The 226,709-nt window shown below is 69.9% G+C and carries 208 protein-coding genes, 4 tRNA genes and 1 pseudogene (2 of these 213 cut by a window edge); 100 read left to right on the forward strand and 113 right to left on the reverse strand.

The genetic code is table 11. The features are described from left to right. Together ACTWNK_RS38605 and ACTWNK_RS38610 are read left to right on the forward strand one after the other, a co-directional pair. Positions 1–291: the 3' portion of an RDD family protein gene (locus ACTWNK_RS38605; protein WP_474309873.1), read on the forward strand. The gene continues 255 nt to the left of window position 1, outside the view; the window shows 291 of its 546 coding nt (coding positions 256–546); the start codon falls outside the window, past its left edge; its stop codon occupies positions 289–291. A 111-nt stretch (positions 292–402) separates the two neighbouring features. Then, positions 403–1,860, forward strand: a complete 1,458-nt coding sequence (locus tag ACTWNK_RS38610) for a M1 family metallopeptidase (protein ID WP_474309874.1) — start codon at positions 403–405, stop codon at positions 1,858–1,860. Here the strand turns inward: ACTWNK_RS38610 and ACTWNK_RS38615 are convergent. Further along, complete coding sequence (locus tag ACTWNK_RS38615) at positions 1,847–2,611, reverse strand: ABC transporter permease (protein WP_474309875.1); 765 nt, start codon at positions 2,609–2,611, stop codon at positions 1,847–1,849. The two genes, ACTWNK_RS38610 and ACTWNK_RS38615, sit on opposite strands and share 14 nt — an antisense overlap. Continuing rightward, positions 2,608–3,573, reverse strand: a complete 966-nt coding sequence (locus tag ACTWNK_RS38620) for an ATP-binding cassette domain-containing protein (RefSeq protein ID WP_474309876.1) — start codon at positions 3,571–3,573, stop codon at positions 2,608–2,610. The genes ACTWNK_RS38615 and ACTWNK_RS38620 overlap by 4 nt, the downstream gene beginning before the upstream one ends. 84 nt (positions 3,574–3,657) lie before the next feature. Here ACTWNK_RS38620 and ACTWNK_RS38625 point away from each other — a divergent pair, with 84 nt between their 5' ends. The 7 genes from ACTWNK_RS38625 (at position 3,658) to ACTWNK_RS38655 (ending at position 10,329) form a co-directional block, all read left to right on the forward strand. Next, on the forward strand, positions 3,658–4,512 hold the full coding sequence (locus ACTWNK_RS38625; protein WP_474309877.1) for a hypothetical protein: 855 nt from the start codon (positions 3,658–3,660) through the stop codon (positions 4,510–4,512). Positions 4,513–4,563: 51 nt separating this feature from the next. Continuing rightward, positions 4,564–4,908 carry a PadR family transcriptional regulator gene (locus ACTWNK_RS38630; protein ID WP_474309878.1) on the forward strand — a complete coding sequence of 115 codons (345 nt, stop codon included), beginning with the start codon at positions 4,564–4,566 and terminating at the stop codon, positions 4,906–4,908. Beyond that, positions 4,905–5,810, forward strand: a complete 906-nt coding sequence (locus ACTWNK_RS38635; protein WP_474309879.1) for a hypothetical protein — start codon at positions 4,905–4,907, stop codon at positions 5,808–5,810. The genes ACTWNK_RS38630 and ACTWNK_RS38635 overlap by 4 nt, the downstream gene beginning before the upstream one ends. A gap of 99 nt (positions 5,811–5,909) precedes the next feature. After that, complete coding sequence (locus tag ACTWNK_RS38640) at positions 5,910–6,788, forward strand: hypothetical protein (protein ID WP_474309880.1); 879 nt, start codon at positions 5,910–5,912, stop codon at positions 6,786–6,788. Positions 6,789–6,819: 31 nt separating this feature from the next. Continuing rightward, positions 6,820–8,481 (forward strand): peptidoglycan-binding protein, encoded by a 1,662-nt coding sequence (locus ACTWNK_RS38645; RefSeq protein ID WP_474309881.1) that lies wholly within the window; start codon positions 6,820–6,822, stop codon positions 8,479–8,481. Next, positions 8,474–9,148: an ABC transporter ATP-binding protein gene (locus tag ACTWNK_RS38650; protein ID WP_474309882.1), complete on the forward strand. Its 675-nt coding sequence runs from the start codon at positions 8,474–8,476 to the stop codon at positions 9,146–9,148. The genes ACTWNK_RS38645 and ACTWNK_RS38650 overlap by 8 nt, the downstream gene beginning before the upstream one ends. Positions 9,149–9,153: 5 nt before the next feature. Further along, positions 9,154–10,329 (forward strand): ABC transporter permease, encoded by a 1,176-nt coding sequence (locus ACTWNK_RS38655; protein WP_474309883.1) that lies wholly within the window; start codon positions 9,154–9,156, stop codon positions 10,327–10,329. A 62-nt stretch (positions 10,330–10,391) separates the two neighbouring features. Here ACTWNK_RS38655 and ACTWNK_RS38660 read toward each other — a convergent pair whose 3' ends face one another. Beyond that, entirely contained in the window at positions 10,392–11,324 is a 933-nt protein-coding gene (locus ACTWNK_RS38660; RefSeq protein ID WP_474309884.1) for an ROK family protein, read from the reverse strand. Positions 11,325–11,390: 66 nt separating this feature from the next. Further along, positions 11,391–12,572, reverse strand: a complete 1,182-nt coding sequence (locus ACTWNK_RS38665) for an FIST signal transduction protein (RefSeq protein WP_474309885.1) — start codon at positions 12,570–12,572, stop codon at positions 11,391–11,393. A gap of 127 nt (positions 12,573–12,699) precedes the next feature. Between ACTWNK_RS38665 and ACTWNK_RS38670 the strand changes: the two genes are divergently transcribed. Genes ACTWNK_RS38670 through ACTWNK_RS38680 form a run of 3 tightly spaced genes read left to right on the forward strand, consistent with a single transcriptional unit; the run spans position 12,700 to position 16,867 of the window. After that, positions 12,700–14,091 carry a sigma 54-interacting transcriptional regulator gene (locus ACTWNK_RS38670; RefSeq protein WP_474309886.1) on the forward strand — a complete coding sequence of 464 codons (1,392 nt, stop codon included), beginning with the start codon at positions 12,700–12,702 and terminating at the stop codon, positions 14,089–14,091. 58 nt (positions 14,092–14,149) lie between these two features. Continuing rightward, positions 14,150–14,899, forward strand: a complete 750-nt coding sequence (locus ACTWNK_RS38675) for a hypothetical protein (RefSeq protein ID WP_474309887.1) — start codon at positions 14,150–14,152, stop codon at positions 14,897–14,899. Positions 14,900–14,917: 18 nt separating this feature from the next. Further along, positions 14,918–16,867: a vWA domain-containing protein gene (locus ACTWNK_RS38680; RefSeq protein ID WP_474309888.1), complete on the forward strand. Its 1,950-nt coding sequence runs from the start codon at positions 14,918–14,920 to the stop codon at positions 16,865–16,867. Positions 16,868–16,875: 8 nt separating this feature from the next. On the opposite strand, the gene ACTWNK_RS38685 is transcribed toward ACTWNK_RS38680, so the two are convergent. Next, entirely contained in the window at positions 16,876–17,289 is a 414-nt protein-coding gene (locus tag ACTWNK_RS38685; RefSeq protein ID WP_474309889.1) for a DUF6292 family protein, read from the reverse strand. 149 nt (positions 17,290–17,438) lie between these two features. Between ACTWNK_RS38685 and ACTWNK_RS38690 the strand changes: the two genes are divergently transcribed. Together ACTWNK_RS38690 and ACTWNK_RS38695 are read left to right on the forward strand one after the other, a co-directional pair. After that, a complete protein-coding gene (locus ACTWNK_RS38690) occupies positions 17,439–17,570 on the forward strand; it encodes a hypothetical protein (protein WP_474309890.1) in 132 nt (43 codons plus the stop codon). A 50-nt stretch (positions 17,571–17,620) separates the two neighbouring features. Further along, positions 17,621–18,052 carry a DUF2269 family protein gene (locus ACTWNK_RS38695; RefSeq protein ID WP_474309891.1) on the forward strand — a complete coding sequence of 144 codons (432 nt, stop codon included), beginning with the start codon at positions 17,621–17,623 and terminating at the stop codon, positions 18,050–18,052. A gap of 36 nt (positions 18,053–18,088) precedes the next feature. Here the strand turns inward: ACTWNK_RS38695 and ACTWNK_RS38700 are convergent, their stop codons facing one another. Beyond that, the gene (locus tag ACTWNK_RS38700; protein ID WP_474309892.1) at positions 18,089–19,228 is read right to left on the reverse strand and encodes a cystathionine gamma-synthase; all 1,140 of its coding nucleotides are present in this window, start codon (positions 19,226–19,228) and stop codon (positions 18,089–18,091) included. Positions 19,229–19,427: 199 nt separating this feature from the next. After that, the gene (locus tag ACTWNK_RS38705) at positions 19,428–19,634 is read right to left on the reverse strand and encodes a hypothetical protein (RefSeq protein ID WP_474309893.1); all 207 of its coding nucleotides are present in this window, start codon (positions 19,632–19,634) and stop codon (positions 19,428–19,430) included. 138 nt (positions 19,635–19,772) lie between these two features. Here ACTWNK_RS38705 and ACTWNK_RS38710 point away from each other — a divergent pair, with 138 nt between their 5' ends. Then, positions 19,773–20,918 carry a sensor histidine kinase gene (locus ACTWNK_RS38710; protein ID WP_474309894.1) on the forward strand — a complete coding sequence of 382 codons (1,146 nt, stop codon included), beginning with the start codon at positions 19,773–19,775 and terminating at the stop codon, positions 20,916–20,918. Positions 20,919–20,984: 66 nt separating this feature from the next. On the opposite strand, the gene ACTWNK_RS38715 is transcribed toward ACTWNK_RS38710, so the two are convergent. Then, complete coding sequence (locus tag ACTWNK_RS38715; RefSeq protein WP_474309895.1) at positions 20,985–22,355, reverse strand: cystathionine beta-synthase; 1,371 nt, start codon at positions 22,353–22,355, stop codon at positions 20,985–20,987. A 128-nt stretch (positions 22,356–22,483) separates the two neighbouring features. On the opposite strand from ACTWNK_RS38715, the gene ACTWNK_RS38720 reads away from it, so the two are divergent. The 3 genes from ACTWNK_RS38720 to ACTWNK_RS38730 all read left to right on the forward strand — a co-directional run bounded on the left by ACTWNK_RS38720 (position 22,484) and on the right by ACTWNK_RS38730 (position 26,241). Next, complete coding sequence (locus ACTWNK_RS38720; RefSeq protein WP_474309896.1) at positions 22,484–23,467, forward strand: SGNH/GDSL hydrolase family protein; 984 nt, start codon at positions 22,484–22,486, stop codon at positions 23,465–23,467. 61 nt (positions 23,468–23,528) lie between these two features. Next, positions 23,529–24,872 (forward strand): outer membrane protein assembly factor BamB family protein, encoded by a 1,344-nt coding sequence (locus ACTWNK_RS38725; protein ID WP_474309897.1) that lies wholly within the window; start codon positions 23,529–23,531, stop codon positions 24,870–24,872. 151 nt (positions 24,873–25,023) lie between these two features. Next, the gene (locus ACTWNK_RS38730; protein WP_474309898.1) at positions 25,024–26,241 is read left to right on the forward strand and encodes an acetyl-CoA C-acetyltransferase; all 1,218 of its coding nucleotides are present in this window, start codon (positions 25,024–25,026) and stop codon (positions 26,239–26,241) included. A gap of 56 nt (positions 26,242–26,297) precedes the next feature. Here the strand turns inward: ACTWNK_RS38730 and ACTWNK_RS38735 are convergent, their stop codons facing one another. The 17 genes from ACTWNK_RS38735 to mfd form a co-directional block, all read right to left on the reverse strand. Next, complete coding sequence (locus ACTWNK_RS38735; protein ID WP_474309899.1) at positions 26,298–26,708, reverse strand: PPOX class F420-dependent oxidoreductase; 411 nt, start codon at positions 26,706–26,708, stop codon at positions 26,298–26,300. 262 nt (positions 26,709–26,970) lie between these two features. Next, positions 26,971–27,204, reverse strand: coding sequence for a DUF4287 domain-containing protein (locus ACTWNK_RS38740; protein ID WP_474309900.1), 234 nt, complete (start codon positions 27,202–27,204; stop codon positions 26,971–26,973). A 154-nt stretch (positions 27,205–27,358) separates the two neighbouring features. Continuing rightward, positions 27,359–28,150 (reverse strand): Bax inhibitor-1/YccA family protein, encoded by a 792-nt coding sequence (locus tag ACTWNK_RS38745; protein ID WP_474309901.1) that lies wholly within the window; start codon positions 28,148–28,150, stop codon positions 27,359–27,361. A gap of 575 nt (positions 28,151–28,725) precedes the next feature. Beyond that, positions 28,726–28,798 (reverse strand) — tRNA-Leu (locus tag ACTWNK_RS38750). Positions 28,799–28,847: 49 nt separating this feature from the next. Further along, on the reverse strand, positions 28,848–29,342 hold the full coding sequence (locus ACTWNK_RS38755; RefSeq protein WP_474309902.1) for a peptide deformylase: 495 nt from the start codon (positions 29,340–29,342) through the stop codon (positions 28,848–28,850). Between the two features lie 428 nt (positions 29,343–29,770). Beyond that, a complete protein-coding gene (locus tag ACTWNK_RS38760) occupies positions 29,771–30,295 on the reverse strand; it encodes a glycine cleavage system transcriptional repressor (RefSeq protein WP_474309903.1) in 525 nt (174 codons plus the stop codon). Between the two features lie 79 nt (positions 30,296–30,374). Further along, positions 30,375–31,691: an NAD(P)/FAD-dependent oxidoreductase gene (locus ACTWNK_RS38765; protein ID WP_474309904.1), complete on the reverse strand. Its 1,317-nt coding sequence runs from the start codon at positions 31,689–31,691 to the stop codon at positions 30,375–30,377. Between the two features lie 174 nt (positions 31,692–31,865). Continuing rightward, complete coding sequence (locus ACTWNK_RS38770; RefSeq protein ID WP_474309905.1) at positions 31,866–32,666, reverse strand: uracil-DNA glycosylase; 801 nt, start codon at positions 32,664–32,666, stop codon at positions 31,866–31,868. Positions 32,667–32,957: 291 nt separating this feature from the next. Next, complete coding sequence (locus tag ACTWNK_RS38775) at positions 32,958–34,136, reverse strand: hypothetical protein (protein WP_474309906.1); 1,179 nt, start codon at positions 34,134–34,136, stop codon at positions 32,958–32,960. 174 nt (positions 34,137–34,310) lie between these two features. Further along, the gene (locus tag ACTWNK_RS38780; RefSeq protein ID WP_474309907.1) at positions 34,311–35,228 is read right to left on the reverse strand and encodes a Ppx/GppA phosphatase family protein; all 918 of its coding nucleotides are present in this window, start codon (positions 35,226–35,228) and stop codon (positions 34,311–34,313) included. Continuing rightward, positions 35,225–35,746 carry a DUF501 domain-containing protein gene (locus ACTWNK_RS38785; protein ID WP_474309908.1) on the reverse strand — a complete coding sequence of 174 codons (522 nt, stop codon included), beginning with the start codon at positions 35,744–35,746 and terminating at the stop codon, positions 35,225–35,227. The genes ACTWNK_RS38780 and ACTWNK_RS38785 overlap by 4 nt, the downstream gene beginning before the upstream one ends. Beyond that, on the reverse strand, positions 35,733–36,185 hold the full coding sequence (locus tag ACTWNK_RS38790; RefSeq protein ID WP_474309909.1) for a septum formation initiator family protein: 453 nt from the start codon (positions 36,183–36,185) through the stop codon (positions 35,733–35,735). The genes ACTWNK_RS38785 and ACTWNK_RS38790 overlap by 14 nt, the downstream gene beginning before the upstream one ends. A gap of 71 nt (positions 36,186–36,256) precedes the next feature. Then, entirely contained in the window at positions 36,257–37,534 is a 1,278-nt protein-coding gene (eno, locus tag ACTWNK_RS38795) for a phosphopyruvate hydratase (protein WP_474309910.1), read from the reverse strand. Between the two features lie 80 nt (positions 37,535–37,614). Beyond that, entirely contained in the window at positions 37,615–39,456 is a 1,842-nt protein-coding gene (locus ACTWNK_RS38800; protein ID WP_474309911.1) for a WD40 repeat domain-containing serine/threonine protein kinase, read from the reverse strand. 33 nt (positions 39,457–39,489) lie between these two features. Further along, positions 39,490–40,431 (reverse strand): nucleoside triphosphate pyrophosphohydrolase, encoded by a 942-nt coding sequence (locus ACTWNK_RS38805; protein WP_474309912.1) that lies wholly within the window; start codon positions 40,429–40,431, stop codon positions 39,490–39,492. 4 nt (positions 40,432–40,435) lie between these two features. After that, the gene (locus ACTWNK_RS38810; RefSeq protein ID WP_474309913.1) at positions 40,436–41,050 is read right to left on the reverse strand and encodes a hypothetical protein; all 615 of its coding nucleotides are present in this window, start codon (positions 41,048–41,050) and stop codon (positions 40,436–40,438) included. Between the two features lie 28 nt (positions 41,051–41,078). After that, complete coding sequence (gene mfd / locus ACTWNK_RS38815; RefSeq protein ID WP_474309914.1) at positions 41,079–44,567, reverse strand: transcription-repair coupling factor; 3,489 nt, start codon at positions 44,565–44,567, stop codon at positions 41,079–41,081. Between the two features lie 177 nt (positions 44,568–44,744). Here mfd and ACTWNK_RS38820 point away from each other — a divergent pair, with 177 nt between their 5' ends. The 3 genes from ACTWNK_RS38820 to ACTWNK_RS38830 are packed head-to-tail and all read left to right on the forward strand — an operon-like array spanning position 44,745 to position 47,633. Further along, positions 44,745–45,461: a class I SAM-dependent methyltransferase gene (locus tag ACTWNK_RS38820; protein WP_474309915.1), complete on the forward strand. Its 717-nt coding sequence runs from the start codon at positions 44,745–44,747 to the stop codon at positions 45,459–45,461. A gap of 46 nt (positions 45,462–45,507) precedes the next feature. Next, on the forward strand, positions 45,508–46,743 hold the full coding sequence (cysC, locus tag ACTWNK_RS38825; protein ID WP_474309916.1) for an adenylyl-sulfate kinase: 1,236 nt from the start codon (positions 45,508–45,510) through the stop codon (positions 46,741–46,743). Further along, on the forward strand, positions 46,740–47,633 hold the full coding sequence (locus ACTWNK_RS38830) for a sulfite exporter TauE/SafE family protein (protein WP_474309917.1): 894 nt from the start codon (positions 46,740–46,742) through the stop codon (positions 47,631–47,633). The genes cysC and ACTWNK_RS38830 overlap by 4 nt, the downstream gene beginning before the upstream one ends. A gap of 16 nt (positions 47,634–47,649) precedes the next feature. On the opposite strand, the gene ACTWNK_RS38835 is transcribed toward ACTWNK_RS38830, so the two are convergent. Further along, entirely contained in the window at positions 47,650–48,075 is a 426-nt protein-coding gene (locus ACTWNK_RS38835; protein WP_474309918.1) for a hypothetical protein, read from the reverse strand. Positions 48,076–48,210: 135 nt separating this feature from the next. Here ACTWNK_RS38835 and ACTWNK_RS38840 point away from each other — a divergent pair, with 135 nt between their 5' ends. Genes ACTWNK_RS38840 through ACTWNK_RS38850 form a run of 3 tightly spaced genes read left to right on the forward strand, consistent with a single transcriptional unit; the run spans position 48,211 to position 50,484 of the window. Beyond that, positions 48,211–48,822 carry a DUF998 domain-containing protein gene (locus tag ACTWNK_RS38840; RefSeq protein WP_474309919.1) on the forward strand — a complete coding sequence of 204 codons (612 nt, stop codon included), beginning with the start codon at positions 48,211–48,213 and terminating at the stop codon, positions 48,820–48,822. A gap of 43 nt (positions 48,823–48,865) precedes the next feature. After that, positions 48,866–49,237, forward strand: coding sequence for a YciI family protein (locus ACTWNK_RS38845; RefSeq protein ID WP_474309920.1), 372 nt, complete (start codon positions 48,866–48,868; stop codon positions 49,235–49,237). Continuing rightward, positions 49,234–50,484, forward strand: coding sequence for an RNA polymerase sigma factor (locus tag ACTWNK_RS38850; protein WP_474309921.1), 1,251 nt, complete (start codon positions 49,234–49,236; stop codon positions 50,482–50,484). The genes ACTWNK_RS38845 and ACTWNK_RS38850 overlap by 4 nt, the downstream gene beginning before the upstream one ends. Before the next feature lie 63 nt (positions 50,485–50,547). Here the strand turns inward: ACTWNK_RS38850 and ACTWNK_RS38855 are convergent, their stop codons facing one another. Continuing rightward, positions 50,548–51,651 carry a glycoside hydrolase family 26 protein gene (locus tag ACTWNK_RS38855; protein ID WP_474309922.1) on the reverse strand — a complete coding sequence of 368 codons (1,104 nt, stop codon included), beginning with the start codon at positions 51,649–51,651 and terminating at the stop codon, positions 50,548–50,550. A gap of 318 nt (positions 51,652–51,969) precedes the next feature. Between ACTWNK_RS38855 and ACTWNK_RS38860 the strand changes: the two genes are divergently transcribed. Genes ACTWNK_RS38860 through ACTWNK_RS38885 form a run of 6 tightly spaced genes read left to right on the forward strand, consistent with a single transcriptional unit; the run spans position 51,970 to position 58,552 of the window. Beyond that, the gene (locus ACTWNK_RS38860; protein ID WP_474309923.1) at positions 51,970–53,328 is read left to right on the forward strand and encodes a Wzz/FepE/Etk N-terminal domain-containing protein; all 1,359 of its coding nucleotides are present in this window, start codon (positions 51,970–51,972) and stop codon (positions 53,326–53,328) included. Next, positions 53,325–54,620: a hypothetical protein gene (locus tag ACTWNK_RS38865; protein WP_474309924.1), complete on the forward strand. Its 1,296-nt coding sequence runs from the start codon at positions 53,325–53,327 to the stop codon at positions 54,618–54,620. Before ACTWNK_RS38860 ends, ACTWNK_RS38865 begins: the two co-directional genes overlap by 4 nt. Further along, positions 54,617–55,525: an RIO2 family protein gene (locus ACTWNK_RS38870; protein ID WP_474309925.1), complete on the forward strand. Its 909-nt coding sequence runs from the start codon at positions 54,617–54,619 to the stop codon at positions 55,523–55,525. The genes ACTWNK_RS38865 and ACTWNK_RS38870 overlap by 4 nt, the downstream gene beginning before the upstream one ends. Then, entirely contained in the window at positions 55,522–56,379 is an 858-nt protein-coding gene (locus ACTWNK_RS38875; RefSeq protein WP_474309926.1) for a sulfotransferase family protein, read from the forward strand. Before ACTWNK_RS38870 ends, ACTWNK_RS38875 begins: the two co-directional genes overlap by 4 nt. Continuing rightward, positions 56,367–57,617: a lipopolysaccharide biosynthesis protein gene (locus tag ACTWNK_RS38880; RefSeq protein WP_474309927.1), complete on the forward strand. Its 1,251-nt coding sequence runs from the start codon at positions 56,367–56,369 to the stop codon at positions 57,615–57,617. The genes ACTWNK_RS38875 and ACTWNK_RS38880 overlap by 13 nt, the downstream gene beginning before the upstream one ends. Beyond that, positions 57,614–58,552 (forward strand): sulfotransferase domain-containing protein, encoded by a 939-nt coding sequence (locus ACTWNK_RS38885; protein ID WP_474309928.1) that lies wholly within the window; start codon positions 57,614–57,616, stop codon positions 58,550–58,552. The genes ACTWNK_RS38880 and ACTWNK_RS38885 overlap by 4 nt, the downstream gene beginning before the upstream one ends. Here ACTWNK_RS38885 and ACTWNK_RS38890 read toward each other — a convergent pair. The 12 genes from ACTWNK_RS38890 to ACTWNK_RS38945 form a co-directional block, all read right to left on the reverse strand. Then, positions 58,533–59,681 carry a WecB/TagA/CpsF family glycosyltransferase gene (locus tag ACTWNK_RS38890; protein WP_474309929.1) on the reverse strand — a complete coding sequence of 383 codons (1,149 nt, stop codon included), beginning with the start codon at positions 59,679–59,681 and terminating at the stop codon, positions 58,533–58,535. The two genes, ACTWNK_RS38885 and ACTWNK_RS38890, sit on opposite strands and share 20 nt — an antisense overlap. After that, positions 59,678–60,637, reverse strand: a complete 960-nt coding sequence (locus ACTWNK_RS38895; RefSeq protein ID WP_474309930.1) for a glycosyltransferase family 2 protein — start codon at positions 60,635–60,637, stop codon at positions 59,678–59,680. Before ACTWNK_RS38895 ends, ACTWNK_RS38890 begins: the two co-directional genes overlap by 4 nt. Next, the gene (locus tag ACTWNK_RS38900; RefSeq protein ID WP_474311120.1) at positions 60,634–61,551 is read right to left on the reverse strand and encodes a sulfotransferase; all 918 of its coding nucleotides are present in this window, start codon (positions 61,549–61,551) and stop codon (positions 60,634–60,636) included. Before ACTWNK_RS38900 ends, ACTWNK_RS38895 begins: the two co-directional genes overlap by 4 nt. A 184-nt stretch (positions 61,552–61,735) precedes the next feature. After that, entirely contained in the window at positions 61,736–63,001 is a 1,266-nt protein-coding gene (gene cysN, locus ACTWNK_RS38905; protein ID WP_474309931.1) for a sulfate adenylyltransferase subunit CysN, read from the reverse strand. A 2-nt stretch (positions 63,002–63,003) separates the two neighbouring features. Next, positions 63,004–63,918: a sulfate adenylyltransferase subunit CysD gene (gene cysD / locus ACTWNK_RS38910; protein WP_474309932.1), complete on the reverse strand. Its 915-nt coding sequence runs from the start codon at positions 63,916–63,918 to the stop codon at positions 63,004–63,006. A gap of 23 nt (positions 63,919–63,941) precedes the next feature. Beyond that, positions 63,942–64,706 carry a 3'(2'),5'-bisphosphate nucleotidase CysQ gene (locus tag ACTWNK_RS38915; protein WP_474309933.1) on the reverse strand — a complete coding sequence of 255 codons (765 nt, stop codon included), beginning with the start codon at positions 64,704–64,706 and terminating at the stop codon, positions 63,942–63,944. Further along, positions 64,706–66,145 carry a sugar transferase gene (locus ACTWNK_RS38920; RefSeq protein WP_474311122.1) on the reverse strand — a complete coding sequence of 480 codons (1,440 nt, stop codon included), beginning with the start codon at positions 66,143–66,145 and terminating at the stop codon, positions 64,706–64,708. The genes ACTWNK_RS38915 and ACTWNK_RS38920 overlap by 1 nt, the downstream gene beginning before the upstream one ends. Positions 66,146–66,253: 108 nt before the next feature. Next, positions 66,254–66,838: an aminoacyl-tRNA hydrolase gene (gene pth, locus ACTWNK_RS38925; protein WP_474309934.1), complete on the reverse strand. Its 585-nt coding sequence runs from the start codon at positions 66,836–66,838 to the stop codon at positions 66,254–66,256. A 70-nt stretch (positions 66,839–66,908) separates the two neighbouring features. Further along, a complete protein-coding gene (locus tag ACTWNK_RS38930) occupies positions 66,909–67,517 on the reverse strand; it encodes a 50S ribosomal protein L25/general stress protein Ctc (RefSeq protein WP_474309935.1) in 609 nt (202 codons plus the stop codon). Between the two features lie 96 nt (positions 67,518–67,613). Further along, the gene (locus ACTWNK_RS38935; RefSeq protein ID WP_474309936.1) at positions 67,614–68,591 is read right to left on the reverse strand and encodes a ribose-phosphate diphosphokinase; all 978 of its coding nucleotides are present in this window, start codon (positions 68,589–68,591) and stop codon (positions 67,614–67,616) included. After that, positions 68,588–70,036 carry a bifunctional UDP-N-acetylglucosamine diphosphorylase/glucosamine-1-phosphate N-acetyltransferase GlmU gene (glmU, locus tag ACTWNK_RS38940; RefSeq protein ID WP_474309937.1) on the reverse strand — a complete coding sequence of 483 codons (1,449 nt, stop codon included), beginning with the start codon at positions 70,034–70,036 and terminating at the stop codon, positions 68,588–68,590. Before glmU ends, ACTWNK_RS38935 begins: the two co-directional genes overlap by 4 nt. Before the next feature lie 127 nt (positions 70,037–70,163). Then, positions 70,164–70,235: transfer RNA gene (locus ACTWNK_RS38945), tRNA-Gln, on the reverse strand. A 251-nt stretch (positions 70,236–70,486) separates the two neighbouring features. Between ACTWNK_RS38945 and ACTWNK_RS38950 the strand changes: the two genes are divergently transcribed. Genes ACTWNK_RS38950 through ACTWNK_RS38965 form a run of 4 tightly spaced genes read left to right on the forward strand, consistent with a single transcriptional unit; the run spans position 70,487 to position 75,354 of the window. Then, positions 70,487–71,425, forward strand: coding sequence for an acyl-CoA desaturase (locus ACTWNK_RS38950; RefSeq protein ID WP_474309938.1), 939 nt, complete (start codon positions 70,487–70,489; stop codon positions 71,423–71,425). Positions 71,426–71,468: 43 nt separating this feature from the next. Continuing rightward, entirely contained in the window at positions 71,469–72,416 is a 948-nt protein-coding gene (locus ACTWNK_RS38955) for a TetR/AcrR family transcriptional regulator (protein ID WP_474311123.1), read from the forward strand. A gap of 39 nt (positions 72,417–72,455) precedes the next feature. Beyond that, complete coding sequence (locus tag ACTWNK_RS38960; RefSeq protein ID WP_474309939.1) at positions 72,456–74,516, forward strand: RNA degradosome polyphosphate kinase; 2,061 nt, start codon at positions 72,456–72,458, stop codon at positions 74,514–74,516. After that, positions 74,509–75,354: an NUDIX hydrolase gene (locus ACTWNK_RS38965; protein ID WP_474309940.1), complete on the forward strand. Its 846-nt coding sequence runs from the start codon at positions 74,509–74,511 to the stop codon at positions 75,352–75,354. Before ACTWNK_RS38960 ends, ACTWNK_RS38965 begins: the two co-directional genes overlap by 8 nt. A 78-nt stretch (positions 75,355–75,432) precedes the next feature. Here ACTWNK_RS38965 and ACTWNK_RS38970 read toward each other — a convergent pair whose 3' ends face one another. The 3 genes from ACTWNK_RS38970 to ACTWNK_RS38980 all read right to left on the reverse strand — a co-directional run bounded on the left by ACTWNK_RS38970 (position 75,433) and on the right by ACTWNK_RS38980 (position 78,209). Further along, a complete protein-coding gene (locus ACTWNK_RS38970; RefSeq protein ID WP_474309941.1) occupies positions 75,433–76,899 on the reverse strand; it encodes a CYTH and CHAD domain-containing protein in 1,467 nt (488 codons plus the stop codon). Positions 76,900–76,968: 69 nt separating this feature from the next. Then, a complete protein-coding gene (locus tag ACTWNK_RS38975; protein WP_474309942.1) occupies positions 76,969–77,451 on the reverse strand; it encodes a VOC family protein in 483 nt (160 codons plus the stop codon). Then, positions 77,448–78,209, reverse strand: coding sequence for a trans-aconitate 2-methyltransferase (locus ACTWNK_RS38980; RefSeq protein ID WP_474309943.1), 762 nt, complete (start codon positions 78,207–78,209; stop codon positions 77,448–77,450). Before ACTWNK_RS38980 ends, ACTWNK_RS38975 begins: the two co-directional genes overlap by 4 nt. Positions 78,210–78,804: 595 nt before the next feature. On the opposite strand from ACTWNK_RS38980, the gene ACTWNK_RS38985 reads away from it, so the two are divergent. Then, positions 78,805–79,296, forward strand: coding sequence for a MarR family winged helix-turn-helix transcriptional regulator (locus ACTWNK_RS38985; protein ID WP_474309944.1), 492 nt, complete (start codon positions 78,805–78,807; stop codon positions 79,294–79,296). Positions 79,297–79,837: 541 nt separating this feature from the next. On the opposite strand, the gene ACTWNK_RS38990 is transcribed toward ACTWNK_RS38985, so the two are convergent. From ACTWNK_RS38990 to ACTWNK_RS39000, 3 genes are all read right to left on the reverse strand, one after another. Next, positions 79,838–81,652 carry an ABC-F family ATP-binding cassette domain-containing protein gene (locus tag ACTWNK_RS38990; RefSeq protein WP_474309945.1) on the reverse strand — a complete coding sequence of 605 codons (1,815 nt, stop codon included), beginning with the start codon at positions 81,650–81,652 and terminating at the stop codon, positions 79,838–79,840. A 447-nt stretch (positions 81,653–82,099) separates the two neighbouring features. Then, positions 82,100–83,164 carry a hypothetical protein gene (locus ACTWNK_RS38995; RefSeq protein ID WP_474309946.1) on the reverse strand — a complete coding sequence of 355 codons (1,065 nt, stop codon included), beginning with the start codon at positions 83,162–83,164 and terminating at the stop codon, positions 82,100–82,102. A 254-nt stretch (positions 83,165–83,418) separates the two neighbouring features. After that, on the reverse strand, positions 83,419–84,333 hold the full coding sequence (locus tag ACTWNK_RS39000; RefSeq protein WP_474309947.1) for a 4-(cytidine 5'-diphospho)-2-C-methyl-D-erythritol kinase: 915 nt from the start codon (positions 84,331–84,333) through the stop codon (positions 83,419–83,421). A 165-nt stretch (positions 84,334–84,498) separates the two neighbouring features. Here ACTWNK_RS39000 and ACTWNK_RS39005 point away from each other — a divergent pair, with 165 nt between their 5' ends. After that, on the forward strand, positions 84,499–85,560 hold the full coding sequence (locus ACTWNK_RS39005) for an arginase family protein (protein ID WP_474309948.1): 1,062 nt from the start codon (positions 84,499–84,501) through the stop codon (positions 85,558–85,560). 140 nt (positions 85,561–85,700) lie between these two features. On the opposite strand, the gene ACTWNK_RS39010 is transcribed toward ACTWNK_RS39005, so the two are convergent. Beyond that, complete coding sequence (locus ACTWNK_RS39010) at positions 85,701–87,125, reverse strand: C40 family peptidase (protein ID WP_474309949.1); 1,425 nt, start codon at positions 87,123–87,125, stop codon at positions 85,701–85,703. Between the two features lie 1,069 nt (positions 87,126–88,194). Next, the gene (rsmA, locus tag ACTWNK_RS39015; protein ID WP_474309950.1) at positions 88,195–89,043 is read right to left on the reverse strand and encodes a 16S rRNA (adenine(1518)-N(6)/adenine(1519)-N(6))-dimethyltransferase RsmA; all 849 of its coding nucleotides are present in this window, start codon (positions 89,041–89,043) and stop codon (positions 88,195–88,197) included. 148 nt (positions 89,044–89,191) lie between these two features. Here rsmA and ACTWNK_RS39020 point away from each other — a divergent pair, with 148 nt between their 5' ends. Both ACTWNK_RS39020 and ACTWNK_RS39025 read left to right on the forward strand, forming a co-directional pair. After that, a complete protein-coding gene (locus ACTWNK_RS39020) occupies positions 89,192–90,859 on the forward strand; it encodes a serine/threonine-protein kinase (protein ID WP_474309951.1) in 1,668 nt (555 codons plus the stop codon). Then, on the forward strand, positions 90,856–92,064 hold the full coding sequence (locus ACTWNK_RS39025) for a hypothetical protein (protein ID WP_474309952.1): 1,209 nt from the start codon (positions 90,856–90,858) through the stop codon (positions 92,062–92,064). The genes ACTWNK_RS39020 and ACTWNK_RS39025 overlap by 4 nt, the downstream gene beginning before the upstream one ends. Positions 92,065–93,095: 1,031 nt before the next feature. On the opposite strand, the gene ACTWNK_RS39030 is transcribed toward ACTWNK_RS39025, so the two are convergent. From ACTWNK_RS39030 to ACTWNK_RS39045, 4 genes are all read right to left on the reverse strand, one after another. Beyond that, on the reverse strand, positions 93,096–93,845 hold the full coding sequence (locus tag ACTWNK_RS39030) for a transglycosylase family protein (protein WP_474309953.1): 750 nt from the start codon (positions 93,843–93,845) through the stop codon (positions 93,096–93,098). Between the two features lie 162 nt (positions 93,846–94,007). Beyond that, positions 94,008–94,862 carry a TatD family hydrolase gene (locus ACTWNK_RS39035; protein WP_474309954.1) on the reverse strand — a complete coding sequence of 285 codons (855 nt, stop codon included), beginning with the start codon at positions 94,860–94,862 and terminating at the stop codon, positions 94,008–94,010. A 5-nt stretch (positions 94,863–94,867) separates the two neighbouring features. Next, the gene (gene metG, locus ACTWNK_RS39040) at positions 94,868–96,652 is read right to left on the reverse strand and encodes a methionine--tRNA ligase (protein WP_474309955.1); all 1,785 of its coding nucleotides are present in this window, start codon (positions 96,650–96,652) and stop codon (positions 94,868–94,870) included. 46 nt (positions 96,653–96,698) lie between these two features. After that, positions 96,699–97,919: a glycosyltransferase gene (locus ACTWNK_RS39045; protein ID WP_474309956.1), complete on the reverse strand. Its 1,221-nt coding sequence runs from the start codon at positions 97,917–97,919 to the stop codon at positions 96,699–96,701. 99 nt (positions 97,920–98,018) lie between these two features. Here ACTWNK_RS39045 and ACTWNK_RS39050 point away from each other — a divergent pair, with 99 nt between their 5' ends. Beyond that, on the forward strand, positions 98,019–99,539 hold the full coding sequence (locus ACTWNK_RS39050; protein ID WP_474309957.1) for a hypothetical protein: 1,521 nt from the start codon (positions 98,019–98,021) through the stop codon (positions 99,537–99,539). Here the strand turns inward: ACTWNK_RS39050 and ACTWNK_RS39055 are convergent. Both ACTWNK_RS39055 and rsmI read right to left on the reverse strand, forming a co-directional pair. Then, the gene (locus tag ACTWNK_RS39055) at positions 99,490–101,043 is read right to left on the reverse strand and encodes a dolichyl-phosphate-mannose--protein mannosyltransferase (protein ID WP_474309958.1); all 1,554 of its coding nucleotides are present in this window, start codon (positions 101,041–101,043) and stop codon (positions 99,490–99,492) included. The genes ACTWNK_RS39050 and ACTWNK_RS39055 overlap by 50 nt on opposite strands. An 18-nt stretch (positions 101,044–101,061) precedes the next feature. After that, complete coding sequence (rsmI, locus tag ACTWNK_RS39060; RefSeq protein WP_474309959.1) at positions 101,062–101,898, reverse strand: 16S rRNA (cytidine(1402)-2'-O)-methyltransferase; 837 nt, start codon at positions 101,896–101,898, stop codon at positions 101,062–101,064. Positions 101,899–101,987: 89 nt separating this feature from the next. On the opposite strand from rsmI, the gene ACTWNK_RS39065 reads away from it, so the two are divergent. The 3 genes from ACTWNK_RS39065 to ACTWNK_RS39075 all read left to right on the forward strand — a co-directional run bounded on the left by ACTWNK_RS39065 (position 101,988) and on the right by ACTWNK_RS39075 (position 106,048). After that, on the forward strand, positions 101,988–103,604 hold the full coding sequence (locus ACTWNK_RS39065) for a dolichyl-phosphate-mannose--protein mannosyltransferase (protein ID WP_474309960.1): 1,617 nt from the start codon (positions 101,988–101,990) through the stop codon (positions 103,602–103,604). A 114-nt stretch (positions 103,605–103,718) separates the two neighbouring features. Further along, positions 103,719–104,930 (forward strand): hypothetical protein, encoded by a 1,212-nt coding sequence (locus ACTWNK_RS39070; RefSeq protein ID WP_474309961.1) that lies wholly within the window; start codon positions 103,719–103,721, stop codon positions 104,928–104,930. 92 nt (positions 104,931–105,022) lie between these two features. Beyond that, the gene (locus tag ACTWNK_RS39075) at positions 105,023–106,048 is read left to right on the forward strand and encodes an AI-2E family transporter (protein WP_474309962.1); all 1,026 of its coding nucleotides are present in this window, start codon (positions 105,023–105,025) and stop codon (positions 106,046–106,048) included. Here ACTWNK_RS39075 and ACTWNK_RS39080 read toward each other — a convergent pair. From ACTWNK_RS39080 to ACTWNK_RS39090, 3 genes are all read right to left on the reverse strand, one after another. Next, positions 106,011–106,655: a class F sortase gene (locus tag ACTWNK_RS39080; RefSeq protein ID WP_474309963.1), complete on the reverse strand. Its 645-nt coding sequence runs from the start codon at positions 106,653–106,655 to the stop codon at positions 106,011–106,013. The two genes, ACTWNK_RS39075 and ACTWNK_RS39080, sit on opposite strands and share 38 nt — an antisense overlap. Then, entirely contained in the window at positions 106,642–107,109 is a 468-nt protein-coding gene (locus ACTWNK_RS39085; protein WP_474309964.1) for a hypothetical protein, read from the reverse strand. Before ACTWNK_RS39085 ends, ACTWNK_RS39080 begins: the two co-directional genes overlap by 14 nt. Positions 107,110–107,221: 112 nt before the next feature. After that, positions 107,222–108,127 (reverse strand): DMT family transporter, encoded by a 906-nt coding sequence (locus ACTWNK_RS39090; RefSeq protein WP_474309965.1) that lies wholly within the window; start codon positions 108,125–108,127, stop codon positions 107,222–107,224. 188 nt (positions 108,128–108,315) lie between these two features. On the opposite strand from ACTWNK_RS39090, the gene ACTWNK_RS39095 reads away from it, so the two are divergent. Further along, positions 108,316–108,519 carry an MMPL family transporter gene (locus ACTWNK_RS39095; protein WP_474309966.1) on the forward strand — a complete coding sequence of 68 codons (204 nt, stop codon included), beginning with the start codon at positions 108,316–108,318 and terminating at the stop codon, positions 108,517–108,519. A 6-nt stretch (positions 108,520–108,525) separates the two neighbouring features. Here the strand turns inward: ACTWNK_RS39095 and ACTWNK_RS39100 are convergent, their stop codons facing one another. Further along, complete coding sequence (locus ACTWNK_RS39100) at positions 108,526–109,263, reverse strand: Clp protease N-terminal domain-containing protein (RefSeq protein ID WP_474309967.1); 738 nt, start codon at positions 109,261–109,263, stop codon at positions 108,526–108,528. 132 nt (positions 109,264–109,395) lie between these two features. Between ACTWNK_RS39100 and ACTWNK_RS39105 the strand changes: the two genes are divergently transcribed. The 5 genes from ACTWNK_RS39105 (at position 109,396) to ACTWNK_RS39125 (ending at position 113,803) form a co-directional block, all read left to right on the forward strand. Further along, positions 109,396–110,196, forward strand: a complete 801-nt coding sequence (locus ACTWNK_RS39105; protein ID WP_474309968.1) for a DUF1206 domain-containing protein — start codon at positions 109,396–109,398, stop codon at positions 110,194–110,196. Next, complete coding sequence (locus tag ACTWNK_RS39110) at positions 110,193–111,749, forward strand: phospholipase D family protein (RefSeq protein WP_474309969.1); 1,557 nt, start codon at positions 110,193–110,195, stop codon at positions 111,747–111,749. Before ACTWNK_RS39105 ends, ACTWNK_RS39110 begins: the two co-directional genes overlap by 4 nt. A gap of 61 nt (positions 111,750–111,810) precedes the next feature. Continuing rightward, positions 111,811–112,527 carry a phosphatase PAP2 family protein gene (locus ACTWNK_RS39115; RefSeq protein ID WP_474309970.1) on the forward strand — a complete coding sequence of 239 codons (717 nt, stop codon included), beginning with the start codon at positions 111,811–111,813 and terminating at the stop codon, positions 112,525–112,527. Next, the gene (locus ACTWNK_RS39120; protein ID WP_474309971.1) at positions 112,520–113,185 is read left to right on the forward strand and encodes a phosphatase PAP2 family protein; all 666 of its coding nucleotides are present in this window, start codon (positions 112,520–112,522) and stop codon (positions 113,183–113,185) included. Before ACTWNK_RS39115 ends, ACTWNK_RS39120 begins: the two co-directional genes overlap by 8 nt. 39 nt (positions 113,186–113,224) lie before the next feature. Further along, positions 113,225–113,803: a dihydrofolate reductase family protein gene (locus tag ACTWNK_RS39125; RefSeq protein WP_474309972.1), complete on the forward strand. Its 579-nt coding sequence runs from the start codon at positions 113,225–113,227 to the stop codon at positions 113,801–113,803. Positions 113,804–113,846: 43 nt separating this feature from the next. On the opposite strand, the gene ACTWNK_RS39130 is transcribed toward ACTWNK_RS39125, so the two are convergent. The 3 genes from ACTWNK_RS39130 to ACTWNK_RS39140 form a co-directional block, all read right to left on the reverse strand. After that, positions 113,847–114,419: a sigma-70 family RNA polymerase sigma factor gene (locus ACTWNK_RS39130; RefSeq protein WP_474309973.1), complete on the reverse strand. Its 573-nt coding sequence runs from the start codon at positions 114,417–114,419 to the stop codon at positions 113,847–113,849. Then, the gene (locus ACTWNK_RS39135) at positions 114,416–114,994 is read right to left on the reverse strand and encodes a copper resistance CopC family protein (RefSeq protein ID WP_474309974.1); all 579 of its coding nucleotides are present in this window, start codon (positions 114,992–114,994) and stop codon (positions 114,416–114,418) included. The genes ACTWNK_RS39130 and ACTWNK_RS39135 overlap by 4 nt, the downstream gene beginning before the upstream one ends. Before the next feature lie 122 nt (positions 114,995–115,116). Next, a complete protein-coding gene (locus ACTWNK_RS39140; protein WP_474309975.1) occupies positions 115,117–115,686 on the reverse strand; it encodes an MFS transporter in 570 nt (189 codons plus the stop codon). 119 nt (positions 115,687–115,805) lie between these two features. Between ACTWNK_RS39140 and ACTWNK_RS39145 the strand changes: the two genes are divergently transcribed. The 6 genes from ACTWNK_RS39145 to ACTWNK_RS39170 all read left to right on the forward strand — a co-directional run bounded on the left by ACTWNK_RS39145 (position 115,806) and on the right by ACTWNK_RS39170 (position 121,151). Continuing rightward, the gene (locus tag ACTWNK_RS39145; RefSeq protein WP_474309976.1) at positions 115,806–116,831 is read left to right on the forward strand and encodes an ABC transporter substrate-binding protein; all 1,026 of its coding nucleotides are present in this window, start codon (positions 115,806–115,808) and stop codon (positions 116,829–116,831) included. Beyond that, positions 116,815–117,876, forward strand: a complete 1,062-nt coding sequence (locus ACTWNK_RS39150) for a FecCD family ABC transporter permease (protein ID WP_474309977.1) — start codon at positions 116,815–116,817, stop codon at positions 117,874–117,876. Before ACTWNK_RS39145 ends, ACTWNK_RS39150 begins: the two co-directional genes overlap by 17 nt. Further along, on the forward strand, positions 117,873–118,655 hold the full coding sequence (locus ACTWNK_RS39155; RefSeq protein WP_474309978.1) for an ABC transporter ATP-binding protein: 783 nt from the start codon (positions 117,873–117,875) through the stop codon (positions 118,653–118,655). The genes ACTWNK_RS39150 and ACTWNK_RS39155 overlap by 4 nt, the downstream gene beginning before the upstream one ends. Before the next feature lie 19 nt (positions 118,656–118,674). Beyond that, complete coding sequence (locus ACTWNK_RS39160; RefSeq protein ID WP_474309979.1) at positions 118,675–119,436, forward strand: DJ-1/PfpI family protein; 762 nt, start codon at positions 118,675–118,677, stop codon at positions 119,434–119,436. 102 nt (positions 119,437–119,538) lie between these two features. Further along, on the forward strand, positions 119,539–120,294 hold the full coding sequence (locus ACTWNK_RS39165) for an SDR family oxidoreductase (protein ID WP_474309980.1): 756 nt from the start codon (positions 119,539–119,541) through the stop codon (positions 120,292–120,294). 95 nt (positions 120,295–120,389) lie between these two features. Further along, positions 120,390–121,151, forward strand: a complete 762-nt coding sequence (locus ACTWNK_RS39170; protein ID WP_474309981.1) for a sigma-70 family RNA polymerase sigma factor — start codon at positions 120,390–120,392, stop codon at positions 121,149–121,151. On the opposite strand, the gene ACTWNK_RS39175 is transcribed toward ACTWNK_RS39170, so the two are convergent. Further along, the gene (locus ACTWNK_RS39175) at positions 121,114–121,524 is read right to left on the reverse strand and encodes a winged helix-turn-helix transcriptional regulator (protein ID WP_474309982.1); all 411 of its coding nucleotides are present in this window, start codon (positions 121,522–121,524) and stop codon (positions 121,114–121,116) included. The two genes, ACTWNK_RS39170 and ACTWNK_RS39175, sit on opposite strands and share 38 nt — an antisense overlap. 86 nt (positions 121,525–121,610) lie before the next feature. Between ACTWNK_RS39175 and ACTWNK_RS39180 the strand changes: the two genes are divergently transcribed. Next, positions 121,611–122,450 carry an SDR family NAD(P)-dependent oxidoreductase gene (locus tag ACTWNK_RS39180; protein ID WP_474309983.1) on the forward strand — a complete coding sequence of 280 codons (840 nt, stop codon included), beginning with the start codon at positions 121,611–121,613 and terminating at the stop codon, positions 122,448–122,450. A gap of 78 nt (positions 122,451–122,528) precedes the next feature. Here the strand turns inward: ACTWNK_RS39180 and ACTWNK_RS39185 are convergent, their stop codons facing one another. After that, positions 122,529–122,960, reverse strand: coding sequence for a CBS domain-containing protein (locus tag ACTWNK_RS39185; RefSeq protein ID WP_474309984.1), 432 nt, complete (start codon positions 122,958–122,960; stop codon positions 122,529–122,531). A 70-nt stretch (positions 122,961–123,030) separates the two neighbouring features. Further along, positions 123,031–123,516, reverse strand: a complete 486-nt coding sequence (locus ACTWNK_RS39190; protein ID WP_474309985.1) for an AAA family ATPase — start codon at positions 123,514–123,516, stop codon at positions 123,031–123,033. A gap of 93 nt (positions 123,517–123,609) precedes the next feature. Between ACTWNK_RS39190 and ACTWNK_RS39195 the strand changes: the two genes are divergently transcribed. Continuing rightward, the gene (locus tag ACTWNK_RS39195; RefSeq protein WP_474309986.1) at positions 123,610–124,365 is read left to right on the forward strand and encodes a phosphatase PAP2 family protein; all 756 of its coding nucleotides are present in this window, start codon (positions 123,610–123,612) and stop codon (positions 124,363–124,365) included. A gap of 13 nt (positions 124,366–124,378) precedes the next feature. On the opposite strand, the gene ACTWNK_RS39200 is transcribed toward ACTWNK_RS39195, so the two are convergent. Continuing rightward, a complete protein-coding gene (locus tag ACTWNK_RS39200; protein ID WP_474309987.1) occupies positions 124,379–124,882 on the reverse strand; it encodes a hypothetical protein in 504 nt (167 codons plus the stop codon). A 48-nt stretch (positions 124,883–124,930) separates the two neighbouring features. Then, positions 124,931–125,674: a siderophore-interacting protein gene (locus ACTWNK_RS39205; protein ID WP_474309988.1), complete on the reverse strand. Its 744-nt coding sequence runs from the start codon at positions 125,672–125,674 to the stop codon at positions 124,931–124,933. 105 nt (positions 125,675–125,779) lie between these two features. Here ACTWNK_RS39205 and ACTWNK_RS39210 point away from each other — a divergent pair, with 105 nt between their 5' ends. After that, positions 125,780–126,478, forward strand: coding sequence for a TetR/AcrR family transcriptional regulator (locus ACTWNK_RS39210; RefSeq protein ID WP_474309989.1), 699 nt, complete (start codon positions 125,780–125,782; stop codon positions 126,476–126,478). Positions 126,479–126,482: 4 nt separating this feature from the next. Here the strand turns inward: ACTWNK_RS39210 and ACTWNK_RS39215 are convergent, their stop codons facing one another. Further along, the gene (locus ACTWNK_RS39215; protein WP_474309990.1) at positions 126,483–126,731 is read right to left on the reverse strand and encodes a hypothetical protein; all 249 of its coding nucleotides are present in this window, start codon (positions 126,729–126,731) and stop codon (positions 126,483–126,485) included. Positions 126,732–127,048: 317 nt separating this feature from the next. Between ACTWNK_RS39215 and ACTWNK_RS39220 the strand changes: the two genes are divergently transcribed. The 3 genes from ACTWNK_RS39220 to ACTWNK_RS39230 all read left to right on the forward strand — a co-directional run bounded on the left by ACTWNK_RS39220 (position 127,049) and on the right by ACTWNK_RS39230 (position 129,724). Next, the gene (locus tag ACTWNK_RS39220; protein ID WP_474309991.1) at positions 127,049–127,240 is read left to right on the forward strand and encodes a hypothetical protein; all 192 of its coding nucleotides are present in this window, start codon (positions 127,049–127,051) and stop codon (positions 127,238–127,240) included. 44 nt (positions 127,241–127,284) lie between these two features. Further along, positions 127,285–128,382: an epoxide hydrolase family protein gene (locus ACTWNK_RS39225; RefSeq protein ID WP_474309992.1), complete on the forward strand. Its 1,098-nt coding sequence runs from the start codon at positions 127,285–127,287 to the stop codon at positions 128,380–128,382. Between the two features lie 166 nt (positions 128,383–128,548). Then, a complete protein-coding gene (locus ACTWNK_RS39230) occupies positions 128,549–129,724 on the forward strand; it encodes a serine hydrolase domain-containing protein (RefSeq protein WP_474309993.1) in 1,176 nt (391 codons plus the stop codon). Here the strand turns inward: ACTWNK_RS39230 and ACTWNK_RS39235 are convergent. Beyond that, on the reverse strand, positions 129,705–129,956 hold the full coding sequence (locus tag ACTWNK_RS39235; RefSeq protein ID WP_474309994.1) for a hypothetical protein: 252 nt from the start codon (positions 129,954–129,956) through the stop codon (positions 129,705–129,707). The two genes, ACTWNK_RS39230 and ACTWNK_RS39235, sit on opposite strands and share 20 nt — an antisense overlap. A 434-nt stretch (positions 129,957–130,390) precedes the next feature. On the opposite strand from ACTWNK_RS39235, the gene ACTWNK_RS39240 reads away from it, so the two are divergent. After that, positions 130,391–130,702 (forward strand): hypothetical protein, encoded by a 312-nt coding sequence (locus ACTWNK_RS39240; protein WP_474309995.1) that lies wholly within the window; start codon positions 130,391–130,393, stop codon positions 130,700–130,702. A gap of 95 nt (positions 130,703–130,797) precedes the next feature. On the opposite strand, the gene ACTWNK_RS39245 is transcribed toward ACTWNK_RS39240, so the two are convergent. After that, positions 130,798–131,187 carry a hypothetical protein gene (locus ACTWNK_RS39245; protein WP_474309996.1) on the reverse strand — a complete coding sequence of 130 codons (390 nt, stop codon included), beginning with the start codon at positions 131,185–131,187 and terminating at the stop codon, positions 130,798–130,800. 50 nt (positions 131,188–131,237) lie between these two features. Between ACTWNK_RS39245 and ACTWNK_RS39250 the strand changes: the two genes are divergently transcribed. Further along, on the forward strand, positions 131,238–131,408 hold the full coding sequence (locus tag ACTWNK_RS39250) for a hypothetical protein (RefSeq protein ID WP_474309997.1): 171 nt from the start codon (positions 131,238–131,240) through the stop codon (positions 131,406–131,408). Positions 131,409–131,439: 31 nt separating this feature from the next. Here ACTWNK_RS39250 and ACTWNK_RS39255 read toward each other — a convergent pair. The 7 genes from ACTWNK_RS39255 to galU form a co-directional block, all read right to left on the reverse strand. Next, positions 131,440–131,513 (reverse strand) — tRNA-Ala (locus tag ACTWNK_RS39255). Positions 131,514–131,557: 44 nt separating this feature from the next. Then, entirely contained in the window at positions 131,558–132,214 is a 657-nt protein-coding gene (sepX, locus tag ACTWNK_RS39260) for a divisome protein SepX/GlpR (protein ID WP_474311125.1), read from the reverse strand. Between the two features lie 133 nt (positions 132,215–132,347). Further along, a complete protein-coding gene (locus tag ACTWNK_RS39265; protein WP_474309998.1) occupies positions 132,348–132,983 on the reverse strand; it encodes a GNAT family N-acetyltransferase in 636 nt (211 codons plus the stop codon). Between the two features lie 39 nt (positions 132,984–133,022). Then, positions 133,023–133,499, reverse strand: coding sequence for a MogA/MoaB family molybdenum cofactor biosynthesis protein (locus tag ACTWNK_RS39270; RefSeq protein WP_474309999.1), 477 nt, complete (start codon positions 133,497–133,499; stop codon positions 133,023–133,025). 149 nt (positions 133,500–133,648) lie between these two features. Further along, entirely contained in the window at positions 133,649–134,122 is a 474-nt protein-coding gene (moaC, locus tag ACTWNK_RS39275) for a cyclic pyranopterin monophosphate synthase MoaC (protein WP_474310000.1), read from the reverse strand. Further along, entirely contained in the window at positions 134,119–135,306 is a 1,188-nt protein-coding gene (gene glp / locus ACTWNK_RS39280) for a molybdotransferase-like divisome protein Glp (protein ID WP_474311126.1), read from the reverse strand. Before glp ends, moaC begins: the two co-directional genes overlap by 4 nt. Next, a complete protein-coding gene (galU, locus tag ACTWNK_RS39285) occupies positions 135,306–136,205 on the reverse strand; it encodes a UTP--glucose-1-phosphate uridylyltransferase GalU (protein ID WP_474310001.1) in 900 nt (299 codons plus the stop codon). The genes glp and galU overlap by 1 nt, the downstream gene beginning before the upstream one ends. Positions 136,206–136,230: 25 nt before the next feature. On the opposite strand from galU, the gene ACTWNK_RS39290 reads away from it, so the two are divergent. Continuing rightward, positions 136,231–136,809 (forward strand): 5-formyltetrahydrofolate cyclo-ligase, encoded by a 579-nt coding sequence (locus ACTWNK_RS39290; RefSeq protein WP_474310002.1) that lies wholly within the window; start codon positions 136,231–136,233, stop codon positions 136,807–136,809. Here ACTWNK_RS39290 and ACTWNK_RS39295 read toward each other — a convergent pair. Then, complete coding sequence (locus tag ACTWNK_RS39295) at positions 136,806–137,756, reverse strand: LCP family protein (RefSeq protein WP_474310003.1); 951 nt, start codon at positions 137,754–137,756, stop codon at positions 136,806–136,808. The genes ACTWNK_RS39290 and ACTWNK_RS39295 overlap by 4 nt on opposite strands. 83 nt (positions 137,757–137,839) lie before the next feature. On the opposite strand from ACTWNK_RS39295, the gene ACTWNK_RS39300 reads away from it, so the two are divergent. Then, positions 137,840–139,345, forward strand: coding sequence for a potassium/proton antiporter (locus ACTWNK_RS39300; protein WP_474310004.1), 1,506 nt, complete (start codon positions 137,840–137,842; stop codon positions 139,343–139,345). 84 nt (positions 139,346–139,429) lie between these two features. Further along, complete coding sequence (locus tag ACTWNK_RS39305) at positions 139,430–139,732, forward strand: FmdB family zinc ribbon protein (protein WP_474310005.1); 303 nt, start codon at positions 139,430–139,432, stop codon at positions 139,730–139,732. Between the two features lie 11 nt (positions 139,733–139,743). Here ACTWNK_RS39305 and ACTWNK_RS39310 read toward each other — a convergent pair whose 3' ends face one another. Continuing rightward, positions 139,744–141,786, reverse strand: a complete 2,043-nt coding sequence (locus ACTWNK_RS39310; RefSeq protein ID WP_474310006.1) for an MDR family MFS transporter — start codon at positions 141,784–141,786, stop codon at positions 139,744–139,746. Between the two features lie 657 nt (positions 141,787–142,443). Between ACTWNK_RS39310 and ACTWNK_RS39315 the strand changes: the two genes are divergently transcribed. The 3 genes from ACTWNK_RS39315 (at position 142,444) to mscL (ending at position 144,442) form a co-directional block, all read left to right on the forward strand. Beyond that, a complete protein-coding gene (locus ACTWNK_RS39315; protein ID WP_474310007.1) occupies positions 142,444–143,250 on the forward strand; it encodes an S-methyl-5'-thioadenosine phosphorylase in 807 nt (268 codons plus the stop codon). A gap of 98 nt (positions 143,251–143,348) precedes the next feature. Further along, on the forward strand, positions 143,349–143,972 hold the full coding sequence (cpaB, locus tag ACTWNK_RS39320; RefSeq protein ID WP_474310008.1) for a Flp pilus assembly protein CpaB: 624 nt from the start codon (positions 143,349–143,351) through the stop codon (positions 143,970–143,972). Positions 143,973–144,043: 71 nt separating this feature from the next. Then, the gene (mscL, locus tag ACTWNK_RS39325) at positions 144,044–144,442 is read left to right on the forward strand and encodes a large conductance mechanosensitive channel protein MscL (RefSeq protein ID WP_474310009.1); all 399 of its coding nucleotides are present in this window, start codon (positions 144,044–144,046) and stop codon (positions 144,440–144,442) included. A gap of 29 nt (positions 144,443–144,471) precedes the next feature. Here the strand turns inward: mscL and ACTWNK_RS39330 are convergent, their stop codons facing one another. Further along, positions 144,472–145,569, reverse strand: a complete 1,098-nt coding sequence (locus tag ACTWNK_RS39330) for a D-alanyl-D-alanine carboxypeptidase family protein (protein WP_474310010.1) — start codon at positions 145,567–145,569, stop codon at positions 144,472–144,474. Positions 145,570–147,172: 1,603 nt separating this feature from the next. Here ACTWNK_RS39330 and ACTWNK_RS39335 point away from each other — a divergent pair. Then, positions 147,173–147,245 (forward strand) — tRNA-Arg (locus ACTWNK_RS39335). 423 nt (positions 147,246–147,668) lie between these two features. On the opposite strand, the gene ACTWNK_RS39340 is transcribed toward ACTWNK_RS39335, so the two are convergent. Then, positions 147,669–148,064: a very short patch repair endonuclease gene (locus ACTWNK_RS39340; RefSeq protein ID WP_474310011.1), complete on the reverse strand. Its 396-nt coding sequence runs from the start codon at positions 148,062–148,064 to the stop codon at positions 147,669–147,671. A gap of 317 nt (positions 148,065–148,381) precedes the next feature. Here ACTWNK_RS39340 and ACTWNK_RS39345 point away from each other — a divergent pair, with 317 nt between their 5' ends. Next, complete coding sequence (locus tag ACTWNK_RS39345) at positions 148,382–150,334, forward strand: DNA translocase FtsK (RefSeq protein ID WP_474310012.1); 1,953 nt, start codon at positions 148,382–148,384, stop codon at positions 150,332–150,334. A 226-nt stretch (positions 150,335–150,560) separates the two neighbouring features. Here the strand turns inward: ACTWNK_RS39345 and drmB are convergent, their stop codons facing one another. From drmB to ACTWNK_RS39365, 4 genes are read right to left on the reverse strand one after another with little or no spacing between them, the layout of a single operon-like run. Continuing rightward, positions 150,561–152,447: a DrmB family protein gene (drmB, locus tag ACTWNK_RS39350; RefSeq protein WP_474310013.1), complete on the reverse strand. Its 1,887-nt coding sequence runs from the start codon at positions 152,445–152,447 to the stop codon at positions 150,561–150,563. After that, positions 152,444–155,650, reverse strand: coding sequence for a helicase-related protein (locus tag ACTWNK_RS39355; RefSeq protein ID WP_474310014.1), 3,207 nt, complete (start codon positions 155,648–155,650; stop codon positions 152,444–152,446). The genes drmB and ACTWNK_RS39355 overlap by 4 nt, the downstream gene beginning before the upstream one ends. Then, positions 155,634–157,526: a UvrD-helicase domain-containing protein gene (locus ACTWNK_RS39360; RefSeq protein WP_474310015.1), complete on the reverse strand. Its 1,893-nt coding sequence runs from the start codon at positions 157,524–157,526 to the stop codon at positions 155,634–155,636. Before ACTWNK_RS39360 ends, ACTWNK_RS39355 begins: the two co-directional genes overlap by 17 nt. Next, positions 157,523–162,220 (reverse strand): DEAD/DEAH box helicase family protein, encoded by a 4,698-nt coding sequence (locus ACTWNK_RS39365; protein ID WP_474310016.1) that lies wholly within the window; start codon positions 162,218–162,220, stop codon positions 157,523–157,525. Before ACTWNK_RS39365 ends, ACTWNK_RS39360 begins: the two co-directional genes overlap by 4 nt. Before the next feature lie 436 nt (positions 162,221–162,656). Here ACTWNK_RS39365 and ACTWNK_RS39370 point away from each other — a divergent pair, with 436 nt between their 5' ends. The 5 genes from ACTWNK_RS39370 (at position 162,657) to ACTWNK_RS39390 (ending at position 168,722) form a co-directional block, all read left to right on the forward strand. Further along, the gene (locus ACTWNK_RS39370; protein WP_474310017.1) at positions 162,657–164,747 is read left to right on the forward strand and encodes a helix-turn-helix domain-containing protein; all 2,091 of its coding nucleotides are present in this window, start codon (positions 162,657–162,659) and stop codon (positions 164,745–164,747) included. Between the two features lie 41 nt (positions 164,748–164,788). After that, positions 164,789–165,658: a hypothetical protein gene (locus tag ACTWNK_RS39375; protein ID WP_474310018.1), complete on the forward strand. Its 870-nt coding sequence runs from the start codon at positions 164,789–164,791 to the stop codon at positions 165,656–165,658. Then, a complete protein-coding gene (locus ACTWNK_RS39380; protein ID WP_474310019.1) occupies positions 165,655–166,488 on the forward strand; it encodes a DUF6339 family protein in 834 nt (277 codons plus the stop codon). The genes ACTWNK_RS39375 and ACTWNK_RS39380 overlap by 4 nt, the downstream gene beginning before the upstream one ends. Positions 166,489–166,549: 61 nt before the next feature. After that, positions 166,550–167,527 carry a DNA cytosine methyltransferase gene (locus tag ACTWNK_RS39385; protein ID WP_474310020.1) on the forward strand — a complete coding sequence of 326 codons (978 nt, stop codon included), beginning with the start codon at positions 166,550–166,552 and terminating at the stop codon, positions 167,525–167,527. A 10-nt stretch (positions 167,528–167,537) separates the two neighbouring features. Then, positions 167,538–168,722, forward strand: a complete 1,185-nt coding sequence (locus ACTWNK_RS39390) for a DNA cytosine methyltransferase (RefSeq protein ID WP_474310021.1) — start codon at positions 167,538–167,540, stop codon at positions 168,720–168,722. Here the strand turns inward: ACTWNK_RS39390 and ACTWNK_RS39395 are convergent. Then, positions 168,660–169,577 carry a DUF6597 domain-containing transcriptional factor gene (locus tag ACTWNK_RS39395; RefSeq protein ID WP_474310022.1) on the reverse strand — a complete coding sequence of 306 codons (918 nt, stop codon included), beginning with the start codon at positions 169,575–169,577 and terminating at the stop codon, positions 168,660–168,662. The genes ACTWNK_RS39390 and ACTWNK_RS39395 overlap by 63 nt on opposite strands. On the opposite strand from ACTWNK_RS39395, the gene ACTWNK_RS39400 reads away from it, so the two are divergent. After that, positions 169,564–170,097 carry a TIGR03086 family metal-binding protein gene (locus ACTWNK_RS39400; protein ID WP_474310023.1) on the forward strand — a complete coding sequence of 178 codons (534 nt, stop codon included), beginning with the start codon at positions 169,564–169,566 and terminating at the stop codon, positions 170,095–170,097. The two genes, ACTWNK_RS39395 and ACTWNK_RS39400, sit on opposite strands and share 14 nt — an antisense overlap. A gap of 413 nt (positions 170,098–170,510) precedes the next feature. Here the strand turns inward: ACTWNK_RS39400 and ACTWNK_RS39405 are convergent, their stop codons facing one another. From ACTWNK_RS39405 to ACTWNK_RS39415, 3 genes are all read right to left on the reverse strand, one after another. Further along, positions 170,511–171,512 carry a helix-turn-helix domain-containing protein gene (locus ACTWNK_RS39405; RefSeq protein WP_474310024.1) on the reverse strand — a complete coding sequence of 334 codons (1,002 nt, stop codon included), beginning with the start codon at positions 171,510–171,512 and terminating at the stop codon, positions 170,511–170,513. A gap of 51 nt (positions 171,513–171,563) precedes the next feature. After that, positions 171,564–172,853, reverse strand: coding sequence for a proprotein convertase P-domain-containing protein (locus ACTWNK_RS39410; RefSeq protein ID WP_474310025.1), 1,290 nt, complete (start codon positions 172,851–172,853; stop codon positions 171,564–171,566). Between the two features lie 184 nt (positions 172,854–173,037). Then, positions 173,038–173,346, reverse strand: coding sequence for a hypothetical protein (locus ACTWNK_RS39415; RefSeq protein ID WP_474310026.1), 309 nt, complete (start codon positions 173,344–173,346; stop codon positions 173,038–173,040). A 158-nt stretch (positions 173,347–173,504) separates the two neighbouring features. On the opposite strand from ACTWNK_RS39415, the gene ACTWNK_RS39420 reads away from it, so the two are divergent. Then, positions 173,505–174,203: a hypothetical protein gene (locus ACTWNK_RS39420; protein WP_474310027.1), complete on the forward strand. Its 699-nt coding sequence runs from the start codon at positions 173,505–173,507 to the stop codon at positions 174,201–174,203. Here ACTWNK_RS39420 and ACTWNK_RS39425 read toward each other — a convergent pair. Genes ACTWNK_RS39425 through ACTWNK_RS39440 form a run of 4 tightly spaced genes read right to left on the reverse strand, consistent with a single transcriptional unit; the run spans position 174,157 to position 178,008 of the window. Continuing rightward, a complete protein-coding gene (locus ACTWNK_RS39425; protein ID WP_474310028.1) occupies positions 174,157–175,683 on the reverse strand; it encodes an FAD-dependent monooxygenase in 1,527 nt (508 codons plus the stop codon). The genes ACTWNK_RS39420 and ACTWNK_RS39425 overlap by 47 nt on opposite strands. Next, positions 175,662–176,624, reverse strand: a complete 963-nt coding sequence (locus ACTWNK_RS39430; protein ID WP_474310029.1) for an MBL fold metallo-hydrolase — start codon at positions 176,622–176,624, stop codon at positions 175,662–175,664. Before ACTWNK_RS39430 ends, ACTWNK_RS39425 begins: the two co-directional genes overlap by 22 nt. 27 nt (positions 176,625–176,651) lie before the next feature. Next, positions 176,652–177,398, reverse strand: a complete 747-nt coding sequence (locus ACTWNK_RS39435) for an SRPBCC family protein (protein WP_474310030.1) — start codon at positions 177,396–177,398, stop codon at positions 176,652–176,654. Between the two features lies 1 nt (position 177,399). After that, a complete protein-coding gene (locus ACTWNK_RS39440) occupies positions 177,400–178,008 on the reverse strand; it encodes an ArsR/SmtB family transcription factor (RefSeq protein WP_474310031.1) in 609 nt (202 codons plus the stop codon). A 145-nt stretch (positions 178,009–178,153) separates the two neighbouring features. Here ACTWNK_RS39440 and ACTWNK_RS39445 point away from each other — a divergent pair, with 145 nt between their 5' ends. Then, the gene (locus tag ACTWNK_RS39445; protein WP_474310032.1) at positions 178,154–179,524 is read left to right on the forward strand and encodes a threonine/serine exporter family protein; all 1,371 of its coding nucleotides are present in this window, start codon (positions 178,154–178,156) and stop codon (positions 179,522–179,524) included. A 9-nt stretch (positions 179,525–179,533) separates the two neighbouring features. Here the strand turns inward: ACTWNK_RS39445 and ACTWNK_RS39450 are convergent. Continuing rightward, positions 179,534–180,463, reverse strand: a pseudogene (locus ACTWNK_RS39450) (RNA polymerase sigma factor); the annotation flags it as partial. A gap of 222 nt (positions 180,464–180,685) precedes the next feature. Between ACTWNK_RS39450 and ACTWNK_RS39455 the strand changes: the two are divergent. The 4 genes from ACTWNK_RS39455 (at position 180,686) to ACTWNK_RS39470 (ending at position 183,996) form a co-directional block, all read left to right on the forward strand. Continuing rightward, a complete protein-coding gene (locus ACTWNK_RS39455; protein ID WP_474310033.1) occupies positions 180,686–180,991 on the forward strand; it encodes an ArsR/SmtB family transcription factor in 306 nt (101 codons plus the stop codon). Between the two features lie 49 nt (positions 180,992–181,040). Then, positions 181,041–181,550 (forward strand): cysteine hydrolase family protein, encoded by a 510-nt coding sequence (locus tag ACTWNK_RS39460; RefSeq protein ID WP_474310034.1) that lies wholly within the window; start codon positions 181,041–181,043, stop codon positions 181,548–181,550. A gap of 17 nt (positions 181,551–181,567) precedes the next feature. After that, positions 181,568–182,734, forward strand: a complete 1,167-nt coding sequence (locus ACTWNK_RS39465) for a low temperature requirement protein A (RefSeq protein WP_474310035.1) — start codon at positions 181,568–181,570, stop codon at positions 182,732–182,734. 224 nt (positions 182,735–182,958) lie between these two features. After that, positions 182,959–183,996 (forward strand): fatty acid desaturase family protein, encoded by a 1,038-nt coding sequence (locus ACTWNK_RS39470; protein WP_474310036.1) that lies wholly within the window; start codon positions 182,959–182,961, stop codon positions 183,994–183,996. Between the two features lie 57 nt (positions 183,997–184,053). Here ACTWNK_RS39470 and ACTWNK_RS39475 read toward each other — a convergent pair whose 3' ends face one another. Beyond that, positions 184,054–184,263, reverse strand: coding sequence for a hypothetical protein (locus ACTWNK_RS39475; protein ID WP_474310037.1), 210 nt, complete (start codon positions 184,261–184,263; stop codon positions 184,054–184,056). A 69-nt stretch (positions 184,264–184,332) separates the two neighbouring features. Further along, entirely contained in the window at positions 184,333–185,025 is a 693-nt protein-coding gene (locus ACTWNK_RS39480) for an alpha/beta fold hydrolase (RefSeq protein ID WP_474310038.1), read from the reverse strand. A 68-nt stretch (positions 185,026–185,093) separates the two neighbouring features. Here ACTWNK_RS39480 and ACTWNK_RS39485 point away from each other — a divergent pair, with 68 nt between their 5' ends. Further along, the gene (locus ACTWNK_RS39485; protein ID WP_474310039.1) at positions 185,094–185,684 is read left to right on the forward strand and encodes a TetR/AcrR family transcriptional regulator; all 591 of its coding nucleotides are present in this window, start codon (positions 185,094–185,096) and stop codon (positions 185,682–185,684) included. On the opposite strand, the gene ACTWNK_RS39490 is transcribed toward ACTWNK_RS39485, so the two are convergent. Together ACTWNK_RS39490 and ACTWNK_RS39495 are read right to left on the reverse strand one after the other, a co-directional pair. Further along, positions 185,681–187,342: an alpha-amylase family protein gene (locus ACTWNK_RS39490; RefSeq protein WP_474310040.1), complete on the reverse strand. Its 1,662-nt coding sequence runs from the start codon at positions 187,340–187,342 to the stop codon at positions 185,681–185,683. The genes ACTWNK_RS39485 and ACTWNK_RS39490 overlap by 4 nt on opposite strands. Beyond that, positions 187,339–188,277 carry a TIGR03885 family FMN-dependent LLM class oxidoreductase gene (locus tag ACTWNK_RS39495; protein ID WP_474310041.1) on the reverse strand — a complete coding sequence of 313 codons (939 nt, stop codon included), beginning with the start codon at positions 188,275–188,277 and terminating at the stop codon, positions 187,339–187,341. The genes ACTWNK_RS39490 and ACTWNK_RS39495 overlap by 4 nt, the downstream gene beginning before the upstream one ends. A 76-nt stretch (positions 188,278–188,353) precedes the next feature. On the opposite strand from ACTWNK_RS39495, the gene ACTWNK_RS39500 reads away from it, so the two are divergent. Both ACTWNK_RS39500 and secD read left to right on the forward strand, forming a co-directional pair. Continuing rightward, a complete protein-coding gene (locus ACTWNK_RS39500) occupies positions 188,354–188,692 on the forward strand; it encodes a hypothetical protein (protein ID WP_474310042.1) in 339 nt (112 codons plus the stop codon). Positions 188,693–188,733: 41 nt separating this feature from the next. Next, positions 188,734–190,986: a protein translocase subunit SecD gene (gene secD / locus ACTWNK_RS39505; protein WP_474310043.1), complete on the forward strand. Its 2,253-nt coding sequence runs from the start codon at positions 188,734–188,736 to the stop codon at positions 190,984–190,986. A gap of 13 nt (positions 190,987–190,999) precedes the next feature. On the opposite strand, the gene ACTWNK_RS39510 is transcribed toward secD, so the two are convergent. Continuing rightward, the gene (locus ACTWNK_RS39510) at positions 191,000–191,761 is read right to left on the reverse strand and encodes a tyrosine-protein phosphatase (protein WP_474310044.1); all 762 of its coding nucleotides are present in this window, start codon (positions 191,759–191,761) and stop codon (positions 191,000–191,002) included. 69 nt (positions 191,762–191,830) lie between these two features. On the opposite strand from ACTWNK_RS39510, the gene ACTWNK_RS39515 reads away from it, so the two are divergent. Continuing rightward, a complete protein-coding gene (locus ACTWNK_RS39515; RefSeq protein ID WP_474310045.1) occupies positions 191,831–192,031 on the forward strand; it encodes an EF-hand domain-containing protein in 201 nt (66 codons plus the stop codon). A gap of 160 nt (positions 192,032–192,191) precedes the next feature. On the opposite strand, the gene ACTWNK_RS39520 is transcribed toward ACTWNK_RS39515, so the two are convergent. From ACTWNK_RS39520 to ACTWNK_RS39530, 3 genes are all read right to left on the reverse strand, one after another. Next, positions 192,192–193,475, reverse strand: coding sequence for a hypothetical protein (locus ACTWNK_RS39520; protein ID WP_474310046.1), 1,284 nt, complete (start codon positions 193,473–193,475; stop codon positions 192,192–192,194). Between the two features lie 62 nt (positions 193,476–193,537). After that, on the reverse strand, positions 193,538–194,650 hold the full coding sequence (locus tag ACTWNK_RS39525) for an NAD(P)/FAD-dependent oxidoreductase (RefSeq protein WP_474310047.1): 1,113 nt from the start codon (positions 194,648–194,650) through the stop codon (positions 193,538–193,540). A 48-nt stretch (positions 194,651–194,698) separates the two neighbouring features. Then, complete coding sequence (locus ACTWNK_RS39530) at positions 194,699–195,433, reverse strand: hypothetical protein (RefSeq protein ID WP_474310048.1); 735 nt, start codon at positions 195,431–195,433, stop codon at positions 194,699–194,701. 92 nt (positions 195,434–195,525) lie between these two features. Between ACTWNK_RS39530 and ACTWNK_RS39535 the strand changes: the two genes are divergently transcribed. The 9 genes from ACTWNK_RS39535 (at position 195,526) to ACTWNK_RS39575 (ending at position 204,961) form a co-directional block, all read left to right on the forward strand. Further along, the gene (locus tag ACTWNK_RS39535; RefSeq protein WP_474310049.1) at positions 195,526–196,158 is read left to right on the forward strand and encodes a helix-turn-helix domain-containing protein; all 633 of its coding nucleotides are present in this window, start codon (positions 195,526–195,528) and stop codon (positions 196,156–196,158) included. Positions 196,159–196,230: 72 nt separating this feature from the next. Continuing rightward, complete coding sequence (locus ACTWNK_RS39540; protein ID WP_474310050.1) at positions 196,231–197,400, forward strand: homogentisate 1,2-dioxygenase; 1,170 nt, start codon at positions 196,231–196,233, stop codon at positions 197,398–197,400. Next, positions 197,382–198,236, forward strand: a complete 855-nt coding sequence (locus tag ACTWNK_RS39545) for a hypothetical protein (protein WP_474310051.1) — start codon at positions 197,382–197,384, stop codon at positions 198,234–198,236. Before ACTWNK_RS39540 ends, ACTWNK_RS39545 begins: the two co-directional genes overlap by 19 nt. After that, positions 198,233–199,321: a fumarylacetoacetase gene (gene fahA, locus ACTWNK_RS39550; RefSeq protein WP_474310052.1), complete on the forward strand. Its 1,089-nt coding sequence runs from the start codon at positions 198,233–198,235 to the stop codon at positions 199,319–199,321. Before ACTWNK_RS39545 ends, fahA begins: the two co-directional genes overlap by 4 nt. A gap of 66 nt (positions 199,322–199,387) precedes the next feature. Further along, positions 199,388–200,608, forward strand: a complete 1,221-nt coding sequence (locus ACTWNK_RS39555) for a L,D-transpeptidase (RefSeq protein ID WP_474310053.1) — start codon at positions 199,388–199,390, stop codon at positions 200,606–200,608. An 89-nt stretch (positions 200,609–200,697) separates the two neighbouring features. Beyond that, a complete protein-coding gene (locus tag ACTWNK_RS39560) occupies positions 200,698–201,438 on the forward strand; it encodes a cytidylate kinase family protein (RefSeq protein ID WP_474310054.1) in 741 nt (246 codons plus the stop codon). A 203-nt stretch (positions 201,439–201,641) separates the two neighbouring features. After that, a complete protein-coding gene (locus ACTWNK_RS39565; protein ID WP_474310055.1) occupies positions 201,642–202,073 on the forward strand; it encodes an NfeD family protein in 432 nt (143 codons plus the stop codon). A gap of 4 nt (positions 202,074–202,077) precedes the next feature. Further along, positions 202,078–203,160, forward strand: coding sequence for an SPFH domain-containing protein (locus ACTWNK_RS39570; protein WP_474310056.1), 1,083 nt, complete (start codon positions 202,078–202,080; stop codon positions 203,158–203,160). Positions 203,161–203,629: 469 nt separating this feature from the next. Continuing rightward, complete coding sequence (locus tag ACTWNK_RS39575; protein WP_474310057.1) at positions 203,630–204,961, forward strand: DNRLRE domain-containing protein; 1,332 nt, start codon at positions 203,630–203,632, stop codon at positions 204,959–204,961. A gap of 18 nt (positions 204,962–204,979) precedes the next feature. Here the strand turns inward: ACTWNK_RS39575 and ACTWNK_RS39580 are convergent, their stop codons facing one another. Then, entirely contained in the window at positions 204,980–206,149 is a 1,170-nt protein-coding gene (locus tag ACTWNK_RS39580) for a Gfo/Idh/MocA family protein (protein ID WP_474310058.1), read from the reverse strand. A gap of 53 nt (positions 206,150–206,202) precedes the next feature. Continuing rightward, entirely contained in the window at positions 206,203–207,342 is a 1,140-nt protein-coding gene (locus ACTWNK_RS39585; RefSeq protein WP_474310059.1) for an ROK family protein, read from the reverse strand. Between the two features lie 140 nt (positions 207,343–207,482). On the opposite strand from ACTWNK_RS39585, the gene tdh reads away from it, so the two are divergent. Genes tdh through ACTWNK_RS39600 form a run of 3 tightly spaced genes read left to right on the forward strand, consistent with a single transcriptional unit; the run spans position 207,483 to position 210,628 of the window. Further along, entirely contained in the window at positions 207,483–208,511 is a 1,029-nt protein-coding gene (gene tdh / locus ACTWNK_RS39590) for an L-threonine 3-dehydrogenase (protein ID WP_474310060.1), read from the forward strand. Continuing rightward, positions 208,511–209,680: a glycine C-acetyltransferase gene (locus ACTWNK_RS39595; protein ID WP_474310061.1), complete on the forward strand. Its 1,170-nt coding sequence runs from the start codon at positions 208,511–208,513 to the stop codon at positions 209,678–209,680. The genes tdh and ACTWNK_RS39595 overlap by 1 nt, the downstream gene beginning before the upstream one ends. A 48-nt stretch (positions 209,681–209,728) precedes the next feature. Then, complete coding sequence (locus ACTWNK_RS39600) at positions 209,729–210,628, forward strand: LysR family transcriptional regulator (protein ID WP_474310062.1); 900 nt, start codon at positions 209,729–209,731, stop codon at positions 210,626–210,628. 112 nt (positions 210,629–210,740) lie between these two features. On the opposite strand, the gene ACTWNK_RS39605 is transcribed toward ACTWNK_RS39600, so the two are convergent. The 8 genes from ACTWNK_RS39605 to ACTWNK_RS39640 form a co-directional block, all read right to left on the reverse strand. Then, complete coding sequence (locus tag ACTWNK_RS39605; RefSeq protein WP_474310063.1) at positions 210,741–212,339, reverse strand: GTPase family protein; 1,599 nt, start codon at positions 212,337–212,339, stop codon at positions 210,741–210,743. Next, on the reverse strand, positions 212,336–214,072 hold the full coding sequence (locus ACTWNK_RS39610; protein WP_474310064.1) for a dynamin family protein: 1,737 nt from the start codon (positions 214,070–214,072) through the stop codon (positions 212,336–212,338). The genes ACTWNK_RS39605 and ACTWNK_RS39610 overlap by 4 nt, the downstream gene beginning before the upstream one ends. A 29-nt stretch (positions 214,073–214,101) precedes the next feature. Then, positions 214,102–214,791, reverse strand: coding sequence for a response regulator transcription factor (locus tag ACTWNK_RS39615; protein WP_474310065.1), 690 nt, complete (start codon positions 214,789–214,791; stop codon positions 214,102–214,104). Between the two features lie 30 nt (positions 214,792–214,821). After that, positions 214,822–216,198 (reverse strand): sensor histidine kinase, encoded by a 1,377-nt coding sequence (locus ACTWNK_RS39620; RefSeq protein WP_474310066.1) that lies wholly within the window; start codon positions 216,196–216,198, stop codon positions 214,822–214,824. Next, positions 216,195–216,890: a response regulator transcription factor gene (locus ACTWNK_RS39625; protein WP_474310067.1), complete on the reverse strand. Its 696-nt coding sequence runs from the start codon at positions 216,888–216,890 to the stop codon at positions 216,195–216,197. Before ACTWNK_RS39625 ends, ACTWNK_RS39620 begins: the two co-directional genes overlap by 4 nt. Before the next feature lie 19 nt (positions 216,891–216,909). After that, a complete protein-coding gene (lhgO, locus tag ACTWNK_RS39630) occupies positions 216,910–218,103 on the reverse strand; it encodes an L-2-hydroxyglutarate oxidase (RefSeq protein WP_474310068.1) in 1,194 nt (397 codons plus the stop codon). An 83-nt stretch (positions 218,104–218,186) separates the two neighbouring features. After that, positions 218,187–219,434, reverse strand: a complete 1,248-nt coding sequence (locus tag ACTWNK_RS39635) for an MFS transporter (RefSeq protein WP_474310069.1) — start codon at positions 219,432–219,434, stop codon at positions 218,187–218,189. After that, on the reverse strand, positions 219,425–219,913 hold the full coding sequence (locus tag ACTWNK_RS39640) for a MarR family winged helix-turn-helix transcriptional regulator (RefSeq protein ID WP_474310070.1): 489 nt from the start codon (positions 219,911–219,913) through the stop codon (positions 219,425–219,427). Before ACTWNK_RS39640 ends, ACTWNK_RS39635 begins: the two co-directional genes overlap by 10 nt. 64 nt (positions 219,914–219,977) lie before the next feature. Here ACTWNK_RS39640 and ACTWNK_RS39645 point away from each other — a divergent pair, with 64 nt between their 5' ends. Beyond that, positions 219,978–220,382: a hypothetical protein gene (locus tag ACTWNK_RS39645; protein ID WP_474310071.1), complete on the forward strand. Its 405-nt coding sequence runs from the start codon at positions 219,978–219,980 to the stop codon at positions 220,380–220,382. Here the strand turns inward: ACTWNK_RS39645 and ACTWNK_RS39650 are convergent. The 3 genes from ACTWNK_RS39650 to ACTWNK_RS39660 form a co-directional block, all read right to left on the reverse strand. Then, on the reverse strand, positions 220,354–223,536 hold the full coding sequence (locus ACTWNK_RS39650) for an SCO7613 C-terminal domain-containing membrane protein (protein WP_474310072.1): 3,183 nt from the start codon (positions 223,534–223,536) through the stop codon (positions 220,354–220,356). The genes ACTWNK_RS39645 and ACTWNK_RS39650 overlap by 29 nt on opposite strands. Positions 223,537–223,645: 109 nt before the next feature. Beyond that, positions 223,646–224,686, reverse strand: a complete 1,041-nt coding sequence (locus tag ACTWNK_RS39655) for a hypothetical protein (RefSeq protein ID WP_474310073.1) — start codon at positions 224,684–224,686, stop codon at positions 223,646–223,648. Positions 224,687–224,693: 7 nt separating this feature from the next. Next, positions 224,694–225,914, reverse strand: coding sequence for an MATE family efflux transporter (locus tag ACTWNK_RS39660; RefSeq protein ID WP_474310074.1), 1,221 nt, complete (start codon positions 225,912–225,914; stop codon positions 224,694–224,696). 115 nt (positions 225,915–226,029) lie between these two features. Here ACTWNK_RS39660 and ACTWNK_RS39665 point away from each other — a divergent pair, with 115 nt between their 5' ends. Beyond that, on the forward strand, positions 226,030–226,709 hold the 5' portion of the coding sequence (locus ACTWNK_RS39665; protein WP_474310075.1) for an aldo/keto reductase. 289 nt of this gene lie beyond the right edge of the window; only the first 680 of its 969 coding nucleotides appear in the window; the start codon lies at positions 226,030–226,032; the stop codon falls past the right edge of the window.

Consider the following 226,709-nt stretch of genomic DNA (forward strand, 5'->3'; position numbering starts at 1 on the left):
TACCAGCACTTCTTCCTGGCGGGCGTCGTCGGCTTCCTGTACTACTGGCTGCTGCACGCCTACTGGAACGGGCAGACGCTGGGCAAGAAGCTGTTCAAGATGCGTGTCGTCGACCAGAGCGGGGCCAAGGTCGGCGTGGCGCAGGCGGCCATCAGGCAGCTGGTCGAGGTCGTGTTCGGCTGGCTGTGCTGCGTCGGCTCGCTGATCAACCTCGGCTGGATCCTGTTCGACCCGCGTAAGCAGGCGCTGCACGACAAGGCGGCCAAGACGCTCGTGGTCGACGCTCCTTAGGGTCGCGCACGGCCCTACCTCACCGATCTACGTCCTCACCTGGCGTAGTCTGCTGCTCACACTCCGGAGTCACGCGGACTCCGGGAGTGATCGTGCATCGGAAGGGGTCCCGTGCGGTCCAGCCGGCTGGCAGTAGCCCTGTCGTCCTCGTTCGCGCTGTCGGCCACGCTCGGCGGCGTCCTGGCCTGCTCGCCCTCCAACGGCGCCGTCTCCGGCTCGCCCGCGCCGCCGCCCGCGAGGCCGGCGAGCACCACACCTGGCGCGGGCGCGGCGGGCATCGGCGACCCCGCCTTCCCCCACGACGGCAACGGCGGCTACGACGTCGCGCGCTACCGGCTCAAGATCGGCTACGACCCGGCGGCCACCCGCCTGACCGGTGACGCCACCATCGTCGCCAAGGCCCTGCAGGCGCTGTCCAGGTTCAATCTCGACCTGTCGGGCCTGACGGTCTCGAAGGTCGAGGTCGACGGCGAGCCCGCCCGGTTCCAGCGCTCGGGCGACGAGCTCACCGTGATCCCCGCCACGCCGCTCGCCAGGAAGGCCGCCTTCACCGTCAGGGTCGTCTACGCGGGCACGCCGAAGCCGGTGCGCGACGCGGCCAACCTCGGCACCTACGGCTTCATCCCCACCAAGGACGGCGCCTTCGTCGCGTGCGAGCCCAACGGGGCCAAGACCTGGTTCCCCGCCAACGACCACCCGGCCGACAAGGCCCGCTTCGACTTCGAGATCACCGTGCCCAAGGGCCTGACCGCCCTGGCCAACGGCGAGCAGGTCGGCGCCCCGCGTACCAAGGGCGAGCGCACCACGTGGGTCTGGCGCGAGCGGCGGCCCATGGTCACCTACCTGGCCACCGCCACGCTGGGCGACTTCCGGGTCCGCACCGGCCGCACGCCGGGCGGCATCCCCAACCTGGCGGCCGTCGACCCGCGCTACAGCTCCTCACTCGACCGGCTCTACACGGTGTCCGGCGAGATCACCGACTACTGGGCGACGGTGTTCGGGCGCTATCCGTTCGGCTCGACGGGAGGCGTCGTCGACGACTTCCCCGCCGGTTACGCGCTGGAGAACCAGACCAAGCCGATGTACGGCGGCTTCGACCCCGACCAGGCCATCATCGCCCACGAGCTGGCCCACCAGTGGTTCGGCGACAGCCTGAGCATCAGGCGCTGGAAGGACCTCTGGCTCAACGAGGGCTTCGCCACCTACGCCGAATGGCTGTGGGCCGAGCACAAGGGGCGCGGCAGCGCCGAGTCCATCTTCCGCGACCACCTGTCCAGGCCCGCGGACGACCCCCTGTGGGCCTACGCGCCGGGCGACGCCAAGGCCGACGACCTGTTCAACGAGTCGGTCTACACGCGAGGCGCACTGGTGCTGCACGCGCTGCGGCGCGAGATCGGCGACGACGACTTCTTCGTCCTGCTGCGCCAGTGGGTCAGGCGCAACGAGCACGGCAGTGTCACCACCGCCGCCTTCGTCACACTGGCCGAACAGGTGTCGGGTCGCGACCTCGACCCGCTGTTCGCCACCTGGCTGCACGGCGTCGGGCGTCCCCCGCTCAGTGCGAGCTGACCTTCTTGTACTTGGCCACGGCCGCCCACAGGCACACCACGATGATGCCCACGCACCAGGCGACCGACTGCAGCAGCGGCGTGGCGACCGGCCCGCCGTGGAATAGGCCGCGCAGGGCGTCGATGGTGACCGAGACGGGCTGGTTCTCGGCGAACGGCTGGATCCACGAGGGCATCGACTGCACCGGCACGAAGGCGCTGGAGACGAAGGTCAGCGGGAAGAGCCACACCATGCCCGCCATGTTGGCCGCCTCGACCGACTTCACACTGAGCCCGATGAGCGCCCCGATCGAGGAGAAGGCGAAGGAGAAGAGCAGGAGCAGCAGGATGCCGCCGACGGCGGGCAGGAAGCCGTTGGTGATCCGGAAGCCGACCACGTAGCCCACGATGATCATGATGGCCAGGATGAGCAGGCTGCGCACGGTGTCGGCGAGCAGCCTGCCGATCAGCACGGCCGAACGTGACATGGGCAGCGCCCTGAACCTGTCGACCAGCCCCTTGTGCAGGTCCTCGGCCAGGCCGACGCACGTGCTGGTGGTGGAGAAGGCCATGGTCTGGGCGAAGATGCCGGGCATCATGAAGTTGATGTAGTCCTCGCCCGGCACCTTGATCGCATTGCCGAAGACGACGGCGAACAGGATGATGAAGATGATCGGCTGAATGATCGTGAAGAACAGCAGCTCGGGGATCCTCGGGATGTGGATCAGGTGCCGTCTCGTGATCACCAGACTGTCGGCGATCAGCCAGTTCACGACGACCCCCCTTCCTCGCCCGTCGCCGTCCTGCCCGTCAACGACAGGAACACCTCGTCCAGCGTGGGCCGTCTGAGGGCCAGGTCGCTCGGCTCGATGTCCTTGGCGTCCAGCGCCCTGACCAGTTCGACCAGCGACCGCGCGCCCTCGCTGACCGCGACCGTGACCGTGTGGCTCTCCTCGTCGACGGACGGCTCGCCCGTGCCCACGGACGCCGCCGCGCCCGCGAGGTCGCCCAGGCGCTCGCGCTCCTTCACCGCGACGACCAGCCGCTCGCCCCCGACCTGGCCCTTGAGCTCGTCGGCCGTGCCCTGGGCGATGACCAGGCCGTGGTCGATGATGACGATGTCGTCGGCGAGCGCGTCGGCCTCCTCCAGGTACTGGGTGGTCAGCAGCAGGGTGGCGCCTTCGGCGACGAGGTCCCTGATGACGTCCCACATGCCGTTGCGGCTGCGCGGGTCGAGACCGGTCGTCGGCTCGTCGAGGAAGATCACCTTGGGATGCACGACGAGGGAGGCGGCCAGGTCCAGCCGCCTGCGCATGCCGCCCGAGTACGTCTTGGCGGGCCGGTCGGCCGCGTCGGTCAGCGCGAAGCGGTCGAGCAGCTCCTCCGCCCTGCTCCGGGCCAGCCGTGGAGTCATGTGATAGAGCCGCCCGAACATGTCGAGGTTCTCCCTGCCGGTCAGCTGCTCGTCCACGGCGGCGTACTGTCCCGACAGGCCGATCACCCTGCGCACGTCGTCCGGGCGCTTGATCACGTCGATGCCGGCGATGCGCGCGACGCCCTCGTCGGGGCGCAGCAGGGTGGCGAGTATGCGCACGGTCGTGGTTTTTCCCGCGCCGTTCGGGCCGAGCACACCGAGCACGGTGCCCTGCCGTACCGACAGGCTCACGCCGTTGAGCGCCTTCACCTTGCCGAAGTGTTTGACCAGGCCCTCGGCCTGGATGATCGCTTCCTCCACGTCACACCCCCGTTACGTAGGGTGATTCCCGTTTTGCCCGGTGAATCACCCTGGCAGGGGTCGGCGTCCGGCATGCTGGAGGGCATGCGCCTCCCCGCCGTCGCGGCCCTGCTCCTGCTCGCGCTGACCGCGTGCTCCGGCGGCGACGACCCCGTACGGCCGGCCGCGCGTGCCGCCGATCCCGGCGATCCCCGGCCGAGGCTGGAGCAGGTCAAGGCGGACTGCATGCGGACGAGCGGCTTCACCTATGTCGCGTTCGTACCGCCGCGCGCAGTCGATGCCGCCGGGCTGCTCGGCGGCGACGTCGAGGCGATGGGCGAACAGCGGGCCAAGTACGGCTTCGGGGTGTTCGCCGGGCTCGTCCATCCCGGCGACCCCGCGGCGGCCGACCCGGGCAGCGGCCGCACGCCCGGCGACCCCAACGAGACGATCACCGGCAGGCTCAACCCGCCGCAGCTCAAGGCCTACCGCAAGGCCGACGGGCGCTGTGCGGCGACGGCGGCCGAGCAGGTGCTCGGCCGCGCCGCGCCCCGCGACGGCACCCAGCAGGCGAGCGTGCTGACCGCGCAGCTCAACGCCCTGGAGATCGACGACGACCCCGCGCTGCTCGCCCTCGCCCCCGCCTTCGCCGACTGCCTGCGCGGCCACGGCTACCCGGTCGCCTCCGTCAGGCCGAGCGACCTCGCGGCCAGAGGGCACGACTACTTCATGGGCGTACGCGATGACATCGCCCGCACGGACGTCAAGAAGCCGGGCGACGGCAGGCACTACCTTCCGGCCCTCACCCCCGACGAGGCCAGGCCGTACCTCACGCGTGAGATCAAGCACGCCCTGGACGACCTGGAGTGCGGGCGGGACTTCTATCCGGTGTACGGGCCCAGGCGTGCCGACGTCGAGCGGCAGGTGCGCGCCATACTCGGGCAGCCCGGCGAGTCGTGAGGCCGATCGCGACTTGACCATACTTCGTGAGGCGAAGTATGGTTTCGCACCATGGCTAAAGGATCACCTTCGGTCAGCGAGCCGACGTACTTCATCCTGGCGGCTCTGCTGGACGGGCCCCTGCACGGGCACGGCATCATCAAGCACGTGCTGGAGCTGTCCGACCACCGGATCAGGCTGCCCGTCGGCACCCTCTACGGGGCGCTCGACCGGCTGGCGGCCAACGGGCTGATCGCGGTCGAACGGGAAGAGGTCGTCGACGGCAGGCCGCGCCGCTACTTCCGGCTCACCGACGAAGGCGGCGCCACCGTCACCGCCGAGGCCCAGCGCATGCAGAAGGCGGCGGCGGTCGTCACCGGACGCCTGCCGAGCACCGGATCGGCGTTCTCGGCATGACGACCGCCGACGAGCCGGCCCTGGAACGGCGTTACCGCAGGCTCATGCGCGCCTACCCGCACGCCTACCGCCAGGCGTACGGCGAAGAGCTGATCGGCACGCTGATGGAGACGGCCGAGCCGGGACGGGCGAGACCTTCGTTCGCCGAGGCGGCCGCCCTGGCACGCGGCGGGCTGCGGGCCAGGATCATCGCCTCGACCGGTGCGGGCTGGCCGGCCGACGGGCTGCACCTGGGCGTCACCGCGGTGATGCTCGTACAGCTGGCGGTGCTGCTGCCCTACGCGGGCACCGTCCCGCTGTGGACGGCGCTGTCGGCGCTGGCGTTCGCGGCCGTGCTGCTCGGCAGGGTACGGCTCGCGCTGGTGCCGGTCGTGGCGTGCGGGGCAAAGGTCTGGGGCATCACCAACGGCCGTCCCGTCTTCGAGCACACGCTGCTGCCGATCCTGCCCGACGCGCTGTGGAGCTCGGCGCCCGCCCTGTACGGCAGGGGCGGGCCCGTCGCCCCTCTCACCTCCTACGCGCTCGCGGCACTCGGGCTCGCCCTGCTCTCCCTGCGGCGTGAGCGGGCCGGGCGGCGCTCGTGGGCCTGGCTGCTCCTGCTCGTGCCGCTCTCCGGCGGCGATCCCGCCTGGGCCGGAATCGCCGGGAACACACCGATGCCGGTCGGCGGTGTCGTCGCCGAGGTGGTGCTGCTGGCCCTGGCCGTCCACGCGGGACGCCTGACCGGCGATCCGCGCTGGGCCGTCGCCGCCGTGGCCTATCTGCTGACGGTGACGGCCGTGCTCGGCGAGAACACCTACGAGCTCACCCGGCAGAGCCTCGCGCACTGGGCCCTGCTCAGCCTGCTCACACTCGCGGCGGCCGCGCTCCCCTGGGGCTCGCGCAGGCACGCCGTTCTCTGACGCCCCTTCTCCACCCTTTCTCCCTGCTCGTCCGGGCGCCGCCGTGCGCTCTGTCGAGCATGCCTGCCCACTGTGCCGACCGATACGGGGATGAACGACATGGGACTGAGATCGACCTCCACAGCGTGCCTGCTCGGCGCGGCGCTGCTGCTCACCGGCTGCGGGGGCGCCGGGGAGCCGCAGGCCGCCACGGCCGCGCCGCCCGCCCAGGACGACAGGGCGAAGATGCAGGCCGCCATCGCCGACTGCATGAAGGAGGCGGGATTCGCCTACAAGCCCTACGTGCCCGCCCCTCGCAAGCCCACCGACGGGGAGAACGCCCGCAGGACCGGCGACATCGAGCTGCTCCGCAAGGACCGGGCCAAGTACGGCTTCGGCTACTGGGCCGCCCAGGTCTACCCGGAGCACGACGCCCCGACCGCGGAGGAGCTGAACGCCGACCCCAACAACGAGATCCTCGACTCGCTGTCCAGGACCCAGATCAGGGCGAGAGGCGACGCCGAGGACGCCTGCTACGGCAAGACGGCCAAGAAGGTGCTCGGCGTCGAGCACGCCAACCGCAGCGAGCACATCTCCAGCGTCATCGCCGCGATCGAGAAGGCCACCACCAGGGAGCTGGACGGCGACCCCGCACTCGTGAAGGCCGCCGGGGCCATGGCCGACTGCCTCACCGCCAAGGGCCGCCCCCCGGGCCGGACCGCTCCCTCCTTCATGGTGATCGCCATGAAGGAGGTCGCCTTCCAGGACAAGCAGAAGGTCACCGACGCCCTGAGGGAGAAGGCCGCCCCGAAGCCGGGCGAGATCTGGATGCCCAGCCAGATCCCGGCCGAGGTGGCCAGGCCGCACCTGAACAAGGAGATCAGGCTCGCCCTCCTCGACCTGGAGTGCGGCGTGAGCTTCTACCCGCTGTACCTGCCCAGGGCCGACGCCGTCGAGCGGCGCGTGATGGCCGAGATGCGGCTGGACTCGTGGAACTGAGGCCGCACGCTCCGCACGCGGCGGGCCGCAGGTGAGATCGCCGCGCACCCTGCTCGCCGGTGTCCTGACCGGGGTGGTCCTCGTCGCGGGCATCGGCTGGGCGGTCGGCGTCCGGCTGCGCTCTCCCGCCGACGAGGCCGCCTCGCGCACCGCGCCGAAGCCCTCGCTGGTCACAGCCGCCGTCGAGCACCGCCGCCTGACCAGCACCGTCGTCGTCAGCGGCACGCTGGAGTACGGCTCGCCGCTGACGGTGACGCTGGCCGGAGCGGTCGGCGGCGCCGCCGAAGGCCAGCGCGCCACCCGGGCGCCCCGGCCTGGACGCATCACGGAGGGCGCCGTGCTGATGGAGGTCAACGGCAGGCCGGTGTTCGCCCTGCGCGGCCCGGTGCCCATGCATCGCACCATCTCCCCCGGCGCCACCGGCTCGGACGTGCGCCAACTCCAGCAGGCCCTGCGCAGACTCGGGTACGGCGGGCCCACGACGGGCGTGTTCGACCGGGCCACGGTCGCGGCGGTGCGACGCCTCTACGCCGGACGCGGGTACCGCGCCCAGGAGCCCACGCTGTCCGACCGCCAGACACTCGACACGCTGCGCAAGGCCGTACGCGGTGCGGTCGAGACGCTGGCGGCCGAGCGTAAGGCGCTCGACGACGGCTCCGACGTGCTGGCGCCGAAGGTGAAGCTGGCCAACGCCAGGGCCGATCTCACCGCGGCCGAGAGCGAGCTCGAAGAGGCCGAGGCCGAGCAGGTGACGCCGGAGGAGGCGGGCAGGCTCGACGACCTGCTCAAGGCCGAACGCGCCGCGCACGAGGCCCTGCTGACCGCGCGGCGTGCCCTGGCATCGGCCGGGCCTGACGACGACACCGGCCTGCTGCGGCTGCGGGTGGACAACGCCGAGCAGGACCTGCGTGCCGCCCGGTCGGCCGTCGCCGCCTTCCACGAGGAGGCGGGCGCCGCCCGGACCACACGCCTGCGCGAGCTGCGCAAGGCCGTACGCACGGCGCAGGAAGGGCTGCTGGACGCCGAGCAGACGCTGCGGCGGGCGCGCGGGCTCTCCCCCGTACGGCTCAGGGTGGCGGGGGCCGAGCAGGACGTGGCCGCCGCGCGCGGCCTGCTGGCCGAGTTCACGCGGACCTACGGCACCACGATTCCGCCCGGCGAGGTGGTCTTCCTGCCGTCGCTGCCCGCCCGGCTGCACAAGGCGGAGGTCGCGGCGGGCGAGAGCGTGTCGGCGGCGGTGGCGACCGTGACGAGTTCGGCGTTCGTGGTGGCAGGCTCGGTCGACGCCGCCGAGGCCGGGCTGCTCAAGGCGGGCATGCGCGCCACCGTCGAGACGCAGGACGGCCGCGTGCTCGCCGCCGAGCTCACCGCGATCGGCGGCGAGCCGAAGGGGTCGAAAGCGCTCGGCTCCACGCCGGTGCAGCTCTCACCCGTCGCCGCCAAGGGCCTGGCCGGGCTGTCCGGGTCTGCGGTGACCGCGAGGATCACCATCGGCCATACCGGCGGCGAGGTCCTGGTGGTGCCGGTCGCCGCGATCGTCACCTCGGCGGACGGCAGGCCGCGCGTGCGCGTGGAGACCGCGCCGGACCGGGTGCGCGAGGTCGAGATCACGACCGGTCTCACCGCCGACGGCGAGGTCCAGGTCACCGGCGCGCTGCGGGCGGGCGACAGGGTGGTGGTCGGCGGTGCCTGACCCCGTCATCCTGCTCACCGGCGTCACCAGGAGCTTCCCCTCCGACCCGCCCGTGCACGCGCTGCGCGAGGTGTCGTTGCGCGTCGACCCCCACGACTACGTCGCGGTCTCGGGCCCTTCGGGATCGGGCAAGTCGACCCTGCTGAACGTGCTCGGCCTGCTCGACAGGCCCACGTCCGGCTCCTACGCGCTGGACGGCGTCGAGACCACGACGCTGCGCGACGGCGCCAGGACGACACTGCGCGGCAGCCGTATCGGCTTCGTCTTCCAGTCCTTCCACCTGCTGCCGCACTGCAGCGTCCTGGAGAACGTCATGCTGGCCGAGGTGTACGGCGGCCGTGCTCGCCGGGGCCGTGCGCCGCGCGCGCTCGACGCCCTGGCCAAGGTCGGGATGAGCCATCGCACCGGCTTCCTGCCCGAGCGGCTCTCGGGGGGCGAGCGGCAGCGCGCGGCCATCGCCAGGGCGCTCATGGGGGCGCCCGCCCTGCTGCTGTGCGACGAGCCGACGGGCAACCTCGACAGCCGCAACACCGGCGCCGTGCTCGACCTGTTCGACGACCTGCGCGCGCAGGGGCTGACGATCGTCGTCATCACGCACGAGGACGAGGTGGGTGCGAGGGCCGGGCGCAGGGTCCGCATCACCGACGGCGTCCTGGCCGAGGAGTGAGCCGCATGGACGGGCGCGACCTGCTCACCGAGTCGCTCGCCGGGATGCTCGCCAGGCCGCTGCGTACGGCGCTGACCACACTGGGCACCGTGCTCGGCATCGCCACCCTGGTCATCACGCTCGGCGTCGCGGCCACGGCGGGCAACCAGATCGTGGGCAGGTTCGACGAGCTCACCGCCACCGCGATCACGGTGGAGGTGCCCGGCGCACGCGACCCGCTCGTCGGCTGGACGGCCGTCGCCGACGTCGCCAGGCTGCGCGGTGTCGTCTCGGTCGCCGCACTCGCCGACGACAAGGACAGCGCCAATGTGAGCGTGCGCGCCAACAGGCTGGTCGATCCGGCGCGCGTCACCGCCCGTACCCTCACCGTCACCGCCGCCACCCTCGACCTGCCGTCGGTGACCAAGGGCCGTGTCCTGCGCGGCCGGTTCTTCGACGCCGGGCACGTCGCCAGGCGGGACAGGGTGGTCGTGCTGGGCGCCGCCGCGGCCGAGATGCTGGGCATCGGCAGTCTGGAGCACGCGCCCGCGGTGTTCGTCGGCAGGCGGGCCTACACCGTGATCGGCGTGCTCGGGGACCTGCGGCGGGAGCGGGTGCTGGGGTCGGCCGTCATCGTGCCGTACTCGCTGGCGGGCGACTTCGGGCTGCGCGACGTCACCAGGGTGCTGATCAACACCAGCCTCGGGGCCGCCGACCTGATCGCCGCCCAGGCGCCGGTCGCGCTCAGCCCCGCGCACGGCGGCGAGCTCACCGTGATCTCGCCGCCCACACCGGTCCGGGCGCGCGACGGCGTGCGGAGCGACGTCAACGGGCTGTTCCTGGTCCTCGGCCTGGTCTCGCTGGTGGTCGGCGCGGTCGGGATCGCGAACGTGACGCTGGTGACGGTGCTGGAACGGGTGGCCGAGATCGGCCTGCGCCGCTCGCTCGGGGCCGCCAGGCGGCACATCGCGGCGCAGTTCCTGCTGGAGTCGACGCTGATCGGGCTGACCGGCGGCGTGATCGGCGCCGCACTCGGCGTCGTGGCCGTGGTCGCGATCTCGGCGGCCAGGCAGTGGACCCCCGTGCTCGACGCGGCGCCCGTCCTGCTCGCGCCGGTCGCGGGAGCCGCCGTCGGCCTGCTCGCCGGGGTGTACCCGGCGCTCAGGGCCGCCCGCATGGAGCCCGTGGACGCTCTGAGGTGAGCGCCGGGGCGCGTCCACGGCGGGAACGACGTGTTGGTCAGGAGGCGTGCCTTGTTGATCGGTCAGGAGGCGTGCAGCAGGAGGGCGGCGGCGCCGACCAGGCCCGCGTCCTGGCCGAGTGCGGCCGGGACGACGCGTACCCTGCGGGCGAAGTCCATCCTGGCGTGTTCGGCCAGCGCCTCCCGCATCGGGTCGAACAGCAGTGCGCCCGCCTGCGAGAGCCCGCCGCCCACGGTGACGACGTCGAGGTCGCACAGGTGGGTCGCCGAGGCGATCGCGATCCCCACCGCACGTCCCGCCCTGCGCATCGCGGCGAGAGCCACCTCGTCACCGGCGGCGGCGTCGGCCGCGAGATGGCGTGCGGTGGCCTCCCGCTCCTCCTGGTACAGCGCGCCCTCGTCGCCGAGGCTGCCCGGCACCCAGCCCTGCTCCAACGCCCACGCGACCAGGCCCGGCCCCCGCGCGACGGCTTCGAGGCAGCCCCTGCCTCCGCATCCGCACGGCGGTCCCTCGGGGTCGACCACGACATGACCGACGTGCCCGGCGTTGCCCGAGGCGCCGTCGATCACCCTGCCGCCGAGGATGAGACCGCCGCCCACACCGGTCGAGACCACCACGCCCAGCATGTTGGCCGCACCGCGCCCCGCGCCCAGCCAGTGCTCGGCCAGCGCCAGGCACACGGCGTCGTTGTGGATGCGCACGGGGACGTCAGGGTAGCGCTCGGCCAGCATGTCCTTGAGCGGGAAGCGCCGCCAGCCCGGGATGTTCAACGGCGAGACCTCGCCGGAGGGCCACACCATGGGCCCACCACAGCCGATCCCGACGCCGTCGACCTCGGCGTCGAAACGTTCCAACAGTCCGACCAGCGCTTTCCACAACGTGTGCCCGTCGGCCTCCTGGGGGGTGGCCGTCCTGTGGCTGACCACCACGCTGCCGTCGGGGGTGACAAGGCCCGCGGCGAACTTCGTGCCGCCGATGTCGATCGCGAGTATCACGGGGATATTCTCTGCCACTCGTTTCTGGGCGTCAGCCCAAGCCTGAATTGCCCTCCGCTGAGGGGATCACGGCTGGCCCTTCGGCGCGAAGACCAAAATGCTGGCTGTGAACCCGTGTACGTGGTTGTGCCCCCCGACCGGCCCCACCTCACCCGCCGCGAAGAACCCGGCCACCCCCACCGCACCCAGTGTGTCCCGCAACGCCACCGCGTCGTGGTCGGCGCTGCCGAACATCGCCGACCCCCGCCCGTTGCACGAGAACACCAGGGCGCCGTCCACCCGCCCCAGCGCCTCCCGGTGCGCGTCGAGCAGGTCGTAGAGGTCCTCGTCCGCCGTGGCGGCGTCGCGTACCTGGAACCTGACCGTGCGCCCGATCTCGACGACGTCGCCGATCGCCACGGCCTCGCGCTCGGGGTCGATGCCCAGCACGCCCCTGATCAGGAAGTCCCCGCGTTCGTGCTGGTCGGCGTACTCGTCCATGACCAGGCCGATCTGCAGCCCGGACGCGACGAGGTCGCGGTCGTCCTCGTCCAGGGCGCTGACGATGTCCTCCAGCCTGGCGAGTGCGGGCTGGCCCGCCAGTTCGAGCAGCAGGTTGTCCTCGGACCTGGTGACGACCATCGCGGGCCCGATCGGCCGGCAGCCCTGGCTGACCACCGTGCTGACATTGATCGCCCCGCTGATCAGCACGCCGATCGCCCCCTCGGTGTGCACCTCGCCGTCGGCGAACAGCCGGACCGACCCCCTGCCCTGCAGGCCGTTGGCGAGACCGCCGATGAGCGGCAGGTCGCCGAGCACCTCGTGCGAGCGCTCGACGAAGGCGTCGGTGGGGAAGCTGTAGGGGTCGGCGAGCAGGACGGCGACATGGTCGTCCGGCTCACGCTCGGGCAGCCCGACCACGACGAACCTGTCGTCGGCCGTGAGCGTCTCCAGGGCGAACGTGGTGAGCCTGGCGCCGTCGAGCGTCGCCGCCCACGCGCTCACCGACGGCGTGAGCTCAACGCCCTGGCCGTCGCCGATCACCCCGGTGGCGCTGCAGCCGATCACCTTCGCGCCTGGCGCCATCCGCATGGCGCGTACCCCGGCCATCGTCACGTCGTCGGGGTCCTCGCCGCAGATGAAGAAGCAGACCAGGTCGGCGGGTGCGCTGAGCCCGGCGAGTGCCTGCCGTACGGCGCTCTCCGCGGCTGTGACCAGGTCACCGCCCACGGCCAGGCCATCGGCGAAACGACTCGTCAGCAAAGCCACGCGGCTCGCCTCCCTTGCGGCGTCGTCAGTTCCCTTGGGCGGTTTCCTCCCCACTCGAAGGACAAGCACTCGCACCATTCGTCACGCAACAGGCAAATCCCGGAATCCTCCGGGTAGTCTCGGTTCCGTGCACAAGCCTCGGATTCTCCGCGAGTTGCGCGAGAGCGGCCACGTTCATCGCACCGTCAAGGCCGAGATCCGCGAGAACCTGCTGGCCAGGCTGCGAGCAGGCGAATCGCGTTTCCCCGGCATCGTCGGGTTCGACGACACCGTCCTGCCCCACCTCGAACGCGCGTTACTCGCCGGGCACGACCTGGTCCTTCTCGGTGAGCGCGGCCAGGGCAAGACCCGGCTCATCCGCACCGTCACCGGCCTGCTCGACGAGTGGACGCCCGTCGTCGAGGGCTGCGAGATCAACGACCATCCCTACGCGCCCGCGTGCGCCCGATGCCGCAGGCTGGCACGGGAGAAGGGCGAGGAACTGCCCGTCGAGTGGCGGCACCGCGACGAGCGTTACGGCGAGAAGCTGGCCACGCCCGACACCTCGGTCGGCGACCTGATCGGCGACGTCGACCCCATCAAGATCGCCGAAGGACGCACACTCGGCGACCCCGAGACCGTGCACTACGGTCTCGTCCCCCGGACCAACCGGGGCGTCTTCTCCGTCAACGAGCTGCCCGACCTGGCCGAGCGCATCCAGGTGTCGCTGCTGAACGTCCTGGAGGAACGTGACATCCAGGTACGCGGCTACACCCTGCGCCTGCCGCTCGACATCCTGCTCATCGCCAGCGCCAACCCCGAGGACTACACCAACCGCGGCCGGATCATCACCCCGCTGAAGGACCGCTTCGGCGCCGAGATCCGTACCCACTACCCGCGCACGATCGAGGACGAGCTCGTCCTCATCCGTCAGGAGATCACCCCTGACATCGGCGCCGACCTGCCCGAGCACCTCGTCGAGGTGATCGCCCGCTTCACCCGCCTGGTCCGCGAGTCCACCGCGGTCGACGCGCGCTCCGGCGTCTCGGCCCGCTTCTCCATCGCCGCCGCCGAGACCGCGTCGGCATCGGCGGCGCGCCGTGCGGCGCTGACCGGCGAGGAGCGCGCGGTGACCCGCGTCTGCGACCTGGCCACGGTCGTCGACAGCCTGCGCGGCAAGGTGGAGTTCGAGGTCAGCGAGGAGGGCCGCGAGGTGGAGATCCTCGCCCACCTCCTGCGCAGGGCGACGGCCGAGACGTTCCGCGGCAGGCTCGGCGGCCTGGACCTGGCGCCGCTGCTCGACAGGTTCGCCGAGGGCAACCAGGTGGAGTCCGGCGAGCTCGTCCCCGCCGTCGAACTGCTCAAGCGCATCGGCCCGGTCGAAGGCCTTTCCAAGATCATGTCCCGCCTGGACATGGGCGAGGGCGACGAGTCGCCCGGGCATGCGGCGGCGGCGCTGGAGTTCGCCCTCGAAGGCCTGTTCCTCATGCGCAGGCTGTCGAAGGACGACGTCGCAGGAACCGCCGTATATCGGACGTGAACATTTGCGCTGCTCCCCGCGTCTACTTCGTTGGATCCATGACTCGGGGAGCAGCACCATGTCGCGTACCGTCATCGCAGTCGCCGTTCTCGGCGCCTCACTCGCCACCGCCGTCGTCGTCGCCCCTGCCGCGACCGCGACCACCACGAAGAACCCGAAGGTCGTGTACGGCTTCGCCTGGGCCGACGGCAAGGGCAGCCTGCGCATCCAGCCGCAGACCGCCACCAGGTCGGGCGGCGTCCACCGGCTGAAGGCGATCAAGGGGGCCAAGGAGCTCAAGCTGGGCTACGCCTCCTCCGCCTACCGGCGCATCACGGTGTCCTGCGACCTGAAGGAGACCGAGGGCCAGGTCGCACTCGACCGCAACGGCCTGGGCAGGACGAAGTGCAAGCCCAAGGACCTCGCCTTCGCCCTGACGCTGGGCCCCGCCGCGGTCAGGATCGAATACAGCGGCAAGCAGGCCCAGAAGATCACCGAGTTCGTCGCCGCCCCCACCGACCCGAAGGTCGCCGAGGGCACGATCAAGCGTGTCGACGACCACACGATCCTGTTCACCAAGGGCGGCAAGAGCGTCAAGCTCGGCTACACCGTGCTGGCCTTCGCCCGCGTGACGGCCAGGTGCGGCGACGGCTGGCTGGCCGGACGGCCGGTCAACGCCGACCGCGACGGCCTGGGCACGAAGTTCTGCTCGCAGGCCGCCTTCGTCAAGGTGCTCAAGGCGCAGAGGCACCCCGTACTGGCCAGGGTCGACCACAACCCGGTCAGCGGCGAGGTCTTCCAGGTGTGGGAGGTCTTCGGCGACGCGTAGTGAGTTAGTTTGGGCCTTATGGGTTATCGCTATGGCGAGTACCAGGACGGCCCCGATCCCCTGGCCGCGCCCTACGACGTCCGCTCGGCGCTCGACGAGATGGGGGACGCGATCCTGTCGGGCTCCACGCCCGTGCACGCCCTGCGCGACCTGCTCAAACGCGGGCTGCCCGGCGCGAGCGAGCGCAGGGGCCTCGACGACATGCTCAGGGAGGTCAGGCGGCGCAGGCGGGAACTACGCGAGAGCGGCCGGCTCGACGGCACCCTGGAACGCGCCCGCGCCCTCCTGGACAAGGCCATCGGCCAGGAGCGCGCCGAGCTCTTCCCCGACCCGTCCGACGAGGCCAGGCTGCGCGAGGGCGAACTCGACGGCCTGCCCGACGACACCGCGAGCGCCATCCAGGAGCTGAGCTCCTACCAGTGGCGCTCGGCCGCGGCACGCCAGACGTTCGAGGAACTACGCGACCTGCTGCGCCGCGAGGTGCTCGACAGCCAGTTCAAGGGCATGCGCGACGCCCTGGCCAACCCCGACCCGGCCTCGATGGAGCGGGTCAGGCAGATGATGGCCGAGCTCAACGACATGCTGGAGCGCGACGCCAGGGGCGAGCACGAACAGGCCGACTTCGACGCCTTCATGGACAGGCACGGCGAGCTGTTCCCCGAGAACCCGCGCACGCTCGACGAATTGGTCGACGCCCTGGCCCGCAGGGCCGCCGCCACCCAGCGGCTGCTGGCCTCGATGACGCCGCGCCAGCGTGAGGAGCTGGCCGGGCTCATCGACCAGACGCTGGAGCAGAGCGGTCTGGCCGAGCAGATGCGCAGGCTCGGCGACGCCCTCCACGCCCGCCGCCCCGACCTGGCCTGGGACTCCTCCGAACGCATGGCGGGCGAGGCCCCGATGGCGATGGGCGACGCCGTCTCCGCACTCGAGGAGCTGGCCGACCTGAGCAGGCTGGAAGCCTCCCTGCGCCAGGACTACCCGGGCGCCAGGCTCGACGACGTCGACGAGGAGGCGGTGCGCAGGGCGCTCGGCCGTTCGGCGGTCGACGACCTGGAGGCGCTCAAGCGCATCGAACGCGAGCTGGAGGAGCAGGGCTACCTGCTGCGCCGCAGGGGCAAGCTGGAGCTGACCCCGAAGGCCGTGCGCAGGCTCGGCGAGACCGCGCTGCGCCGGGTGTTCGCCTCGCTCGACACCGGCCGCAGGGGCGACCACGACCAGCGCGACGCCGGGGCGGCGGGCGAGCTCACCGGCTCCTCACGCCCATGGCGGTTCGGCGACGAGCAGCCGCTCGACGTCGTGCGTACCCTGGTCAACGGCGTGAAGCGAGGCGCGTCCGCCACCGGGGCGCTCACGCTGACCGTCGACGACTTCGAGGTGGCCGAGACCGAGAGGCGCAGCGCCGCGGCCGTCTGCCTGCTGGTCGACCTGTCGTACTCGATGGCGTTGCGCGGCACCTGGGCCTCGGCCAAGCAGACGGCGATGGCGTTGCAGGCGCTGGTGGCGACCAAGTTCCCGCAGGACGCGGTGAAGATCGTGGGCTTCTCCAACTACGCCAGGGTGTTGCAGCCGGACGAGCTGGCCGGGCTCGACTGGGACATGGTCCAGGGCACCAATCTGCACCACGCGCTGCTCATCGCGGGCAGGCATCTGGACAGGCATCCCGACTTCGAGCCGGTCGTGCTGGTGGTCACCGACGGCGAGCCGACCGCCCATCTCATGCGCAACGGGCGCTCGGCCTTCGAATGGCCGCCCTCGCGCGAGACGCTGGAGCTGACGCTGGCCGAGGTGGACAAGATGACCAGGCGCAAGGCCACGATCAACATCTTCATGCTGGAGGCCGACGAACGGCTCAAGGAGTTCGTCAACGAGGTCGCGCGGCGCAACGGCGGCCGGGTCTTCTCCCCCGACGCCGACCGGCTCGGGGAGTACGTCGTGAGCGACTTCCTCAGGGTGCGCCGGGCACGCTGAAGGCGCGGCTACCCCCCGGTGTAGGAGGCGAGCGCCAGGTCGAAGCCGTCACGGCAGTTGCGGTGCGAGCGGTAGCAGGGCCGGAACGCCGTGCTGCCGCCGACTCCCGCCCGCGCGTCGGCCAGCGCGGCGGGCACCCGCTCGGGCCTGGGCAGCAGCCCACCGCCCAGATAGCGCACGCCGGACAACTCCGTGTGCCTGCCATGGCCGCCCGAGACGAACGTGCCGATGCGCCAGCCGCTCTCCTCGTCCCACACCAGAGCGGTGTCACCGGCCAGGCTGAGCGTGGCGTCGCGGGGATCGCACGGCCCCTCCCACCAGTCGCTCACCTCGGAGCCGAGCAGGTCGACGACCTGCTGAACATACGAAACGGGATGGCGCATCCACTCGGCCGAATACGGCTCGACGTGTCTCACTGCCACGACGGCACCCCCTGTGCCCAGAAATAGAGATCGTTACCCACGATTCAGCGCGGAAGTTCAACCCTACCGGCGCTGAACTTATTCCGTTGCCAGCGCGTCTATTGGAACGGACTATTTACCCAGGGGGTCTCCGAGAAGGGAGGGAGCCCATGTTCGCGGTCATCGTCCTGATCGTCGTGATGGTCGTGACCATCGCCGTCTTCGAGCTGGTCGTCTGCGGCTCCCGGGGCTGCGTGCAGGCGGCCGAACCGGACGTGCTGCCCGTCGAGACCGGCGACTGACAGGTGTGGCGGCCTCCCGGCGGGATCACCGGGAGGCTACTCTCTGCGGCATGTCGACCCTGCTGCTCTGGCTGCACATCGCTTTCGCGATCTTCGCACTCGGCCCGCTCACCGCGGTGACCAGTGCGGCTCCCCGCGCCATTCGCACCAAGAACGTCCCCGTCCTGCAGAACCTCCAGCGCATGACGAAGATCTACAGCATCGGCTCGCTCGGCGTGCTGATCTTCGGCGTGTGGCTCGGCGGCGTCGAAGGCCTGCTCGGCCAGTGGTACATGTCGGCGTCGATGACGCTGTTCATCGTCGCCGTCGTCCTGCTCGTCATCGTCGACCGCGACCTGCGCACCGCCGTCAGGGTGCTGTCGAACCAGACCCCCGACGACGACGCGAAGGTGGAGAACGGCAGGATCGCCGCCCTGTCGGGGGTGGTCGCCCTGATCTGGGTGGTCATCCTGATCCTGATGGTCGTCCCCACCCCCTCCTAGACCTCTTCTGGAGACTCGGCTCCCGGAGGCTCGGCTCTACCCCAGGGCCTGCGTCAGGTCGGCGAGCAGATCGTCGATCGTCTCGATCCCGACCGAAAGCCGGACCAGGTCGGCGGGCACCTCAAGCGGGGAGCCCGCCGCCGAGGCGTGCGTCATCCGGCCGGGGTGCTCGATGAGCGACTCCACGCCGCCGAGCGACTCGCCCAGCGTGAACAGCTTCGTCCGGTCGCACAGCGCGACCGCCTCCTCCTCGCCGCCGTTCACCCTGAACGACACCATGCCGCCGAAGCGCTTCATCTGCTTGGCCGCGATCTCGTGCCCCGGGTGGTCGGCCAGCCCCGGGTAGAGCACCTCGCTCACCTTCGGATGCGCCGCCAGCAGCTCCACCACCCGCTCGGCGTTGTCGCAGTGCCTGTCCATCCGCACGCCGAGCGTCTTGAGCCCGCGCAGCGTCAGCCAGGCGTCGAACGGCCCGGCGACCGCGCCCATGGCGTTCTGGTGGTAGGTGAGCTCGTCGCCGAGCCCCTTGTCAGCCGCGATCAGCGCACCGCCGACCACGTCGGAGTGCCCGCCCACGTACTTGGTCGTCGAGTGCACGACCACATCGGCCCCCAGCGCCAAAGGCTGCTGCAGGTACGGCGAGGCGAAGGTGTTGTCGACCACGAGGATCGCGCCCGAGTCGTGGGCCAGCTGCGCCAGAGCGGCGATGTCGGCGATGCCGAGCAGCGGATTGGTCGGCGTCTCCACCCAGATGATGCGCGTGCGCGGCCTGATCGCCGCCCGCACCGCGTCGAGGTCGCCGAGCGGCACCGGGTCGAACTCCAGCCCCCAGCGCGAGGCCACCTTGGCGAACAGCCGGTAGGTGCCGCCGTAGGCGTCGTTGGGGATCACGACGTGGTCGCCCGGCGTGCACACCGTGCGCAGCAGCGTGTCCTCGGCGGCGAGCCCGGAGGCGAACGCCAGGCCGCGCACACCGCCCTCGACGGCGGCCAGGGCCTCTTCGAGCGCGGTGCGCGTCGGGTTGGCCGAGCGGCTGTACTCGTAGCCGGACCGCAGCCCGCCGACGCCGTCCTGCTTGTAGGTGGAGGTGGCGTAGATCGGCGGGACGACCGCGCCGGTCAGCGGGTCGGGTTCCTGACCCGCGTGGATCGCCAGGGTTTCGAAGCCATTGCTCATGCTGCTCACGGTAGCCGAGTGGCCGGACAACGAGGCGACCCGCGAGCGCGCCTCCCCAGGCGTGCTCACGGGTCGCTCCTCCGGTCACCGCAGCCGGGTCCCCCGGCCCGGCTTCGATGACCGCCGTGGCGTACGCCTGCCATGCCCAGGCGCACGCTGGTCTGTTGTGGTGCTGCGATGTGTACGGCCCTGCCGCGGCTCAGGCGGCCTTCGGCTCCTGGGACTCGGCGCCGCGTGCGGGCATCCGGACCACGTCGGCGCCGATCTTCGGCGCGTTGATGTGCCTGCCGCTCGACCCCTCGGCCGGCTCCCCGTTGATCCGGGAGAGCAGCACCGGGTCGGCCAGCGCGAGCAGCGCCCCCACGAGCAGCCCCGCACCCAGAAGAACAAAACCGATGACGACCATCTCTCTCCCCCTTTCGACGTCTTCAGTCTCGGCGAAGACGGCATGCTCCCGCCCCCTCCGAAGGGCTGGTCCCTCGCCCGGCGGGTCGGCCGAACGGCTGATATGTCCTATCCGACTTCCGGCTTAGGGTGGGGTCGCGTGGGGGACACGCAACGCTTCGTCTATTGGATCCAGCGGCTCAGCGAGATCGCGCTGATCGGCTGGATCGGCCTGCTGCTCTGTGTGGACGCCGTCCTGGCCGTCAGCATCGGCGGGTCGCAGTTCCTCGTCCCCGTGTGCGGCGCGGTCGGCCTGGTCGCGGTGCTGCTGCGGCGCAGGGGTCAGCTGGTGCCGTTCTTCATCACGCTGCTGATCCTCTCGACGGCGACGTCGCTGATCATCGGTGTGACCGAGTCCCCCGGCGTGCCCGGCATGGCGGAGGCGGGCTCGCTGCTCGTGCTGACGATCTCCGTGCTGCGCCGCGTCGAGCCGCAACGGACGGCCTGGCTGCTCGCGGGCACGGCGATGGTCGTTCTCATGATCACCGGTGCGAACCGCGACACCAACGGCGCCCAGGGCATCGTGATGTCGTTCCTGCTGTTCGTGGCCTGGGTGACGGCCGCGGCCATCGGCGCCTACCTGCGTTTCCAGCTCGAACGCCGCACCGCCGCCGTCTCCTCGGTCCGCCGTGCCGAACGCCTCGAACTGGCCCGCGAACTGCACGACCTGGTCGCCCACCACATCACCGGCATCGTCGTCCAGGCCCAGGCCGCGCGCACGGTCGCCGAGATGAAGCCGGAGGCCGTCGTGCCCGCGCTCGACGCCATCGCCAGCGCGGGGGCCGAGGCGCTCACCTCGATGCGCCGTCTGGTCGGCGTCCTGCGCTCCGAGGACGAGGCCAGCCGTTCACCCGGCACGGCGCTGGCCGATCTGCGCATCCTGGTCGAGCGTTTCTCCGAGAACGGGCCCAGGGTCGCCTTCGAGATCGGCCAGGACATCGACGACAGGTCGTTGCCGCCCGAGGTCATGACCACCCTGCACCGCGTGTTGCAGGAGGCGCTGACCAATGTGCGCAGGCACGCGCCGGGCACCGGGTGGATCGAGGCGGACCTGCGGCGCTTTCCCGGCGTCCTGGTGCTGCGGGTGCGCAACTACGGCTCGGCCGCCGATCCGCGCATCTCGCGCCTGGGCGGCGGATTCGGCCTGGTCGGCATGGCCGAACGCGTGGAGGCGCTCGGCGGACGCCTGACGGCGGGCTTCACACCCCAGGGGGCGTGGGAGGTCATCGCCGAGTTCCCGGCGTAGGGGGCAGCACGGACGGAGCCCGGGTGGCGCCCTGCGGTGGGCGCTGCCTGGGCTCCGCCGTAAGGGTCAGTGGTTGGCGAGGAAGGCGAGGAGGTCCTGGCGGGTGAGCAGGCCCGCGGGCTTGCCGTCCTCCAGGACGACGGCGGCGTCGGCCTTCTCCAGGGCCTCGACCGCGCGCGACACCGGCTCGCCCGAGCCGATCATGGGCAGCGGCTGCGACATGTGCTCGGCGATCGGGTCGTCGGCGCTCAGCCTGCCCCGGTACAGCGCCTCCAGCAGGTCGCGCTCCACGATCGAGCCGACGACCTCGGCCGCCATGACCGGCGGCTCCTCCTTCATGACGGGGAGCTGGGAGACGGAGTACTCGCGCATGATCGAGATCGCGGTGCCGACCGACTCGTGCGGGTGGGCGTGCACGAACTCCGGCATGCCCGGCCCCTTGCGCGCGAGCACGTCCCGCACCAGGCTCTCCTCCGACGAGGAGGTCAGGAAGCCGTAGTCGGCCATCCACTCGTCGTTGAAGATCTTGGACAGGTACCCGCGACCGCCGTCGGGCAGCAGCACGACGACGACGGCGTCGGGCCCGGCCGAGGCCGCCACCCGCAGCGCCGCCACCGTGGCCATGCCGCACGACCCGCCGACCAGCAGCGCCTCCTCCCGCGCCAGTCGCCTGGTCATGTTGAAGGAGTCCTTGTCCGACACGGCGATGATCTCGTCACAGATCGTGGTGTCGTAGGTCTCGGGCCAGATGTCCTCGCCCACCCCCTCGACCAGGTACGGCCTGCCGGTGCCGCCGGAGTAGACCGAGCCCTCGGGGTCGGCGCCGATGACCTTGACCCGGCCGCCCGACACCTCCTTGAGGTAGCGCCCGGTGCCACTGACCGTGCCTCCGGTGCCGACGCCCGCGACGAAGTGCGTGATGCGCCCCTCGGTCTGCTCCCACAACTCCGGACCGGTCGACAGATAGTGCGACTCGGGGTTCTGCGGGTTGGTGTACTGGTCGGGCTTCCAGGCGTTGGGGATCTCCCTGGCCAGCCGGTCGGAGACCGAGTAGTAGGAGTCGGGATGGTCGGGCGAGACCGCCGTCGGGCAGACCACGACGTCGGCGCCGTAGGCGCGCAGCACCGAGACCTTGTCCTGGGCCACCTTGTCCGGCACCACGAACACACACCGGTAGCCCCTGCGCTGGGCCACGATGGCCAGGCCGACACCGGTGTTGCCCGAGGTGGGCTCCACGATCACGCCGCCGGGCCGCAACGCGCCCGACTGCTCGGCCGCGTCGATCATGCGTACGGCGATGCGGTCCTTGACCGAACCGCCTGGGTTGAAGTACTCGACCTTGGCGAGCACCTGGGCCGGAAGCCCCGCTGACACCTTGTTGAGCCTGACGAGCGGGGTGTTCCCCATCAAATCGACCAGGGAATCGTAAACGCGCACCGAGGTGTTCACCTTCTTTGCCGAAGCTTGATCAGCATGCTGGACGTCGTGATCCGGAGGGGGCGGCCGGATCTCGGCTAGTTTTCACATAACGCTACCGTCGCAGAGAGACGAGGGGGGCGCGGTAGGTGATCTGGACCCCGGGGGTGGCGCGGGCGGCGCGCCGGATAGCCGCTGCGGCGGCGGTGGGAGGGGGCGGGCTGACCGCCCTCGGCGCCACCGCCTACGGACTGCTGCTGGCCGAGAGCCTGGTCGCCAGGCGGGTGATCGGCAGGCCGCACGGCATGGAGGGACCGGCGTCCGACGGCGTCTACGGCGATTTCGCCGGTCCCGAGATCAGGCTGGCCATGCTGGGCGACTCGCTCTCGGTCGGCCTCGGTATGACCGATCCCGCCGACACGCCTGGCGTCCGCATCGCCAACGGGCTGGCGGCCGTGGCCGAGCGGCCGGTCAGGCTGACGGTGTGCGGCAAGTCGGGCGCGCCGTCCGCCGAGCTGTCGGAGCAGGTCGACAGGGCGCTCAAGGCCGTGCCCGACGTGGCCGTCGTCTTCGTCGGCGCCAACGACGTGACCACCCAGACTCCGCCCGCCCAGGCCGTACGGCATCTGGCCAAGGCGGTGCACCGGTTGCGTGCGGCCGGCGCCGAGGTCGTCGTCGGGACATGTCCGGACCTGGGGACCGTACGGCCGATCGGGCAGCCGTTGCGCTGGGTGACGCGCCGCTGGAGCAGGCAGCTGGCCGCGGCCCAGACGGTCGCCGTGGTCGAGGCGGGTGGGCGCACGGTGGCCTTCGCCGACCTACTGGGGCCGGAATTCGCCACTAATCCGGCAGAAATGTTCGGACCGGATCGTTTCCATCCATCTGACCGAGGTTACCTCCAGGCCGCTTACGCGGTGCTACCTTCTGTATGCGCTGCGTTGGGGTTGTGGCCTGAGCCACGCCCTGCCCGTGGCGAAGGATTGCAACCGATTTACCTTGCGGCGGCCACGGCTGCGGAGGAACCCGGCGCCGAGGTCACCGCGACCCGCTTCGCAGGGCGAGCGACCGGCCCACACGGACGGTGGGTCACACTGCTTCGCCGGCGGACGGGGGCCATGCCCCACGACGCCTGAAACCGGTCACCCTCCGAAATCGTGCCGTCACTCCTCGCCCCCAATAGGAGTGGAAATACCCGTGCTCCGGCCTCACCCGAAACCGGCCCTCGCGCTCGCCGGAGTCCTGGCCCTGGCCGGCTGCTCCGGCAGCGACGCGGCCACGACGGACTTCCCGACCTGGCAGAACACCTCCGTCAACGTCGTCAGCCGCATGCTCACCGCCGGTGGCGTCGTGGCGACCACCTCGATGAAGGCCGATGGCTCGCTGGAGACCGTCGGCCTCGACCTGTCCAGTGGCAAGACTCTTTGGGCCTATCCCGCCACCATGTCGGGCCGGTTGCCCGGCATGGGCGTCTCGGCGCCCGCCGTGGTCGAGACCGGCAAGGACAAGGCGGTCGTGGTCGCCCTCGACCCGGCCAAGTCCGGCCGCTGGAACGCCACCTTGATCGCCCGCGACGCCCGCACCGGCGCGCAGCTGTGGAAGCGGCCCGTGCACTCGACGTTCGGCCCCCAGCGCTGCGGGCCCTACATCTGCATGTCCGAGCACACCGCATTGGCCGCGGCCAGGGTCGTCGTGCTCGACCCGGCGACGGGCAAGCAGATGTGGAAGCTGCCCGGCATCGCCGAGGTGGAGTGGTCCGACGCCAAGCGCGTGCTGCTGCTGCGCCTGGCGGCCAACCCGATGGTCGAGTCCTACGACCTCACGACCGGCAAGCTCCAGTGGCAGCAGGCGGTCGAGCAGGCCCTGGGGCCGGGCGTCGACATGTCGGGCGGCTGGGCCTTCGGCGCCACCGGCGAGAACCTCACCGGCTACGTGGCCCCCTACACCAATCCGCGCACCAAGCGGGTCTCGACGTTCGGCCTGTTCTCCCTGCGCATCGCCGACGGCACGATCAACTGGATGCGCCCTTCGGTCGTGCGCGTCTACCCCAGCGGCAGCCCCGGCTTCGCCCCCGTCGTGCGCCCGGTCGACCAGCAGGGCCAGTACGGCGGCTTCGCCAGGCTCGACTCCGACAGCGGCAGGGTCATGGGCCAGATCACCGCGACCCAGGTGCCGGGCTCCGGCTGGTGGCTCGCCTTCCCCGCCCGCATGGAGCGCCTGGGCTTCCTCAAGCACAACAGCCCCGGCACCTCCTTCGACCTGGCCACCGGCAAGGCCATGTCGGTCAAGGCGCAGCGCGGCTGGTCCTTCTGCGTGACCGACCCCAAGCCGCTGCCGCTCAAGGGCCAGGCGCCCGGCTTCTACTCGGTGGCGTCGGTCTGCGAGTTCGACCTGTCCAACGGCAAGCGGGTCCCGGACGCGGGCGCACCGCCCTCGTGGTTCACCGGCAGCCAGGGCGGCTGGCGCCTGTGGCGTGACGAGAAGGGCGCCCTCCACGGCATCAAGGACGGCGCCGCGACCGCTCCCGGCATGTACGGCTGAGCCGCGACGAACACGGGCCGGGCGAGATGTCGCCCGGCCTTTTCGCCGTGCATAACATAGTTCTGTTTTATCGGCCCCGGGTCCTGGCCTCCGGCGTACCAGGCGGTAACCTCCGAAATGAGGAGTGCCGCACCGAACCCAGGAGAGCCACATGCCCGAGGCAGTCATCGTCGCGACCGCGCGTTCGCCGATCGGCCGCGCCTTCAAGGGGTCGCTGAAGGACATCCGTCCCGACGACCTGACCGTCCAGATGGTCCAGGCCGCACTGGCCCAGGTGCCCCAGCTCGACCCGGCCACGATCGACGACCTCATGCTCGGCTGCGGCCTGCCCGGCGGCGAGCAGGGCTACAACATGGGCCGAGTCGTCTCGGTGCTGCTCGGCCTCGACGGCGTGCCCGGCACCACGATCACCCGCTACTGCTCCTCCTCGCTGCAGACCACCCGGATGGCGCTGCACGCGATCAGGGCGGGAGAGGGCGACGTGTTCGTCTCGGCGGGCGTCGAGGCGGTCTCGCGCTTCGTCAAGGGCAACTCCGACTCGCTGCCCGACACGCAGAACCCCGAGTTCGGCGAGGCCGTCGCCCGTTCGCAGAGCTTCGCCGAAGGCGGCAGGACCTGGCACGACCCCCGCCAGGACGACCTGGTGCCCGACGTCTACATCGCGATGGGCCAGACGGCCGAGAACCTGGCCCAGCTCAAGGGCGTCACCCGCCAGGAGCAGGACGAGTTCGGCGTGCGCTCGCAGAACCTCGCCGAGAAGGCGATCGCCGACGGCTTCTGGGCCAAGGACATCACGCCGGTCACCCTGCCGGACGGCACGGTCGTCTCCAAGGACGACGGGCCGCGCGCGGGCACCACCTACGAGGCCGTGTCGCAGCTCAAGCCGGTCTTCCGCCCCGACGGCACGGTCACGGCGGGCAACTGCTGCGCGCTCAACGACGGCGCGGCGGCGCTCATCGTGATGAGCGACACCAAGGCCGCCGAGCTCGGCATCACGCCGCTGGCCCGCATCGTGTCCACCGGCGTCACCGGCCTGTCGCCCGAGATCATGGGCCTGGGTCCGGTCGAGGCGTCCAAGCAGGCGCTCAGGCGGGCCGGCATGTCCATCGGCGACGTCGACCTGGTCGAGATCAACGAGGCGTTCGCCGCCCAGGTCATCCCGTCCTACCGCGATCTCGGCATCGACCTCGACCGGCTGAACGTCAACGGCGGCGCGATCGCCGTCGGCCATCCGTTCGGCATGACCGGCGCCCGCATCACCTCCACGCTGATCAACAGCCTGCGTCACCACGACAAGGCGATCGGCCTGGAGACCATGTGCGTGGGCGGCGGCCAGGGCATGGCCATGGTCCTGGAACGCCTCAGCTGACCTCGCCGCTTCTCCCGCGGGCCGATCGGCGTGCGGGAGAAGCGGGAGGTGACGGCTCAGCCGTGGCGGTCGGGGCCCGCCTTGTCGAGGTTGACGCGGACAAGCACACGCTTGTCGCGGGTCATCGCGGCGCGGTAGTCGTCCCAGTCGGGGTGCTCGCCGGAGATCTCGCGATAGTAGGAGACCAGCCCCTCCATCGCTTCGGGCAGCGAGATCACCTCGGCCTCGCCCTCGACCTGGACCCAGTCGCCGAAGAAGCCGTCGGTGAACACGCACAACGCCACCCGCGGGCTCCGCCGTACGTTGCGGGTCTTGGTGGCGCCCTCGCGCGTGCTGATGACGACGCAGCCGTCGGCGTCGACGCCCACCGTCACGGGCGAGAGCTGGGGACGGCCGTCGGCGTGCTGGGTGAGAAGAACGGCGCGATGGTTGCGCCGGAGGAATTCACGTGCCTTGTCGAGATCCATGCCGACCATGATTGCGCGCCCACGCCTGGTTCGGCGCGGGCGCGTGATGCGGGAACCTGAAAGTCCTGCACCGGATCCCCAAGGCGGAGCCCGCACTCCTCACGGTACGGCGGGTCCACGTGGTGCGGCCTGTGCCGCTGTTCCGGGTGGAGCGGAGGTTCTCGATGGAGCCGGAGCCGCGATTCCAGATGGAGCAGGGGTTCTGGATGGAGCCGGGGTTCCGGGGTCTTCCGGTTTCGGACGTTCGGACGGTGAGCCGGCTCTAGATGAAGCCCATCCGGTTGCGGCGCTGCCGCTCGTGCTCGTGCACGATCGCCGCGGCATAGCCGTGTGTCAGGCCGTGCTCGTCGGCGAGCCAGTTGGCCCGCTCGTCGCACCTGAGGAAGGACGGGCCGTTGTCTAGAGCTTGGAACCACTCTGGGAGTTCGCGTCCCGTTATCGTTGGGACCCTTGCGATCAGCTTCGTCTGCGTCTCCGGTGAGTGGTTCAACGACATGGGCACCTCCACGGATTAAGGTCCTTTGCTTGACACTGCAACAGGACAGCATGAATGGCAACCCCCCAGCCGTCACCCGTCGTAGATCATCCATTGCGCACCGAAAAGGGCCCCACCTTGCGGCAGGGCCCTTCGCACGAGGTCGATCGGCCGATCAGTCGTCACCCGAGAAGAAGCTGACGAAGCGCAGCACCTCCAGGTAGATCCAGACCAGGCTCAGCGTGAGCCCGAAGGCGCACTGCCAGGCGAACTTCTCCGGCGCACCGGCCCGCACGCCCTGCTCGATCGAGTCGAAGTCGAGCAGCAGGAAGAAGCAGCCGAGCAGGATCATCGCAACGCTGAAGATCCAGCCGAGCGGGTTGTCGGCCCGCAGCCCGAAACCACCCGGGACCCAGATGCCCACCAGCATGTTGACCAGCATCAGGCCGATCGCCGCGATCGCCGCGGCCAGCACGAACTTGACCAGCTTCGGCGTCACGCGGACGATCTTCAACGAGTAGACGGTGAGCACACCGGCGAACGCCAGTGCCGTGCCGATCACCGCCTGCAGTACGACGCCGTTGAAGGCGTTCTCGTAGGCGTGGCTCAGCGCGCCGACGAACACGCCGTAGAACAGCGCGTAGCCAAGGATGAGCGCCGGGTTGGTGCTCTGCTTGAACGACGCGATCAGGCCGAGCACGACACCGATGATCGCCGCGACGACCGCGACGCCCATGGGCACGTCGAGCACCCAGGCGGCGGCACCGGCGGCGACCAGCGTGCCGAGAGTCATGAAACTGCGGACGACGACGTCGTCGATCGTCATCGTCTTGTGTGCGGGGGGCGCCGGGGGCGCGTAGGACGGGGTGTTGTACATGTCCTGCAACTGGGCCGGCGACGGGCTCTGGCCCGCCCAACCCTGCTGGTGCCCGGCACCCCGGCTGAATACGGGGTTCTTGCTTTCCATCGCTGCCTCCACGCTGCGACCTATGTGATCAGCGTATTAGATCGTGCGTCACATGAGCCTGTGCGCGCCCGGATCTATGTGCATTCGAGACGTCGCACGATTCACAACGCGCGACGACGCAGCCTAGTTCCCAGGCATCACGATCTCGTACGGCGACGCGGATCACCCTCCTGACGTGCGGCGGCACGCCGTACTCCGGATGGACGGCCGCTGACGGCCGCCCGTGGTCCGGCCACGGTGCGTCACGCCGCCTCCCCCTCGACAATCACCCGCGAAGTCCGTATGGAAACGCGGCGATTCTGCCGGGTGAATTGCATTTCCGGCCCGCGATTCTTCCATTGTGGAAATGGAAGGTCTCAGCCCGCACACGGGCCGTCACTCTGCGGGGCTCCGAGATGTCAGATGTGGAGCGCCAACTTGTGCCGCCGAGAACCGACGAACATTCGGGACGCAAGGCGCGGGAAGCCCGTGTGGCTAGGTTCCCGACACCCGTCGGCGAACCGCACGAGCGGCACCAGACACCCCATGACTCCATAAGACCAGGTCAAAGGCGCATTTCCCAAGAATAACGGCAGTGCCCCCGGCGGGATTCGAACCCGCACTTCAACCCTTTTAAGGGGTTTGCCTCTGCCATTGGGCTACGGGGGCGCCGCAATCATACGAAACTGACCATGGTTCCGAGGAGCACAACTTCGCATCATGCGTCACAACAGTGCGGTCTGCGGTGAAGCGAGGGGGCTCCTGCCACTCTGTCCAGGAAGAGTACGCCGTCCAAATGATCCAGTTGATGCTGGATACTGCGTGCTTCGACACTGTCCGCATCGATGGTCACGACCTGGCCCGAGCCCGGCAGCCGCCCTTCGACGGTGATCCGCCAAGCCCTCAGCACATCGCCCACGAGGCCGTGCACGGACACGCATCCCTCACGCCCGGTCTCCCAGCGCGCGGCCGAGACCAGGCGCGGATTGACCAGCACGAGCGGCCCCGCACACGACCGCGCCCGAGGATGGCGCGAGACGTCCACCGCGAGCAGCCGCCATCCCAGGCCGATCTGCGGCGCCGACAGGCCCGACTTGCACGGCGACGCCATCAAGGTCGCCAGCAGGTCCCTGGCCGCCGCCCGCACGGCGGGCGAGGCGGGATCCACCTCTGCGGCGGGCCGCGCCAGCAGCACATGCGGCGCATCCAACACCACTCGCACCTCCCCCCGCACCTCCTCCCCCAGCCGTCGCCCCGCCCACCCCGCCTCAGACTCCCCCGCCTCCGCCCGCGCCGCCTCTGCCGCCCCCGCCTTCCCCTGCCCTGCCCCTGCCCCTGACTCCACCGCGCGTCCTGCCCCCGCCGCCGCCTGAGCCGCCTCCGCGTACCCCGCCCCCGCCTCCCGCTCCCCCGCCCGAACGGCTCCCGCCGCCCCGGGAACCGGCTGATCGCCCGTGCCGCCCGCACCTCCGCCCGCAAAGCCCTCCCTGGCGCCCTCAGCCGTCCCCTCAGCCCCTGGGACGCCGCCGCCCACCCAGGAGCCCGCCGGAGCCTCAGCGGCCCCTGCAGCCCCTCCCAACCACCCGAAGGCCCGCAGCGACCACCCGGCCGAGATCCCTCCGGCCCCTTCCTCGCCCCGCGTCACAGGATGTCCGGCTCGGACGGACGGAACGTGATCTCCGACCCCAGCCCGGCCCCGGTCGCCGCCAGACGTCGCATCAGAAGCGCGACGTCCACCTTCTCCGGCAGCAGCACATCGGCGATGAGAACGTACAGCCGCCCGCTCAACCGGCTGCTCATCCCGACGATGTTGCCCCCAACCGACGCCAGCACCGCGCTGATCGACGAGATGATCCCCGGCCGGTCGGGCCCGTGCACGGTCAGCACGTAGCCGAGCCCTTCGGCGCCGCACCGGCCGTGCGCCCCGGCGTAGGGCGCGGCCTCGACGGGCGCCGCCATCACCACCAGCGAGGGCAGCCGCACACGCTCACACACCTGCTCGGCGGTCAGCTCGCCCGAGACGAGCAGGGTCATCGCGACGTGCCCGCCCAGCAGGGTCATCGTCGAGTCCTGGATGTTGGCGCCGCATTCGGCCAGCGATCCGGCCACGTCGGCTATGACGCCCGGCCGATCGGCCCCGAGTACGGTGACGGCGGAAAGTCTCACCCCTGGTGCTCCCCCTTGCCTGACTACACAAAGGGGAAAGGCACCCCTTTCGAGGTGCCTTTCGCACTGCGGCAAGCCGTCAGCGGCGGTTGCTCGCGACCGCGGCCCGGAATTCGTCGCGCGGGTGGTGCACCTCCCCGAGCGAGATCGTCTCCCGCTTGAAGAAGAGCGCGAGCGTCCAGTCGACGAGGACACGGACCTTGCGGTTCATCGTCGGCACCCTGGACAGATGGTAGGTGCGGTGCATGAACCATGCAGGGAATCCGCGAAGCTTGACCCCGTAGACATTGGCCACGCCCTGGTACAGACCGAGTCCGGCGACCGATCCGGCGTACTTGTGGCGATAGTCCACCAGTTGTTCCCCACGCAGGGTCCTGGTGATGTTGTCGGCCAGCACCTTGGCCTGCCGTACGGCGTGCTGGGCGTTGGGCGCGCAGTACTGGCCGGGGTTGGTGACGTCGGGCACACCGGCGATGTCACCGGCGGAGAAGGCGTCACGGGTGCCGGCGACGGTGAGCTTCGTCGTGGTCTTGATCCGGCCGCGCTCGTCGACCGGCAGGTCGCCCGCGTTGACGATCGGGCTGGACTTCACGCCCGCCGTCCACACGAGGGTCTCGGCGTCGAAGCGGGAGCCGTCGGACAGCACGACGTGGCCGTCCACGCAGGATTCGAGGCGGGTGTCCAGCTTGACCTCGATGCCGCGCTCGCGCAGCTGCTCCAGCGTCCACTTGCCCATCTCGGGGCCGACCTCGGGCAGCACGCGGTTGGTCGCCTCGACGAGCACCCAGCGGATGTCGGCCGGCTTGATGTTGCGGTAGTAGCGGGTGGAGTCCTTGGCCATGTCCTCGAGCTCGGCGAGCGCCTCGACGCCCGCGAAGCCGGCGCCGACGACGACGAAGGTGAGGGCACGCCTGCGCAGCTCGGGGTCTTCGGCCGACTCCGCGACGTCGAGCTGGTGCAGCACGCGGTTGCGCAGGCCGATGGCCTCGCCGATGGTCTTGAAGCCGATGCCGATGTCGGTCAGTCCGGGAATGGGCAGGGTCCTGGAGATGGAACCGGCGGCCATCACGATCATGTCGTAGGAGATCTCGCGCGGCTCGCCCTCGCTGGGCACGAACAGCACCGTGCGGTCGGCGTGGTTGACCTTGGTGACCAGGCCGTTCAGGATGCGGGCCTTCGGCAGCACCCGGCGCAGCGGGGCCACCATGTGCCGGGGGGAGAGGTTGCCCGCCGCCGCCTCCGGCAGGAACGGCTGGTAGGTCATGTAGGACTCGGGGCTGATGATGGTGAGGCGGACGCTGCCGGAACGCAGCTCCTTGCGAAGCGTGCGCTGCAGGCGCAGGGCCGTGTAGAGGCCGACGTAGCCACCGCCGACGATCAGGATGTGCTTCGACATCGTGTTCACCTGAGGTCCCATCCTCGTGAGTGCTTGTGAAAGCATTCACAAGCTTACGTCAGCGGGTGCCGCCAACACCAATCCGATCTTCTGTCAACTTCCCACCATCTTCCCGGACAGGGAAGGAAATTCGGACTTTCGTGACGAAACAATCGCCGACTTTTCCGCTATGACCTACTTCACTTTTGCCAGCTCGGCGGCTCTTCCGAACACACTGTCGAGCATGTCGGCGGTGACCCGGCCGGTGAAGGTGTTCTGCTGGCTCGGGTGATACGTACCCAGCAGCATGACCTCCCTCCCTTCGCGCCGGGCCGGGACCTCGACGCCGTGCCCGAACGGCGGGCGCGGGCGCGGCAGGTCGTAGCCGGCCTGGCGCAGTGCGGGCCACATGGCCTGCCAGGCGAAGCCGCCGAGCGCGACCACCACACGCACGCTCGGCGCGACCAACTCGACCTCCCTGGCCAGCCACGGGTAGCAGGAGGTGCGCTCGACCGGCAGCGGCTTGTTGTCGGGAGGCGCGCAGCGCACGGCGGCGACCATCCTCGTGCCGATCAGCCGCTGCCCGTCGCCCGCGCGCACGCTGGTGGCCTTGGCGGCGAGCCCGACCCTGTGCAGCGAGGCGAACAGCCAGTCGCCGCTGCGGTCGCCGGTGAAGACGCGCCCGGTGCGGTTGCCGCCGTGCGCCGCGGGGGCCAGGCCCACCAGGAGCACGCGCGGCTCGGCCTCGCCCCACCCGGCGATGGGCCTGCCCCAGTACGTCTCGTCGGCGAAGGCACGGCGTTTGACGTCGGCGACCTCCTCACGCCAGGCCACCAGACGGGGACAGGCCCGGCACACCGACTCGCATGCGGCCAGTTCGTCCACCGTGTCACAGGAGGCGGCCAGCTCCAGCACCCGGCCGGGATCGTGGGCGACGGGCGTCTGCGCGGTCGCGGGGTCGTCGGGCCAGCCGGTGCCGGGCGGAACGAAGCTCATGCCCTCGATGGTGCCGCACAGGTACGACAGCGCCTGCCGGGAAACGCGAAGACCCGGGTGACCCCGAAAGGAGTCACCCGGGTCCCCGGGTACTACGCGACATCGTTACTGCAGACGCCGTTACTGCAGACGCCGTTACTGCAGACGCCGTTACTGCAGACGCCGTTACTGCAGACGCCGTTACTGCAGACGCCGTTACTGCAGACGCCGTTACTGCAGACGCCGTTACTGCAGACGCCGTTACTGCAGACGCCGTTACTGCAGGGCGCCCTTACTGCATGCGCCCGGAGATCAGCCGATCTGCGTGGGAGCGGGCGCGCTCGCCGACGGGGTCGCCGTCGGGACCGCGGCGCACGGAACGCCGTAGCCCTGCGCGGCGGCGTCGCTGTTGTACTTGCCCGAGACGACGATCCGCACGCTGCCGGCCTTGCCGGTGTCGGGCAGGTTCACGCCGTCGAAGGAGACGTACTGCGAGCCGCGGTGGCCGAAGTACAGCTCGCCCCGCTTCACGGTCACGCCGTTGACCTGCCAGGCGTACTCGACGCTGTTACGGCCGGTCGAGTAGATGGTCGTGCCGGCGCCGACCGAGGCCGAGGTCGGGCACTTGGCGCTGACGCCGACGGTGGGAACGGAGACCGAGACCTTGGAGTCGTAGTCGCCGCCCTTGCACCACACCTTGTAGTAGGCGCGGTTGGACTCGGTGCCACGCTCGCCGAGAACCTCGAGCACGGCCCAGCCGCTGTGGCTCTCACGCGGCGAGAAGGAGTAGTAGACCTTACGCGCGTCGTAGACCTTGATCTTGCCGCCGTCGACGACACTGCCGTTCAGCACCCAGCGGTAGTGCACCCACTGCGGGCTGCCGACGCGGATGACACCGGTGAAGCCGATCTTGTCGCCCGGCGTGCACGGCCCCTCGTAGTAGTCGGGGTTCGCCCACACGCGAGTGGTGATCTTCTCGTCGACGTCCTTGAGGCCGCCGCTCTCCTGCGAACAGGTCACCGAGAAGCGACCCTTGGCAGAGGTGACCTTGCGCGGGCCGAGGACCTGGATGGCCTCCCAGCCCTTCACGTCACCCTTGAAGGTGATCGATTCGCGAACGTTGACGGTCTTGACGCCCTTGCCCTTGAGCTTGACGACGTTGACCTTGCCCTTGGACCCGTCGCCGTGCAACCAGCGGTAGGCGAGCTCGGTCTTGCCGTTGATCTTGAGCTTGATCTTGGAGGAGAAGGTGACCTTCACCGGGCAAGAGCCCTCGTAGTTCCCCGTTGACGCCTTGGGAGTGGTGACCGAGACGAAGGACCCCGAGCTGACCGTGGCGGTCGCGGCGGTCTTGGCCTTGGCCTTGGCCACCACCGCCTTGCTCGTGGTCGCGGCCTGAGCCGGGCCGGCCAACAACCCCGTGACCATGGTGGCCAGCACCGCGGCGGAGGCGGTGAAGGCCGCCGCCCTGCGTGCCATTCCTGACTTCATGCGAGCGTGCTCCATTTCCGTGAGAGGGAATGCGCTCGGGAACGGTCGCCACGCCGACACATCCTGTGCCGGACCATATGGCAAAGCCCCCGTAAAGCTTCTTTACCTAATCACAGATCAGATTGCACTCTCAACACGGCCGAAACCCCGAAAATGTCCCGATTTGACGTCAATTCACGCGACAGACCAGGCGATTCCATCCAGAATGTCGTGTTCGCTCACCACGACCTGCGGAAACGCGAAACGCCCGACGATACGGTCGAGGATGAGCGCGCCCGCACCGATGACGTCGACACGCCCGGGATGCATGACGCCGAGCGCCGCGCGCTCACCTTGGGTCATCGTCAAAAGCCTGCGCGTCACCTCGCGCACCTGCCCGGCGCTGATCCTGGCGTGATGGATCCGCTCCGGATCGTAGGCGTCGAGCCCCAGCGCCACCCCGGCGACCGTCGTCACCGAGCCCGCCAGGCCGACCAGCGTGTGCGCGCGTTCCACGGGCACGTCGAGCGCCACCCTGTCGAGCGCCGCGTCGATGTCGGACACGACCTCCTCGATCGCCCGCTCGGACGGCGGGTCGCCCGCGTCGCGCAGATGCCGCTCGGTCAGCCTGACGCAGCCGATGTCCACCGACAGCGCGCCCTCCACCCGATCGGCGCCGACCACGAACTCCGTCGAACCGCCCCCGATGTCCACCACGAGGTACGGCCTGGCCAGGCCGGTCAGGCCCTTGGTCGCACCGGTGAACGACAGCGCCGCCTCCTCAGCGCCGGAGACGACCTCGGGCTCGACGCCGAAGATCTCGCGCACGCCGTCGACGAAGTCCTGCCTGTTGGCGGCGTCGCGGGTGGCGCTCGTCGCGACCACCCTGGTGGCGACGGCGCCGTGCTTGTCGATCAGCCGCCGGTAGCCGCGCATCGCGGTGAACGTGCGCTCCAGCGCCTCGGGCGCGAGCCTGCCCGTCCGGTCCACACCCTGGCCGAGCCTGACGATCTCCATCAGGCGCTCGACGTCGCGCAGGCTCTCGCCCTCGACATCGGCGACCAGCAGGCGGACCGAGTTGGTGCCACAGTCGATCGCGGCGACCCTGGTCACTGCGCCTCCCTCACTGCGTCGTCGTCGCCCTGGACGCAGGGGCCGTCGGCCCACCACTCGCCCAGGGCGTCGAGTGCCTCACGGCCGAACGGATTGGAGCCGGGCACGGCCAGTTCGTGCGCGACCAGGGCGTGCAGGCACTTGACCCGCTCGGGCATGCCGCCGGTGCTCTGCATGTCGCGCGGCAACGGTTCGAGGCCCTCGTCGAGTGCGGCCTTGTCCCGGCGCGCGATGTAGTCCTCGTGCGCGGCGCGGTAGGCCGAGGCCAGGTCGGCGTCGTCGGCCAGCCTCGCCTGCATGCCGCGCATCACGCCATCGCCCTCGAGCGTGCCGATCAGCGAGGCGACCTTGGGGCACGTCAGGTAGTACAGCGTGGGGAACGGCGTGCCGTCCGGCAGGCGCGGCGCGGTCTCCACCACGTCGGGCAGGCCGCACGGACACCTGTGCGCGACCGCGCGCAGCCCCCTCGGCGTCCGGCCGAGCTGCCGCTCCACCGCCGCGACGTCATCGGCTCGCATCGCTCTTCTCCCCCGTGTCCTGCTTCGCCGTCTCCTGCTGGGACTTCCCGGCCTTCTGGCCGTGGCCCGAGTCGGCGGCCTCGATGGACTCCCACAACGTTTCGTACCAGGGCGGCGTCGCCTGCGCCTTCGGCCGCCCGGCGCTCGTGCCCGCATCGCCCTTCGGCGCGCCCACCACGTAGCACTTGGCGCCGGGATCGCACATGTGCAACCGGCTGCGCGCCTCACGCTTGACGAAGTCGGGGTCGACCAGCTGACGGCCCCTCGCCTCGTGCTTGCGCAGCTCGGCCAGCTTCGTGGCCACCTGCTCGGCCAGCGCGACGTTGTTGCGCCGCTGGGTGATGTACTCGCGCACCGGATAGGCCAAGCTCATGGCGATCGCGCACACCACGACCGCGAGCACCGCCGCCCGTCCCGTCAACTGCGGTCTCTTCGCCACACCCACCCCCACGCCCGAACCGATCTTGTACGGCTTGCGCCCGATTCGCCGGGCGCAAGCCGTACAAGAAACTAGCGCTGGAAGCGCGGGAAAGCCGCGCGACCCGCGTAGCGGGCGGCATCGTCGAGAAGTTCCTCGATGCGGAGCAGCTGGTTGTACTTGGCGACGCGGTCCGAGCGGGCCGGTGCGCCGGTCTTGATCTGACCGCAGTTGGTGGCCACGGCCAGGTCGGCGATCGTGGTGTCCTCGGTCTCGCCCGAACGGTGGCTCATCATGCAGCGGTAGCCGTTGCGGTGGGCCAGCTCGACGGCGTCGAGGGTCTCGGTCAGCGTGCCGATCTGGTTGACCTTGACCAGCAGGGCGTTGGCCGTGCCCTCGGAGATGCCGCGGGCCAGGCGCTCGGGGTTGGTGACGAACAGGTCGTCGCCCACCAGCTGCACCTTGGCGCCGAGCTTCTCGGTGATGGCGTGCCAGCCGGCCCAGTCGTCCTCGTCGAGCGGGTCCTCGATCGAGACCAGCGGGTAGGAGTCGACCAGGTCGGCATAGAAGGCGATCAGCTCGTCGGCCGAGAGCCCCTTGCCGTCGATGGTGTAGACGCCGTCCTTGTGGAACTCCGACGCGGCCACGTCGAGGGCCAGGGCGACGTCCTCGCCGGGCACGTAACCGGCCTTCTCGATCGCGACCAGGATGAGGTCGAGCGCGTCGCGGTTGGACGGCAGGTTGGGCGCGAAACCGCCCTCGTCGCCGAGACCGGTGGCGTAGCCCTTCTCCTTCAGCACGCTCTTGAGCGCGTGGTAGACCTCGGTGCCCATGCGGACGGCCTCGGAGAACGTCTCGGCGCCGATCGGCGCGATCATGAACTCCTGGATGTCGACATTGGTGTCGGCGTGTGCGCCGCCGTTGAGGATGTTCATCATCGGGACCGGCAGCACGTGGGCGTTGGGGCCGCCCAGGTAGCGGAAGAGCGGCAGGTCGACGCTGTCGGCCGAGGCCTTGGCGACGGCCAGCGAGACGCCGAGAATGGCGTTGGCGCCGAGCTTGGCCTTGTTGGGCGTGCCGTCCAGGTCGATCATGAGCTGGTCGATGATCCGCTGCTCGTCGGCGTCGATCCCGAGGATCTCGTCGGCGATCTCGTCGGTCACCCCGAGCACGGCCTTCTGCACACCCTTGCCGCCGTAGCGCTCGTCCCCGTCGCGCAGCTCCACGGCCTCGAACTGGCCGGTTGATGCGCCGCTGGGGACCGCGGCGCGGCCCGTGCTGTTGTCGTCGAGCAGAACCTCGACCTCGACCGTGGGGTTGCCCCGGGAGTCGAGGATCTCGCGGGCGGTAACGGCCTCGATGGAAGCCACGGAAGCGCTCCTAGAGTCGAAGGGCAATTGCCACACGAGCCTATCGAGCCCTACCGGTAAGTACGGCGACCGCCTCGGTCCTAGCCCTGTTCGCCCAGGTTCCAGAGCCGCACGCCGCTCCCGCGCACGGCGGCGGCCACGACGTCGCGCCCGCCGAGTCGTCCCGCGGCCAGCGCGTCCACCGGCTCGCCGCCGGGCAGCAGCGTGCGGACGACCTCGCACGTGGCGCCGTCCCACACCCGCAGCGCCGTTCCCTCCCCCGTGCCCGCCAGCAGCCCGCCGCCCGTCATGACCGATGGCGTGATCGTCTCGCCGACCGCGCACACGGGTTCGTCCAGCCCGGCGCGGTGCATCTCGGTGCCGCCGCCCTCCAGCCGCACCGCGATCGCCGTGCCCTCGCCCGCCGACGCCACGGCCTGGACCGCGCCGCGCGCCGCCTGCCTCGGCTCGGTGTCCGCGCCCCAGAGCGAGACCCGGCGCAGCAGGCCCGGCGTGCCGACATAGACGGCATCGCCCGCGCCCGGCGCCGAGAGCGAGGTGATCGCGCCTTCGGCCTGCTGGAAGGGCTGCCCGCTGCGGCGGCCGGTGCCCAGGTCCCACGCCTGGACGCGGCCTTCGGCGCATCCGACGACGGCCGCCTGGCCTTCGGGCCGGTCGGCGATCGTCATCACCGCGCCGGACGCGCAGGCCCTGATGGTCTCGATCCTGGCCGACTCCACCGGGAACCAGGTGCGCACCCGGCCGTCGGCCGCACTCCACACCAGCGCCTGCCGTCCCCTGACGGTGGCGAACGCCATGCCGGTCACGTCGGCGACGGGCTTGGGCTGACGCACGACGACCGTGCCCGCGCCCGCGTCCCACACCGACAGGACGCCGGTGGCGGGCTGCCAGGCGGCGACGACTCCCACGCCGTCCAGCGCGCCGACGGCGATGCGGCTCGCGCCCGCGGCGCCTGCGATCACGCCGGGCACGACGTCGGGTGCGGCTTCGGGCTCGGCGCGTTCCGGCGAGTCCGGCAGGCCGTTCACGAGCAGGCCCGCCGTGAGCCCGGCCACGACCAGCGCGCCCGCCCCGGCCCTGGTCAGCCTGGTACGCCTGCTCGGGGACCGCTTCACGGGCGCGCGTCCCTCCAGCACGCCCAGTGCCTCAGCCGCGCTCGGCCTGCGCGAAGGCTCCTTGTCCAGGCACGCGGCCACCAGCGGCCGCAGCGAGGCGGGCACGCCGCTCAGATCGGGATCGGCCGTGAGGATGCGATGCATGATCGCCGGGATCGAGCCGCCCGCGAACGGCGCACGGCCGGTCGCGGCGAACACCATCGTCGAGCCCCACGCGAACAGGTCCGACGCCGCCGTCACCGTACGGCCCGCGATCTGCTCGGGCGACATGTAGCCGGGCGTGCCCACCACACCGCTGCCGCTCGTCGACGCGTCGAGCGCCTTGGCGATGCCGAAGTCGATCACTTTGGGCCCGTCGGCGGCGAGCAGCACGTTGCCCGGCTTGAGGTCGCGGTGCACGACGCCCGCCTCGTGGATGGCGGCGAGCGCGCCGAGCGTGCCCGCGGCCAGCCGTTCGAGCGAGCGCACGCCCTTCGGCCCGCGATCGTCGACGTCCTGGCGCAGCGAGGGCCCTTCGACGTACTCGCTGACGATGTAGGGCCTGTCCTCGACCAGTCCGGACGCGAGGATCACGGCCGTGCGGGACCCGCCCACCCGCCTGGCCGTGCGCGCCTCCCTCAGGAACCTGCGCCTGGCGTCGCGGTCGTGCAGCAGTCTGGCGTGCAGGACCTTGATCGCGACCTGGTGGCCGTCCTCGTCCCTGCCGAGGTAGACCACTCCCTGGCCGCCGTCGCCGAGCCCGCCGAGCAGCCGGTATCCGGCCAGCCTCCGCGGATCGCCCGGCCGCAGCGGACGCGGCTGCGCCATCGGTGCCTCCCCGTGTGTGACGCCGAAGATGCTTCAGGAGGGCTGGGAGCGCGACTCCCACGCGTGCACACGGTCGCGGTAGGTCCTGGCGGCGGCACGCAGTTCGGCCTCGGGGTCGAGCCCGGCCTCCTGTGCCCGCCGTACCAGGTCGAACAGCTCGCGGGCCACGCCCTGGCCGATGGCGTGTGCCAGGCTTTCGGGTGCGCCGGAGCGCTCGGCGCGCCTGACGAGCTGGGCGGCCAGGCTCAGGGCCGGCTGGCCGAGCGGGACGCCGTCGAGGGCGGAGGAGGAGCCCTTGGCCGCGCGTTCCTCGGCCTTGATCGCCTCCCAGTTGGCGTTGACCTCGTCGGCGCTGTCCACGTGCACCGTGCCGAACACGTGGGGGTGGCGGCGTACCAGCTTGGCGACGATGCCCTCGGCCACGTCGTCGACGTCGAACGTCTCGGCCACCCTGGCATGGAAGACCACCTGGAGCAGCACGTCCCCGAGCTCCTCGCGCAGCGCCGCGTAGTCGCCCTGCTCGACGGTCTCCAGCACCTCGTAGGCCTCTTCGATGAGGTACGGCACCAGCGTCTCGTGCGTCTGCTTGCGGTCCCACGGACACTCGGCGCGCAGCCGCTCCATGACGGCCACCAGGTCGAGCATCCGCGCGCCGGGCAGGTCGTAGGAGCCGGGGATCACCTCGATCAGCGGCGGCTCCTCCAACGCCATGGCGGCGTGCCCGACCGAGCGCATGAACGACTCGTCGCCCTCGGCGGCCAGCCACACGACGCTCGCGCGCAGCGCCTCGGCCGCGATGGCGGCATGGTCGGGCGTGACGACCTCGACCCGCACACCCGCCTCCGCCAGGTACGGCAGATGCGGGTGGTCTTCGGAGCCGGTGAGCACACGGCCCGAGCGCAGCGCCTGCCAGGCCTGATGGCTCAGCAGGCCCGGCGCCACACGCGGCGAGGTCGTGACGACGAGGAGCGGCATGGGCTCAGCCCTGCGGCTGCTGCTGCGGCTGCTCCTGGCCTTCGGGCGCGACGGGCGCGACCGGCGCGGCGAACCTGCCGTTGTCGACGAAGCCGCGCTGCGGGTCGAAGGCGCCGTAGCGCGGGCTGTAGGTGACCTTGACCTGGGAGGCCATCTGCATGAGCTTCGCCTGGGCCTCCTGGTTCTCCGAGCCGCCGAGCTGCTGCAGCAGCTTGGTGACCGCGACCGCGATGCGGGCCCAGTCACGCAGCGAGGAGGGCGGCATGCCCTTGGTGAGCTGCTGCTGCTCCAGCTGGGCCAGTCCGCCGCTCTGCGCGATGAGCTGGTCGATCTCGCCCTCGGTCGCCTTCGCGCCCGCGGCCTCCGCCACCTGGCGGAACTGGCTGATCGAGGCCATCTGGTAGAGCACGGCCTGCGGCACCGGGATCTGCAGCTGCGCCGGGTTGACCTTCGCCTTCTCCAGTGCGCTCTCCAGCTCGCGCACCTTCACGTTCAGGTCCTTGGCCGCGATGCGCTCGTCACCGACGACGGCGGCGGCTCCGGCCTCGACCGGGGTGGAGCACGCGGTCAGCGCGACACCCATGGCGACGGCCGCCACTGCCACTCGATACGACTTCAACTTGGCTCCCTTTCCGACAAACCGCGGCTTACTTTACCCGGGCGGGCTCAAGGAACAGCGCTTCGACCAGGTCGCCGCACCATTTGAGCAGATCCAGATCACGCAACGGTTGCCCACCCAGCGGTTTCGTCTTGGGCACCGGCACCAGCAGCGTCTCGGCGGCCTGCTTGTAGATCGCGCTCTTGTACAGCCGCTCCAGCCTGACCTGCTGCGACTCGCGCAGCGAGACCGGGCCGAACTTGATGTTCTGGCCCTGCAGCGTGACGTCGGTCAGTCCGGCCTGACGCGCCCTGATACGGAAGCGCGCGACGGCGAACAGGTTCTCCACCTCGGCCGGGGGCCTGCCGTACCTGTCGGTGAGTTCGGCGCGTACCTCGTCGATGTGGATGTCGGCGCTGATGGCGGCGACGCGCTTGTAGGCCTCAAGGCGCAGGCGTTCGGAGGTGACGTAGGCGTGCGGGATGTGGGCGTTGATCGGGAGTTCGACCTTGACGTCCTGCTGGGTCTCCTGCGTCTCGACGCCGGACAGCTTGGCCTTCTGCTCCTGCACGGCCTCGGCCATCAGCCTGACGTACAGGTCGAAGCCGACGCCCGCGATGAAGCCGGACTGCTCGGCGCCCAGCACGTTGCCCGCGCCGCGGATCTCCAGGTCCTTCATCGCGACGTACATGCCCGCGCCCATCTCGGTGTGCTGGGCGATCGTGGCCAGGCGCTCGTGCGCGGTCTCGGTGAGCGGCTTCTCCGGCGGGTACAGGAAGTAGGCGTAGCCCCGCTCGCGGCCACGGCCGACCCGGCCGCGCAGCTGGTGCAGCTGGGACAGGCCGTAGTTGTCGGCACGGTCGACGATGAGGGTGTTGGCGTTGGGCACGTCGAGGCCGGACTCCACGATCGTGGTCGAGACCAGGACGTCGTAGTCGCGCTCCCAGAAGCCGACCATGATCTTTTCGAGCTGGTGCTCGTTCATCTGGCCGTGTGCGACCGCGATCCTGGCCTCGGGCACCAGCTCCTTGAGCCTGGCCGCCACCTTGTTGATCGAGGCGACCCGGTTGTGCACGAAGAACGTCTGGCCGTCGCGCATCAGCTCACGCCTGATCGCCGCGCCGATCTGCTTCTCGTCGTAGGGCCCGACGAAGGTGAGGATCGGGTGGCGCTCCTCGGGCGGGGTGAGGATCGTCGACATCTCGCGGATGCCGGTCAGGCCCATCTCCAGCGTGCGCGGGATCGGCGTGGCCGACATGGCGAGCACGTCGACCTGCGTGCGCAGGTGCTTCATGGCCTCCTTGTGCTCGACGCCGAACCTCTGCTCCTCGTCGACGATGATCAGGCCGAGATCCTTGAACCTGACCTCGGGGCTGAGCAGCCGGTGCGTGCCGATCACCACGTCGACGCCGCCCACGCGCAGCTCCTCCAGCGTCGCCTTGACCTCGGCGTCGGTCTGGAAGCGCGAGATCGGCCTGACGACCACGGGGAAGCTGGAGAACCTCTCGGCGAACGTCGACAGGTGCTGCTGCACCAGCAGTGTCGTCGGGACCAGCACGGCGACCTGCTTGCCGTCCTGCACGGCCTTGAACGCCGCCCGCACCGCGATCTCGGTCTTGCCGTAGCCGACGTCGCCGCAGATCAGCCTGTCCATCGGGATCGCGCGCTCCATGTCGCGCTTGACCTCGTCGATGGCCTCAAGCTGGTCGCCGGTCTCGGCGTAGGGGAAGGCGTCCTCCATCTCGCGCTGCCAGGGCGAGTCCGGGGCGAAGGGGTGGCCGGGCGAGGCCATGCGTGCGGAGTAGAGCCTGATCAGCTCGCCCGCGATCTCCTTGACCGCCTTCTTCGCCCTGGTCTTGGCCTTGGCCCAGTCGGCGCCGCCCATGCGGTTGAGCGTGGGCGACTCGCCGCCGACATAGCGGGTGACCTCGTCGAGCTGGTCGGTCGGCACGTAGAGCCTGTCGCCCTTGGCGTACTCGATGACGAGGTACTCGCGGGTGGCGCCCTGGATGGTGCGCTGGACCATCTCGACATAGCGGCCGACGCCGTGCTGCTCGTGCACGACGTGGTCGCCGACCTTGAGCTGCAGCGGGTCGACCATGTTGCGGCGGCGTGAGGGCAGCCTGCGCATGTCCTTGGTCGAGGCCTTCTGGCCGACCAGGTCGAGGTGGGTCAGCACGGCCAGGTCCGGGGTGACGAAGCCGTGCTCCAGCAGCGCGGTGGTGACGTGCACGACACGCGGCTCGGGGCGGCGCTCGATGGAGCTCTCAAGGCGGGCGGGCACGTCGACGCCCTTGAGCAGCTCGACCATGCGCTCGGCCGGGCCGTGGCCCTCGCTCAGCAGGACGACGGCCTTGCCCTCGTCGAGCCAGCCCTTGATGTCGCCCAACGCCTTCTGGGTGTCGCCCCGGTAGGCCTCGCTGTCGTGCGCGTCGAGCTCGACGCCCGCGCCGAAGGGCGCCATCGTCCACCACGGCAGGCCGAGCGCGCCCGCGTGCTCGCGGATCTCCTCCAGCGTGCGGAAGGCGGCGGCGCCCAGGTCGATCGGCGCCTCGCCTCCGGCCGCCGCGGTGATCCAGGAGGCCTCCAGGAACTCCTGCGAGGTGCGGACCAGCTCGTCGGCCCTGCCCCTGATCCGCTCCGGGTCGCACACGAAGACGGCCGAGCGCACGGGCAGGTGGTCGAGCAGCAGGTCCATCTCTCCGGCGAGCACGGGGGCGAACGCCTCCATGCCCTCCATCGGCATGCCCTCGGCCAGCTGCTCCAGGATCTCGGCGAGCGCCGGGTGCTTGACGGCCAGCTCGCGTGCGCGCTCGCGTACCTCGGGCGTGAGCAGCAGCTCGCGGCACGGCGCCGCGAACAGGCCGTCCTGCGCGACCTCCAGCGAGCGCTGGTCGGCGACCTTGAACCAGCGGATCTCCTCCACCGTGTCGCCCCAGAACTCCAGCCGCAGCGGGTGCTCCTCGGTCGGCGGGAACACATCGAGCAGACCGCCGCGCACGGCGACCTCGCCGCGCTTCTCCACCATGTCGACGCGGGCGTAGCCGTTGCCGATGAGCCTGGTCACGACATCGTCCAGCTCGGCGTCGTCGCCCGCGTGCAGTCTGATCGGGCGCAGGTCGCCCAGGCCCTTGACGATCGGCTGCAGCAGCGCCCGCACCGGCGCGACGATCACGCTGAGCGGTCCGGCCGTCGGGTCGCCCTTGATCGGGTGGGCCAGCCTGCGCAGGACGGCCAGGCGCTGGCCGACGGTGTCGCTGCGCGGCGAGAGCCGTTCGTGCGGCAGCGTCTCCCAGGCCGGGAAGACCGCGACGGTGTTGGGCTCGACCAGGCCGCTCAGGGCCGAGGCCAGGTCCTCGGCCTCACGTCCCGTCGCGGTGATCGCCAGCACGGTCCGCTGGTCGTGCCCGGCCAGCGCGGCCACCCCGAAAGGGCGCAGCGACGACGGCGCGACCAGCGAGACGTCGCCGCCTTCCGCCAATGCGGTGGTCAGATGGTGATCGGCGGAGACAAGCGAAAGAAGTCCGGAAAGGCGCATTAGATGCCCACAGCCCCACGACGGCAACACGGAATCCCCTGACGAAAGCTCGGCAGGGGCCTTCCAGCCTACTTCTCCCGCGTCCCCGCCATCCCCGCGTGCCCCCATGTCCACCGGGTACGGCAGGCCAGGCGGAAATCCCGCACGAAACGAGATGGGGTGACTACTGTGGGTGACATGTCTGAGGTGCGGGCGGTCGCCCTGAGAGGCGATCTTTTTGGGCGGCGAATCCGTGAGCAGTGGACCGAGCAGCTCGGCCGCAGGCTCGACGTGCTCGTCGCGGGATGCGCGGACGGCGAGCCGCTGCCGCTCGATCGCGTCGACGTGCGCGTGACCGGCGTCGACGAGGATCTGCCCGGCGTGCGGGAGAGGGTGGAGCGGCGCGACGACCTGACCTCGTGGGCACTGGGCGATCTGCGCTCGGTGCCGCTGCCGCCGAGGTCGTTCGACGTGATCCACGTCAACTTCCTGCTGGAGCGCATCCACCACACCGAACTCGTGCTCGACCGCATGCTCAACGGCCTGCGGCCCGGCGGTCTGCTGCTGCTGCGGATGCGCGACCGCGACTCGGCCTACGGTCTGTGCGACCGGCTCACGCCCGGCTGGCTGCGCAGGGCGCTGTGGCCGAGGCTGGTGCCCCAGGGCACACTCGGCCCGCTGCCCGCCCACTACGAGCCGATCACCTCGCGCGACGGCATGCACGCCTTCTGCCTGATGCGCGGCCTCATGATCACTGATGACGAATCGGCCACGACCGGGCCCGCGATGGGCCGAGTCGGTGGCGCGGCGGTGGGACTGGTCGACAAGATGTCGCGTGGCCGGTATTCGTCCTCCTACGACGAGGTGACGATGGTCGTCAGAAAGCCGCAGAACCATTTCGCACGGCTGATCTGACGCGGTAGGCTGCAAATCCGACTAAGTCGATCGGAAATGTGAACACATGACGGCGCATCACGAGTGGACCCCCGACGCCCGCGAGCTGGCCGACCTTGAGCTGCTGCTCTCCGGCGCCTTCCACCCGCTGACCGGCTTCCTCGGCCATGACGACCTGCACGAGGTGGAGGCGCACGGCGCCCTGGCCGACGGCACCTCCTGGCCCGCGCCCGTCACCCTCCTCCTGCCGCCGGAGCACCCGGCCGCGCCCGGCGACACGCTCACCCTGCTCGACCCCGAAGGCGCGCCCGTCGCCACCATGACCGTGACCGAACGGCAGGACGACGGCCTGGTCGCGGGGCCCGTCGCCGCCTCAGGCTCGTTCGCGCACGGCCCGTTCGCCCGGCTCCGCCGCAGCCCGGCCGAGGTACGCAAGAGCCTCGGCGAGCGCGAGGTCCTCGCGGTCACGATGCGCGGCCCGCTCGACGACCTCGCCGAGATCACCGCCACCGCCGAGGAGCTCGGCGCCACGATCCTGCTCCTGCCCCTGGCGTACGGCGAGCAGGGGCCCGCCGTCGTGCGGGCCGCGCTCAGGGCGCAGGGACAGCTGGCGCAGGGCACGGAGGTCGTCGCGGTGCCGCTCGCGCCGCGCGAGGACCCGGCCATCGACCTGGAGCTGCGCGAGCACGTCGCCGAGGCCTACGGAGCCGGTGAGCATCTCGCCGGTCCCGAGCCGATCACACTGCCGGGGCCGCCGCACCGGCGCGGGCTCGTGGTGTTCTTCACCGGCCTGTCCGGCTCGGGCAAGTCGACCGTGGCCAGGGGCCTGCGCGACGCCCTGCTCGAACTCGGCACGCGCACGATCACCTATCTCGACGGCGATGTCGTCAGGCATCTGCTGTCGAAGGGGCTGACGTTCTCCAAGGCCGATCGCGATCTCAACATCCGGCGCATCGGCTTCGTCGCCGCCGAGGCGGCCAGGCACGGCGGCCTCGCGATCTGCGCGCCGATCGCCCCCTACGCCGCCACCCGCGAGGAGGTGCGCGCGATGGCCGAGGGCGTCGGCGCCGACTTCCTGCTCGTCCACGTGTCCACGCCGCTGGCCGAGTGCGAGCGGCGCGACCGCAAGGGGCTCTACGCCAAGGCCAGGGCCGGGCTGATCCCCGAGTTCACCGGCGTCTCCGATCCCTACGAGGAGCCGGACGACGCCGATCTCGTGCTCGACACCACCGGCATCTCGGTGGAAAGCGCCGTCCAGCGGGTGCTGGACACCCTCATCTCCGGACGTTGGGTACGCCAGTGATCGACTTTCCCCTGGTCGTGGGGTCCTTCTTCGTCGCCGTCGTGGTCGGGCTGACCGGCATGGGCGGCGGCGCGTTGATGACGCCCATGATGATGTTGTTCTTCAATGTGCCGCCGCTGGCCGCCGTGTCCAGCGACCTGGTCGCCTCCGCCGTGATGAAGCCGGTCGGCGGCGTCGTGCACATGCGCAGGGGCACGGTCAATCTGCGGCTGGTGGCCTGGTTGTGCGCCGGGTCGGTGCCCGCGGCGTTCTGCGGGGTGTTCATCGCACGGGCCTTCGGCGAGGGCGAGGCCGTGCAGCAGGCGGTGAAGTACGCGCTCGGCGTGGCTCTGTTGCTGGCCGTGGCCGGGCTGGTGGCCAAGGCCTGGCTCGGGGCGCGTGACGCCGGAAGGCAGGTCTCGGAGGACGTCCGCGAGATCGTCGTGCGCCCAATTCCGACTGTACTGGTCGGTATGGTCGGCGGTGTGGTCGTCGGGATCTCCTCCGTCGGGTCCGGCTCGCTCATCATCGTGGCCCTGCTGGCCCTCTACCCGGCGCTCAAGGCCAACCAGCTCGTCGGCACCGACCTGGTCCAGGCCGTGCCGCTGGTGGCGTCGGCCGCACTCGGGCACCTGCTGTTCGGCGACTTCCAGCTCGATCTGACGCTCTCGCTGCTGGTCGGGTCGATCCCCGGGGTCTACCTGGGCGCCAGGATCTCGGCCAAGGCGCCCGGCGGGGTGATTCGCGCGTTGCTCGCGGTCGTCCTGCTGGCCTCGGCGCTCAAGCTGCTGGGCGTGGGCAACACCGCGACCCTGTGGATCATCGGCGCCGCCGTGGCCGCCGCCGCGGCCGCATGGCGGCTCACGACGGCGGCCGGAAAGCCCGAGCCCGAAGGCTCACACCGGCTGTGACGCGGGGGTCCAGGTCTCAGACCCGGGTCATGGTGGACTCGTAGCCGCCTCCGCCCGGGTAGACCCACGCGCCCGCGACGGTGCGGCCATCGGCGCTGAACGTGCCCTCGTAGTAGGCCGGGCCGCCCTTCGCACCGCCCCAGATGGTCAGCTTGTCGCCGGTCAGCTCGTACACGTAGTCGAGGGTGTTGCCGGTGGAGTCGTAGAAGCGCGACACCACGTCCTGCCCGGTGGGCTCGCCGAACGGGCGCAGGCAGCCGATCACCTCAAGGCCGGTGACCGCCTGCCCGAACTGGGCGAGGTCGACATGCTGCAGGAGGAAGAAACCACCGTCCATCCACTCGTACCGTACGGTCCCCTCGGCGCCGCCGGTGATCGTCCAGGTGCCGACCAGGCGGTCCAGGGCCTTCAGGGCGGTGCTCGGCTCGTAGGTCTCCGACATCTCGTGCTCCTTGCTCGTGTGGTGATGTTCGCCGGCACCTCGGGCGTCACGGGCCCGCCTCGACACCTCGCCCATGTGAGCTGAATCACATCGGCGAGGTGTCGAGACGACCGGGCCGTGCCACGAGGTAGCGGCATGACCATCACCACCGATCGCCTGCTGCTCGCCGGAGCCTTCGCCGGGCCGCTCTTCTTCACCTCGGCCCTCGTCCAGATGCTCACCCGCGAGGGCTTCGACATCACCCGCCATCCGATCAGCCAGCTCGCCACCGGCGGCCTCGGCTGGATCCAGATCGCCACCTTCGTCCTCGCCGGTACGGGCGCTCTGGCGCTGGCCGCCGGGATCGGGCGCACCCTCACCGAAGGGCTCGGCCGCCGGGCGCTGCCCGTTCTGGTGGGGGTGTTCGGCGTGGGGATGATCGCGGCCGGCGTGTTCACCATGGACCCGGAGTACGGCTTCCCCGCCGGGACGCCGGACGGGCCGGTCGCGCGGATGTCCTGGCACGGCGTCGCGCACACCGGCGCCGCCGCGCTCGGCTTCACCGCGCTGGCCGTCGCCGCCGTCGTGCTGGCCGTGCGGTGCGCCCGTCGCCGTGCCGTACCGGCTGCGGTCGGGAGTGGGGTGGCCGGGGTCGTGCTGTTGCTGCCGATCTCGCCGGATCACATGAGTGTGCAGGTCGCCCTGAACGGTCTGGTCGCCTTCGGCTGGATGAGCGTCCTGGCCGTGTCTCTGCGTCGTTCCGCCTGATCTCGCCTACGCTGACCCGAACGTTCGACAAGGGGGATCGATCATGAAGTATCTGCTGCTCAGCTACACTCCCGCCGCCTCCTGGGACGCCGCGAGCGCCGACACACCGTCGGAGGAGGCGCTGGCCGCCTTCGCCGCGTACCAGCGTCTGGAGCGGGAGCTGTTCGCCGCCGGTGAGTTCGTCGGGGGCGAGGGGCTCGGCCATCCGGCGGTCAGCACCACGGTCCACCGGTCCGCCGACGGCGTGGTGGCGACCGACGGGCCTTTCGCCGAGCTCAAGGAGGTCCTGGCCAGCTACGCGGTGATCGACGTGTCCAGCCGGGAACGCGCTGTGGAGATCGTCTCGCGGATCGTCGAGGTCCTGGGCGAGCCGATCGAGATCCGGCCGATCATGGGCGAGGACTTCACGGCGTGAGCGACCACGCCCCGGGGGCGGGCGTCGCGATGGAGGCGCTGCTGCGCGCCGAGGCGCCTCAGGTGCTCGGGGCGTTGGTGCGGCGCTTCGGGCGGTTCGACATCGCCGAGGACGCCGTGCAGGAGGCGCTGCTCGCCGCGAGCCGGGTGTGGGCGGCCGACGGGGTGCCTGAGAACCCGCGCAGCTGGCTGATCCGCATCGGCTATCGGCGTATGGTCGACCTGTTGCGTGCCGAGCAGGCCAGGCGGCGGCACGAGGAGCGGGCCCATGCCGCCGAGCCTGTCCTTCGCGAAGGCGGGCCCGCGCCCGAGACCGACGACAGCCTCGCCCTGCTCCTGCTGTGCTGCCATCCCGTGCTGAGCCCCACCTCGCAGGTCGCGCTCACCCTGCGGGCGGTGGGCGGCCTGACGACCGCCGAGATCGCACACGCCTACGGCACGCCCGAGAACACCATGGGCACCCGGATCAGCCGGGCCAAACAGCAGCTGATCCGCGCCCGGGCCCGCTTCACCGCACCCGTCGGCGCCGACCGCGACAGCCGTACGGCCGCTGTGACGCAGGTGCTCTACCTGATCTTCAACGAGGGGTACACGGCCTCGGCCGGAGCCCGGCTGGCCCGCGTCGATCTGACCGGCGAGGCCATCCGGCTGACCCGCATGCTGCACCAGGCCCTGCCCGCCGACGCCGAGGTCACCGGCCTGCTCGCCCTGATGCTGCTCTCCGAAGCACGCCGTCCCGCGCGTACCGGGTACCACGACGAGCTGATCCCCCTGGACGAACAGGACCGCAGCCGCTGGAACCACGACCTCATCCACGAGGGCACCGCGCTGATCGACGGCGTCTGGCCCCGCCGCGAACTCGGCCCCTACCAACTCCAGGCCGCCATCGCATCCGTGCACGCCTCCGCCCCCTCGCCCGAGCGCACCGACTGGCCGCAGATCGCCGCGCTCTACCTGTGGCTGGAACGCCTCACCCCCACCGCGCCCGTGCGCCTGAGCCGCGTCGTCGCCGTGGCCAAGGCCTACGGCCCACCCCGGGGCCTCGCCCTCCTCACCGACCTGAACCACCGCTTCCACCTCGACGACGACCCCCTGGTACGGCAGCGCGAGCACGCCGTACGGGGGCATCTGCTGGAGATGACGGGGGACGTCGAGGGGGCGGCGCGGCTGTATCGGGAGGCGGCGTCGATGACCGGGAACGAGGTCGAACGGCGCTATCTGCTGGGGCGGGCCGGGCAGGTGGGGTGAGGTGTCGCAGCGCCGGAGGCCGGCCGGACCTCCTTCGGCGCGAACGCCGATCCCCTGGGCTCCCTAGCGCAGGCCGGGTGTGGGGGTGGGGCCGGGAGGCGGGACGCGGGTGGCGCTGAAGTAGGGGTCGCGGGCCAGGGTGGTGAAGGCCTGTTCGGCGGCGGGGCTGGTGTCGAAACGGGTGTCGCCGCGCGGGGCTCGGGGTGAGTCGAAGTAGAGCAGGGCCTTGATCTGCGGATAGTGCTTGATCTGGCGGCTGACCGAGGCGTAGAACCTGCGTTTGAAGTCGGGCTCGGCGTAGCGCTCGAACGCCCCCCACTCGGCGACCATGATCGGTTTGCCGGGGAAGCGCCACTGCATCCACCGGTAGAAGCCGGGCCAGCGGGCGAAGTCCTTGCGGGTCTTGTTCACCAGGCCGTCGAAGTCGCGCACCTTGGCGTCGGCATAGGGGTCGAGCGCCACCCAGTCGACCACGTCGTCGCCGGGGTACAGCTGCTCGAACCAGGCCTTGGCCGCCCAGTTGGGCGCACCCATGTACGTCATGACGGTGACGGCGTTCTTCACGCCGCGCTCGCGCAGGCGCAGGACCACGTGCCTGAACATCGCCGCATAGTCGGCCGCCGTCATGCCGGAGTCGACGGCGGGACGCACGTCGTTCTCCGGCTCGTGGTGGACGGTGAGGAAGAAGCGCTCGGGGAAGGTCGCCCTGATGTGCTCGGCGAGCCTGTCGATGCGCCTGTCGAGCACACCGGCGGCGATCTCGGCCCAGGTGTGGTCGAACGACGGCTTCCAGTTGATCATCAGCAGTCGCGGGGTCGCCGGGTCGCGGGCCAGCTCCACCTCCTTGGCGGTGGGGAACAACTCGCGGCCGCGATGGTAGACGTGCATGACGTCGGCGGGCCTGCCCATGCGCTTCTCCGCACGCTGCAGCGCCCGGCCGGCGCCGAGGCCGGTGAAGATCTCGGGCGCGATCCCCCACCACGCGCCGCACGAGGGAATCAGCTTGGCCGTGACCTCGCACCGCGGTGACTCGCCGATGCCCAGCAGGCCGTTGACCCTGGCCGCCGGGTCGGGCGAAGGGCCCGAACCGGTCGCCGTCGCCTGGGAGCAGCCGGTCAGCGCCCCCATGACGACGAGACCGACCAGTGCCTTATTACCGAATTTCACCCTATTATCCGCGCAATTCGCACTTTCCCTACCCCGTTGCCGCAAGACCGTCAACTCCCCTCGACTTCACTTGCGTTATTCTTGACGTTCCCCAGACCCAAGCCTCTCACCCCTTCGACCTGCACAGACACCACTCAAAAACCCAATATCCGACATCTGCTTACGAACTACTACGACGGCTGGGAAAAATCTTCTGAATTCATTCGAGAAATAGTCGGCACACCTATAGTGGGCGGACGAAACCCAGCCGCCGCAGCGCCGGGCGGCCTGCGCCATCGCCTACGGCACCGTCGCCCTCGGCACGAAGGATCCGCCCGCATGAGCCTGTCGCCGGACACCGCCGTCCGCCGCCCCGGCGGAGACCTCGGCGAGCACCTCTCCCTGCTGCGCAGGCGAAAGCTGCTGTTCGTCACCTTCCTGCTCGCGGGCGTCGCGGGCGGCGCCGGAATGCTCTACTCGACCCCGCCCGCCTACACCGCCACCACGCAGATCCTCGTCACCCCGACCGGTGTGCAGGAGCAGGCCAACCAGGTCACCAACCGCCAGCGCGAGGCGCTCAACCTCGACACCGAGGCGCAGATCGCCCAGTCCGCCGTGGTCGCCGCCAAGGCCGTCGACGACCTCGCCAAGGCCGCGGTCGACACCGCCGTCCCCGCCACCGTCGACGTCTCGGTCCCGCCCAACTCCTCGGTGTTGTGGATCTCCGTCACCACCGCGGACCCGGCGGTCGCCGCCACCATGGCGCAGGCCTACGCCAAGGCCTATCTGGCCCACCGGGCCGAAGCCGCACAGGCCGCCCTGACGGCGCAGCTCAAGGCTTTGCTGACCAAGTTCAAGCAGGTCAACGCCAGTCTGGGCAAGGTCGTCGAGGGCCTGCCGAAGCTACGCAAGGGCACCGCCGAACGCACGATCGCCCTGCAGCGCCAGAGCCTGCTGACCCGGCAGGTCTACAACCTCACGGTCAAGTACGACGGGCTCAAGACCATCGCGGTCACGCCGGGCTCGGTCATCAGCGACGCCACGCCGCCCGCCGCCCCCAGCTCCCCCAGCCTTCCCCTGTACCTCGGCAGCGGCCTCATGCTCGGCCTGCTCGCGGGCAGCGCGGCGGCATACGGCCGCGACCGGCTCGACGTACGGCTGCGCACCGCCGCCGACGTCGAGCGCCTGACCGGCCTGGCCGTGCTGGCCGACCTCACGACCGATCCCCCGTCGCACGACCTCGCCGCCTGTCTGGTCGCCCTGTGCAAGGGCGACAGGCTGCTGGTGCGTGCCGTACCCTCCGGGTTGCCGCACGGGGAGCTCACCGGTTCGCTTTCGACCGATGCGCCGCTCTCGGTGCTCGACGGGGCCGACGTCAACGACCTGGCCAGGGCGGACGCGGCCGTGCTGCTGGTCGGGTTGCGACATGCCACCTCGCGCGACGTACGCGCCGCCGTGCTTCACCTGGGCAGGCACGCGGTGCCGGTCATCGGGGTGGTGACTTCCCCGGTTTCCCCGGTTTCCCCGACTCCCGCCGCCCCCGCGCCTCGCGAGCCGTGGCTGGTGGAAACCCCCGAAGACAGCGCGACGACGAAGAAGGCCGACAAAACCAAAAAAGCCACAACCCCCAACGGCAGCGTCGTCAAGCCCTCCACTCCGAGCACCCCCGACGCACCCACCCCCCAGCAGGCCTCGTGAACGGTGTGAGTCGGGTCGCGTGGCCCATCGGCGCTCTCCTGGTCGGATACCCCGTGTGGTGGGCGCTCGGGTTCGGGGGGCTGTCGGTAGTGGTGGTCGCGGTGCCGATGGGGGTGATCCTGTGGCGGCGGCGGCCGATCCTGGTGCCGAAGGGGTTCGGGCTGTGGGCGTTGCTGATCGCGGGCTATCTCGTCAGCGCGCTCATGCTGACCGAGATGCCGGACGACACCTACGGCGCCTTCGGGCCGGGCCGGGTGATCGGCTACGTCATGCGGCTGGTGCTGTACCTGGCGTTGCTCGTCATGGTGCTCTACCTCGGCAATCTGAGCGAGCGCGAGCTGCCGCAGCTCACACTGGTCAGGATGCTCGGCGTCCTGTTCGTCACCACGGTGGCGGGCGGCCTGCTCGGGCTGCTCGCGCCGGGTTTCGCCTTCATCTCGCCGGTCGAACGCGTCCTGCCGGGCTGGATCGCCGACAACAGCTTCGTCCAGAACCTCATCCACCCGACCGCCGCCCAGACGCAGAAGGTGCTCGGCTACGCCTCCCCCAGGCCGGAGGCGCCGTTCGAATGGGCCAACGCCTGGGGCAGCAACATCTCCGTCCTGCTCATCTGGTTCGTCGTCGGCTGGTGGGTCTACGGCGGCGGCAGGCGCAAGGCCGCGGCGCTCGTGCTGGTCGCGCTGGCCGCCATCCCGATCGTGTACTCACTCAACCGAGGCCTGTGGATCGGCCTCGGCGTCGCCGCCGTCTACGCGGTCGTCAGGCTGGGCCCAAGGCCCAGGATCGCCATCTGCGCCACCGCCGCGATCGGCGCCGCGGTCTTCATGATCAGCCCCTTGCACGCCATCGTCGGCCAGCGCCTCGACAGCCCGCACAGCAACGACATCAGGGCCTTCACCGTCTCGGCGACGATCAGGGCGACGGGCGGCTCCCCGATCATCGGCTACGGCAACAACCGCAACACCAGGGGCAACCACCGCACGATCACCACCGGCAAGACCGACTGGTGCGCCGAATGCGGCCATCCGCCGCTCGGCAGCGACGGCCATCTGTGGCACCTGGTCATCACCCAGGGCTTCGCCGGAGCCGTCCTCTACATCGCGTTCTTCGCCGGAGCCGTCCGCAGGCACTGGCACGACCGCACACCCATCGGGCTGGCGGGCACGCTGGTGATGCTGCTCGTCCTGCTCTACATGTTCGTCTACGACGGCCTGGTCACCCCCCTCAGCCTCTACCTCATCTCGTTCGCCCTGTTGTGGCGCAACCAGCAGTGGAGGAGTCGACACCCATGACTTCAGACGCCAGGATCCGGCTGCGCTATCTCGGGCAGACCGTTCGCCTGCTGTTCCCGGGGCCGGGCCAGCCCCGCGCCTACAGCCTGCTCCCGCATGCCGTGCTGCCCCGCCGCCTGTCGCCGCGCCGCTGGTGGCACGTGGCGCTCGGGCCACGCATCATGATCCCCGCCGAAGGGTCGATCGAGGGTCACCTCAGCGAGGTGCTCGGCACCGAGGTCCGCGTCATCATGCACGTGCGCCCGGCCAGACGCGCCAACCGCAAGCCGATCCTGGAGGCGCACGACGCCTCGGGCCGCGTCGCCTTCATCAAGATCGGCGACACGCCGCGTGCGTGCGACCTGGTCGCCAACGAGGCCGCCACGCTGGAGCGGCTGGCCGATCTGCCGCTCAAGACCGTCGTGCCGCCCACCGTGCTCTACCACGGACGCTGGCGCGGCCTGGCCGTACTCGCCCTGTCCCCCCTGCCCGTACGCAGGGCCAAGGCGCCGGGTGAGCTGCTGATCAGGGCGGTCAGGGAGATCGCGGCCATGGGCGGCGACGAGGGCCATGCCTGGCATGGCGACCTCTCGCCGTGGAACATCGCGCCGTCGCCCGACGGCAGGCTCCTGGTCTGGGACTGGGAGCGGTTCGAGATCGGCGTGCCGCTCGGCTACGACGCGATGCACCACCTCTTCCAGCGCGCCCTGCGCCGGATGGACCCGGCCACGGCCGCCCGCGCCAGCCTGGCGGGCGCCGTGAGCGCACTGGCTCCCCTCGGGCTGTCGGCCGCCGAAGCGCGGCGCACCGCCCTGCGGTACCTGATCTCGCTGGCCGACCGGCACGCAGCCGACGGCCACGAGCCGCTCGGACCGCCGGATCACTGGCTCAACCCGCTCGTAGATTTCCAGGAGCTCCTGACGTGAAGCCCACGATGAAGCACTCGGTCCATGCCGTCTCGCGCACCACAGGGCGCCTCACATCGGGCGGCCGTGCGCTGCCCTCCTTCCTGATCGTCGGCGCGCAGCGCTGCGGGACCACGTCCCTGTACCGGGCGCTGGCGCAACACCCGCTGCTGCTCAAGCCCGTCCTGCACAAGGGCGTGCACTTCTTCGACGTCGGCTACGACAAGGGCATGTCCTGGTACCAGGGCCATTTCCCCATGCGCGTGGGCACGGCACTGCTGCGCAAGAAGTACGGCATGCGGCCCCAGGCGTTCGAGTCCACGCCGTACTACCTGTTCCACCCGCTCGCGGGCGAACGCATCGCCAGGGACCTGCCGGGCGTCAAGCTGATCGTGCTGGTCAGGGACCCCGTCGAACGTGCCTTCTCGGCGCACTCGCACGAGCTGGCCAGAGGGTTCGAGACCGAGTCGCACTTCGAGTACGCCGTCGAGCTCGAAGCCAGACGCCTGGCCGGGGCCGACGACGCCATCAGGGCGGCCCCCCAGGCCATCCACCACTCCCACCGCCACCACGCCTACCTCGCCCGCGGCCGTTACGCCGAGCAACTCGACCGGCTGGAGCCGCTGTTCGGCCGCGACCGCATCCTCGTGCTTGACAGCCACCGTTTCTTCGCCGAGCCCGAGCGCGTCTACGACAGGGTGCTGGAGTTCCTCGGCGTGCCGTACATGGGTGAGCCGGTCTTCGAGCGGCACAACGGCAGGACCAGGCCCAAGCCCATGGCCGAGACGCTGCGCCAGACGCTGGCCGACCACTTCGAGGTCTACGACACCCAGCTCGTGCGATGGCTCGGGGAGGAGCCCTCGTGGCGTCGGTGAACACCGGCCTGCGCAGGGTGGCGAAGGGCGGGCTCGCCGGGCTGACGGGCGCGGGGGTGACGGCGCTGGCGCAGTTCGCGGTGGTGGTCGTCGTCACCAGGGCGTTCAGCGCCGAGGTCGCGGGCACGTTCTTCGCCTCGGTGGCGCTCACGCTGATGGTCGCGGGCGTCGCCAGGCTCGACGCGGGCAACGGGCTCGTCTACTTCATCGCCAGGGACCGGGCCTGCGGCTCCGCCCTGCTGCGCTCGGCGCTCGTGGCGCCGCTGGCGCTGGCCGGGGTGGCCGGGGTGGCGTTGTGGCCGATGCTCGGCGGGTACGCGCTGGTGGTGCCCGTGGTCGTGGCGCTCGACATCCTGCTGGCCGCCTCGCGCGGCTTCGGCGCGATGCGGGCGACCGTCCTGCTGGACGGCATCGCGCTGCCGCTCGGGCAGCTCGCCCTGGTCGCGAGCGCGGCTCTCGCGATGCGGCCCGCGTTGCTGCCGCTCGCCTGGTGCCTGCCGTACGTCGTGGTGGTGGTGCCCGCGGTGCTGTGGATGCGGGGGCGGGGGGCCGGGGCGTCCGGCGTGGGCGGGGGCGAGTGGTGGCGCTACACCGCGCCCAGGGCGGTGGGCGGGGGGATCCAGGCGGTGTTCGCCAGACTGGACATCGTGGTGATCGCGATGCTGGCCGGGCCCGCCCAGGCGGCCGTGTACACCGCGGCGACCAGGTTCAAGGTCGTCGGGCAGCTCGCGGGGACGGGGCTGGCCCAGGCGGCGCAGCCCCGGCTGGTCCGGGCGCTCGCGGCGGGTGATCTGGCGCAGGCCCGTGTGCTGTACCAGGCCACCACGCTGTGGCTGGTCCTGCTGACCTGGCCGATCTGGCTCGGCTACGCCGTGCTCGCACCGTGGCTGCTCTCCCTGTTCGGCGCGGGTTATGCCGCGGGCACGCCGATCGCGCTGCTGCTGGCCGTGACGATGATGGTCGCCACCGCGTGCGGCATGGTCGACGTCGTGCTCATCGCGGCCGGGCACACCACCGCGAGCCTGGTCAATCTGGTCGCCGCCGTGGTCGTCACGCTCGGCCTCGATCTGGCCCTGGTGCCCGCGCACGGGGCGTTCGGGGCGGCGCTCGGCTGGTCGGGGGGCATGCTGGTGAAGAACCTGGTGCCGCTGTGGCAGATCCATCGGCGTTACGGCCTGCGTCCGTTCGGGCGCTCCAGCCTGGCCTCGCTGCGGCCGGCGTCGTGGGCGGCCGTGTGAGCCTCGCCTGCCCTCCGCCCGTCCTGGTGACCGGCCTGCCGCGCAGTGGCACCAGCTGGACCGGCAAGATGCTCGCGGCCGGAGGCGAACTCGTCTACGTCAACGAGCCGCTCAACCCGCTCCCCCGCCCCGGCCGCTCCCCTGGCGTGCTCAATGCCGACGTCACCCATCGCTTCCAGTACATCTGCCCCGACAACGAGGACATCTGGCTGCCCGCCTTCCGCGACACCGTCGCCCTGCGCTACGGCCTGCTCGCCGAGCTACGCCGCAACCGCAGCCCGTACGACCTGGCCCGGATGGTCAAGAACGCCACCACCTTCGAGTACGGCAGGCGTCGCGGGCGGCGGGCGCTGCTGGACGATCCGTTCGCGGTGCTGTCGGCGCCGTGGTTCGCCTCGCGGCTCGGATGCAGGGTCGTGGCGCTGGTCCGCGATCCGGTCGCCTTCGTGGGGAGCTGGCAGCGGCTCGGCTGGACGGTGTACTTCCACGAGCTCCTCGAACAGCCGCTCCTCGTACGCGACCATCCTCAGGTGAACGCCCTGCGCGACCTCGTCGGCTCCCAGGACCGCATCGCCAAGGCCGCGACGTTGTGGCGTGTCGCGCACTCCGTCCTGACGTCGTCGGCCAGGCCGGACATCCTGGTCACCTCCTACGAGGATCTCGCCTCCGACCCGGTCGCGGGCTTTCGCCGCCTCTACGACTTCACCGGTCTGACCTGGTCGGCCAAGGCCGAACGCACGATCGTCAGGGCCTGCACGTCCGACCAGGGCGACAGGCGCGGCTTCGCCTGGCACGGCCTGTCGCGCACGGCCTATCGCCCGATGAACTCGCGTCAGGCCCTGCACGGCCCGCACGGCCTGTCGCCCGACGAGGCGGCGAGGGTCGGCGTGATCGCGGCGACCCCCGCCGCAGCGGTCAGCCCCTCGCCGCGCTGAGGCGAAGGGCCCGGCGCAGCAGGCAGACGGTGAGCAGGCGCAGGGCGAAGGGCAGGTCGTCGACCAGATAGCGCCTGGCCAACCGGCCGGGCTCGCTGACCAGTCTGAACAGCCACTCCAGGCCCCGGCTGCGCATCCACTCGGGCGCCCTGCGCACCGCGCCCGCCGCGAAGGCGATGGCCGAGCCGCAGCCGACGAACCACGTCTGCGGCAGGTCCCCGCGCAGCTCCACGATGAGCCTGTCCTGCTTGGGGAAGCCGAGCCCGACGAACACCACCTTGGGCGCGGCGTGCACCACCTTGCGCCTGACCGCGAGACGTGTCTCGTCGGCGGCCTCGAACCCGTAGGGCGGCGCGTCGATCCCGCACACGACCAGCCGGGGATGGCAGGCCCGCAGCTCGTCGGCCGCGACCTCGGCCACGCCGGGCGGGCCGCCGAGCAGGTAGATGGGCAGGCCGTGGCGTGCCGCCGCCTTGCTGAGCGACCAGATGAGATCGGCGCCCGTCACCCGCTCGGGGATCGGCGTGCCGAGCAGCCTGGAGGCCCACACCAGCGGCATGCCGTCGGCGACGACCAGCTCGGCGCCTTCGACGAGGGCGCGCAGTGTGGGGTCCTTGCCCGCGGCACGGCAGATGTCGACATTGGGGGTGACGACATGGCCGCCCTTGCCCGCGACCAGATCGGCCATGACCTGGCTGACGACCTCGGCCTCGGTCAACGGGTCGAGCCTGACCCCCGCGACCGGCACCCGCAGGGGCCGCCGCCCTGTCGCGTCACGTGCACGTGCCTCCTCCGGGCGCTCACGCTGGGCCGGGACACGAAGCGAAGCTGGCCGGGTGTCGGCGGAACGGGTGTCGGCGGGCCGGGTGTCGAGGAGCAGGGCGTCGGCGGGCCGATCGCTGGCGTGGCGGTCGCTGGCGGGCCGATCGCTGGCGGGCCCTTCGTCGGCGAGCCGGGCGGGGGCGCGGCTCTCGTCGAGCCGGGCGGGATCGCGGCTCTCGGCGCGGTCGGCGCGGTCGGCGCTCCCGGCGCGGTCGGCGCTTTCGGCGCGGTCGGCGCTTTCGGCGCGGTCGGCGCTTTCGGCGCGGTCGGCGCTTTCGGCGCGGTCCGTGCGGTCGGTGCCGTTCAAATTCCGTGCCCTCTGCCGTGCAGCAGCCCGAGGACCGCGGGTGCCGAGATCAGTCCGGCGGCGACGAGCAGCGCCAGAGGCGCCCGTGGCTCGCCCACGCGCGAGGCGAGCGTGCGCAGGGCCCAGCGGCCTGCCTGCCTGCGCTGGCCGAGCGCCGCGTGGTGGAAGGCCAGTTGACCGTAGATCCGCGCCGCGCCGCGCGGATCTACGGCCAGTTCAGGGTGCCGGGCGAGCATCCACTCCAGCCCGGCGATGCGATCGGCCCAGCGAGCGACGTAGAGCGAGGCGCCCCACCTGACCCGGACGAGCGGCCGATCGACATGGACGATCGCACGGCGTTTGGCGGCACGCAGGGCGAGGTCCCAGTCTTCGTTCTGGCCGCCCGGCGCGCTCTCGTCGACCCAGAGCACGCCCCGCCTGAACAGGAACGTCGAGGAGTGCACCATCACCATGCGGGAGCGCACGAGGTCTTCCTTGGTGACCAGCGAGGTGCCCGCCCGCCTCGGGACGCGCCGGGAGCCGTACTCCACCTCGATGGCGCAGCTGGCGAACTCGGCCTCGGGGTCGGCGAGCAGGGCCTCGGTCTGGGCGGTGAGCTTGCCCGGCAGCCAGGTGTCGTCGTCGTCGCAGAAGGCGACGAGGTCGGTGCCGAAGGCCGCGATGCCGGTGTTGCGTGCGCCCGGCAGGCCGGGGGTGAGCCGGTTGGGCAGCACCCGCACCCGCCCGGCTCGCTCGACGGCCGCCGTGGTCGTGCCGAACGTCGGGGTGAGCGCGTCGGCCACCTGCTCGGCGACCGTCGCGGGATCGGCGGCGTCGGCCACGACGACCAGGTCGACCCGGCCCCGGTAGTCCTGCCCGAGCACCGCACGCACGGCCGCCCTGAGCTGCTCGGGCCGCCCGCCACTGGTCGCGACGACCACGCCGATCGACGGAAGGGATGTGCACTCGATGGTCATGCCGCCGCCCCGCGATAGCCGTATCTGGTCATGAGCGGCCAGGTGAGCCCTTCGACGAGCGCCCGTTTGACCGGTGGCAGCCCGCCGCGCCAGGCCTCGTCGGGAGCCAGGCGCACCGGGCCGACGGTGAAGCGCATGGGATTGCCCGAAGCGGTGTGCGCGACGCCGAGGAAGGCCGTGGAGTCGCCGAGGAAGCCGAGCGCACGTCCGGGCTCCGGCGCGCCGATCGTCAGCTCCAGGCGGGCGGCGAGGTCGAGCAGGGTGGCGGCGGTGTCGCCGACGAGGTCCTCGTAGCGGACCCTGATCACCTCGGCGCCTCGCCTGGCGAGCAGGTCGAGGGCGAGATTCTGCGCCGACCAGTGCAGGCAGGTGCGCAACGCGCCCCACCGGGTCATCGCGCGGCCGTCCTCGGGCCGTCTGACCGTGCGGTGCCAGGAGTGCGCGACCGCACGCGGGTCCCTGACCACCTGGACCACCCGCACATCGGCCCCGCCGACGGCCAGGCAGTGCGCGAGCGAGGCGTGCTTGGAGGAGTCGACCACCACCGGACACCCGGCGACCTGCGCCGCCGCGTCGTAGACCCGCCGGTAGGCCGCGACATACTCCGCCAGGTCGGGATGGCCGGGAGCGGGGATGCGCCTGGTCCGGTCGACCCGCCTGCGCAGGGCCAGCACCCGCTCGGCCAGCTCGGGCGACCATCCCCCGAACGCCCGCTCGCCGATCTCCCGCCAGAACGCGCACACGCCGAACGCCTCGCCGCACCCGCACGGCTCCCCGGCCAACACCCCTCTGGCCCACAGGTGCACGACCTCGCCGAGCGGCGCGACCCCGGGCAGCTCCCCGAGAAGGCGCTCAAGCAACGTCGTACCGCTGCGGCCGAGCCCACCCAGGAAGATCACCCGAGCAGCGGGCATACGGACACTCACCAGCGCGACCCCCCGAACACGAATGCGGAACGTGGTCACGCTAGTACTCAACGTCAGCACAGAGTAACGGAACGCAAAAGGATCTACCTTCCGCCGCTCCTTCACCCGGCGGTCAGGCCGCCATACGCACAAAAAGCGGGCGGCCACGACGACCGCCCGCCTCTGCGGAGCGTCAGGTACGGGCGTCCAGGATCATGCCCGCGGCCACCGTGGTGTTGCTGGCCTCGTCGATGAGGATGAAGCCGCCCGTGAGCCGGTTACGCGCGTAGTCGTCGACGAACAGCGGCTGGGTGATCCGCAGCGACACCCGGCCGATCTCGTTGAGCCCGAGTGCGCTCGCGCTCTCGTCGCGGTGCAGCGTGTTGACGTCGAGGCGGTAGTGCAACGCGCGCACGAGCGCCTTGGCCGTACGGGTGGTGTGCTTGATGGTCAGCTTGGAGCGCGGCGCCAGCTTGACCCCGTCGGCCATCCAGCAGATCATCGCGTCGATCTCCTGGGCGACCTGCGGCTGGTTGTTCGGCCTGCAGATCAGGTCGCCCCTGGAGACGTCGATGTCGTCCTCGAGCCTGAGCGTCACCGACATGGGCGGGAACGCCTCCTCGACCGGGCCGTCGAAGGTGTCGATGGCCGCGATGCGGGTGGTCAGGCCCGAGGGCAGGTGCAGGACCTCGTCGCCGGGCTTGAGCACGCCTCCGGCGACCTGGCCGGCATAGCCGCGGTAGTCGTGGAAGGCGTGGTCGGTGGCGCGCTGCGGCCTGATGACGTACTGCACGGGGAAGCGCACGTCGACCAGGTTGCGGTCGGAGGCGATGTGCACGTTCTCCAGGTGGTGCAGCAGCGAGGAGCCGTTGTACCAGGGCATGTTCTCCGAGCGGGAGACCACGTTGTCGCCGTTGAGCGCCGAGATCGGGATGAAGGTCAGGTCGGTGACGTTGAGCTTGGAGGCGAAGGCGGTGAACTCCTCGCGGATCTCCTCGAACCGCTCCTGGGAGTAGTCGACGAGGTCCATCTTGTTGACCGCGAGCACGAGGTGCGGCACGCGCAGCAGCGAGGTGAGGAAGGCATGCCTGCGCGACTGCTCGAGCACGCCCTTGCGGGCGTCGATGAGGATGATCGCCAGGTCGGCGGTGGAGGCGCCGGTCACCATGTTGCGGGTGTACTGGATGTGGCCCGGGGTGTCGGCGATGATGAACTTGCGCTTGGGCGTGGCGAAGTAGCGGTAGGCCACGTCGATCGTGATGCCCTGCTCGCGCTCGGCCCGCAGGCCGTCGGTGAGCAGCGACAGGTCGGTGTACTCGGTGCCGCGGTCGCGCGAGGTGCGCTCGACGGCTTCGAGCTGGTCTTCGAAGATCGCCTTGGAGTCGAAGAGCAGCCGGCCGATCAGCGTGGACTTCCCGTCGTCGACGGAGCCCGCGGTGGCGAAACGGAGAATGTCCATGGTTAGAAGTAGCCCTCACGCTTGCGGTCTTCCATCGCGGCCTCGGAGGTCCGGTCGTCGGCGCGGGTGGCGCCGCGCTCGGTGACCCGGGTGGCGGCGATCTCGGCGATGATCTCCTCGACGGTGGCGGCCGACGACTGCACGGCGCCCGTCACGGTGGCGTCGCCGACCGTGCGGTAGCGCACGACGGCCTCGAACAGCGGCTCGTCGTCACCCCTGTTCGTCCAGGGGTTGTCGGCCAGCAGCATGCCGTCACGCTCGAAGACCAGACGGCTGTGCGCGTAGTAGATCGACGGGATCTCGATGCCCTCGCGGCGGATGTAGTCCCAGATGTCGAGCTCGGTCCAGTTGGACAGCGGGAAGACCCGGATGTGCTCGCCCTGGCGGATCCGGCCGTTGTAGAGGTTCCACAGCTCGGGACGCTGGTTCTTGGGGTCCCACTGGCCGAACTCGTCGCGGAAGGAGAACACCCGCTCCTTGGCCCTGGCCTTCTCCTCGTCCCTGCGGGCCCCGCCGAACACGGCGTCGTGCCTGCCGTCCTCGATGGCGTCGAGCAACGTGGTGGTCTGCAGCCGGTTGCGCGAGGCCCTGCGGCCGGTCTCCTCCGCGACCCTGCCCTGGTCGATGGACTCCTGTACGGAGGCCACGATCAGCTTGGCGCCGAGCTCCTCCGAACGCCGGTCGCGGAACTCGATGACCTCGGGGAAGTTGTGCCCGGTGTCGACGTGCATGAGCGGGAAGGGGATCGGCGCGGGCCAGAAGGCCTTCTCGGCGATGCGGAGCATCACGATCGAGTCTTTGCCACCGGAGAAGAGCAGACAGGGACGCTCGAACTCGGCGGCCACCTCACGCATGATGTGGATGGCCTCTGCCTCGAGAACGTCGAGCTGCGACGTGGTGTAGTCGCGCTGCAGCATGGGGGCTTCCTCCGGGGCTAGCGCTAACGGTGCAGGTCCCGGATCCCGGCGAGCAACGATGACGCCAGTTCCGGTAGGGAAACAAGAATATCGGGCAGAGAAGGGTCCTCATGGTTGTAGGTCAGCACAGAGCCGTCGATACGACTCGTGTGCGCCCCCGCCGCCTGCGCCACGGCCACCGGAGCGGCCGAATCCCATTCGTACTGCCCGCCCGCGTGCACGTAGGCCTCGACCTCGCCGGTGAGGACCGCGGAGATCTTCGCACCGGCCGAACCGATCGGCACCAGGTCGGCCCCGACCAGATAGGCCAGCTTCTGCACGAACTCGGGCGGCCTCGTCCTGCTCACCGCGATGCGGAAGCGCCCGCTCTGGAAGGCGGGCAGCACGGGCGGCTCGACCGTCGACAGGGTGCGGCCCTGCGCGGGCAGCGCCACCGCTCCGGCCACCAGGGCGCCGCGCTCCCACAACGCCACGTGGACCGCCCAGTCGGCGCGCCCCTCCTCGGCGAACTCACGGGTGCCGTCGAGCGGGTCGACGATCCACACGCGCGAGGCCGCCACCCGCTTGGGGTCGTGGCGCTCCTCGCGGGTGGCCTCCTCCGACAGCACGTGGTCGCTCGGGCGCAGCCTGGCCAGGGCCTCGGTCAGGAAGAGGTGCGACGCCCTGTCACCGGCGGCGCGCAGCGCGGGAGGCTCGCCGAAGCCCTCCCGCTCACGCAGCGCGAGCAGCCGTGCGCCCGCCTCGGCGGCCAGGTCGGCCGCGAGAGCGTGGTCGTCGCGAATCGTCATCAATAGGCTCCTTGCCCGCGTGCGACAGCCGCCCAAGTCTTCCACAGGATCTGCAGATCGAGCATGAGGGACCAGTTCTCGACATATCGCAGGTCCAACCGTACAGACTCCTCCCACGACAGGTCCGATCGGCCGCTCACCTGCCACAGCCCGGTCAGCCCCGGGCGCACGAGCAGCCGCCTGCGGACGTCGTCGCCGTAGCGGGCCACCTCGTCGGGCAGCGGGGGCCTCGGCCCGACCAGCGACATGTGCCCGAGCAGCACGTTGAGCAGCTGGGGCAGCTCGTCGAGGGAGTGCCTGCGCATGCGGGCGCCGAGCGGCGTGACCCTCGGATCGTTGCGCACCTTGAACAGCACGCCGTCGCCCTCGCTCGTCAGCGCCACCTTCAGCCGCTCGGCGTCGCTGCGCATAGTGCGGAACTTCACAATCGTGAACGGCCTGCCGTCCCTGCCGACGCGGATCTGACGGAACAGCGCGGGCCCCTGGCTGGTGGAGCGTACGGCCAGCGCGAGCCCGATCAGGAGCGGCGAGAGCACCAGCAGCAACGCGAGTGCGACCAGCCGGTCGAAGACGTTCTTCACCAGCTGCCTGGCCCCGACCAGCTCGGGATGCTCCACGTGCAGCAGCGGCAGCCCGGCGGCCGGCCGGATCGTCGTGCGCGGCCCGGCGACCTCCATCAGCGCGGGCGCCACCACCAGCTCGGTGTGCGTGCGCTCGAGACGCCAGGCGAGTCTGCGCAGGGCGACGCCGTCCATCTCGGGACAGGCGAGCACGGCCACGGTGTCGGCGTCGAGCTGCTCCACGACCAGCGGCACGTCGCTGAAGCCGCCCGCGACCGGCACGCCGCCGACCAGCTCGCCCGGTGCGTCCTCGGGCAGGCAGGCTGCCACCACCTCCATGCCGTGGTAGCGCTCCTTGCGGAACATCCGCACCAGGTCGTCGATCGCCGCCCGGTGCCCGACCGCCACCACCTTGCGCATGCACGCGCCGCTCGCCCTGCTGCGGTGCAGCGAGCGGCGCAGGCCGTACCTGAACAGGAGGGTGAGCAGGGTGGTCAGCGGCAGGGCCAGGACGACATAGCCGCGGGCGACGTCGGTCTTGGTGACATAGGCGCAGATGGCCATGGCCGCGGTCAGCGCGAGGCCGCACTGCACCACGCGGCGGAACTCCTCCGAGCCGATGCCGATCAGCCTGGGCTCGTAGGCCCGGTTGAGCGTGACGGCGAGCACCCACACCAGCGGCAGTGCGGCGCTGAGCACGAGATACGGCGTCACATAGGGCGTGACCTCGCCGAAGCGCGCGAAGAAGGCGAGCAGCGCCCCCGCGCCCGCGCAGACCAGGTCGGCGACCAGCGCCCTGACCCGGTAGACCCGCATCCACCCCGGCATGCGGGGGCTGGTCCGCCATGTCATGGGCGGATCGGCCCGCACGACGGTCATCAGCCGCTCACTCACGTCCACCCCCGTGTGATGCGTTCATCACCAGACAGTCAAGGAATGGTAGCCACGAGTAGTACGGCGCAGGCCGCGAAAGGACCTTTGCGGCGCTTAGCGCGGAGGACCGGAAATGTTCAGGTCAACGGCGTGGAAGGCATTCTGAGTGGCTTCGAGACCCCGCTCCATCAGCGACTCGGCCACATCGGCGGCCCGGTCGAGGAGAAAGTCCAGATCCTTGCGCTCGGCCGTGCCGAAGTCCTTGAGCACGAACGCCGCGGCATCCATCCGCCCGGGCGGCCTGCCGATGCCGAACCTGACCCGGAAGTAGTCCTTGGTGCCCAGCGAGGCGCTGATCGACTTCAGGCCGTTGTGGCCGTTGTCGCCGCCGCCGAACTTGGCCCTGAGCGCGCCGTAGGGCACGTCGAGCTCGTCGTGCACGACGATCAGCCGGTCGGGCGTCACCTTGTAGTAGTCGAGCAGCGCCTTGACCGGACCGCCCGAGAGGTTCATGAAGCGCCACGGCTTGGCCAGGACGGCCTTCGGCGTCACCAGGAGGTGGGCGCCGCTCCTGTCGGCCTTGAACGACCCTCCGGCACGGGCGGCCAGCTCGTGGGTGACCATGAAGCCGACGTTGTGCCGGTTCTTCTCGTACTGCTTGTCGGGGTTGCCCAGCCCGGCGATCAGCCAGCGGTCCATCTCATCCCATCCGTCGGTTATGCCGAAGGGGCAGCCGGACGTCGCCCGGCTGCCCCTCCTGAAAGCGGACCTACTCGGCGGCCTCTTCGGAGGCGGCCTCGCCGGACTCGGCGGCCTCGCCGTCGGCGTCCTCGGCGGACTCGGTGGGCTTGGCGGTGACGTGCAGGATCAGCGTCTCGGGGTCGGCGGCGAGCGTCGAGCCCTTGGGCAGCTTGAGCTCGGCGGCGGTGACCTGGGTGCCGACCTCGAGGCCGTCGACGTCGACCTCGATGCCGGTCGGGATGTGGGTGGCCTCGGCCTCGACCGCGATGGACACGGCCTGCTGGTCGAGGATGCCGTCGGAGGAGACGTCGCCGACGACGGTGACCGGGATCTCGACCGTGACCTTCTCGCCACGCTTGACCAGGAGCAGGTCGAGGTGCTCGATGAAGCCCTTGATCGGGTCGCGCTGCACGCCCTTGGGCAGGCAGAGCTCGTCGACGCCGTCACCCTTGACGTGGATGAGCACGTTGGCGGTGCGCAGCGCGAGCAGGACCTCGTGACCGGGCAGCGTCAGGTGCCTGGGCTCGGTGCCGTGTCCGTAGAGGACGGCCGGGACCTTGTTGGTGCGGCGGATGGCGCGGGCGGCGCCCTTGCCGAACACCGTGCGGGACTCGGCGGCGATCTGAACTTCGGCCATGACATCTCCTAGGGATGCTTGACGATCGGGGACTGCGCTCTCCCTCATCCGCCCTAGCGGGAGGCGTTACGAACGCAACCTGCTAAGGGTACCCGCTCAGGAGTCGCCCTCGAACATGCTCGTCACCGACCCGTCGCTGAACACCTCGGTGATGGCCCTGGCGATGAGCGGCGCGATCGACAGCACGGTGAGCTTGTCGAACTTCTTGTCCTCCGTCAGCGGCAGCGTGTTGGTGACGATGACCTCGGAGATGCGGGAGTTCTTCAGCCGGTCGACCGCGGGGTCGGAGAAGACGGCGTGGGTGGCGGCCACGATGACGTTGGTCGCGCCCTGCTCGTAGAGGGCGTCGGCCGCCTTGCAGATCGTGCCCGCGGTGTCGATCATGTCGTCGATCAGCACACACGTGCGACCGCGTACCTTGCCGACGACCTCGTTGACCTTCACCGAGTTGGCCACGTCGAGGTCGCGGCGCTTGTGGATGAAGGCCATCGGCGTGCCGAGCGTGTCGGCCCAGCGCTCCGACAGCCGCACCCGGCCGGTGTCGGGCGAGACGATCGTGGTGTTGGCCAGGTCGAGCTTGTCCTTGAGGTAGCGCTCAAGGACCGGCATGGCGAACAGGTGGTCGACGGGGCCGTCGAAGAAGCCCTGGATCTGCGAGGTGTGCAGGTCGATCGACATCAGCCGGTCGGCGCCCGCGGTCTTGAACAGGTCGGCCATCAGTCGCGCGGTGATCGGCTCGCGGCCCCTGCCCTTCTTGTCCTGCCTGGCATAGCCGAAGAACGGCATGACCACGGTGATGCGCTTGGCGGAGGCCCGCTTCAGCGCATCGACCATGATGAGCTGTTCCATGATCCATTTGTTGATCGGGCCGGTGTGGCTCTGGATCACGAAGGCGTCGCAGCCTCGTACGGACTCCAGGTAACGGGCGTAGATCTCGCCGTTGGCGAAGTCGATCAGTTTGGTCGGTGTCAGCGAGACGCCCAGGTTCTGCGCCACCTCGGCTGCCAGCTCCGGATAGGCCCTTCCGGAGAAGAACATGAGGTTCTTCTCGCCAGGCTGCTTGATGCTGGTCACTTACCACTCTCCTGCTGTTCTTCGGTGAGGGCCTGTGCGGCGGCCCCTGCCGACTTCGTGCCCGCGCGCCTGCGCAAGACCCATTTCTCGATGTTGCGCTGCCGCGCTCTCGCCACGCCGATCGCCCCGGGGGGGACGTCCCCGTCGATCACCGATCCGGCCGCCGTGTAGGCGCCGTCGCCGATGGTCACCGGAGCGACGAGCATGGTGTCACAGCCGACGAAGGCGTGATCGCCCACCGTGGTGTGATGCTTGTTGACCCCGTCGTAGTTGACGAAGACCACCGCGGCGCCGATGTTGACGCCCTCGCCGATCGTCGCGTCCCCGACGTAGGACAGATGGGGCACCTTCGAGCCGTCGCCGACCTTGGCGTTCTTCAGCTCGACATAGGTGCCCGCCTTGGACTTCCGCCCGAGCTCGGCGCCGGGCCGCAGGTAGGCGTAGGGCCCGACGCTGGCCTCCGGGCCGACCACGGCGCTGTCGCACACGGCGTTGCGCACGACGGCTCCCGCGCCCACCCGGGTGTCGGTGAGCGTGGAGGCGGGCCCGATCTGGGCGCCGGTCTCGATCGTGGTGGAGCCGTGCAGCTGGGTGCCGGGATGGACGACGACGTCGGGCTCGATCTCGACCGTGACGTCGATCCAGGTGCTGGCGGGGTCGACGACCGTGACGCCCGCCCGCATGTGGGCGGTCAGGACGCGCTCGTTGAGCACCTTGCGGGCGAAGGACAGCTGCACCCTGTCGTTGACGCCCTCGACCTCGACGTAGTCGGCCGCGACGTGCGCGCCGACCCGGTGGCCGTCCTCGCGCAGGATCGAGAGCACGTCGGTGAGGTACTCCTCGCCCTGGGAGTTGTCGGTGGAGACCCGCTTGACGGCGTCGGCGAGCAGCAGGCCGTCGAAGGCGTAGACGCCCGAGTTCATCTCGTCGATGGCGCGCTGCTCGGGCGTGGCGTCCTTCTGCTCGACGATGGCGAGCACGGCGCCCGCGGGGTCGCGGATGATGCGGCCGTATCCGGTGGGGTCGGGGACCACGGCGGTCAGCACGGTGACCGCGTTGCCCTCGGCGGTGTGCTCGCGCAGCAGTCCGGCGAGCGTCTCGGTGCGCAGCAGCGGCGTGTCGCCGTAGGTCACCAGGACGGTGCCCGCGATGGCGCCGACCTCTTCGAGGACCGTGCGCACGGCGTGTCCGGTGCCGCGCTGCTCGCTCTGCACGACGGCCTTGGCGTCGGGGCTGGTACGGCCGAGATGCGCGCCGACGCGTTCGCGCTCATGGCCTATGACAACGATGAGCCGCTCGGGTCCGAGACCGCGAGCGGCTGTGAGCATGTGGTCGACCAACGTGCGGCCGCACAGCTCGTGGAGCACCTTTGGGGTGCGGGATTTCATCCGGGTACCCTCGCCTGCTGCGAGGACGACGACTGCTGCCGGGCGTGGCACACTCACGGACAGAGGCTCCCTGTGGCTGGACGGTTCAGGGCTGTTGGCACGGTTACCGCGCCGCCACCCTCCCGACATCGTGAGGATACCTGCCGGGTCTGGGTCGGTCCCACCTGGGATGACTTGATCTAGGCTCCCGGAAGAGGACTCGAACCCCTACAAAGTGGACCAAAACCACTTGTCCTGCCGATTAGACGATCCGGGATGGGATCACGCTGGCTCCTACGATACCGATCCCTTGCGCGCGTGCGCGCGACGCCCGCCGTACCTGAGCATCGAATAGTGGCGCATATAACAGAGGCGGCGGCGTGGCCGCAAGTCGCGGAACCCACTGGGGTGACGCCGGAGGCCGTCATCTTTCGCACATTCGCGCTTAGGGATTCCTAACTTACGCTGACGTAGGTTACGGTTGCGTAGCCAGGACAAAATTCCCATTGACGCCGCGAGAGGCAGCACATGACCGTCGTTGAAGAGCGCACGACACCCGGTCCAAAGCCCGACGTCGACCCTGAGCCCAAGACCAGGCCCGAGCTCATCACCTTCGGATTCGTCGTCGGCCTGCCCCTCGTGGCACTGGTCGCCGCCGTGCCTCTGGCCTGGGGCTGGGGCCTCGGCTGGACCGACATCATCATCGCCACCGTCTTCTACCTGGTGACCGGCCTCGGCGTCACGGTGGGCCTGCACCGCTTCTTCACGCACGGCTCGTTCAAGGCCAAGCGGCCACTCAAGATCGCACTCGGCATCGCGGGCAGCCTCTCCCTGGAGATGTCGGTCCTCGACTGGGTCGCCACCCACCGCAAGCACCACAAGTTCTCCGACAAGGAGGGCGACCCGCACTCCCCGTGGCGCTTCGGCCCCGGCTTCAAGGCGCTGACCAAGGGCCTGCTGTACGCGCACATGGGCTGGCTGTTCGAGAGCGAGCGCACCAACCGGGAGAAGTACGCCCCGGACCTGGTCAAGGACCCGGACATCATCAAGCTGCACAAGTGGTTCCCGGTCATGGCGATCACCTCCATGGTGGCGCCGCCGGTGCTGGGCGGGCTCATCACCTGGTCGTGGCAGGGCGCGCTGACCGCCTTCTTCTGGGGCACGCTCGTCCGCATCGGCCTGCTGCACCACGTCACCTGGTCGATCAACTCCATCTGCCACGTGTTCGGCGACGAGGTCTTCCAGAGCCGCGACAAGTCGCGCAACGTGTGGTGGCTGGCGCTGCCCTCCTTCGGCGAGTCCTGGCACAACCTGCACCACTCCGACCCGACCTGCGCCAGGCACGGCGCGCTCAAGGGGCAGATCGACCTGAGCGCCGGGCTCATCCGCATCTTCGAGAAGCTGGGCTGGGCCTACGACGTGCGCTGGCCCACCCCCGAGCGCCTGGCGGCGAAGCGCATTGGCTGATCGAACAGCTACGGTTCCCACCGCTCCGGTGGGAACCGTCATGATGGATCCCGTGACCACCGAACCTCGAGCACGCCGACGCATGTCGGGCAAGGAGCGCAGAGAGCAGCTCATCCAGATCAGTCGCACGCTGTTCGCAGAAAAGGGGTTCGACGGCACCTCCATCGAGGAGATCGCGGCCACGGCCAAGGTCTCCAAGCCGGTCGTCTACGAACACTTCGGCGGCAAGGAGGGCGTCTACGCCGTCGTCGTCGACAGGGAGATGCAGAAGCTGCTCGGCATGGTGACCGAGGCGCTGTCGGCCTCGCACGCCCTGATCAAGCTGGAGCGCGCCGCCCTGGCCCTGCTGCACTACATCGAGGAGAGCAGCGAGGGCTTCCGCATCCTCGTACGCGACTCGCACGCCGCCTCGGGCACCGGCACGTTCGCCAGCCTGATCAGCGAGATCGCCAGCCAGGTCGAGGACGTGCTCGCCGACGAGTTCAAGGTGCGGGGCTACGACCCCAACCTGGCGCCCATGTATGCCCAGATGCTGGTCGGCATGGTGGCGCTCACCGGGCAGTGGTGGCTCGACGTGCGCAAGCCCGGCCGTGAGGAGGTCGCGGCGCACCTGGTGAACCTGGCCTGGAACGGCCTCACCGCGCTCAACCCGAGCCCCGGCATCACCGCCGCGACCCGCACGGTCACGGTCAAGCCGCTGCTGCCCCGCCCCAGCGAGAAGGAGCTGCGCGAGCTGGAGAAGGCCCGCGACCGCGAGCTCAAGGAGGCGGAGAAGGAGCGCGAGCGCCAGGCCAAGGAGGCCGACAAGGAGCGCGAACGGCTGGCGAAGGAGGCCGACAAGGCCAGGGCGCGCGAGCTGAAGGAGCGCGAACGGCTGGCCAAGGAGACCGAAAAGGCCCTCGAACGCGAGGAGCGGCTGCGCGAGCGGGAGAACAGGCTGGCCGAGCGCCAGGCAAGATTGCAACAGCAAGAGAAAGCAGTTGAACCGTAGTTCACTTTCTGTTCAACCAAGTTGGGCATATTGGTCCATATGTCCGCCGAGCTCTTGCATCCTGGTAACCATCTGCCCCTCCCACAGGAGCGGTTTCTCAACCGTGAGGAGAGCTGGCTCCAGTTCAACCAGCGCGTGCTCGAACTCGCCGAGGACAACTCGCTCCCCCTGCTCGAACGGGTCAGATTCCTGGCCATCTTCGCCAGCAACCTCGACGAGTTCTTCCGCGTGCGCGTGGCGGGACTCAAGCGCCGGATGGCCACCGGCCTGCTGCTGCGGGCCAAGAGCGGACTGAAGCCGCGCGAGGAACTGGCCAGGATCGCCACCATCGCCGACGGCCTGGCCCGCAGGCACGCCGCCGTCTTCCACGAGATCGTCAACCCGCAGCTCGCGGCCGAAGGCATCGAGATCGTGCGCTGGGACGACCTCGGCCGCGAGGAGCGCACCGAGCTGCGCAAGCTGTTCAGGGAACGCATCAGGCCGGTCCTGACGCCGCTGGCCGTCGACCCCGCCCATCCCTTCCCCTACATCTCGGGCCTCTCGCTCAACCTGGCCGTCGTCGTGCGCAACCCGGGCGACGGGCACACCGTCTTCGCCCGGGTCAAGGTGCCCTCGCAGCTGCCCAGGTTCGTGGCCGCCTCCAAGGACAGGTTCGTCCCGCTCGAAGATGTGATCGCCGCCCATCTCGGCCAGCTGTTCAAGGGCATGGAGATCGTCCAGCACCATGCCTTCAGGGTGACGCGCAACGAGGACCTCGACGTCGACGAGGACGTGACCGAGAACCTGATGAAGGCCCTGGAGAAGGAGCTGCTGCGCCGCCGCTTCGGCTCTCCCGTGCGCCTGGAGGTCGAGGACACCATCACGCCCGAGGTGCTCGAACTGCTCGTCGACGAGCTCGACGTCGCGCCGCACGAGATCTCCATGCTCACCGGGCCGCTCGACCTCGGCGGCCTGCACGCCATCGCCGACCTCGACCGGGGCGAGCTCAGCTTCAGGCCCTTCGTGCCCGCCGAGGCCGTACACGCCGAGGACGACATCTTCTCCGTCCTGCGTGACCGCGACATCCTGCTGCACCACCCCTACGACTCCTTCGCCACCAGCGTGCAGCGCTTCATCGAGGCCGCGGCCGAGGACCCGCACGTCCTGGCGATCAAGCAGACGCTGTACCGCACGAGCGGCGACTCCCCCATCGTCGACGCCCTGATCGACGCGGCCGAGGCGGGCAAGCAGGTCGTCGTGGTGGTCGAGATCAAGGCCAGGTTCGACGAGCACGCCAACATCTCCTGGGCGCGCAAGCTCGAACGCGCCGGATGCCACGTCGTCTACGGCGTCGTCGGCCTGAAGACCCACTGCAAACTCGCCCTCGTCGTACGGCAGGAGCCGTCGGGCGAGCTGCGGCGCTACTGCCACATCGGGACCGGCAACTACAACCCCAAGACCGCACGGATGTACGAGGACTTCGGCCTGCTCACGGCCGATCCGCTGGTCGGCGAGGACGTCACCGACCTGTTCATCCATCTGACCGGCTACTCCAACCACTCGGCCTACCGGCGGCTGCTGGTGGCTCCGCACTCGCTGCGCGGCGGGTTGCTGGCCAGGATCGAGCGGGAGATCGCCCACCAGCAGGCGGGCAGGCCGGCCAGGATCAGGATCAAGACCAACTCGCTGGTCGACGAGCCGCTCATCGACGCCCTCTACCGGGCCTCGCAGGCTGGTGTGCAGATCGATCTGTGGGTACGCGGGGTCTGCACCCTGCGTCCAGGCATTCCGGAGTTGTCGGAGAACATCCGGGTGCGTTCCATCCTTGGGCGATTCCTTGAGCACTCGCGTGTCTACGAGTTCGGGCTGGGCAGGCGGCCCGAGGTGTGGATCGGGAGTGCCGACCTGATGCGCCGCAACCTCGACCGCAGGGTCGAGGCGCTGGTGAAGGTCTCCAGTTCACAACACCGGCAGTACCTCATCGAGCTCATGGACAGGGCCACCTCCGACGCGACGGCCGCCTGGTGGCTCAACGCGGACGGCTCCTGGGTCAGGCACGAGGGCGAAGACCTGCAGACGCATCTCATCGGCACCCGGCGCTGGAGGACCGTTGATGACTGAGGTGATCAGAGCGGCAGGAGCCGTGCTCTGGCGGGGTGACGAACACTCCCCCGAGGTGGCGCTCGTCCACCGGCCCAGGTACGACGACTGGACCTTCCCCAAGGGCAAGCTCAAGCACGGCGAGCACGTCATCGCGGGCGCGTTGCGCGAGGTCGAGGAGGAGAGCGGCCTCACCGTGACGCTCGGCAGGGCGCTTCCCCCCGTCCACTACCTCAAGGACGGCAGGCTCAAGCGGGTCGACTACTGGTCGGCGCGTGCGGTCTCGGGAACGTTCGCGCCCGGCGAGGAGGTCGACGAGCTGCGCTGGCTGCCCGCCGTACGGGCCAGGGCGCTGCTCACCTACGAGTGGGACGCCGGGCTGCTGCGCGCGCTCATGGCGGCGCCGCTGACCACCGTGCCGCTGGTGCTGCTGCGGCACGCGCAGGCCGGGTCGCGTCAGCGGTGGCAGGGCGACGACCGGCTGCGACCGCTCGACGAGGAGGGCAGGGCGCAGGCCGCGACGGTCGCGAGCGTGCTGCCCGCCTACCGCCCCGACGTGCTGATCAGCTCGCCGAGCGCCCGCTGCGTGCAGACGCTCGAAGGCTACTCGCGCGACATCGTCGCCGAGACGGTGCTGAGCGAGCCCGGCTACGACGCCGTCGCCGCACTCGGCCTGCTGGAGGACCTGCGGGTGCCCGCCGCCGTGTGCAGCCACGGCAAGGTCCTGCCCGAACTGATCTCCGGGCTCACCGGCAAGGACGTCCACCTGCGCAAGGGCGCCTTCGCGGTGCTGCACCGCACGTTCGACCGGGCGAGCGGCGAGGACCGGGTGATCAGCGTGGAACGTTACGCGACGTAGCGCTGTCGGGTGTCACAGGAGTTTGGCGACACCCGGCCCGCCACCTCCTCCTCACGCACGTCCACGAGCTGTCGGGTGTCACAGGAGTTTGGCGACAGCCGAGACGGTCTCCTCCCACACGTCGGGGAACTCCTCGTGTGCGCGTTCGGCTCTGGCGCGTTCGACTGCGACGAGCACGCCGTAGGTGAAGGTGTCCTCGCCCGCCTGCCTGGCCGCCTCGGCCTCCTTGAGCAGGGTCTCCTGCGCGACGACGCCGTCCTGGTACAGGCCGAGCACCTCCTGGACGTTCTCGGCACGCTTGGCGAGTTTGCCCAGGCCGAGCGCCTCGGCGGTGTACCTGGCCCGTTTGGCCGCCTTGCGCACGTCGTGCATGGCGATCTCGCGCCGGTCGAGGTCGTCGATGGCCTGTGCGGTGGCGTAGGCGTCGGTCACCCTGGCCCAGTTCCTGGCCGCGACCTCCTCCAGCGTGACGTCGGCCGGCTTGGCCGCGCGCTTGCCGAGCGGCGGGTCGGTGACCAGCTGGTCGAGGGCGTCCAGCAGGAGGAAGTAGCGCTGTTCGCTCAGGGTGCGCCTGATCTCCTCATAAGCCTCGCCCTCACGCGTGAGCAGGTCGTCGCCCAGTCTGACCTTGATCGGGCCGATCACCAGCTCGGCGGTCAGCTCGCCGATCAGGTCGGCGTACCTGGCCCGGATCACCTCCAGGTCCCTGACCTCGCCCAGCACATTGCCGAGCCACTGCAGCTCGTCCTGGATCGCGTCGGTGCCCGGCACGATGGTCTTGAACGCCTTCAGCGCACTGCGCAGCCTTCGCGCGGCCACACGCATCTGGTGCACGGCGTCGTCCTCGGCCCGCCGTACCCGGGGGTCCTGGGAGAGCAGGGCGTTGACCTGCGACAGGAGGTAGTCGACGACGACCTCGCCCGCCGAGCCCGGCTCGGTGTGCGCCTTGAGCGCGGGCGGGCGGTCCAGGAGCCTGGCGAGTTTGCTGGCCGAGCTCGCCGGGGTGGCTCCGGCCTTGGCCAGGCGCTTGCCCACCCTGGCGAGCAGGGCCTCGTCGCCGCCCAGCAGCTCGGCCTCGACCTCGCGCCAGCGCTCCACCTTGGGCTCGGCGTTCTCGCCCGCGAACACCGTGCCCTTGACGCGGTCGTCCGCGATCTCCACGAGCTGCCTGTCGCCGTCGTGCAGCGTGACGACCGTACGTTTGGTGTCGAGCTCGGCGACCACCACCAGCTCGGCGCCCCGTGTGTAGGCGGTGACCAGGGTGGCCAGCTCCTCGGGGACGATCTTGGTACTGCGGGTCAGGGGGTGGGTGATCTCCTGGCGCACGCCTTTGGCCTTGGGCAGCTTCAGGTGCCAGCCCGGGTCGGCTCCGCCCCGTCGCCGTCTGAGCGTGACGCCCCTGGCCGCGAGCCTGAAATCGGCCGTGTCGTAATAGAGAGCCACGAGCTGGTGCCCCTTCGGGCCGACCACCTCGCCGAGCTTGCTCAGGTCGGGAATGACGTACTCAGCTGGGACGTCGAACTTGTCCTCGATCTCGATACCCACAACACCCCGCAGTGGCGAATGGCGACTGGATGGACGATTGCGGACAATCATGCCATTCGCGGGTGAACATCACACGGCTTGCAGGAGTTCGATTCTGTTACCTACGGGGTCGAACACGTAGATCCGCCGGTATCCGGGAAACAGCAGGTCAACGTTGTGGGGGGAGTTCGTGTGGGGGGCGGGGGCGTCTTGGTTGCTTGGTTGCGGGTTCGTGCGGGCGTCTAGGTTGCTTGGGTCCGGGTCCGGGTCCGCGTGGGGTGCGGGGGCGCTTGGTTGCGGGTTCGTGGAGGCGTCGAGGTTGGTTGGTTTCGTGTAGGCGTCGAGGTCGTGCACGATGAAGGCGGGATGGGCCTTGCGGGCCGGTCTGAAGTCCTCCTCGATCCCGAGATGGATCTCCACACCCGTGCCCCGGAACCAGCAGCCGCCTCGCTTGGCCAGCTCAGGCGGCTTCGGCACCTCGGTCAGGCCCAGGTACCCGGCGTAGAACGCCCTGAGCGCCTCCTCACTGCCCGGCGGAGCCGCGAGCTGCACGTGATGCAGTGCGACGATCATGTACGCCTCCCCACGACGAAGATCCTCCTGAACGGGAACACCGTGCCGTACGGCTGGGCCGGGTACGCCTGGCTCAACACCTGCGCGCACTCCCGGCGGAACTCCGCGCGCTCGTCCGGGTCGTCGAGCCGATCCAGCATCGGCCGCAACGCCGTACCCGAGATCCACCCGAGCACGGCATCCGTCCCCTGCAACACATGCAGGTACGTCGTCTCCCAGGCGTCCACCTTGAGCCCCAGCCCTTCGAGCCTGGCCAGATAGTCCTGCGGCCCGCCGACCGGGTCCTCCCGTACGAGATCGCCCAGCACCGATCCCCATCTCGGACCGCGACACACCTGCCTGATCAAACTATGACTCGGCGCATCGAAGTTCCCCGGCACCTGAAACGCGAGCCACCCCTTCGCCGCGAGCGCCCCCGCCCACCGATCGAGCACCTCGCCATGCGCGGGCACCCATTGGAGTACGGCGTTGCTGACGAGCACGTCGATCGGCCGGTCCGGTGTCCAGGTGGTGACATCGGCCACCTCCAGCGCCCCCTTCAGCGCGTCGGGCGCCTTGGCGATCATCGCCGCCGAGGAGTCGAACCCGCGCACGGTGGCACGCGGCCAACGCCGGGCCAGTTCGATCGTCAGTTCTCCGGTGCCGCAACCGGCGTCCACGACATAATCGGGACTGTCAGCCCGGACTCGCGCAATCAACTCGAAGAACGGCCTGGCACGCTCGTCGGCGTAACGGCCGTAGATTTCAGGGTCCCACATATCTCTCGACATCAAGATAATTGATATCGAGAGGAGTGTCTCGATGTCAAGACAGTAGACTCCTCGTATGACGCACCACGAGATTCCGACCGGGGAAACGCCTGATTTTGGGGCGGGGTTTGATGCGGTGGGGTTGGGCGGGGGGGATGTTGTGGGACGTGGGAGCTTGGGCGGGTTCGACGAGCGCCGTGCTGGTGATCATGGGGAGACGGACGCTTCGGTCAGGCGACGCGGTGGCGGAAGCGCAACGGCGAGCGGAACCGACGAACGCCACCCCAGCGGCTACGGGTTGACAGACACCTCGGACGAGCGGCGCGGAGGCGGACGGGGATCTGCCGGGCGAAGCGGGGGCGGACGGGGATCTGCGGGCGGTTCCGATGAGCGCCACGCTGAGGGACGTGGGCTGGTGGACGCCTCGGACGGAAGACGTGGAGCCACAGGCGAGTCTGGCGGACGCCATGCTGATGGGCTTGAGACTTCTGGTGATCCGGACGAGCGCAATGCAGTCGACCGTGAGGCCGGCGGGCGCGAGATCGGTGGGCGTGGTGCGGCTGGACGAGGGGGCGGTGGGCGGGGGCAGCGGCGGAATGGGAGTGTGAGTGAGGACGAGGTCGACCGGTTGGTCGCGTCGTGGCGGCTGGAGAGGCCGGACCTTGATGTTGGACCGCTACAGGTACTGAGCCGCGTCTCGCGCCTGGCCAGACATCTGGACCGTGCCCGCCGGGCGGCCTTCGCCGAGCACGGTCTGGAGCCGTGGGAGTTCGACGTGCTCACCACACTCCGCCGCTCGGGCGAGCCGTACGAACTCAGCCCTGGCGTACTGCTCCGCGCCACCCTAGTCACGTCCGGCACCATGACCAACCGCATCGACCGCCTCACCCAGGCCGGCCTGGTTCGCCGCCGTCCCGACCCGGAAGACCGGCGAGGCGTACTCGTCTCCCTCACCGACGAGGGCCGCGCCCGCGTGGACGCCGCCTTCGCCGACCTCCTCCGCCGCGAACACGACCTCCTCGCCGCCCTCGGCCCCAACGACCAGCAAACCCTCGCCAACCTCCTCCGCACCCTCCTCACCCCCTTCGACGCCTGACCCCCGGCAGACCTGCCCCGTGAGAGCGTCGACCGAGCACAGTCGGGCCCGAGCGGTCAGATCAGCCATCGAGCCCTGCCGCAACAGCAGGCTGCCGAACACTCGCCGGCCTGGTGCGCACGGAGGGTGCCAACCGACCATAGGCAGCACGGTGCCGCCGGTCGAGCTGTAGACAGCTCAGCCTGGCCCATGGACATTGACGGATCGGCCTGCCGCAAGCCGACGAACCTGCCTTCGGGGGAGCCCCACGAATCTGCCTGCCGGAGCTGTTGGACCACCAGCAGGAGATCGGCGGGCTACCCGTAGGACGGCGGACATCAGCCGGAGATCGACAAGCTGCCCCTGGGGACGCTTGCGGACCACCAGCACGAGGTCGGCAGACTCCGGCATGAGGAAGACAGTCTTCCCAGACGAGAGAGGCAAACTGCCAGCAAATCAGGCGAACCAGCCTGCCGGAGGACCACCCCCACCAGCCCTGGCCACCTCAGCCCAGCCCAGGCGACGCAACGCGCCCCACCCCCGACGACTCCCGCCCCTACACCTACTCCCCCAGCCGATCCGCAACTTCCAGCCACTCAGCCTCGACCGCGTCCTTCTCCGCCAGCAGATCCTTCAGCTTGGCATCGAGCGATCCCAGCTTGGCGTAGTCGCTGGCCGCGTCCGCCATGGACGCGTGCAGCTTGGCCTCCTGCCCGGCGAACTTGTCGAGCTGGCGCTCCAAGCGGCTGAGCTCCTTGCGCAGTTCCCGCTCCTCCTTGGCCGAAAGCCCGGCGCCTGCCCCATCGGCCGAAGCCGGAGAAGCAGCCGCGGACGGCGCAGCCGCGACGCCGCCACTCGCCACGCGGGCCGTGACCGCCGCCCCGGCGGCCCGCCGCTGGAGGTACTCGTCCACCCCACCGGGCAGCATCGACAACTTCCCGTCGCCGAGCAGCGCGACACACCGGTCGGCCACCCGCTCAAGGAAGTAACGGTCATGGCTGACCAGAATCAGGGTGCCCGGCCAGCCGTCCAGCAGGTCTTCGAGTTCGTTCAGCGTCTCGATGTCGAGGTCGTTGGTCGGCTCGTCCAGCAGCAGTACGTTCGGGTCGTCCATGAGCAGCCGCAGCAGCTGCAACCGCCGCCGCTCGCCGCCCGACAGATCCCCGACGACCTTCCACTGCGCCTCGCCCTTGAACCCGAGCCGCTCAAGCAGCTGCGAAGCGGTCCACTCCCGCTTGCCAACCTGGATGTACTTGCGGATCTCCTCGACCGTCTCCAGCACACGCCGGGTCGGGTCCAGCTCGGTCAACTCCTGCGAAAGATGGGCAAGCCGTACCGTCTTGCCTCGGACAACACGCCCCGAGTCGGGCTGAACAGTGTCAGCGAGCAAGCGCAGCACCGATGACTTCCCCGACCCATTGACGCCGATCAGCCCGATCCGGTCGCCAGGCCCGAACTGCCACGTCATCCCGTCGAGCACCAGCGGCCCCGCCCCGGGCCCACCGGCATGCAGCGTCACGTCCTCCAGGTCGTACACCGTACGCCCAAGTCGGGCCGCCGCGAACTTCACCAGCTCCACGGTCTCCCGCGCCGGAGGCTCGTCGGCGATCAGCGCCTGCGCGGCGTCGATCCTGAACTTCGGCTTGGACGTACGCGCGGGCGGCCCACGCCGCAGCCACGCGATCTCCTTGCGCATCAGGTTCTGCCTGCGGTCCTCGGCGGCCTGCGCGATCCGCGCCCGCTCCGCCTTGGCCAGGACATAGGCGGCATAGCCACCTTCGTACCGCTCGACCCGCCCGTCGACGACCTCCCACGTACGTGTCGACACCGCGTCGAGGAACCATCTGTCGTGCGTCACCACCAGCAACGCGCTCTTACGCGCCGACAGATGCGACGCCAGCCAGGCGATCGCCTCGATGTCGAGGTGGTTGGTCGGCTCGTCCAGCATGATCAGGTCGTGCTCGTCGATGAGCAGCTTGGCCAGCGCCGTACGCCGCCGCTCCCCACCCGACAACTCCCCGGCCTTGGCCTCAAGATCCAGGTCCCCGATGAGATTGGCCAGAATCTCCCTGATCGCCTGATCCCCGGCCCACTCGTGCTCGGCCTTACCCCCAAGCACGATCTCCCGTACGGCAAGCGCCGGGTCGAGGTCGTCGCGCTGGGACAACATGCCCACGCGCAGCCCACGCGTATGCGTGACGCGCCCGCTGTCCGGTTTGACGTCACCCGCCACGACCGAGATCAGCGTGCTCTTCCCACCGCCGTTCCTGCCGACGACACCGATGCGCTCACCGGCCTCGATCCCGAGTGAGACATCGCTGAGAAGCGGCTTGGGCCCGTAGGCGTGGGAGACAGACTCCAGATTGACCAGATTCATCGCCCTCCAAGGGTATCGGCGAAACCAACCCCCAAGACGCGCAACACCACCTCCCAACCACCTCCACGCCTTCTCGCCTCGATCAGCCCCTCAGACCAGGACGAGATGCCCGGCACAGTCACCCCGACGGCATACGCACCCGCCACGACCTCCTCCCCTCGTCCCGCCAGTGCCCAGACCTGACCACCCATCCCGCCAGCGCCCAGACCTGATAGGAGCTCCCCGCCCATCCGGCGAGCGCGCAGCTACCCGATAAGCGTCCCAACGCCACCTCTCACTGAACGCTCGCAGCACAGCCCTCATCGCCCAAACCACCGCAGCTCGCCGACCCGCAGCCACCGAAACGCCAAACGCCAGCCAGCAGTCAGCAGACCCCAGCCGACAGACCGCGCTCGCCGGTCACCTCTCACTGCTCACCACTCGCCGGTCGCCGGTCGCCGGTCGACCCTAGCGGCGATTTGCCCAGATCACTCCGCCCCAACCGGAAGGCACCGCGCCAACCGCCCAAACGGAATTACCCCCCAGCTGCATGGCGAGGTCCCGCACAGCCGCCTTCTGATTCGGCGGAGTCGGGAAGGCCCCCGCTTCGACGCTGTCGACGCCCATGTGCAGGTACGCGCTGCCGCCTCCCTTGGCGCCGTACACAACCCACGCCCCGCCTCTGCCGTCAGGCTCCGCCTGGGCGCGCGGCTGGAAGCCCGGCTCGGGACGTACCTCGTAGTTCCAGCTGCCCGGATAGCCGGACAGCAGCAGCGTCTCGCCGCAGAACGACTTGTTCGCAGCACCGCACGGCCATGCGGCCCAGCCGACGGCCATGATCCTTCCGGTCTCGCCGTCCATCGCGACATCGGTCAGCTCCGAGATCTGACCCGGACGCGTGGCGGGAAGCGCCGGAAGTGCAGCCGCGCTCCAGGCCTTGCCGCTCCAGCGGGCAAGAGCCGCCTTGCCCTTCGCCGAACCCGCCGCCCACTTGCCGTCGATCCCCTTGATCACGATCGGCGTGGGCACCTTGCGCCACACCGTCCCGTACAGGCGTCGAAGCGTGGACTGCGCCTTCCACCCCGCCTTGCCCGTCGAGGGGAACACATTGGCGTTCTCGATAACCCAGAGGTTGTCGCCGATGGAGTACGCCCGATCGACCCGGCCGTGGCTCCACGGCTTGGCCTGCCAGCGTTTGCCGTCCCATCGTGCGTACCGCGACGTGCCGAACGCCCACACCCTCGTGTCGGACGCCGAAGCCAGCCGCTTTACGCGGAATCCCGGCCCGGTCACCCGCTTGAAGCTGGACCGCCCGCCCTTCAGCAGCAGCGACTCGACACCGCCACTCGAACGCCGCGTCCCGGCCACCCATACCGCCCCGCCCGACGTCACCGTGACCGCGTCGTAGACATCGCGACGATCATTGTGCACGACGCCCCACTGCCCGGCCGGAGCCACGGCATGAGCAGCGGTCGGCCCTGCGGCAACGGAGAACGCGACGACGACAGCGGTACCGCGAAGCAGTAATCCCATAAAGGATTAGACGCACCTAAATGCAGAAAAGTTGACACACCCCTGCCAAGCGCCAGTCACAACCCGCCCCAAGCAGAGCACACCCGACCAAGCTCAGCCGCCCACCCCGAGCCGGAACAGAGCCACCTTCGGACCGCACCGCGAACGACCGTGCGCCCCGCTCGTTTCACCTGGGCCCAAGCCCAACCGCACCCGCACATCTGTCGCGCAACCTAGATCGTCACGCAACGTCATCGGCCGACATCGGCGTACGGTCAATTGGGCCGGGCGAAGATCTCCGCCCCTGCCACGGGCCCGTACGCCGTCACCGTGGTACGGCAGACGCCCGACCCCATGAGCAACGCCGACAACTCGCTGGCCTGCTCCTCACCGGCGACGAGGAACGCACACGTCGGACCGGACCCCGACACGATCGCCCCCAGCGCCCCATGCTCACGCCCGGCGTCCAAGGTCCGGGCGAGTGATCTGCGCAGCATCAGCGCCGCAGGCTGCAGGTCGTTGGTGAGGTGGGCGCCGAGCGCCTGGGCATCACCTTCGGCCAGTGCCTTCACCAGTGCCTCACTCGCCTGAGGCCAGGCCACACGCTCACCCATCGCCAGCCGAAGGCGATCACACTCGGCATAGACCCGAGCCGTGGACAGACCACCGTCGGCCACCGCGAACACCCAATGGAACGTCCCGCCGGTAGGCAACTCGGCGAGTTGCTCGCCCCTACCCGTACCGATCGCAGTGCCGCCCATCAGCGAGAACGGCACATCACTGCCCAGATCCCCCGCGATCTCCATGAGATCCTCACGCGGCAGCCCCAGGCCCCACAACTCGTTGCACGCCACCAACGCCCCTGCGGCATCGGCGCTGCCTCCCGCCATCCCACCAGCTACCGGAATGGCCTTACGAATCACCAGGTCGACCCCATATGTGCGGCCGGCATGCTTGGCCAGGGCGCGGGCCGCCTGGATGGCGAGGTTGCCGTCGTCCAGCGGCACCTGATCGGCCGACTCGCCTTCGACCTTGATCGTGACTCGTTCGGACTCCTTGGCCTCGACCTCGTCGAAGAGTGAGACGGCGTGGAAAACATTGACCAGGTCGTGATACCCGTCGTCACGCAGCGGGCCCACCGAGAGCTGCACGTTGACCTTCGCGGGCACACGCACTTTCACGGAACTCATCGACCAGCTACCACTCTCATTGCCTGCTCAGTCACGGCTCTCGATGCTAGCGGGCCCTTCTTCAGCCGTACGCAAACCGCGAGACAAAGGATGTGCGATTCACCTCACGTGTCCATCTCGCCCCCTCACCATGTATCCGTCCCACCTCTTGGTAAGGAGCCACCCATGTCCACCCGCTCGACCACCTCGCTCACCATCGTCGAAGTCCCCCAATGGCAGGGCTCAGGCGCCCCCACCGCCCACCGCCTCAAGCACGGCCCCCACCTTCTGTCCGACCTCGCCCTCCCGCCCGGCTCGTCCTCCGTCGAAGCGGCGAACCGCCTTGTCGTCGAGGTGGGCGACACCACCGGGCATGCGGAGCTGGTGTCGACCGCCGAGAAGGTACGGGAGGCGTTGCGGCAGGCTGGGGGCGATTTGACGGTGACGTTCGGCGGAGACTGCGGCGTCGAACTCGAACCCGTCGCCGCAGCCGTACGCAAGTACGGCAGTGGCCTGGCGCTTGTCTGGTTCGACAGTCATGGCGACCTCAATACGCCCGAGTCCTCCCCTTCCGGCGCCTTCCACGGCATGATCCTTCGCACGATCCTCGGCGAAGGCCATGCCGACCTGGTACCTGCCCTTCCCCTTGAGTCGTCTCGCGTCGTTCTGGCCGGTGTCCGGGACCTGGACCAGGGCGAACAGGCGTACATCACCGAACACGGCGTACGCCACCTGACGGTCGCCGATCTGAACCCTGCCGGGTCGTATGCCGAGTCGTTTGCCGGGTCGTATGCCGATGAGGGGTCGTCTGGTGCGGAGGCGTTGGTTGAGGCGGTACGCGGATTGGCCGGGGATGAGGTTCGGGCGGTGTACATCCATATCGATCTTGACGTCCTGGACCCCGGTTCCTTCGCGTCAGTCGGTTTTCCTGCACCCGGCGGGCTCGGTCCGGAGCAGCTTGTCGCCCTGGTACGGGGGTTGGCGGGTGCCTTTGAGGTCGCGGGGCTCGGTATCACGGAGTACGAGCCTGCTGACGAGATGCAGGTGGAGGGCCGTGCTGCCTCAGGTTCGGCGTTCCCGGCTTCGGTGGGTGGTGGCGGCGTGGCGAGGGAGGCCGAAGCTTGGGATGGAGAGCGTCCTGAGGCGTACGAAGGTGTCGGGTCGCACGACGGTCGACTTTCCGGCGACAAGGACTTCGCCGTGCTGAAGAAGATCGTGCCTGCCATCGTCGCTGCCTGTCTCCGGTAGCAGTAGTCGCAGCCGTACAGTGCCTGCCTCCGGTAGCGGCAGCCGTACGGTGTGGGCCAGCCGCCGTCCCGCAGGGAGGGAGGTGGCGGCTGGCCACAGCGCTTGTGGCGGGGGCCGCGGTCTGGGGGGCTGGTGTGGGGTCAGCCGGGGCGGACTGCGCCTCTGAAGGTCTTGCGGTAGTACGTGGATGTGGTGAAGGCGGTCTTCTTGACGACGTCGCCGGTCTTGGGGGCGTGGATCATGGCACCGCCGGAGAGGTAGAGGCCTACGTGCGTGGGGTCGCCTGTGCCTCCGCCGAAGAAGACGAGGTCGCCTTGGCGCAGGTTGTCGAGGCTCACGCGTCTGCCCTGGCGGAACTGCGTTCCGGTGTAGTGGGCGAGTCTCACGCCCGCCTTGGACCAGGCGTACAGGGTCAGGCCTGAGCAGTCGAAGCCGACCGTGCCCGAGCCTCGGCCGATGCCGCGCGTCGGGCCGGTGGAGGAGCCGCCACCCCAGGAGAACGGCGTGCCGAGCTTGCCGATGGCGGCGGTGGCCGCCTTATGTCCCTTGTTCCCCTTGTGTCCCGTGGCGCTCTTGTGGCCCTTGGTGGTGGGTCGGGGGGTTGGTTTGGGTGTGGTGCGTGGGGGGTGGGAGGTGGCGCGGGAGTGGGGGCGGGTGTCCCTTGGGCGGGTGGATAGGCGTGTGGTGCGTTTGGATCTTGGGGTGCTGGCCGGCGTACTTCGAGGCGTGGCAGTGCTCGTCGGGGTGAGGGAGTTCGTGGAGGTGGGCGTGCTCGTGTCTGTTGGGGGGTTCTTCTCGGTGGGGGTGGGAGGAGGTAGGAGGACGGCGGTGAAGGTGGTGGTCTCGGGTGCTCTGAGCGATGACGCGGCGGGCGGGGGTTCGGCGCCCGTGTCCGGGGGGAGGCCCGGGTCCGGGATGTGGTCTGGGACCGGGGTGGGGGCTGGGCCCAAGGTAGAGCCTGTGTCCGAGGCTGAGCCTGTGCCCGGAGTTGGGGTTGAGGCTGGGGTGGGGCTTGAAGCCGGGGTTGGGGTGGGACCTGGGGTCGGGGTTGGGATGGGGCTGGATGGCCATTGCCAGGGCCAGGACTCAGGGAGTAGCCAGGACCACAGCGGAACTGGGGGCCACGGCGGAAGCGAACGCAGGAGCGACAGGGCGAGTGCTCCTGGCGAGGTGGGATGGCTGTGCGCAGGTGAAGGGAAGGTCGCTGGCTTTTTGGGCCTGGCTGCTTCGTTGCTTGCGGAGAGTGTGTTGCTTGCAGAGCTTGTGGAGTAGCGGGCGTCTGTCCAGGAGACGCCGCGTGTCGTGTCCGTGAAGGTGCATGCCGAGTTCAGGGTGGACGAGGCCATCCGGGTCCCCGTGGACTTCTGCGGTCGATCCACGGCGGGGCGCGAATGCGACAGCCTCTGGATGGGCGTGGACCCCGACCGCGGTTGAGGCAGGCCAGCGGTGAACGAAGGCGGAGGCTTCGGGCAGCGGGCGCCTGGCTGGGCGGGAGAGGCCAGAGGCTGAGGGGCGGGGACGGCCGTCAGGGTGGCGAGGAGGCCGCCGCCGACTGCGGTCCACATCACGCACCGGCCGTGAAGGTGAGACGAGTACGGGTCATCGTGATGCCTCCAGGAGAGCGTCTGTTGGGTGACGACGCCCAGGTTCCCTCGCAGCACGAGGCCCGCGTGGAGGCGAACGCGATTCTGTGGACAGGCGACAGCCCCGACACAACCCTGTGGACAACCAACGGCCTCCACACCGACCTAATGGCCTTGGCTTGGCCCTGAAGGCAGCCACCCCTGCGAACAGCCGACGCCCTACGCACAACCTGTGCACAAAGCTGGCGATCCAGACACCTGAGACTGAGCGCCAGTCGCCGGTTTCTCGCGTGAGCGAGCGGGATTACCCCGAGGCTCATAGGGGCATGCGCAGGCGGACAGGCGGACAGGCGGACAGGCGGACAGGCGGACAGGCGGACAGGCGGACAGGCGCACAGGCGCACAGGCGGACAGGCGGACAGGCGCACAGACGCACAGACGCACAGACGCACAGACGCACAGACGCACAGACGCACAGACGCACAGAGCACGCAAGCACGCGGGACAGAGCACGCAAGCACGCGAACAAGCGGCGCAAGCGTTCGGGCGCGGACCTGGTTGTCGTAGAGGTGAATGGAGGCTGGCTGCCGTTCACAGGGCTGCGTGTGGCAGCTGGTTGTCGTGGAGGCTGTTGGCCGCCTGCCGGACCGCACCTGAGCGCCGGTTGTCCACAGCCCCGCGCGGAGGGCGCCAGTTATCCACAACCCGGCGCGATCCCTCTCGACCGCCGCCAACACTGCGCCAGCATTGTCACCAGCCCACAACGCCACGCCAGGACCATCAACCGCCCACAGCACTACAGCAAGCCCCTCGACCGCCTACACCGCCGACCAGCACCGCCAGGCACCCGCCAAGCACCCGCCAGGCACCACCAGGCATCGTCAGCTCGCCACAGCACTGCACCAGCACCGCCCAGCCGCCCACAACACAGCCCCAGCAGCAGCAGCACCAATCGCCCGCACCCCCACAAACCCCACACCCAGTGAACGCCAAACGTCACTGCACAACCTCACCCCCACCCAACCCACCCGCCACCCACCAAACACAGCCCCTACCGAGGCCGACACTCAGCAATCCGCGCGAACTGCTCCACCGTCAACTGCTCCCCCCGCTCCGAAGGATCAACCCCGGCCGCCCGCAACGCCTCCTCCGCCAGCCCAGCCGTACCCGCCCACCCAGCCAACGCCGCCCGCAACGTCTTACGCCGCTGCGCGAAAGCAGCATCGATGGCGGCGAACACCTCGACCCGAGACGCAGTAGTCGAAGGAGGGTCCCTGCGTACCAAGGACACCAGCCCGGAATCCACATTGGGAACCGGCCAGAAGACGGTACGGCCGACGGGGCCGGCGCGGCGGACGTCGGCGTACCAGGCGGCCTTGACCGACGGGACGCCGTACACCTTGGAGCCGGGGCCGGCGGCGAGGCGGTCGGCGACCTCGGACTGGACCATCACCAGGCCCTTGCGCAGGCTCGGCAGCGATTCCAGGAGGTGGAGCACGACGGGGACCGAGACGTTGTAGGGCAGGTTGGCGACCAGGGCGGTCGGCCGGTGGCCGGAGAAGTCGTCGAGGCCTACCTTGAGCGCGTCGGCGCCGACGACGGTCAGCGACGAGGCCAGGTCGGGGGCGCGGTCGGCGACGGTGAGGGGCAACTGGGCGGCGAGCACGGGGTCGATCTCCACGGCGACGACGTGGGCGGCCTCGGGCAGCAGGGCCAGGGTCAGGGAGCCGAGACCGGGGCCCACCTCGATGACGACGTCGTCGGGGGTCAGCTCGGCCACCCGGACGATACGCCGGACGGTGCCGCCGTCGATCACGAAGTTCTGGCCGAACTTCTTCGTCGGCCGGATCCCCAGCTTGTCTGCCAAATTACGTATTTCCACCGGGCCGAGCAGGCTCATACTGAACCGCCCGCACCCGCGCAGCCGAAGAACTGCTCTCCCCGTGTCATCCAACCAGTTTGGCTCATCGAACAAGGTGAAGAGCACGGCCCGCCCGGCGATGCTGAAGTGTGATGGCGACGAGGACCGATGGAGGGGAGGATGCGGGGTGGACGACGAAGGGATCGCGCTCATGAACCATCCGGGCGCAGCACCGCTGCGACCGACGGACGCCCGCCAGATCGGCCCGTACCGCCTGCTGGGACGCGTCGGCGAAGGCGGCATGGGCACGGTCTTCCTCGCCCTCGCGCCGACGGGCCGCCCTGTGGCGGTGAAGGTGGTCAAGGCGGAGTACGCCAATATGGAGGGGTTCGCGGCCAGGTTCCACTCCGAGGTGGACAACGCGCGCAGGGTGGCGTCGTTCTGCACGGCGCAGGTGCTCGACAACGGCAACGCCGACGACGGCCGTCCCTACATGGTGACCGAGTACATCGCGGGCACCCCGCTGTCCGGCCAGATCTCCACCTACGGCGCCCTCGACCAGGCCGCGCTGCACGGCGTGGCGCTGGGTGTCGCCGCGGCGCTGGCCGCCATCCACGTCGCCGGGCTCGTCCACAGGGACCTCAAACCGGCGAACGTGATCCTTTCGATGTCCGGCCCCCGAGTGATCGACTTCGGGATCTCGCGGGCGCTCGACCGGGAGAGCTCGTTCACGGTGTCGGGGGAGTTACTCGGCAGCCCCGGCTGGTGGGCGCCCGAGCAGGTACGCGGTCTGGCCGTCACCCCTGCCGTCGACATCTTCGCCTGGGGCTGCCTCATCGCCTACGCGGGCAACGGCCGCCACCCTTTCGGCAGAGGCGACGCCATCACGCTGGCCACCCGTGTGCTCAACGAGCCGCCCGACCTCGGCGCGTTACCCGCCCCGCTCAACGACCTGGTACAGCTGGCTACCCAACCTGACCCGTACCAGCGGCCAACCGCGCAGGATCTGCTCATCGCCCTGGTCGGCGGCAGCATCGCGGCTCCCTCGCTTCCCCGCCAGGACGCCGCCGCCACGGTCATCGCCACCGATCTGCTCAACACGTCCTGGCAGCCGCCTGCGAATGTCGCCGACGCTCCGGACCCGACGCGTTCGTTCTCCCTGTCGCCGGGCACGGATCCGGGCGCGTCGCGTGGCACGAATCCGGGAACCGCATCCGGGCCGTATCCGCTGGAACCCGGCCATCGCGGTACCCTCACGCCGCACAGCGCCCCGGGTTCGCCGGACATCCCACCTTCTCTGGATGGCACACTTCCGCCCCCCAAGACGTCGGGCCGTCGCTGGCTGCTGGCGGGCATCGCCGCCGCCGTCGCCGTATCGGCCACGATCGCGGTACTGGTCGCCACCTCCGGCCCCAGACAAACAGGCCCGGACACCGGCACCGGTACGGGGGTCGTCGCACAGCAGTCCCCGCTCCCCGCGCCGGACAGCGACATCGGCCGCAGCGTCTCGCTCGGCTCACCGCTGACCTCACCGCAGTTGATCATCGCCTCCGCCCCCGAGTGCGGCCTCACCACCTACCAGGGCGCTACCCCGGAACGCGGCTCGTACTGCCTGGTCCGCTGGACGCTGCTGAACACAACGGGCGTACTCGTACCGATCGGCAGTCCGGCCCTCACCCTGGTCGACGACCGTATGGCCCTGCACACGCCGATCCCGGCCTCCACCGGTCTGCCCGCTGCGATCACACCCGGGGGCAAGGTCGACGGCGTACTCGTCTTCGACATGCCACCGGCCCGCAAGCCGTACCAGCTCACCGGCACCATCCTTGACCAGCGGATCGAGGTACGGCTGTGACGTTCAGAGCCCTGGCACTCGCGGCCCTCGTCGTCGCGAACGGCACGGCCGTTCCCGCGTACTCCGCCCCGAAGGCGTGCTCGATCTCGGGAGTCGCGGTCGGGGATCCGTTCGCGCAGGTGGGGGCCGGGGCCGTGCAGCTGGTGGCCGGGAGCGGGGCCGTCACCTCGCCCGCCGCACCCACACTCGCCCCCGGCGACGGGTACGGCTGGTCGGTGGCGTTGGCCGACGTCGACGGCGACGGCTGCGTCGACCTGCTGGCCGGAGCGCCCTACGCCGACGTCGACGGCAGCCAGGACGCGGGAGCCGTGCACATCATGTACGGCGGCGCCGGGCTGCCACCACGACGCGTGACCGCCCTGCAACCGGAACGCGACGCGCACTTCGGCTGGTCGCTGGCCGCCTCCGGCGACGTGGTGGCGATCGGCGCTCCGCACGAGAACGTGAATGGCCTGGCCGACGCCGGAGCCGCGTACGTCATGCGTGGCGGGGGCGAGCTGCGCAGGTACACACAGGCGGACGAGGGCGTACGGGGCAACGAGGAGGTCGGCGACATGTTCGGCTGGTCGCTGGCGATCGGCCCGGTGACCGGCGAGGCGACCGGCCTGGTGGTGGGCGTGCCGTACGAGAACGACGACGGCGCCGGGCAACAGGTCACCGAGGGCAAGCTGGACACCGGCTCGGTCGTGGTGATCAAGGATGTGTCCTCCGACCTGCCGGACACCTTCAAGTGGGAGCCCGAGAAGGGCACACCTGGCGACCGGTTCGGCTGGGCGGTGGCCGCTCCGGCCTCCGGCGGGTTCGTGGTCGGGGCGCCGCTCGCCGACATGGTGCAGATGTTCGGCACCGACCTGAAGCCCGGCAAGGTGCTACGCGGCGAAGCCGAGGGCGACGGCTTCGGCTTCGCCCTGGCCGTGGCCGAGGACGGCCGACTGGCTGTGGGAGTACCTCTGGCCGGAGCCGACGACACCGGCGCCGTACGCGTGTTCGAGGCCAACGGCGAAGGCGACTGGATGGTGGCACCCCCCGCACAACCCGGTGCCCGATTCGGCTGGTCGGTAGCCTTCAGCGGCAACCGCCTCATCACCGGCGCCCCCGACACCAAGCCATACGGCTCCATCTCCATCCAAGGCCGCAACGCCCAGCAAACCACCCCCCTCACCCCACCCAACGGCGCCGACTTCGGCACCTCCGTCGCAGGCTGAGGACTGCTGGTCCTCCTCCGTGGTCGCGGGTGAGGGTGCAGTACGGCTGGCCGGGCACGGGGCAGCCAGCGGGAAGCGCATTGCGAGATGCCCGGACCGGGGTCAGGGGTCAGGGGTCAGGGGTCAGGGCCAAATCTACGAAGAACAAGAAGCAACTGGAGGGCCTGGAGGTTAGGGGCTGGAGGTTGGGTCTTGAAGGGGCTGGGGGTTAGGGGCCAGAGGCGGGCGCTGAGGACTGGAGGTCAAGCGCTGGGGGGACTGAAGGCTGGGGTAGGCGCGAAGCTGCGGGCAGTGCTGAAGATGAAGCAGCGAGGCGGGGAACTGAGGGAGAAGCGGAAAGCCCAGGAAGCAAAGGACGGGAAGCAAAGTACGAGGACCAAAGGCGAGAGGCTAAAGGCGGGGCTCTAGGAACAGGCGCTAAGGGCGGGGCACTGAGGGCGGACAGAACGCAGCGAGGGCGAGGTCCAGGCAGGACGATCTCCCCGGACAAAGCGTCACCCGAGAAAAGCTGCACGGCGAGACTCCAATGCAAACAAAATCCGCCAAACAAAAATCCTTCAAGCGAAAAGCCCTCAAACAAAGCCCCCCAAAGTCGCCAAGCGAAACACGCAGCCCGTCAGCGATTCGCCTTGCGAGAAGAATTAGGCGCAAGCCAACCAAAGAACAGAGGCGTCCCACCGGCAGCCGATCTCACCGAAACAAACAGACCAAAAGCCGCAGAAAATACTGAGGCTGGAAAGGCCAAAAAGCCACAGCCACAGCCACAGCCACAGGACACAAACAACGCGAGACAAAAGAGGCGGCCGAAATCAACAGCCCGGCGCGAGACGACTAACACAAAACCCTAAACCGACACCACACGCCCACCAATAACCCAAAACCCCAACCCCAACCCCAACCCCAACCCCAACCCCAACCCCAACCCCAACCCCAACCCCAACCCCAACCCCAACCCCAACCCCAACCCCAAAACTCAAGACCAACCCCAAAACTCAAGACCAAAAGCCAAGCCAAAAAGCCCCCCACCCCCATCACCCAAACAACCGCCCCCCGCAATGCGGCCACTGCCCCCACCATCTCCCCTGAACCCGTTGATAAAGCACCTGAGCCCGATAAGTCTGCTCCCCCGCCGCCCAAACATCCGGCGTCCGCCTCCCCCCAACAGCCACCCACATCCCCAAACTAAACTGATAAAGCCCATAATAAGGCCCAGCACGATTAACCGCCCGAGGATTCCCTCGCGACTCGCAAGCAGCCAACCCGGCCCAATTGAGCCCAGCCACCCCAGGCCGAATCACAACCGTACGAGGCGGAAGCCCAGGCCCGGCCGGAACAACGCGCACCACCAGACCCTCGCGGGGAAAAGCCGAAAGCGAAGGCCGTACGCGCTCGCGTCGGCTCACGGTGATGTGCTCGTCGGCGAGGAGTTGGCGTACGGTCGTGGCGCGCGTGGTCGTCGTCAGGCGCAGCTTGCCTTTGACCACGATATGCACCCGCCGCCCGCCCACAAAGGACGGGGATGGCGAAGGCACCGCGGCGTGGAAGGCGGCCACGCGGAGCTCCGCCGACGACGAACCCTCGCCGTTGAGCACCACCACGCCCGCCACCCCGAGCGCCGCCACCGTCCCGTACCCGGCAAGCGCCCAACTCGACACCAACAAGCTGGAGCCTGGTCCACGAGCAAGCCGGCGCCCCGCCGCCAACCCCCCAAGCGCCCAACGCGACACCACCACGCCGGAGCGGAACACAGTACGGCGACGACGACGCCGCCCGGCGCTCATACGAGGACCAACCAAGAGGGCATGCACCCGGTGAAGCTCATCACACAACCCTCCGACGTCCGGCAATACACAGTTCGGCAATACACACAAGACAGTGTGTGCAAGGCTGCCGACGCTAGTGCGCCTGTGAGGACCGGCTCAGGGGGTTCACCGGGATTTCGGCTACCAGGACCCGAAGACCGCCTCGCCGTTTGCGCTGATGGCGTCGCACAGGACGTCGGGATGCACGCCCTTGACCTCGGCCAGGCAGCGCAGGGTCAGCGGGATGAGGCGTGGCGCGTTGGGTCTGCCGCGGTGCGGGACCGGCGGCAGGTAGGGGGCGTCGGTCTCGATGAGCATGAGCTCCTTGGGCGCCACTTGGGCGGCCTCGCGCAGGTAGTCGGCGTTCTTGTAGGTGACGGGGCCGGAGAAGGACATGAAGTACCCGGCCTCGACGCAGCGTCTGGCCATGTCGGCGTCGCCTGAGTAGCTGTGGAACACCACGATGTCGGGCGCACCGGCCTCGGCCAGCACGCGCAGCACGTCGTCGTGTGCGTCGCGGTCGTGGATGACCAGGGCCTTGCCGGTGCGCTTGGCGATCTCGATGTGTGCCCGGAAGCTCGCCTCCTGATCGGCGGGCGTGGCCCAGTCGCGGTAGAAGTCGAGCCCGGTCTCCCCCACCGCACGCACCTGGGGCTCCTTGGCCAGGGCCTCGATCTCGGCGAGTACCTCGGGCGTGGCGGCGTGCGCCTCGTTGGGGTGGATGGCGACGCCCGCGTAGATGCCGTCGTGCGCGGCTGCCGCCTCGGCGTTCCAGCGGGAGGAGGTCAGGTCGTAGCCGACGGTGACCAGCCTGGTGACCCCGGCCGCCCTGGACTCGGCCAGGATGCTCTCCAGTGTGGCCGAGTCCGCCTGGGCGGCCAGGGCCACGGGATCGCCCGACGAGGCCTGCCGGTTGCCGATCATGATGTCGAGGTGGCAGTGGCTGTCGAAGACCTCGGCCGACAGCGGCTCGGGGGCGGCGGGGTTCTTGGGCATCGCGCTCATTCGCCCAGGCGGGCGAGCTCCTCGTCGATGACCTTGGGGTCCAGTTTGGGGAACAGCGGCACCGGCGGGGCCAGCGGCGTTCCGGCCTTGAGCTGCCGGTGTTCCCAGCGGGCGCCGTCGGCATAGTCGCCTGTGATGATCGGGTAGCCGGGGCCGCCGTCGAGGTCGGTGACCTCCTGGATCTGCGGCATGCCCGACCACACGCCCTCGCCGCCCAGCATCGCGTGCACCTTGTTGGAGGAGCTCGGCAGGAACGGCGTGAGCAGCGTCTTGGCGTCGTCGACGACCTGGAGGGCGACGTGCAGGATCGACTTCTGCCGCTCGACGTCGTCCTTGAGCTTCCAGGGCTCCTGGTCGGCGAGGTACTTGTTGGCCTCGCGCACCACGTCGAACGCCTCGGTGATGGCGTTCTTGAACCTGGAGCGGCCGAGCTCGGCGCCGACGGGCCCGAACGCGGCCCGCGAGCGCTCCAGCATCGCCCGGTCGGCGTCGGTCAGCTGACCGGCGTCGGGCACGGCGCCGAAGTTCTTGGCCGCCATCGAGATCGAGCGGTTGACCAGGTTGCCCCAGGCCGCGACCAGCTCGCCGTTGTTGCGGTTGACGAAGTCGTTCCAGGTGAAGTCGGTGTCCTGGTTCTCCGGACCGGCGACCGCGATGTAGTAACGCAGCGCGTCGGCGTCGTAGCGTGCCAGGAAGTCGCGCACGTAGATGACGACCTGACGGCTGGAGGAGAACTTGCGCCCTTCCATGGTCAGGAACTCGCTGGAGACCACCTCGGAGGGCACGTCGAGCGCGCCGAGCGACCCGGCGACGCCGCCGCGGGCCCCCTGGCCGTTGTAGCCGAAGAGCATGGCGGGCCAGATCTCGGCATGGAAGACGATGTTGTCCTTGCCCATGAAGTAGTAGCCCTGGGCGTCGGGATTCTGCCACCACTGGCGCCACGCGTCGGGGTCGCCCGAGCGCCTGGCCCACTCGATCGAGGCCGACAGATAGCCGATGACCGCGTCGAACCAGACGTAGAGCCGCTTGTTGGCCTGCTCGCTCCAGCCTTCGAGCGGGATCGGCACCCCCCAGTCGAGGTCACGGCTGATCGCACGCGGCTGCAGGTCGCCGAGCAGGTTGAGGGCGAACTTCAGCACGTTGGGCCGCCACTGCCCCTGCTTGGCCTGCAGGTAGCTGCCGAGCACCTCGGCGAAGGCGGGCAGGTCGAGCATGAAGTGCTCGGTCTCCACGAAGATCGGCGTCTCGCCGTTGATCCGGCTGACCGGGTTGATCAGCTCGATCGGGTCGAGCTGATTGCCGCAGTTGTCGCACTGGTCGCCCCGGGCGCCGTCGTAGCCGCAGATGGGGCAGGTGCCCTCGATGTAGCGGTCGGGCAGCGTGCGCCCGGTGGACGGCGAGATGGCGCCCATCGTGGTCTTGGGGAAGACGTAGCCGTTGGCGTGCAGCCCCTTGAAGATCTCCTGCGCCACGGAGTAGTGGTTGCGCGTCGTCGTGCGCGTGAACAGGTCGTAGGACAGGCCGAGCGCGGTGAGGTCTTCGGCGATGACCCGGTTGTAGCGGTCGGCCAGCTCACGGGCGCTCACGCCCTCCTTGTCCGCCTGGACCTGGATGGGCGTGCCGTGCTCGTCCGTGCCTGAGACCATCAGCACCTTGTTGCCCGCCATCCGCTGGTAGCGGCTGAAGACGTCGGACGGCACGCCGAATCCGGAGACGTGGCCGATGTGGCGAGGGCCGTTGGCGTAGGGCCAGGCGACGGCGGTCAAGATGTGCTGGGACATGAACCCAAGCCTACGGGGCCGGACGCCACGACTCGAACGGATTGACTCAGGCCTTGGAGTCGGCCCGCTTCACCGCCTCGGCGACCTCTTCCGCCACCGAAGCGGCATGGTCGATCGAGGTCTCCCGGGTACGGCGGATGCCCAGGATGCTGATGAACAGCGCCGCGAAGATCGTCTGGAAGCTCATGATGAGCGCCGTGGCCGAAGGCACGACCAGACGCAGCGACTCACGCGGGTCGAGCTCGCCGAAGCTGCGCACCGACCAGTGGCTCAGCGACATGACCAGGCCGACCAGACCGGCCAGGGCGAGCAGCCCGCCGACGACCAGGCCCTTCTCCAGGGTGACCAGGTCGATGAGCTTGCGCACGCGCGGGCTCTCCGGCAGGAAGCCCTCCTCGGCCGCGTAGACCTTGGTGAACAGCGCGAACAGCGCCGCCTGGAAGCCGATCACCACCGCCGCCGAGGCCCCGACCAGGGTGTCGACATCGAAGGCGAGCTTGCCGATCTCGACCGGCCCGAACGTCAGCGCGGTGCCGGCGACCAGGCCGAGCGCCATGAGCACGAGGCCGGGGATGAAGAACAGCCACTTGGGGCTGTAGAGCATGAGGAAGCGCAGGTGGCGCCAGCCGTCACGCCAGGAGCGCAGGTGCGGGGGCCGCGAGCGGCCGTCGGGCGAGAGCGTCGTGGGCACCTCGCGCACGTCGAGCCCGGACAGCGTCGAGCGCACGACCATCTCGCTGGCGAACTCCATGCCGCCGGTCTGCAGCCCGAGGCGCAGGATCGACTCGCGCCTGAAGCCACGCAGGCCGCAGTGGAAGTCGCCGATCGCCGACGGGAAGAACAGCCTGCCGATGAACGACAGGACCGGGTTGCCCAGGTAGCGGTGCAGAGGGGGCATGGCCCCCGGTGCGATGCCGCCCTTGAACCTGTTGCCCATCACCAGGTCGGCGCCGTCGCGCAGCTGCTCGACGAACGGCAGCAGTGCGGTGAAGTCGTAGGAGTCGTCGGCATCGCCCATGATCACGAACTTGCCGCGCGCGGCGCGGATGCCGCCCATCAGCGCGTTGCCGTAGCCCTTGGCGTCGACGTGCACGACGCGGGCACCGGCGTCACGGGCGAGCTGCTGCGAGCCGTCCGTGCTGCCGTTGTCGGCGATCACGACCTCGCCCTCGATGCCGTGTTCGCGCATGCAGGCGAGCGCCTTGCGCACGCAGACTTCCACGGTCTCCGCCTCGTTGAGGCAGGGCATGACCACCGTCAGTTCCACGTCTAGACCCTTCAGTCATGGCACATCCAGCACACCATCATGCCCTGTGCCCTCAGATGCTCGGGTCAAGACTGCGAAACGGCTGGCATCCTTGAGGGCATGGTGAGCGTTGCGGAGGTTGCATATGTGGACAGCCCCGCTGTTACACGTCGAGAACGCCTGATCGGCTTCCTCGGCAGACATCGGCTGTTCGTGGCCGCCCTCGCCCTCGGCGGGGTGCTGCGGCTCATCACCATGCTCGGCTACGGCCCCGCGATGTGGTTCAACGACTCCTACGAGTACGTCTCGGGCGCCCTGCACCCCGGCCCCAACCCGATCAGGCCGGCGGGCTACTCCTTCTGGCTGCTGCTGCTCAAGCCCTTCCACAGCTTCTCGCTGGTGATGCTCACCCAGCACCTCATGGGCATGGCGACGGCGACACTGATCTACGTGCTGCTGCGGCGCAGGTTCGGGCTGCCCGCGTGGGGGGCGACGCTGGCGGCCGTGCCGGTGCTGTTCGACGCCTACCAGATCCAGCTGGAGCAGCTGGTGATGTCGGACGCGATGTTCACGCTGCTGGTCGTGGGCGTGGTGACGCTGGTGCTGTGGCATCGCAGGATGTCGTGGCGGGTCGGCGCCGTGGTCGGGCTGCTGCTGGCGCTGACGGCGCTGACGCGGTCGATCGGCCTGCCGATCCTGGGGCTGGTGGTCGTCTACCTGCTGATCAAGCGCACGGGCTGGAAGCCGGTCGTGGCCATGTTGCTGGCCTGCGCGATCCCGGTGCTCGGCTACATGGCCTGGTTTTCCACCAATTTCGGGAAATTCGCCATGACCAACAGCGACGGCCTCATCCTCTACATGCGTACCTCGATCTTCGCCGACTGCGCCAAGATGGACATCGACCCCAAGCACGAGCTCGACATCGCGCTCATGTGCATCAACGAGCCCGTCGACCAGCGCGAGGACTACTCCCAGTGGTTCCTGTGGGGCGAGGGCCAGGGCGAGACGCTGCACACCTGGGGCGGCAAGAAGTTCGACGAGTTCAAGAACGACGTGGCCAGCGAGTTCGCCAAGCGGGCGATCCTGTCGCAGCCGGGCGACTACCTCGCCGTCGTGGCACGCGACTTCTTCCGCGCCTTCCGCTGGGACCGGCCGGTCTTCCCCGAGCCCAAGACCTTCAACCAGTACGAGTTCCTGCCCTATGTGCAGCTCGACCCCAACGGCGAGGTCAAGCGGCTGCCCAAGTGGGCCACGCGCGAGGGCAGGGCCGACACCGACGCCTTCACCTACGAGCAGGGGCCCGCCGAGACGCGGATCGTGCACCCGTGGGCCGACATCATGAGCGGGTACCAGAAGGTGGTCAGGCTGCCCGGCACGGTGTTCGGCGTGCTGCTGCTGATCGGTCTGTGGGGGGTCGTGCTGCGCTGGCGCAAGCTGGGCGGGCCCGTGCTGCTGCCCTGGCTGGCCGCGCTCGGCCTGATCCTGGCGCCGGCGGCCACGGCCGAGTTCGACTACCGCTACCTGCTGCCTGCCGTACCTCTGGCCTGTGTCGCGGCGGCGATCTCGCTGCGGCACGGGGTGCGGCGGGGGCTCAGATCCACGAGCGCATCAGCATCCGGGCCAGCCACTGCGGATAGCTGACCGTCTCGGCGGTCAGCACCGGGCTCAGCCACCACAGGTTCACGATGGCCACCAGGGCGAACGCCCCCACGGCCGCGGCGCCGACCGCCCGTCTGGTGGGGGCGGCATCGGCCTTGCCCAGCAGGAGCCCGGCCGTGAGCGTGATGGCCAGGATCATGAACGGCACCATGACGACGGCATAGAAGAAGAACATCGTCCGGTTGTCGGCGAAGGCGAAGTAGAGCCACGGCACCCATCCGGCGGCGTACCCGGCCAGCGTGGCCCCGGCCCGCCAGTCGCGGGTGGCGGTGTACCAGGCCACGACCGCGACGAGGGCGGCCAGCCCGACGTACCAGATGACCGGCGAGCCGGTCGCGAGCACGGCCTGCGAGCAGTCGTCGGGCCCGCCGCCGCACTCTGGCCTCGGCGGCGAGGTGTAGTGCACGAGCACCGGACGCAGCACGAGCGGCCACGTCCACGGCTGCGAGGCGTAGTCGTGGCCTTCGGCGAGCCCGGTGTGGAAGCCGAGCACCTGCACCTGGTAGCTCACCCACGAGCGCACCGAGTCGAACACGAAGTAGACCGGCCCCTGCGAGGCGGCCTGCGCCCAGTTGCGCCCGTAACCGAGCGGCGAGGCGAACCACCCCGCCCACGACGCCAGGTACACGAGCGAGGGCGTCAGCACGGCCGCGACCAGCCAGCGCGGCCCCTCCTCGACCAGCACCCCCAGGTACGGCCCGCGCAGCCCGGCGGCCCGGCGCGCGCCCGCGTCCCACACCAGCGACATGATCATGAATGCGGCCAGGAAGAACACCCCCGACCACTTGACCCCGACCGCGAGCGCCAGGCAGACCCCGGCCGCGAGCCGCCAGGGCCGCCACCCGAGCGAGGGCGCCTCGGCGGTGAGCGCCGACCCGGCGCGCCACCTCGCCAGCCTGGCGCGCGAGGCGTCCCTGTCGACGACCAGGCAGGCGAACCCGGCCAGCACCCAGAAGGTCAGGAAGATGTCCAGCATCGCCGTACGCGACATGACCAGGTGCAGCCCGTCCAGGGCGAGCAGCAGCCCGGCCAGGCACCCGAGCAGCGTGTTGCCGGTCATCCTGCGCGCCACCCTGGCCAGCACCAGGATCGACAGCGATCCGAGCAGCGCCGCGGCGAAACGCCACCCGAAGGGCGTCATGCCGAACAGCCACTCCCCGGCCGCGATGAGCCACTTGCCGACGGGCGGATGGGCGACGTAGAGGCCGCAGTCCTCGATCGGCGTGCACGACTTCCAGATGCCGAGCTCGCCCCGCAGGATCATCCGGTCGGAGATCGGGTCCTTGGTGTCGCCCAGCGTCATCCGCTCCACGCCCCAGGTGAGCAGGGAGTAGGCGTCCTTCATGTAGTACGTCTCGTCGAAGGCGACGATGCGCGGCTCACCCAGCCGGGTGAAGCGGAGGACGGCGCCGAGTGCGGCGACGAGGACCGGGCCGATCCAGCCCCAGACCACCCCGCCCCGTACCGAATGGAGCAAACGGGTCATCAGGGGCACTAGCGCACCCTAGGGTCTGTGCACCGCGTCGTACAGCTCTCGCTTGGGAATGCCGGCGGCCTTGGCCACGTCGATGATCGCGTGCTTGCGCTGCACGCCTTCGGCCTCGCGCCTGGCCACCTCGGCGACCAGCTCGGCCATGTCGGGCGGGCCCTGGTTCGGCTCGTGCCCGGCGACGACCAGGGTGATCTCGCCCTTGACTCCTCCCGCGGCCCACGCGGCCAGCTCGCCGAGGCCACCCCGGCGCACCTCCTCGTAGGTCTTGGTCAGCTCGCGGCACACGGCGGCCGGCCGCTCGGCGCCGAACGCCTCGGCCATGGCGGTCAGGCAGGACTCCAGGCGGTGCGGCGCCTCGAAGAAGACCAGCGTGCGCTCCTCGGCCGAAAGGGCCGCGAACCTGCGTGCCCGCTCGCCCGGCTTGCGCGGCGGGAAGCCCTCGAAGCAGAAGCGGTCGCTGGCCAGGCCCGAGATCGCCAGCGCGGTGGTGACGGCGCTCGGACCCGGCAGTGCGGTCACCGTGACACCCTCCTGCACGGCCAGATGCGTCAGCCGGTATCCGGGGTCGGAGACGCCGGGCATGCCCGCGTCGGTGATCACCAGGACCGTGCGGCCGTCCTTCAGCGCCTCGACGAGCTCGGCGGCGCGCGCCGCCTCGTTGGCGTCGTAGTAGGAGACGATCCTGCCGCCGATCTGCGCGCCCAGGTCGGCCGCGAGCCTGCGCAACCGCCTCGTGTCCTCGGCCGCGACGATGTCGGCGCTCTCCAGCGCCTCGCGCAACCGGGGCGACGCGTCGCCGGGCTGACCGATCGGAGCCCCCGCCAGAACCAGCCTGCCTTGCTCTCTCACCCGAGCATTGTCCCTCTCTTCTTGCGGGGTATCCGAATTGGTCGGTGTTTCGCGAGATGTCTCCTGCGCGTGGCCCGTAGCATGTGCGGATGGCCGTGACCGATTTCCCGCCCCAGGCCTTCCCTCACGAAGGGGCCAAGACTCCGCCGCCGATCATTCGGACCGTGCGGGATCGCCTGGTGCCACCGATGCCCGGCAGCCAGATGTGGGGGTGGCTCGGGCCGCTCCTCGTGGCGCTGTTCGGCGGCATCCTCCGCTTCGTCGGGCTCGGCCATCCCAAGGCCGTCGTCTTCGACGAGACGTACTACATGAAGGACGGGTTCTCCCTCCTGACATGGGGCGTGGAGCGGGTCACGATCAAGGACGCGGACAAGCTCCTGCTGCTCGGCAATACCGACATCTGGCAGAAGTGCACCGCCGACGCCCTCGACAAGTGCGCCTCGTACGTGGTGCACCCGCCGCTGGGCAAGTGGATGATCGCCCTGGGCGAGTGGATCTTCGGGATCAACCCGTTCGGCTGGCGCTTCGCCGCCGCCCTGTTCGGCACGCTGTCGATCCTGATCATCGCCAGGCTGGCGCGCAGGATGACCCGCTCGACGATGCTGGGCTGTCTGGCCGGGTTCCTGCTGGCGCTCGACGGCCTGCACTTCGTGCTCTCGCGCACGGCGCTGCTGGACATCTTCCTGATGTTCTGGGTGCTGGCCGGGTTCGCCTGCCTGGTGGTCGACCGTGACAAGGCCAGGTCCAAGCTCGTCGACTGGTACGAGTCGTCGACGGTGACCAGCGCGGGGCCCTGGCTGGGCCTGCGTCCCTGGCGCATCGCGGCGGGCGTGTGCCTGGGCGCGGCGTGCGCGGTCAAGTGGTCGGGCATCTTCTTCCTGGTCGCCTTCATGATCATGTCGCTGCTCTGGGACGCGGGCGCCCGCAGGGCCGTGGGGCTGCGCACGCCGTACCGGGGGCTGCTGGAGAAGGACGCGCCGACGTGGCTGCTGGCCGGGGTGCTGGTGCCCGCGGTGACCTACATCGCGTCGTGGACCGGGTGGTTCGCCACGGCTTACGGCTACGGGCGCAACTGGGCGCAGGCCACCTCGCAGGGGCCGGTGTACTTCGTCATCGACTCGTTCAAGTCGTGGATCGACTACCACCTCGCGGTGCTGAGCTTCCACGGCGGGCTGTCGACGACGCATCCCTACATGTCGGAGCCGTGGCAGTGGCCGCTGCTGCTGCGTCCGGTCGCCTTCTTCTACGAGGGCAGGCAGAACGTCTGCGGGGTCAAGGACTGTTCGGAGGCCGTGCTCGGCGTGGGCACGCCGGTCATCTGGTTCGCCTCGCTGGCCGCACTGGTGGCGATGATCGCCTGGTACGTCGCCGGACGCGACTGGCGCGCCGGGTCCGTGCTGCTCGGCTATGCGGTCGGGTGGCTGCCGTGGTTCTACTTCGCCATCTCCGGCAACCGGACGATGTTCCTGTTCTATGCGATCCCGATGGTGCCCTTCATGGTGCTGGCCATCGTGCTGGCCGCCGGGTTGATCATGGGACCGGCCACGGCGAGCACGGCCAGGCGCATGGGCGGCACCGCGGTCGTGGGTGCGTTCGCCCTGCTCGCGCTGCTGAATTTCGGCTGGCTCTATCCGGTCATCGCGGGCGAGGTGATCCCGTATGTCGACTGGAGGGCCCGCATGCTCTTCGACAAGCGCTGGATCTGACACCCGGCACCGACCGTCCGTCAGCGATTTCGTAGGGTAGTTGCTGTGCACCACCCAAAGCGCACCGGTTTCGGTCATCGTCAGGGCTATCGTCCATACGGCAGACTTCGAGGCATGCCTGCACCGGACGTGGCCGCACTCCTGCTCGCATTGGAGCGATCTGAGCCCGACCTCGCCGACGACGCCAGGACCTCGGTCGAATGGCTGACCGGAGGCGAGCCTCTTGAGACGATCACACAGCTCGATGTGTGCGAGTTCCTCTGGTACACACTGCCGTTGAAGGTGGACGGCGACCACACCAGGCTGGCCCGCGCGCTGGCCAGGCTGCTGGAGCTCGGCGGCATGGAGCGCTACGCGGCGTTGTGCCTGTCGCCTGAGACCGGGCAGATCCTGCGGGCCTACGCACGCGGCGGCGAGGAGGCGGGCGCCGCGGCCTACCAGCGGGCACTGGAGGCGACCGGCGTGCTGCCTCCCGACATCTCCGATCTGCGCTGGAGCACGATCATGGGCCCGGAGGAGCTCGGCGCGCACGTGGCGTGCTCGGCGGCGCTGGAGCTGGCGATCGTGGCCGGAGCCGAGGCCGATCCCGCCGAGCTGACCAGGCGCTGGCTCACCGAGCCGAGGGCCGAGCTCGGCGGCGACAGCTGGCTGCACCGGGTGCACGGCGAGCGGCTCAACCGCTGGGTGCTCGGCCGGGGCCCGGCCAGGCGCGAGCTGGCCCAGCCTTTCGAGGTGCGCCTGCACGCGCCTGTGCCCTCGCACCCGCTCGACGGCCTGCGCAGGCTGCTGGTGCTGGCCTCGTCGGGCGGCGGCGTGCCGCTGCGGCTGGCGCTCTCGCCGGAGGCCGCGGCGCTGCGCGAGATCGCCGAGCACGACCTCGGCGCCCTTGAGCGCGCGGGCAACCGGCTGGTGGTCACCGACCACGGCATGATGCTGCGCGACGCCCCCGCGACGATGTGGGAGGCGGCGACGGCCGTCCTGCTGGCCAGGCGCGAGCACGAGTTCGAGGTGTCGGCACGTGAGGCGGCGCTGCTGCTGCTGGCCGACGGCGCCATGCTGTCGTGGGAGGAGCTGTGCGCCCGCGTGGCCGAGGTCGTGGGCGGCGAGGGCTGGCACCGTGCGACCGGCCTGGCGGACGTCACCAGGGCGCTCGAAGACCTCGCCCGCCATCTGACCGCCCTGCACCTGGGCGAGTTCACCTGGCACACCGCCGACGAGGACGCCACCGCCGGCCAGTGGGTACGGCTGACGCGCACCGGGCAGGCGGCGGCGCTGGCCGCCCTGCGGGCCCATGCGCTGCGCCCTCGGCAATATGTGAACGTTTGATGCCTATTCAGTGATTTGCCGGGCAAAGGGCGGGGGTGTCGGACACCCCTCCCCCTCTCCCTCCCCCGCCCGGGCCGCTGGTCGACCGTTCCATGCGCCCGCTGCGGCCCTTCGCACTCGGATTCGTCGGCGCGCTCGGTGTGCTGACCGCATGGCTGCTCGTCCAGGCGATCTCCATCGCCAGCGGCGTGCTGCTGCTCATCGTCGTCTCGCTGTTCCTCGCGATCGGGCTGAACCCGGCCGTCGAGTTCCTCACCAGGCACAACCTGTCGCGGTTCTGGGCGATCAGCCTGGTCTTCCTCGCGGTCATCCTGGTCTTCGTCGGCTTCGGCCTGGCCGTCGTGCCGCCGCTGACCGAGCAGACGACCGAGTTCATCAAGAACGCGCCGCAGTACGTGCGGGAGCTGCAGAACAACACGCAGATCCGCGAGTTCGACCAGCGTTTCCAGGTGCTGCAGAAGCTGGCCGACTACATCGGCAGCGGCTCCTTCGGCACCCAGATGTTCGGTGGCATCCTGGGGTTCGGCACGGCGGTCATCGGGGCGGTGTTCAACGCCCTGACCGTGCTCGTGCTCACGCTCTACCTGCTGGGCTCACTCTCGACGCTGACCAGGACCGGCTACCAGCTGGTGCCGCGCTCGCGCCGGGCCAGGACGCAGGAGCTCGGCGACCAGATCATCGACAAGATCGGCGGATATGTCGCGGGCAATCTGATCATCTCGCTGATCGCCGGGCTGGTGACGTTCTTCTTCCTCGTCATGCTCAAGGTGCCGTACGCGCTCCCGCTGGCGTTGATCGTGGCGATCACCGATCTGATCCCGCTCGTCGGCGCCTTCATCGGCGCGGCCATCGCCTCGGCCGTCGGGTTCTTCGTCTCGCCGGGCGTCGGCATCGCGTGCGTGGTGTTCTTCACGCTGTACCAGCAGATCGAGAACTACGTGATCGCCCCCAAGGTGATGAAGAGCTCGGTCGACGTGCCGCCGATCGCCACCATCGTGGGCGCGCTGATCGGCGGGGCGCTGCTCGGGGTGATCGGCGCCCTGCTGGCCATCCCGTTGACCGCGGCCGTGCTGATCATCATCAGGGAGGTGGTGCTGCCCCGGCAGGAAGCGGCCTGACGAAGCGGGCGAAGGCCACCACGTTGTCGCTGTAGCCGCCCTTGTCCGGGTCGTAGGAGCCGCCGCACGTCACCAGCCTGAGCGCCGGGCCCTTGGCCGGGCCGTACACGGCTCGGGTGGGGAAGGCGCTCTTGGCGTGGGTCTCGACGCTCTCGACGGCGAAGACGGCCGTGGAGCCGTCGCGTCTGGCCAGCCGTACCTCGTCGCCCTTGGCCAGCTCGCCCAGGCGGAAGAAGACGGCCTCGCCCCCGGTGCGCGAGTCGACATGCCCGAGGAGTACGGCGGGGCCGCGTTCGCCCGGTGTGACGCCGCCCTTGTACCAGCCGACCAGGCCGGGCCGCTCCAGCGGCGGGACCTCGACGGCGCCGTCCGCCGTCCTGCCGATCGCGAGCACGTCGGCCGTGACGCCGATCGCCGGGATCTCCAGCCTGACCGGGACGCTCGGGTCCATCCCGGGATGCGCCGCGTCCGACAGGGCGGCCGCCGCGTCCTGGCCGGGGGCCGAGGGCGGGCCGTACGAGCGGTTCACGATCGCGTCGAACGCGAAGGCGAGCGCACCGGCCAGCAGGAGCCCGGCGACGACCCTCGGCGCGCTAGCGGCCCGCACCGCCCCGGGAGCGCCGCGCCAGCAGCAGCCCGCCACCCGCCAGTGCGACCAGGCCGACGCCGACGCCCGCGCTGACGACCGGGCTCACCGTGCGCATCGCGGTGGCGCCGCCGCCGGTGTCGGCCCCGCCCGACGGGTAGTCGTCGTCCTCGATCACCAGGTAGGCGCTGTTGAGCGGATGGGCGCCGGGGTCGCAGCCGCCGTCGACGGTGTACTTGCCCGGCGTCCTGCCGACCACGGTCAGCACGCTGGTCTGTCCCTTGAGCTCGATCGTGCCGAACGCGTCCGACTCGACATAGGCCTTGGTGTAGTCGGCGCAGTTCAGGGCGATCTCCACCTCGCCGCCCGGCTCGACGACCTTGGGCGTGACCGTGATGTCGGCGTCGGCCGCGACGGCGGGCAGGGCGGTGAGCAGACTGCCCGCCAGTACGGCTCCCACGAGTACGGCGCGCACGATGACCGCCCCCTCGCTCTCCGTGTTGGATCAGATGCACCGCGTTCGGATGCGAGGGGTTGATGCCCGGCCCCCGGTCAACACACGGACAACGATTGTCCCTTTTTGGGTGCTACGCCGACTTTTTCCCACCCCGGGAGACCGCGACCCCCGCCAGGCACAGCAGGCCACCGGCGAAGGTCAGCCAGCCGGGCACCTCGCTGAGCAGCGCCCACGACATGAGCACCACCAGCGCCGGAACCACATAGGTCGTCGCGCCCATCTTGCCCGCCGTCGTCCTGGCCAGCGCGTAGGCCCACGTGGTGAACGCCAGCGCGGTCGGCACCAGGCCGAGGTAGATCATGTTCAGCGTGGCCGAGAGCGGCGCGACCTGCACCTGCTCCACCAGCCCTCCGGCGAACGGCAGACAGGCCACGGTGCCGATCACACAGCCGAACGTCGTCACCTGCAACGCCGAGCCGTGCTTGAGCGCCGGCTTCTGCAGCACCACACCGGCGGCGTAGACCACGGCGGCCAGCAGGCACAGCAGCACGCCGAGCACCGGCGAACCGCTCTCGGCCGACCCGCCCGAACCCGACATCGAGATGCCCACGACCACCGCGCCCACGAACGACACCGCCATACCGGCCATCAGCCGGGACGGGAAGCCCTCCTTCAGCAGCCAGCCGCCCAGCAGGGCGATGAGCACGGGGCCGACATTGACCACCATGGCGGCGGTGCCCGCGTCGACCTCCTGCTCGCCCCAGTTCAGCGCCACCATGTAGACGCCGAACCACAACACGCCCGAGCCGAGGATGCCCGGCCATGCGGCCTTCGGCGGCCAGCCCTCGCGCCGCAGCGCCCAGATCGCCAGCAGGGCGATCGATCCGGCCAGCAGCCGCCCGAGCGCGAGCGGGCCCGGGTCGTAGTGCGCCGCGGCGGCGCGGATCGAGACGAAGGCGGAGGCCCAGGAGAGCACGGTCACGACGACGGCGGCCATGGCCTTGCGGTCGGTGCGGGGGGCGGTCATCACATCCATGGGGTCGACCCTAGGTGGGGCTTGTTTCGGCGCCCACCGAATTATCGGTCTATGGCATGAAACCTCCTATGAGCATGGATAAGCGCCACTAAAGAGTGGGTTCTCCGCACTCAGGAGTACATCTGGCGTTCCCCGGTCATCCGCCCGGCCGAGAGGCAAGATCAACCGTCGGTCCGATCCTGCTCGTCGTGGTCTTCGCCTGCTTCGCCGGGGGCGGCTTCTCGCCCGTCAGGCAGATCGGCGTCGGGCTCACGGCCGCGATCCTGCTGGACGCGACCGTGATCCGCATGTTCCTCGTGCCTGCCCTGATGACGATGCTGGGGCGCGCGGCCTGGTGGGCGCCGAGACCGCTGCGCCGCCTGCACGACAGGTACGGCCTGCGCGAGCGCTGAGCACCTCTACCCCTGCGTCCGCATGCGCAGGACCTCCTCCAGCCTTCTCCTGAGCTCGGCCTCGACCCTGTCCCTGGTCAGGCCGAGCTCGGCCAGCGCCGTGACCTCGCCCTGGGCCAGCACGCCGAGCAGGATGTGCTCGGTGCCGATGTAGTTGTGGCCCATGCCGAGCGACTCCAGCAGGGTCAGCTCCAGCACCTTCCTGCCCGCCGCGCTGAAGGCCAGTGGCGGCTGCACGGGCGGGCCCTGCTCGGCGGTGAAGCCCGCCTCGACGGCCTCGCGTACCCGGGCCAGCGGCACGCCGAGCGCCACGAACGTCTGGGCGGCCAGCGCGTCGGGCTCGCACAGCAGGCCCAGGACGAAGTGCGCGGGCTCGATCAGCGCCGCGCCCGCCTCGACGGCCTCCTGCTGGGTCTGGACCACGACGTGACGCGCCCGGTCGGTGTACCTGGTGAACTGCTTGAGGTCGTCGGCCAGCGTGGCGCCCTCCTTGTCCTTGTCCTTGGGTACGAACCGCTTCTGCGCGGCCTGCTTGGTGACGCCCATGCTGCGGCCGATCTCGGTCCAGGAGGCGCCCGAGTGCCTGGCGCGGTCGACGAAGTGGCCGATGAGGTGGTCGGCGAGCTCGCCCAGGTACTCCCCGAGCAGGACCGCGTCGCTGAGTTGCTGCAGGGGGTCGCCGTCGGGGTGGCGGTGCTTGATGGCGGTGATGAGGTCGTCCAGCCGTGGCTTGTCTGCGTTCATGCGTCAACCCTAGGTTGACGATCGAGGAGCGTCAACCCCGAGTTGACGATCCTCCCACCCCTCTAGAAACCCGACGAATAGGACGGCGGTTCCGGGGCACCTGGGAGTCTTGGCGATTTCTCAGGAGGAACCGTGAGCAACGTTGAAGCCGCGGCGAGACGGGCGGCCGACAGCCCGGCGCTGGACAGGCTGGCCCGGGTCGGGCTGGTGTGCCGCGGCGTGTTGTACGCGCTGATCGGCGTGCTGGCCGTACAGATCGGGATGGGCGGCGGGGATCGGGAGGCCGACAAGGCCGGGGCGATCGGGGCCGTCGCGGATCTGCCGTTCGGACAGGTGATCCTCTGGATCATGACGGTCGGCTTCGCGGCGCTGGCCGTGTGGCAGGCGACCGAGGCGCTGTTCAGCCACAGGGAGGCCAAGGAGCGGGCGCAGGCGACGGGACGGGTCGTCGTCTACGCCTTCATCTTCTCCACGCTGCTGACCGTCGTCCTTTCCGGCAAGTCGGCCGGGTCCGAGGACAAGAAGTCGCAGAACCTCACCGACACGCTGCTGCACCTGCCCGCAGGGCAGTTCATCGTCGGGGCCATCGGGCTCGGCATCCTCGCGCTCGGCGTGTACTGGGTGCACGAGGGCGCGACGAAGAAGTTCTGCAGGGAGCTCAACCTCGGGCAGATGTCGCCGCGCGCACGCAAGACGATGGAGCGCCTGGGCATGGCCGGGTACATCGCTCGCGGGCTGATCGCCGGGCTGGCCGGCATCTTCGTCGTCCAGGCGGCGATCACCTTCGACCCCGACAAGGCCGGAGGCATAGACGCCACGCTCAGGGCGTTCGCCGACACGCCCGTCGGACCCACGCTGCTGGTGGTGATCGCCATCGGCGTGCTGCTGTTCGCCGGGTACTGCTTCGGAGAGTCGCGCTGGCGCCGCACATGAGGCTCGACGAGTGGTTCCTCACCGAGGACGAGCGCGGCAACCCGTCGACCCGGCTCGACGCCTGGTCGACGGGTAACCACGTGCGCCCGCTCGTGCACGGGGCCACCTACTTCGCCGAACTCGCCTCCCGGATCGACGGGCTCGGCGAGGACGACCTGCTGCTGTTCGCCGACTGGCGCGGCGACCCGGACGAACTGCTCGCCCCGGACGGGCCGAGCGTCGCCTCGGCCATGGCCGCCGCCGCGGGCAGGGGCGCGCTCGTCAGAGGGCTCATCTGGCGCTCCCACCTGGACGTCCTGCGCTTCAGCGCCGCGGAGAACCGGCACCTGGGCCAGGAGATCGAACAGGCGGGCGGCCAGTGCGTGCTCGACCAGCGCACCCGGCACGGCGGCTCGCACCACCAGAAGTTCGTCATCCTGCGCCACAAGGACCACCCGTCCAAGGACGTCGCCTTCGCCGGTGGCATCGACCTCTGCCACAGCCGCCGCGACGACGCCCGACACCACGGCGACGCCCAGAGCGCGCCCATGCCGAGCGCGTTCGGGCGGCGACCGCCGTGGCACGACATCCAGGTGGAGATCCGGGGTCCCGCGGTGGCGGAGGTGGAGAAGGTCTTCTGCGAGCGCTGGTCCGATCCCGCGCCCGAGACCCGCCATCCGCTCAAGCGGCTGCGCGACCACCTGCAGAGCATGGACGACATGCCGCCGCTGCCCGATCCCGGGCCGCCGCCCGCGCCGGTCGGGACGCATGCCGTGCAACTGCTGCGGACCTATCCGCAGATGCGCCGCGCCTACCCGTTCGCACCCGACGGGGAGCGTAGCGTGGCCAGGGCCTACCTGAAGGTGCTGGCCAGGGCGCAGTCGCTGATCTATCTGGAGGACCAGTACCTCTGGTCGACCGAGGTCATCGAGCCGTTCGCGCAAGCCCTTGAGCGCGAGCCGGAGCTTCGCATGATCATCGTGGTGCCCCGTCATCCCGACCAGGACGGCTGGCTGGCGGGACCCGCGAGTTTGCTCGGCCGATCGGCCGCCCTTGAGCGGCTGATGCGGGCGGGCGAGGGCCGGGTGGGCATCTACGACCTGGAGAACCACGCGGGCACACCCGTCTACGTGCATGCCAAGGCCTGCGTCGTCGACGACGTGTGGGCGAGCGTCGGCTCCGACAATGTCAACCTGCGCTCGTGGACCTACGACTCCGAGCTGAGCTGCGCCGTGCTCGACGAGCAGCCCGATCCCCGCCCGCCGTTCGGCGCGCGCCGGTTCGCCAGGGACCTGCGGCTCACACTCGCCGCCGAGCACCTCGACCGCGGGCCGGACGACCTCGACGACCTGTGCGACCCGAAGTCCGCCTTCGAGGTGTTCGCCGAGTCGGCGGCCAGGCTCGACGCCTGGCACGAGGGCGGGCGCAAGGGGCCGAGGCCGCCCGGACGGCTGCGGGTGCACGCGCGTCCCGAGATCGGGCGCGTGCGCAGGACGCTCGCCAGACCGCTGTACCGCCTCGTGGTCGACCCCGACGGTCGGCCCGCGGAGCTGCGTCGCAAGGAGGGGTTCTGATGAGCGCGCTCATCGACCGCGACGGCAGGCCGGTCGGGCTGCGGCGCAAGGAGGAGGTCCGATGAGCGGGCCGAGGCTCGGGCTCAGGCTCACGCTGGCCGCGGGGCTTTCGGTCGGCGCCGGGATGCTGTTCGCGGTGGTCGCCGTGCTCGTGCTCACCGTCTTCGCGCCGCTGCACGCCCTCGACCAGGGGGTGGCCCACGACCTGCACGTCTTCGCGATCGAGCATCCGATGCTGACCTGGGCGGCGGGCGTGTGGAGCGACGTGCTCGGGCCGTGGCCGTGGCGGGTGGCGGTCTTCGCCGCCGCCGGGTGGATCGCCTATCGGGGCGCGCCCAGGCTCGGCTGGTGGGCGGCCGTCACGATCACCGTCGGTGGGGCGCTCGGGCTGCTGCTGAAGATCGTGATCGGCCGGGCGCGGCCGATGTTCCCCGATCCGGTGGCGGTGGCGCCCGGCGAGTCCTTTCCTTCCGGGCACGCGCTGAACGCCACGCTCGGCGCCGGGGTGCTGGTCCTGCTGGCGCTGCCGTACCTGGTCACGACCGTGCAGAAGGTCGTGGCGTGGGCGCTGGCGGCGTTCGTGGTGGGGTCGGTTGCCTACACGCGGGTGGCACTCGGGGTGCACTGGGTCAGCGATGTGGTGGCGGGGGTCCTGCTCGGTGTGCTGGTGATCGCGGCCACCACGATCGCCTTCGAGAGCTGGCGGCGCGACCTCGGCCGTGAGCCGATCTCTCCCGTCGTGGCGGGCGTCGAACCGGAGGCGGTAGCGCGTGATTGAACGGCTGTGGGCCAGGGCCTGGCCCGCTCTGGTGGCGCTCGGCCTGATGGCGGTGGCGACCTATGCCATGGGCAGGCTGATCAAGGCGTCGGCGTGGGGCGAGGGCGAGGTCATGCGTGACATCGCGGCCTTACGTACGCCGCTGTTCGACGACCTCACCGACCTGGGCAGCAGTCTGTCCGACACGCCCTACATCGTGACGCTGACCGCGGTGTGCGCGCTGGTGTTCCGGCTGGCTCTGCGGCGGTGGCGGGAGTCGGTGTTCCTCGTTCTGGCGGTGTGGTCGCAGTCGTTGCTCTTCCTCGCCACCAGTGCGATGGTCGGCAGGCTCAGGCCGCCCGTGACACATCTGGATCCCGCGCCGCCGACCAGCAGCTGGCCGTCCGGTCATGTGAGCGCGGCCGTCGGCTTCTACCTGGGGCTGGCCGTCCTGCTGGCGATGCGGCTGCACGGGCATCGCGTGCTGAGCGCGCTCGTGTGGACGGCCGGGGTCGCGGTGCCGCTGGTGGTCGCGGCCTCACGTCTGTACCGGGGGATGCATTTCGTGTCGGATGTGCTGTGGGGGCTACTGCTGGGCGTTTTCTGTGTGGTGGTGATCGCCAGGGCGGTGTTGCGGGAGGACGCCGTTGACACCACTCCATTCGTAGTACTACGTTGAGACCACTGCAAACGGAGTACTACGAATGGAGTCACACGCATGCGAAAGCTCGTCTACTACGTCGGCGTCTCGATCGACGGCTACATCGCGGGCCCCGACGGCGAATGGGAGTGCTTCCCCCTGGCCGACGACATGACGGCCTGGATCAACGCACGCTACCCCGAGACCGTGCCCTCCCATGTGCGCCCCCACTTCGGCATGCCGCTCGACACACCCAACGGGCACTTCGACACGCTCATCATGGGCCGGGGCACCTACACGCCCGCCCTGGACATCGGCATCACCAGTCCCTACGCCCACATGCGGCAGTACGTCGTCTCCACGACACTGGGCGAGATCGCCGACCCCGCACTCGAACTCGTCACCGGCGAACCGCTGGAGACCGTGCGCAAGCTCAAGGCCGAGGACACGGGCAAGGACATCTGGCTCACCGGCGGCGGCCAACTCGCAGGCGCCCTCCTGCCGGAGATCGACGCCCTGATCATCAAGTGGTACCCCCTCGTCCTCGGCACCGGCATCCCCGCCTTCTCCGGCGCCTTCACCCCCACCCTCTTCACCCCCACCCAACGCGAATCCTTCAGCAACGGCGCCCAGATCACCTGGTTCACCAGGACGTGACCTCCCGGGCCCGCCGCGCGGACGGACCCGGGAAGGCGCGGGGTCAGGCGGCCTGGTCGGCCTTGTGGAGGGCGGCTACGAGTTGGGTGCGGGCTCGGGCCACGCGGGAGCGGATCGTGCCGACGGGGCAGCCGAGGACGGCGGCGGCCTCGGCGTACGGGAGGCCGGTGATCTGGGTGAGGACGAAGGCCTCGCGGCGTTCGGGCGGGATCTCGTCCAGCAGGCCGACCAGGGCCAGTACGTCCTCAGAGCCGGACAGCCCGTACGGCAGGCTGCGTTCGGCCGTGCTCTGCCAGTCGGCGAGATCGGCGATGGAGGGCCGGGCGGCGGCGGCCCTGAACCTGTCGACGACCACACGCCTGGCGATCGACAGCAACCAGGTACGTGCCGACGAACGCCCGGCGAAACGCGGCAGGCTGCGCAGGACGCGCAGGAACGTCTCCTGGGCCAGGTCCTCGGCCGACTGCGCGTCGGTCAGGTAGGCGAGGTAGCGCAGGACGTCGGGATAGACCGCCCGGGTGAACTCCTCGACCGCGTACGGCGTGCCGGTGCGTGCGGCGAGGGCGAGCGCGGTGACCCGCAGGTCCTCCTGGGACTCGGCGCCGGACGCGCTCACGGCGTGTCCTCGCCCTGTTCACGGGTGTCGGCGGGAAGGGCGTCCGCACGGGCCCGGGACGAGCGCAGGCCCGCGACGCCGACCGCGAGGGCGAGCACCACCACGACGCCCACGATCCAGATCCAGCCGGTCCCCCCGGCCTCCTCCCCGGCCCGCACACCGGCGGACGGCAGCGGCGACAGGGGCACGGACGCCGAGCCCGACCCGGACACCCGGAACGGGATCTCCCCCTCGATGGGATGCCCGTCGGAGGAGACCACCCGCCAGCCGACCGTGTACGCGCCCGGCGCCAGGGCGGCGGGCACGTCGGTCACGACCAGCTTGCCCTCGACCACGGGCGCGCCGACGGCGACGTTCGCACCCGAGGGGTCGAGCAGGACGACCGCGGGAAACCGTACCTTGGCCGAGAACTCCAGCTCGATCCGCTCGACGGACGCGACCTGGGCGTCCTTCGCGGGGGAGCTGCGCTTGAGACTGTCATGGGCGAGCGCCACAGGGCTGCCCGCCAGCAGGAAAATGCCGCACCCCAGCCCGACCAGCACGAGGGTGCGAACGCTACGCGGCAGAAATGCCATCGCCGACTCCAAAGAAGTGGCCCGCCGATGCCGGTGCACGGCAGGGCGCATCGGAAACCACGCCGGCGCGAGAACGCGGGCGTGCGCATGACCGATGGCGACGGCCGACGAGCAGGAGAGGGTCAGCCGGCGCCGGAGCCGACCGGCGGACCCCGCCGATGCACCACCACGGCGAACTCGCGCCCAGGCGGCGGCAGCGCCGCACCGGCCGACACGGCCTGACCGGCGGGCCGTACGGAGTCGACCTCGACCACCAGCGGCCACAGCAGCAGCCGCAGCGGCGCGACCGCCCACAGGCGGAGCATGAGCCACACCGCGCTCTCGCCCCGGTGCAGCCACCATCCGGTCAGCAGGGCGAGGACGAGGTGGACCAGGACCATGCCGATGCCCAGATGTCCGTGCTCGCCCGCGACGACGGGCACGGCCGAAGGCGAGGTGGCGGCGAACAGGCCGTGCAGCACGATCTGCGCGACCGCCGTCGTGCCGAGCACGACCTCACGTGCCCGCTCGCGCCCGCTGAGCCCGTAGGCCACGAGCAGGACGGCGAGCGCACCCGCGCCGATCACGGCGAGCGGGACCCGCCCGCCACCGGCGAAGGCGTGTCCCCCGGCGGAGACCACGACGCACACCGTGGCGAACACGGCGGCTCTGGCCAGACGCACGGCGGGATCCTGCGGGGACACATCCGACATCCTGTCAGCCGATCGGTCGGATGAGAACCCTGTCTGTCAAGGGGACGAAACGGGAACCACAGCCGCGCCGCAGACGACCACCAGGTGTGACCACCCGTTCCCGAAGAGCCGCAGGGCTCGTGGCTCTCGCCCTCATCCAGCCCGGCTGTGCCGCACCGGCCGCCGTCCCGGCCCAGGCGCCGCCCGCCCGGGTGAGTGCGACGGGCTACCCGCTGACGATCGACAACTGCGGCACGCCGCTGACGTTCGACGCGCCGCCCGAACGGGTGCTGCTGCTGAACGGGACCTCGGTCGCCGAGGCGGAGAGCTTCGTCGCACTCGGACTCGACGACCGCGTCCTGGCCAACAGCCAGTCCTACGGCGTCTCCGACGACCCGGCGATGCTGGAGCGCGTCAGGCGGCTGCCCACCGGCGGCCTGCGGCTGAACCAGAACTTCGAGGTGCCGAAGGAGCAGGTTCTCGCCCTGCGCCCGGACCTGGTGGTCTCGACCTGGGCGGGCGGGTTCGACGCCGAGGTCGGGTCCGCCTCCAGGCAGGAGCTGGCCAAGGCCGGGATCAGGAGCTACGTGACGCCGGTCAACTGCGCGTACGGCGACCCGGCGCCCAGGCCGCAGGACGAGGAGCGGCGCAGGGCGCAGTCGGTGGAGTCGTCGTTCGAGCTGCTGAGCGAGCTCGGCGCGATCTTCGACGTCCGCGAGCGCGCCGCCGCGTACATCACCGAGGCCAGGGCCGACCTGGCCGAGATCGCCGCACGGCACGCGGGCAGGCCGCGCAGGAGCGTGCTGGTCGCCTATCCGGGCATGTCGGCGATGAACCGCAACGGCCTGCCCGCGGTGTTCGGCGGCGGCATCTACGACGACATCATCGCCAGGGCCGGAGGCGTGAACCCGTTCGCCGGAAGGACCGACGCCGAGCTCGCCGAGATCAATGCCGAGGCGCTGGCCTCGGCCGATGTGGACGTGCTCGTGGTCGGCCTGTTCCAGCCGGGCGACGACGCCAAGGCGATGGCCGACGCGCTGTTCGCGATGTTCCCGCAGTGGGAGGCGTCCAGGACCAGGACCTACACCTCCGTGTCCGACGGCTTCTACCTCGGGCCGCTCAACGCCGTCGCGGTCAGGAGGATCGCCGATGCGGCACACGGCTGAGCCCCGCGCGCACGGCCCCCACCTGGTGTCGGGGCCCGCGTACGGCGTGCTCGTCGTCGCGCTGGTCGCCGCCCTCGTGCTCGCGATCGGGCTGGCGATCGGCGTGGGCACGGTGGCCGTGCCCTTGCCCGACGTCGCGGGCGTCGTACGGGCCAGGCTGCTGGCCGGTCCGGCTGCCGATCCGCTGATCGAGCAGATCGTGTGGGACTTCCGCACGCCCCGGGTGCTGCTCGCCGCGGTGGCCGGGGCCGGGCTGAGCGTGGCGGGCGTGTGCCTGCAGGCCCTGGTACGCAATCCGCTGGCCGATCCTTACCTGCTCGGCGTCTCGGCGGGGGCCTCGCTGGGGGCCGTCGTGGCGCTGACCGCCATGTCGGCGGCGCTCGCCGTGCTGGGGGTGACCGGCGCGGCCTTCGCGGGAGCGGTGGTCAGCCTGCTGGTGGTGTTCGGGCTGGCCCAGCGCGGCGGGCGGCTCGCGGCCGGGCGGCTGGTGCTGGCCGGGGTGGCGATCGGTTACCTGGCTTCGGCGGCCACCAGCTATGTCCAGCTCAGCGCCCATCCCTCCGAACTGCGTGGGGTCATGTTCTGGCTGCTCGGCTCGGTGTCCGGCGCGTCGTGGGCCGACCTGGGGCTGCCCGCCGCCGCCATCGCGCTCGCACTCGGCTGGCTGCTGCTGCAGGGCCGTGCCATGAACGCCGTCACCGTCGGCGACGACACCGCCGCCGGTCTCGGCGTCGACGTCAACCGGCTGCGCCTGGCCCTGCTGCTGGTCGCCTCCCTGCTGACCGCCACCGTCGTCAGCGTCTCGGGCGGCATCGGCTTCGTCGGGCTCATGGTGCCGCACACGGCCAGGCTGCTGGTCGGGCCCGACCATCGGCGGGTGCTGCCGGTCTCGCTGCTGGTCGGGGCGGTGTTCCTGGTGCTGGTCGATCTCCTCTCGCGTACGGTCGACCGGCCGAACGAGATGCCGGTCGGCGTGTTCACCGCGGCCCTGGGCGCGCCGTTCTTCCTCTGGTTGCTGCGCAGGCAGGGCAAGGGGCGCGGATGAGGGTGCACGCCCAGGGCCTGCGGGTCGTCGTCGAGGGCGTGCCGATCCTCACCGGCGTCGACCTGTACGCCGAGAGCGGTCGCGTCACCGGGCTCGTCGGGCCCAACGGGTCGGGCAAGAGCACGCTGCTGCGCTGTGTCTACCGGGCGCTCCGGCCTTCGGGCGGCGCCGTACGCGTCGGCGGCGACGACGTCCGGCACCTCGGCGCCAAGCAGGCCGGACGCCGCACCGCGGTGCTTTCCCAGGACCACGACCTGGACAACGACTACTCCGTGCGCGAGGTCGTCGCGATGGGCCGTACCCCGCACAAGGGCCTGTTCGACCGCGACGACGCCCGCGACCGTGAGATCGCCGAGTCCGCGCTCGACCGGGTCGGGATGCGCTGGGCGGCCTCGCGGGTGTTCGCCACGCTGTCGGGAGGCGAGCGTCAGAGGGTGCTGCTGGCCCGTGCGCTGACCCAGCAGGCGCCCGTGCTGCTGCTGGACGAGCCGACCAACCACCTCGACGTCGGCGCCCAGCTCGACCTGCTCGAACTGGTACGCGAGCTCGGCCTCACCACGATCGCGGCCCTGCACGACCTCGATCACGCCCTGGCCTACTGCGACGCCCTCGTCCTGCTGTGCGAAGGGCGCGTGGTGGCCTCCGGCCCGCCCACGCGGGTGCTGACGGCCGAGCGGGTCGGCGAGGTGTTCGGCGTGCGCAGCACGATCGTCGCCCATCCGCTGACCGGCCGTCCGCACTTCGTCACCGCACCACTCCCCCTGGGAGAAGTCTCATGATCACACGTGGAGAGAGCCCATGAGCGCAGCACAGCCCGTGTCCGAGTCCCACCACCTGCCCGGCGACGAGAGCGAGGCCGCGCACCTGCGCCTCGCGCAGCGGCCGGACCTGGTCATCCAGGGCAGCGAGCGTGTCGTGATGCTCGTCTATCCCGGGTTCACGGCGCTCGACCTGATCGGGCCGCAGTTCTTCCTGGCCTCGCTGATCGGCGCCAGGGTCGAGCTCGCCGGCCTGGAGGGGGCCGGAGCCGTCGTCACCAGTGACACCGGGGTGGGCGTCGTCTCCACCCTGGCGCTGGCCGATGCCGAGGAGCACAACGACGTCGTGTTCGTCCCCGGCAGTGGCGGTGGACTGGCCGGGGCCATGGGTGACGCCGAACTGCTGGCCCAGCTCGCCCGGCTGGGCGCAGGGGCGGGGACGGTGGCGAGCGTGTGCACGGGGTCGATGCTCCTGGGGGCCGCCGGGCTGCTGAAGGGGCGCAGGGCGACGTCGCACTGGGCGGCGAGGCCGCATCTGCACCGGTTCGGCGCCGTGGCCGTCGACGAGCGGATCGTCGAGGACGGCGACCTCGTCACGGCCGCCGGGGTGACGGCCGGGATCGACCTCGGTCTGGCCCTGGCCGAACGGCTGCGCGGTCCGGGGTACGCCGCCGCGTTGTCGCTCCAGGCCGAGATCGTCACCGGCGATCGGCCGGACCTCGATCCGGCGCTCGTGTCCGACATGGAGGCCATGTACAGCGGGCTGATCCGGCAAAGCTTGGCGGTGGCGCCAGGTCTTTAGGATTTTGGCCCGATCTGTCACAGATCGGGCCGCTGTCCTGTCTTGTCTGGTGACCGGAGGGCACAGGGGGGTGCCCGCCGCGAAGCGGAAGGTACGTACGTCATGAGGATCGTCGTAGTGGGCGGGACCGGCCTGATCGGCTCCAAGCTGGTGGCCAGGCTCGGCGAGCACGGCCACGAGGCCGTCGCCGCCGCGCCGGGCACCGGTGTGAACGCATTCACCGGCGAGGGCCTGGACGAGGTGCTGGCCGGGGCGCACGTGGTGATCGACGTGTCGAACTCGCCGTCCTTCGAGCAGGACGCGGTGCTGGAGTTCTTCGAGACCTCCACCCGCAACCTGCTGGCCGCCGAGGAGGAGGCCGGGGTCGGCCACCACGTCGCCCTGTCGGTGGTCGGCACCGAGCGCATGCCGGACAACGGCTACTTCGCCGCGAAGATCGCACAGGAGCGGCTGATCGAACGCTCGGCGATCCCGTACTCGCTCGTGCACGCGACCCAGTTCTTCGAGTTCGTCCCGAGCATCGCCGACGGCGCGACGGACGGCGACACCGTACGGATCGCGCCCGTGCTCTTCCAGCCGATCGCGGGCGACGAGGCCGCCCAGGCCGTGGGCAGGGTGGCGGCCGGGTCGCCGCTCAACGGCAGGGTCGAGGTCGCCGGGCCCGAGCGGTACCGGATGGACCAGTTCTTCCGCGACGCGCTGGCCGCGTGGGGGGACCCACGTGAGGTGATCACCGACGTGCACGCGCACTACTTCGGCAGCGAACTCGGCGAGCGCACGCTGGTGCCGGGTCCGGGCGCCATCCTGGGGCAGCTCAACTACCAGGACTGGCCCGGCCGCGACGGCGACGGCAGGTAGGCCCGGACCGACACGGGGTATGCCCCAAAATCGACAGGCTTCGGCCTGTTCGTCCGGAAGACAACGCCGTCACAGAAGCGAAGGCGCGGACCATCATGCATGCCGAAACCCCGCACGACACCAGAGCGCTCGACCAGGCGGCGGCCGACTACGTCGCACTGCGGCCACGCCTGTTCGGTATCGCCTACCGCATGCTCGGCAGCGTCACCGAGGCCGAGGACATCCTCCAGGAGGTCTGGCTGCGCTGGCAGGGCACCGACCGCACCACCGTCGCCAACCACCACGCGTACCTGGCGTCGATCACCACCCGACTGACCATCAACCTCACCAGGTCGGCCCACGCCCGGCACGAGCGCTGCGTCGACCCCTGGCCCACCGACCCCGCCGACCACACCACCCGCGACCCCGCCGACGACGCCGAACGCGGCGAGGCGCTCGAACTCGCCTTGTCCCTCCTCCTCGAACGCCTCTCCCCCACCGAGCGCGCCGCATACGTGTTACGCGAGGCGTTCGTCTATCCGTACGCCCAGATCGCCGACCTGCTGCGGCTCAGCCAGACCAACGCCCGCCAACTCGTCAGCCGCGCCCGCAAACACCTCACGACCGTACGGCAGGCCCCCGTCGACCGCGTCCAACACCGACGCCTGCTACGCACCTTCCTGCACACCGCCCGAACCGGCGACTTCACCCCCCTGGAGTCCCTCTTCACCGACAACCTCTCCTGCGCCCCTCCACCACACCACGTCAGAAGAGCACGCGCAGCGGCCTGCTCACGACTCCACGGTGCACGTCGGACATGTCCTGCCGGGCGTTCGGGCGTCAGTGTGAGGCGCCGTGGCGTCGGCGCGACGCGGTGATCTCGGAGTGGTGGGTGACCGCCCAGTCGGCCAGGGCGGACATCGGGGGCAGAAGGGTCGCGCCGAGTGGTGTCAGGCGGTACTCCACGCTCGGCGGGACCGTGGGGAAGACCTCGCGTTCGACCAGGCCGTCGACCTCCAGGCCGCGCAGGGTGCGGGTCAGCATGCGCTGGCTGATGCCCTCGACGGCGCGGTGCAGGTCGTTGTAGCGATGCGGACGGCCGCCGAGCAGGACCAGGACCAGCAGGCTCCACTTGTCGCCGAGCCGCCGGAACACCTCTCCGGCGGGACAGGCGGCGAGCTCGTCGACCGGCACCGGTCGAGGCAGGTCGTAGGCGAGCACGGAGGGCACACCGGTGTGCGTACCTGACATCAAACTGCCTTCTTCCTGCCCCCGGCAGCGGCGGCCACGATGGGCACAGTCGTGCAACCAGACTATGGCCAGCCTGTGGAGGACGCGTGCCCGGCAAGATCGTGATCATCAGTGGCGGCACCGACGGCATGGGAAGGGCGACCGCGCTGCGACGCCTGGCGCGCGGCGACCAGGTCACGGTGATCGGCAGCAGCGAGACGAAGGGCACGGCGCTGCTGCGGGAGGCCGGGCAGGCCCGGCTGCGCTTCGTCCGGGCCGACCTGTCGTCGATCGCGGAGGTCGAACGGGTCGTCGGGCTGATCGGCGAACACCATGACCGGGTCGACGCGCTCGCCCTGTTCGCCAACCGGGTCAACGCCAGACGGCAGGTGAGCGCGGAGGGGCTGGAGTCGACGTTCGCACTGTACTACCTGAGCAGGTACCTCCTCGGCCATCGGCTCGCCCCGCTGTTCGACGCCGCGCCCGCACCGGTGATCGTCAACATCGCCGGGGTGGGCAACACCGCGGGCCGTATCCACTGGGACGACCCCCAGCTGACCGGCACATACGGCCAGGTACGCGCCCAACTGCAGGCCGGACGGGCCAACGACCTGCTCGGCGTGGCCCACGAGGGCAAGGCGCGATACGTGCTCTACCACCCCGGCTTCACCCGCAGCGGCCTCGACGGCCATGCCAGTCCGGTGGTACGCGGCTCGCTCAGACTGCTGGCCAGGCTGTTCGCCCGCCCGGTGGCCGACTCGGTACGGCCGATCGTCGCCTGGATCGACGAGCCGCCCGCCGCCCGCCTGACCGCCGTGGACCGGGGCAAGCCGGTGGACCTGTCGCTGAGGACACTCGACCCGGCATCCGCAGCCCGCCTCGCCGCCTACACCGAGGCCCTGCTGACAAGAGGTGTCAGTGAGCACGGCACAGCGCCGCCGCCATGATCGTGGAGATGCGCGCCTACCGCCTGAAGCCGGTCGGACGCGTTCTGGGTGGCCTGTCCGGCAAGGCGCCTCCCCAGGTCAGCCGCCTCGCGTGAGCAGTTCTCGTCTGGCGGCGATCGTCTCGGCTCGGCGTGCGAGTACTCCCGCGTCCGAGCAGAAGCCGAGCAGGCTGCGCTTCAGGGCGAGCAGGCCCAGCAGGATTCCGTCCTCGTCGACGACCGCCAGGCGGCGCAGCCCCTGCTCACGCATCAGCCGCAGGACGCCGTCCACCTCGGCGCCTGGCCGTGTCGTACGCCCGGCCAGCCGACCGGCCGTCGCCGCCAGGCCCGACGGCTCCGGGCCTTCGAGGTCGGCCCGTTCGACCACCGCGAGCAACCGGCGATCGGCGTCCACGACGAGCGCGGCGTGCACGTGCGCGCCGAGGAAGAACTCCCTGAGCTCACCGACCGTCACTCCGGGCCCGTGCAGTTTCGGGTGATGAAGCATCGCGTCCGCGACGGTCCCCGTCATCGCCGTCCTCCCCTCCTTCGGCCGTGCCGCTGCCCCCTCCGCATTCTCCCTGCCGCCCCCCGCCTCGCCGTCACCGGTCCCCACAATGCCCGCCCGGCGGTCCGGCAAGCCGTTCGATCTCCCGTACGACCGTGTCGAGCGGAGCCGAGGCGTCGACCTCCGCCGTGGCCGTGGCCCGCAGCAGCGGTTCGACGTCGGCCAGATTCCGGAGGATCGCCTCCCTCTCCTCCTGCCTTTTCCCGTACGGGTTCCCGGTCCGTGCCGCGATTCTGGCCAGCATGACCTCCGCCGGAGCGCTCAGCAGCACGACCTGGTCGAACCGCGCGTAGAACCGCCCCTGATTCGACTTGCACCCCGCCACGAACAGATGCCCCTGCCCGTGCCCGTCCAGCAACTCCCCGATGGCCTCCTCCCGCCACACCCAGTCGTCCGGTGTGGCCCAGCGACTCCACCGCTCGCTGTCGGTGTCGACCGTACGATGCCCTCTGGCCTGGAGTGCCTCCAGCGCGGTGGACTTCCCGGTGCCCGACATCCCGGTGATGAGAATCTTCGCCATCCTGCGAGCGTATGCCCGCTCGTGCGGACAACTCAGGAGCACCGGCGGCGCACTTTACGGCGACACCATCGGCGGCGAGTTACCGTGATCTTCGTGACCACACGATTATCCGACCGGGTTCGGCGTGTCGTACTGGCCGGACGCGGAGGCGGACGCCCGGCCCCCGTTCTCGAGGTGGCGTTCCTCCTGCTGGTGCTTTTCCTTTTCTCCCGGCTCCATGTCGCCGCGGGCCAGGGAGTCGCGCATACGGCCATGAGCAATGCGGCCGTCCTTCAGGACCTCGAACGGGCATGGCGCCTGGACATCGAGCTCCACGCCAATCGATGGCTGGTCGGGCATCCGGCGTTCATCATGCCCGCGGTCTTCTACTACCGCCTCTACTACGTGGTCGTTCTCGGCGTCGCCGTGTGGGCCTTCGTCCGGCGGCCGGCCGCGTATGTCGAGGCCCGGCGGGCGTTCGTGGTGATGGTGATCCTCGTCCTGCCGGTTTTCTGGGCGCTTCCCATGGCTCCGCCGAGACTCGCACTGCCGGGAATCGTGGACGTTCTCGCCCTCCACGACTTCACCGGCATCGGCCGGACCACACGCGACCTCACCAGTGGCCGGAACCTGTTCTCCGCCATGCCCAGCATGCACACGGCGTTCTCGTTGTGGTGCGGCTACACCGCCTGGCTGGGACTGCGCGCCTCGCATCCCCGATGGGCGCCGGTGGCCTGGCTGTTCCCGCTCGGCATGGTGAGCGTGGTCCTGGTCACCGGCAACCACTATGTGCTCGACCTCGTCGGCAGCGTCATCCTGCTGAGCGCCTCCATCGCCGTCGTCACCCTGTGGCGACGCGCGAAGCGCTGAGAGCGTTACGGGATCACACCCCCCACCTGAGCGCCACCACGAACACCACGGCAGCCACGACCACACCGAGCAGAAGCCGAAGCCGAGGCGTACCCGCCGTCGTCAGCCAGGCCGCGAGCGCATAGGCGATCACCCCGCTGGAGACGATCAGCGTCCAGGCCACTCCGAGCAGCGGTCCGGAGATCATCAGCACGACCTGCCAGATGGCCACCAGGAAGACGGCCCCGACAAGCGCCACCCGCCAGGCCGGCCGTACCCGGAAGAGGTAGAGCAGCGGCCACGCGAGCACGAGCGCCAGGTAGCGGCCGAGCTCCCACGCTATGAACAGATAGTCGATGCACCCGAACCACCCACCGCACGCGGAGGTGTCGGAAAAGAGCTGAGCCATCGCGATCGAGCAGGCGAGAAGAAGCGCAGGCAGAAGAGCGCCGACCGCGACGGCCGAGGCGACCCGCTTGATACGCGTCCTCGACGACAGTTCAGCAGGGGCGACGTCGTCCGGCCGTAATTCGATCATCCGCGCATGGTGACACAACGCCCATTCCCGTGCCACACGTTCCAACGGTCAGTGCAGCCCGCGCTTGCCCGGTGTCCAGAACGGCTTGACCTTGATGCCGTGCCGAGGCCAGTTGCGTTCACGGACCAGGAAGTCGCGGACCAGCTGACACGTCCTCGCCTCGCCCGCCACATACGCGGCTCCCGCATTGCCCGGCAGGTCGAGCCCGGCCAGCGCCGCCAGCAGCACGGGCGAGGAGGCGGCGGGCGCGCCGTGCCGATGCACCCGGCGCACGGGCCGCTCCCCGGGCATCGGCAGGTCGTGCTCGGGCGCCTCACTCTCCAGTACGGCATGCACCTCGGCCTCGGGGCCCAGCGCGCGGATCATCGGCCCGAAGGCTGCGGACGCGGTCTCCTCGCCGATGAACACGTGGTAGGCCGCCTCCCGGGTGAAGAAATCGCCCTGCGCCCACCAGAACGTCACCGCGTCACCCGCCCGCGCCTCCCGCGCCCACCTCAGCCCGATGCCCTCCCCCTCGTACAGGTGCACACGCAACTCCACGGCCGTCCGCTCGGCCGAGAGCTCCCAGATCGTGTACGTACGCAGGGTTTCGACCGGTCGCAGGATGCCCGACAGCGACAGCGGGTCCTTGATCTGGATACGGATGTGCTGCCCGGGTGTGTACGGAAAGCCGATCGGCCGTTCGGTCTCCAGCCTGATCCGGAGCATCGACGGTGTGACCGGCTCGGCATGGGTGATCGTCGCGTCCGTGGCGTACTTGCCGAAGACCCCGGCGAGCGGATTGCGTGGCATGACCCCATCTCCTTAGTAGCTCTAAACCTCCTTAGAGGCATTAAGGAAACATAGATAGTCTAGGATGTCAATGCCGCGACGTACCCGGACGACAGGGAGCCGACGATGTCCACCACCCGGCGGGAGAGGCTGCGCCAGGCCACCCTGGAGGAGATCCAGGCGGCGGTACGCAGGCTGCTGGTCACCCAGGGATCGGCCGCGGTGACGATCAATGCGGTGGCCCGCGAGGTGGGGATGAGCGGGCCCGCCCTCTACCACTACTACGCCGGGCACGACGAGCTGGTCGGCGCCGCGACCGCCGTCTTCTTCCGTGAGCTCGCCGCCACGATGGAGCAGGCCCGCGACGCACGCGCCGACGCCTCCGTCGGCGAACGCCTGCTGGCCGCCTGCCGTGCCATGCGCGCCTGGGCGGTCGCCAACCCCGCCGAGTTCGGCTGGATCTTCGCCAGCCCCATCCCCCCGGGCGACCGGCGTCCCGGCTCCCCCCGCCACCAGGCCGCCCTGGGCTTCGAACACGTCCTGCTCGACCTGACCGTCGAGCTCTGGCGGACCCGCGGCTTCCCCGTACCCGCCCTGTCCGACCTGCCCGCCTCGTTGCGCCAGCAGCTCACCGCGTACTGCGCCACCGTCGACGACCGCCTCCCGCCCCAGGCCGTCCACGTCTTCCTGACCTGCTGGACCAGGCTCTACGGCCTGCTGTGCATGGAGGTGCTGCACCAGCTGGACTTCGCCTACTCCGACCTCGAACCGGTCTACGAGGAATGCCTGCGCGACCTGTCCCGCATGCTCGCCCTCGACGCGTAGCCGCTCAGCCCTGCCAGGGGGTCGCGCCCTCCCAGACGGCGTCGAAGCTGGCGACATAGGTGCCGGCCATGTCGCCGCCCCGCAGCCGGCGTAGGTGCATGACCGGCGCGTCGGCCGCGAACCGGCCGTACACATGGGTGTTCACCAGCAGCTGGTCGTCGGCCCGGTAGATCGAGTTGTACAGGACCGTGTCGTGCAGCCGGATCTGCATGCCTTCGACCTGGCGTAACGCCCGGTAGAGCACCATCGCCATCCGGATCTGCGCCGCCGTACCCTCGTCGGTGCCCGTGTCGTGCCTGGCGACATGACGGCCCTCCGGATCGCCGAGCAGAAAGCGACTCGCCCGCCTCCAGGAGGGCTACCCGCAAGCGCTCGTTGGCCATCTCACCTGCCCGCACGTAGGGACGTCCAGGGACTTCTCCATCGTAGGGCGGACGTCCCGGACATGTCCCGTCATGCGGTGATCTCGTCCCGGGCTCCCGGAGCACTCTCGGTATCGCGGCCGAGAGGAGATCGACCCGCCTCCCGGACGCCCTCCCGTCCCCGCCGTGCCCACGAGGAGCGCAGCGCATGTTCCTGATCATCTCGCTGGCCGGGCTGCTGCTCGGCCTGGCCGCGGTGACGACGGTCGCCGTGGCGGTGCTCGTCATGAAGCGCGACGACAAGCACCGCACGCCACTACGCCCCGAGGACCCCACGCCGCTGACCAGGCTGTCCCGCCGGGCCCTCGGCCTGCACATCACCGACCATCGAACCCACTGACCGCCGCCGGAGCCGCGGACGGACGGTGCGGATAATGGTGCCGCATGCAGCCCTTTGTGATCGACGTGCCAGAGCATGTGCTCGACGACCTGCGGACGCGCCTGGCGCGTACCCGCTACACCACGGCCACCGACCGCGTGCCGTGGCAGGCCGGGGCCGACCCGGACGACCTGCGCTCCTTGGTCGCCCATTGGGCCGACGGCTTCGAGTGGCGCCGGGCGGAGGCCAGGCTGAACGCCTACCCGCAGTACCTGGCCGAGATTGACGGCCGGAAGGTGCACTTCGTCCACATGCGGTCGCCGCGTCGCGGGGCGATGCCGCTGATCCTCACGCACGGCTGGCCGAGTTGCTTCGCGGAGATGCTGGGCGTGGCCGATCGGCTGGCCGCCGAGTTCGATGTGGTCGTCCCGTCGCTGCCCGGATTCGGGTACTCCGAGGCGCCCGACGTGCCTGTGACCGCACGGCAGATCGCCACGACCTGGCAGCACCTGATGACCACGACACTCGGGTACCAGCGGTACGGGGCGTTCGGCGGGGACATCGGGGGAAGTGTCACCCAATGGCTCGGCGCCCTGTACCCCGGCAGTGTGGCCGGGATCCAGATGACCTCCGGCGGCCTCACCTCCGGCCTCGACCCCGCGGACCTCGAACCGGACGAACTGGCCTACCTCGCTGCCGAACGCGCCTACGACGCCCGGGACGGCGGCTACAGCGCGATCATGGGTACCCGTCCCGACACCATCGCCGCGGCGCTCGCCGACTCCCCCGCAGGACTGCTGGCCTGGATCGCCGACAAGTACCGCGACTGGAGCGACTGCGGCGGCGACCTCGCCACCCGATGGAACGCCGACGACCTGCTCACCGTGGCCACCCTCTACTGGGCCACCGAGAGCATCGGCTCCTCCTTCCGCGCCTACTACGACGACGCGCACACCCCGCCCCGCCCGCCGATCACCGTCCCGACCGCGATCACCCTGAGCCACGAACCCCTGATGTCCGGCTACCCGCAGAGCCTGGCCGTACGGGCCTTCCCCCACCTGCGCCACTTCGCCCGGCCCGAGCGCGGCGGGCACTTCATGTCACACGAGGAGCCCGACTACGTCGCCGAGCAGCTCCGCAGCTTCTTCCTGCCGCTGACCTGAGACCACACGACCTGGGGGATCACCCGAACACCCCTCAAGGCTCTCCCCGTACGGCGAGCCAGGGGTGCTTCAGGGTCTGACCTGGGGTGATCCCCGGCGAAATGCGGCGACCGATTCGACAGACTTGGGCGCAGTTGATCACCGCCATATGAGTGGAGTTACCCCCATGCGTCGTCTTGCGGCCCTTTCTCTTGCCACCGCCGTCGTGGCCTTCGGCATCGCCGCCCCCGCGCAGGCCGCCACCGGCCTGGACCGCGCCGCCCTGCGCAAGGCGGTCGCCGTGCAACCCTCCGACGGCGCCGCCGGAGTGGTGGCCCAGGTGCATCGCCAGGGTGAAACGTGGCGGGGCGCGTCGGGTGATGTCGTCACCGGCAGGCCGGTCAGCCCCGACGCGCATTTCCGGATCGGCAGTGTCAGCAAGGCGGTGGACGCGGTCATCGTGCTTCAGCTTGCCGCCGAAGGGCGGATCGACCTGGACAAGAGCGTGCAGCACTACCTGCCGGGACTGCTGCCGCAGGACCGCTTCCCCGACGCCATCACCGTGCGGCAGTTGCTGAACCACACCAGCGGCCTGCCCCGCGACTTCGAAGGCGCCCCGGCGACCTCCCCCGACGACGACATCGAACGCCGCCTGGACTACCTCCCCTTCGACCAGGTGATCCGGCAGACGCTCCACCCCGTGGGCCGACCGGCTCCCGGCCCGCGCTTCCGGCCCGGCACCCGGCAGGAGTACAACTCCTTCGGCTACCGGATCGCCGGAAAACTCGTCGAGGAGATCACCGCACACCCGTACCAGTACGAGGTGCGCTCGCGCGTCCTCAGGCCGCTGAAACTGCGCGAGACCAGGGTGACGCCGCCCGGTGCGGCCACCCGCCTGCCCCGGCCGTACCTGCCCGGCTACCAGCAGCGGAGCGACGGCAAGCTGGTGGACGTCAACGTGCAGGGCGGACTGCCCTCCAGCCTGACCTCGACCACCGCCGACCTGGACAGGTTCATCACCGCCCTGTTCGACGGCAGGCTGCTGCGTCCGGCGCAGCTCGCGGAACTGTTCGCCGTGCCGAACGGCCCTGACGGCAAGCCGCTGCCCTACGCCGACGACACCAACTGCAACGCCGGGCCCGGCAAGGGCACCGCCTGCTTCAGCGTCGGCCTGAGGTACGTGCCACTGCCCGACGGCTCCCTCCTATGGGGCAAGACCGGCTCCGACCCCGGGTACCGCACCGGCATCTTCGCCTCCCGCGACCTGTCCCGGCGCGTGATCTACTCGGTGGGCGCCACGGCCTCCATCGACAGCATCCCCGCAGTGGTCCAGCGCCTGGCCTTCACCGCCTTCGCCAACTGAGCCCCCGAAAGGCCACCGTCGCCTTCGGCTCAGCCGAGTTCCAGTCGGCGGCGGCCCGCATGGACCTGCCGTACCAGTCCAGGAAGGGGACCGGCTCGGTCCAGCCGCCGTACAGGTGGCCGGTGGCCTTCACCTCCACCCACGGAGCCGAAGGCCACCAGTACATGTCCCTCGCCCGGCCCAGTTCGGTGAGCCAGACCGTTCCGGCGAACTCGCCATTCATCGCGATCATGCTGATCCAGCTGCATCCGTGCCCGTGCAGGAGCATCGTGCCAGGGGCGGGCTTGTCGAAGTACAGAATGGGCTCCTCCCCTCCACGCGCAAGATCAGGCAGCCGCCGGAGATCGCCCTCACCCAACGGAAACCCCTGCCAGGAATACGCTGCCCACTCCGGCTCTTCGAGGAAGCGCCGCCGTTCCCTCAGGGTCTCCTCGCTCATCCACTCCAGATCCAGCACGAAGCCGGGCGCGACGCCAACACCGATGGCAAGATCGTTGATCGCATGATTTCCTCCAGGAGTCGGGCCTGGTCTTTCCCTTGGAACGACAAGGCCCCGTCGACTTCGGTCCGGCCGTTTCGAGAACGGCCCTGGGCGGGGTGTTCCCGAGTTGATTAGGCGTCCCCCGAATCGTTGCCGCCCTTCTGGTGCGCTGTTGAGCTTGGCCCATGAAAAAGCTTCTGACGCGCAGCGCACTGCTCCTGGCCTGCCTCGGCTCGCCCCTGATGATTCCCGCCACCGCCGCCCAGGCCGCGCCGTACGACTGCACGAAGGACGGTTCCGACGGCTTCGGCTGGGCCCGGTGCGAGTACGGCGGCGGCCATGTCCGCGTGCGCATCCAATGCAGTGACGGAGAACTGTTCGGCGACTGGACGGTGGAGTGGGGCCCCTGGGTCGGGCCTCGCGAGTACTCCCGGGCCTGGTGCCCGTGGCATCTGCCCTATCTCGAGGACGTCCGCTACAACGTCACCGACTACTGAGCCGGAGACTGGGACGCGTGCGGCAGGCCAGAGGCTGAATTCCCGAGAATCGGAGTTCGCAGGGTTCGGCCTCGCCTCCGGCGATCGGGCGCCCGTCAGCTCCCCACCCGTTCCACCCGTTCCACCCGTTCCAGCGGGTCCAGGCAGAGCCAGAAGCCGTCCACTCCCACCTCGGCCAGCACCACGTGACGGCCGGTGTCGGACTCGTGCGCACGGAACTCCACCGCCACCAGATCGTCCTCCCCCTGATCCTCCTCGTCGTCGTCGATCAGGCGGAGCCGTAGGACGGCCTCGCCCTCCATCCGCCAGCGGAACGCCAGCCTCTCCTCGCCGCGAAGGGCCGAGTGGTGGCGCAGCTCGCCCGTGCCGTCGGCGGCGAAGACGACCTCGTCGCCGAACAACACCCCCGCCGTCCCGTTCGCCGAACGCCAGCGACCGACCAACTGCCCCGAGCTCCGGCCCGCGTCCGTGGTTCCATCTGCCAACGACGCCTCCGCAGGGGGGTGTTCAACCAAGCGTTCTTCCACCGCTCTACATGGACACCACCGCCAACGGCGATCCCCCGCAGATCAGAGGCGACCAGCCGACCGCCCCCATCGCCCCGATCCTCTACGCCAGACGAGGCGGAAAACACAACGGCGGCGATGTCTTCACAGACATCACCGCCGCTACGCACGTCTCGGAGCTCCTCGAAACCGCCCTATGAGCAGGACGGTGTTCGAGCAACACCACTTGGGTGGAGGCGAGGGGATTCGAACCCCTGACCCCTTCGATGCGAACGAAGTGCGCTACCGGACTGCGCTACGCCCCCAAGGACTTGACCAGATTAGCAGCCCCGCGCACCTCCTCGCGCCATCAGTCGCCCACCGCACGGCGTTGCGGCTCGGCGTACTGGTCGAAGAGGATCTCCTCCCGGGTCTGGAAGGCGATGATCTCGGCCTCGGCTGCCTGGGAGGCGGCCAGGGCCTCGGCGGCGAGCTGACGGGCGCGGATGCGCTTGTCGCGTTCCCGGCGGGCGGCCTGGGCGCGTTGACGGCGGTCGCGGTCGACGCTGACGGCGATGCGCAGCACGGTGAGGTGCGCGACGAGCAGCAGGCAGGCCGGAGCGATCGCCCACCATGGGATGATCTTCACAGCGGCGGTGACGACCGAGGCCAGGACCAGCAGCCCGCAGAAGAACAGCAGACGACGCCGGCGCGCGACGATGAGCGCCCTGCGCCGCGCGCGGAGCTTGCGCAGGTCGGGCCGGGGCAGATCGGCGTCGAGGTCGACCGGCGTGTCCGCGGTCATCTGGTCGGGCGGCGAGGTGTCGTACTCGGTGTCCTCGTCGTAGGAGTCGACCGGGTCCGGCACGGGAGCCATCAGGCCGCGGAGCGCGGCGATGGAGTGCTCACCGGTTTCGGCCTGGTAGTACTCCTCCTCCAGCTCGGCCAGATCGCTCCTGTCTCGCCGTAGCCACATCGGCACAAGGACGCAGAGCCACATGACGATGATGGCGAGGTACAGCACCACGCTGCTCAAGGCCACCTCCGGGCAGCATGAAAACGCCTAGGGACTGGTGGCGTCTTCAATGTGCTCACGTCACGCACCGTAAGACCGCGTGTCACTGATTGACGAGCATTCGGTGCGGTGTGTCGCGAGATCGTCAAACCTCTTCATGCGGACTGCCCGCTGACTCATGGGTCCGGCGCCACTGTGCGAGCAGTCCCCGAGGGATGTCCTCGACGGTCAGCGCGTAGCAGATGTGATCACGCCAGGCCCCGTCGATATGAAGCTGACGACGCCGGATTCCTTCTTCCCTGAAACCCAGCTTCTCAACCACACGACGGCTCGCGTGATTCTCGGGACGGATGTTGGCCTCGACCCGATGCAGCCCGGTGATGAAGAAACAGTGGTCGACGGCCATCGCCAGCGCGGTGGGCGTGATGCCGCGCCCAGCGAGCGCCCCGTCGATCCAGTAGCCGACCTGGGCCGACCGCGCCGAGCCCCAGACCATGGCCCCGATGGTGAGCTGTCCGGCGAATCGCCCCTCGTAGGTGACCACCCACGGCATGGCCAGCCCCTGACGCGCCTCCCTGCGCAGCGTGCCGACCATGGAGATGTAGGGCCCGAGCCCGGTCCTGAACAGCGGCGTCTCGGGATTGCTCGGCTCCCACGGCCGCAGCCAGTCGGCGTTGCGCAGCCTCGTCTCGCGCCACACGCGCACATCGCCCAGCCGTAGCGGGCGCAGGCCTACCGGCCCCTCGCTGAGGGTCACCGGCCAGCCACGAAGTCGATCCACATGCCCATCATCCCTCGTAGGGCCGTGCTGTGGCCACGTTCAACGCGGATGGTCGCCGCCGCGGATCTGGTCGACGGCGTGGGCGAGGATCGGCGCGAGTACGGCCATGCCGTCGCGTACCCCGCCTGAGGATCCCGGCAGGTTGACGATGAGCGTGTGCCCGCGCTGCCCCGCCAGACCCCGCGACAACACCGATGTGGGCACCTTGTCGCGGTTCGCCTGCCGGATGGCTTCGGCGATCCCGGGGATCTCCCGGTCCAGCAGCGGCCTGGTCATCTCGGGCGTGAGGTCCATGGGCGTGAGGCCGGTGCCCCCGGTGGTGACGATGACGTCGTAACCCTCGGTGAGCAACGCCTCGGTGACAGGCTCCCCGTCGGCCACGACCAACGGCCCGTCGACCGTGCACCCGGCCTGCTCCAGCAGCGTCGCCAGCAAGGGCCCGGAGGTGTCCGAGTAGACCCCGGCCGATGCCCGGTTGGACACGGTGACGACCAACGCCTTGATCACCCCGCTCATGACCAGGCCCAAACGCCAGTCTTGATCACCGTGCTCACGACCGGGCCCCAGGTGCCGACCCCAATCACCCTGCCCACGGCCGCCTCCATACGCTGATCCCGACCACCCTGCTCATGACCAGGTCCAGACGCCGGTCCTGATCACCGTGCTCATGACCGCCTCCAGACGCCGGTCTTGCCGCCGAGCTTCTCCTCGACCCGGACGTCGGTGATCACCGCGCCGGGGTCGACGGCCTTGACCATGTCCACGAAGGCGAGCCCGGCCACCGCGACCGCGGTCAGCGCCTCCATCTCCACCCCCGTGCGATCGGCCGTCCGCACCCTCGCGGTGATCTCCACACCCGAGTCGACGACGTCGAGGCTCACCTTCACCCCGGTCAGCGCGATGGGATGGCACAGCGGTACGAGGTCGGGCGTGCGCTTGGCCCCCATGATCCCGGCGATACGCGCCACGCCGAGCGCGTCGCCCTTGGGCACCTCGCCCGAACGCAGCAACGCGACGACCTCGGCCGAGACCAGCACCCGCCCGGTCGCCACGGCCGTGCGCACGCCGATCTCCTTGGCCGAGACGTCGACCATGCGGGCGTCGCCCGACTCGTCCAGGTGGGTGAAGGAGCCGCTCATATGCGGATCACCTGCACGGGTGAGCCCTGCGGCAGCTCGGTCAGCTCCTCGGGCACGACGATGAGACAGTTGGCCGAGGCCAGTGCGGCGAGTTGGTGCGAGCCCTGGCCGTGCAGCGGGGCGACCGTGCCGTCGGAGTACAGCGTGCCCCGCAGGAACGACCTGCGTCCCTCGGGCGAACGCACCGACGCCGTGGTCGTGGCCCGCAACGCCTCCGGCGGCCCGGCGGGCAGGCCGCGCATCTTGCGCAGCGCCGGAAGCACGAACATCAGGAACGACACGTACGACGACACCGGATTGCCGGGCAGTGCGAAGATCGGCACCTGGTCCTCGCCGACGTGCCCGAAGCCCTGCGGCATGCCGGGCTGCATCGCCACGCGTTCGAACTTCACCGTGCCGAGCGGCGACAGCGCCTCCTTGACCGGCTCGTATGCGCCCATCGAGACCCCGCCGCTGGTGATGACGGCATCGGCCCTGACCAGTTGGGCGTCGAGCGCGTCGAGGAAGGAGCCGGGGTCGTCGGCGACGATCCCGGCCCTGAACCCGTCGGCGCCCGCCTGCCGTACGGCGGCGGTGAGGGTGAAGCTGTTGGAGTCCCAGATCTGGCCGGGGGCCAGGGCGCCGCCGGGTTCGACGAGTTCCGCGCCCGTGGACAGCACCACCACACGCGGCTTCGGCCGCACCCACACCCGGCGCCTGCCGACCCCGGCGATGATGCCGAGCTGGCTGGCGCCGATCGTGGTGCCCGGCTTGAGCACGACCTCGCCCGCACGCACGTCCTCCCCGGCCCTGCGTACGGCATGACCGAGTGCGACGGGTCTGTCGATGCGGACGGTGGCGGTGCCGCCGTCGGTCCACTCGACGGGTACGACCGCGTCGGCGCCCGCGGGCAGCGGAGCGCCGGTCATGATGCGGATGGCGTGTCCCGAACCGAGTGCGCGCAGCTCCGAGTCGCCTGCCGGGATGTCGTCGATGACCGGCAGGGTGAGCGGCGCCCCCGCGACGTCGGCCGAGCGTACGGCGTAGCCGTCCATGGCCGAGTTGTCGAAGGGCGGCAGCGGGATCGAGGAGACGATCTCCTCGGCCAGCGTGGTGCCGAGCGTCGCCTCGAGCTCCAGCTCAAGGGGCGCCAGCGTGCGCACGGTGGCGAGGATCTCGGCGAGGTGTGCGTCGACGGACTTCATCATCTGTTGTCCAGGAACTCCCTCAGCCACGGCAGGAACTCCGGCGCGAGGTCGGGCCGCTCGGCGGCGAAACGCACGACCGTGCGCAGGTAGTCGAGCTTGTCGCCGGTGTCGTAGCGACGCCCCCTGAACAGCACGCCGTGCACGGGCCCGCCGTCCTCGGTGCCGCGCGCGGCCAGCGTGCGCAGCGCGTCGGTCAGCTGGATCTCGTTGCCCCTGCCGGGCGGGGTGTTCTCCAGCACCTCGAACACGGCCGGGTCGATGACGTAACGCCCGATGACCGCCCAGTTGGACGGGGCCTCGTCGACGGGCGGCTTCTCGACCAGGTCGGTGACGCGCACGACGTCGTCCTCGGCGGTGGGCGAGATGGTGGCGACGCCGTACATGGAGACCTGCTCCTTGGGGACCTCCATCAGCGCCACGACGCTGCCGCCGTAGGTGCCGCGTACCTCGATCATGCGCTTGAGCAGTTCGTCGCGGTGGTCGATGAGGTCGTCGCCGAGCAGGCAGGCGAACGGGTTGTCGCCGACGTGCTGCTTGGCGCACAGGACGGCGTGGCCGAGGCCGCGCGGCTCGCCCTGGCGGACGTAGTGGAGGGTGGCGAGGGAGGCGGGCTCACGTACCTGGGAGAGCCGTTCCTCGTCGCCCTTGGCCTCGAGCGCCTCTTCGAGCTCGAAGGCGCGGTCGAAGTGATCTTCGATGGAACGCTTGCTCTTGCCTGTCACCATGAGGACGTCGAGGAGCCCGGCGGACGCCGCCTCTTCGACGACATACTGGATCGCGGGCTTGTCGACGATCGGCAGCATCTCCTTGGGGGTCGCCTTGGTCGCCGGAAGAAACCGAGTGCCCAGACCTGCGGCGGGCACGACGGCTTTCGTCACAGGGTCGAAGTCAGCCATGGAGTAGACCCTAACGGAGGTACTTGTGGACAAGGTCACCCTGCGCCGCGAACTCGTCGCCGCGCGCGCCGCCCTCTCCCCCGACGATCGGCGGCGAAACGCGATCCAGGTGCGCGAGACGCTGCTGGACCAGCCGTGGGTGCAGATGGCCGGCCTGGTGGCCTGCTACTGGTCGATCGGCGACGAGCCGGAGACGCACGGCCTGGTGTTCGCGTTGTGGAAGCACGGCGCGACCGTGATCCTGCCCGTGCTGCGCGAGGACGACGACCTCGACTGGGCGGTCTACGACGGCCCCGACACCCTCGCGCCGGGCCGCTTCGGCGTCATGGAGCCGGTCGACACCAGGCGAGGCGTCGACACCATCCGCACGGCGGCCCTGGTGATCGTCCCCGCGCTCGCCGTCGACAGGCTCTCGGGAGTACGGCTGGGCAGGGGCGGCGGCTCCTACGACAGGGCCCTGGCCAGGGTCGGCCCGAACGTGCCCACGGTCGCCCTGCTGCACGACGGCGAACTGATCGACGACGTGCCCGCCGAGCCCCACGACCGCCCTGTGCGGCATGCGGCCCAGCCTTCGGGGATCACCAGGATCCTCCCGGCCGGCTAGTTGATCGACCCGGTCTCGTTCACACCGCCGTTGTCGTCGACGTAGGCGGACACGGTGTCACGCCTGACCGCCTCGAACAGCGACGCGGCGCCCTTCTTGTCCAGCCTGACGACGCTGGCCTTGCCGACCATGGCCGAGCCGACGTTCGGCACGGTCATGGCGACCACGCCTTGGGAGGAGCGCAGCTCCAGCGCGAGGCCGCGCAGGGTGCCGATCGACACGCCCGAGTCGACGGTGAGCGCCTTGGTCGCCTCTTCGAGGAAGTCGTTGATCTTGAAGATATTGCCGCCCTTGAGCTTGCCCGCCATCGCGCTGACCACGGCCTGCTGACGCTTGATGCGGTCGAAGTCGCCGCCGGGCAGCCCGTAGCGCTGCCTGACGAAGGCCAGCACCCGCTCGCCCTCCAGCGTGACCTTGCCCTGCGGCCAGGTGATCTTGCTGACCGAGTCGTAGGACTTCTGCGCGACGTACACCTCGATGCCGCCCACGGCCTTGGCCATGGCGCCGAACCCGGCGAAGTCGACGGCGGCGAAGTGGTCGATCCGGACGCCGCTCAGCTTCTCGACCGTGTTGATGAGCAGTTTCGGCCCGCCGTACGCGTAGGAGGCATTGATCTTGTCGTTTCCATGGCCTGCGATGGGAACGTATGAGTCGCGAGGAATGCCGACGATGAAGACTTTGGAGCGGTCCGACGGTATGTGTACCAGCATGATGGTGTCCGCACGCTGGTTGCCGCCCTGTCCGGGGCGCCGGTCGGAGCCGATCAGCAGCCAGTTCTGCGCGTCGCCCGACGATCTGCCCGGACGTCCGGCCTCGTCGGGGAAGACCTGGTCGACACGCTTGATGTTGCTGTCGTAGGAGTTCTGGCGCTCCATCACCACGGCGAACGCCCCCGCCACAGGGAGTGCGACCACAAGGGCGGCGATGATCAACACGCGGCGCTTCATCGCGACACCATAGACCGGTACCGCGAGGTCGGACTAGCCGGACAAGTAGGAGACAATGTCTCAAAAGTGAGGGAGGGGGCCGGGTGAAGCTCGACGTCTGGCTGCTTCTCGGGGCCGGCGTCGTCATTGTCGCCATCGCCTCCGTGCGTGTCGCGCACCGCAGCGGCCTGCCCAGCCTGCTGCTGTTCCTCGGCTTCGGCCTGCTGCTCGGCGAGTCCGGCATCGGCATCAGGTTCGACGACCCGCAGGTCGCCCAGCAGATCGGCCTGCTCGCCCTCGCGGTGATCCTGGCCGAAGGCGGCCTGACCACCAACTGGAACCACGTCAAGAAGGCCGTGCCCACCGCACTGTCGCTCGCCACGGTCGGCGTCGCGGTCAGCATCGGTGTCGTCGCGCTCGCCGTCCACGGCATGCTGGGCACCGAATGGCGTACGGCCCTCCTGCTCGGGGCTGTACTGGCCTCCACGGACGCCGCGGCCGTGTTCTCGGTCCTGCGCAGGCTGCCGCTGCCTTCGCGCCTTGCGGGCATCCTGGAGGCCGAGTCCGGCTTCAACGACGCGCCCACCGTGATCGTCGTGGTCCTGCTGAGCCAGGCGGGCAAGCCGATCCCCAGCCTCGGCGTGTTCGTCCGCGACGCGGCCGTCGAACTGGCGCTCGGCGCGGTCGTCGCCGCCCTCGTCGGACCCGCGGGCGCCTACGCGCTGCGGCGGGTGGCGCTGCCCGCCTCCGGCCTGTACCCGATCGCGGTGCTGGCGCTGACCGTCGTCGCCTACAGCGGCGCCGTCCTGGTGCACGGCTCCGGGTTCCTGGCCGTCTACCTGACCGCGCTCATCCTCGGCAACGCCAGGCTGCCGCACCGCCAGGCGACCAAGGGCTTCGCCGAAGGCGCGGCCTGGCTGGCGCAGATCGGCCTGTTCGTCATGCTCGGCCTGCTGGCCAGTCCCAGCGAGATGCCCGCCGCCGTCGTGCCCGGCCTCATCGCGGGCACCGTGCTCGTCCTGGTCGCCAGGCCGCTGTCCATCGTGGTCGGCTCGGCCGTCGTACGCGGGCTGCGCCTCGACCGGATCGGCTGGCGCGAGCAGGTGTTCCTGTCGTGGGCCGGCCTTCGCGGCGCGGTGCCCATCGTGCTGGCCACCATTCCGTGGGCGGCGAGCGTTCCCGGCTCGGAGTTCATCTTCAACGAGGTCTTCGTCGTCGTCATCGTGTTCACGCTGCTGCAGGGCCCGACGCTGCCGTACGTCGCCCGCGTGCTCGGCGTCGCGCGCCCCGGGGAGGCGCGTGACCTGGAGGTGGAGTCGGCGCCGCTCGAAGAGCTCGACGCCGACCTGCTGCAGATCAGGGTGCCGACCGGCTCGATGCTGCACGGCGTGGAGATCTTCGAGCTCCGCCTGCCCTCAGGCGCCGGCGTCACCTTGATCGTCCGTGACGGAACATCGTTCGTACCAGGCGATTCCACTCGCATCCGGTCGGAGGACCAACTGCTCATCGTCACCACCGCTTCCTGCCGCGACCAGGTCGAGCGCCGCATGCGCGCGGTCAGCCGCCGGGGCAAGCTGGCAGGCTGGTACGGCGAGCGCGGGACGGAATGAGAATGAGCGAGTTCGCGTTTATGCCTGTCGGCGGCTTAGCATTAGCAGTCGCCTGGGACGAGTGCCAACTTTGAGGAGGAGCGCGTGCCCACCTACCAGTACGCCTGCAACGACTGCGGTGAGCAGCTCGAGGTCGTCCAGAAGTTCTCCGACGACGCCTTGACCGTGTGCCCGAAGTGCGAGGGCAACCTGCGCAAGGTGTTCTCGGCCGTCGGCATCGTGTTCAAGGGCTCGGGCTTCTACCGCACCGACAACCGCTCTTCGTCCTCCACGACGACCACTCCGGCGACGACGTCGACCCCGGCCAAGTCGTCCGAATCGGCCCCCGCGTCGACCCCGGCCGCGGCGCCCGCCTCCACGCCGGCACCTGCGGCGACGAGCTCCTAGTCGGGCCTGCTCTAGTCGGGCTGGTCCGCGCGAGCCCCGAGCAGCTGTGGCGACAGCCTGTCGACCATCGACTTGAGCTCGGGGTTGTTGCCCCAGTCGGCCACCAGCTTGTTCAGGCCCTGCCGGCAGTGCCCGAGCAGGTCCTCGTACGCCTGCTCGCCCTCCTGGGTCAGCCGCAGCGACTGGCCGTCGGTCGAGCGCCGCAACAGCCCCTCCTCGATCAGCCGCTCGACGTACGGCCTGCCTTCGGCCTTGGTCACGTCGGCCCGGTCGGCCAGGTCTTGGCCGAGGATCCAGCCTCTGCCGCCCAGCCTGGCGATGATCCACACGCTCTGCGGCGGCAGGTCCTCAAGGCCGGCCAGCCTGCCCAGGCGCACGTAGTAGTCCCTGCGCAGGTCGCCGTCCGCCAGCCGTACCAGGCCTCGCTCGACCTCCTCCAGCGACGAGCGCTCGGCCGAGGTGGCGCCCATGCCCTCGCCGATGTCCATGGCCTTGGTCGTCTCGCGCAGTCTGTCCTCCGGGATGAACCACGACAGCAGGAACGCCACGCCCATCACCGGGACGGCCACCGTGAACACCCGTGAGATCGAGTCGGCGTACACATGCAGGAAGTCGGCCGCCAGCGCCGGAGGCAGCTTCTGGATCACCGTCGGGTCGGCCTGCACCGAGCCCGGATTGAACCCCGGCGGCAGCGGCGTCCTGGCGATCACACCCGCGATGTCGGCATTGAGCCTCGCGGTGAACACCGACCCAAGTATCGCCACCCCGAACGAGCCGCCGATCGACCTGAAGAACGTCGCGCCCGACGTCGCCACGCCGAGGTCCTCGAACCCCACGGCGTTCTGCACGACGATCACCAGCACCTGCATGACCAGGCCGAGCCCCGCGCCCAGCACGAACAGGTCGATGCTCATCGTCAGCGTCGAACTGTGCTCGTCGAGCCTGGACAGCATGTACATGCCGACGGTCGCGATGCCGGTGCCGAGAATCGGGTAGACGCGGTACTTGCCGGTCTTGGCGATGAGCTGCCCGCTCAGGATGGACATGCCCAGCATGCCGACCATCATCGGCAGCAGGTGCAGCCCCGACGTCGTCGCGCTCACGCCGTACACCACCTGCATGAACAGCGGAAGATACGTCAGCGCGCCCATCATGCCGAACCCGACGACGAACCCCACCGCCGACGACATCGCGAACACCCTCAGCCCGAACAGCCGCAAAGGCAGCACCGGCTCGGCCGCCGCCCGCTCGGCCAGCACCCACCCGCCGATCATGAGCAGCGCCGCCACGCCCAGGGCGATGATGACCGGGTCGCTCCACGGATAGGTCGTGCCTCCCCACGTCGTCAGCAGCACCAGGCACGACGTGGCCCCGCCCAGCAGCACGATGCCCGCATAGTCGATCTTGTGCTTGGTGCGCTTGGAGCTGTTCGGCAGCACGGCGACGATGACGACGAGCGCCAGCACGCCGATCGGCAGGTTGATGTAGAACACCCAGTGCCAGGACAGATGGTCGACGAACAGCCCGCCGAGCAGCGGTCCGACGATGCTGGACACCGCGAACACACCACCGAAGAACCCCTGGTACTTGCCCCGCTCCCTGGCCGAGACCACGTCCCCGACGATCGCCTGCGCCAGCACCATGAGCCCGCCGCCGCCGAGCCCCTGGATCGACCTGAACGCAATCAACTGCCCCATGTCCTGCGCGAGCCCGCACAACGCCGACCCCGCCAGGAAGATGACGATCGCCGCGATGAAGAGCCCCTTGCGCCCGTACTGGTCGCCCAGCTTGCCCCAGAGCGGCGTGGAGACCGTCGAGGCCAGCAGGTACCCGGTCACCACCCACGACAGCTGCTCCAGGCCGCCCAGGTCGCTGACGATGGTCGGGAGCGCCGTCGACACGATCGTCTGGTCGAGAGCGGCGAGCAGCATGCCGAGCATGAGCGCGATGATGATCAGCAGCAGCCCGCGCTGATGCTCCTCCGGCTGGACCGGATGACCGTCGGGTCGCCGCCCGGCCGGTGAACCACCGCCGCCCGTCGTGCTGTTGGCCATAGCGCTCCCCCGAGATGCTCGTGCCCGTAGAGGGAGCATACCCATCGTAATCGGAGCATCACGGAGGGGAGGGGATCTTCTGGGCGGATGGTGTATGTGTGTGGTTCGCCCTTCGCCCTTCGCCCTTCGCCCTTCGCCCTTCGCCCTTCGCCCTTCGCCCTTCGCCCTTCGCCCTTCGCCCTTCGCCCTTCGCCCTTCGCCCTTCGCCCTTCGCCCTTCGCCCTTCGCCCTTCGCCCTTCGCCCTTCGCCCTTCGCCCTTCGCCCTTCGCCCTTCGCCCTTCGCCCTTCGCCCTTCGCCCTTCGCCCTTCGCCCTTCGCCCTTCGCCCTTCGCCCTTCGCCCTTCGCCCTTCGCCCTTCGCCCTTCGCCCTTCGCCCTTCGCCCTTCGCCCTTCGCCCTTCGCCCTTCGCCCTTCGCCCTTCGCCGGGGAGTTTCGCGCTTTCCGGCCGGAAGGTCGGCCGCTTTTTCCGGATTTATCAGCATTCAGCAAGACCAGCCCCAGCAATTCCCGCCCCCTTCACCCACCCCCTCCCTCTGCACCCCACCCCACCCCCGCGACCACGCCAATCCACAGCCCTCCACACCCACCTGCACTTTGTCCACAGAATGCCCTTCGGGCCTGCAACCCCACCTGGCACTCCGGCTACTCTCCTGCCCATGGTCACTCGCGCAGACATCGGCGTCATCGGCGGCTCAGGCTTCTACTCCCTCCTCGACGACGCGGAGGAGATCGAGGTCTCCACCCCCTACGGCCCACCCAGCGACGTCGTCACGCTGGGCCGCATCGGCCCCCGCCCCGTCGCCTTCATCCCGCGCCACGGCCGAGACCACCGCCACCCACCCCACCGCATCCCCTACCGCGCCAACCTCTGGGCCCTACGCTCCCTGGGCGTACGCCAGGTGATCGCCCCCAGCGCCGTCGGCTCCCTCAAGAAGGAGTACGGCCCAGGCGCCCTCGTCGTCCCCGACCAGTTCGTCGACCGCACCTCAGGCCGAGTCCAGACCTTCTACGACGCCGGAGGCGCAGTCCACGTCTCCCTGGCCGACCCGTACTGCCCCGCAGGCCGAGCCACCGCCGTCACCAAGGCCCGCGCAACCGACTGGGAAACCGTCGACGGCGGCACCCTGGTCGTCATCGAAGGCCCCCGCTTCTCCACCCGAGCCGAATCCCGCTGGTTCTCCGACAACGGCTGGACAATCGTCGGCATGACCGGCTTCCCCGAAGCCGCCCTGGCCCGCGAACTGGCCCTCTGCTACACCTCGGTCTCCCTAGTCACCGACCACGACGCCGGAGTAGAGACCGGCGAGGGCGTAACCCATGACGAGGTCCTCCGCTTCTTCGCCACGAACATCACCCGCATGCGCTCTCTGGTCTCCTCCATCGTCACCGCCCTCCCCATAGACCGCACCTGCCCCTGCCCCACAGCCCTCGACGGCATCAAACTCCCCTTCGCCCTCCCATAAACCCCCTCCGCGCCCCCTCGCTCGTCTCGCTTGTCTCGCTTGTCTCACCCCCTCCCCTGCCACACACGCCCCCACCGCCCCTCACCAGGAGTAGTCCCATGCGTGCCTGGACTCGAGCACTGGAGCGTCGCCGCCGCCTGGTCGCCGCCGTACTGGCCGCCTTGGCCGTCCTGTGTGCGCTTACCGTGCTCCGTCCCGGCCCTGGCGAGACGAACACCATCCTGGTAGCGACCCGGGACCTACCAGCCGGCCCCGTAGGCTCCGGCGACCTCAAGGCCGTCCCCCTCCCCCTCGCAGCCATCCCAGACGGAGCCGTACGCACGGGAGTCGCCGGACGCACGCTCGTCTCTCCCATGCGGCGCGGGGAGCCGCTGACCGACGTACGCCTGCTTCGTCCAGGACTGCGTGCCCAGTTGTCCCCGGGATTGGTCGCCACGCCGGTCCGCATAGCCGACCCCGACGCCGTACGCCTGCTCTCGCCCGGCGACACGATCAGCGTCCTGGCCGCGCCCGGCACCCCATGGGAGTCAACGCACTCCCCCGCCGACCTGGCCCTGCCCGCCGCCGAACACGTCCGCGTACTAGCCGTACCTCACGCCAACGCGGACTCGCCAAGCGCATCCGACCGAGGCGCCCTCGTGGTGCTCGCCACCACTCCGGCCCAAGCCGCCCTGCTGGCGACAGCCCAATCCAGCGGCCGACTCTCGATCGTCATCATGTGAACAGCAACTGCCACCACGCAACGTAATCAGTTCGATACCATTCGCCTGATGATCACTAGCGAGGAGGCGCCATGAGCGGCTTCAAGAAGTTCCTGATGCAGGGCAATGTCATCGACCTGGCGGTCGCGGTCGTCATCGGCGCCGCATTCACCTCGGTCGTCAACGCATTCGTCAGCGGCCTGCTCACACCGCTGATCTCCGCGTTCGGCGGACTACCCGACTTCGCGTCCCTGAAGTTCACCATCGGCGAGGCGAACTTCCTGTACGGCGAGTTCATCAACGCCGTCATCTCGTTCGTCCTGGTCGCCGGAGTCGTCTACTTCATCCTGGTACGCCCGTACCAGTCCTACAAGGACCGCCAGGCCGGCAAGGAAGAGGCCACGCACCGCGACTGCCCCGAGTGCCTCACCGAGATCCCCCGCGCCGCCTCCCGCTGCGCGGCCTGCACAGCCGAGGTGGCCCCGGTCTGACCGACCCACCCCCTCCACAAACCCGGAGCCTAGAGGAGCGACCCCACCTTGGGGTCGTACTCCCAATGCCAAGGCTCGAACGGACTGCTGTACGCCCAATCAGGATGGATCCACCCGTACTTCTTCCCGTTCGCCTCCATCCAGTTGAACGGAGCCGAACGGAACGACTCCACCCCACCACAAAGGTCGACAGCCAGCCCCAGCCCATGATTACTACGCCCAGGTACGGCCGCGAGCCCAGGCCTCCGGTAGTACACCGACTGCTGCTCGGCCAAGGTCCGATACGCGTCACTCACGCAGATCTGCCGCCCGAACTGCCGCTTGTAGGCATCGTTCAGACTGATGAACGCCAAGGCCGCATCGGCCCGCAGCAGATGCCCCGGCTGCTGCAACGGACACAGCATGTTCGTAGGAATGAGCCCGTTGGGAAACTCCTGCGTCGAGGAGATCTTCGTAGGGTCGCACCGCAACGCCGCGGCCCCCACCTTGTCAATCTTGATCCCGAGCTTCCCCAGCGCTGTGGCCACCGACTTGACCAGCTTCGATGAACGCTGACGCAACGTGACAAGCTGAGCGGACGACTCTGCCTCGGCCAGCAACTTCCCGGCCCGAATCTCCTGCGCCTCCGCGGCAAGCCGCTGCGTCTCCACGTTCAGCCGAGCCGCCTCGGCGACAATCTGCTCCCGCTGAGCCAGTACGAACGACATGTCGCCCATCGCCCGGAGCTTCCCGTCCGTGGCGTCACCGGTCAGAAACGGGGCGATCCCCCCGCCGAACGGATTGATATAGAGGGCGCCGAGCATGTCCGAAACCGGCTGCCGGATCGCCTCAAGCTCCGCCTCGGTCTTGCGCAACTCTGCGAGCTTCTTGCGCAACGTCGCATCGGCGACTTCGATCTCTTTGGCCCGTTTGTCATAGATCCGAGTCGCGTCCTCCAACTCCTTGACCGCCTTCTGCGCCTGCTTCCGCAGCGTGGTCAAGTCGCCCGGATCAGCCGAAATCTCGGCAAACCCCGCCACCCCGCCGAACGCCACGACACTCCCCGCCCGAACCGGCGTACCGGCCCCGAACAGGAGAGTCATCACCGTAACGACCGCGATCAGACCTGCTGATCGAGGGGATGACACGTCCAACTCCTCCGTTTGCAATCTCGTGACCTGGGCCAGGCACGCACGTTACTACAGCCACCTCGATGCCCGAACCGAACTCAATATCTTCGGAATACCCCCCAATCCCGACACTCGCCCCATTTCCCCACCCAGCCGACCCCTGCCCCTCCCAACCATCCCGCGCCCTCAGTCACGAGAACAGCTCACGTCCCACAGCGCCCACCCCACGCCCCTCAGAGCCCAGGTCAGCCCTTCGAAGCCCCACCCAGACCCCTTGACTCTTCGAAGCGACAGCAAGCCCCTCTCAGCCCCAAGCCCCTCCATCGCAACGAACTCCCCTCCCTTCACACAGCCCACCACCATCTCGGGAGAACTGCTCACGTTGCACCGGAGAACTGCCCGCACTCCGTCAGCGATGACGCCTGCAATCCCCCGCCCCAAACGAGAGACGCAACCAACTCCCCCAAGCCTGCTAGCTCGCCCCAGCACCCACCTATACCGCCCCAGCCTCCCCTGGCAGCCACTCCCGCGATCAACCCCAACTCGCCCAGGATGCCCCAAGGGCGACAACGCCCCCTCCCAACGTCAGGGCGGCCCCCCATCGCCTCCCACCCCTCCATCCCACCTGCGACCCCAGTCGCCTTCCCAACCCCCGCCACTTCCTCATCCACCAGCTCCAGCCTCCGCCCTAGCTTCGGCCCCGCTTCCACTCTGACCCGCCCCCAACTCGCCCCGGCTCCGGCTCCGGCAAGCCTTCCCCACCGCCCCTGCACCTAGAACCGTCCGGCCTGACGCCACCCGCGCTCCCGACACTTCTCCCACAACCACGTCTCAGCCCACTCCACAGGACACGCCGCCCCACCACCTCCCCCACCCCCGCCACGCCGAGTACCACGCCAAGACTCTTCCCCCACCCCCTGCCGAGGCCCTTCATCCACACCCCCAGCCGACTCCCCTCCCCCCTCCTCCACCTGCACCGGAACGACAACCGCTCCACCCGAATCACCACCACGCCCCTCCCCACCCTCCGAGCCACGCCCTACACCCCAATCACCATCCCCCCGCCAAACCCGACCACCTTCTCCTCCACCCCCACGCCCAGCACCACCACGACCGCCTCCCACACCGATCACCCCAGCCGCGTCCACCCCACCCCCGGGCAACGCCCCCTCGTACACCGCATCCGGCCGGGGCCGCCCAGTCACCCAAACAGGCCCGAACGCCACCCTCTCCACCCCCACAGAGCCCCGTTCAACCAACGCCACCCACTCCCCCGCCGGCCGTACACCCCCAAGCAGCCTCACCCCACCCAACGCAAGCTCTTCGCTCCCCGCCCCCACCTCACCACTTTCGGCCACCCGATACCCAGCCACCTCCCCCACCAGCACCCCACCGGCCAATAGGACAGGCGCCATCATCCCGGCAAACAACACCACACCCTGCCTACGCGCTCGCCTCTGCCGTCGTCTCATGAGACGCGACGCTAACCACCCACATCCACCCCAGCCCGACCGCTTGCAATCCCTTTACCCCTGCTCAGCACACCCATGACCAACCCCACCCAACTCACATCCCCCAAGGGCGCACACACTCCGACTCTTTCGCTAGACTGACACCGTCCGCCTCCGTAGCTCAGGGGATAGAGCACCGCTCTCCTAAAGCGGGTGCCGCATGTTCGAATCATGCCGGGGGCACAAAGATTGACCAAGATAGGCCCTTGACCAGCGCGAACCCAGGTCAAGGGCTCCTTGCATAGTCGACTGTTGTCGAACACTTGCGGATAGTTGTGCTCAATTGATGCCTCACTCATTGCAGTCAACTAGACGTCTGCGGCGACTGATGTTTTCCGCAAGTCGCTCTCAGGTTGGTTTGTCGGGTGCCAATGTGGCGTGCGCGTTGGCCGACGTGGTACCGCCAGCCGGACTAGTGCCGGCGCCGCCCATCCGGCGCACCGGACCAGCTCTTCGTCATGGACGTGTCTTCGCCATGGACCTGGCAGCACCGATGCCGGGAGGCCCGTGGACGCCTCAATACCAAGAGCCTGCATGGCCAAGAGCCCGCATGACCTTGGGTAGCGCGTCACCGATTGGCCGCTCACACGTCCGATGCCAGCGCACTTATCCCTTGCCGGGGGATGTAACAGGATTGTCGCGAACTGTGGCTGCGACTCGTCGTGCCGCCTCCAACGGATCCTCGTGCTCCCATACGCGAATGACGTTCCAGCCCGCCTCGTTTAGCAGGCGGTCCGTTTCCAGGTCGCGTTCGCGCGTCCTTTGTACCTTCTCGGCCCAGAAGTTGGCATTCGTCGCCGCCACCGTGTGGTGAACCGGACACCCGTGCCAGAAACACCCGTCCATGAAGACGGCCACCTTGGCTCGAGTGAAGACAAGGTCGGCGGTGCGACGGACCGCCTTGAGCGGGCGGAACGAGACACGGTAGCGAAGACCCAGGGCGTGGACCGCACGCCTCAGGGCGAGCTCGGGCTTGGTGTCGCGGCCCTTGTTGGCCTGCATGCTCGCACGGGTCGCCGCGCTGGACGCCCAGGACTGGACTGTTCTCGCCATAGGGGCCAACCATATGACTTCTACCGACATCCCGAACCAGTCACTCTTGCGGGAAAGGGAGGGGCGGCGTATGCCACCGAGCCAGCTGTCGAACTTATGTTGGAGTTTCCATTGGAATGGAACTCCATGGCAAGCCGGAGCGATTCGAGGACCGGCCGCTGGCGCATTAGGATGCGAAACTCCTCCATCGTCCACATCAATCGCCACGGCTCGGCGACGGCGAATACACGCACAACACGACAAGGCTTGAGAGTCAGGAGAGTGCCGTGCTCGGGGGAGTCACGCTGGCCAATCGCTATCGTCTGGACTCCAAGCTGGGCGCGGGCACCATGGGCGAGGTGTGGAAGGCGTTCGACCTGCGATTGGACCGTCAGGTCGCCGTGAAGGTGTTCCCCGACCACGCCGGTCAGGAGCCACAGCGCGTCGATCGTTTCCGAGCCGAAGCCAAGCTCTGCGGAGGGATTCAGCACCCTGGCGTCGTGGTCGTCCACGACGCCGACGAGGACCTCGGCAGGCTGTTCTTCGTGATGGAACTGCTCGACGGCAGAGACCTGGCGAAGGTCATCGCCGACGAACTCAACGGCCTGCCGATCGAACGGGTCGTCACCATCGGAATCGGACTGGCCGAAGCGCTCGAAGCCGCCCACGCGAACAAGGTCGTGCACCGCGACATCAAGCCCGCCAACATCATGCTTCTTCCCGACGACCGCCCGAAGATCTGCGACTTCGGAATCGCCAGGGTCGTCGACTCCGAGCGAGCCACCGCTCATGTCGGAACCCCGGCCTACGCCGCGCCCGAGCAGAGCGAAGGCATACCGGACGAACGCAGCGACCTGTATTCGCTGGGGTGTGTGCTCTACGAGATGGTCAGCGGTGATCGCCCCTTTGACGGCAACGTCTGGCGGCTCCTCGTCCAGCATGCCACCGAGTCGCCGCAACCACTTCGCAACGTTCGCTCGGGCGTTCCGTCGGCGTTGGAAGAGTTGATCATGCGGTTGCTCGCCAAGAAGCCGACTGAGCGCCCGCAGACGGCAGCCGAGGTGACGGCAGACCTCCGAGCCGTGCACGCCGCCATGCCCAAGCCGCTCGCGGGAACCCCGAGTGAGCTGCCGTCCGACCTCCTTCTGAAGTCGAGCACTTCTGCGCGCATGCGCACCGATGCCGATGATGTTCTGGCGAAGGCGATCGAGCAGATCATCCAACGTGCCCATGTGGACGCCAGGGTCGCAGGATATGTACGCACTCCGCGCCTGACCCGCTTCGAGATCCGGCTCGGCCCGACGACGACCGAGGGCATGCTCTCAGCGCTGACCGCGGAGTTCGCGGTGGCCGCGTGCGACAGTGAGGTCCGTCTCGTCGCCATGAGACAGTCCACCTCCCCGCTGCCCGGCGTCACGGCGTTGGCGCTGGAGGTGCCGCTACGCGCGCCCGACCTGCTCAGTCTGGGCGATCTACTGCGCGCAGCCCCCGATGCGGACTCCCTGCTTCTAGGACTCGGACGCACGGAGGAGGAAGCACCGGCCTTCCTCGACCTGCGCACATCCCCGCACCTGCTCATCGGCGGCGAGACGCTGTCAGGCCCGCTCGACTCCATCGTGGCCTCGCTCGCGATGAGGCACCACCCTCGACGCCTCCGCATGGTGTTCACCAATCCCGCGAGCCCCTTCGCCGAGCTGCCCCACGCGGTCAAGCGAGCCGAGGGACATGCGCTCATCTGGGCCTCCGCCGAGGTCGAAGGGCGCTACGCGGATCTGACCAAGGCCGGTTGTCGCACCACCGAGCACTACAACCACGAGCTGAGCGAAACCCGTACGCCGATCCCCATCACCGCCCTCGGTACCTGCGAACTCGCCCATCCGGACGTCGTCGTGGTCATCGACGACCTCGCCCTCACCGCCACCGACCCCGACGAGGCGGTCATCGTCAACGAGCTCACCCGAGAGGGCCGCGCGGTCGGGTTTCACGTGATCGCCCGGGCGACTCCGCCGGCGAAGGCATCGTCCCAGGGGCGGGAGATGAGCTACTTCCCGGCTCGACTCGCGCTCCCCATGGCCACGGCCGAGGAGAGTGCGAGCATCCTCGGCAGGGCCGGGGCCGAGACGCTGCACCCGGGCGAAGGCTTGGTGGTCGACGGTTGGGGCGGCGTGCCGTACAAGATCAGGCTTGCCGAGGTCTCGGAGGAGGAGGTAGCGGCGATCGTCGACCACTGGCGAGGGTGAGGAGCGGCCTCGGCTCGCAGGCCGGAAGACATGAAGCCGCAGGCGAGCCGAGCTAGGCGCCTTGCGGGGCGCAACCGTCATGCCGACGTCCGGTCCCTCCGTCACCCGGCCGGCACCTCGGATACGGGATAGACCCGCCAAAGCGCCAACGGCAGCGGACCGGCCGTGTCGACAGGCCTTGTAGATGCCCAAACGTGGTCTCGCTCCTCCTCCACGTGGGCGAAGGTCAACGCTCGCTCTTGTGGAAGAAGCCCGTGGTCGGGTCCTCCGGGGTTCCGATCAGCATGGCCCGATCCAGGAAGACGTTGTTGCTCTCACAACTCGTCTCGGGAAGCAGGACGCAGGCATAGCAGGCGGCCAGGTTGAGGCTTTCGACCCCGTTGGCGTCAGACTCCATACAGGGCGGATCCTGAGAGCACCACTCGGTCCGGGCCAGCCCCGACTCCAACGAGGTGTGCAGCCTGCGGTGTTCTCCCTGCGCGACGACCCCGCCGAGGGAACCGGCCGAGTCGCTGGTGGCGGTATAAATCAGCACACCGGCCATGTCGGGAGCCACATAGAGGCGCTCCCGCAGCGACGCAGCAGGGTAGCCGCAGTCCAGGCTCCACTCATTGATCAGCACGTGCGCGAGGGTGTGCAGCAAGATGTATCGCGGCGTGACCGGAGACTTGATCTCTGCGGACGGCTTCGCGCCGCCGCCGCGCTCCGCCCGCTCGCGCAGGCTCGCGGTGTGGTTTTCCCACACCTGCCGAGCGCGCCGCACCGGTCCCGGCCGCCGCTCCCACTCGCTCAGGAGCTGCTCGTCGACGGCCAAGAACACTCCCTCCCCACTCACCTCGATCGCCGGCAACCAGTTCATCTGGCCGTTGGCCATCGCGGCTCGGCGGGTGTCTCCACCCGTCGGGTCCAACGTGGTGACCCGGGTGAACGACTCCAACGCCCGTACCTCACGCAGTCGTTTCACCAGCATGGACCGCTTGATGCCGTACGGCAGGGCGCTTCCGTCTCCCACCGCCTGGACGCATTCGAAGTTGTCGTGGTCCGTGTCGCCCCCGTTTCCGTCGTAGAGCTGGTTGTATTCCTCACGCCTGAGCACAGTGGCCGACTCGAACGTGGGCTCCGCGTCGGGTCCCTCCCTCAAGCTCTCCTGCAACTCACGACGCCTGAGAACGGCCGCCAGCACCTCCTCAGGCGTGAATCTGTCGTCGTTCGTGAGACCGGGCGTCTGCGGGATGTCCGCGAGGATGTCGACCTCGGGGTCGCCACGATCAATACGCCGGACCAACATCTCGTAAAAGGGGTTAAGCCGCTGCTGGAGCGCCTGCGACCACGGCGGAATCGACAGCGCGGACCTCGTGATCGAGAACCAGGCGGCCGACGCACCACGCTGAAGCGCCCGGGGCGATGAATCGCATCCGGCTTGGTCGTTGTCACGCCCGAGCCATGGCCGTCGGCCCTTGCACTCGATCCCCAGGGCTGTCAGGGCGCCGCGACCGAGGGCTCCTTCCAACGAGGCCGCAGGTACCCCGCACGAGCATGTGATGACGACCGAGCGCAGTGACGCCGTCTGGCCGGTGCTCTCCAGCGTGAGCTGGTGCCTGACCCGCTCGCCTCCGTCTCGACCGGTGCCACTCCTCTTGTGGACCCACTCCCAGAAGGGGAAGTCGTCCAGGTGCCCGCTCTCGCAGGCCATGACGAAGCGCGACGGAGTAAGCGGTGTGCCACACGTGCCACAGCGGCTCGTACCCGTCGGAGGGACGAACTCCCGGAAGTCCTGGAGCCGCTTGCATGTGCCACAGGAGTACTTCTTGGGAAAGAGCCGAACCCTGATTCCGTCGCCGGAAGGGGGCTCGTCCGCCGGGGGCAGCTGGAATCTCGCCACCTGGAGCCAGGCCTGGAGGCGCGGCTCGTAGATCTCGTCGGACTTGTCGACTCGCCAACTGTCGAGCCCGCTCACGATGTAGGACCGATCCTCAATCGCGATCATCGAGCCCACGCCGTAGGTGGTGACGGCCTGTGCTCGACGCACCGTGCCCAGCACCTTTCGTGTCGCCTCGGCCTTGCCCGCGGCGGCGCTTTGCCGAGTTCTGCCACTGCGCAGTGCCATGGTCATCGCTCCAGATATAGGTCGGACTCGGCGTCGACGTCGCGCAGGCTCCACAGGGTCGGGTACGCCTGAGTGAGGTCGGTATCGACGAAGCTGCAGAGCAGGGCGGTGTCGGCAGGGCGGGTTTCGGCCCGCCCGGATCGCCGCCTGGCCTCGTAGACGAGGTTGGAGTTGTCGGCCGCGAGGTCGAGCCAGTGCGAGATGATGTCGTCGAGGTCCTGCTCGACACCGTCGTACTCCGCCTTGTCGACCTGCTTCACTCTCGCGAGGATGAGCCTCTTCAAGTCACGCAGCCGCCACTCGTGATCCTCCGCAGCCGCTGCGGCCGCGTTGTGCCGCAACTCGGGATGGAGCAACCTGGCCATGCCGACGAAGACGGCGTGCAGGGCACGGTCTCTGGCTCGCGGCGAGAACGGAGTGACGCTGCTCGACTCGACCTGCCGGTAAAGCGCCGAGTGATAGGGAACGAAGCTCTCGTAGTGCGATCTGTCGCGCGACCGATTGGCGTTGTACAGCACGACGACCAGCCCCGGGTGCTGTCGGCCAACACGGCTGCTCGACTGGATGTACTCGGCGGTCGTCTGTGGCTGCCCCATGATCGCCATCAGGCCGAGCCGATCCACGTCCACGCCCACGGAGATCATGTTGGTGGCGAGGACGGTGTCGAAGGTGTCCGTGTCCGGCAGCTTGCGTTCGAGGTCCTTCAAGCGCTTCGGCACGTCGCTCGACCGCACACGACTGGTCAACTCGGTGTGCTGATCGGCTCGTCTGGGGTCGACTCCGCTTCGGTCCGCCAGGAGTCTGAGACGATCCTGCACGTCGTCCTGCACCTGAAGCTCGGCTGCGGCCAGAAGGCGCAGGCTGTTGAAGTATCCGACCAGCGTCCAGTAGGCGTCCCGGACCGAGTCGGGGGCTTCCAGGCCGGCCGAGTGATGCAGCAGCGCCGCGTAGGAGCGGACCAGCAGGGTCGCCTGACTCGTGTTGGGCGTGAGCAGTCCGACGTAGAGGCGCGAGGCCTTGTCCTCCGCCGGGGTCTCGACCGCGAACCAGGAGTCGCGCGCGTCCAGGCCGGCCGGCGGGAACTGGGCCACCTGCCGATTGAACAGACGCCTCACCTGATCTTCCGCACGACGGATGGTCGCGGTCGAGGCGACCACCTTGGGCCGCTTGGCCGCCTCGTTGATCGCGGTCTCGTACAGACCGGTCAAGCTGCCCAGCGGGCCGGAGATCAGGTGAAGTTCGTCTTGCACGATCAGCTCCGGCGGCGGTGTGCCATCGCCCGGCCGGTCCAGGTTGAAGAGCGCGGCGACCTCTGGACGCCAGGCGATCTGCGCGAACTTGTCGACGGTCGCGATGATCAACGTGGGCCGGACCGCGTAGATCCTCTCGTCCACGACGTGGACCGGGAGTTCGTTGTGAAAGGCGCAGTCCCCGTCGGCGCAGAAGATCCGCATCTTCGAGGCCGTGACGTCCACCTCGTACTCGTCGGTTCCCATCGCGGTGCCGCACCACGGACAGAAGCGCAGCTGGACCGGGTTCTCCTTGTGCAGCTCACGCCCCTCGCGAAGGATCTTCAGGCTCGCGGCCGCGTCCTTGAGCTTGTTGGGGGTGGCGGCGGCACCCACCCACATGCCGATCGAGACGACCTCCTCGCCCAGTTCTCCCGGAACCCGGCGACGAATGGTCTCCATGGCACAGATCAGTGCGGCCGCCCGCTCGAACTGCTGCAGCGTGAGCAGTCGCAGGGTGTAGCGCATGATCGCCGTGACCCCGCCGCCGTTGCCCTCGCCACGCATCCGCCGCAGGAAGACGGTGAACGCGATGATGCCCAGGTACGCCTCGGTCTTTCCACCGCCGGTGGGGAACCAGAGCAGGTCCGCGATCTGTCGATCTTCGTGCTCGGAGTCGACGACACCGTCCAGGCAGAGAAGGAGGAAGGCGATCTGGAAGGGACGCCAGACGGCCGACTTCGTACTGGGCGCCCCCTGCTTGAGCCCCTTGATCCAGCTCGTGCGTGCCCGCTGGGTCGCCATCGCCTCGTTGGCGTATCGGAAGGCCGCCATCACCTTCGGCTCGCTCCCGAGAGTCTTGATGCCCGACTCCATGCGTTCGCAGGCCTGTTCGCATTGACGGATCTGTTCTCTCGCCGCCTCCGCGTATTGGGCGTCGCCGAGCAGTCTCGATTCTTCGGCTCGTTCGACGATCCACGACCGGTATCCGTCCACCAGCCTTCGAAGGCCGACAACGATGTCCTCGTCGGAGCCGCTCGCGAGGTCCATCATGCGCAGGGCCGAGTCGTCGATGTCGCGATTGGAGTCCGTGAGCAGCACCTCCTTCGTCGGGACGAACTCACTCCAGATCGCCCCCACCGCAGCCGGCACGCCCGTGAGCAGCGCCTCGTCCCGCAGCCCCGGAGCCGCCCACTCCCAGGTGGCCGCGCAGCCGTGCCCCACGGCGAAGTTCGGCGCGTAGCGATAGAGCAATCGGTTGGTCTTGGTCTCGCTCTCGTTCGCGCCGGCGGCGACGGGTCGTTCTACGAAAGGGCGCGTTCCCGTCGCACCGGTGACGTGAATCCTCGCCTGGAACAGGCAGAGGGCGTCTCTGATGCCGAACCTGTCCACCTCGTTTCCGTTGAGCAGTGCGACCGTGACCGACACCACCCCGTTCTTCGGCCGCCGCACTCGAACACGAAGGGCGACACCCGGCGCAAGCGGCTCCTCGACCTGTCCGGAGGTGCGCACGTCCACCGTGTGCGGAGCGAGCTCCAGCTCTCGGTGGCGCCAGCGCAGCTCCTGCTCCTCGGTCGATCGGCGTTCCGCCCGCTGCGCTTTGACCGGCCGACCCTCGCCGTCGATCGGGTCGTAGACCGCAGCCGTCACCGTAACCGTGATGGTGGGTGAGATCCTGGCGTCGACAGCGAAAGTCAATCCCATCGAGGACGGCGCCTGGTCGTTAGCCAGCGAGACCCCGGTGTCCGGCGTCTCGTCCTTGATCCGTACCTCCGGGGACAGATCGGCATCACGCTCGGCCGCCTCCTCCGCCACCGTCTCGCCGTCACCGCGCCGCGGGTAGAGAACCCCGGCCGCGTACGACGTGACCGGCGAGTCCTTGAGGATCTCGCCCTGCCCTCCGACCGGACCGACCACATCGAGGCGAAGCCGATCGACGAGGTCACCGCGGAACGCGTAGTGCTCACCGTGCTTGGACATCGGCTTCCTTCCTGTCCCAGACGAACGTTGACAGGCCGCTCAAACGCGGTGCGAGCCAGACGCCGTGCTGATTGAGCCCCGCTCGAACACCCGCGGCCTCATTGCCGGCGACCGTCTCCACTACTTCGATCCGCACATTGGAGATCCGCGCTGGAAAGTGCTCCGGAACGAAGTCCTTTCCGATCTTCAAATGCTGGAACAGATCCCTGCGGAACCGCTCGGAGACCGTCCCGACGGGCCGCCCGCGGTGCACGATGACGTACGGCGGTGCCTCCTGTAGGCCGATCGGCCGCGGGTAGAGGCGCTCCAGTTCGACGGAATCGTCCGGCAGTACGGCTGACGCCAGGTAGTCCTGCGTCTCCCTCACGTCGGCCGTGAAGTCCACGGTTCCGGCCGGATAGTCGACAAGGACGTCGCCTCCGGCCACCTCCAGACCGACGCGCCGCCACTTCGGATACGCGTATCGGGCCCAACGGCGAGTCCGGTTGTCGACTCGGACGTTGCGCATGTCCACTTGGGCCAGACGATAGAGCTCCGTCCTGGCCCTGGTCAGGCCCACGTAGAGCAGCCTGGCCTCCTCCGCCGTGTCGCGGCTGTCGCCCTCGCGATCCGCCTGTATCGTCCCCGGATCCACGACGATGACCCGGTCGAACTCCAGCCCTTTCGCCCGGTGCAGGGAGGAGACCACCAGGCGCGCGGGCGGCTGTGCCGTCAACTCGTCGGGGAGCCTGCCCGCCGCGAGGGCGGACCGCAGGCGGGCCAGGTCCAGTGAGCTGGTCGAACCTCGTAGCGAGCTCGCCTTCTGGAGCAGCCGCCACAGCGAGTCGGAGTCGGTGGCGTCGGGAGTGCGGAGATCGGCGATCATCTCGTCGAACCTCTCCCTGCGCAGCGACGACGCGTCACAGCGATCGAGGAGCAGGCCGATCCAGGATGGTATGACGTGCTCACCCATCGCGCGCTGGAGCCGGTGTCGTACACCTGCGGAGTGCAGTCGTTCGGAGAGGACGATGGCTTGGCCGTTGGTTCGACAGAGGATCGCCGTGGAACCCTCATATCCGGAGAGCGCCTGCGCGCCGAGCCGATCGATGTCACCGATCGCCTGCAGCCCGGTGAGGATGGTTCGCAGGTCGTTGTAGTGGCTTTCGCCGTCGGCGCCGCCGGTTTCGGAGAGCGTGCGAAGTCGCTGCCCGAAGTCGAGGGCCTTGCGCGCCTCGCAGGTCAGCCCCCTGAAGCTCTGGCTGAGTGACAGCTCGACGAGATCCTCGGCGAAGGTCCTGCGAAGCCATTGGAAGAAACGGTTGGTCTCCTCTCGCCCCCGCTCGGCCGAGTCGACCGTGAACCCGTAGATCGACTGAGCGGGGTCGCCGACGACGGTGAACCCGCAGTCGTAGCGGTCAAGGAGCGCTTCGACCATGTCCCGCCTCGCGCCGACGAGATCCTGGACCTCGTCGATCACGACATGGCGCAGATCGTGTTCGTACAGCTCGTCGGCGAGCCCCTCGTCCAGTGCCTCTCGGGCTCTCTCTATCCTGGCCGCGAATGATCGTTTGCTCCAGTCGCCCTGGGCGTCCACTTGGCCGAGTAGGTTGAGGGCCCAGGAGTCGAAGGTCTGCGCACGCACATTCCGGGCGGCCTCGCCGTACTGGGCGAGGCGGTTGCCCAGCTCGCGCACGGCGGCCCGCGAGAAGGTGAGCACCAGGATCTCCCCGGCCTCGACCTCCTCACCGTCGACCAGGTGGTCGAGGCGACGGACGAGCGTGTGCGTCTTGCCTGCTCCGGCTTGAGCGGTCACCAGGGTCCTGGCGTCGGCGGGCTGCTCGACGACGGCTCGCTGCTCTTCGGTCAGCGCATGAGTACCGCTGTAGGGGGTGCTCACTTCTTACTCCACAGGTGGTCGAACTGGGTGAAAGCCAGCTGACGGTCGTAGTTGGTGATGTTGTCGGCGACGTCGAGGATCAGGCAGGTTTCCTTTCCGCCGTTCTTCGGGCCGCGGAGCCCTCGGCCGATCATCTGCTGGTAGACGTTCGGGCTGTAGGTCGGCCTCGCCACGATGACGACCTCGGTGGCCGGGGCGTCGAAGCCCTGGGCGAGCACGCCGTAGTTGGTCAACACACGGAGCTTCCTGCGCCGGAACTTCTCGATCAGAGTCCGCCTGTCCGCGTCCGGCGTGCCCGAGTCGATCGCGGCAGACGGGATTCCCCGACCGTTGAGCTGCGCTGTCATCAGCTTGGCGTGGTTGACCGAGGTGGCGAAGAGCAGGACCGGGCTGTCCGGAGGCAGCGCCTCGATCTCGTTGAGTAACATCCCGTTGCGCTCGATGTCCTTCCCGAGCCGCTCCTCCACAGCGGAGGGCAGCCTGGCTCCTTCGAAGGCGGACACCTGCTTGAGGTCGTCGGCGGACAGCTCGATCGTCGTGCCCTTGAGCGGGCGGTGATCGACATTGGCCAGGACACCCAGCTCCTGGAGTTCGGCGTAGGGGTTGTCGGTCTCGAAGATGCCCTCGTCCAACCGTGTGCGCCCATAGCGTTCCACCAAGCGGTTCGTCTCGACCTCGTTGAAGCCGCGGAACGGTGTCGCCGTCAGACCGATGAGCGGTCGCGAGTGCTCTCTGTGCGTCAGCCCGAGGGCCGTCAGAATGCTGGTGTACCTGGGTGTGATCGACCGGTGCGCCTCGTCGACGATCACCAGCGCGGGGTCACGGAGCCACGCGTACTCAGGCTTGTCCAACACCGCATGCAGCTTCGCGTCCGTGGCCACGACCAACTGGGCCATGTCCCCACTCGCCGCCGCCTCGCGAGTCGACCAGAGTCGGTTGATGAGGAGCTGCTGCTCAGGACCGACCTTCGACCAGACGAACGACCAGCTCTGCACCGCCTGCTCGCACAGCTCGTCACTCTGCGCGATCCACAACACCGGCTTGCCGTGCAGCCCGCGCTCCTTGATCACACGGATGACGGCCTCCGCCGCCACGCGGGTCTTGCCGGCGCCGGTGGGCAGACAGAGCATCGCCCTGGGCGCCTCGTAGCGAGCCAGCAGGTCGAAGGCCTTCTGTGCCAGCTTCTCCTGGTAGTCGTGCAGACGTGGAAAGGCGGTGGGACCGCTGACCTTCTCCAGGGCGGGCAGGCTCTCGGCTCTCGTGCCGGCGAAGGACTCAGAGAAGCCCAGGTCGCTGACCAGACGCACCGAGTTCGCGTCGCCGTTGAACCCCGCCGAGAGCCCCGTGGCCGCTTCGATGTCCTTCTTGTACGCGCGCAGGCACTCGGCCCCGAAGGCGTTGAAGGCGAGCTCCGCGATGCGCCGCGGAGTCGCCGCCGTCCCCTCGGCTTCGTCGCTCTCCAGCAGCCCTTCGGGCAGCCCCTTGCGAAGCGCCGACTCGCCGACGAGTTCCAGCAGCTTCGCCGGCTCGTCCCTCGCCTCTCGCACCCTCTGCAGGCGCTCGTCATTGCGCTGCTCCTCTCGACGGTCGAGGACGCTTCGGCAGTTCGCGGGCCCCAGGCCGAGCTTGAGCGCCCTGTCCACGGCGTTGAGCACCTGAAGGTCGTCCGTCGGGGCACGAACCAGGACCTTCCGCTCCTCGGACAGGGTCGCGACCTCGATCGACTGGACCCGCATTCCACCCGGCGTGCGGATGATCTCTTCGAGCTCGTCGCAGCGAACCGAGGACCACCCCTCGACCACGGTGCGATGCAGAACCTTCAGGTACGGGAACTCCTCCGTCAGGAGCACCCCTTCCGCCTGCTCGACGTGTCGGACCTCCTTCTGGATCGCCTCTGCCGGAGACAGCATCGTCCACGCCTCACGCATCATCTCGGCGAGAGGCTCGGTGGGCACCAGCAGAGCCGGAACGCGCTCACGTAGGAGGGCGTCGTACTCGGCGCGCACCGCGGTGACCGCGATGTCCTTGTCGGGCACGTCACTACGCCACTCGTCGCCGACCCTGCATCGCGTGCTCTCCCCCGACGGGAAGTCGACCCCCACCTCGAACAGCAGGGCGTAGACCTTGCCGGGAAACGTGTCGTCCTCCGAGGCCGAGGCCGCCTCGACCAGCTCCCTCCACAGAGACGGCTTGATCTCCTCCAGGCTGTGCGGCAACCGCAGCATGGCGGCCACGCTCGGCGTGACGTCCGCGACCGGAAGCACGTCCTTGTGCTGCCTCAGCTCAGGCCCCACACACTCTGGAACGGTCCGAAGGCCGAGTGAGGTCTGGAGGTAGCCGTGCTCGCGTGCCAACCAACGCAACGGCGAGGCGACCGCCTTGCGACCGGCCACTCCCTTGTTGCCAGGCTGCATCGTCCATTGCGCGATGGCGGCGCCGGCGGGAATCGCGGCGATGAACGCCGCACGTCCCACAGGGGTGAGACCGACGAACAGGTGAAGCGGGCCCGCCGGATTGCCGCCCTCGAACTGCATCTTGGCGAAACTCGGCCGGGCCTCGTTCGCGGGCAGCTTGGCCACGTATGCCTGCCAGCATGCCTGCTTGTACTCCTCGAACCAGCGCTCTCCCTCTGGCGCGACATCGGCTACCGGGCCCGCCAGCAGGCCGAGGTCGGGAAGCACAGCGCGGTCCTCTCTGTGAAATCCCATGTCCACGGCCACATGCTCGTCACGTGAGCCGTCGGGCGGGACAACCGGCCCGGGAAGCAGGCAGTCGCGGATTCGCCGGAACTCACCGGCGAGAGTCATGACCCTGAGCTCCTTGGCCGTGTTGACGGAACGGCCGTCGAAGGCCGCTCGAACACCCGCCGGGCCGGCGAGCCGCGCCAACTCCCAGAACGCCACCCAGTCCCGCTCGGCATAGCCCGCGAAGCCACGCTCGACGACCGAGGCGAACCGGCCCACGTGGTGGGCCTCGTGCACGCCGAGGTAGTCCAACGCACCCGTCATCACCGACTCACCCTCGTAGACACGTTCGTCCACGTAGACCGTGTTGTCCGCGAGACCGTCGTCACTCGAACGCCTGAAGACCGACGTCGACGGCGCCACCAGGCCCATCCCCTCGGTGAGGATGATGCGCGCTCGCAACGCCTCCTCCGCCTGGGCGTGGTTGTATCGCTTCAGGTCGGCGGCGATCAAGATTGCCCTGGCGGACGCCTCGGGCGAACCGTCCGAAACGAGCGCCTCAAGCCACTCCCTGGCCGTGGCGACGGGGACCCTGGAATGAGACATGATCAGGTTCACCGCATCGCGTCGATGCCTCGCCTGGTCGACGGAGTGGTGGATCCAGTTCTCCGGCCGGCCGGGGTGCTCTCTCCACCACTGCAGCCATTCGGGCCGCATGTCCATCGGGTGCAGGCGCACCTCTGCCGGCGTGCCGAACCGCCCGTTCTGGTCCGGATAGACAGGCCGCTCCGGAGCGATCGACCAGATCCGCTTGACGAGCTTTTCCGCCGCCCACTGCGGCTCCTCACGTCCTCGGGCAGGTGTGACGTCCAGATAGGCGCCCGGGTCCTCGGGGCGAGCCAGCAGCGGAAACGACGCGACGACCAGCTCCGCGACCTCGTCGATCAGTTCGTTGTTGAACTGGTTGTTGGCATAGAGATTCTGGCGATCCTCACTGGTCTTCCACGGCGCGTTGACGATGCCGCGCAGCGTCATCGTGTAGTTGGTCGGGAAGTAGGCCCAGAACTGCCCTCTGTCCTGAGGACGTCCCTCCACATCGGGTACGGCCCAGGCGATGTCGATCTCAGGACGGTCGTGCAGCTCCCCCGCTTCGGCCAGCGCCCGAGTCGAGGGCCGGTACACCGACGCGAAGACTCTCCACTGCTCCTTCTCCGTCCGCTCCTCCCGCCCTCTCTCCGAGAGCACCTTCCGCAGCTTTCGGCTGTCGCCGTCGATCAGCTGAAACACCTGGCGTTTGATGCTCTGTCCGGAAAGGCGCTTCTCCAGCGTCACCGAGCCCACGTGGGGAGAGAACAGCAGGAATCCAGCCGGAAACTGGTCGATGTCACGGGCCAGTCGGCCCACCGCCGCAGGCTTGAGCGGCAGTCGAACCACCGTGGTGGCCCAGGTCAGCAGCTCCTTGAGCAGCGGATCCGCGCCGACGGCTCGATCACGGTCGAGCGGACGCGCCATCCGCAGAACGGGTACCTCCATACCGGTTGCGGCGGGCTGGGCCTTCCTGATCTCGCTCTCGGCCCACTCTCTGTCAAATCCGAAGCTCTTGTCGTCGTCCCTGCTGAAGAACTCGGGGACGTCGGTGATGCTCAGGACGGACTTCACCCCTACCCCGAATCGGCCGATCTGGCCACCACGCTTGCGCGACACCCCCATACGCAGAATGGTGTCGGCGCCTTCCGGGGTTATGGCGCTTCCCTGGTTGGCGCAGTAAAGATGGGTTTCGGTCAGGATGACCGCAATCATTCCCGATGGGTCGTTTCGCAACTCATCTGCGCCATTCTGCACGAGCTCGTAGATCTGGCGCTCGCCGTACCCGCCCTCGGCGATGCGGCGCTCGCCGTTCGCATGCTCCTGGATAAGACCGGGGTCGATGCGATAGGTGTTCAGCAGCCGTTGGGACTGGGCGACGATGAGGTCGAGAACGGAAGGCTCTTCGCTGCTCACAGTGGTCATCTCCTGACCCGTCGGGGGTAGAGCAAGGACATTGACGCATGCCGAGCACACCTTTGGGGCGATTCACTCTTGGTAAACCCCATCCACAGGGGTCACATACACGCAGCACACGGCAAACAACGCATAGCGGATAGCTTTGGACAGAGCTCTCCCCCGGGGAGATCTGCCGTAGAGCCCCATCATTCGGAGCGAGGCAACATTATCGACACACAAAACGTCCGACCGCAAGAGAAAGCCAAAATCGTACGACCTGCCCGCGAAGGCTCCCGAAGCACGCAGGGGCAAATCGCACAAAGAAGGCAAATCGAAGAGTCATTCTTCCGTCATCCAGCACTACGGACACCCCACAGAGATGGTCAAGCGGAGCTGGTGTCAACTTACATTTAACGCTAGCCTAGGCTGTCAAACAGTACGAGCCTCCTGGAGAGACCTCGCGATGACGCAGGATGGCAGCACCCAAGACCCCGAGGCGTTCGGCGCCTGGCTGGGCAGGCAGCTGCGACGCAAGGCCATGAGCCAGTCGGACCTGGCCACCGCCCTCGACGTGACCCGGGCGGCGGTGTCGGCGTGGATCACCGGCCGCGCCACTCCTCGCATCGACAAGATCCAGGCCATCGAGGAGATTCTCGGCCTGGCGACAGGGTCGTCGGCCACGCGCGACGAAACTCCCGAATCCAGTGGTTTCGTGGGCTGGCAACATCGGCGCGCACACCTCGACGGCGGCCGTGAGCTGGGCAACGCGGCGGCCTTCGCCTTTGACTCGTCTCTGACGATCACCGCCAGAGAGGCGGCTCAGAACAGCCTCGACGAACGCTGGGACGACACCCGCCCCGTCCGAGTCCGCTTCACCCTGCACGAGATCTCCGGCGAGCGACTCCGCCGTCTCCAGGAGGCCATCCATTGGGACGATCTCGTTCCGCACATCGAGGCGGCCGGCGACACCAAGCAGAAGGTCGGCCGCATGCTCGCCAACGGCCTCGGGGAGCTGAGAGAGAGCGGCAGGCTCCTCCTCCTCCGCATCGACGACTACAACGCCAACGGCCTGACCGGACCCGAGTACGAGGACGGGCGCTTCGCGGCCGTGGTGCGTCGCCAGTTGGACAGCCACAAGAAGGGTACGGCGGGCGGCTCCTTCGGACTGGGCAAGGCCACTATCTGGGGCGCCAGCCAGTTCGGGCTGGTCATCATCAACAGCACGCTCTCCGAGCCGTTCGAGGAACTCAGGGAGCGCCGGCTGATCGGTCGCATCGATCTGCCGTGGCGTGAGCTGGACGGTGTGCAGTACGCCGGACCAGCCTGGCTCGGCGAGCGGGATCCCACACGCGAGTCGGCCGCCCGCTCGTGGTGGGCCGGAGATCGTGCGGTCGAGGAGCTGCACCTCACGCGGGGCAGCACCGATCCGGGCACCAGCTTCCTGATCGTGGGGGCGCACGATCCGTCCGGCGAGGCGACCACGCTGGAGGAGATGCATGCCTCGCTGGTGCGCGGACTGGCCTCCGACTTCTGGGCGTCGATGGTCTCGGGCAGTGGAATGGCGCCGTCGCTGGAGGTGTCGGTCGAAGCGCTCCGGGACGGCCAGGTCGTCGTGGGCGAGGAGCGGGTCGACCCGTATGTCCTGGAGCCCGCCAGGTCCCGAGCGGTTCGCGCCTTTCTCGACAACATGACCGTCGACGAGATCACCAGCGCCGACGACGTCGTGGAGTTGGCCGTACGGCTGACGGTCCCCCCTCGCAAGAGTGAGCCGAAAGGGCGGCCGACCGAGCACGAGGCCGTCTTGCTGATCACACCGGCGACCGAGGCCGATCAGCACCGCAATCGCCTTGTGGCGATGCGTGGGACGAGGATGACCGTCTTGGACCGCCCGGTGACCGGTTTGGCGTCCGCCTCCTCTCCCTTCCAGGCGATTTTGCTGGCGGGTCTCGCCACCGGTTTGGGACAACCTGGCGACGAGGTCGCCGAAGGGTTCCTACGGGCTGCCGAGCCACCCGAGCACAACGACTGGAAGCCCACCGAGGATCTGACCTCTACGTACGCGCGCGGCGCCACCACGCGGCTCAAGGAGTTCCGCAGGGCGATCCTGGCGGCCGTACGGCATGCGGTGCGACCCACGGAACGCGTGGGAACGACGGGAAACTCCCCCGAGGTGCTCCGCGAGGTGACCGGCCTCCAGCGGGTCGCTCCGCCCCAAAGCCCCGCGTACCCAACGGTCAGAAGCGCGACCGGCGGCGTGAGCGACGACGGCGCGTGGAATGTCAGGGTGGAGATCAAGCTTCCGCCACGCGACGACTCCTGGATCCTTCGGCCCATGTTGCGGTTCGCCACCAGGTCAGGCCCGAAGCCGGAGGGCCGCTGGAGCATGCTGACAGCCGAAGCCAACTGCGAGGTGAGCGGGGAGGTTCTGATCTGCGCCCAAGGTGAGCGGACTGCGACCTTCTCCGGAGTGAGCGATGTGGGAAGTCACCCGGTCGCCGCGCGGATGATGCTGGCCGAGGTGGACCTCGTACAGGCGAAGGAGGGAGGTCGATGAAGCAGATCGCCCCCTATCAGGTCCTGCCCGGTGAGATCTCCATGACCGTCACCGAGGTCCGGTTGGACGACGTGCCCATGCCGTACGCCTCGATCTCCGAGAGCGACAGAGCGGTGCTGCTCCCGCTCGCCGAGCGCGAGGACTGGCAGGTCGTCCGCCTGGTCGTGCGCGTCACCGTACCCAGGCACGAGTTGGAATCCGGTCCGTGGTTCAGGGTGGCCTTCGTCGCGACGGTCTCGGAGCGACGGACCAACACACGCGTCGCGACCAAGCTCGGCATGCAGCAGCCGGGCGAGTGGAGCGGCGAGGTCCAGTTGCACCGTGACGACTTCGTCAATCGAGCTCAGCTGAGCGGGCAGCTCGTCGCCGTAGTGGACGACGTGCCCGGACGCGTGATCGCGTCCGTGACCCGTCCCTGGACCGTGGATCTCACCGGCGCCCTGACACAGGAGACGATCCTCACCCAGTGGGTCGACTTTGCCGAAGACTCTCGCTTGGCATGGTGTCGACAGGACCCGTGGACGGTGATCGTCTCGGAGGAGAGCGCGTCGCTGCTTCTGAACAGCGGATTCGACGGGCTGCGCGCAACGTTGGAGGGGGTGAAGCCCAGCGAACGCCCCGCGCGTGAGGCTCTGGCCGCACAGATCGCGACCACACTGTGGACGGCCCTGTTCAACGAGGCGCTTCAGCATGTCCGTGAGGCGACGTTGCCGGACGGCTGGCGTGGATCGGTTCTGCAGCGCATGCTCCCCGACGTGTTCCCCGACCACACCCCGACCGACGCCCTCCGCGAGGCGGCCGGCGGCCAGAGCGGCGATCTGCAGGCCCGGATTCTGCACGCCGCCGCCAGGCAGGCCAGACTCTCCCGAGGTATGGGTGGATTCATCCGATCGATTCGGGGGGACGAGTGAGCTCCACGCTGGGCTTGTTGCCGGACGACGTCGCGGCGAGGTTCCTGACGGCCGCCGTTCTGGAGAACACCGAGACGCTTCCCACCACCAGCATCGATCACGTCTGCGAGCCGACCTCGTGGGAGGCCGAGCCGATCCGGCATCTGCTGGACGAGGCGATGAAACGCTTCCCGCCACTCGAACGCACATCGGTCGACGCCTGGCTGGCCCCCGTGCTCCACGCGACCCTCCGTCTGACGCGCAGGCAGGCCGCGGAGTCGCGACTCTGGAACTACCTGACCATGCGGCTCGCCCCGGACTACGTGTTCTGGCGGCACTTCAATCAGAAGGCTCCGACGCCGGCGGTGAACCGAGCTCGATTCGTCGGGCCGTTCCACTCCCAGGCGCTGGCCCGACTCTGGTGGGCCGCCGAGCTCTTCCGCGACGGCCCCGACTATCGGCCGGTCGTGGTGGCCTGCGGCAATCAGGACATGCTCAACACACTGCTGCGTCTGGAGGTGATCCTGCATCGCCCCACCGCCCAGGCGTTCACGCAGCTGCTCGCCTCTGGGGTCATTCGGACAGGGCGTGAGGTCAACGCCCTGGCCCAGGCGGTGAACACGGCGGGAAGCACACTCTCCTACGAGGCCATGGCCCCCGACGATCCGCGAGACGCCGACTCGCATCGCGACTGGGTCGAGGATCTGTCGAACGTTCTGGTGCCCTACGACTCACTACCGAGCGGCCCTGCGGACGGCAAGGTGCGTCAGGCATCGGTGAACACGCTGGTGCACCTGTTCGATCAGCTCTTCGGCGAGATCCCGTCGGCGCATGACAGGCTGCCGGCTTGACGGATGCGACTCGCGCGTTTGTCCTGTTCTCAACGAGCCCAGATCATGAAAGGCGCGTGGCATGAGCGGGCGCTTCACAAGCCTGGAAATCGGCGCGGGAGTGGGCGGGCAGGCTCTCGGCCTGGAGCGTGCCGGGTTCGAGCCGGTCATCGCCGTCGACGACGACCCTCACGCGTGTAGGACGCTCCGGGCCAATCGTCCGGCGTGGAACACACTGGAGATGGACTTCAAGGACTTCGTCGGCGCCGAGCACGGCCTGCGTACGGTGGACCTGCTCTCCGGCGGTGTGCCCTCCCAGCCGTACTCGATCGCGGGCAAGCAGGAAGGGGTCAAAGATCGGCGCGACCTGCTGCGCGCCGCAGTCTGGCTGGCCACCGAGCTGCGGCCGAGGGCCATTCTTCTGGAGACGACGCCGTCGCTGCTCGCGCCCAAGTTCGTCGAGGTGCGTGAGGGCGTGGAGGACGAGCTGAAACACCTCGACTACCTGTGGGAGTGGAAGGTGCTGGACTCCCGGCACTTCGGGGTGCCGCAGACCCGGCGCAGCTGCCTTCTGGTCGCCATGCGGCCTGATGACTTCGCCCACTTCACATGGCCTTCGCCCACCCATGAGGACGGGCTGTCGGTCGGAGTCGTTCTGCACGCCTCCATGGCGAGCCGCGGTTGGCCGGACGCCGACGCGTGGGCACTACTGGCGAACCGGGTCGCGCCGACGGTCGTCGGCGGATCGAAGAATCACGGCGGCGCGGATCTGGGACCGACCAGGACCAAGCGACAGTGGATGGACCTGGCGGTGAACGCCCACAGCCTCGGCAACGATGTGCCCGGACCGGACTTCGTCCTGAACCCACGTCTCGGGCGAGACGGCGTGCCCAAGCTGACGGTCGAACAGGTGATGGCCCTTCAGGGGCTCCCCTCCGACTGGACCGTCACCGGCGGCAAGACGGCGCGCTACAGGCAGATCGCGCAGGCGTTCCCACCTCCCCTGGCCGAGGCAGTCGGTCGTGAGATCGCGAAGGCATTGGAGCGACGTCCTCGATAAGGTGACGCTCATGACCTCCCGCCCCGTCAGCCCCGTCAACGTCGTCGACCTCTTCGCGGGGTGCGGAGGCCTCACTCAAGGCTTTCACATGGCACGCCCAGGCGCTTTTCGCACGGTCGGCGCGGTGGAATGGGATATCGCCGCGGCCTCGACCTACGCGGCGAACTTCGCCGAGGAGGCGGGGGGCACCGACCATATCTACGCGGGTGACATCGCCGGGTGGGATCCCGGAGATGTCGAAGCGAATGTCGATGTTATTCTCGGCGGCCCGCCGTGCCAGGGATTTTCGGGTCTGGGCAAGGGTGATCCAGACGATCCGCGAAACAAGCTGTGGCAGGAATACGTCAGAGTCGTCCTGGCACTCCGGCCCAAAATCTTCATTATGGAAAATGTGGACCGGTTTCTCAAATCTCGCGAGTACGAGCTGCTCACCGCCTCCACCGGACCGGAAGGCGAACTCCGGGACTACGCCCTGGAGACGAAACTGCTCAACGCGGCCGACTACGGCGTGCCGCAAACGCGAAGGCGGGTGATCGTGTTGGCGACGCACCGCGACCTGATCGCCTCCCACCCTTCCCGTGTGCCCCTCCAACACCCTGCGCCGACCCATCGCAAGGCAGACAAGAAGCGGGACGACGACACGCTCTTCGGGACCGCTCAGGAGTGGGTCCCCTCAAGTATGGTCTTCAGCACGACCTCTCCCGAGACGCAGACCACGGAGTTTCCCGATCGCACCTGTGAGCTGTTCGGCCGATCGCTGCCCGGCGCCTTTCGCACGACGGACCTCCACATCGGCCGCAATCCGACACCGCACTCCCTGCTGCGATATCGAGCGATCCCCGAGGGCGGAAATCGCAAAGATCTTCCCGATCATCTGTCCACCCCGAGCTGGATAAACCACAACAACGGCTCCGGTGATGTCATGGGGCGCCTCTGGTGGGATCGTCCCTCGGTGACGATCAGGACCGAATTCTATAAGCCGGAAAAGGGGCGCTACCTCCACCCCAAGGCGGATCGGCCCATCACCCATTTGGAGGCGGCCCTGCTACAGGGCTTTCCACTCGACTACAGATGGGTCGGGAGTAAGATTCAAATCGCCCGCCAGATCGGCAACGCCGTACCGGTCGGCCTTTCACGGGCTCTCGCGACCTGTCTCTACCGCTATCTGGGCGAGGTCGACGGCCTCCCGCGATGAACGCTCGCGCAATCGTGCGTAAGCCGCCGGAGGCATCCCCACGACAGCTGTGAAGTCGTTGGTCAGGTGGGATTGGTCGCTGTAGCCGAGTTCGGCGGCCAGTGTGGAGAGGTCGAGGCCCTCGTAGACGCGTTCGGCGGCCTCGTGGAGGCGGAAGCGGCGGATCACCCACTTGGGGCCGATGCCGACGTACTCCTGGAACAGGCGTTGGAGGGAGCGGACCGAGAGGCCGGCGCGGGTGGCCAGGTCGGCTACCCGGGTGAGGGTGATGTCGGATTCGGCCAGGGACACGAGAGCGTCGGCCTCGGCGGCGAGAGGATCCGGCTGAGGAGACAGCGATAGCAGGAAGGATTCGGCCAAGGTGATGGCCCGCTGAGGGTCGGGCTCGGCGAGAACGGCCGAGACGAGCGTGGCACCCGATGAGCCGAACTGTCCCGCTATGTCGGTGAAGCGATCCGTGAGAGTGGAGACGGGAGCGCCGAGAAAAGGGTGGAAGCCACCGGGGCGGAAGCGAGTGCCGAAAACTCGGCCGGTCGCTCGCATGGTGTACGAGAAGCCGCCCTTGATGATGCCGGCGATCCGGTGGAAGTCGTCGGTGATCGTCATGTTCACGGTGGGGTGGGAGACGATGCGCTGTTCGTACGGCTCGGCGAGGTCGGTCCAGGTGACGACCCAGAAGTGGTCGACGTACGGGGCCAGAGCCGGTGTGGGGGCCTGGCGGAAGAAGCGGAAGGCGTCAAGGCCGGCGTAGGGGTCGACCCACCCTCGCTGTCGCGTTTCTACAAGCCGCGCCTGTGGCGGGCGGGGCACCATGGCTGCCATGGACGACATGATGCCGTTGATGACCCGTTCCACCGAGCACACCGCAGATCTCGTGCGTGCCGTACGGCAGGAGCAGCTTGCGGCGCCGACGCCGTGTGCGGAGTTCGATGTCAGGGGGCTGGTGAGCCATCTGGAGTGGGTGGCGGAGATGTTCGAGTCGCTGGGGCGGATGGGGCCGATGGTCGAGCAGGGGGCGTACGCGGGGGACTTTCCGGAGCGGGCCGGGCGCACGCTCGACGTCTGGGGGCGGTGCGAGGCGTGGGAGGAGGTCAGCCCGGCGATGGGGATGCCGATGACGGCATTGGCCCATATGTGGCTGGTGGACATGGTCGTTCATGGCTGGGACCTGGCCAAGGCCACGGGGCAGCCGTACCAGCCGGATGGTGAGGCGGTCGCGGCCGCGCTGGGGTTCACGTCACAGATGGTGGAGATGGGGCGCCAGCGCGGGGTGTTCGGGCCGCCGGTGGCGGTGCCGCACGACGCACCGGAGTTCGACCGCCTGCTGGGACTGATCGGCCGTGATCCTGGGTGGAGCACCAGTCACCGGCCCTGAGCCGGCGCTCGCGATACCCGCCGACGTACTGGTTCGGGCGTTTCGCAGCGACCGATACTGGGGTCGCCCGCGCCGATCACCCAGTCTGCGGTCGTCAGGTTGAGCGAGCTCTTCGGCCCGCCCCGCCGAGGAGTTTGTCGCTCGTGAATGTGTCTTTCCACTGTCTGCAGGAGAAGAGGTATTCCTCGCCTCCCGGGTCGGCTTTCTGTCCGCCCGAAAGGGCGAGTTTCTCACCGTCCCCGTCGCTGTGGAGTTCGGCCTCGACCTCCAGTCTGACGGCCCGTATGAGTTCGGCGACGGGGAAAGTCGGGTTCGGCGAGCCTGTCATCGAACTCCCGGGCGTCAGGCGGATCAAGGCGCCGCCCAGCGTAACCCTCCCGCCTTCGCCTGGCGATATGTGTCTCGGCCAAAGGCTACGACCATTCCCAGCGAATCCCGTGCACCCCGGGCCGGATGTCGGTTTCTGCGATGTGGGTGGAGTTCCAGCTGCTGAGGCGGAGTTCTTCGGTGTCGGTCGGCGGTGTGGCGGCCGTGGGCTGGAAGAAGCGGAAGCAGCGTACAGGCGTGTTGGACTGGGAGAACTGAAGCGTCAGCAGGTAGGAGTGGGCGGGAAAGCGGAACCAGCGATTGTAGAAGGTGCTTTCGGGACCGTGTTTGTCATAGCCGAATTCGTATTCGACGACATACGTCTCGCCTTCGCTCAGCGGACGGTCGAAGAGGAGTTCCACGGCGGTGAGCCCGGCGGGTTCGTCGGTCCTGACCCGGCCGGTGCGGCAGAAGGCGGTCGACATGTGGTCGGGCAGCCGCGAGCGCTCGTTGTAGTGGATGGCGACGTGCCGGTCGACACCGGTGGCCCGCGCCTGGAAAACAGCGTGGGTGCGTACGGCAAGCTCGTCGCGTTGCGGGCCGACGGTGAAGTGGTCGTGGTAGGTCAGCAGGGCCAGTTGCCCGTCGGTCGAGTTCTTGATCTCACCGAGCAGGCGCTGGAGGCTGCGCGAGACCGGGCACAGGTCGCGGTAGGGCAGGGCGCCGGGCACGTGCCCGGTCCAGCGCCCTCGCGGACGGGGCGGTCCGAGGCTGGCGACGAGGCTGTCGCCCGGCAGGACGAGGATCTCCTCCAGCGCCTGCACCGCCCGGAGCGAGTGGGCTCGTTCCGGGCGGCACTTGCCGCGTTGCCAGTTGCTCAACGAGGCCAGGCTGACCTGGATACCACGCTGGGACAGGCGGGCGTGCAGGCGTTCGAGGCTGAGTCCTCTGGCGGATATCGCCTCGCGCAGCACGCGGTCGAAGGGACGTACCGGCTGTCGTTCGCGCGCGGGCGCCCGGCTCGGTGGGGCGCTCGTGCGGTCCGGGGGTGGAGGTGCCGGTGGGGACTGGTCGGGGGACGGATCGAAGGGCTGCTCGACTGGAGCCATCGGGAAACCCTCCCTTTCAGGAGTGATCGTCCCGAATTTACAGGCAATTTGTCAGAAAGTCAGGGTCCAGCCGTCGATGTACCCGGAGTGGTTGCTGTCGACGTCCTTCACCCGCAGCCGCCAGGTGCCGTTGGCCGGGGAGGAGGAGGCGTCCTTGGTGTAGTTCTCGTGGATGATCGTGCCGCTGTCGTCGGAGGCCGGGTCGCGCAGGCGGTAGGTGACGCCGGTCGGGCCGATGAGGTCGATCTGGACGTCGCCGCGCCAGCCGTGGTGCACGTCCGCGTAGACGCCCAGCGTGCTGGGCGCGTTGCCGGGCACGCCTGTCACGGTGATCGAGGACTCGGCCTGGCCCAGGTCGGGCACGTCGTGGTTGTCGGTGTTCTCGAAGGTCCGGCCGCCCGGCGTCGTCTCGGGGCCGTAGTTCTGCAGCCAGTCGCCGGTGTACCTCGTGGCGGTGCCGCGCCTGGCGCCTCCGCCGTAGGCGCTGGAGCCCTCGAAGTAGGTCCAGCCGCCGATGGTCTTGTCCTGCAAGGGCACGAAGGAGGAGCCGCTCTTGAGGGCGAAGTGCACGTGGTTGCTGCCGGCCGAGCCGCCGCAGGGCACGCGTGTGCTGGTCAGCCCCAGGTAGGCGCCCATCTGGACGGCCGTGCCCTGCGGCTTGATCTCGTTGAGCAGGTGGTAGTACTCCGTCGTCCATCCGTTGTCGTGAATGATGCGGATGTGCCCGCCGTTGGAGCAGATCCAGTACGCCCGGCCGGACTGCGCGGCCAGCACACTGCGGTCGCTCGCCCGGCTGTCCAGGTCGATGGAGCTCCACGGCCTCGGCTGGCCGGACCAGCCGTGCGGCCCGCCGATGATGCGCCAGGAGGCGCCCACCGGGTACGGCAGGGACAGACCGGTCGGCGCCAGGTTGGTGGCGTTGTGCGCGTTGGCGGCGAAGGTGTCCTTCTCCCCCTTGGTCAGCACCGAGAGCGGCGCTCGCCGGGCGAGTGCGGCGAAGGCGGGCGTGCCGTCCAGCGCCACCTGCCAGCCGCGTGCGCCCTTGTGGGCCAGGAACAACCAGCCCTCGGGGTAGGCGCCCTCGATGTTCGGGGCCTTCAGCACCGAGGAGCCGAACACCCAGGCGCCGCCGGGCGCCGAGCGCTGCACGTTCACCTCGCTGCCCGCGCCGGTCGCGGTCAGCGATGATCCTTCGGCCTTGCTGTGGGCGGTCATGACCTGAAGGACCGCCCGATCGAGCGGCTGGTCGAGCGGCTGGTCCGCCGCCGAGGGTGCGGTCGCGGCCGTGAGGGCGGCGACCAGGATGACGGCTCCCACCGCGGGGAGCAGGCGTTGCCTCATCTATGGCTCCTTGTTCACCTGGAGGCTGTTCTAGCCGCGAACGCTCTCCCAGGCCGCGACGCGGCGACAAGGCCACCCGGAGGCGGGGCCGTCAATGGTGTGATAATCCAGGGGCCAACACTGAAAAACTCAGCCGAATTCCCAGGTCAGCCCCTTTCGGCACCCGCCGGAACCTGAAATTCAGCTACTTGTCCGCGACGCTCGTCGCACGTGAGCAGCCGGGCGCCGCCCGTCCGGCGTCGTGCGGCCACGGATGGTCCAGGTTGCGGCGTAGTGAGCGGGCGGCCCGTAAAGCGCGTTCGAGCCTTCTCGAACCCACGTCACCGCCATGGGCGAGTATGTTGCGCACACCTCTCAAGAAGAGCACGGTCTTGTTGTCGGTACGGCCGCGCCCGGCGAGCCATGGAATGCTCTTCTCCCCTTCGGGCACCCGCTTCACGAGCGCGGCCCACTCTTTGATGAGCCTCATTTCATTGCTAAGGTTCTCGCTCATAGGAACTCCTCGCTTTGCCGATTCCTGCCCATGTGTCACTTCCGTCAGGCAGGATCCCAGGTCGCATCGCCGTACCGCCAGCGTCTTCGGCGCACGGAACGAAGAGACCGCCGAAGAAGGGCCGTTACCAGCAGATTCACGACTATGGACGGAACGCGATGGGCGAGACGGAACAGTCCCCTCCGAATGCGGACACCGATTCGCCCGACCGGATGGCCGATCTGATCCGCCATCTGACCGAGCGCACCGGTAAATTCGGACAGCGCGAGCAGGCCAAAGCGCTGGGCGTGTCGACCACGAGGCTCAATGCGTATTTGCGGGGCACGGTTCCGCCCGAGAGCACACTGATCAAGATGTTGCACAACGCGGGAGTCCCGGCGCAGGAGCAGGTCGTTCATCTGCGTACGCGATTACTCGCCGCGAGTCCGCTTCCAGAATCCGGCGCGGACGAGAAAAGGTCGGTTGAATTGCCGTATTCTCCAGCGGCCGAATTACCCGACAACGAGGACGACCTCGACGAGGAGGAGCGAGCGGCCAAGGCGCCGTTGCGGATGCTCGGCATCGCGGTCCTGGCCGTCCTGCTGGTGGCCGGGGCGCTCTACGCCTTCAGGCCGTTGCCGCAGGAGACGCCCTCGGTCGCCGGGGTGCGGTGCGCCTATGTGATCGCCGACTCGGCCACCCTGTTCGCCGATCCCGCGCCCGACGCCAAGAAGCTCAAGTTCAAGTACCGCGAGGACCGTGTGGTGCTGCTGAACCGGCCGCATCCCTCGGGCTGGATCGCCGTGCGCACCCCCAAGGACGAGCCGGGCTTCAACTGGATGCAGGTCGAGTCGCTGAGCGCGCCCGTGCTGTGCTGACCGGCACGGCGCAGCCCGCACGGCGCAGGGCCAGGTCGAGCGCCTGCGGGTGGTAGCCGGGCAGCACGGCCGCCAGATGCCCGTCCGGCCGTACGACATGGACGGTGTCCTCGCCCGCGCCCAGCCTCTCACCCAGTGCTCCGGACGCGTCGAGGTCCGGCAGCACGTAGGCCCCCGGCACCCGGTCGCGCCTGGCGGTGAGCACCACGAACCCGGGACCGAACAGACGGCGAAGCCGGGTGGGACGGCCGTCCACGGTGACGGGCGCGTCGGGGCACAACTCACCCGGCCCGAAACCCGGCACGATGCCCTGCCCAGGGGCCGCCGGTGTGGTCAGCGGCGAATCGGCATAGCAGTACGGCTCGGCCAGCCGCCCGGAGTCGATGCGCGCCCGCGCCTCCGGGTCGTCGATCGCCTGCTCCAGCACCGAACGCCGCCACTGCCGTTCCCTCTCGCTCTGCGGCACGAGGAAGGCCATCGTGCGCGCCGTCACCCGCAGGTTCTCCAGCGCGGCCGCACGCCGTTCGGAGGCGTAGGAGGCCAGCAGGGCGGGATCGCCCGAGGCCAGCTTCCAGGCGAGGTTCTCGGCGTCCTGGATGCCGGAGTTGAGGCCGCGTGCCCCGAATGGCGCGTACAGGTGGGCCGCGTCACCGGCCAGGGCGACCCGGCCGCGTGCGAACGCCGAGGCGACGCGCTCGTGGAAGCGGTAGAGCGTCAGCCACACGACCTCGTAGGGCAGGTCGCCGGTGATACGCCTGATCATGGCGTCGACGTCGGTGGCGTCGAGGTCGAAGCCGGGCTCGACCTGCCAGTCGATGCGCCAGGTCGAGTCGGGGCACTGGTGCACGAGCACCTGCCTGCCGGGGTTCCACGGCGGGTCGAAGTAGAACCTGCGCTCGCTGGGGAAGGGCAGGTCGGCCCGGATGTCGCAGATGAGGAACAGGTCGTCGTAGGAGCGCCCGGGGAAGTCGATTCCGGCCAGCCGCCTGACCGTGCTGTGCCCGCCGTCGGCGCCGACCAGGTGGCTGCCTCTGATCGTCGTGCTCCCGGTCGTCGCCGTCACGCCGTCCTCGTCCTCGGCGTAGGCGGTGAGCCGTTGGCCGTGCCTGACCTCGACCAGCGGCTCGGCCGCCGCCCGCGCGTGCAGCAGCTCCTCCACCCTGGCCTGCGACAGGTTGATCCACGGCGGCAGCGCGCCCGGCCACGAGCCCGGGAAGCGCACCGCGAACAGCTCGTGCTCGCGGTAGTAGGTACGGCCGGTGGTCCACGTGACGCCCTCGGCGACCATCGTCTCGGCGCACCCGACCCGGTCGAACACATCCAGCACGTCACGCTGGAAGCAGATGGCGCGCGACCTGGCCGGAGCCCTCGGCTCACGCGCCTCCAGCACCACGCTCGGCACCCGGGCCGCGGCCAGCAGCAACGCCGTGACCAGGCCGACCGGCCCGGCGCCCGCGATCAGGACCGCAGTCGGCTCCATACCTCACGATCCCTCTCGGCCGTCCAGATGACCGGACGCTCGACACCGGACAGCTCGTCCCACAACCTGGCGACATTGAACGGCATGCAGTGCTCGAAGATCGGCCAGCGGCCGTACTTCGGTTCGAGCGCGGTGTGCGCCGCCTCGAAGGCGGCCCGCAGCTCCCCGCCCGCCTCGTGCACGCGCCCGACCTCGGCGAGCATCGTGCGCAGGAAGTCGCGGGTCTGCTCGACGGCCGCGCGCACGGCCTGCTCGCCGTGTGCGACCGCGCCACGCCCGCCGACCAGCGAGCGGGCCCCGAGCGCGGCGACGCCGTCGAGCGTGCTCGTGGACCACTCGCGGTGGAAGGCGTCGCCGGTGTAGAGCGCGGCCTGCGCCTCCACCAGGTCTCCGGCGAACAACAGGCGCTCGCGCGGCAGCCAGGCCACGATGTCGCCCTCGGTATGGCCGCGCCCGAGATGCTTCAGGACCAAGGCGCCTCGCGTGCCGCCGAGATCGATGGTGACCTGGTCGGAGAACGTCACGTCCGGCCAGGTCAGACCAGGTATGGAGGCCGGATCCTTGAACAGCCTCGGCATACGCCCGTATTCGGAGGCCCAGTCCTGCTCGCCGCGCTCGGCGATCAGCGCCCGGGTGTCGTCGTGTGCGATGACGACCTCGGCGTCGAACGCGGAGGCGCCCAGCGTGCGCACGGCGTGGTAGTGCGAGAGCACGAGGTACCTGACCGGCTTGCCGGTGTGCTCGCGCAGCCTGGCCAGCCACTGCCGTGCGGCGACCGGTGTGGCCATCGCCTCGAAGCAGACCAGGAAGTCCTCCCCCTCGATCGCCCCCACATTGGGGTCGCCCTCGGCCGTCAGCGCGTAGACGCCTTCGGCCAGGACCTCAAGGGTCTGCGGTTTGTCGTCGAGATCGGCTGACGATGCGAACGGTCGATCGGCCATGACGTCGAGAGTACGGCCAAGCGCGGCTCAGGCGTAGGCGTGCTGCAGCCAGCCCTGCCAGGCGGCCTCGATCGCGGCCCCGTCGACGGCGGCGTAGGCGTGGTGCTGCACGACGACGGCGTCCTGGTGGCCGTGGATGAGCATGGTGAAGCCGTCGGCCGAGCGCACGCCGAGGAAGCCCGAGTCGGCGAACTCGACCACACCCTCGACCGGCGCGAGACCTTCGACGGCGAGCACGGCGCGCGCGCCTTCGGCCACGTCGCCGCTCAGGCCGAAGGCTGCCGTGAAGCCGTGCCAGACGCGGGCCTTGTCGGCGACCTGCGGGCCGACGGCGAACAGGTCGAACTGCGAGCGGCGGCCGGCGAAGTACTTGACGTAGACGGCCAGCTTCCTGAGGTACTTGCGGTCGCCGATGCTGAGCCCGTCGTACTCGGCCTCCCAGTCCTCGCCGCCGAGGAAGCCGCTGTGCACGAGCCGCAGCGAGGTGGCCGCGCCGTCCCTGCCCTCGATGAGGTAGTCGAAGGCCATGAACGAGCCGTCGGGGCCCGGCTCGGAGGCGTAGGCGAACCTCTTGCCCGGCTCCCACGTGGTCACGGTGGCGTGTGCGGTGTGGCCGAACAGGGTCTGGCTGGTGGCGCCGCCCTCCCTGCCCTCGATCTTGTTGCTGCCCATGAACCAGGCGTCGACGCCGGGCCCGGTGGCGATGGCCGCCCAGACCTGCTCGGGCGTGGCTTCGAGGTCGATGTCGAGCTTGAGCTCGAAGGGGTGCGTCATCTCAGGACTCCTTGGCGTGGGACGGGTCTTGACGGGTGATGCTGGGATGGACGGCGACGATCACGCGATGCTCCCTGCCGCCTTCGGCGCCCTCGTCGTGGTACTTGCCGACCAGGGCGGTGACCGCCTGGGCCAGCTCCTCGGCGAACGCCGCGCGCTCGGCGGCCGAGGCGAAGCGCACCCGGCCCTCGATGGCGAACGTCGCCACCTTCTTGCGGGTCTGGGCGGCCCCCGTGATGAGCTCGCCCACGTCGCGGACGAGCTGGGCGGCCAGGGCCAGCAGCCAGCGCGCCGAGAGCCGGTCGGGCGAGCGCGACGGGTCGGGGCGCACCGCGGCCAGGGCGTTGGGCGAGATCACGTAGGAGGCCGCGGTGGCCCGCAGCACACGCTCGGTGACATTGCCCTTCCTGCGCTCCTCGACCAGCTCGACGAGCCCGTGCCGCTCCAGGGCCCGCAGGTGGTAGTTGACCTTCTGCCTGGGCAGGCCGACCTTGGCCGCGAGCATGGTCGCCGAGCCCGGCACCACCAGCTCCGCCAGCAGCCTGGCGCGCACGGGGTCGAGCGAGACCTCCGCCGCCGCGGCGTCCTCGATCACTGCTACGTCGAACATGCCTCAACGGTGTCACCGACAAAGAAAGTTGTCAAGAACCAAGAAGTTGTCGGTCACTGTCCAGCTTTGCCCCAGGAATCGGCAAACGCCGCGGCAGAGCCCTCCGAGCTGGGTACGCACCCGGAAACCCGCCGGGAAGGATGCCGTGGAGCTGGCCGACCTCAAGAACAAGACGGGCTGCAGGCCCTTGCCCAGGCCCTTCCCGGCCTGGCGGGCCAAACTGACCGGCCTGGCCCGCAGACTGCCGGGCCTGCGCCGTCAGGAGCCACCCCCGCAGGAGGAGCCGAGCGGCCCGCCCCCACCGCCACCCGAACTCGTCGACTTCCTGCGGCGCCTCGGCGTGGCGCTGTGCCAGGCGGACGACCCCGTCGACCGGGTCGTGGAGCAGATGGAGCTCATCGCACGCGGCTACGGCGTGGAGGAGGTGCGCTTCTTCGCCCTGCCGACCGGGCTGTTCGTCAGGTTCGGGCAGGGCGCGGGGGCGGTCGTCGACTTCGCCCCGACCCGAGGCGACTCCCTGCGCCTCGACCAGCTCTCCGAGGTCTACAAACTGGCGGCCGACGCCGAACGCCACCAGATCCCGCCCCTTGAGGGCACCGCACGCCTGCGCGAGATCCTCGCCTCGGAGCCCCGCTTCGGCCGTACGGCGAGGCTGGCCGGGCACGTGCTGCTCACGCTCGGGCTCGGGCTGGTGCTGCATCCGAGTGTCGACCTGCTGCCCGGCTACATCCTGCTCGGCGCGTTCGTCGGCGGGCTGCGGGAGATCGCCGACCGCTTCCAGGTGTTGCGGCTGGCCCTGCCGGTGGCGGCGGCGCTGTCGGTCACCGTGCTCATCGGGCTGCTGGCGCACTGGGGGCAGCACGGTTCGAGCGCGCTGCTGATCCCGCCGCTCATCTCGCTGCTGCCCGGCGCGGCGCTGACGATCGGCACGGTGGAGCTGGCCAGCGGGTCGATGGTGGCGGGTGCGAGCCGGATGATCTACGGGGTCAATGTGCTGGTGCTGCTGTCGTTCGGGATCGTGGTCGGGATCGGGATCGTCGGCGAGCCGCCTGCCACCACCCCCACCGCCGTGCTCGGCGACTGGGCCACATGGGTCGGGGTGCTGTGCACGGGGCTCGGGCACTTCTTCTACGCCTGCGCGCCTCGGGGTTCGCTGCCGTGGCTGCTCGTCGTCCTCGTCCTGACCAGGGCGTGCCAGTTGCTCGGGTCGGCGGCCGGGGGCGCGTTGTTCGGGGCGTTCGCGGCGGGGCTGATCCTCATGCCGCTGGTCACGGTCATCCAGATACGGCTCAAGGGGCCGCCCGCGCTGGTGACGTTCCTGCCGGCGTTCTGGCTGATCGTGCCGGGGACGCTGAGTCTGAACGGGGTCTCGAAGCTGCTGGCGACCGGTGTCAGCACCGACGACCTGACGACCGCGCTGCTCACCGTGGTGGCGATCGCGCTCGGTGTGCTGGTCGGGGCGAGTCTGGTCAGCCCTCAGCGCCGGGCCGAGGTCATCGAGGTGCGCTCCGGCTGAGCGCCCGGATCAGAGGTACTCCTTCAGCGCCTCCGCCCGCGACGGGTGACGCAGCTTCGACATCGTCTTGCTCTCGATCTGGCGGATGCGCTCGCGCGTGACCCCGAAGACCTTGCCGATCTCGTCCAGCGTCTTGGGCTCGCCGTCGGCCAGCCCGTAACGCATGGAGACCACACCGGCCTCGCGCTCCGACAGCGTGCCGAGTATGGCGCGCAACTGCTCGCCCAGCATCGTCCACGACACGGCCTCGGCCGGGTCGGCCGCCTCGGTGTCCTCGATGAGGTCGCCGAAGGAGCTGTCGCCCTCCTCGCCCAGCGGGGTGTCGAGCGAGACCGGCTCACGGGCGTGGTCCTGCACCTCGGCGACGCGCTCGGGGGTCATGTCGAGCTCGATGCCGATCTCCTCGACCGTGGGCTCGCGGCCGAGCTCGGTGAGCAGCTGGCGGCGCGTGCGCGCGACCTTGTTGATCACCTCGGTCATGTGGACCGGGATACGGATCGTCCTGGACTGGTCGGCCAGCGCCCTGGTGATGGACTGCTTGATCCACCAGGTCGCATACGTCGAGAACTTGAATCCCATCGTGTAGTCGAACTTCTCGATGGTCCTGATCAGGCCGAGATTGCCCTCCTGGATCAGGTCGAGGAAGAGCATGCCCCTGCCGGTGTAGCGCTTGGCCACCGAGACCACCAGGCGCAGGTTGGCCTCCATGAAGCGCTCCTTGGCCCGGCGGCCGTCCTCGACGATCCATTCGAGGTCGGCACGCAGGCCGAGCGGCAGCAGGTGCCCCTCGTCGTCGAGCCGCTCCTGGGCGAACAGGCCCGCCTCGATGCGCTTGGCCAGGTCGATCTCCTGGTCGGCCGTGAGCAGAGGAACCTTGCCGATCTGCTTGAGGTAGTCCTTCACCGAGTCGGTCGCGGGCGCGTCGTACGTCGTGGCGGCGACACTCATACGTTCCTCCTGCTTGTGTTGGACACAACTTTAGGATCATCCTTATCAGGAGTCAACCTAAAATAAGGACGAACCTAAAATTTTGCCCCTTCCACCCCGTCCGGCCTGTTCTCCCCCATGTTCGGCTCGGCTTAAACCTCCCCCTTGGTACGGAAGCCCGGGGCGGGCGGCGGCTTCGAGGCGTCGAGTTCGGCACGTTCGTACGATGGAGGGGTGACAGCACTGCATCCCGACCGCGGCCAGCTCCAGCTGGAGGCGGTTCTCGCCGCGCTCGGCCACCCGGTCAGAGCCAGGATCGTGCGCGCCCTGGCCTCGGGCGAGGAGATGTCCTGCGGCGCGATCGTCCCCGACGTGCCCAAGTCGACGCTCACCCACCACTGGCAGGTGCTGCGCGAGAGCGGCGTCATCCGGCAGCGGCCTTCGGGGCGCATGATGCTCATGACGCTGCGGCGCGACGATCTCGACGCCCGCTTCCCCGGCCTGCTCGACCTGGTGTTCGCCGAGGGCCTCGACGCCTAGTCCGCACTTTTCGCACACCTGATCGATAGCCTCGGCTATTGTCTGCGGCATGCCCATCGCGCTCATCCTGCTGGACGTCCAGCGCAACATGTTGGAGCCGCCCACCGCGGCGCCCGCCGCGGGCAGCGTGGGCCCCGCGATCGCCGAGCTCCTGCGGCGGGCGCGGCTGGCCGGTGTGACGATCGTGCACGTGCGCAACAACGGCGCCTCCGACGACCCCGACGCGCCCGACACACCCGGCTGGCAGCTCGTGCACGAGGTGCTGCCCGGTGAGCACGTGGTGGACAAGTTCCAGCCGGACGCGTTCGCCGACTCCACGCTCGGCACCCTGCTCGGGCCGGGCGACCCGGTGGTGATCGCCGGGTTGCAGAGCGAGTGGTGCGTGCGCGAGACCGCGCTCGGCGCCATCGCCGCGGGACACCAGGCCCGCGTCGTGCGCGGCGCGCATGCCACCTACGATGACGGTGACGCGGCTCAGACGATCTCCGACCGCGTCGAGGCCGAGCTGGCCGCCAAGGGGGCGCTTCTCGTCGAGCTCGACGACGTCGCGTTCGAGTGAGCTCACAAGGGGTGGGGATGAGCTGGAGACATGTCCTGCGCCGACGCGAGGCGGGCGCCGCCGTGGTGTCGCCGATCGAGCTCTTCTTCGACCTCGTCTACGTCTTCACCATCACCCAGCTCTCCCACCTGCTGCTGGCGCACCTCACGCCCGCGGGCGCCGGGCAGACGCTGCTGCTGACCCTGGCCGTGTGGTGGGCCTGGATGTACACGACCTGGACCACCAACTACTGCGACCCCAACCATCCGGCCATGCGGCTGATGCTGGTCGGGGTCATGCTCGCCGGGCTCGTCATGGCCGCCGCCGTGCCCGAGGCCTTCGGCTCGCGGGCGCTGTGGTTCGCCTGCGCCTATGTGAGCATCCAGATCGGTCGCACGATCTTCGTCGCCTGGGCCACGCGTGGAGCGCCGATCCAGCGCACCTTCCAGCGGGTGCTGGTGTGGATGGGTCTGTCCGGGGTGCTGTGGATCGCCGGAGCGCTGATCGGCGGCGGCGCGCAGGTCGCACTGTGGGTGCTGGCCCTGGTGCTGGAGTACCTCGCGCCGAGCCACGGCTACCGCACGCCCGGCCTCGGCCGCTCGGTCACATCGGACTGGTCCATCGACGGCGGCCACATGGCCGAGCGCTGCCAGCTCTTCGTCATCATCGCACTGGGTGAGTCCGTGCTGGTCACCGGTGCCACGCTGGCCGGGCAGAGCGAGATCACGCCCTCCTCGCTGGCCGCCTTCGTGGTGGCCTTCCTCGGCAGTGTGGCCCTGTGGTGGGTGTATTTCGACCGCACGGCCGAAGCCGCGGCCGAGGCGATCTCGGAGTCGGACGACCCCGGCAGGATCGGGCGCTCGGCCTATACCTATATCCACATCGTCATGGTCGTCGGCGTCATCGTCTCGGCCGTCGGCGACGAGTTGGTGATCGCGCATCCGACCGGTCACGGCAGCTGGGGCACCGCGCTGACCGTGCTCGGCGGGCCCGCGCTGTTCCTGCTGGGGCACGCGCTGTTCAAGCGGGCCGTGTTCGGCTACGTGCCGGTCAACCGTGTCGCGGCCGCCGTGCTGCTGCTCGCCCTGGTGCCGCTCGGGCCGATCGCGCCGCCGATCGTGCTGGCCGTCGTGGCGGCGGCCGTCGTGTGGGGTGTGGCGATCTGGGACTCCCGCAGTGCGCGCAAGGTGGCGTCCGCCGGGTAGAGTCACCGCCGACACCCTGATTCGCCCAGGTCACAGGGGGTCGTGCTATCTCTGGTCCCGGACAACTCTGGTCTTCCCGCGAGGCGATCTTGCATCGGCCCCGGTGAACGGCCATGGTAGGGGCAGCACTACCCCCGGCGGGGGTGACCACGGGATTCTCCCCGGTCTCGGCCGCGGCCAGACTCTGAATAGTCGACTTCCCGACCGCCCCGACAAGGAGATCAGTGACCACGTCAGCCGTCGAAGCCAGAGGCAGCGACTTCGCCCGATTAGCACGCAAGATCAACGAGGCCGGCCTCCTGGAGCGACGCACCACGTACTACTCTGTCCGGCTGACTCTGGTCGCCATCGCCTTCGCCGGTGGATGGGCACTGTTCGTCGCGGTCGGCGACTCCTGGCTGCAACTTCTCGTCGCCGCCTTCCTCGCTGTCGCCTTCGCCCAGGTCGCCCTGGTCGCACACGACCTCGCCCATCGCCAGGTCTTCAGGTCACGCCGTTCGGCCGAGAACTCGGGCCTGGTGTTCGGCAACCTGCTCATCGGGATGAGCTACGGCTGGTGGGCCGACAAGCACACCCGCCACCATGCCAATCCCAACCACGAGGAGCACGACCCGGACGTCGCGCCCGACATCCTCATCTGGTCGGCCGAGCAGGCCGAGCGGGCGACGGGCGTGCCGCGGCTGATCGGGCGCTACCAGGCGTTCCTGTTCTTCCCGCTGCTCACGCTCGAAGGCCTGAACCTGCACATCTCCAGCTTCCGCGCGCTGCCCAAGCCGCACATGAAGCGCAAGGGTGTGGAGGCGGCGCTGCTGATCGGCCATGTGGTCTGGTACGTCGCGCTGGTCTTCGCCGTGCTGCCGTGGGACAAGGCGCTGGCGTTCATGGCGGTGCACCAGGCGGTGTTCGGCCTCTACCTGGGCTGCACGTTCGCACCCAACCACAAGGGCATGCCGATGCCGAGCGAGGAGGACCAGCTCGACTTCCTGCGCAAGCAGGTGCTGACCTCCCGCAACGTCAAGGGCGGCCACCTGCTGGACGTGGCGCTCGGCGGGCTGAACTACCAGATCGAGCACCACCTGTTCCCCAACATGCCGAGCCCCAACCTGCGCAAGGCCCAGCCCATCGTCAAGGCCTACTGCGACGAGCTCGGCGTGTCCTATCTGGAGTCCGGCCTGGTCGACTCCTATGCCCAGGCCCTGCGGCACATGCACGAGATCGGCGAGCCGATCCGCAGGGCCAAGCAGTCAGCGGCGGCGTCCTGATCCGCGTTGCCCATGGGGGCCAGGCCCCTCCCATGGGCGACGCGGACCGGCGCCTGGTCAGTCCTGCGATCGAAGGCTCTCGCGCCGCGCTTCGAGCTCGGCGATGACCTCGTCCTGCTCGTCGGCCATCTGGATCATCGAGCTGCGCTCGACCTGATCGAGGGCGCCGCTGTCGCCGATCTGCTCGCGCAGGTCGGCGTTCTCCGCCTTCAACCTGGCCAACTCGGTCTCCACCTGGCGCAATTCGTGGTGGTTGTCTGTTGTCATAACGGCCTTCATACCCGGCGGGCGACACCCCATCCTTGACGACGATCTTGATAGGGGCCAACGGCTTCCCTATCCGGCCGTGATGAAGTCGCGGATCAGGGCGGTCAGCTCGGCCGGTCGTTCGTGCACGACGATGTGGCCGCTGTCCAGCTCGGCGTACGCGCTCCCGGCGATGCCCGCGTGCAGCGCTCTGGCATGGGCGACCGGGACCAGGTGGTCCTGCGTGTTGCCGACGACCAGCGTGGGCGCGGTGACGAGAGGCAGCCTGTCGCGGATGTCGACGGTCAGGTCCAGCTCGATCTGACGCCGTGTCCCTGCGGGCGCGCTCCCGGCGAGCAGCCCGGCGACCCCGTCCGCGCCGAGCCCCGACAGGAAGTCCGGGCTGAAGGCGAGCAACGCGGCGACGGCCGGATCGGTGTCGAGATGACGCAGCCAGGCCCGCAGGCCGAGTGCCAGCCGGGTATCGGGGTGCGTCCACCCGGCGATCAGCACGAGCCTGCGCACCCGTTCGGGGTGTGCGGCCGCCACCGCCGCCGCGACGACCGCGCCCAGCGAGAAGCCGACCAGGTCGCCGCACTCCCCCAGCTCGGGTACGACCAGGTCGACCAGGTCGTCGAGGCCGAGCCGCCCGTCCGGCACGAAGGTGGAGTAGTCGGGTGTGCGCACGCTTCCGATGTCGCCGAAGCCGTCGACGAGGTGGCCGAAGTTGCTCGCGGGGTCGCCGCCGGTGCCGTGCACGAGGACGAGGGGCGTGGTGCTCAAGACGACCTCAATTTCATAGCGATCGATACATAACAACCGTAACATAGGGATCGCTATAGAATGAGGCCATGGCGAGACCACGCTCCTTCGACAGGGACCAGGCCCTCGAACAGGCCATGACCGCGTTCTGGCGCAACGGCTACGAAGCCACCTCGATCGCCGCGCTCACCGCCGCCATGGGCATCAACCCGCCCAGCCTGTATGCCGCGTTCGGCGACAAACGCCGCCTCTTCGACGAGGCCGTCAGCCGCTACCAGCGCGAACACGGTGCGGTGGTCACCCGGGCGCTGGAGGAGAGCGAGAGCGGCAGGCAGGCCGTCGCGCTCACCCTGCACGAGGCCGCCAGGCACTACAGCGACGACGCGCACCCGCCGGGCTGCATGGTGATCTCGGCCGCCGTCAACTGCGGCCCCGAGTCCGCCGACGTCGAGGCCGCGCTGCGCGAGATGCGCGAAGCGGCCAAGGCCGCCATCAGGGCCCGCATCGACGGCGACCTCGCGGCGGGCCGCCTGCCCGAAGGCACCGACACCGCCGCGCTCGCCGCCTACTACGCCGCCGTCATCCAGGGCATGTCCACCCAGGCCCGCGACGGCGCCTCCCACGAGGACCTGCGGCGCATCGCCGACCTCGCCATGCGCGCCTGGCCAGGCGCGGACTAACCCGCCTTCACCGAGGCGTCCTCCGGCGGGGTGCGGGGCGGCGAGACGCGCATCCAGCGGCAGCCGTGCGGGCCGAGCACCAGGGGCGTGCGCTCGTCGTCGGGGATCTCGGAGCTGCCGTCGACCAGCAGGTCGGTCAGCACACTGCCGCCCAGCCCCTCCAGCTTCAGCTCCACCTCCACCGAGGTGTCCGACAGATTGTGCACCGCCACCACCGTCGCCCCCTCCGCGTCGCACCGATGCGCCAGCACCGCCGGATGCCCGGCCTCCAGCACCGTGCACTCGCCCCAGGCCAGCTCGGGGCACTCCCGATAGCGCAGGATGAGCAGCTTGAACCACGACAGCAGCGAGTCGTTGTCCCGCAGCTGGTCGCTGACATTGACATGCGCGGGCGAGTACGCGCCGTCGGGCCCCTCGCGATCGGCCTCCCCCGCCGTGAACCCGCCCTCCGGCGCCCACTGCATCGGCACCCGTACGGCCATGCGCCCTTCGGCCTCCAGGTTCTCGCCCATGCCGATCTCCTCACCGTAGAAGACGACCGGTGTGCCCGGCAGTGAGAACAGCAGGCTGTAGGCCATCTTCATCCGGCGCAGGTCGCCGCCCATCATGCCGGGCAGCCTGCGACGCAGTCCCCTGTCGAAGATCTGCATGTTCTTGTCGGGCCCGAAGGCCGCGAACACCTCCTCGCGCTCCTCCTCGGTGAGCTTGTCCAGCGTCAGCTCGTCGTGGTTGCGCAGGAAGGAGGCCCACTGGCAGTCCTTGGGCGGCTTCGGCCGCTCGCGCAGCGCAGAGACGACCGGCTCGGCCTGCGACCTGGCCATGGCCAGCCAGGCCCGCTGCATGCCGATGAAGTCGAAGCAGAGCGTGAGCTGGTCGCCGTTGCCGTCGCCGAAGTAGGCCAGCAGGTCGTCGTAGGCCAGGTTGACCTCGCCCAGCAGCACCGAGCCGCCGAGCCTTCGCCCCATGAAGGCCCTCAGATCGGCCAGGAAGGCATGCGGATCGGGCAGCTTGTCGCCCACGTTCTCGATGAGGAACGGCACGGCGTCCACCCTGAACCCGGACAGCCCGAGCTCCATCCAGAAGCCGAGAATGCGGGTGATCTCATCGCGTACCTCGGGATTGGCGACGTTCAGATCCGGCTGGTGCCGGTAGAAGGAGTGCAGGTAGTACTGCTTGGTCTTCTTGTCCAGCTGCCAGATGCTGTCCTCCTTGTCGGGGAAGACCACGGCGTCGGGATCGTCGGGCTCCGGCTTGTCCGACCAGACGTACCAGTCGCGGTAGCGCGAGTCCTTGGCGGAGCGGGCGTCGACGAACCAGGGATGCTGGTCGGAGGTGTGGTTGACGACCAGGTCGGCGATGACCCGCATGCCCCTGTCCCGCGCGGTGCGGACGAACTCCACGAAGTCCCCCAGCGTGCCCAGCCTGGGGTCGACGCTGTAGAAGTCGGTGATGTCGTAGCCGTCGTCCTTGTTCGGCGTCGGGAAGAACGGCATCAGCCAGATGCACGTCACCCCCAGCCGCTCCAGGTAGTCCACCTGCTGGGTCAGCCCTCGGAAGTCGCCGATGCCGTCACCGTCGCCGTCCTTGTACGTCTCGACGTCCAGGCAGTAGATCACGGCCGACTTCCACCACAGGTCGGAGGTGTGGGTGAGCCTCACTTGATCACCTCGGCGAACGCCTCGATGAAGGGCCGCTGCCGCTGGCCGACGTGATGCAGGTAGATCTCGTCGAAGCCCTGTTCGGCGTATCCGGCCAGCCAGTCCCGGTGGCGTTCCAGGTCGCTGGAGATGTGCACGACCTCGGCGACGCGTTCGCGCGAGACGTCCTTGGACACCTCGTCGAAGGCGGCCACACTGTCGATGTCCCAGCAGGCGGGCGGGCCGAACACGTTGGAGCGCCACTGGTCCCACGCCAGGTGGGCCGCCTCCTCGTCGGTGGCCGCCCAGCTCAGGTGTACCTGCACGCGCAGCGGGCCGCGCCCGCCCGCCTCGCGGTAGGCGCGTGCCACCTTGGCCGCCTGCGGGCCGCCCACGGTGATCAGGCCGTCGGCCCACTCGGCGCACCAGCGCGCCGTCTCCTCCGACACCGCGGCGCCGACCAGGTCCGGCCTGCGTTCGGGAAGCGTCCACACCCTGGCCCTGTCCACGGTGACGAGACCGTCGTGGCTGACCTCCTCGCCGTCGAGCAGGGCCCTGATGATCTCGACGCACTCACGCAGCCGGGCGTTGCGGACGTGTTTGGCGGGCCAGGCCTGGCCGGTGACGTGTTCGTTGCTCGCCTCGCCGGTGCCGAGCGCCGCCCAGAACCGGCCCGGGTACATCGCCGCCAGCGTGGCCACCGCCTGCGCGATGATCGCCGGATGGTAGCGCTGGCCGGGCGCGTTGACGACGCCGAACGGCAGCGACGTGGCCTGCAGCGCCGAGCCGAGCCACGACCAGGCGAATCCCGACTGGCCCTGACGTGAGCTCCAAGGGGCGAAATGGTCCGACGACATGGCGGCGGCGAATCCGGCGCTCTCGGCCTCGGCGACCGCGGTCAGCAACTCCGCCGGGTGAATCTGCTCGTGCGAGGCGTGATACCCGTAGACAGTCATGGCCGCCCGCTACCCAGCAGGCGGCGTCTCAGCCTCGGGCGGGCTATCGTGAAGCGGGACCCGACGAAGGAGCGACATGAGGAGCAGGAGCAGGCTGAGCGCCGCGTTCCTCCTTCTGCTGTCGTCGATCTTCCTGGTCGGGGGCGCGCATCCGCACGCGGCGTCGGCGCGGCTGCAGGCGCTCGTCGTGCAGGCCGAGCTGCCCTCGCTGCACGCCCAGGCCGCTCCCCGGCCGCACACCACCAAGCTCAAGGCGGACCAGCCCGCCTTCGCCGGCTTCGCCGTACCTCCGCATCCGACCGTGCTGCGGGCTCCCCGTGTGCTGTTCGTGCGGGCGGCTGCCGGGACCGATGTGCCGCCGCAGCGCGGCCACCGCGCGGCCAACAGCCGCGCGCCGCCCTCCACAGGCAGCTGAACTTCCCCTTTTCCCTAGTACGCAGCCTGTGGAGGCTTCCCATGTCACGTGCGCCCTTGTGGCGTGCGGTGGCGGCGTTCGCCGTCGTCGCCGTGTCCGTGTTACTGGCTCTGAGCATGACCCCGCGCCTCGGTCTCGACCTGCGTGGCGGCACCCAACTCGTCTTCGAGACCAAGGACTCCCCGACGGCCAAGGCCGACGCCGAGGCCACCGACCGCACGCTCGACGTGCTGCAACGCCGTACCGATGCGCTCGGTGTCGTGGATCCGACCCTGGTCAGGTCGGGCGAGAACCGGATCATCGTCGAACTGCCCGGTGTGATGGACCCGCGCCAGGCGGCCGATGTGATCGGCAAGACCGCCCAGCTCACCTTCCATCCGGTGCTCGGCCAGGCCGATGGCGAGCCGGCCAAGGGTCAGACCGTGCTGGCCGACGAGCAGGGCGGCAAGCTGCTGCTCGGCCCGGCCTCGATCACCGGCGACGGGGTGACCGACGCCGCCGCGGCCACCGACCCGCAGCGCGGGCCCGGCTGGTTCGTCAATGTGGACTTCCGCGAGACCGGGCCCTGGGCCAAGCTGACGGGCGACGCCGCCTGCCAGCCGTTCGGAGACCCCAAGCGCAGGGTCGCCATCGTCCTGGACAACGAGATCATCTCCTCGCCCCAGGTCAACGAGGACACCCCGTGCCGCACCGGACAGCCCGCCGGTTCCACCACGATCACCGGCAACTTCGACGCCGAGAGCGCCAAGCAGCTCTCGGTGCTGATCAAGGGTGGCTCGCTGCCGATGCCCGTGGAGATCGTCGAGCAGCGGACCGTCGGCCCGACGCTCGGCGCCGACGCGATCTCGGCCAGCGCCAAGGCGGGCGTCGCCGGTGTGCTGCTGACCGCGCTGTTCATCGTGATCGTCTACCGCGTGGTCGGGCTCGTCGCGGCGATCTCGCTCGCCCTCTACGCGCTGATCTCGTACGCGGCGCTGGTGGCGATCGGGGCGACGCTCACCCTGCCGGGCCTGGCCGGGTTCGTCCTGGCGATCGGCATGGCGGTCGACGCCAACGTGCTGGTCTTCGAACGGGCGAGGGAGGAGTACGCCGCCTCGCCGGGCCGTGGGCTCAGATCGGCGCTCGACAAGGGGTTCAAGAACGCCTGGAGTGCGGTCGCCGACTCCAACATCACCACACTGCTGGCCGCCGGGCTGCTGTTCTTCCTGGCGTCGGGGCCGGTCAAAGGGTTCGGTGTGACGCTGTCCATCGGCGTGCTGGCCTCGCTGGTCTCGGCGATGCTCATCTCGCGGGTGCTCGCCGGGCTCGTCATCTCGCGGCTCGGCCCGAAGGCGTCCGGGCTGGGTTCGGTCGGCAGGCTGCGGATCTGGCTGACCGAACGCGACCCCGACCTGATGCGCAAGGGCAGGCTGTGGCTGGCCGTCGCCGGTGCGGTGGTCGCGGTGTCGACGGCCGGACTGCTGGTCAGAGGGCTGGACTTCGGCGTGGAGTTCACCGGCGGGCGCATCGTCGAGTACACCACGAGCAAGCCGGTCGCGGCCGAGACCGCCAGGCAGGCCGTGTCGGACGCGGGCTTCCCCTCGGCCGTCGTGCAGAGCTCGGGCGACGACATCTCGGTGCGCACCGGTCAGATCACGGCCGACGACGTCGTCACCATCGAGAACGCGCTGGAGTCGGTCGCGGGCCCGGTCGACAAGCAGCGCGACGAGCTGATCGGCCCGAGCCTCGGCGACGAGCTCAAGCGCAACGCGCTGATCGCACTCGGCGTCGCCCTGCTGGCGCAGCTGGCCTATCTGGCCTTCAGGTTCAGATGGACGTTCGGCACCGCCGCCGTCCTGGCCCTGGCCGCCGACGCGGCGATCGTGCTGGGCGCCTTCGCCTGGCTCGGCAAGCCGATCGACGGCGTGTTCCTGGCCGCGATGCTCACCATCATCGGGTACTCGGTCAACGACAAGGTCGTCGTCTTCGACCGGGTGCGCGAGATGTGGGGGGCTCAGCGCACGACGCCGTTCGCCCGGGTCGCCAACTCCGCGATCCTGCAGACCGTGCCGCGTACGGTCAACACCGGGCTCGGGGCGCTGTTCATCCTGGCGGCGCTGGCGGTGTTCGGCGGCGACTCGTTGCGCGACTTCGCCATCGCCCTGCTCATCGGGATCGGCGTGGGCACGCTGTCGTCGTCGTTCGTGGCGGGACCGCTGGCCGTCGAGCTCGAACGGCGCAGCTCCAAGCCGCCTCCGGCCCCCAAGGAGAAGCGCAGGACGCAGGTGCGGACCGGCTCGGGGGCGGTGCTCTGAGTACGGCCGGGCCTCAGAGGAGGTAGGCGGCCCGGAGGGCCTCGACGTCCTCGGAGGTCAGGCCGAGCGCTTCGGCGGCGTAGCCGTGCACGTCGCCGAAGCGCTCCTCGACCAGGGCGAACGCCGCGGCCAGGTACTCCGGCCTGACCTCGAGGAGCGGCCTGACCACCTCGGGGTCCATGCCGCCTCGCCGTACCATGTCGTAGATCGGGGCGTAGGCCGCGCTCAGGCGGTCGTTGCTCTCCAGGTAGTCGGCCAGCACGGTGTCGCGGTCGACGCCCAGCAGGGTGAGCAGCAGGGCGGTGCCCCAGCCGGTGCGGTCCTTGCCCGCCGTGCAGTGCATGAGCGTGCCGGGCTCGGCCATCGCGCGCATGAGTCCGGCGAAGGCCGCGTGCGAGGCGGGTGCGGTGACCAGGTCGCGGTAGACGGCCGTCATGAAGTCGGCGGCGGTCTCGGGCGAGCTGAGCGCCTGGGCGCCTTCGGGCTGGGCGAAGAGCGAGGCGATGTCGGCTCCGGGCCTGCCGTCCTTCTGCGGGTCGAGCACGAGGTAGTCGACGCCGTCGGGAAGCAGGTCGGGCTGCTTGCCGCGTTCGGCGTCGGTGCGCAGGTCGCACACCAGCCTGACGGCGGCCAGCCTGTCGTGGTCGGCCGCTGTCACCTGGTCGAGCGCGCCGGAGCGGAAGCCGTGCCCGGTGCGGACCTTGCGGCCGTCGGCGGTGGTGTGGCCGCCCACGTCACGCAGGTTCGGCAGGCCTTTGATACTCAGCGAAGTCATGTCCCCCACGGGAAATGACGGTATCAATCATCCCACGAGGGACATCACGCGCCACTAGGGTTTTCTCCCATGAGCGACTACGCAATCACTTTCGAACTCGTCGACGGCGACAAGGACGGCCTCATCTCGGCCGAGGAACTCGTCCGTCTCATGCAGGTGCTCGGCCAGCCCATCACGGTCGACGCCGCCCAGGCCGCGATCGCCAAGCTGGATGTCAACGGCGACGGGCTGATCAACCTGGAGGAGTTCGGCAGCTTCCTCAAGCCGTGAGCCGTCGCTCGCGACGATGATCGAGGGGGGGCGGCCCGCGAGCCCCCCTCATCGGCGGCGATGAGCCACTCGCGGGCCGCCCTGACAGATTCCCCCATGTGCGGCGCGGGAATCCGATCGCCGGATCTTTCTCAGCCGGTTGCCAGGGTGGGGCTCCGGGTCAGAGCGCCGCCACGTAGACCTGGCCGAAGACTTCGGCCAGCTTCTTCAGATCGGTGTCCACGTCGACCTCGGGGGCTCCCGGGTCGTAGATCGTGGCCAGCCGGGGCTTGACCGCGTCGAGCTTGTCCAGCGCCGCCCAGGCCGGGCTGGCCGCGAGCTTGGCGCCCAGGATGCGGTGCACGGTCTTGCCGTCGTGCCAACGCGTCCACAGGGTCACGCTCTCGGCGGCGTCGTTGAGCAGCGGCGCGGCGATCCGGTCGGCCACCGCCTTGTCGGCCTGCGCGGCGGTCAGCGCGGAGGCGCCGGGACCGGTGAAGGTGGCGTCCTCGGCCGCGATCAGCCCGTAGGCGTCCCAGGCGCGCGCCCTGACCTGGATCGACTGGTTGCGCTGCGCGGTGGCCGTGTCGATCTTCCAGGTGGCGTACTCGGTGCCCAGCAGGCCGTTGTCCAGTGCGAGCTGGTCGATCAGCCCCTTGCTCAGATAGCCGCCGACCTGCTCGGGCGTCACCAGCGGGTACTTCGTCGTCAGCGCGCTCTTGCAGGCGTCGTCGCCGCCGCAGCCGAGCACGGGCACGACCGTGTGCGCGGCCAGCTTCCTGCCGGGCGCGACCGCCCGCAGCGCGGCGGTGGTCTCGGCGAGGAACCTGTCGATCTCCTCGGTCGTGGTGAAGGTCTTGTTGTAGCCGAGCTGCTGGGTGAACCTGACCCCCACGACACCCGGCTGTACGGCCAGCGCGCCGATGCGCTTGACCGCCTCGGGCAGCTTGCCCGCCTTCCAGTCGTCGGCCAGCTCCGTGCTCACCCAGACGCGAAGGCCGCTCGCCGCCGCGCTCGCCACGGCCTTGCCCGAAGGGGTCTCGGCCGCCGTCTTCACCTCGGCCTGGGAGAGGGCCTCGGGCCTGACGAAGCAGTCGCTGCCACCGCCCTCGCACTCGGGGTCGCCCTCGTCGTCCGGGTTCTCCGGCTCCGGGTCGCCGACCTCGTGTGCGATGCCGTCGCCTTCGAGGCCTTCGGCGCACCTGTTGCCCGGGGCGTTGCAGTTGATCAGCTCGTTGTCGACGGGGCCCGCCTCACGCATGCGCTCGCCGTCGTTCTCGCCCCAGAACCTGACGATGTCGGCCACCTCGTCGGGTGTGGCCATCCAGCGGCACACGACATAGGCGGGCGTGTCATCCGACAGCAGGTCGTTGCAGCTACGCGGATCGTCCTGCGACCAGGCGGGCACCGCGATCCCGAGCAGGCTCAACGCCAGGCCGAGTGCGAGGATCTTCCACAGGCGCATGTCATGTACTCCCCGACGTGATCAAATGCGGCACAAAGCACATTAGCCGTCAAGAGGACACGTCACAACGGAGACAGCCCGCTCGTCCGCAACCCGCGCGAGGGCACCCGCTCGTGCAACCCGAAGCGCGACTCCGGCTCCCGATCACCCGCGACGATCTCCGCCATGGCCTCGGCCAGCGCCGGAGCATGCTTGAACCCGTGGCCCGAGTCCCCGCCGAGCACCCAGACGCCGGGCGAGGTCTGCGCGACGATCCATTCGGCATCCGGCGTGAGGGCGTACTGACAGACCTGGCTGAACAGCACCGGCGCCTCGGCCACCGCGGGGAACCTGCGCCGCAGATACGCGCGGGCCTCGCGCTCGCTGCCCGCCTCGACGGTCCTGGCCCCGTGCTCGGGCTCGAAGGCCGGGCCCTCGGTGTCGGAGGTGGCCTTCATCCCGACGCCGTCGACGTCGCCGTGCCCGTACGCCGAGGCGTCGTAGTCGAGCCAGGCCGGCATGCCGGGTGTGCTCCAGCCGTCGGGCACGGCCAGGTGCAGGGTGTCCTGCCTGGTCACGGTCAGCGGCAGGTCGAACACCTCGCCGAGCCACGCGCCCGCCGCCCACACCACCCGATCGGCCGTCAGCCGCTCGCCCGCCACCTCGACCGAGGTGCCGCCCGCCGGTCGCGCCACGCCCCTGACCAGCCGTACGCCCTGGGCCTGTGCCAGCCTGGCGGTGAGCTGGGTGGCCCGGCGCGCCCTGATCACTCCCGAGTGCGGCTCCCACAGCAGGAAGCTCAGGCCGTCGGCCCGGAAGTCGGGGAAGAATCGGCTGCCTTCGGCCGGGTCGAGTCGTTCGTGCGGCACGCCGACGCGGTCGAGCACGGCGGCGCTGTCGTGCTCCCAGCCGTCCGGTGTCGCCGCGAAGAACAGCACGCCCGCCTCGACGAACAACTCCTCGCCCACCCGTTCACCCAGCGCCAGCCAGCCCTGCCTGGAGCGCCAGGCCAGATCGGCATAGAAGGCGTCGGCGCCGTGCGAGCAGCGCAGCAGCCTCGTCTCGCCCGCGCTCGCGCCGCGCAGGTGTCCAGGGGTGTGCCGTTCGACCAGCGTCACCCGCCATCCGGACTCCGCCAGCCGCAGGGCAAGCGACGATCCCCAGATTCCGGCTCCGACCACAATGACCGATCTCATGCGTCCCACCGTGGCCCCATGCCCGCCGTACGGGCAAGAGGGCCGTGCTCAGACGACGATGAGGGTGACGATCACACCGGCGCAGTTGCCCGCCAGGCACACACGCACCGGGATCTCCGAGACGCCCGCCGTCTGCGGCACGCCGCCCACATGGCCGTCGGGGCCGATCGCCACGCCGTGCGGCAGTGCGCCCGCGTTCGTCACGGTGAAGGTCGGCAGCACGCCCGCGCCGGGTCCGCCGTTGAGGGTGATCGTGCCGTTGTAGGCCAGGCCGACCTTGCCGGGGAAGGTCAGGCCCTGCGCCGACCAGGGCACGTTGCGGTGCACGACGACCGTGATGCGTTCCTCCACACAGATCAGGCCTCGGCACAGTCTGATCGGCGTGGTGTAGACGCCGGGCGCGCCGGGCCTGCCGTACAGGACGCCTGTCTCGTCGAGGCTCACGCCGGGGGCCAGGTCGGCGCCGGGGAAGTCGATCGCGTCCTCGACGGGGATCAGGCGTTCGTCGACCTCGATGCCCTCGGTGACGTAGAAGGTGTTCTCGACCAGCAGGACGGGGGTCGCCGACGGTGTGCGGACGTCGGCCCGCACGCTCAGCAGGCCCGCCGCCTCGACCTGGGCCGCCTGGGCGTCGTCGGCGTCGCGCAGCAGGGGCACGGCGAGGATCAGCGCGACGAACGCGGCGGCCGTCATGGCGCTCGCCCAGGTGCGCCAGTCGTGCCGGATCCGCCCTGCCTGCCGTCCTTCGCCGGTCGGCGCAGGGCGGGTCTCGCTGTGCTGCATCGTTCCCCCCGAGGGTCGGATACCGCTTACCTACCCCTCCCGCCGCAGGGCGTCACCCCTGCCTCATGGATAGATGCCCTGATAATCGAGCCATGATGGCCGCTGAATCCGCCCAGACCCTGGAGCGCGGGCTGCACCTGCTCCGCCTGCTCGCCGACGGCCGGGGAGGCCGCACGCCGACCGAGCTCTCGGCGCAGCTCGGGCTGAGCAGGCCGGTGATCTACCGATTGCTGACCACGCTGACGAACGAGGGGTTCGTCAGGCGCGACAAGGACGGCAAGGTACATCTCGGGCTCGGGCTGCTGGTGCTGGCCCAGGCCGTGCAGCCGTTGCTGCGTGCCGCCGCGCTCCCGCTGCTGCGCCGCCTGGCCGAGGAGGTCGGCGCGACCGCGCACCTGACCGTGGCCGAGGGCGACGACGGGCTGGCCGTGGCCGTGGTCGAGCCCTCGTGGACGGGTATGCACGTCGCCTATCGGGAGGGAACGCGGCATCCCCTGGCCAAGGGTGCGGCCGGAAGGGCCATCCTCGGGCTGCGCGAGGGGCGTTCGGGGTATCTCGTCACCGAGGGGCAGTTGCAGGAGGGCGCACGCGGGATCGCCGCGCCGGTCGCCGGACTGCCCTGGCTGGAGGCGTCGATCGGCGTGGTGACGTTCGGCTCCCTGGAGGAGGAGGCGGGGGCACGCGTGATGAAGGCGGCGGCCGAGCTCGCGACGGCCCTCGGTTGACATCGACTCCACTATCGACGACCGTAGTTACAGATAGCGGATATGAATGTCCGATAAACGGACGGAGTGGTGATGCCGTACTACCGCTCGGTGGGCGAGATCCCCCGAAAGCGACACGTGCAGTTCCGGCGGCCCGACGGCGGGCTCTACGCGGAGGAGCTGATGGGAGAGGAAGGCTTCTCCTCCGACTCCTCCCTGCTCTACCACCGGTACCTGCCGACCGCGATCGTCAAGGCGGAAACGGTCACCGAGGGCGCACTGGCGACACTCACCCCCAACCTGCCCCTCTCGCCCCGCCACTTCCGCACCCAGGACCTGCCCGTCAGCGGCGACCTGGTCACCGGCAGGCGACTGCTCGCGGGCAACGGCGACGTCCGCATGTCGTACGCCTCGACCGAGACCACCAGCGAGCTCTACCGCAACTCCATGGGCGACGAGTGCGTCTACATCGCCAAGGGCCGGGTGCGCTTCGAGTCCACCTACGGCGTGCTCGAAGCCGGAGCTGGCGACTATGTCGTCATCCCCACCGGAACCATCCACCGCTGGGTGCCCGACGGCCGCGTCGACGCGCTGACCATCGAGGCCGCCGGACACATCAGGCCGCCCAAGCGCTACCTGTCGAAGTACGGCCAGCTCCTCGAGCACGCGCCCTACAGCGAGCGCGACCTGCGCGGCCCGGCCGAGCCACACCAGGCCGAAGGCGAGGACGTGCCCGTCCTGGTCCGCACCCGGGGCGGTCTGACCAGGCTGACCTACCGCAACCACCCGTTCGACGTCGTGGGCTGGGACGGGTACCTCTATCCGTACATCTTCCACATCAACGACTTCGAGCCGATCGTGAAGCGCACCCACGCGCCGCCGCCGGTGCACCAGACGTTCGAGGGGCCCGGCTTCGTCATCTGCTCGTTCTGCCCCCGGCCGCTCGACTTCCATCCCGACGCCGTGCCGATCCCGTACAACCATCACAATGTCGACTCCGACGAGTTCATGTTCTACGCGGGCGGCGACTACAGCGCACGCGCGGGCTCGGGCATCGACGTGGGCTCCATCTCGCTGCACCCCGCCGGGTTCACGCACGGGCCGCAGCCGGGCTCGGTGGAGGCCGTCATCGACGCCGTCTCGCGCGGTGTCACCGAGACCAGCGAACTGGCCGTGATGGTCGACACCTTCCGCCCGCTCGACCTCGGTCAGGGCGGCCTGTCGGTCGAGGACCCCGGCTACGCGTGGACCTGGTCGCGATGAGCGCGCCCCTGGCCGGCCCGGTGCCGCCCTCCGTGCCCGCGCTGTTCGCCGCGCTCGTCGACGACGCCGGACTGTTCCCGCCGACCGCCCTCCCCATGCGGGAGGCGCTGGAGCGGCACACGTCCGACCTGGGGCACGCCAGTCCCGTGCTCACCCATCGTTTCCTGTGCCCGACCAGCAGGCTGGGCGAGCTGCGCGGCGAGGCCCTGCGGCCCGGCCGCATCGGCCTCATCGCCGACAGCTCACCCGTGCCGCGCTTCGACGACCTGCCCGTCGACCTGTTCGAGGTGAAGCTGCCGCAGGACCCGCCGCGGCCAGGCCAGGTCGAGCAGTTCCTCACCGGCGAGGCCGAGCGGCTCGCCGGGTGGCTGCGGCCGGGTGTGCGGCTGTTCGTCGAGGTCACGCCCACGACGTTCGTACCGCGGTTGCCCGAGCGCATCGGGCTCAAGGTGCGATGCGGCGGCGCCGCGGCCGACGCCTTCCCGCCCGCCGAGCAGCTGGCGGTGTTCATCCAGTTCTGCGTGGAGAACGAGATCGCGTTCAAGGCCACCGCCGGGCTGCATCATGCCGTACGTCACTTCGACCCCGCGCTCGGCGTGGACAGGCACGGGTTCCTCAACCTGGTGCTGGCCGTCACCGAGGCCGTCGAGGGCCGCGACCCGCTGCCCGTGCTGCGCTCCACCGACGTGGGCGGCCTGGTACGGCTGGCCGAGTCGGTCACCGATGTGACCGCCAAGCGGACCAGGCAGCTCCTGGTCTCCTACGGGTCGTGCAGCACGAAGACTCCGATCGAGGACCTCGCCGCGCTCGGACTGATCGACAAGGAAGCCGCATGAGCTTTGGCCTGGACAACCTGCCCTACGGCGTGTTCTCGCGTGAGGGAGAGGCGCCGCGGGTCGGCGTGCGCTTCGGTGAGCGTGTGCTCGACCTGACCCCGGCCCTGCACGACGAGGTGTTCGCGACCGGCTCGCTCAACGCGTTCATGGCGCGCGGGCATCGGGCCTGGCGTGAGGTCAGGGCGCTGATCCAGGCCAAGCTCTCGACCGATCTCGGTGTCGTCGAGGAGCACCTGATCCCGCTCGATCAGGTGCGGCTGCATCTGCCGTTCGAGGTGGCCGACTATGTCGACTTCTACTGCTCCCTTGAGCACGCCTCCAACCTCGGGCGCATGTTCCGGCCGGACGAGGAGCCGCTGAAGCCGAACTGGCGGCATCTGCCCGTCGGCTACCACGGTCGCGCCGGGACGGTCGTGGTGTCGGGCACGCCGGTCGCCAGGCCGTCCGGGCAGCTGCGGGCCGGGGTGTTCGGGCCTTCGGCCAAGCTCGACATCGAGGCCGAACTCGGCTTCGTCGTGGGCGATCCCGCCGGGGCCTCCTTCGGCGAGCGGGTGTTCGGCGTGACGCTGGTCAACGACTGGAGTGCGCGTGACATCCAGGCGTGGGAGTACGTCCCGCTCGGTCCCTTCCTCGGCAAGTCGTTCGCCACGTCGATCTCGCCGTGGGTGACGCCGCTCGACGCCCTTCCGACGGTGCCAGGCCGTGCGCAGGAGCCCGAGCCGCTCGCGTATCTTCGGCGGGCGGCCGACTGGGGGTTCGACCTCGTCTTCGAGATCGAGCTCAACGGGGAGGTCGTCTCGCGCCCGCCGTACAAGGGGATGTATTGGACGCCTGACCAGATGCTCGCTCATATGACGGTCAACGGGGCCACACTCCGCACGGGCGACCTGTTCGCCAGCGGAACGGTGTCCGGGGCGGCGCCCGAGGAGCGCGGTTCGTTCATCGAGCTCACCTGGAACGGCACGGAGCCGATCAAGCTCGGCAACGGCGAGATCAGGACGTTCCTGGAGGATGGCGACACCATCACGATCAGGGCCCGGGTGGGCGACCTGACATTGGGGGAGGTAGTCGGAAGCATCCGATAAGTCACTTGGCGTGCTCGAACGATGACAGCCCGCTAACCTTGGATTTCCCCTGATCCAAGGAGTGACATGCGGCGCGCGGCAGCCGGCCCGAGGACGATCCTGACAGCAGTCGTCACCGTGACGGCGCTGCTCCTGGCCGGATGCAGCTCGGTCACGGCCGAGACGCCGCCGCCGCCCGCTCCCGTCATCGCCATCTCGCCCACGCTCGACTCCGACCGGGCACGCCCCGAGCGCGGCCTGGTCGTCCGGGCCACCGGGGGCACGCTGACCGGCGTCATCGCCTATGCCGGGCGCATTCCGGTGCCCGGCAGGCTCGACGGCAGCCGGACCACCTGGCGTTCGGACTGGACGCTCGCGCCCGGCATCGAGCACACCGTCACCGCGACCGCATCGGGCCCCGGCGGGCCGACCACCATGGCGATGGGCCGCTTCCGCACCCGCACCGCCGAAAGGACCCTCAAGGTCGCCTCCGTCTCGCCGCTGCCCGACGAGCAGGTCGGGGTCGGGGCGCCGATCGTGGTGACGTTCGACGGCCCGGTCGAGGACAAGGCGGCCGTCGAGCGCGCGCTGGAGGTGCGGGCCGAACGGCCGGTCGAAGGGGCCTGGCGCTGGATCGGCGACACGCAGGCGGTGTATCGCACCAGGACCTACTGGCCCTCGCGGCAGCGGGTGAGCTTCGTCGCCCATCTGGCCGGGGTGCGGGTGGCGCCGGGCGTCTACGGGACGAGCGATCACGAGGTGGACTTCGGCATCGGCCGCAAGCAGGTCAGCACGGTGAGCACGACCGCCAAGATGATGGTGGTCAGGCGCGAGGGTCAGGTCGTCCAGCGCATGCCGATCAGCGCCGGCAACGCGACCACACGCGAGTACACCACGACGAGCGGCGTGCATCTGACGATGGAGCGCGGCAATCCGGTACGGATGATCTCGCCCGGCCGGTCGAAGGGGGATCCCGGGTACTACGACGTCATGATCGATCATGCCGTGCGCATCTCCAACTCCGGGGAGTACGTCCATGCCAAGGACAATGTGTGGGCCCAGGGGCGGGTCAACGTCTCCCACGGTTGCCTGAACGCCCATCCGGATCAGGCCGAGTGGTTCTACACGACGTCGTTGCGGGGTGATCCCGTGGTGATCACCGGCACGGATCGGCCGCTGGAGTGGAACAACGGGTGGGGGTACTGGCAGCTGCCCTGGGAGGAATGGCTGGCGGGCAGCGCCCTGCACGGCTCCCGCCCGGCAGGCGGCTGGTCCCGTACGGCGCCGCCGCCCAACGCCCTGCCTTGAGGGCGTCGTGGTTCCTCTTACGAAGTAGCATCAAATGCACGTATCGTCTGGATATATCAGGGCGATACATAGCCCTGCGAAGGGGGCAGATGATGCGAAACCGCACCCGCGACGACCTCCTCGCCGGACTGGCCGCGGAGATCGAGGACGCCGCGACCACGCACCCGCTCCGGGTCGCCGTCGACGGGCCGCCCGCCGCGGGCAAGACCACACTGGCCGACGAACTCGCCGCCGTCCTTCGCACGCGAGGCCGCGCCGTCATCCGCGCGACGATCGAGGACTTCCTCTTCCCCCGGGCACGGCGGTATCGGCGCGGCCGGTACTCGGCCGAAGGCTGCTACTTCGACGGACACGACCACGACGCGATGCGCCGGATGCTGCTCGACCCGCTGGGCCCCGGCGGGGATCGCAGGTACCAGGCGGCGATCTTCCACAGGGAGAGCGACACCCCCGTGTCCTCGCCGGTCGCCACGGCTCCCCCGGACGCGGTGCTGCTCTTCGACGGCGTCTTCCTCCTGCGCCCGGAGCTGCTCGACCGATGGGACCTGAGCATCTTCGTCTCGGTCGGCTTCGAGCGCACCCTGGAACGCGCCCAGGTCCGAGGCACCGCCCTGTCCGGGCTCGCCGCCGACACGGCCGAGATCGAGCGGTCCTGGCGCGACCGCTACATCCCCTCCCAGCAGCTCTACTTCACCCGAGCCCGCCCGGCCGACCACGCCGACATCATCGTGCACAACGACGACCTCCATCGGCCTTCGTGGGAGGCCAGGCCGGATCGGCCCGGCGGGAGGCGACGAGCCGCGCGACCTCATCGGGTTCAAGGCCGGTAGCCGTCGTGGGCAGGAGCTCCTGGCGCGGTTTCGGGCCTTCTGAGCCGGTCGATCGGCGGAGGCGACGGTCGCGGCCCGGGAGCACGGCCATCCGCCGGTTCCAGACGCGCAACGGTTTGTCCGTACTGGGCATTCGGCGACTACGGTAGAGAAAAGAACCTCTCCTACGCATGGGTCCGTGGACCGTACAGGAGGGCCGAAGCATGGACGAATGGGTCATCTGGTTGATCCTGGCCGTCGTGCTGGGGGTCGCGGAGATCTTCACGCTGACCGCGGCGCTCGGCCTGCTCGGCGCGGCCGCGCTCATCACCTCGCTGACCGCGGCTCTCGGTCTGCCGGTTCCGATACAGCTGCTGGTGTTCACCCTCGCCTCCGCCGGTGGGCTGATGCTCGCCAGGCCCATCGCGATGCGGGCGATCAAACAGGCGCCCGCCCAGCGGTTCGGGGTCGAGGCCCTGGTCGGCAAGTCCGCGTACGCGGTCACCGAGGTCACGGGGCGTGGCGGCCGGGTGCGCATCGGCGGCGAGGAGTGGTCGGCACGCGCCTACGACGAGACCCTGGTGATACCCGAAGGGGCGAGCGTCGACGTTTTCCAGATCGAGGGAGCCACAGCCCTCGTCCACCCCCGGGAGTGATCGCATGCCACTGCTGATAGCGGGTCTGCTCGTCGCCCTGTTCGCGGTCTTCACCGTCCTGCGGGCGGTGCGTATCGTCCCTCAGGCCAGAGCGCGCAACGTCGAACGGCTCGGGCGCTACAACCGCACGCTCGGGCCCGGCCTGAACTTCGTCATTCCGTACATCGACCGGGTCTATCCGATGATCGACCTTCGTGAGCAGGTCGTCTCGTTCCGGCCGCAGCCTGTCATCACCGAGGACAACCTGGTCGTCGAGATCGACACCGTGCTGTACTTCCAGGTCACCGATCCTCGTGCGGCGGCCTACGAGATCGCCAACTACATCCAGGGTGTGGAGCAGCTCACCGTCACCACGCTGCGCAACGTCGTCGGCTCCATGGACCTGGAGAGCACGCTCACCTCGCGCGACACGATCAACAGCCAGTTGCGCGGCGTGCTCGACGACGCCACCGGCAAGTGGGGCCTTCGCGTCAACCGGGTCGAGATCAAGGCGATCGACCCACCCAAGACGATCAAGGACGCGATGGAGAAGCAGATGCGCGCCGAACGCGACAAGCGCGCCGCCATCCTGAACGCCGAAGGCCAGCGCCAGTCCCAGATCCTCACCGCCGAAGGCGACAAGCAGAGCAACATCCTGCGCGCCGAGGGCGAGCGCACCGCCTCCATCCTCAAGGCCGAAGGCCAGTCGCGCGCGATCGACCAGGTCTTCCAGGCCGTCCACCGCAACGACCCCGACCCGAAGCTGCTGGCCTACCAATACCTCCAGATGTTGCCGCAGCTCGCCCAGGGGCCCAACAACACCTTCTGGGTCATTCCGAGCGAGGTCACCTCGGCTCTTGAGGGCGTCTCGCGCGCCTTCACCGAGGCCCTGCCCCGCTCGGCCGCCACCCGCGACACCGACGCCCAGTCCGCGTCCGCCGCCGCATCGGCCGAGGAGGAGGTCGCCCAGGCCGCCAAGGCCGCCGCCGAGGCCGAAGCCGCCGCCCGCGACGCCGACCCCACCTCCCCACGCCAACTCACCTCGGCACCCCCCGACCTCTTCCCCGACCTCACCCGAGCCCCACAGGAGTCGGAGGAACGCCCCTGATCGAGGGCGAAGAAGCTCTTCCACAGCCCCCGCCCGACGGCCCCTGTGATCGGCTGGGCACAGGGGGCGAGGGTGGTGTGTGTTGTGCCTGATCAGTTGCTGTCTGCGGAAATGGTTGTAAGGGATGACGGAAAGTGAGATAGCTCACAGTCCGGATAAGTCGCATTTTGCCGATAGTTGAGCCGTGATATTCCTGTGATCTGAACGACGATCTTGTGGTTCGCAGAACGGGGGCACCATGTTCACGATCACGCCGAAGTGGCCTACGGAGAGATAGGCGTCACGGCGAACGACCACCGGCAGGACCAAACGCACGACCCGGTCGTTCCGCAAGGTCTATCCGCACCCGGGCGTCGCCATGCCCGGTGACGCCCACCACCCTTCCGTAAGGACCATCATGCGTATGTCCGCAGCTCATTCCTTGGGGCGAGTCGCCGTTGGCCTGGGGGCCTTCGCCGTGCTCGCCTCCGTGACCGCACTTCCCGCCTCGGCCGTGCCAGCGGGTACGGGCGCGCTCGGGGTCGCCGCCGCCTCCACACAGGCCGCGGCGCAGGGTACGGCGATCGCCGTACCGGAGTTGACCGACGAGAGCAGCACCACGGTCGCCAACCCGGACGGCAGCTACACCGCGACCTACACCTCGGGCCCCTCCAACGTCCAGCAGGACGGCCGATGGGTGCCGATCGACACCACGCTCGTCCCGAGCGGCGACGTGCTCAGGCCGAAGGCGGCCAGGGCCAAGGTCGAGGTGTCGAAGGGCGGCGACACCACGCTCGCCCGGATGACCGACGACGAGGGCAGGGTGCTGGCCCTGCAGTGGCCCACGGCGCTGCCCGCGCCCGTGCTCAAGGGCAATGTCGCCACCTACCCGAACGCCGCGGGGCCTGCCGCCGACCTGGTGGTCACCGTGCTGCCGACGGGGTTCAGGCACGACGTCGTGCTGCGCGAGCGGCCGTCGGGGCCGGTCGAGCTGCGCATCCCGGTGCAGACGACCGGCGCCGCACTGTCGGAGGCGGCCAACGGGCAGCTGCTGCTCACCTCGGACGCCGGAAAGGTCGTCGCGACCGCGCCGCAGCCGGTCATGTGGGACTCGCGCGGGCACGGCAAGCCGCGCGGCGACGCGATCGCGCCCATCGACACGCGGGTGGAGTCGCAGAACGGCACGTCGGTGCTGGTCCTCAAGCCGGACGCGGCCTTCCTGGCCAACCCGGCGACGGTGTACCCGGTGACCGTCGACCCGACGATCACCCTGCCGATCCAGACCGACACCGACGTCGCCACCTCCTGGGCCTCGCACCCGGGCGACAAGTTGATCATCGCGGGCACCATGCCGTGGGAGAACGGCCAGGGCGGCGACATCATGCGCAGCCTGCTGAAGTTCGACACCCACAAGCTGAACGGCAAGCGCGTCGTCCTGGCCACGCTCGGCCTGTGGAACGTCGAGACCAACGCCTGCGGCTTCCGCGTGGGCTCCGGCCTGACCGCCGAGCGGGTGACCAGCGCCTGGGACGAGCACCACCTGAACTGGGACAACAAGCCCACCACTACCAAGAAGGGCTCATCGGTCACCCGCGAGGGCCGAGGCCGCACCTGGACGGCGCCGTGCGCCCGCGGAGCCGGCTACCTGCAGTGGCCGGTGACCTCGATCGCCAAGGCCTGGGCCAAGGGCGCCGCCAACCACGGCATCCAGCTCAGGGGCACCAACGAGAGCGAGGTCACCAACTGGCGCGCGTTCGCCGCGTCGGAGAACCAGGACGAGGGCGTCAAGCCGCCGGTCCTGCGCGTCACGTACTGGCGCTGATCAGCACCTGACGGGGTCTCACCGCTGACCGGCGTCGAAGTAGGCCGCCAGCTCGGGATCCAGCGGCGGCACGTCGTAGGGCGTGCCGCCGTCGCGCAGGGACAGCGTGGCCGCGTATCCGGCCGCCACGCTCATCCGGGCCGCGACCGGCGAGGTGTCGGTGACGCCGCCCTCGCGGACGAACCTGACGAACTCCGCCAGGATCGCCGGGTCCGCTCCCCCGTGCGTGCCGTCGGCGGACGGCACCCGGTAGGCGGCGTCGCCGTCGGCGCGGTGGCCGGACGGGCCGGTGTTCCAGACCTTCACCAGGTCGCCGGGCCCGTCGCCGAAGTTCTCCAGCCTGCCTTCGGAGCCGATGACGGTGTAGTTGCGGTGGTAGTCGGGCGTGAAGTGGCATTGCTGGTAGGCGGCGAGCACACCGTTGTCCAGGCGCATGTGCATCATCGACACGTCCTCCACGTCGACGACATGATGCAGGCCGGTACGGCCGGCCGGAGGCCAGGTGAACTCGCGCAGCCAGCCTTCGGGCCTGGGCGTGCCGGGCTCACGGCGGGGCAGGTCGCCGTACATCATCAGCTCGCCCATCGCATTGACCCGTGTGCTGAAGCCTCCGGCCAGCCAGTGGATCACGTCCAGGTCGTGGGCCGCCTTCTGCAGCAGCAGGCCGGTCGTACGGCTGCGGTCGGCATGCCAGTCCTTGAAGTAGTAGTCGCCGCCGTAGGAGACGAAGTGCCTGACCCACACGGTCTTCGGCTCGCCGATCTCCCCCCTGGCGATGATGTCGCGCATCAGCCTGACGACGCCCATGTGCCGCATGTTGTGCCCGACGTACAGCCGGGTGCCGCTGTCGCGGGCGGCGCGCAGGATGGCGTCGCAGCCTTCGACCGTGATGTGCATGGGCTTTTCCAGATAGAGCGGCTTGCCCGCCTCCAGGCAGGCCACGGCCAGCCGCTCGTGCGTGTCGTCCGGCGTCACCAGCAGGATCGCGTCCACATCGTCCCTGACGAGCAGTTCACGATAGTCCGCCGTCAGGTACGGCGAGCCGAACGCCGCCGCCCGTGCGGCGAGCACCGCCGGGTCGGTGTCGCACAACGCGGTCACGACCGAGCCCTCGCCTGGCCGATGCGCGGCCACGGCCAGGCTGAAGCGCAGGCCGAGACCGACGACTCCGATCCGCAGGTCATCCACTGGTCGTTCCTCTCACCTGGCCGATCGCCGATGTGGCCAATTATGAAAGCAACTTACACAAAGAGTGTGCGATCGGCATGGTCGAGAGCCATCCGGACCGCGCCCAGCGCGATCGACTCGCCGCCGAGCGTGGAGGCGACGACCTTCGGCGGATAGAGGCACACCCGGTCGAAACAGGCCTGGATCGGCGCGATCAGCATGTCCCCGGCGGGCGCGAGACCACCGCCGATGACGACCAGCTCGGGATCAAGCGGGTTGACCAGCGACACCAGGCTCTCGGCCAGCCGCAGGCCCAGCGCGTCGATCGCGAGCGCCGCCGCACGCTCGCCCGCGGTGGCCCTGGCGAAGGCCAGCTCGGCCGCCTGGGCGGGGGTGCGCAACTCGCCGGGATCGACCGACATCGCGTAGTCGCTCACACTGCGGAAGGCGTTCCACACACCGGTGGGCTGCTCGCCGATCTCGCCCGACGCGTAGTGCGCTCCCCTGTGCGGGACGCCGCCGATGAGGAAACCGAGGCCGAGGCGCTTGCCGGTGAACAGGTAGACGGCGTCGCGGTAACCGCGCGCGGCGCCACGCCAGTGCTCGGCCAGCACGGCCAGGCGCATGTCGTTGTCGACCAGCACGGGTGCGGCGAGCGCCGAGGCGAGGTCGTCGCGCAACGCCAGGCCGCTCCAGCCGGGCAGGACGACGCTCTTGACCACGCGGCCTCCGGCGTCGACCACACCGGTCGTGCCCACCCCGACGGCGGCCAGCCCGTCCGGCCGTACGCCCACGTCCGCGGCGCAGCGGGTGACCAGCTCGACCACCGCGGCCAGCCGGTCGGCGGCCTCCATGCCGGGCGGGACCACGACCGTGCGCACACCCATCAGCTCGCCGGACAGGTCGGCCGTCATCGCCCGCAGGGTGGCCGAGCCGATGCCCACCCCGACGACGTGCGCTGCGGCGGCCCTGAACCGGAAACGCCTGGCGGGCCTGCCGCGCCTGCGCTCGGCCTGCTCCTCCTCGCACTCCTCCGCCCAGCCCTCGGCCAGCAGATCCTCGACGATCGCCTCGGCCGTCGGCCGCGACACGCGGGCGGCGGCGGCGAGTTCGGTCAGCGACAGGTCGACGGCGCCACGCAGGATGGTGAGGATCGCGGCCGAGTTCAGCCGCCTGAGCAGCGAGGTGTCACCGCTCTCCGGTCGCCTGGTCACACGGCCATCCTACTTACCCAAGCCGCTTGCATATTCGAATGAAGCAGGGCTGTGCACGCCGTTAAGAAATCCTCGATGGACACCTCCCCGCGTCTGCGGGCAGGGTGCGTAAGGTTGCGGTCCAGGGGGAGAGGAATGCCATGAAGGCGCTGGTCAAGGAGAGAGCCGAGCCTGGACTGTGGCTCACGGACGTGCCCGAACCGGTCACCGGACCGGGCGAGGTCAAGATCAAGGTGCTGCGCACCGGCATCTGCGGGACCGATCTGCACATCCGCGCCTACGACGACTGGGCGCGCGGCACACTGAAGCTGCCGCTCGTGGTCGGCCACGAGTTCAGCGGTGAGGTCGTCGAGGTCGCACCCGGCGTCGAGGACATCGCGGTCGGCGACCTGGTCAGCGGCGAGGGCCACCTGGTGTGCGGCAAGTGCCGCAACTGCATGGCGGGCCGCAGGCACCTGTGCCGCAACACGATCGGGCTCGGCGTGCACCGCGACGGCGCCTTCGCCGAGTACCTCACCCTGCCCGCGACCAACGTCTGGGTGCACAAGGTGCCCGTCGATCCGGACGTGGCCGCCATCTTCGACCCGTTCGGCAACGCCGTGCACACCGCGCTGTCCTTCCCGCTGGTCGGCGAGGACGTCCTGGTCACCGGCGCCGGGCCGATCGGCCTGATGGCCGCGGCCGTGGCCGGGCACGTCGGGGCGCGCAATGTCGTCATCACCGACGTCAGCCCCGAACGCCTCGAACTGGCCGACAAGCTCGGCGTCACCCTCGCCCTGAACGTGGCCGCGACGCCGATCGCCGAAGGCGTGCGCAGGCTGCACATGCGCGAGGGGTTCGACGTCGGCCTGGAGATGTCGGGCCAGCCCGCCGCCATGCGCGACATGATCGCCAACATGACCCACGGCGGCAAGATCGCCATGCTCGGCCTGCCCGCCGCCGAGTTCGCCGTCGACTGGGCCACGATCGTCACGTCGATGATCACCATCAAGGGCATATACGGGCGCGAGATGTTCGAGACCTGGTACGCGATGTCGGTGCTGCTGGAGAAGGGGCTCGACCTGTCGCCCGTCATCACCGACCGCTTCTCCTACCGCGACTTCGACGCGGCGTTCGACACCGCGGCGAGCGGCCGTACCGGCAAGATCATCCTGGACTGGAGCAACTGATGTTCGACAGTGTCCGCGACGACCTCCGGGCGACCCTCGACGAGATCACCGAGGCCGGGCTGCACAAGCCGGAGCGCGTCATCACCACGCCGCAGAGCGCCACCGTCGGCGTCGGCGGGCAGGAGGTGCTGAACTTCTGCGCCAACAACTACCTCGGTCTCGCCGACCACCCCGACGTCGTCGCCGCCGCGCAGCAGGCACTGGAGCGGTGGGGGTTCGGCATGGCCTCGGTGCGGTTCATCTGCGGCACGCAGGAGGTGCACAAGGAGCTCGAAGGACGCCTTTCCACCTTCCTCGGGCAGGAGGACACCATCCTCTACAGCTCCTGCTTCGACGCCAACGGCGGTGTGTTCGAGACGCTGCTCGACGCCCAGGACGCCGTCATCTCCGACGCGCTGAACCACGCCAGCATCATCGACGGCATCCGGCTGTCCAAGGCCAGGCGGCTGCGCTACGCCAACCGGGACATGGCCGAGCTGGAGGCCAGGCTCAAGGAGGCGGGTGACGCGCGGCGCAGGCTCGTCGTGACCGACGGCGTCTTCTCCATGGACGGCTACGTCGCGCCGCTGCGCGAGATCTGCGACCTGGCCGAGCGCTACGACGCCATGGTCATGGTCGACGACTCGCACGCGGTCGGGTTCGTCGGCGCGCACGGCAGGGGCACGCCCGAGCTGCACGGCGTCATGGACCGCATCGACATCGTCACCGGCACGCTCGGCAAGGCGCTCGGCGGGGCGAGCGGCGGTTACGTGGCCGCGCGCAAGGAGATCGTCGAACTGCTGCGGCAGCGGTCGCGGCCGTACCTGTTCTCCAACTCGCTCGCGCCGGTGATCGCCTCGGCGACGTTGCGCATTCTCGACCTCATCGAGTCGTCGGGCGAGGCCCGCGAGCGGCTGGCGGCCAACACCGCGCGCTTCCGTACGAAGATGACCGAGGCCGGGTTCGACCTCCTGCCCGGCGACCATCCGATCGCACCCGTGATGATCGGCGATGCGGCCGAGGCGGGCGCGATGGCCGAACGGCTGCTGGAGCAGGGGGTCTATGTGATCGGCTTCTCCTATCCCGTGGTGCCGATGGGCAAGGCGCGGATCAGGGTGCAGCTGTCGGCCGCACACACGACCGACGACGTGGACCGCGCCGTCGCCGCGTTCATCTCGGCACGCGGCTGAGCACCCGCACGCGGCCGAGCATCGGCGGGGCTGCTTCACAATGGGTACGTGATTGACAGCAGGCGGCTGAAGACGCTGCGCGCGGTCGCCGACCACGGCACGGTGACCGCCGCGGCCGCCGCACTGCACCTGACCCCGTCGGCGGTCTCCCAGCAGCTCGGCGCGCTGGAGCACGAGGTCGGGCACCGCCTGCTCGACCGCGACGGCAGGGGCGTGCGGCTGACGGCCGTCGGGCGCATCATGCTGAACCATGCCAACGAGGTGCTGGCCCAGCTCGAACGGGCCAGGGCCGAGGTCGCGGCGCACACCGACGGGACGGCGGGCGAGATCACCGTCGCCGCCTTCGCCACCGCGATCAGCCTCGTCCTGGCTCCGGCGATGGCCGCGTTGCGCGCGGTCGCGCCGGGGCTGTCGATCCGCGTGCGCGACGCCGAGGGCGACCAGAGCCTCACCATGCTGCTCGACGGCGCCGCCGACCTGGCGATCACGGTCGAGTACCGTGGTGCGCCGGACGCCGACGACCCCAGGCTGACCCGGCTGCCGCTCTACTCCGAGCCGTTCGACCTGGTGCTGCCCGCCACCCATCCGCTGGCGGCGACCACACCGCTGCCGCTGGCCCGGCTGGCCCGCGAACGCTGGGTCGGGCCCTATCCCGGCAACCCGTGCCACGACGTGATCGCCTTCTCCTGCGAGCTCGAAGGGTTCGTCCCCGGGTTCGCCCACTCCTCCGACGACTTCCGCGCGGTCGTCGCCCTGGTCAGGGCCGGGGCCGGGGTCGCACTCGTGCCCCGGCTCGCGCTGCGCGACACCGACCTGACCGGTGTCGCCGTCCTGCCCACCTCGGCCGCCCAGCCGCCCGAACGCCGCGTCTACGCCGCCGTCCGCCGCGGCGCCGAACGCCACCCGCTCCTGCTCCCCCTCATCTCCACCCTCCGCGCCCCCGCCTGACGCTCTGACCTCCGACAACAGTGCCTCTACGGCAAGCCACCCCCAGCTCCCCCGCGATCACCGCGCACCCTCCACCGCCCGACGCCCCTCAAGCCGACTTCGCCCCCCACCGTCACGTCGCACGGGCCACCGCCACGGCCTGCTCGAAACGTGCGTGGCGCGACACCTCCTCCCGCACAGGCGCCAGCACGTACGCGCCCGCCACCTCCTCCACGCTCGCCCCCAACGCCTTGGCCGCACGCCGTGCCCTGCGCCTCCCGCCCGCCCACGCCACGGGCCTGGACAACAGGGCGACGACGAGCCCGGCCAGCGCACCGCCGACGAGCAGCGTCGTGGGCCAGGGCACCTCACCGACCGTGGGCAGCGGCGCCTCGGGCAGCCGCAGGTAGTCCAGCACGAACAGCACGCCGAGCCACACCGCACCGGCCAGCATCGCCGCGAACAACACCCACTGCACCAGCCCCACGACACGCCACCACAGCGGCCTGCCCGACGACCGCACCGACGTGGTCGCCACCGCACGGTCGAGCGCGTCGGTGAGCTCGGCCGAACGCGACCTGGCCGCCTGCCGTACCGAGACGGCCCAGGGGGCGGGCAGGCCCTCGGCCGCGCGGTCGCCGACGTCGCGCAGGGCGGTGTCGACCTGGGCGCGCTGTACGGCGGTCGCGGCGGGAAGCGACGTGCGCCCGACGATCTCGGTCTGCGGCGCGGCCGTCCCGAGGCGCAACCGGCGCAGCGGGTCGGGGCGGAAGCGGCGCAGCCAGCGGGTCACCGGCCAGCCGGTCGCCGCGACGGAGCGGTGCCGGTGCGCCTTGGCGACCGCCTCGACCACGAGCGGCACCCCGGCCGCCGCGCTCAACGCCGTGGTCAGCGTCGTGCTCAGCGCTACGACGTCGGCCGTCGGCCCTCCGCTCCCGTCGGCCAGCGCCTCGGCGGCCGTGGTGGCGTCGGCGGCCAGGCGGGCCGACCAGGCGGTGCGGCGGGCGACGCGGTCGGCGAGGGTGTTGCGCAGCACGCCGATGCCCTGACCGGTCCTGGCGGAGGCGGCCAGCACGGGCACGCCCTTCAGGCCGTCGTCCTCGAGCAGGCGGCGCAGATCGGCCAGGCAGCGCTCGGCGGCGTCGGGCGAGAGCCTGTCGACCTGGTTGAGCACGACGACCATGACGTCCTTGTGTCTGGCCAGCGGGCGCAGGTAGCGCTCGTGCACGGCCGCGTCGGCGTACTTCTGCGGGTCGAGCACCCACACCAGCAGGTCGACCAGCTCCACCAGCCGGTCGGCCTCAAGGCGGTGCGCCGCCTCGATGGAGTCGTGGTCGGGCAGGTCGAGCAGGATGAGCCCGGACAGGTCGCCGCTGACCTCGTGCCGTTTGGGCACCTCGAGCCAGTCCAGCAGCGCGCCCGAGCCCTCGCCCTCCCACAGCGCGGCCTGGGCCGCCGATGTGGTCGGCCTGGTGACGCCCACGGTGGCCAGGTCGTGCCCGGCCAGCAGGTTGAACAGCGAGGACTTGCCGCTGCCCGTCGCACCGGCGAGCGCCACGACCGTGTGCCCGACCGACAGGCTGCGGCGCAGCCCGGCGCGCTCGGCCACCGCACGCGCCCTGGCGACCGGCGCCTCGGGCAGCCGTCCTTCGGCGAGCTCGGCGGCCTCGGCGAGCGCGTCGAGCCGCTCGTCCAGCGTCGGCGGCGCGCTCTTACGGCGCAGCAACTTCACCGCGACTCCCCAGCGGGCAGCTCCCTGCCCCGCACGGCTCCGGCCGCGTCACGCAGGGCCGCCGCCGTGTCGTCGGGTGCGCCGAGTGCGCGCAGCAGCGCCAGGTAGCGATCGGACTCCTCCTTCAGCAGGGCCTCGACCCGCGCGCGCAGGTCGTCGCGGGCCCGGGCGGTGAGGGTGCGCACGGCCTGGTCGCCGAACACGGCCTCAAGGACCTTCTGGCTGAGCAGGCTGGTGCCGCCCGCGATGCCCACCTCGATCCCGGTCAGGCCGCCGGTCGAGGCGAAGACGGCGAGCATGAGCAGCAGGCCCACGCCGTTGACGCCGAACGAGGCCGCACGCGCCGTCGCCCGTTTGTCCGCGCCCTCCTGCCTGACCAGGTCGAGCACGTAGTCCTGCCAGCCGCGCACCGCGCTCTCCGCCCGCGCGCCGAGCTCGGGCGAGGCCCGGCCCAGCCGGGAGGCGGCGACGGCGCCGAGCCCTTCGAGCAGCTCGCGCCCGCCCTGGGTGGCCGACCAGCCTTCGAGCGCGCGTTCGGCCGCGCCGTCGGCGCAACCGCGCACCAGGGTCTCCACGCCGCTCTCCAGTGCCACCTTGAGCTGGGAGGCGGGCGCGGGCCTGCCGGTGAACAGCGACACCACCCGGTCACGCAGCCTGCCGACCCGGCTCTCCAGCCCGCGCATGAGATCGCCCGTGCCGATGAAGTCCTGCCATCGGGCCAGCACCTCGCCGCGCAGCAGCGAGCCGTCGCGCATGCCCGCGTCGAAGGCCGCCATCCCGTCGTCGTAGGCGTGCTCGACAACCGCGCGCAGGGCCGAGGCGCCCTCCTGCTGGCGTTCGACGGCGTCGGCGAGCGCGGGCACCCGGGAGGCGAGGCTGGCCAGCGCTCCCGACAGCGTCTGCCGTACGACGAGGGCGCGTTCGGAGGCGTCGGCGGCGATGGCGGTGAGCCAGTCGGCGATCGGCCTGACGTCCTCGGCGGGCAGCCTGGCGGTCTCGGTCGGCAGGACGGCTTCGGGCACGGTGAACAGCGGGCTGCCGCCGAGGCCGTTGGCGATGAGCAGCCGGGTGAGGTCGGCCGCGACCGGGGCGAGCGCCTCGGCGGGCACGCGGTCGAGGATGACGGCCAGTGCGGTGCTGCGCTCGCGGGCGGCGCGCAGGAAGCTCCACGGCACCTCGTCGGCGTATCTGGCGGCCGTGGTGACGAACAACCACAGGTCGGCCGCGGCCAGGAGCTGGGCGGCGAGCTTGCGGTTGGCCTTGACGACCGAGTCGATGTCGGGCGCGTCGAGCAGGGCCAGGCCCGGTGTCAGCGTGGGCACGGTCACCACCCTGAGCGTGCCGGGCTCGCCGGCGGCCGAGCTCGCGCCGCTCACCCTGGCCAGGCCGGGCAGCACGTTCTGCTCGGCGAACCAGCCCAGGTCGGCCTCGTTGACGACCAGCGTCGGGGCCAGTGTGGTGGGCCGCAGCACGCCCGGCAGCGAGACGTCGGCGCCGACGAGCGAGTTGACCAGGGTGGACTTGCCCGCACCCGTCGAGCCGCCGACGACCGCGAGCAGCGGCGCGTCGATCGCCCTGAGCCGGGGCAGCAGGTAGTCGTCGAGCTGCCCGGTCAGCTCCTGTTGCGCCGCCCGGTCGGCCTCGGCGGTGCCGAGTTCGAGCGGGAAGAGATCGGCGTTCAGCCTGCGCCGCAGCTCCTGCAGCGCTTCGAGCAGTCCGCCGGTTTCGGCCATACAGCCGATCCTTCCCCAGAAGGAGGGGGTTACGCGGCGGGAGTGCGCAACACGTAGCCGACACTGCGCAGGGTGTGGATGAGTCTGGGCTCCATGTAGTCCACCTTGCGCCGCAGGTAGGACACGTAGGACTCGACGACGCCGCCGTCGCCGCCGAAGTCGTAGTTCCACACGTGGTCGAGGATCTGCGCCTTCGACAGCACCCGTCCGGCGTTGACCATGAAGTAGTGCAGCAGTTTGTACTCCGTCGGCGACAGCCGTACCAGGCGTCCGGCCCGCCACACCTCGTGCGTCTCCTCGTCCAGCTCCAGGTCGGCCACCTTGAGCCTGGGCAGCGGCGCGAGCTCCCCACGCGTGCGGCGCAGCACCGCCCTGATCCTGGCCAGCAGTTCCTCCAGGCTGAACGGCTTGGTCACGTAGTCGTCGCCGACGGCCAGGCCGGCCAGCTTGTCCTCGGCGGCGTCGCGCGCGGTGAGGAACAGGATCGGCGCGGTGCAACCGGTCGACCACAGGTGCCTGGCGACCACGAAGCCGTCCTGGTCCGGCAGCATGACGTCGAGCAGCACCAGGTCGGGCCCGGCCCGCTGGGCCACCTGGACGGCCTCTCCGCCGTCCCCGGCGGTGACGACCTCGAATCCGGAATGGCGCAGACTGGCGGCGAGCAGGTCGCGGATGCTCGGTTCGTCGTCCACGACCAGCAGCAGGGCTTCCTTCGTCACGACGACGATCCTTGCGGGGCTACCTGAGAGTTAGCTGAGTGCCAGCGGGATGCTGACTCGGAACGTGGCCCCCTGACCGGGCTCGGTCCGCACGTCGACGCTGCCGCCGTGCGCCCGTACCAGGGCCGACACGATGGCCAGGCCCAGCCCGCTGCCCGAGCCCGAACGCCGTGACCTGGCCGAGTCGGCGCGGTAGAAACGCTCGAAGACGCGCTCGACCTGCTCGGGATCGAGGCCCGGTCCCTTGTCGGCCACTTCGAGGAAGGCCGCGGACTCGGCGGCGCCGACCCTGACGACGATCGGGCTGTCCTCGGGCGTGTGGGTGAGCGCGTTGGCGGTGAGGTTGCCGACGACCTGGCGCAGCCGTACCTCGTCGCCCGAGACGATCAGGGCCTCGTCGCCGACCATCTCCAGCGAGACGCTGCGCGCCGGGGCCAGGATGCGGGCGTCCTGTACGGCGTCGGCCGCCAGGGCGAGCAGGTCGACCGGGCTCATCCGCAGCGGGCGCTGCTGGTCGACCCTGGCCAGCAGCAGCAGGTCGTCGACGAGCAGGCCCATCCTGGCCGCCGCCTGCTCGACCTTGAGCAGCAGGTCGGCGGCGTCGGCGTCGGGGTTCTGCCTGGCGTACTCGGCGAAGCCCCTGATGGAGGTGAGCGGCGTGCGCAGTTCGTGCGAGGCGTCGGCGACGAAGCGGCGCATGCGCTCCTCCGAACGCCTGGCCGCGGCCTCCGACGCCGATCTGGCCTCGAAGGCGGACTCCACCTGGGCCAGCATGCCGTTGAGCGCGCGGGCGAGCCTGCCGACCTCGGTGCGGGGGTCGCCGTCCGGCACGCGTCTGCCGAGTTCGCCGCCCGCGATGGCCTCGGCCGTACGCTCGATCTCGGCCAGCGGGCGCATGCTCCTGCGCACGGTGGTGACGCCGACCCCGGCGAGCACGAGCAGGATGCCGCCGCCCGCGAGCGCCTCGATGAGGATCAGCCTGCTGGTGATCTGCTTGACCTCGTCCAGGTCGACGGCGACCAGGTAGCCGGGTCCGGCCTGGGCCCGCCAGCCGCCGTCGAGCGTGGTGAAGGGCTCGGCGCCGATCGTGACCGGCACCCTGGGCAGCGGCCTGGTCTCGACGTCGAGCCCGCTGATCGTCTCGCCGAGCCGCCCGTCGGCGCCACGCATCAGCACGACGGTGTCGGCCTGCAGCAGCAGCTTGGCCACGCCTTCGACGCCGTGGTTGTCGATGCGCTTGACGACGCGTACCGAGACCAGGGCTATCTGCTCGTCCACCCGGTCGAGCAGGTAGCGGTGCATGACCGAGACGCTGACCACGCCGATGAAGGTGAGCCCGGCGGCGAGCAGGGCCAGCAGCAGCGCGATCAGCTTGATCCGCAAGGGGGTGCGCGGCAGCCGCATCATCGCTCCTGGGAGGGTCTGCGCAGCACGTAGCCGACGCCGCGCACGGTGTGGACGAGCCTGGGGCCGAAGCGGTCCATCTTGCGCCGCAGCACCGACACGTAGGACTCGACGATGCCGACATCGCCCCTGAAGTCGTAGTCCCAGACATGGTCGAGGATCTGCGCCTTCGACAGCACCCTGCCGGGATTGTCGATGAAGTAGCGCAGCAGCTTGTACTCGGTGGGCGACAGCGGCACCGCCAGTCCCGAACGCCACACCTCGTGCGTCTCCTCGTCCACCTCGACGTCGGCGAACGCCAGCCTGGGCGGCGGCGCCTGCGGCTCACCCGAGGTACGGCGCAGCACGGCCCTGATCCTGGCGACGACCTCCTCCAGGCTGAACGGCTTGGTGATGTAGTCGTCGCCGCCGGCCGTCAGGCCTCGGATCTTGTCCTCGGTGGCGTCACGCGCGGTGAGGAAGACCACAGGTGTGCGCAGCCCGGCCCCGCGCATCCGGCGTACGACCTCGAAGCCATCCATGTCGGGAAGCATGACGTCCAGCACCACGAGGTCGGGCCGCTCGCTCTGGACGGCGGCGAGCGCGTCGAGGCCCTGCTTGGCCGTGGACACGCCGAAACCCGCGAACCTCAGGCTCGCGGCGAGCACCTCAAGGATGTCTGGTTCGTCCTCGACGATGAGCAAATGCGCTTCCATCACCCTTAAGAATGCACCCTCACGAACGAACCGGAACCGACCCTGCGATGTGCTTGGCGATGGCCAGGCTGGAGGTCGCCCCCGGTGAGGGTGCGTTCCTGACCAGCACGATGGGGCCGTGCACGTCGATGGCGAAGTCGTCGAGCATGTCGCCCGACCTGTTCACGGCCTGGGCCCGCACGCCCGATCCGGTGCGGGAGAGGTCGGCCGAGGTGAGTGCGGGCACGTAGCGGCGGGCCGCCGAGAGGAAGGCGCCCTTGGACAGCGAGCCGCGTACCTCCCTGACGCCGGTGCGCCAGTGCCTGGCCGCGAGCCTGCGCGTGCCCTCCCAGGTCAGGATGCGGCGCGCGTCGCCCGTCCTGCGCCAGGTGTAGCCCTCGTAGGCGAGTGCGAGCACGGCGTTGGGCCCGACCAGGACCTCGCCGTCGATCTTGCGCGTGAGGTGCACGCCGAGGAAGGGGTAGCGCGGGTCGGGCACCGGGTAGATGAGGCCTTTGACCAGGTCGCGTGCCGAGCCGTTGAGCGCGAAGTACTCGCCTCTGAACGGCACGATCCGCACGTCGCCCTCGTGCCCGGCCATGCGTGCGACCGCGTCGGTGCCGAGCCCGGCGCAGACGACGAGCTTGTCGAAGCTCAGCCTGCCCTTGGCCGCGAGCACCTCCACACCGCCCGCCGTCTCGCGGATCGCCCGCACCGGGTGCCCGAGACGCACCGAGCCGCCGAGGTCGGCGACGTCCTGGGCGAGCCGCCTCGCCACGGCGGGGAAGTCGGCGATCGCCGTACGCGGGGAGTGCACGGCGGCGACGCCGACCGCGTGCGGCTCGATCTCGCGCAGGGCGAGTGCGTCGAGTTCGGCGACGTCGGGCACGCCGTTGGACCTGGCCCGCTCGGCGAGCGCCTTGAGCGCGGCCCGCTCGGCGCCGTTGGCCGCGACGACGAGCTTGCCGACCTCGTCGTAGGGCAGGGCGTGCTCCTGGCAGTACTCCTTGAGCAGGGCCACGCCCTCCCTGCACAGCCTGGCCTTCAGCGAGCCGGGCGCGTAGTAGAGACCCGCGTGCACGACTCCGCTGTTGTGTCCCGTCTGGTGGGAGGCGACCTGGTGCTCCTTGTCGAGCACCGTCACCTCGGCCCCTCTGGACATGGCGAGCTCGCGGGCCACCGCCAGTCCCACGATTCCCGCACCCACCACCCCGATGCGCTCACTCTGCCTCATAGGCCTAGTTTGCCGACTTTCCCTGCTTTCATGTGACGGGCGGCCACCAGCCGGAGCAACGTATCGGCAACGGTCTTGGCCGCCTACTGCTCGATCGGGCAGTCCGCCGGGCGGCCGATCCGGCGCAGGCCCGGTGTACTCGCCCAGACCAGCGCCACCGCGACGACGCACAGCAGGCCGCCGCCGACCAGGGCCACCCCGCCCGAGGTGGCGTCGGCGACGAGCCCGCCGCGCATGTTGCCGAGGTCGGGCCCGGCCCGCCCGACGACCTGCTCGGCCGCGCCCACCCTGCCCAGCAGCTCGTCCGGCGTGTGCGACTGGACGACGGCGCCCCTGGTGACGACGGAGACGGTGTCGGCGGCCCCGGCCGCGACCAGGAAGGCCAGCCCGGCCCACGGATGCGACGACAGCCCGAACAGCACGAGCGACACGCCCCACGCGGCCGACCCGCCGACCATGACGAGCCCCTGCCTGGGCAGCCGCGTGAACAGCCCCGACACCAGCGAGGCGGCGACCCCGCCGACCGCCACGGCGGTGAGGAACAGCCCCAGCGTCCGGGGATCACCGCCGAACCGCTCGGCGTTGACCAGCGGGAACAGACTGATCGGCATCGACAGCACGGTCGTGGCCAGGTCGGTGAGCAGCGCCCCTCTGACGACGGGCGTCCTGACCAGGAAGGCCAGCCCGTCGAGCACACCGCCGAACCCCGGCCTGGCGGGCTCGCCCCCCGGCCGCATCGCGGGCAGCCCGGCCGCGCCGACGAGCGCCGCGCAGAAGGAGAGCGCGTCGACGAGATAGCACCACGACAGCCCGAACCCGCCCAGCACCAGCCCACCCAGCGCGGGCCCGGCCAGCATCGCCCCTTGGAAGGCGACCCGGTTCAGCGCCAGCCCCGCGGCGAGCTGCCGCTCGGGCAGCAGCCGGGGCACGAACGTCCGCGCGGCCGGCGCACTCCCCGCGACGAAGCAGGCCTGCACCACGACGACCAGCACCACGGCCTGCACGGAGAAGAACCCGGCCACCCCCTGTACGGCGAGCACCGCCGAACACATGGTCAGCCCGCCCGTCATGACCAGGTAGAACACCCGCCGATCGACCCGGTCGAGCACCGCGCCCGCCACCGGCCCGAGCACGACGAGCGGCACCGCCTGCGCCAGCCCCACGGCCCCCGTCCACACCGCGCTGCCCGTGCTCTGCCAGACCTGGAACAGCACCGCGACGAAGGTCATCTGCCCGCCGAGCCCCGACACCGTCTGGCCGATCCACAGGCGTCTGAACGCGGGCGACTCGCGTAACGGCGTGACGTCGATCAGCGCGGCCCTCACCCCCATGCGGGGTCCTGGGCGAGCCGGTCCGCGATCCTGTCGTGGAAGCTCCTGCGCGCCAGCGCCTGTTCGATGTCGGCGACGACCCTGGTGAGCGGGTAGGGCAGCTCGGCCTCGATCTCGGCGACGGCGGCCTCGGTGGCCCGCCACTCGGCCGCGAGCCTGCCCGCGACGGCGCGTGCCTCGGCGGTGAGCGCCACCCGCTTGCTGCGCGCGTCGTCGCCCGCGACGGTCTCCACCCAGCCGGCCTCGCGCATCGCGGCCACCTTCTGGCTGAGCGCCGAATGCGTCCTGCCGACCGACGCGGCCAGCTCGGTGATCGTCATCGGCCCACGGGCATGCAGCCTGAGCAGCTCCAGTACCCAGCTCGGCTTGAGTCCTTCGATGTGGTGTTCGGCGTAGAGCCTGGCGATGTCGGCGTCCATCGCGGCCTGGAGCAGCCTGAGCGGTCGCCAGAGGCTTTCCTCGGTCGGGTCCTGGATCATGCCGATATCGTAACAGTACTTATATAAGCGCTGTTGTATATGGCTTTACTCGAACGTCAGTACGATGCCCTGCATGTATCTCCCACCGGAGTGGCCGGCCGAGGTCCGTCCGCCCAGCGTCCCCGACTGGGAGAGCTCCGCCGTCGCCTGGCTGCTCGACGCCGTGCCCGCCGACTACCGGGGCTACGGCGTGCTGCGCCGCCATCCCATCGCCCTGGCCAGGATGGCGGCCCACCATGTCGCCTCGGCCGTCGAGGCGGCGCGTGCCGGGTACCGCAGTGCGGCCGTCGACCTCAAGAGGCATCTGCCGCCGCATGCCGTCCAGGCCGTGCTCGACGCCTACCGTGCCGAAGGGCCGAGGCTGGTCGCCCTGGCCCGCTCGGTCGACGTCGTCGAGCGGGCCCTGCGCGGGGAGACGTTCGTGCAGACGATGCGGGGGCCTAGCGCAGACGGGCGACGGCGTCCCTGAGCCGCACCACGTCACGCTTGCGCGCCTCGTAGGTGGCGCCCACGACCAGCAGCAGCAGGCCGCCGATGGCGATCGGCACCCACCTGGGCACCACGCCGACCAACTCGGCGATCAGCGGCGACAACTCCCGCACCGCCACCACGGCCAGCGTCAGCCCGCCGAGCACGGCCGGCGCCTGCAGCCTGAACCTGGCGCCCGCCAGCGTCACCACCAGCGCGGCGCCGCCGAGCAGCAGCGAGCGAAGCATCACCGGCTCGGCCAGCAGACTCGGCCCGAACGTGAACAGCAGCCCCGTCCCGTACGAACGCCACGACGACACCTGCCTGCCCCGCGCGCCGTACCAGCCGATGACCAGCAGCGCCACCGAGAACGGCAGCGTGTAGGCCTCGATCACCTCCACGTTCTCGGCCAGCAGACGCGCCCACGAGGCGATGAGCAGGAAGCCGGTCGCCAGGTACGCCACCGCCTTCGACCTGCCCCAGGCGGCCAGCCCGGCCGTCACGACACCCGCGAGCGCCGCGGCCAGGCTCACCGCCCTCAGGCCGTGCGCCGCGCCGACGGCGGCGAACTCGGCCAGCACCAGCGCCACCGCGAGCGCGCCCGCCGTCCGGCGCACCGGCCTGCCGCGCTCACCCATCGCCCTGGGCAGCACCACGCCGTCCTCGCCCACTCCCCCGACCGAGGCGAGCGCCACGAGTGCGGCCAGCGCCGCCAGGACCGGCAACGTCACCAGCGTCGCCGTCTCGGCGGCCAGCGCCCATCCGATCGCCAGCGCGCCCAGCACCGGCGCGCTCACCGCCGCCTCGACCAGCCCGGCGGCCCACCCGGCCGTCCGGGGCGAGCGCACGACGCCCCGCACCCGAAGCGCCAGCAGCGCCGTCAGCCCCGCCACGCCCACCAGCCAGAGCACGAGCACCACCGTGTACGGCGGGCGCAGCGCCACCGGCACGACGGCCGCGAGCACCACACCGGCGGGAAGCGCACTCGCCCACCGCGTGGCCAGCGTCAGCGCGGCGCCCGCCAAGAGCACGGTCACCGCGACCAACGGCCTGGCCGAGGCCGCGCCCGGCCCTCCCGCCACCACGTCACGCCACGGGTCGAACACCGTCAGGCCGATGCCCGCCACCTGCACCCACACGTCCCAGATCGGCAGGAGGGACAGTCCGGCGAGTACCAGGGCCGTGCGGTCGCCGGTCGTCCTGGCGGCGCCGTACCTCGTGCTCACGACGCCTCCCGCCACGGCCAGGGCGGCGGCCACGGCCAGGCCGAGCGCGCAGGAGTCGGCGGCGGGCAGGCCCGCGCCCGCGAGCAACGCCCAGGCCAGCCCGCCGCCGCTGAGCGCGGCCCCCACGAGCGCCACCGGCAGCCGCAGCCGCAGGCCCCAGACCACGGTGAGCACGGCGAGCGTCACATAGGTGGCGAGCCTGCTGTCCAGCGCCCACACCACGGCCGACGCCCCCGCGATCCCGGCCAGTACGGCGACCCAGACCCGCAGCCCGGCGGCGACACGGGGAGCCAGCGACAGCACCACGGCGAGCGCCAGCGGCACCGCGTACGCCACCGTGTGCGGCAGCGCGAACGACAGCGGAGCCGCCAGCACCGCGAGCACCCCCAGCACGAGGCTCACCTCACGCAGTCGCCCCGCGATCCACGGCGCCAGGGCCAGCAGGCCCAGCACGACCACGCTCGAAGCCGTCCCCTCCGAGACCGACGTCGGAGGACGCCCCTCCCACACGACTCCCACGTTCAGCACGGGCACGAACAGCGCGCCGAGCACCCACGGCAGCGCGGGCAGCCCCGCGACCACCGCGATCCCGGCCCCCCACGCCAGCCCCGCCGTCCGCAGCACGACCGGCCCCCGCCTGCCGACGGCGAGCATCAGGCCCAGCGCGACCACCAGGTACGGCACCGGCTGCCAGGTGGGCAGCAGCAGCGGCCTGACCGGCCCGCCGATCGCCATGACCAGGCAGGCCAGCGCGCCGCCCAACGCCACGACCCGCCCCACGACCGCCCCCGTGGGAGCGGCAGGCGCCTGCGCCGGGGCCTCCTCCTTGATCGCCAGGGTCAGGTAACCGCCCGCCACGCCGAGCCCCAGCAGCACGGCGGCGTACCGAGCCGCCTCGGCCACGTCGCCGGCCAGCAGCGAGCCGATCCCCGCCACCAGCAGGGCCAGCCCGCCGGTCGCCAAGATCCACACCACGGCCGAGACACGCAGCTCCCGCGTCCTGCGCCCGCCCTGCCGCCCGGCGGCGACGCGGCGGGTGGTGACGGCCCACAGGGCGACGTCGAGCGCGGCCGTCGCGGCCAGCGCGGCGGCGAACCACACCGTGTCCCGCTCGGCCAGTGCCAGCGGCAGCGGGAGCTGGGCCAGCAGCAACGCCAGATGCGGCGGCACCCGCAACGGCAGCACCCTGGCGTACCCGGCGACGAGCACCGCGACCACGGCGGCGACCACGGCGGTGTACTCCGCGCCGCTGAGCCCCTCCGCGAGCCCGACCCGGCGGGCGGCGTACCCGTCGAGGAGCATCAGGGCGACGCCCAGCACGGCCACGGTCTCGGCCGTCGCCGTCAGGCCGCGCCTGAGCAGCAGCACCGGGGCGGCCATCGTGACCGCGGTCAGCGCCAGCAGGACCGCGGCCCTGCCGCCGATCCCCATGTAGCCCCAGCTCACCACCGTGAACACGATCGCGGCCACCGCGAGCAGCAGCCCACCGAGGATGAGCAGCAGATTCTGCACCGCACGGGGAGACACCTCGGCCGGGGCGGCGGCGCCCGGCGGGGGCGCAGGGTACGCAGGCCCGGCGACACGTGGAGGTGGAGGTGTGAACGCGACGTGACCCGCTTCCTGGTGCTGCGCCGCCGCCGCTTCCTGGTGCTGGGCTCTCGCCGCCGCTTCCTGGTGCTGGGTTCGCGCCGCGCGCAGCATGCCGAGCAGGTGGTCGCGCCTGGTTCGCAGCTCCGCCTCGCGCACCTTCAGCCCGGCCAGCGCCCCTTCGACCGCCCACAGCTCGGCCCCGACGGGCCCGCCCAGCGGCAGCCCGCACCGAGGGCAGGCGGGCGCGGGCCCCGGCAGTGCGTCGCCGCAGTCGGGGCAGGTCGGAGCGGGGGGCGGGATCGTTCCCCTACCGGGGGACGACGGGGTACTCGGGTGCATGCAGCACAGCATGACGGCAGCACGGCCGTTCACGCATGCGGCGAACTACTCAATTCCCCCTGAGCACCCTTCCCCCGAGCACCCCGAGAGCCCGAGAGCCCGAGCGGCCTCATCGCGTCCGTCGTGCGATCACCGTGATCACTCCGGTGGCCCCGGCGGCGACCGCCAGCCAGATGACCACGTCGCCTCCCGAGATCCCCGATTCCCGCGACGCCGCAGCCGGTCCGGCCGCCCGCGACGCCACCGTCGGATCGGCCGCCGGCTCGGCCTTCGCCTGCTCCCTGACCGGCCTGACCTCCTCCAGCGCCCGCTCGGGCACGGGCACCAGGTACAACGGGCTGGAGCTCCCCTCGCTCCCCGTCAGCAGGCCCCTCCCGTCCGGCGTGAACGCGATCGACTCGGCCTGGTCGAGCGCAGGCATCGACACCTTGCCCAGTATCTCCCCCGCCGGTGTGAACAGCGAGGCCGAGAAGTAGGTGCGTACGACATACATCGACCCGTCGGGCGCATAGGCGGCGTCCGTCGCCATGATCGGCGCCGAGGCGACCTTGCGCAGCACATTGACCCGGCCGGTGCGCAAGCGCTCGGGCGCCTGGTACACCGCACCGGCGAACTGCTTGGTCACCACCGAGAGCCGTCCCGTGCGCGGATGCACCAGCAGCCCTTCGGCATTGTGCCCGCCGTCCTCGTAGCGGAAGCGGTAGCGCACGGCCGGGAGCGTGGCGTCGCGCAGGCTGGTGGGCTCCATCACCTTGTACACGGAGATGTCGGGCCAGGCGCCGTCGAAGTTGTCGCCGATGTCGGCGAACCAGAGCACTCCCCTGCCGCTCTCGGGATCCTTGGAGGCGGCCATGGCCTCCCAGTCACGTGCCTCGGCGCCCTTCAGCGTGTAGGTCGCCCTGGTCGCGCCGTCGGCCCCCACCGCGAAGAACACGGCTCCGGCGTCGCTGTCGTTGTGCGTGTAGTACACCCCTTCGTGGGTGGGCGACACGGCCAGGCCGCTCGACTCGGTGATCCGCCTGTCCTTGAACGTGAGCACGAGCCGCTCCTCGTCATCGGCCCACGCCGCTCCCCCCAGCCACACTCCCGCGCCCATCCCGAGCCCGGCCAGCGCGAACACCGCGACCGCACGCCTGACGACATCCCCCATCCCGCCATCATGCCCTGCCCGCCACGCCGACTCGTGCACTGCACCACACGAATCCACCACCCTGGGCGACCACCAGCACCAGGTTCGCGACCAGCACGGCGATCCAGAGCCCGCTCAGCCCGAACGCCGACGCCACCGGCACGGCGACCACGGCGAGCCCGCCGTACCCGGCGGCGAAGAAGAGCAGGCTGAGGCCCGAGCGTCTGAGCGCGGTCAGGCCGAAGCCGAGTACCGCCTGACAGGCGTCGGCCAGGGCGGCGGCCACCATGATCGGCAGCAGCGCCACCACCTGACCCACCGCCTCGCCGGTGAACAGGCCCACAACTTGCTCGCCGAACACCAGCAGCACCAGCGCGCCCGCCGAGGCCCCGGCGACGGCGAGCACGAGCGCCGCCCCGACCGTGCGCCGGGCCCGCGCGCTGTCGCCCGCCCTCGCCACCTCGGGCACCGCCGCCTGCGCCACCGCGATCGAGGCGGTCATCATGAACCCGGTCAGCGCCGCGAGCACCGCGTGCACCGCCGTACCCACGGCCCCCGTGCCCGCCGCGGCGAACGTCACCACGCCCAGCACCCCGAACTTGACCAGTACGGTCGCCGACAGCGGGATGCCCACCCCGGCCATGCGCATGATCTCGGTCGGTCGGGGCCGCCCCGGCCACAGCCGTACCCCGACCGACCGGCGCAGCGCCGAGTCCGCCACCAGCACGGAGGCGAGCGACGAGGCCAGGAAGGCGATCCCCGCGCCCACGGGCCCCAGCCACGGCACCAGCACGACGGCCGCCGCCCCCATGACGAGCGCGCCGGTGAGCCCCGCCGCGAAGACCTGGCGGGCACGGCCGAGTGCGACCAGCGCGGTGGTCGCGCCGCCACCGGCCGCCTGGACCAGCACGTTCAGGGCCAGCAGCCAGGGCAGGACGCCGAGCTCGGCCAGAACGGCGCCGGGCGCGCCGGACAGCTCGGCCAGCAGCGGCACGCAGGCCACCGCCGCCGCGCCCAGCATGCCGACGCCCAGGGTCAGCCACCGCGCGTCCCTCAGGACCGGCGCCACCGCCGCCGGGTCGTCGCGCACCGGCGCCACGAACGGCATCAGCCCGCGCAACGCCCCCACCACGGCCGCGGACGCCGGCCCGAAAACGGCACTCACCAGTGCGAAGGCCGCCAGCGACGCACTGGCATGCCGCCCCAGCATCGCGGTGACGGTCAACGTGCCCGCCGTCGTCGTCACCATCGAAAGGAAGAGCGGAAACGCCGAACCCGCCAATACGCGCCATACGTTCACAGAACCAAAGACCCTAGCCCCACCCCTCGCCTGGAGTGCACTCCAGGTTCTTAGGCTGGAGCTCATGGACTATGTGAACCTCGGACGCAGTGGACTCAAGGTCAGCACGCTCTGCCTCGGCACCATGAACTTCGGGCCCCTGACCACGGAGGAGGACTCCTTCGCGATCATGGATCGGGCGCACGAGGTCGGCATCAACTTCTTCGATTCTGCTGACGTGTACGGCTGGCAGCAGGGCGAGGGCATCACCGAGAACATCCTCGGCCGCTGGTTCGCCCAGGGCGGCGGTCGCCGGGAGAAGACGGTCATCGCGACCAAGGCATACGGCCAGATGGGCGACTGGCCCAACGAGGGCAGGCTCTCGGCCCTGCACATCCGGCGTGCGGCCGACGCCTCGCTCAAGCGCATGCAGACCGACTACATCGACATCTACCAGGCACACCACATCGACAGGGACACGCCCTTCGAGGAGTTCTGGGAGGCCATGGACGTCCTGCGCCGGCAGGGCAAGATCCTCTACGTCGGCTCGTCGAACTTCGCCGGATGGCATCTGGCCAAGGCGCAGGAGAGTGCGCGCAGGCGCGACCAGTTCGGCCTGGTGAGCGAGCAGTCGCACTACAACCTGCTGACCAGGGCGGTCGAGCTGGAGGTGCTGCCCGCCGCGCTCGACTACGGCATCGGCGTCATCCCGTGGAGCCCGCTGGCCGGAGGCCTGCTCGGCGGCGTGCTCCGCAAGATCGACAA

This window comes from Nonomuraea sp. IBHARD001 (assembly GCF_056106265.1).

Excerpts from the sequence above, each read along its gene's own strand:
- ACTWNK_RS38625 (WP_474309877.1), top strand. The coding sequence starts at position 3,658 with ATGCGCCTCCCCGCCGTCGCGGCCCTGCTCCTGCTCGCGCTGACCGCG.
- ACTWNK_RS38630 (WP_474309878.1), top strand. The coding sequence starts at position 4,564 with ATGGCTAAAGGATCACCTTCGGTCAGCGAGCCGACGTACTTCATCCTG.
- ACTWNK_RS38635 (WP_474309879.1), top strand. The coding sequence starts at position 4,905 with ATGACGACCGCCGACGAGCCGGCCCTGGAACGGCGTTACCGCAGGCTC.
- ACTWNK_RS38640 (WP_474309880.1), top strand. The coding sequence starts at position 5,910 with ATGGGACTGAGATCGACCTCCACAGCGTGCCTGCTCGGCGCGGCGCTG.
- ACTWNK_RS38655 (WP_474309883.1), top strand. The coding sequence starts at position 9,154 with ATGGACGGGCGCGACCTGCTCACCGAGTCGCTCGCCGGGATGCTCGCC.
- ACTWNK_RS38675 (WP_474309887.1), top strand. The coding sequence starts at position 14,150 with ATGTCGCGTACCGTCATCGCAGTCGCCGTTCTCGGCGCCTCACTCGCC.
- ACTWNK_RS38680 (WP_474309888.1), top strand. The coding sequence starts at position 14,918 with ATGGGTTATCGCTATGGCGAGTACCAGGACGGCCCCGATCCCCTGGCC.
- ACTWNK_RS38690 (WP_474309890.1), top strand. The coding sequence starts at position 17,439 with ATGTTCGCGGTCATCGTCCTGATCGTCGTGATGGTCGTGACCATCGCC.
- ACTWNK_RS38695 (WP_474309891.1), top strand. The coding sequence starts at position 17,621 with ATGTCGACCCTGCTGCTCTGGCTGCACATCGCTTTCGCGATCTTCGCA.
- ACTWNK_RS38700 (WP_474309892.1), bottom strand. The coding sequence starts at position 19,228 with ATGAGCAATGGCTTCGAAACCCTGGCGATCCACGCGGGTCAGGAACCC.
- ACTWNK_RS38705 (WP_474309893.1), bottom strand. The coding sequence starts at position 19,634 with ATGGTCGTCATCGGTTTTGTTCTTCTGGGTGCGGGGCTGCTCGTGGGG.
- ACTWNK_RS38730 (WP_474309898.1), top strand. The coding sequence starts at position 25,024 with ATGCCCGAGGCAGTCATCGTCGCGACCGCGCGTTCGCCGATCGGCCGC.
- ACTWNK_RS38735 (WP_474309899.1), bottom strand. The coding sequence starts at position 26,708 with ATGGATCTCGACAAGGCACGTGAATTCCTCCGGCGCAACCATCGCGCC.
- ACTWNK_RS38740 (WP_474309900.1), bottom strand. The coding sequence starts at position 27,204 with ATGTCGTTGAACCACTCACCGGAGACGCAGACGAAGCTGATCGCAAGG.
- ACTWNK_RS38745 (WP_474309901.1), bottom strand. The coding sequence starts at position 28,150 with ATGGAAAGCAAGAACCCCGTATTCAGCCGGGGTGCCGGGCACCAGCAG.
- ACTWNK_RS38765 (WP_474309904.1), bottom strand. The coding sequence starts at position 31,691 with ATGTCGAAGCACATCCTGATCGTCGGCGGTGGCTACGTCGGCCTCTAC.
- ACTWNK_RS38770 (WP_474309905.1), bottom strand. The coding sequence starts at position 32,666 with ATGAGCTTCGTTCCGCCCGGCACCGGCTGGCCCGACGACCCCGCGACC.
- ACTWNK_RS38775 (WP_474309906.1), bottom strand. The coding sequence starts at position 34,136 with ATGAAGTCAGGAATGGCACGCAGGGCGGCGGCCTTCACCGCCTCCGCC.
- ACTWNK_RS38785 (WP_474309908.1), bottom strand. The coding sequence starts at position 35,746 with ATGCGAGCCGATGACGTCGCGGCGGTGGAGCGGCAGCTCGGCCGGACG.
- ACTWNK_RS38800 (WP_474309911.1), bottom strand. The coding sequence starts at position 39,456 with ATGGCGCAGCCGCGTCCGCTGCGGCCGGGCGATCCGCGGAGGCTGGCC.
- ACTWNK_RS38805 (WP_474309912.1), bottom strand. The coding sequence starts at position 40,431 with ATGCCGCTCCTCGTCGTCACGACCTCGCCGCGTGTGGCGCCGGGCCTG.
- mfd (WP_474309914.1), bottom strand. The coding sequence starts at position 44,567 with ATGCGCCTTTCCGGACTTCTTTCGCTTGTCTCCGCCGATCACCATCTG.
- ACTWNK_RS38820 (WP_474309915.1), top strand. The coding sequence starts at position 44,745 with ATGTCTGAGGTGCGGGCGGTCGCCCTGAGAGGCGATCTTTTTGGGCGG.
- cysC (WP_474309916.1), top strand. The coding sequence starts at position 45,508 with ATGACGGCGCATCACGAGTGGACCCCCGACGCCCGCGAGCTGGCCGAC.
- ACTWNK_RS38835 (WP_474309918.1), bottom strand. The coding sequence starts at position 48,075 with ATGTCGGAGACCTACGAGCCGAGCACCGCCCTGAAGGCCCTGGACCGC.
- ACTWNK_RS38840 (WP_474309919.1), top strand. The coding sequence starts at position 48,211 with ATGACCATCACCACCGATCGCCTGCTGCTCGCCGGAGCCTTCGCCGGG.
- ACTWNK_RS38845 (WP_474309920.1), top strand. The coding sequence starts at position 48,866 with ATGAAGTATCTGCTGCTCAGCTACACTCCCGCCGCCTCCTGGGACGCC.
- ACTWNK_RS38860 (WP_474309923.1), top strand. The coding sequence starts at position 51,970 with ATGAGCCTGTCGCCGGACACCGCCGTCCGCCGCCCCGGCGGAGACCTC.
- ACTWNK_RS38870 (WP_474309925.1), top strand. The coding sequence starts at position 54,617 with ATGACTTCAGACGCCAGGATCCGGCTGCGCTATCTCGGGCAGACCGTT.
- ACTWNK_RS38895 (WP_474309930.1), bottom strand. The coding sequence starts at position 60,637 with ATGACCATCGAGTGCACATCCCTTCCGTCGATCGGCGTGGTCGTCGCG.
- ACTWNK_RS38900 (WP_474311120.1), bottom strand. The coding sequence starts at position 61,551 with ATGCCCGCTGCTCGGGTGATCTTCCTGGGTGGGCTCGGCCGCAGCGGT.
- cysN (WP_474309931.1), bottom strand. The coding sequence starts at position 63,001 with ATGGACATTCTCCGTTTCGCCACCGCGGGCTCCGTCGACGACGGGAAG.
- cysD (WP_474309932.1), bottom strand. The coding sequence starts at position 63,918 with ATGCTGCAGCGCGACTACACCACGTCGCAGCTCGACGTTCTCGAGGCA.
- ACTWNK_RS38915 (WP_474309933.1), bottom strand. The coding sequence starts at position 64,706 with ATGACGATTCGCGACGACCACGCTCTCGCGGCCGACCTGGCCGCCGAG.
- ACTWNK_RS38920 (WP_474311122.1), bottom strand. The coding sequence starts at position 66,145 with ATGACCGTCGTGCGGGCCGATCCGCCCATGACATGGCGGACCAGCCCC.
- pth (WP_474309934.1), bottom strand. The coding sequence starts at position 66,838 with ATGGACCGCTGGCTGATCGCCGGGCTGGGCAACCCCGACAAGCAGTAC.
- ACTWNK_RS38930 (WP_474309935.1), bottom strand. The coding sequence starts at position 67,517 with ATGGCCGAAGTTCAGATCGCCGCCGAGTCCCGCACGGTGTTCGGCAAG.
- ACTWNK_RS38950 (WP_474309938.1), top strand. The coding sequence starts at position 70,487 with ATGACCGTCGTTGAAGAGCGCACGACACCCGGTCCAAAGCCCGACGTC.
- ACTWNK_RS38955 (WP_474311123.1), top strand. The coding sequence starts at position 71,469 with ATGGATCCCGTGACCACCGAACCTCGAGCACGCCGACGCATGTCGGGC.
- ACTWNK_RS38960 (WP_474309939.1), top strand. The coding sequence starts at position 72,456 with ATGTCCGCCGAGCTCTTGCATCCTGGTAACCATCTGCCCCTCCCACAG.
- ACTWNK_RS38965 (WP_474309940.1), top strand. The coding sequence starts at position 74,509 with ATGACTGAGGTGATCAGAGCGGCAGGAGCCGTGCTCTGGCGGGGTGAC.
- ACTWNK_RS38975 (WP_474309942.1), bottom strand. The coding sequence starts at position 77,451 with ATGATCGTCGCACTGCATCACGTGCAGCTCGCGGCTCCGCCGGGCAGT.
- ACTWNK_RS38980 (WP_474309943.1), bottom strand. The coding sequence starts at position 78,209 with ATGTGGGACCCTGAAATCTACGGCCGTTACGCCGACGAGCGTGCCAGG.
- ACTWNK_RS38990 (WP_474309945.1), bottom strand. The coding sequence starts at position 81,652 with ATGAATCTGGTCAATCTGGAGTCTGTCTCCCACGCCTACGGGCCCAAG.
- ACTWNK_RS38995 (WP_474309946.1), bottom strand. The coding sequence starts at position 83,164 with ATGGGATTACTGCTTCGCGGTACCGCTGTCGTCGTCGCGTTCTCCGTT.
- ACTWNK_RS39000 (WP_474309947.1), bottom strand. The coding sequence starts at position 84,333 with ATGAGTTCCGTGAAAGTGCGTGTGCCCGCGAAGGTCAACGTGCAGCTC.
- ACTWNK_RS39005 (WP_474309948.1), top strand. The coding sequence starts at position 84,499 with ATGTCCACCCGCTCGACCACCTCGCTCACCATCGTCGAAGTCCCCCAA.
- ACTWNK_RS39010 (WP_474309949.1), bottom strand. The coding sequence starts at position 87,125 with ATGTGGACCGCAGTCGGCGGCGGCCTCCTCGCCACCCTGACGGCCGTC.
- rsmA (WP_474309950.1), bottom strand. The coding sequence starts at position 89,043 with ATGAGCCTGCTCGGCCCGGTGGAAATACGTAATTTGGCAGACAAGCTG.
- ACTWNK_RS39030 (WP_474309953.1), bottom strand. The coding sequence starts at position 93,845 with ATGAGCGCCGGGCGGCGTCGTCGTCGCCGTACTGTGTTCCGCTCCGGC.
- ACTWNK_RS39035 (WP_474309954.1), bottom strand. The coding sequence starts at position 94,862 with ATGCCCAAGAACCCCGCCGCCCCCGAGCCGCTGTCGGCCGAGGTCTTC.
- metG (WP_474309955.1), bottom strand. The coding sequence starts at position 96,652 with ATGTCCCAGCACATCTTGACCGCCGTCGCCTGGCCCTACGCCAACGGC.
- ACTWNK_RS39050 (WP_474309957.1), top strand. The coding sequence starts at position 98,019 with ATGGTGAGCGTTGCGGAGGTTGCATATGTGGACAGCCCCGCTGTTACA.
- ACTWNK_RS39055 (WP_474309958.1), bottom strand. The coding sequence starts at position 101,043 with ATGACCCGTTTGCTCCATTCGGTACGGGGCGGGGTGGTCTGGGGCTGG.
- ACTWNK_RS39065 (WP_474309960.1), top strand. The coding sequence starts at position 101,988 with ATGGCCGTGACCGATTTCCCGCCCCAGGCCTTCCCTCACGAAGGGGCC.
- ACTWNK_RS39070 (WP_474309961.1), top strand. The coding sequence starts at position 103,719 with ATGCCTGCACCGGACGTGGCCGCACTCCTGCTCGCATTGGAGCGATCT.
- ACTWNK_RS39075 (WP_474309962.1), top strand. The coding sequence starts at position 105,023 with ATGCGCCCGCTGCGGCCCTTCGCACTCGGATTCGTCGGCGCGCTCGGT.
- ACTWNK_RS39090 (WP_474309965.1), bottom strand. The coding sequence starts at position 108,127 with ATGGATGTGATGACCGCCCCCCGCACCGACCGCAAGGCCATGGCCGCC.
- ACTWNK_RS39100 (WP_474309967.1), bottom strand. The coding sequence starts at position 109,263 with ATGAACGCAGACAAGCCACGGCTGGACGACCTCATCACCGCCATCAAG.
- ACTWNK_RS39110 (WP_474309969.1), top strand. The coding sequence starts at position 110,193 with ATGAGGCTCGACGAGTGGTTCCTCACCGAGGACGAGCGCGGCAACCCG.
- ACTWNK_RS39115 (WP_474309970.1), top strand. The coding sequence starts at position 111,811 with ATGAGCGGGCCGAGGCTCGGGCTCAGGCTCACGCTGGCCGCGGGGCTT.
- ACTWNK_RS39125 (WP_474309972.1), top strand. The coding sequence starts at position 113,225 with ATGCGAAAGCTCGTCTACTACGTCGGCGTCTCGATCGACGGCTACATC.
- ACTWNK_RS39135 (WP_474309974.1), bottom strand. The coding sequence starts at position 114,994 with ATGGCATTTCTGCCGCGTAGCGTTCGCACCCTCGTGCTGGTCGGGCTG.
- ACTWNK_RS39140 (WP_474309975.1), bottom strand. The coding sequence starts at position 115,686 with ATGTCGGATGTGTCCCCGCAGGATCCCGCCGTGCGTCTGGCCAGAGCC.
- ACTWNK_RS39150 (WP_474309977.1), top strand. The coding sequence starts at position 116,815 with ATGCGGCACACGGCTGAGCCCCGCGCGCACGGCCCCCACCTGGTGTCG.
- ACTWNK_RS39155 (WP_474309978.1), top strand. The coding sequence starts at position 117,873 with ATGAGGGTGCACGCCCAGGGCCTGCGGGTCGTCGTCGAGGGCGTGCCG.
- ACTWNK_RS39160 (WP_474309979.1), top strand. The coding sequence starts at position 118,675 with ATGAGCGCAGCACAGCCCGTGTCCGAGTCCCACCACCTGCCCGGCGAC.
- ACTWNK_RS39165 (WP_474309980.1), top strand. The coding sequence starts at position 119,539 with ATGAGGATCGTCGTAGTGGGCGGGACCGGCCTGATCGGCTCCAAGCTG.
- ACTWNK_RS39170 (WP_474309981.1), top strand. The coding sequence starts at position 120,390 with ATGCATGCCGAAACCCCGCACGACACCAGAGCGCTCGACCAGGCGGCG.
- ACTWNK_RS39175 (WP_474309982.1), bottom strand. The coding sequence starts at position 121,524 with ATGTCAGGTACGCACACCGGTGTGCCCTCCGTGCTCGCCTACGACCTG.
- ACTWNK_RS39185 (WP_474309984.1), bottom strand. The coding sequence starts at position 122,960 with ATGACGGGGACCGTCGCGGACGCGATGCTTCATCACCCGAAACTGCAC.
- ACTWNK_RS39190 (WP_474309985.1), bottom strand. The coding sequence starts at position 123,516 with ATGGCGAAGATTCTCATCACCGGGATGTCGGGCACCGGGAAGTCCACC.
- ACTWNK_RS39200 (WP_474309987.1), bottom strand. The coding sequence starts at position 124,882 with ATGATCGAATTACGGCCGGACGACGTCGCCCCTGCTGAACTGTCGTCG.
- ACTWNK_RS39205 (WP_474309988.1), bottom strand. The coding sequence starts at position 125,674 with ATGCCACGCAATCCGCTCGCCGGGGTCTTCGGCAAGTACGCCACGGAC.
- ACTWNK_RS39210 (WP_474309989.1), top strand. The coding sequence starts at position 125,780 with ATGTCCACCACCCGGCGGGAGAGGCTGCGCCAGGCCACCCTGGAGGAG.
- ACTWNK_RS39215 (WP_474309990.1), bottom strand. The coding sequence starts at position 126,731 with ATGGCGATGGTGCTCTACCGGGCGTTACGCCAGGTCGAAGGCATGCAG.
- ACTWNK_RS39220 (WP_474309991.1), top strand. The coding sequence starts at position 127,049 with ATGTTCCTGATCATCTCGCTGGCCGGGCTGCTGCTCGGCCTGGCCGCG.
- ACTWNK_RS39225 (WP_474309992.1), top strand. The coding sequence starts at position 127,285 with ATGCAGCCCTTTGTGATCGACGTGCCAGAGCATGTGCTCGACGACCTG.
- ACTWNK_RS39230 (WP_474309993.1), top strand. The coding sequence starts at position 128,549 with ATGCGTCGTCTTGCGGCCCTTTCTCTTGCCACCGCCGTCGTGGCCTTC.
- ACTWNK_RS39235 (WP_474309994.1), bottom strand. The coding sequence starts at position 129,956 with ATGATCGCGATGAATGGCGAGTTCGCCGGAACGGTCTGGCTCACCGAA.
- ACTWNK_RS39240 (WP_474309995.1), top strand. The coding sequence starts at position 130,391 with ATGAAAAAGCTTCTGACGCGCAGCGCACTGCTCCTGGCCTGCCTCGGC.
- ACTWNK_RS39250 (WP_474309997.1), top strand. The coding sequence starts at position 131,238 with ATGGACACCACCGCCAACGGCGATCCCCCGCAGATCAGAGGCGACCAG.
- ACTWNK_RS39270 (WP_474309999.1), bottom strand. The coding sequence starts at position 133,499 with ATGAGCGGGGTGATCAAGGCGTTGGTCGTCACCGTGTCCAACCGGGCA.
- moaC (WP_474310000.1), bottom strand. The coding sequence starts at position 134,122 with ATGAGCGGCTCCTTCACCCACCTGGACGAGTCGGGCGACGCCCGCATG.
- glp (WP_474311126.1), bottom strand. The coding sequence starts at position 135,306 with ATGAAGTCCGTCGACGCACACCTCGCCGAGATCCTCGCCACCGTGCGC.
- galU (WP_474310001.1), bottom strand. The coding sequence starts at position 136,205 with ATGGCTGACTTCGACCCTGTGACGAAAGCCGTCGTGCCCGCCGCAGGT.
- ACTWNK_RS39295 (WP_474310003.1), bottom strand. The coding sequence starts at position 137,756 with ATGAAGCGCCGCGTGTTGATCATCGCCGCCCTTGTGGTCGCACTCCCT.
- ACTWNK_RS39310 (WP_474310006.1), bottom strand. The coding sequence starts at position 141,786 with ATGGCCAACAGCACGACGGGCGGCGGTGGTTCACCGGCCGGGCGGCGA.
- ACTWNK_RS39315 (WP_474310007.1), top strand. The coding sequence starts at position 142,444 with ATGGTCACTCGCGCAGACATCGGCGTCATCGGCGGCTCAGGCTTCTAC.
- cpaB (WP_474310008.1), top strand. The coding sequence starts at position 143,349 with ATGCGTGCCTGGACTCGAGCACTGGAGCGTCGCCGCCGCCTGGTCGCC.
- mscL (WP_474310009.1), top strand. The coding sequence starts at position 144,044 with ATGAGCGGCTTCAAGAAGTTCCTGATGCAGGGCAATGTCATCGACCTG.
- ACTWNK_RS39340 (WP_474310011.1), bottom strand. The coding sequence starts at position 148,064 with ATGCAGGCCAACAAGGGCCGCGACACCAAGCCCGAGCTCGCCCTGAGG.
- drmB (WP_474310013.1), bottom strand. The coding sequence starts at position 152,447 with ATGACCATGGCACTGCGCAGTGGCAGAACTCGGCAAAGCGCCGCCGCG.
- ACTWNK_RS39355 (WP_474310014.1), bottom strand. The coding sequence starts at position 155,650 with ATGTCCAAGCACGGTGAGCACTACGCGTTCCGCGGTGACCTCGTCGAT.
- ACTWNK_RS39365 (WP_474310016.1), bottom strand. The coding sequence starts at position 162,220 with ATGACCACTGTGAGCAGCGAAGAGCCTTCCGTTCTCGACCTCATCGTC.
- ACTWNK_RS39370 (WP_474310017.1), top strand. The coding sequence starts at position 162,657 with ATGACGCAGGATGGCAGCACCCAAGACCCCGAGGCGTTCGGCGCCTGG.
- ACTWNK_RS39375 (WP_474310018.1), top strand. The coding sequence starts at position 164,789 with ATGACCGTCACCGAGGTCCGGTTGGACGACGTGCCCATGCCGTACGCC.
- ACTWNK_RS39385 (WP_474310020.1), top strand. The coding sequence starts at position 166,550 with ATGAGCGGGCGCTTCACAAGCCTGGAAATCGGCGCGGGAGTGGGCGGG.
- ACTWNK_RS39390 (WP_474310021.1), top strand. The coding sequence starts at position 167,538 with ATGACCTCCCGCCCCGTCAGCCCCGTCAACGTCGTCGACCTCTTCGCG.
- ACTWNK_RS39400 (WP_474310023.1), top strand. The coding sequence starts at position 169,564 with ATGACCCGTTCCACCGAGCACACCGCAGATCTCGTGCGTGCCGTACGG.
- ACTWNK_RS39405 (WP_474310024.1), bottom strand. The coding sequence starts at position 171,512 with ATGGCTCCAGTCGAGCAGCCCTTCGATCCGTCCCCCGACCAGTCCCCA.
- ACTWNK_RS39410 (WP_474310025.1), bottom strand. The coding sequence starts at position 172,853 with ATGAGGCAACGCCTGCTCCCCGCGGTGGGAGCCGTCATCCTGGTCGCC.
- ACTWNK_RS39415 (WP_474310026.1), bottom strand. The coding sequence starts at position 173,346 with ATGAGCGAGAACCTTAGCAATGAAATGAGGCTCATCAAAGAGTGGGCC.
- ACTWNK_RS39420 (WP_474310027.1), top strand. The coding sequence starts at position 173,505 with ATGGGCGAGACGGAACAGTCCCCTCCGAATGCGGACACCGATTCGCCC.
- ACTWNK_RS39425 (WP_474310028.1), bottom strand. The coding sequence starts at position 175,683 with ATGGAGCCGACTGCGGTCCTGATCGCGGGCGCCGGGCCGGTCGGCCTG.
- ACTWNK_RS39430 (WP_474310029.1), bottom strand. The coding sequence starts at position 176,624 with ATGGCCGATCGACCGTTCGCATCGTCAGCCGATCTCGACGACAAACCG.
- ACTWNK_RS39435 (WP_474310030.1), bottom strand. The coding sequence starts at position 177,398 with ATGACGCACCCCTTCGAGCTCAAGCTCGACATCGACCTCGAAGCCACG.
- ACTWNK_RS39440 (WP_474310031.1), bottom strand. The coding sequence starts at position 178,008 with ATGTTCGACGTAGCAGTGATCGAGGACGCCGCGGCGGCGGAGGTCTCG.
- ACTWNK_RS39460 (WP_474310034.1), top strand. The coding sequence starts at position 181,041 with ATGCCCATCGCGCTCATCCTGCTGGACGTCCAGCGCAACATGTTGGAG.
- ACTWNK_RS39465 (WP_474310035.1), top strand. The coding sequence starts at position 181,568 with ATGAGCTGGAGACATGTCCTGCGCCGACGCGAGGCGGGCGCCGCCGTG.
- ACTWNK_RS39475 (WP_474310037.1), bottom strand. The coding sequence starts at position 184,263 with ATGACAACAGACAACCACCACGAATTGCGCCAGGTGGAGACCGAGTTG.
- ACTWNK_RS39485 (WP_474310039.1), top strand. The coding sequence starts at position 185,094 with ATGGCGAGACCACGCTCCTTCGACAGGGACCAGGCCCTCGAACAGGCC.
- ACTWNK_RS39495 (WP_474310041.1), bottom strand. The coding sequence starts at position 188,277 with ATGACTGTCTACGGGTATCACGCCTCGCACGAGCAGATTCACCCGGCG.
- ACTWNK_RS39500 (WP_474310042.1), top strand. The coding sequence starts at position 188,354 with ATGAGGAGCAGGAGCAGGCTGAGCGCCGCGTTCCTCCTTCTGCTGTCG.
- secD (WP_474310043.1), top strand. The coding sequence starts at position 188,734 with ATGTCACGTGCGCCCTTGTGGCGTGCGGTGGCGGCGTTCGCCGTCGTC.
- ACTWNK_RS39510 (WP_474310044.1), bottom strand. The coding sequence starts at position 191,761 with ATGACTTCGCTGAGTATCAAAGGCCTGCCGAACCTGCGTGACGTGGGC.
- ACTWNK_RS39515 (WP_474310045.1), top strand. The coding sequence starts at position 191,831 with ATGAGCGACTACGCAATCACTTTCGAACTCGTCGACGGCGACAAGGAC.
- ACTWNK_RS39520 (WP_474310046.1), bottom strand. The coding sequence starts at position 193,475 with ATGCGCCTGTGGAAGATCCTCGCACTCGGCCTGGCGTTGAGCCTGCTC.
- ACTWNK_RS39525 (WP_474310047.1), bottom strand. The coding sequence starts at position 194,650 with ATGAGATCGGTCATTGTGGTCGGAGCCGGAATCTGGGGATCGTCGCTT.
- ACTWNK_RS39530 (WP_474310048.1), bottom strand. The coding sequence starts at position 195,433 with ATGCAGCACAGCGAGACCCGCCCTGCGCCGACCGGCGAAGGACGGCAG.
- ACTWNK_RS39535 (WP_474310049.1), top strand. The coding sequence starts at position 195,526 with ATGATGGCCGCTGAATCCGCCCAGACCCTGGAGCGCGGGCTGCACCTG.
- ACTWNK_RS39540 (WP_474310050.1), top strand. The coding sequence starts at position 196,231 with ATGCCGTACTACCGCTCGGTGGGCGAGATCCCCCGAAAGCGACACGTG.
- fahA (WP_474310052.1), top strand. The coding sequence starts at position 198,233 with ATGAGCTTTGGCCTGGACAACCTGCCCTACGGCGTGTTCTCGCGTGAG.
- ACTWNK_RS39555 (WP_474310053.1), top strand. The coding sequence starts at position 199,388 with ATGCGGCGCGCGGCAGCCGGCCCGAGGACGATCCTGACAGCAGTCGTC.
- ACTWNK_RS39560 (WP_474310054.1), top strand. The coding sequence starts at position 200,698 with ATGATGCGAAACCGCACCCGCGACGACCTCCTCGCCGGACTGGCCGCG.
- ACTWNK_RS39565 (WP_474310055.1), top strand. The coding sequence starts at position 201,642 with ATGGACGAATGGGTCATCTGGTTGATCCTGGCCGTCGTGCTGGGGGTC.
- ACTWNK_RS39570 (WP_474310056.1), top strand. The coding sequence starts at position 202,078 with ATGCCACTGCTGATAGCGGGTCTGCTCGTCGCCCTGTTCGCGGTCTTC.
- tdh (WP_474310060.1), top strand. The coding sequence starts at position 207,483 with ATGAAGGCGCTGGTCAAGGAGAGAGCCGAGCCTGGACTGTGGCTCACG.
- ACTWNK_RS39595 (WP_474310061.1), top strand. The coding sequence starts at position 208,511 with ATGTTCGACAGTGTCCGCGACGACCTCCGGGCGACCCTCGACGAGATC.
- ACTWNK_RS39610 (WP_474310064.1), bottom strand. The coding sequence starts at position 214,072 with ATGGCCGAAACCGGCGGACTGCTCGAAGCGCTGCAGGAGCTGCGGCGC.
- ACTWNK_RS39620 (WP_474310066.1), bottom strand. The coding sequence starts at position 216,198 with ATGATGCGGCTGCCGCGCACCCCCTTGCGGATCAAGCTGATCGCGCTG.
- ACTWNK_RS39625 (WP_474310067.1), bottom strand. The coding sequence starts at position 216,890 with ATGGAAGCGCATTTGCTCATCGTCGAGGACGAACCAGACATCCTTGAG.
- lhgO (WP_474310068.1), bottom strand. The coding sequence starts at position 218,103 with ATGAGGCAGAGTGAGCGCATCGGGGTGGTGGGTGCGGGAATCGTGGGA.
- ACTWNK_RS39635 (WP_474310069.1), bottom strand. The coding sequence starts at position 219,434 with ATGGGGGTGAGGGCCGCGCTGATCGACGTCACGCCGTTACGCGAGTCG.
- ACTWNK_RS39640 (WP_474310070.1), bottom strand. The coding sequence starts at position 219,913 with ATGATCCAGGACCCGACCGAGGAAAGCCTCTGGCGACCGCTCAGGCTG.
- ACTWNK_RS39645 (WP_474310071.1), top strand. The coding sequence starts at position 219,978 with ATGCCCTGCATGTATCTCCCACCGGAGTGGCCGGCCGAGGTCCGTCCG.
- ACTWNK_RS39650 (WP_474310072.1), bottom strand. The coding sequence starts at position 223,536 with ATGCACCCGAGTACCCCGTCGTCCCCCGGTAGGGGAACGATCCCGCCC.
- ACTWNK_RS39655 (WP_474310073.1), bottom strand. The coding sequence starts at position 224,686 with ATGGGGGATGTCGTCAGGCGTGCGGTCGCGGTGTTCGCGCTGGCCGGG.
- ACTWNK_RS39660 (WP_474310074.1), bottom strand. The coding sequence starts at position 225,914 with ATGGTGACGACGACGGCGGGCACGTTGACCGTCACCGCGATGCTGGGG.